Source organism: Mesorhizobium sp. CA14 (genome assembly GCF_020165195.1).
Taxonomy (GTDB): domain Bacteria; phylum Pseudomonadota; class Alphaproteobacteria; order Rhizobiales; family Rhizobiaceae; genus Mesorhizobium.
On sequence record NZ_JAIUHR010000001.1, the window covers coordinates 228,354 to 446,720 of the forward strand.

General features: G+C 64.2%; 207 protein-coding genes, 1 tRNA gene, 2 other RNA genes, 1 pseudogene and 1 riboswitch (1 of these 212 cut by a window edge). Of the genes and pseudogenes, 77 read left to right on the forward strand and 134 right to left on the reverse strand.

Translation table 11 applies throughout. The features are described from left to right. The 22 genes from LB565_RS01090 to LB565_RS01195 form a co-directional block, all read right to left on the reverse strand. Nucleotides 1-612 carry the 5' portion of an ABC transporter ATP-binding protein gene (locus tag LB565_RS01090; protein ID WP_181164814.1) on the reverse strand. 72 nt of this gene lie to the left of the window's left edge, so the window shows 612 of its 684 coding nt (coding positions 1-612); the start codon lies at nucleotides 610-612; its stop codon lies off the left edge, out of view. Next, the gene (locus tag LB565_RS01095) at nucleotides 609-1,895 is read right to left on the reverse strand and encodes a lipoprotein-releasing ABC transporter permease subunit (protein WP_140839951.1); all 1,287 of its coding nucleotides are present in this window, start codon (nucleotides 1,893-1,895) and stop codon (nucleotides 609-611) included. The genes LB565_RS01090 and LB565_RS01095 overlap by 4 nt, the downstream gene beginning before the upstream one ends. Next, nucleotides 1,892-3,220 carry a proline--tRNA ligase gene (gene proS, locus LB565_RS01100; RefSeq protein WP_224581352.1) on the reverse strand — a complete coding sequence of 443 codons (1,329 nt, stop codon included), beginning with the start codon at nucleotides 3,218-3,220 and terminating at the stop codon, nucleotides 1,892-1,894. The genes LB565_RS01095 and proS overlap by 4 nt, the downstream gene beginning before the upstream one ends. 574 nt (nucleotides 3,221-3,794) lie before the next feature. Beyond that, complete coding sequence (locus LB565_RS01105; protein ID WP_224581353.1) at nucleotides 3,795-4,079, reverse strand: DUF1467 family protein; 285 nt, start codon at nucleotides 4,077-4,079, stop codon at nucleotides 3,795-3,797. Next, nucleotides 4,076-4,480, reverse strand: coding sequence for a methylmalonyl-CoA epimerase (gene mce, locus LB565_RS01110; protein WP_224581354.1), 405 nt, complete (start codon nucleotides 4,478-4,480; stop codon nucleotides 4,076-4,078). Before mce ends, LB565_RS01105 begins: the two co-directional genes overlap by 4 nt. A gap of 106 nt (nucleotides 4,481-4,586) precedes the next feature. Further along, nucleotides 4,587-6,257: a ribonuclease J gene (locus LB565_RS01115; protein ID WP_224581355.1), complete on the reverse strand. Its 1,671-nt coding sequence runs from the start codon at nucleotides 6,255-6,257 to the stop codon at nucleotides 4,587-4,589. Nucleotides 6,258-6,352: 95 nt separating this feature from the next. Continuing rightward, entirely contained in the window at nucleotides 6,353-7,174 is an 822-nt protein-coding gene (locus LB565_RS01120; protein ID WP_224581356.1) for a biotin--[acetyl-CoA-carboxylase] ligase, read from the reverse strand. Between the two features lie 4 nt (nucleotides 7,175-7,178). Then, entirely contained in the window at nucleotides 7,179-8,615 is a 1,437-nt protein-coding gene (gene nuoN, locus LB565_RS01125; RefSeq protein WP_224581357.1) for an NADH-quinone oxidoreductase subunit NuoN, read from the reverse strand. 14 nt (nucleotides 8,616-8,629) lie between these two features. Next, on the reverse strand, nucleotides 8,630-10,135 hold the full coding sequence (locus LB565_RS01130) for an NADH-quinone oxidoreductase subunit M (protein WP_224516282.1): 1,506 nt from the start codon (nucleotides 10,133-10,135) through the stop codon (nucleotides 8,630-8,632). Further along, complete coding sequence (gene nuoL / locus LB565_RS01135; RefSeq protein WP_224581358.1) at nucleotides 10,135-12,108, reverse strand: NADH-quinone oxidoreductase subunit L; 1,974 nt, start codon at nucleotides 12,106-12,108, stop codon at nucleotides 10,135-10,137. The genes LB565_RS01130 and nuoL overlap by 1 nt, the downstream gene beginning before the upstream one ends. An 11-nt stretch (nucleotides 12,109-12,119) precedes the next feature. After that, a complete protein-coding gene (gene nuoK, locus LB565_RS01140) occupies nucleotides 12,120-12,428 on the reverse strand; it encodes an NADH-quinone oxidoreductase subunit NuoK (RefSeq protein WP_027168992.1) in 309 nt (102 codons plus the stop codon). Nucleotide 12,429: 1 nt separating this feature from the next. Beyond that, complete coding sequence (locus tag LB565_RS01145; protein ID WP_140545674.1) at nucleotides 12,430-13,050, reverse strand: NADH-quinone oxidoreductase subunit J; 621 nt, start codon at nucleotides 13,048-13,050, stop codon at nucleotides 12,430-12,432. A gap of 129 nt (nucleotides 13,051-13,179) precedes the next feature. Further along, nucleotides 13,180-13,671: an NADH-quinone oxidoreductase subunit NuoI gene (nuoI, locus tag LB565_RS01150; protein WP_224581359.1), complete on the reverse strand. Its 492-nt coding sequence runs from the start codon at nucleotides 13,669-13,671 to the stop codon at nucleotides 13,180-13,182. Continuing rightward, nucleotides 13,671-14,714 carry an NADH-quinone oxidoreductase subunit NuoH gene (gene nuoH, locus LB565_RS01155; protein WP_224581360.1) on the reverse strand — a complete coding sequence of 348 codons (1,044 nt, stop codon included), beginning with the start codon at nucleotides 14,712-14,714 and terminating at the stop codon, nucleotides 13,671-13,673. The genes nuoI and nuoH overlap by 1 nt, the downstream gene beginning before the upstream one ends. A 2-nt stretch (nucleotides 14,715-14,716) precedes the next feature. Next, complete coding sequence (nuoG, locus tag LB565_RS01160) at nucleotides 14,717-16,798, reverse strand: NADH-quinone oxidoreductase subunit NuoG (RefSeq protein WP_224581361.1); 2,082 nt, start codon at nucleotides 16,796-16,798, stop codon at nucleotides 14,717-14,719. Between the two features lie 74 nt (nucleotides 16,799-16,872). Then, entirely contained in the window at nucleotides 16,873-17,556 is a 684-nt protein-coding gene (locus LB565_RS01165; protein WP_224581362.1) for an NADH-ubiquinone dehydrogenase, read from the reverse strand. 75 nt (nucleotides 17,557-17,631) lie between these two features. Next, the gene (gene nuoF / locus LB565_RS01170) at nucleotides 17,632-18,936 is read right to left on the reverse strand and encodes an NADH-quinone oxidoreductase subunit NuoF (protein ID WP_224581363.1); all 1,305 of its coding nucleotides are present in this window, start codon (nucleotides 18,934-18,936) and stop codon (nucleotides 17,632-17,634) included. A 10-nt stretch (nucleotides 18,937-18,946) separates the two neighbouring features. Continuing rightward, a complete protein-coding gene (locus LB565_RS01175) occupies nucleotides 18,947-20,269 on the reverse strand; it encodes an NADH-quinone oxidoreductase subunit E (protein ID WP_224581364.1) in 1,323 nt (440 codons plus the stop codon). Further along, a complete protein-coding gene (locus LB565_RS01180; protein WP_224581365.1) occupies nucleotides 20,270-21,460 on the reverse strand; it encodes an NADH-quinone oxidoreductase subunit D in 1,191 nt (396 codons plus the stop codon). A gap of 8 nt (nucleotides 21,461-21,468) precedes the next feature. Further along, nucleotides 21,469-22,071, reverse strand: coding sequence for an NADH-quinone oxidoreductase subunit C (locus LB565_RS01185; protein ID WP_224581366.1), 603 nt, complete (start codon nucleotides 22,069-22,071; stop codon nucleotides 21,469-21,471). 4 nt (nucleotides 22,072-22,075) lie between these two features. Then, nucleotides 22,076-22,657 (reverse strand): NuoB/complex I 20 kDa subunit family protein, encoded by a 582-nt coding sequence (locus LB565_RS01190; protein WP_015317338.1) that lies wholly within the window; start codon nucleotides 22,655-22,657, stop codon nucleotides 22,076-22,078. Beyond that, nucleotides 22,648-23,013, reverse strand: a complete 366-nt coding sequence (locus LB565_RS01195; protein WP_224581367.1) for an NADH-quinone oxidoreductase subunit A — start codon at nucleotides 23,011-23,013, stop codon at nucleotides 22,648-22,650. The genes LB565_RS01190 and LB565_RS01195 overlap by 10 nt, the downstream gene beginning before the upstream one ends. Before the next feature lie 333 nt (nucleotides 23,014-23,346). On the opposite strand from LB565_RS01195, the gene LB565_RS01200 reads away from it, so the two are divergent. From LB565_RS01200 to LB565_RS01235, 8 genes are all read left to right on the forward strand, one after another. After that, entirely contained in the window at nucleotides 23,347-24,546 is a 1,200-nt protein-coding gene (locus tag LB565_RS01200; protein ID WP_224581368.1) for a winged helix-turn-helix domain-containing protein, read from the forward strand. A gap of 30 nt (nucleotides 24,547-24,576) precedes the next feature. Continuing rightward, a riboswitch (cobalamin riboswitch) is annotated at nucleotides 24,577-24,780 on the forward strand. Between the two features lie 39 nt (nucleotides 24,781-24,819). Beyond that, nucleotides 24,820-25,245, forward strand: a complete 426-nt coding sequence (locus tag LB565_RS01205) for a DUF1636 family protein (protein ID WP_224581545.1) — start codon at nucleotides 24,820-24,822, stop codon at nucleotides 25,243-25,245. 2 nt (nucleotides 25,246-25,247) lie between these two features. After that, complete coding sequence (gene cobW / locus LB565_RS01210) at nucleotides 25,248-26,285, forward strand: cobalamin biosynthesis protein CobW (protein WP_224581369.1); 1,038 nt, start codon at nucleotides 25,248-25,250, stop codon at nucleotides 26,283-26,285. A gap of 12 nt (nucleotides 26,286-26,297) precedes the next feature. Further along, complete coding sequence (locus tag LB565_RS01215) at nucleotides 26,298-30,065, forward strand: cobaltochelatase subunit CobN (protein ID WP_224581370.1); 3,768 nt, start codon at nucleotides 26,298-26,300, stop codon at nucleotides 30,063-30,065. Beyond that, entirely contained in the window at nucleotides 30,062-31,525 is a 1,464-nt protein-coding gene (gene cobG / locus LB565_RS01220) for a precorrin-3B synthase (RefSeq protein ID WP_224581371.1), read from the forward strand. Before LB565_RS01215 ends, cobG begins: the two co-directional genes overlap by 4 nt. After that, complete coding sequence (locus tag LB565_RS01225; RefSeq protein ID WP_224581372.1) at nucleotides 31,526-32,158, forward strand: precorrin-8X methylmutase; 633 nt, start codon at nucleotides 31,526-31,528, stop codon at nucleotides 32,156-32,158. 8 nt (nucleotides 32,159-32,166) lie between these two features. Next, nucleotides 32,167-32,904, forward strand: coding sequence for a precorrin-2 C(20)-methyltransferase (locus tag LB565_RS01230; protein ID WP_263488302.1), 738 nt, complete (start codon nucleotides 32,167-32,169; stop codon nucleotides 32,902-32,904). Continuing rightward, the gene (locus tag LB565_RS01235; RefSeq protein WP_224581374.1) at nucleotides 32,901-33,665 is read left to right on the forward strand and encodes a precorrin-3B C(17)-methyltransferase; all 765 of its coding nucleotides are present in this window, start codon (nucleotides 32,901-32,903) and stop codon (nucleotides 33,663-33,665) included. Before LB565_RS01230 ends, LB565_RS01235 begins: the two co-directional genes overlap by 4 nt. Here the strand turns inward: LB565_RS01235 and LB565_RS01240 are convergent. After that, nucleotides 33,629-34,396 carry a cobalt-precorrin-6A reductase gene (locus tag LB565_RS01240; RefSeq protein WP_224581375.1) on the reverse strand — a complete coding sequence of 256 codons (768 nt, stop codon included), beginning with the start codon at nucleotides 34,394-34,396 and terminating at the stop codon, nucleotides 33,629-33,631. The two genes, LB565_RS01235 and LB565_RS01240, sit on opposite strands and share 37 nt — an antisense overlap. A 1-nt stretch (nucleotide 34,397) precedes the next feature. Here LB565_RS01240 and cbiE point away from each other — a divergent pair, with 1 nt between their 5' ends. From cbiE to LB565_RS01280, 8 genes are all read left to right on the forward strand, one after another. Further along, nucleotides 34,398-35,639, forward strand: coding sequence for a precorrin-6y C5,15-methyltransferase (decarboxylating) subunit CbiE (cbiE, locus tag LB565_RS01245; RefSeq protein WP_224581376.1), 1,242 nt, complete (start codon nucleotides 34,398-34,400; stop codon nucleotides 35,637-35,639). After that, nucleotides 35,636-36,136 (forward strand): cobalamin biosynthesis protein, encoded by a 501-nt coding sequence (locus LB565_RS01250; RefSeq protein ID WP_224581377.1) that lies wholly within the window; start codon nucleotides 35,636-35,638, stop codon nucleotides 36,134-36,136. The genes cbiE and LB565_RS01250 overlap by 4 nt, the downstream gene beginning before the upstream one ends. Further along, a complete protein-coding gene (cobM, locus tag LB565_RS01255) occupies nucleotides 36,133-36,897 on the forward strand; it encodes a precorrin-4 C(11)-methyltransferase (protein WP_224581378.1) in 765 nt (254 codons plus the stop codon). Before LB565_RS01250 ends, cobM begins: the two co-directional genes overlap by 4 nt. Next, on the forward strand, nucleotides 36,894-37,709 hold the full coding sequence (cobA, locus tag LB565_RS01260) for a uroporphyrinogen-III C-methyltransferase (protein ID WP_224581379.1): 816 nt from the start codon (nucleotides 36,894-36,896) through the stop codon (nucleotides 37,707-37,709). Before cobM ends, cobA begins: the two co-directional genes overlap by 4 nt. Then, on the forward strand, nucleotides 37,706-39,022 hold the full coding sequence (locus LB565_RS01265) for a cobyrinate a,c-diamide synthase (protein ID WP_224581380.1): 1,317 nt from the start codon (nucleotides 37,706-37,708) through the stop codon (nucleotides 39,020-39,022). Before cobA ends, LB565_RS01265 begins: the two co-directional genes overlap by 4 nt. Beyond that, nucleotides 39,019-39,786, forward strand: coding sequence for an adenosylcobinamide-GDP ribazoletransferase (locus LB565_RS01270; RefSeq protein ID WP_224581381.1), 768 nt, complete (start codon nucleotides 39,019-39,021; stop codon nucleotides 39,784-39,786). Before LB565_RS01265 ends, LB565_RS01270 begins: the two co-directional genes overlap by 4 nt. 24 nt (nucleotides 39,787-39,810) lie before the next feature. Continuing rightward, a complete protein-coding gene (gene cobT / locus LB565_RS01275; RefSeq protein ID WP_224581382.1) occupies nucleotides 39,811-40,821 on the forward strand; it encodes a nicotinate-nucleotide--dimethylbenzimidazole phosphoribosyltransferase in 1,011 nt (336 codons plus the stop codon). 224 nt (nucleotides 40,822-41,045) lie between these two features. Further along, a complete protein-coding gene (locus tag LB565_RS01280) occupies nucleotides 41,046-41,306 on the forward strand; it encodes a hypothetical protein (RefSeq protein ID WP_224581383.1) in 261 nt (86 codons plus the stop codon). A gap of 39 nt (nucleotides 41,307-41,345) precedes the next feature. On the opposite strand, the gene LB565_RS01285 is transcribed toward LB565_RS01280, so the two are convergent. Together LB565_RS01285 and LB565_RS01290 are read right to left on the reverse strand one after the other, a co-directional pair. Further along, nucleotides 41,346-41,421 (reverse strand) — tRNA-Lys (locus LB565_RS01285). A 105-nt stretch (nucleotides 41,422-41,526) separates the two neighbouring features. Beyond that, a complete protein-coding gene (locus LB565_RS01290; RefSeq protein ID WP_224581384.1) occupies nucleotides 41,527-42,429 on the reverse strand; it encodes a PhzF family phenazine biosynthesis protein in 903 nt (300 codons plus the stop codon). A 132-nt stretch (nucleotides 42,430-42,561) separates the two neighbouring features. On the opposite strand from LB565_RS01290, the gene LB565_RS01295 reads away from it, so the two are divergent. Genes LB565_RS01295 through LB565_RS01305 form a run of 3 tightly spaced genes read left to right on the forward strand, consistent with a single transcriptional unit; the run spans nucleotide 42,562 to nucleotide 45,774 of the window. Then, nucleotides 42,562-43,848 (forward strand): efflux RND transporter periplasmic adaptor subunit, encoded by a 1,287-nt coding sequence (locus LB565_RS01295; protein WP_224581385.1) that lies wholly within the window; start codon nucleotides 42,562-42,564, stop codon nucleotides 43,846-43,848. A gap of 4 nt (nucleotides 43,849-43,852) precedes the next feature. Continuing rightward, nucleotides 43,853-44,560, forward strand: coding sequence for an ABC transporter ATP-binding protein (locus LB565_RS01300; protein ID WP_224581386.1), 708 nt, complete (start codon nucleotides 43,853-43,855; stop codon nucleotides 44,558-44,560). Continuing rightward, complete coding sequence (locus LB565_RS01305) at nucleotides 44,557-45,774, forward strand: ABC transporter permease (protein ID WP_224581387.1); 1,218 nt, start codon at nucleotides 44,557-44,559, stop codon at nucleotides 45,772-45,774. Before LB565_RS01300 ends, LB565_RS01305 begins: the two co-directional genes overlap by 4 nt. Before the next feature lie 71 nt (nucleotides 45,775-45,845). Here LB565_RS01305 and LB565_RS01310 read toward each other — a convergent pair whose 3' ends face one another. Both LB565_RS01310 and LB565_RS01315 read right to left on the reverse strand, forming a co-directional pair. Then, a complete protein-coding gene (locus tag LB565_RS01310) occupies nucleotides 45,846-46,562 on the reverse strand; it encodes a hypothetical protein (protein ID WP_224581388.1) in 717 nt (238 codons plus the stop codon). A 5-nt stretch (nucleotides 46,563-46,567) separates the two neighbouring features. Next, complete coding sequence (locus tag LB565_RS01315; RefSeq protein ID WP_224581389.1) at nucleotides 46,568-47,680, reverse strand: endonuclease/exonuclease/phosphatase family protein; 1,113 nt, start codon at nucleotides 47,678-47,680, stop codon at nucleotides 46,568-46,570. 166 nt (nucleotides 47,681-47,846) lie between these two features. Here LB565_RS01315 and LB565_RS01320 point away from each other — a divergent pair, with 166 nt between their 5' ends. Together LB565_RS01320 and LB565_RS01325 are read left to right on the forward strand one after the other, a co-directional pair. Further along, nucleotides 47,847-48,431, forward strand: a complete 585-nt coding sequence (locus tag LB565_RS01320) for a BA14K family protein (RefSeq protein WP_224581390.1) — start codon at nucleotides 47,847-47,849, stop codon at nucleotides 48,429-48,431. A gap of 172 nt (nucleotides 48,432-48,603) precedes the next feature. Beyond that, on the forward strand, nucleotides 48,604-48,888 hold the full coding sequence (locus tag LB565_RS01325) for a PilZ domain-containing protein (protein ID WP_224516372.1): 285 nt from the start codon (nucleotides 48,604-48,606) through the stop codon (nucleotides 48,886-48,888). Between the two features lie 85 nt (nucleotides 48,889-48,973). Here LB565_RS01325 and ilvC read toward each other — a convergent pair whose 3' ends face one another. From ilvC to LB565_RS01340, 3 genes are all read right to left on the reverse strand, one after another. Beyond that, nucleotides 48,974-49,993: a ketol-acid reductoisomerase gene (gene ilvC / locus LB565_RS01330; RefSeq protein ID WP_224581391.1), complete on the reverse strand. Its 1,020-nt coding sequence runs from the start codon at nucleotides 49,991-49,993 to the stop codon at nucleotides 48,974-48,976. A gap of 34 nt (nucleotides 49,994-50,027) precedes the next feature. After that, nucleotides 50,028-50,669 (reverse strand): TetR/AcrR family transcriptional regulator, encoded by a 642-nt coding sequence (locus LB565_RS01335; protein ID WP_263488314.1) that lies wholly within the window; start codon nucleotides 50,667-50,669, stop codon nucleotides 50,028-50,030. A 134-nt stretch (nucleotides 50,670-50,803) separates the two neighbouring features. Next, entirely contained in the window at nucleotides 50,804-51,259 is a 456-nt protein-coding gene (locus tag LB565_RS01340; RefSeq protein WP_224581393.1) for a MarR family winged helix-turn-helix transcriptional regulator, read from the reverse strand. Nucleotides 51,260-51,355: 96 nt separating this feature from the next. On the opposite strand from LB565_RS01340, the gene LB565_RS01345 reads away from it, so the two are divergent. Next, entirely contained in the window at nucleotides 51,356-51,661 is a 306-nt protein-coding gene (locus LB565_RS01345) for a Rieske (2Fe-2S) protein (protein WP_224581394.1), read from the forward strand. 1 nt (nucleotide 51,662) lies between these two features. After that, entirely contained in the window at nucleotides 51,663-52,382 is a 720-nt protein-coding gene (locus tag LB565_RS01350) for a glutathione S-transferase family protein (protein ID WP_224581395.1), read from the forward strand. Here LB565_RS01350 and LB565_RS01355 read toward each other — a convergent pair. Both LB565_RS01355 and LB565_RS01360 read right to left on the reverse strand, forming a co-directional pair. Continuing rightward, on the reverse strand, nucleotides 52,336-53,568 hold the full coding sequence (locus LB565_RS01355) for an FAD-dependent oxidoreductase (protein WP_224581396.1): 1,233 nt from the start codon (nucleotides 53,566-53,568) through the stop codon (nucleotides 52,336-52,338). The genes LB565_RS01350 and LB565_RS01355 overlap by 47 nt on opposite strands. Nucleotides 53,569-53,651: 83 nt before the next feature. Beyond that, on the reverse strand, nucleotides 53,652-54,062 hold the full coding sequence (locus tag LB565_RS01360; RefSeq protein ID WP_224581397.1) for a winged helix-turn-helix transcriptional regulator: 411 nt from the start codon (nucleotides 54,060-54,062) through the stop codon (nucleotides 53,652-53,654). 168 nt (nucleotides 54,063-54,230) lie between these two features. On the opposite strand from LB565_RS01360, the gene LB565_RS01365 reads away from it, so the two are divergent. Next, nucleotides 54,231-55,124, forward strand: a complete 894-nt coding sequence (locus LB565_RS01365) for an SDR family oxidoreductase (RefSeq protein WP_224581398.1) — start codon at nucleotides 54,231-54,233, stop codon at nucleotides 55,122-55,124. 165 nt (nucleotides 55,125-55,289) lie between these two features. On the opposite strand, the gene LB565_RS01370 is transcribed toward LB565_RS01365, so the two are convergent. The 3 genes from LB565_RS01370 to LB565_RS01380 all read right to left on the reverse strand — a co-directional run bounded on the left by LB565_RS01370 (nucleotide 55,290) and on the right by LB565_RS01380 (nucleotide 60,094). Next, entirely contained in the window at nucleotides 55,290-57,206 is a 1,917-nt protein-coding gene (locus LB565_RS01370) for a potassium transporter Kup (RefSeq protein ID WP_224581399.1), read from the reverse strand. Nucleotides 57,207-57,353: 147 nt separating this feature from the next. Then, nucleotides 57,354-59,267: a potassium transporter Kup gene (locus LB565_RS01375; protein WP_224581400.1), complete on the reverse strand. Its 1,914-nt coding sequence runs from the start codon at nucleotides 59,265-59,267 to the stop codon at nucleotides 57,354-57,356. A gap of 86 nt (nucleotides 59,268-59,353) precedes the next feature. Then, nucleotides 59,354-60,094, reverse strand: coding sequence for a pyridoxine 5'-phosphate synthase (locus LB565_RS01380; RefSeq protein WP_224581401.1), 741 nt, complete (start codon nucleotides 60,092-60,094; stop codon nucleotides 59,354-59,356). A 173-nt stretch (nucleotides 60,095-60,267) separates the two neighbouring features. Here LB565_RS01380 and LB565_RS01385 point away from each other — a divergent pair, with 173 nt between their 5' ends. Further along, entirely contained in the window at nucleotides 60,268-60,663 is a 396-nt protein-coding gene (locus LB565_RS01385; RefSeq protein ID WP_224581402.1) for an STAS/SEC14 domain-containing protein, read from the forward strand. 12 nt (nucleotides 60,664-60,675) lie between these two features. Here the strand turns inward: LB565_RS01385 and LB565_RS01390 are convergent, their stop codons facing one another. From LB565_RS01390 to LB565_RS01440, 11 genes and pseudogenes are all read right to left on the reverse strand, one after another. Next, nucleotides 60,676-61,803 carry an ATP-dependent RecD-like DNA helicase gene (locus LB565_RS01390; protein ID WP_224581403.1) on the reverse strand — a complete coding sequence of 376 codons (1,128 nt, stop codon included), beginning with the start codon at nucleotides 61,801-61,803 and terminating at the stop codon, nucleotides 60,676-60,678. Between the two features lie 139 nt (nucleotides 61,804-61,942). Next, a complete protein-coding gene (locus LB565_RS01395) occupies nucleotides 61,943-62,332 on the reverse strand; it encodes a hypothetical protein (RefSeq protein WP_411970598.1) in 390 nt (129 codons plus the stop codon). Further along, nucleotides 62,309-62,838 (reverse strand): annotated as a pseudogene (gene fusA / locus LB565_RS01400) (elongation factor G); the annotation flags it as partial. The gene LB565_RS01395 and the pseudogene fusA, both read right to left, overlap by 24 nt. 116 nt (nucleotides 62,839-62,954) lie before the next feature. Next, the gene (locus LB565_RS01405) at nucleotides 62,955-63,299 is read right to left on the reverse strand and encodes a nitrile hydratase accessory protein (RefSeq protein WP_224581404.1); all 345 of its coding nucleotides are present in this window, start codon (nucleotides 63,297-63,299) and stop codon (nucleotides 62,955-62,957) included. Next, on the reverse strand, nucleotides 63,286-63,945 hold the full coding sequence (gene nthB, locus LB565_RS01410; RefSeq protein ID WP_224581405.1) for a nitrile hydratase subunit beta: 660 nt from the start codon (nucleotides 63,943-63,945) through the stop codon (nucleotides 63,286-63,288). Before nthB ends, LB565_RS01405 begins: the two co-directional genes overlap by 14 nt. Beyond that, on the reverse strand, nucleotides 63,942-64,559 hold the full coding sequence (gene nthA, locus LB565_RS01415; protein WP_224581406.1) for a nitrile hydratase subunit alpha: 618 nt from the start codon (nucleotides 64,557-64,559) through the stop codon (nucleotides 63,942-63,944). The genes nthB and nthA overlap by 4 nt, the downstream gene beginning before the upstream one ends. 64 nt (nucleotides 64,560-64,623) lie before the next feature. Continuing rightward, complete coding sequence (locus LB565_RS01420) at nucleotides 64,624-67,776, reverse strand: efflux RND transporter permease subunit (protein WP_224581407.1); 3,153 nt, start codon at nucleotides 67,774-67,776, stop codon at nucleotides 64,624-64,626. After that, on the reverse strand, nucleotides 67,773-69,062 hold the full coding sequence (locus LB565_RS01425; protein ID WP_224581408.1) for an efflux RND transporter periplasmic adaptor subunit: 1,290 nt from the start codon (nucleotides 69,060-69,062) through the stop codon (nucleotides 67,773-67,775). Before LB565_RS01425 ends, LB565_RS01420 begins: the two co-directional genes overlap by 4 nt. Nucleotides 69,063-69,276: 214 nt before the next feature. Continuing rightward, a complete protein-coding gene (locus LB565_RS01430) occupies nucleotides 69,277-69,873 on the reverse strand; it encodes a LysE family translocator (RefSeq protein ID WP_224581409.1) in 597 nt (198 codons plus the stop codon). Between the two features lie 94 nt (nucleotides 69,874-69,967). Then, nucleotides 69,968-70,543, reverse strand: a complete 576-nt coding sequence (gene ilvN / locus LB565_RS01435) for an acetolactate synthase small subunit (protein WP_027169049.1) — start codon at nucleotides 70,541-70,543, stop codon at nucleotides 69,968-69,970. 83 nt (nucleotides 70,544-70,626) lie between these two features. Beyond that, nucleotides 70,627-72,408 carry an acetolactate synthase 3 large subunit gene (locus LB565_RS01440; RefSeq protein ID WP_224581410.1) on the reverse strand — a complete coding sequence of 594 codons (1,782 nt, stop codon included), beginning with the start codon at nucleotides 72,406-72,408 and terminating at the stop codon, nucleotides 70,627-70,629. Between the two features lie 343 nt (nucleotides 72,409-72,751). Between LB565_RS01440 and LB565_RS01445 the strand changes: the two genes are divergently transcribed. Both LB565_RS01445 and LB565_RS01450 read left to right on the forward strand, forming a co-directional pair. After that, a complete protein-coding gene (locus LB565_RS01445; RefSeq protein ID WP_224581411.1) occupies nucleotides 72,752-72,913 on the forward strand; it encodes a hypothetical protein in 162 nt (53 codons plus the stop codon). Between the two features lie 83 nt (nucleotides 72,914-72,996). Next, on the forward strand, nucleotides 72,997-74,805 hold the full coding sequence (locus LB565_RS01450) for an NAD(P)/FAD-dependent oxidoreductase (RefSeq protein WP_224581412.1): 1,809 nt from the start codon (nucleotides 72,997-72,999) through the stop codon (nucleotides 74,803-74,805). Between the two features lie 50 nt (nucleotides 74,806-74,855). Here LB565_RS01450 and LB565_RS01455 read toward each other — a convergent pair whose 3' ends face one another. Then, nucleotides 74,856-75,446, reverse strand: a complete 591-nt coding sequence (locus tag LB565_RS01455; RefSeq protein ID WP_224581413.1) for an HD domain-containing protein — start codon at nucleotides 75,444-75,446, stop codon at nucleotides 74,856-74,858. Further along, nucleotides 75,443-76,594 carry a gamma-butyrobetaine dioxygenase gene (locus LB565_RS01460; protein WP_224581414.1) on the reverse strand — a complete coding sequence of 384 codons (1,152 nt, stop codon included), beginning with the start codon at nucleotides 76,592-76,594 and terminating at the stop codon, nucleotides 75,443-75,445. The genes LB565_RS01455 and LB565_RS01460 overlap by 4 nt, the downstream gene beginning before the upstream one ends. A 112-nt stretch (nucleotides 76,595-76,706) precedes the next feature. On the opposite strand from LB565_RS01460, the gene LB565_RS01465 reads away from it, so the two are divergent. Beyond that, a complete protein-coding gene (locus tag LB565_RS01465; protein ID WP_224581415.1) occupies nucleotides 76,707-77,591 on the forward strand; it encodes a LysR family transcriptional regulator in 885 nt (294 codons plus the stop codon). On the opposite strand, the gene LB565_RS01470 is transcribed toward LB565_RS01465, so the two are convergent. From LB565_RS01470 to LB565_RS01480, 3 genes are read right to left on the reverse strand one after another with little or no spacing between them, the layout of a single operon-like run. Beyond that, on the reverse strand, nucleotides 77,583-78,122 hold the full coding sequence (locus LB565_RS01470) for a GNAT family N-acetyltransferase (protein ID WP_224581547.1): 540 nt from the start codon (nucleotides 78,120-78,122) through the stop codon (nucleotides 77,583-77,585). The genes LB565_RS01465 and LB565_RS01470 overlap by 9 nt on opposite strands. A 38-nt stretch (nucleotides 78,123-78,160) precedes the next feature. Beyond that, nucleotides 78,161-78,469, reverse strand: a complete 309-nt coding sequence (locus LB565_RS01475) for a hypothetical protein (protein ID WP_140839842.1) — start codon at nucleotides 78,467-78,469, stop codon at nucleotides 78,161-78,163. 5 nt (nucleotides 78,470-78,474) lie between these two features. After that, nucleotides 78,475-79,041, reverse strand: a complete 567-nt coding sequence (locus LB565_RS01480; protein ID WP_224581416.1) for a helix-turn-helix domain-containing protein — start codon at nucleotides 79,039-79,041, stop codon at nucleotides 78,475-78,477. A 152-nt stretch (nucleotides 79,042-79,193) separates the two neighbouring features. Here LB565_RS01480 and LB565_RS01485 point away from each other — a divergent pair, with 152 nt between their 5' ends. Next, nucleotides 79,194-81,026 (forward strand): ATP-binding protein, encoded by a 1,833-nt coding sequence (locus LB565_RS01485; protein WP_224581417.1) that lies wholly within the window; start codon nucleotides 79,194-79,196, stop codon nucleotides 81,024-81,026. A 167-nt stretch (nucleotides 81,027-81,193) separates the two neighbouring features. On the opposite strand, the gene LB565_RS01490 is transcribed toward LB565_RS01485, so the two are convergent. Both LB565_RS01490 and miaA read right to left on the reverse strand, forming a co-directional pair. Beyond that, the gene (locus LB565_RS01490; protein ID WP_224581418.1) at nucleotides 81,194-81,985 is read right to left on the reverse strand and encodes a GGDEF domain-containing protein; all 792 of its coding nucleotides are present in this window, start codon (nucleotides 81,983-81,985) and stop codon (nucleotides 81,194-81,196) included. Between the two features lie 125 nt (nucleotides 81,986-82,110). Continuing rightward, a complete protein-coding gene (miaA, locus tag LB565_RS01495; protein ID WP_224581548.1) occupies nucleotides 82,111-83,055 on the reverse strand; it encodes a tRNA (adenosine(37)-N6)-dimethylallyltransferase MiaA in 945 nt (314 codons plus the stop codon). Here miaA and serB point away from each other — a divergent pair. Continuing rightward, nucleotides 83,045-83,932, forward strand: coding sequence for a phosphoserine phosphatase SerB (gene serB, locus LB565_RS01500; RefSeq protein WP_224581419.1), 888 nt, complete (start codon nucleotides 83,045-83,047; stop codon nucleotides 83,930-83,932). The two genes, miaA and serB, sit on opposite strands and share 11 nt — an antisense overlap. Nucleotides 83,933-83,940: 8 nt before the next feature. Then, complete coding sequence (locus LB565_RS01505; RefSeq protein WP_224581420.1) at nucleotides 83,941-84,504, forward strand: GNAT family N-acetyltransferase; 564 nt, start codon at nucleotides 83,941-83,943, stop codon at nucleotides 84,502-84,504. On the opposite strand, the gene LB565_RS01510 is transcribed toward LB565_RS01505, so the two are convergent. The 8 genes from LB565_RS01510 to LB565_RS01545 all read right to left on the reverse strand — a co-directional run bounded on the left by LB565_RS01510 (nucleotide 84,505) and on the right by LB565_RS01545 (nucleotide 91,023). Continuing rightward, entirely contained in the window at nucleotides 84,505-84,765 is a 261-nt protein-coding gene (locus tag LB565_RS01510; protein ID WP_224581421.1) for a pilus assembly protein HicB, read from the reverse strand. Further along, nucleotides 84,762-85,175: a putative toxin-antitoxin system toxin component, PIN family gene (locus LB565_RS01515; RefSeq protein WP_318012098.1), complete on the reverse strand. Its 414-nt coding sequence runs from the start codon at nucleotides 85,173-85,175 to the stop codon at nucleotides 84,762-84,764. The genes LB565_RS01510 and LB565_RS01515 overlap by 4 nt, the downstream gene beginning before the upstream one ends. A gap of 68 nt (nucleotides 85,176-85,243) precedes the next feature. Then, nucleotides 85,244-86,761, reverse strand: coding sequence for a DegQ family serine endoprotease (locus tag LB565_RS01520; protein ID WP_224581423.1), 1,518 nt, complete (start codon nucleotides 86,759-86,761; stop codon nucleotides 85,244-85,246). A gap of 202 nt (nucleotides 86,762-86,963) precedes the next feature. Next, nucleotides 86,964-87,149: a DUF2065 domain-containing protein gene (locus LB565_RS01525; RefSeq protein WP_041011943.1), complete on the reverse strand. Its 186-nt coding sequence runs from the start codon at nucleotides 87,147-87,149 to the stop codon at nucleotides 86,964-86,966. 6 nt (nucleotides 87,150-87,155) lie between these two features. Then, nucleotides 87,156-88,139, reverse strand: coding sequence for a protease modulator HflC (gene hflC / locus LB565_RS01530; RefSeq protein WP_224581424.1), 984 nt, complete (start codon nucleotides 88,137-88,139; stop codon nucleotides 87,156-87,158). Next, complete coding sequence (hflK, locus tag LB565_RS01535) at nucleotides 88,139-89,245, reverse strand: FtsH protease activity modulator HflK (RefSeq protein WP_224581425.1); 1,107 nt, start codon at nucleotides 89,243-89,245, stop codon at nucleotides 88,139-88,141. Before hflK ends, hflC begins: the two co-directional genes overlap by 1 nt. A gap of 246 nt (nucleotides 89,246-89,491) precedes the next feature. After that, a complete protein-coding gene (locus tag LB565_RS01540; protein WP_224581426.1) occupies nucleotides 89,492-90,010 on the reverse strand; it encodes a dihydrofolate reductase in 519 nt (172 codons plus the stop codon). After that, nucleotides 90,010-91,023 carry a DUF4424 domain-containing protein gene (locus tag LB565_RS01545; RefSeq protein ID WP_224581427.1) on the reverse strand — a complete coding sequence of 338 codons (1,014 nt, stop codon included), beginning with the start codon at nucleotides 91,021-91,023 and terminating at the stop codon, nucleotides 90,010-90,012. Before LB565_RS01545 ends, LB565_RS01540 begins: the two co-directional genes overlap by 1 nt. Before the next feature lie 141 nt (nucleotides 91,024-91,164). Between LB565_RS01545 and cobF the strand changes: the two genes are divergently transcribed. Next, nucleotides 91,165-91,929, forward strand: coding sequence for a precorrin-6A synthase (deacetylating) (gene cobF / locus LB565_RS01550; RefSeq protein ID WP_224581428.1), 765 nt, complete (start codon nucleotides 91,165-91,167; stop codon nucleotides 91,927-91,929). A gap of 117 nt (nucleotides 91,930-92,046) precedes the next feature. Here cobF and LB565_RS01555 read toward each other — a convergent pair whose 3' ends face one another. From LB565_RS01555 to modA, 4 genes are all read right to left on the reverse strand, one after another. Next, on the reverse strand, nucleotides 92,047-92,388 hold the full coding sequence (locus LB565_RS01555) for a winged helix-turn-helix domain-containing protein (RefSeq protein ID WP_040982165.1): 342 nt from the start codon (nucleotides 92,386-92,388) through the stop codon (nucleotides 92,047-92,049). 85 nt (nucleotides 92,389-92,473) lie between these two features. Beyond that, entirely contained in the window at nucleotides 92,474-93,586 is a 1,113-nt protein-coding gene (modC, locus tag LB565_RS01560; protein WP_224581429.1) for a molybdenum ABC transporter ATP-binding protein, read from the reverse strand. Then, entirely contained in the window at nucleotides 93,583-94,287 is a 705-nt protein-coding gene (modB, locus tag LB565_RS01565; RefSeq protein WP_224581430.1) for a molybdate ABC transporter permease subunit, read from the reverse strand. Before modB ends, modC begins: the two co-directional genes overlap by 4 nt. 22 nt (nucleotides 94,288-94,309) lie before the next feature. Further along, nucleotides 94,310-95,104, reverse strand: a complete 795-nt coding sequence (modA, locus tag LB565_RS01570; RefSeq protein WP_224581431.1) for a molybdate ABC transporter substrate-binding protein — start codon at nucleotides 95,102-95,104, stop codon at nucleotides 94,310-94,312. Between the two features lie 161 nt (nucleotides 95,105-95,265). Between modA and LB565_RS01575 the strand changes: the two genes are divergently transcribed. Then, nucleotides 95,266-95,475, forward strand: a complete 210-nt coding sequence (locus LB565_RS01575; protein WP_224581432.1) for a molybdopterin-binding protein — start codon at nucleotides 95,266-95,268, stop codon at nucleotides 95,473-95,475. A 13-nt stretch (nucleotides 95,476-95,488) separates the two neighbouring features. Here LB565_RS01575 and LB565_RS01580 read toward each other — a convergent pair whose 3' ends face one another. Beyond that, a complete protein-coding gene (locus LB565_RS01580) occupies nucleotides 95,489-96,283 on the reverse strand; it encodes a thymidylate synthase (RefSeq protein ID WP_224581433.1) in 795 nt (264 codons plus the stop codon). A gap of 365 nt (nucleotides 96,284-96,648) precedes the next feature. Further along, nucleotides 96,649-96,960, reverse strand: a complete 312-nt coding sequence (locus tag LB565_RS01585) for a DUF2853 family protein (protein ID WP_042644091.1) — start codon at nucleotides 96,958-96,960, stop codon at nucleotides 96,649-96,651. A gap of 166 nt (nucleotides 96,961-97,126) precedes the next feature. Here LB565_RS01585 and ssrA point away from each other — a divergent pair. Further along, nucleotides 97,127-97,487: a transfer-messenger RNA gene (gene ssrA / locus LB565_RS01590) on the forward strand. 101 nt (nucleotides 97,488-97,588) lie between these two features. Next, complete coding sequence (locus tag LB565_RS01595) at nucleotides 97,589-98,146, forward strand: AAA family ATPase (RefSeq protein WP_224581434.1); 558 nt, start codon at nucleotides 97,589-97,591, stop codon at nucleotides 98,144-98,146. A gap of 47 nt (nucleotides 98,147-98,193) precedes the next feature. Here the strand turns inward: LB565_RS01595 and LB565_RS01600 are convergent, their stop codons facing one another. Next, the gene (locus LB565_RS01600) at nucleotides 98,194-99,399 is read right to left on the reverse strand and encodes a multidrug effflux MFS transporter (protein ID WP_224581435.1); all 1,206 of its coding nucleotides are present in this window, start codon (nucleotides 99,397-99,399) and stop codon (nucleotides 98,194-98,196) included. A 205-nt stretch (nucleotides 99,400-99,604) separates the two neighbouring features. On the opposite strand from LB565_RS01600, the gene LB565_RS01605 reads away from it, so the two are divergent. The 4 genes from LB565_RS01605 (at nucleotide 99,605) to LB565_RS01620 (ending at nucleotide 101,374) form a co-directional block, all read left to right on the forward strand. Continuing rightward, entirely contained in the window at nucleotides 99,605-100,288 is a 684-nt protein-coding gene (locus LB565_RS01605) for a TetR/AcrR family transcriptional regulator (RefSeq protein ID WP_224581436.1), read from the forward strand. 116 nt (nucleotides 100,289-100,404) lie between these two features. After that, nucleotides 100,405-100,932: an SspB family protein gene (locus LB565_RS01610; protein ID WP_224581437.1), complete on the forward strand. Its 528-nt coding sequence runs from the start codon at nucleotides 100,405-100,407 to the stop codon at nucleotides 100,930-100,932. An 8-nt stretch (nucleotides 100,933-100,940) separates the two neighbouring features. Continuing rightward, nucleotides 100,941-101,138, forward strand: a complete 198-nt coding sequence (locus LB565_RS01615) for a DUF4169 family protein (RefSeq protein WP_224581438.1) — start codon at nucleotides 100,941-100,943, stop codon at nucleotides 101,136-101,138. Nucleotides 101,139-101,146: 8 nt separating this feature from the next. Further along, nucleotides 101,147-101,374 (forward strand): ribbon-helix-helix domain-containing protein, encoded by a 228-nt coding sequence (locus LB565_RS01620; protein WP_095764762.1) that lies wholly within the window; start codon nucleotides 101,147-101,149, stop codon nucleotides 101,372-101,374. On the opposite strand, the gene LB565_RS01625 is transcribed toward LB565_RS01620, so the two are convergent. Continuing rightward, a complete protein-coding gene (locus tag LB565_RS01625) occupies nucleotides 101,371-103,176 on the reverse strand; it encodes a chloride channel protein (RefSeq protein ID WP_095764761.1) in 1,806 nt (601 codons plus the stop codon). The two genes, LB565_RS01620 and LB565_RS01625, sit on opposite strands and share 4 nt — an antisense overlap. Before the next feature lie 170 nt (nucleotides 103,177-103,346). Here LB565_RS01625 and LB565_RS01630 point away from each other — a divergent pair, with 170 nt between their 5' ends. After that, complete coding sequence (locus LB565_RS01630) at nucleotides 103,347-103,775, forward strand: MarR family winged helix-turn-helix transcriptional regulator (RefSeq protein ID WP_224581439.1); 429 nt, start codon at nucleotides 103,347-103,349, stop codon at nucleotides 103,773-103,775. A 36-nt stretch (nucleotides 103,776-103,811) separates the two neighbouring features. Here LB565_RS01630 and LB565_RS01635 read toward each other — a convergent pair whose 3' ends face one another. Beyond that, nucleotides 103,812-107,756, reverse strand: coding sequence for an AsmA family protein (locus LB565_RS01635; RefSeq protein WP_224581440.1), 3,945 nt, complete (start codon nucleotides 107,754-107,756; stop codon nucleotides 103,812-103,814). Nucleotides 107,757-107,950: 194 nt separating this feature from the next. Between LB565_RS01635 and LB565_RS01640 the strand changes: the two genes are divergently transcribed. After that, nucleotides 107,951-108,919: a Dyp-type peroxidase gene (locus tag LB565_RS01640; protein WP_224581441.1), complete on the forward strand. Its 969-nt coding sequence runs from the start codon at nucleotides 107,951-107,953 to the stop codon at nucleotides 108,917-108,919. Between the two features lie 15 nt (nucleotides 108,920-108,934). Here LB565_RS01640 and LB565_RS01645 read toward each other — a convergent pair whose 3' ends face one another. Beyond that, nucleotides 108,935-110,350, reverse strand: coding sequence for an FAD-binding oxidoreductase (locus tag LB565_RS01645; protein WP_224581442.1), 1,416 nt, complete (start codon nucleotides 110,348-110,350; stop codon nucleotides 108,935-108,937). 153 nt (nucleotides 110,351-110,503) lie between these two features. Here LB565_RS01645 and LB565_RS01650 point away from each other — a divergent pair, with 153 nt between their 5' ends. Both LB565_RS01650 and LB565_RS01655 read left to right on the forward strand, forming a co-directional pair. Further along, nucleotides 110,504-110,989 carry a thioesterase family protein gene (locus LB565_RS01650; protein ID WP_224581443.1) on the forward strand — a complete coding sequence of 162 codons (486 nt, stop codon included), beginning with the start codon at nucleotides 110,504-110,506 and terminating at the stop codon, nucleotides 110,987-110,989. 148 nt (nucleotides 110,990-111,137) lie between these two features. Further along, on the forward strand, nucleotides 111,138-111,335 hold the full coding sequence (locus LB565_RS01655; RefSeq protein ID WP_224516364.1) for a hypothetical protein: 198 nt from the start codon (nucleotides 111,138-111,140) through the stop codon (nucleotides 111,333-111,335). Nucleotides 111,336-111,340: 5 nt separating this feature from the next. Here LB565_RS01655 and LB565_RS01660 read toward each other — a convergent pair whose 3' ends face one another. Then, the gene (locus LB565_RS01660; RefSeq protein ID WP_224581444.1) at nucleotides 111,341-111,817 is read right to left on the reverse strand and encodes an Lrp/AsnC family transcriptional regulator; all 477 of its coding nucleotides are present in this window, start codon (nucleotides 111,815-111,817) and stop codon (nucleotides 111,341-111,343) included. Between the two features lie 181 nt (nucleotides 111,818-111,998). Here LB565_RS01660 and LB565_RS01665 point away from each other — a divergent pair, with 181 nt between their 5' ends. Further along, a complete protein-coding gene (locus tag LB565_RS01665) occupies nucleotides 111,999-112,835 on the forward strand; it encodes an EamA family transporter (RefSeq protein WP_224581445.1) in 837 nt (278 codons plus the stop codon). 60 nt (nucleotides 112,836-112,895) lie between these two features. Here the strand turns inward: LB565_RS01665 and LB565_RS01670 are convergent, their stop codons facing one another. Continuing rightward, nucleotides 112,896-113,798, reverse strand: a complete 903-nt coding sequence (locus LB565_RS01670) for a dienelactone hydrolase family protein (RefSeq protein ID WP_224581446.1) — start codon at nucleotides 113,796-113,798, stop codon at nucleotides 112,896-112,898. 336 nt (nucleotides 113,799-114,134) lie between these two features. Here LB565_RS01670 and LB565_RS01675 point away from each other — a divergent pair, with 336 nt between their 5' ends. Continuing rightward, entirely contained in the window at nucleotides 114,135-114,569 is a 435-nt protein-coding gene (locus tag LB565_RS01675; protein WP_224581447.1) for a hypothetical protein, read from the forward strand. A gap of 19 nt (nucleotides 114,570-114,588) precedes the next feature. Here the strand turns inward: LB565_RS01675 and LB565_RS01680 are convergent, their stop codons facing one another. Continuing rightward, the gene (locus LB565_RS01680; RefSeq protein ID WP_224581448.1) at nucleotides 114,589-116,901 is read right to left on the reverse strand and encodes a glucose/quinate/shikimate family membrane-bound PQQ-dependent dehydrogenase; all 2,313 of its coding nucleotides are present in this window, start codon (nucleotides 116,899-116,901) and stop codon (nucleotides 114,589-114,591) included. Between the two features lie 235 nt (nucleotides 116,902-117,136). Here LB565_RS01680 and LB565_RS01685 point away from each other — a divergent pair, with 235 nt between their 5' ends. From LB565_RS01685 to LB565_RS01695, 3 genes are all read left to right on the forward strand, one after another. After that, the gene (locus LB565_RS01685; RefSeq protein WP_224581549.1) at nucleotides 117,137-118,777 is read left to right on the forward strand and encodes a helix-turn-helix transcriptional regulator; all 1,641 of its coding nucleotides are present in this window, start codon (nucleotides 117,137-117,139) and stop codon (nucleotides 118,775-118,777) included. A gap of 317 nt (nucleotides 118,778-119,094) precedes the next feature. Beyond that, entirely contained in the window at nucleotides 119,095-120,294 is a 1,200-nt protein-coding gene (locus tag LB565_RS01690; RefSeq protein WP_224581449.1) for a flavin-containing monooxygenase, read from the forward strand. A gap of 43 nt (nucleotides 120,295-120,337) precedes the next feature. Beyond that, entirely contained in the window at nucleotides 120,338-122,977 is a 2,640-nt protein-coding gene (locus tag LB565_RS01695; RefSeq protein WP_224581450.1) for an ATP-dependent helicase, read from the forward strand. Between the two features lie 9 nt (nucleotides 122,978-122,986). Here the strand turns inward: LB565_RS01695 and LB565_RS01700 are convergent, their stop codons facing one another. The 5 genes from LB565_RS01700 to LB565_RS01720 all read right to left on the reverse strand — a co-directional run bounded on the left by LB565_RS01700 (nucleotide 122,987) and on the right by LB565_RS01720 (nucleotide 127,960). Then, on the reverse strand, nucleotides 122,987-124,045 hold the full coding sequence (locus LB565_RS01700) for an ABC transporter permease (protein WP_224581451.1): 1,059 nt from the start codon (nucleotides 124,043-124,045) through the stop codon (nucleotides 122,987-122,989). After that, nucleotides 124,045-124,833, reverse strand: a complete 789-nt coding sequence (locus LB565_RS01705) for an ATP-binding cassette domain-containing protein (RefSeq protein ID WP_224581452.1) — start codon at nucleotides 124,831-124,833, stop codon at nucleotides 124,045-124,047. The genes LB565_RS01700 and LB565_RS01705 overlap by 1 nt, the downstream gene beginning before the upstream one ends. 76 nt (nucleotides 124,834-124,909) lie before the next feature. Next, on the reverse strand, nucleotides 124,910-125,923 hold the full coding sequence (locus tag LB565_RS01710) for a substrate-binding domain-containing protein (RefSeq protein WP_224581453.1): 1,014 nt from the start codon (nucleotides 125,921-125,923) through the stop codon (nucleotides 124,910-124,912). Between the two features lie 100 nt (nucleotides 125,924-126,023). Beyond that, a complete protein-coding gene (locus LB565_RS01715; RefSeq protein WP_224581454.1) occupies nucleotides 126,024-126,932 on the reverse strand; it encodes a sugar phosphate isomerase/epimerase family protein in 909 nt (302 codons plus the stop codon). Further along, entirely contained in the window at nucleotides 126,929-127,960 is a 1,032-nt protein-coding gene (locus LB565_RS01720; RefSeq protein ID WP_224581455.1) for a Gfo/Idh/MocA family protein, read from the reverse strand. The genes LB565_RS01715 and LB565_RS01720 overlap by 4 nt, the downstream gene beginning before the upstream one ends. Before the next feature lie 197 nt (nucleotides 127,961-128,157). Here LB565_RS01720 and LB565_RS01725 point away from each other — a divergent pair, with 197 nt between their 5' ends. From LB565_RS01725 to LB565_RS01735, 3 genes are all read left to right on the forward strand, one after another. Further along, entirely contained in the window at nucleotides 128,158-129,183 is a 1,026-nt protein-coding gene (locus tag LB565_RS01725; protein WP_224581456.1) for a LacI family DNA-binding transcriptional regulator, read from the forward strand. Nucleotides 129,184-129,339: 156 nt separating this feature from the next. Continuing rightward, nucleotides 129,340-130,821 (forward strand): esterase-like activity of phytase family protein, encoded by a 1,482-nt coding sequence (locus tag LB565_RS01730; RefSeq protein ID WP_224581457.1) that lies wholly within the window; start codon nucleotides 129,340-129,342, stop codon nucleotides 130,819-130,821. Between the two features lie 119 nt (nucleotides 130,822-130,940). Next, nucleotides 130,941-132,413 carry an MATE family efflux transporter gene (locus LB565_RS01735; RefSeq protein WP_224581458.1) on the forward strand — a complete coding sequence of 491 codons (1,473 nt, stop codon included), beginning with the start codon at nucleotides 130,941-130,943 and terminating at the stop codon, nucleotides 132,411-132,413. A 30-nt stretch (nucleotides 132,414-132,443) separates the two neighbouring features. Here the strand turns inward: LB565_RS01735 and LB565_RS01740 are convergent, their stop codons facing one another. Further along, a complete protein-coding gene (locus tag LB565_RS01740; RefSeq protein WP_224581459.1) occupies nucleotides 132,444-133,652 on the reverse strand; it encodes an MFS transporter in 1,209 nt (402 codons plus the stop codon). A gap of 135 nt (nucleotides 133,653-133,787) precedes the next feature. Between LB565_RS01740 and LB565_RS01745 the strand changes: the two genes are divergently transcribed. Beyond that, complete coding sequence (locus LB565_RS01745) at nucleotides 133,788-134,363, forward strand: TMEM175 family protein (protein ID WP_224581460.1); 576 nt, start codon at nucleotides 133,788-133,790, stop codon at nucleotides 134,361-134,363. Nucleotides 134,364-134,366: 3 nt separating this feature from the next. On the opposite strand, the gene LB565_RS01750 is transcribed toward LB565_RS01745, so the two are convergent. Next, complete coding sequence (locus tag LB565_RS01750; RefSeq protein WP_224581461.1) at nucleotides 134,367-134,648, reverse strand: hypothetical protein; 282 nt, start codon at nucleotides 134,646-134,648, stop codon at nucleotides 134,367-134,369. Between the two features lie 218 nt (nucleotides 134,649-134,866). Between LB565_RS01750 and LB565_RS01755 the strand changes: the two genes are divergently transcribed. Continuing rightward, the gene (locus LB565_RS01755) at nucleotides 134,867-135,733 is read left to right on the forward strand and encodes an SDR family NAD(P)-dependent oxidoreductase (RefSeq protein WP_224581462.1); all 867 of its coding nucleotides are present in this window, start codon (nucleotides 134,867-134,869) and stop codon (nucleotides 135,731-135,733) included. A gap of 8 nt (nucleotides 135,734-135,741) precedes the next feature. Here LB565_RS01755 and LB565_RS01760 read toward each other — a convergent pair whose 3' ends face one another. The 3 genes from LB565_RS01760 to LB565_RS01770 all read right to left on the reverse strand — a co-directional run bounded on the left by LB565_RS01760 (nucleotide 135,742) and on the right by LB565_RS01770 (nucleotide 137,700). Next, a complete protein-coding gene (locus LB565_RS01760; RefSeq protein ID WP_224581463.1) occupies nucleotides 135,742-136,236 on the reverse strand; it encodes a low affinity iron permease family protein in 495 nt (164 codons plus the stop codon). 299 nt (nucleotides 136,237-136,535) lie between these two features. Continuing rightward, on the reverse strand, nucleotides 136,536-137,204 hold the full coding sequence (locus tag LB565_RS01765; RefSeq protein WP_224581464.1) for a DapH/DapD/GlmU-related protein: 669 nt from the start codon (nucleotides 137,202-137,204) through the stop codon (nucleotides 136,536-136,538). Nucleotides 137,205-137,271: 67 nt separating this feature from the next. After that, the gene (locus LB565_RS01770; protein WP_224581550.1) at nucleotides 137,272-137,700 is read right to left on the reverse strand and encodes a CreA family protein; all 429 of its coding nucleotides are present in this window, start codon (nucleotides 137,698-137,700) and stop codon (nucleotides 137,272-137,274) included. Between the two features lie 236 nt (nucleotides 137,701-137,936). On the opposite strand from LB565_RS01770, the gene LB565_RS01775 reads away from it, so the two are divergent. The 3 genes from LB565_RS01775 (at nucleotide 137,937) to LB565_RS01785 (ending at nucleotide 141,336) form a co-directional block, all read left to right on the forward strand. After that, nucleotides 137,937-138,521 (forward strand): SCO family protein, encoded by a 585-nt coding sequence (locus LB565_RS01775; protein ID WP_318012099.1) that lies wholly within the window; start codon nucleotides 137,937-137,939, stop codon nucleotides 138,519-138,521. Then, complete coding sequence (locus LB565_RS01780) at nucleotides 138,521-139,393, forward strand: 50S ribosomal protein L11 methyltransferase (RefSeq protein ID WP_224581552.1); 873 nt, start codon at nucleotides 138,521-138,523, stop codon at nucleotides 139,391-139,393. Before LB565_RS01775 ends, LB565_RS01780 begins: the two co-directional genes overlap by 1 nt. Nucleotides 139,394-139,491: 98 nt before the next feature. Beyond that, the gene (locus LB565_RS01785; RefSeq protein WP_224581465.1) at nucleotides 139,492-141,336 is read left to right on the forward strand and encodes an aminopeptidase P family protein; all 1,845 of its coding nucleotides are present in this window, start codon (nucleotides 139,492-139,494) and stop codon (nucleotides 141,334-141,336) included. Nucleotides 141,337-141,417: 81 nt separating this feature from the next. Here LB565_RS01785 and LB565_RS01790 read toward each other — a convergent pair whose 3' ends face one another. The 23 genes from LB565_RS01790 to mraZ form a co-directional block, all read right to left on the reverse strand. Further along, the gene (locus LB565_RS01790) at nucleotides 141,418-141,714 is read right to left on the reverse strand and encodes an AzlD family protein (RefSeq protein WP_224581466.1); all 297 of its coding nucleotides are present in this window, start codon (nucleotides 141,712-141,714) and stop codon (nucleotides 141,418-141,420) included. Beyond that, entirely contained in the window at nucleotides 141,711-142,439 is a 729-nt protein-coding gene (locus LB565_RS01795; RefSeq protein ID WP_224581467.1) for an AzlC family ABC transporter permease, read from the reverse strand. The genes LB565_RS01790 and LB565_RS01795 overlap by 4 nt, the downstream gene beginning before the upstream one ends. Before the next feature lie 95 nt (nucleotides 142,440-142,534). Further along, on the reverse strand, nucleotides 142,535-143,227 hold the full coding sequence (locus tag LB565_RS01800; protein ID WP_224581468.1) for a DUF2461 domain-containing protein: 693 nt from the start codon (nucleotides 143,225-143,227) through the stop codon (nucleotides 142,535-142,537). After that, nucleotides 143,227-145,434, reverse strand: coding sequence for an NAD-dependent DNA ligase LigA (ligA, locus tag LB565_RS01805; protein ID WP_224581469.1), 2,208 nt, complete (start codon nucleotides 145,432-145,434; stop codon nucleotides 143,227-143,229). The genes LB565_RS01800 and ligA overlap by 1 nt, the downstream gene beginning before the upstream one ends. 134 nt (nucleotides 145,435-145,568) lie before the next feature. After that, the gene (gene recN / locus LB565_RS01810; protein ID WP_224581470.1) at nucleotides 145,569-147,242 is read right to left on the reverse strand and encodes a DNA repair protein RecN; all 1,674 of its coding nucleotides are present in this window, start codon (nucleotides 147,240-147,242) and stop codon (nucleotides 145,569-145,571) included. An 8-nt stretch (nucleotides 147,243-147,250) separates the two neighbouring features. Beyond that, complete coding sequence (locus LB565_RS01815) at nucleotides 147,251-148,120, reverse strand: outer membrane protein assembly factor BamD (protein WP_224581471.1); 870 nt, start codon at nucleotides 148,118-148,120, stop codon at nucleotides 147,251-147,253. Between the two features lie 202 nt (nucleotides 148,121-148,322). Next, nucleotides 148,323-149,270 (reverse strand): UDP-3-O-acyl-N-acetylglucosamine deacetylase, encoded by a 948-nt coding sequence (lpxC, locus tag LB565_RS01820; protein ID WP_224581472.1) that lies wholly within the window; start codon nucleotides 149,268-149,270, stop codon nucleotides 148,323-148,325. Between the two features lie 400 nt (nucleotides 149,271-149,670). After that, complete coding sequence (ftsZ, locus tag LB565_RS01825; RefSeq protein WP_224581473.1) at nucleotides 149,671-151,332, reverse strand: cell division protein FtsZ; 1,662 nt, start codon at nucleotides 151,330-151,332, stop codon at nucleotides 149,671-149,673. Between the two features lie 67 nt (nucleotides 151,333-151,399). Next, nucleotides 151,400-152,707, reverse strand: a complete 1,308-nt coding sequence (gene ftsA / locus LB565_RS01830; RefSeq protein WP_224581474.1) for a cell division protein FtsA — start codon at nucleotides 152,705-152,707, stop codon at nucleotides 151,400-151,402. Continuing rightward, nucleotides 152,704-153,648, reverse strand: coding sequence for a cell division protein FtsQ/DivIB (locus LB565_RS01835; protein ID WP_224581475.1), 945 nt, complete (start codon nucleotides 153,646-153,648; stop codon nucleotides 152,704-152,706). The genes ftsA and LB565_RS01835 overlap by 4 nt, the downstream gene beginning before the upstream one ends. After that, nucleotides 153,636-154,562, reverse strand: a complete 927-nt coding sequence (locus tag LB565_RS01840; RefSeq protein WP_224581476.1) for a D-alanine--D-alanine ligase — start codon at nucleotides 154,560-154,562, stop codon at nucleotides 153,636-153,638. Before LB565_RS01840 ends, LB565_RS01835 begins: the two co-directional genes overlap by 13 nt. 312 nt (nucleotides 154,563-154,874) lie before the next feature. Beyond that, nucleotides 154,875-155,840 (reverse strand): UDP-N-acetylmuramate dehydrogenase, encoded by a 966-nt coding sequence (murB, locus tag LB565_RS01845; protein ID WP_224581477.1) that lies wholly within the window; start codon nucleotides 155,838-155,840, stop codon nucleotides 154,875-154,877. Beyond that, complete coding sequence (murC, locus tag LB565_RS01850; RefSeq protein WP_224581478.1) at nucleotides 155,837-157,243, reverse strand: UDP-N-acetylmuramate--L-alanine ligase; 1,407 nt, start codon at nucleotides 157,241-157,243, stop codon at nucleotides 155,837-155,839. The genes murB and murC overlap by 4 nt, the downstream gene beginning before the upstream one ends. After that, nucleotides 157,240-158,364 (reverse strand): undecaprenyldiphospho-muramoylpentapeptide beta-N-acetylglucosaminyltransferase, encoded by a 1,125-nt coding sequence (murG, locus tag LB565_RS01855; RefSeq protein WP_224581479.1) that lies wholly within the window; start codon nucleotides 158,362-158,364, stop codon nucleotides 157,240-157,242. Before murG ends, murC begins: the two co-directional genes overlap by 4 nt. Before the next feature lie 6 nt (nucleotides 158,365-158,370). Further along, entirely contained in the window at nucleotides 158,371-159,522 is a 1,152-nt protein-coding gene (gene ftsW / locus LB565_RS01860) for a putative lipid II flippase FtsW (protein WP_224581480.1), read from the reverse strand. After that, on the reverse strand, nucleotides 159,522-160,925 hold the full coding sequence (murD, locus tag LB565_RS01865; protein WP_224581481.1) for a UDP-N-acetylmuramoyl-L-alanine--D-glutamate ligase: 1,404 nt from the start codon (nucleotides 160,923-160,925) through the stop codon (nucleotides 159,522-159,524). Before murD ends, ftsW begins: the two co-directional genes overlap by 1 nt. A 9-nt stretch (nucleotides 160,926-160,934) precedes the next feature. After that, nucleotides 160,935-162,017, reverse strand: coding sequence for a phospho-N-acetylmuramoyl-pentapeptide-transferase (gene mraY, locus LB565_RS01870; RefSeq protein WP_224581482.1), 1,083 nt, complete (start codon nucleotides 162,015-162,017; stop codon nucleotides 160,935-160,937). Between the two features lie 26 nt (nucleotides 162,018-162,043). Then, nucleotides 162,044-163,477 (reverse strand): UDP-N-acetylmuramoylalanyl-D-glutamyl-2,6-diaminopimelate--D-alanyl-D-alanine ligase, encoded by a 1,434-nt coding sequence (locus LB565_RS01875; RefSeq protein ID WP_224581483.1) that lies wholly within the window; start codon nucleotides 163,475-163,477, stop codon nucleotides 162,044-162,046. Then, the gene (locus tag LB565_RS01880) at nucleotides 163,474-164,928 is read right to left on the reverse strand and encodes a UDP-N-acetylmuramoyl-L-alanyl-D-glutamate--2,6-diaminopimelate ligase (protein ID WP_224581484.1); all 1,455 of its coding nucleotides are present in this window, start codon (nucleotides 164,926-164,928) and stop codon (nucleotides 163,474-163,476) included. The genes LB565_RS01875 and LB565_RS01880 overlap by 4 nt, the downstream gene beginning before the upstream one ends. A 54-nt stretch (nucleotides 164,929-164,982) precedes the next feature. Next, nucleotides 164,983-166,707: a peptidoglycan D,D-transpeptidase FtsI family protein gene (locus tag LB565_RS01885; RefSeq protein WP_224581485.1), complete on the reverse strand. Its 1,725-nt coding sequence runs from the start codon at nucleotides 166,705-166,707 to the stop codon at nucleotides 164,983-164,985. After that, the gene (locus LB565_RS01890) at nucleotides 166,704-167,099 is read right to left on the reverse strand and encodes a hypothetical protein (protein WP_224581486.1); all 396 of its coding nucleotides are present in this window, start codon (nucleotides 167,097-167,099) and stop codon (nucleotides 166,704-166,706) included. The genes LB565_RS01885 and LB565_RS01890 overlap by 4 nt, the downstream gene beginning before the upstream one ends. A 4-nt stretch (nucleotides 167,100-167,103) precedes the next feature. Further along, on the reverse strand, nucleotides 167,104-168,120 hold the full coding sequence (rsmH, locus tag LB565_RS01895) for a 16S rRNA (cytosine(1402)-N(4))-methyltransferase RsmH (protein WP_224581487.1): 1,017 nt from the start codon (nucleotides 168,118-168,120) through the stop codon (nucleotides 167,104-167,106). After that, complete coding sequence (gene mraZ, locus LB565_RS01900; RefSeq protein WP_224581488.1) at nucleotides 168,117-168,575, reverse strand: division/cell wall cluster transcriptional repressor MraZ; 459 nt, start codon at nucleotides 168,573-168,575, stop codon at nucleotides 168,117-168,119. Before mraZ ends, rsmH begins: the two co-directional genes overlap by 4 nt. Before the next feature lie 391 nt (nucleotides 168,576-168,966). Here mraZ and LB565_RS01905 point away from each other — a divergent pair, with 391 nt between their 5' ends. Beyond that, nucleotides 168,967-170,082 carry a cystathionine gamma-lyase gene (locus tag LB565_RS01905; protein ID WP_224581489.1) on the forward strand — a complete coding sequence of 372 codons (1,116 nt, stop codon included), beginning with the start codon at nucleotides 168,967-168,969 and terminating at the stop codon, nucleotides 170,080-170,082. A 5-nt stretch (nucleotides 170,083-170,087) separates the two neighbouring features. On the opposite strand, the gene LB565_RS01910 is transcribed toward LB565_RS01905, so the two are convergent. The 7 genes from LB565_RS01910 to LB565_RS01940 all read right to left on the reverse strand — a co-directional run bounded on the left by LB565_RS01910 (nucleotide 170,088) and on the right by LB565_RS01940 (nucleotide 174,053). Then, nucleotides 170,088-170,381, reverse strand: coding sequence for a type II toxin-antitoxin system RelE/ParE family toxin (locus LB565_RS01910; protein ID WP_224581490.1), 294 nt, complete (start codon nucleotides 170,379-170,381; stop codon nucleotides 170,088-170,090). 3 nt (nucleotides 170,382-170,384) lie between these two features. Beyond that, nucleotides 170,385-170,660, reverse strand: coding sequence for a type II toxin-antitoxin system ParD family antitoxin (locus LB565_RS01915; RefSeq protein WP_224581491.1), 276 nt, complete (start codon nucleotides 170,658-170,660; stop codon nucleotides 170,385-170,387). Between the two features lie 156 nt (nucleotides 170,661-170,816). Beyond that, an RNA gene (gene rnpB / locus LB565_RS01920) (RNase P RNA component class A) lies at nucleotides 170,817-171,213 on the reverse strand. Between the two features lie 124 nt (nucleotides 171,214-171,337). Then, nucleotides 171,338-172,045 carry a lytic transglycosylase domain-containing protein gene (locus LB565_RS01925; RefSeq protein ID WP_224581492.1) on the reverse strand — a complete coding sequence of 236 codons (708 nt, stop codon included), beginning with the start codon at nucleotides 172,043-172,045 and terminating at the stop codon, nucleotides 171,338-171,340. Between the two features lie 186 nt (nucleotides 172,046-172,231). Continuing rightward, nucleotides 172,232-172,999: an N-acetylmuramoyl-L-alanine amidase gene (locus LB565_RS01930; RefSeq protein WP_224581493.1), complete on the reverse strand. Its 768-nt coding sequence runs from the start codon at nucleotides 172,997-172,999 to the stop codon at nucleotides 172,232-172,234. After that, the gene (locus LB565_RS01935) at nucleotides 172,996-173,715 is read right to left on the reverse strand and encodes a J domain-containing protein (protein ID WP_224581494.1); all 720 of its coding nucleotides are present in this window, start codon (nucleotides 173,713-173,715) and stop codon (nucleotides 172,996-172,998) included. Before LB565_RS01935 ends, LB565_RS01930 begins: the two co-directional genes overlap by 4 nt. 131 nt (nucleotides 173,716-173,846) lie before the next feature. After that, a complete protein-coding gene (locus LB565_RS01940; RefSeq protein WP_224581495.1) occupies nucleotides 173,847-174,053 on the reverse strand; it encodes a hypothetical protein in 207 nt (68 codons plus the stop codon). Nucleotides 174,054-174,230: 177 nt separating this feature from the next. Here LB565_RS01940 and LB565_RS01945 point away from each other — a divergent pair, with 177 nt between their 5' ends. The 3 genes from LB565_RS01945 to LB565_RS01955 are packed head-to-tail and all read left to right on the forward strand — an operon-like array spanning nucleotide 174,231 to nucleotide 179,868. Then, nucleotides 174,231-177,863 carry a hydantoinase B/oxoprolinase family protein gene (locus LB565_RS01945; protein ID WP_224581496.1) on the forward strand — a complete coding sequence of 1,211 codons (3,633 nt, stop codon included), beginning with the start codon at nucleotides 174,231-174,233 and terminating at the stop codon, nucleotides 177,861-177,863. 44 nt (nucleotides 177,864-177,907) lie between these two features. Continuing rightward, nucleotides 177,908-179,206, forward strand: a complete 1,299-nt coding sequence (locus LB565_RS01950) for a DUF3419 family protein (protein ID WP_224581497.1) — start codon at nucleotides 177,908-177,910, stop codon at nucleotides 179,204-179,206. Beyond that, the gene (locus LB565_RS01955) at nucleotides 179,203-179,868 is read left to right on the forward strand and encodes an SAM-dependent methyltransferase (protein WP_224581498.1); all 666 of its coding nucleotides are present in this window, start codon (nucleotides 179,203-179,205) and stop codon (nucleotides 179,866-179,868) included. The genes LB565_RS01950 and LB565_RS01955 overlap by 4 nt, the downstream gene beginning before the upstream one ends. Before the next feature lie 9 nt (nucleotides 179,869-179,877). Here the strand turns inward: LB565_RS01955 and LB565_RS01960 are convergent, their stop codons facing one another. Next, nucleotides 179,878-181,260 carry a serine hydrolase domain-containing protein gene (locus LB565_RS01960; RefSeq protein ID WP_224581499.1) on the reverse strand — a complete coding sequence of 461 codons (1,383 nt, stop codon included), beginning with the start codon at nucleotides 181,258-181,260 and terminating at the stop codon, nucleotides 179,878-179,880. Nucleotides 181,261-181,494: 234 nt separating this feature from the next. On the opposite strand from LB565_RS01960, the gene LB565_RS01965 reads away from it, so the two are divergent. Further along, nucleotides 181,495-182,286, forward strand: a complete 792-nt coding sequence (locus LB565_RS01965; protein WP_224581500.1) for a GH25 family lysozyme — start codon at nucleotides 181,495-181,497, stop codon at nucleotides 182,284-182,286. A 183-nt stretch (nucleotides 182,287-182,469) separates the two neighbouring features. Continuing rightward, nucleotides 182,470-183,648, forward strand: coding sequence for a lytic murein transglycosylase (locus tag LB565_RS01970; protein ID WP_224581501.1), 1,179 nt, complete (start codon nucleotides 182,470-182,472; stop codon nucleotides 183,646-183,648). A gap of 76 nt (nucleotides 183,649-183,724) precedes the next feature. On the opposite strand, the gene LB565_RS01975 is transcribed toward LB565_RS01970, so the two are convergent. Further along, entirely contained in the window at nucleotides 183,725-184,630 is a 906-nt protein-coding gene (locus tag LB565_RS01975) for a LysR family transcriptional regulator (RefSeq protein ID WP_224581502.1), read from the reverse strand. Between the two features lie 128 nt (nucleotides 184,631-184,758). Here LB565_RS01975 and LB565_RS01980 point away from each other — a divergent pair, with 128 nt between their 5' ends. After that, nucleotides 184,759-185,490: an SDR family oxidoreductase gene (locus LB565_RS01980; RefSeq protein WP_224581503.1), complete on the forward strand. Its 732-nt coding sequence runs from the start codon at nucleotides 184,759-184,761 to the stop codon at nucleotides 185,488-185,490. 156 nt (nucleotides 185,491-185,646) lie between these two features. On the opposite strand, the gene LB565_RS01985 is transcribed toward LB565_RS01980, so the two are convergent. Beyond that, nucleotides 185,647-186,867, reverse strand: coding sequence for an alanine racemase (locus LB565_RS01985; RefSeq protein WP_224581504.1), 1,221 nt, complete (start codon nucleotides 186,865-186,867; stop codon nucleotides 185,647-185,649). A 210-nt stretch (nucleotides 186,868-187,077) separates the two neighbouring features. Between LB565_RS01985 and LB565_RS01990 the strand changes: the two genes are divergently transcribed. Next, on the forward strand, nucleotides 187,078-187,998 hold the full coding sequence (locus LB565_RS01990; RefSeq protein ID WP_224581505.1) for a DMT family transporter: 921 nt from the start codon (nucleotides 187,078-187,080) through the stop codon (nucleotides 187,996-187,998). A 390-nt stretch (nucleotides 187,999-188,388) separates the two neighbouring features. Here the strand turns inward: LB565_RS01990 and metF are convergent, their stop codons facing one another. Together metF and LB565_RS02000 are read right to left on the reverse strand one after the other, a co-directional pair. Next, nucleotides 188,389-189,306 carry a methylenetetrahydrofolate reductase [NAD(P)H] gene (gene metF / locus LB565_RS01995; protein WP_224581506.1) on the reverse strand — a complete coding sequence of 306 codons (918 nt, stop codon included), beginning with the start codon at nucleotides 189,304-189,306 and terminating at the stop codon, nucleotides 188,389-188,391. After that, the gene (locus tag LB565_RS02000; protein WP_224581507.1) at nucleotides 189,306-190,313 is read right to left on the reverse strand and encodes an ArsR/SmtB family transcription factor; all 1,008 of its coding nucleotides are present in this window, start codon (nucleotides 190,311-190,313) and stop codon (nucleotides 189,306-189,308) included. The genes metF and LB565_RS02000 overlap by 1 nt, the downstream gene beginning before the upstream one ends. Before the next feature lie 140 nt (nucleotides 190,314-190,453). On the opposite strand from LB565_RS02000, the gene tsaA reads away from it, so the two are divergent. The 3 genes from tsaA (at nucleotide 190,454) to LB565_RS02015 (ending at nucleotide 192,254) form a co-directional block, all read left to right on the forward strand. Continuing rightward, nucleotides 190,454-190,960, forward strand: coding sequence for a tRNA (N6-threonylcarbamoyladenosine(37)-N6)-methyltransferase TrmO (gene tsaA, locus LB565_RS02005; RefSeq protein ID WP_224581508.1), 507 nt, complete (start codon nucleotides 190,454-190,456; stop codon nucleotides 190,958-190,960). Continuing rightward, complete coding sequence (locus tag LB565_RS02010) at nucleotides 190,957-191,271, forward strand: DUF2293 domain-containing protein (RefSeq protein ID WP_224544847.1); 315 nt, start codon at nucleotides 190,957-190,959, stop codon at nucleotides 191,269-191,271. The genes tsaA and LB565_RS02010 overlap by 4 nt, the downstream gene beginning before the upstream one ends. Before the next feature lie 143 nt (nucleotides 191,272-191,414). Further along, entirely contained in the window at nucleotides 191,415-192,254 is an 840-nt protein-coding gene (locus LB565_RS02015; RefSeq protein WP_224581509.1) for an SDR family oxidoreductase, read from the forward strand. A 171-nt stretch (nucleotides 192,255-192,425) separates the two neighbouring features. On the opposite strand, the gene LB565_RS02020 is transcribed toward LB565_RS02015, so the two are convergent. Then, entirely contained in the window at nucleotides 192,426-193,052 is a 627-nt protein-coding gene (locus LB565_RS02020; RefSeq protein ID WP_224581510.1) for an MOSC domain-containing protein, read from the reverse strand. 182 nt (nucleotides 193,053-193,234) lie between these two features. Between LB565_RS02020 and LB565_RS02025 the strand changes: the two genes are divergently transcribed. Beyond that, nucleotides 193,235-193,801: a methyltransferase family protein gene (locus tag LB565_RS02025; RefSeq protein ID WP_224581511.1), complete on the forward strand. Its 567-nt coding sequence runs from the start codon at nucleotides 193,235-193,237 to the stop codon at nucleotides 193,799-193,801. Nucleotides 193,802-193,811: 10 nt separating this feature from the next. Here the strand turns inward: LB565_RS02025 and LB565_RS02030 are convergent, their stop codons facing one another. From LB565_RS02030 to ettA, 3 genes are all read right to left on the reverse strand, one after another. After that, nucleotides 193,812-194,933, reverse strand: coding sequence for a beta-ketoacyl-ACP synthase III (locus LB565_RS02030; protein WP_224581512.1), 1,122 nt, complete (start codon nucleotides 194,931-194,933; stop codon nucleotides 193,812-193,814). Between the two features lie 115 nt (nucleotides 194,934-195,048). After that, the gene (gene tam, locus LB565_RS02035) at nucleotides 195,049-195,816 is read right to left on the reverse strand and encodes a trans-aconitate 2-methyltransferase (protein WP_224581513.1); all 768 of its coding nucleotides are present in this window, start codon (nucleotides 195,814-195,816) and stop codon (nucleotides 195,049-195,051) included. A 38-nt stretch (nucleotides 195,817-195,854) separates the two neighbouring features. Continuing rightward, nucleotides 195,855-197,504, reverse strand: a complete 1,650-nt coding sequence (gene ettA / locus LB565_RS02040) for an energy-dependent translational throttle protein EttA (RefSeq protein ID WP_224581514.1) — start codon at nucleotides 197,502-197,504, stop codon at nucleotides 195,855-195,857. Nucleotides 197,505-197,755: 251 nt separating this feature from the next. Here ettA and LB565_RS02045 point away from each other — a divergent pair, with 251 nt between their 5' ends. Then, nucleotides 197,756-198,982 (forward strand): sensor domain-containing diguanylate cyclase, encoded by a 1,227-nt coding sequence (locus LB565_RS02045; RefSeq protein WP_224581515.1) that lies wholly within the window; start codon nucleotides 197,756-197,758, stop codon nucleotides 198,980-198,982. Between the two features lie 61 nt (nucleotides 198,983-199,043). Here the strand turns inward: LB565_RS02045 and LB565_RS02050 are convergent, their stop codons facing one another. Continuing rightward, nucleotides 199,044-200,051: a ribonuclease T2 family protein gene (locus LB565_RS02050; protein ID WP_224581516.1), complete on the reverse strand. Its 1,008-nt coding sequence runs from the start codon at nucleotides 200,049-200,051 to the stop codon at nucleotides 199,044-199,046. 194 nt (nucleotides 200,052-200,245) lie between these two features. Here LB565_RS02050 and LB565_RS02055 point away from each other — a divergent pair, with 194 nt between their 5' ends. The 3 genes from LB565_RS02055 to LB565_RS02065 all read left to right on the forward strand — a co-directional run bounded on the left by LB565_RS02055 (nucleotide 200,246) and on the right by LB565_RS02065 (nucleotide 204,080). After that, a complete protein-coding gene (locus LB565_RS02055; protein WP_224581517.1) occupies nucleotides 200,246-201,178 on the forward strand; it encodes an alpha/beta fold hydrolase in 933 nt (310 codons plus the stop codon). Nucleotides 201,179-201,258: 80 nt separating this feature from the next. Continuing rightward, the gene (locus tag LB565_RS02060; RefSeq protein ID WP_224581518.1) at nucleotides 201,259-202,434 is read left to right on the forward strand and encodes a CaiB/BaiF CoA transferase family protein; all 1,176 of its coding nucleotides are present in this window, start codon (nucleotides 201,259-201,261) and stop codon (nucleotides 202,432-202,434) included. Further along, on the forward strand, nucleotides 202,431-204,080 hold the full coding sequence (locus tag LB565_RS02065) for a thiamine pyrophosphate-binding protein (RefSeq protein WP_224581519.1): 1,650 nt from the start codon (nucleotides 202,431-202,433) through the stop codon (nucleotides 204,078-204,080). Before LB565_RS02060 ends, LB565_RS02065 begins: the two co-directional genes overlap by 4 nt. Before the next feature lie 68 nt (nucleotides 204,081-204,148). On the opposite strand, the gene LB565_RS02070 is transcribed toward LB565_RS02065, so the two are convergent. The 5 genes from LB565_RS02070 to LB565_RS02090 form a co-directional block, all read right to left on the reverse strand. Further along, nucleotides 204,149-204,589: a CHRD domain-containing protein gene (locus LB565_RS02070; protein WP_224581520.1), complete on the reverse strand. Its 441-nt coding sequence runs from the start codon at nucleotides 204,587-204,589 to the stop codon at nucleotides 204,149-204,151. Between the two features lie 167 nt (nucleotides 204,590-204,756). After that, entirely contained in the window at nucleotides 204,757-205,728 is a 972-nt protein-coding gene (locus LB565_RS02075) for an ABC transporter substrate-binding protein (RefSeq protein ID WP_224581521.1), read from the reverse strand. Between the two features lie 39 nt (nucleotides 205,729-205,767). After that, a complete protein-coding gene (locus LB565_RS02080; RefSeq protein ID WP_224581522.1) occupies nucleotides 205,768-206,922 on the reverse strand; it encodes an ABC transporter permease in 1,155 nt (384 codons plus the stop codon). Next, entirely contained in the window at nucleotides 206,919-207,797 is an 879-nt protein-coding gene (locus LB565_RS02085) for an ABC transporter permease (protein WP_224581523.1), read from the reverse strand. Before LB565_RS02085 ends, LB565_RS02080 begins: the two co-directional genes overlap by 4 nt. Before the next feature lie 349 nt (nucleotides 207,798-208,146). Then, on the reverse strand, nucleotides 208,147-208,938 hold the full coding sequence (locus LB565_RS02090) for an ABC transporter ATP-binding protein (RefSeq protein ID WP_224581524.1): 792 nt from the start codon (nucleotides 208,936-208,938) through the stop codon (nucleotides 208,147-208,149). Nucleotides 208,939-209,057: 119 nt separating this feature from the next. Between LB565_RS02090 and LB565_RS02095 the strand changes: the two genes are divergently transcribed. Next, a complete protein-coding gene (locus tag LB565_RS02095) occupies nucleotides 209,058-209,462 on the forward strand; it encodes a cupin domain-containing protein (protein WP_411970596.1) in 405 nt (134 codons plus the stop codon). A gap of 86 nt (nucleotides 209,463-209,548) precedes the next feature. Here the strand turns inward: LB565_RS02095 and LB565_RS02100 are convergent, their stop codons facing one another. The 3 genes from LB565_RS02100 to LB565_RS02110 all read right to left on the reverse strand — a co-directional run bounded on the left by LB565_RS02100 (nucleotide 209,549) and on the right by LB565_RS02110 (nucleotide 212,694). Further along, complete coding sequence (locus LB565_RS02100; RefSeq protein WP_224581526.1) at nucleotides 209,549-209,923, reverse strand: hypothetical protein; 375 nt, start codon at nucleotides 209,921-209,923, stop codon at nucleotides 209,549-209,551. A 2-nt stretch (nucleotides 209,924-209,925) separates the two neighbouring features. Further along, nucleotides 209,926-211,377 (reverse strand): dihydropyrimidinase, encoded by a 1,452-nt coding sequence (gene hydA / locus LB565_RS02105; RefSeq protein ID WP_224581527.1) that lies wholly within the window; start codon nucleotides 211,375-211,377, stop codon nucleotides 209,926-209,928. 66 nt (nucleotides 211,378-211,443) lie between these two features. Further along, nucleotides 211,444-212,694, reverse strand: a complete 1,251-nt coding sequence (locus tag LB565_RS02110; protein WP_224581528.1) for a Zn-dependent hydrolase — start codon at nucleotides 212,692-212,694, stop codon at nucleotides 211,444-211,446. Nucleotides 212,695-212,815: 121 nt separating this feature from the next. On the opposite strand from LB565_RS02110, the gene LB565_RS02115 reads away from it, so the two are divergent. Continuing rightward, nucleotides 212,816-213,454, forward strand: a complete 639-nt coding sequence (locus tag LB565_RS02115; protein ID WP_040995887.1) for a TetR/AcrR family transcriptional regulator — start codon at nucleotides 212,816-212,818, stop codon at nucleotides 213,452-213,454. A 90-nt stretch (nucleotides 213,455-213,544) separates the two neighbouring features. Here LB565_RS02115 and LB565_RS02120 read toward each other — a convergent pair whose 3' ends face one another. Beyond that, nucleotides 213,545-214,873, reverse strand: coding sequence for an aspartate aminotransferase family protein (locus LB565_RS02120; RefSeq protein WP_224581529.1), 1,329 nt, complete (start codon nucleotides 214,871-214,873; stop codon nucleotides 213,545-213,547). A 237-nt stretch (nucleotides 214,874-215,110) separates the two neighbouring features. On the opposite strand from LB565_RS02120, the gene LB565_RS02125 reads away from it, so the two are divergent. Beyond that, nucleotides 215,111-215,740 carry a TetR family transcriptional regulator C-terminal domain-containing protein gene (locus LB565_RS02125; RefSeq protein ID WP_224581530.1) on the forward strand — a complete coding sequence of 210 codons (630 nt, stop codon included), beginning with the start codon at nucleotides 215,111-215,113 and terminating at the stop codon, nucleotides 215,738-215,740. A 15-nt stretch (nucleotides 215,741-215,755) separates the two neighbouring features. Here the strand turns inward: LB565_RS02125 and LB565_RS02130 are convergent, their stop codons facing one another. After that, nucleotides 215,756-216,628, reverse strand: a complete 873-nt coding sequence (locus LB565_RS02130) for a helix-turn-helix transcriptional regulator (protein ID WP_224581531.1) — start codon at nucleotides 216,626-216,628, stop codon at nucleotides 215,756-215,758. A 103-nt stretch (nucleotides 216,629-216,731) separates the two neighbouring features. Here LB565_RS02130 and LB565_RS02135 point away from each other — a divergent pair, with 103 nt between their 5' ends. Both LB565_RS02135 and LB565_RS02140 read left to right on the forward strand, forming a co-directional pair. Continuing rightward, nucleotides 216,732-217,577: an SDR family oxidoreductase gene (locus LB565_RS02135; RefSeq protein WP_224581532.1), complete on the forward strand. Its 846-nt coding sequence runs from the start codon at nucleotides 216,732-216,734 to the stop codon at nucleotides 217,575-217,577. Next, complete coding sequence (locus tag LB565_RS02140; RefSeq protein ID WP_224581533.1) at nucleotides 217,574-218,296, forward strand: SDR family oxidoreductase; 723 nt, start codon at nucleotides 217,574-217,576, stop codon at nucleotides 218,294-218,296. Before LB565_RS02135 ends, LB565_RS02140 begins: the two co-directional genes overlap by 4 nt. The last annotated feature ends 71 nt before the right edge of the window (nucleotides 218,297-218,367 follow it).

Sequence of the window (218,367 nt, forward strand, 5' to 3'; positions counted from 1 at the left end):
GGTGGCGATCAGCGCCGCGAGGCCCGACTGCCTGACCAGCGCCTCCAGCGCATCGAACACATAGGAGGCGGTGACCGGATCGAGATTGCCGGTCGGCTCGTCGGCCAGGAGCACCAGCGGCGCGTTGGCAACGGCGCGGGCAATGGCGACGCGCTGCTGCTCGCCGCCGGAAAGCTCGGCCGGCCGGTGCTGCGCGCGCTTGCCGATCTGCATGTAGTCGAGGAGCTGCGCCGCCCGCTCGGATGCTTCCTTGCGGCCGAGCCCCTTGATCAGCTGCGGCATCATGATGTTCTCGAGCGCGGAGAACTCCGGCAGCAAATGATGGAACTGATAGACGAAGCCGACATCGTTGCGGCGGATCGCGGTGCGCTCCTCGTCCGACAGCCGGCCGCAGGCACGGCCGGCGAGGATCACGTCGCCCGCGTCGGGCCGCTCCAGCAGTCCCGCCGTGTGCAAAAGGGTGGACTTGCCGGTGCCCGACGGCGCCACCAGCGCCACCATCTCGCCGCGCCTGAGCGAAAAGTCGGCGCCGTTCAAAATGGTGAGCTTGCGCGGCCCTTGGACGTAGTGCCGCTCGACGCCCTTCAACTCGATAATGGCCTCGGCCATCATTCGTACCTCAAGGCTTCGACGGGATCGAGCCGGGCGGCCCGCCAGGCCGGGAACACCGTCGCGAGGAACGACAGGCCAAGCGCCATGATGACGACATAGGTCGTCTCGCGCGGATCCATCTTCGCCGGCAACTGGCTGAGGAAATAGAGCTCGGGATTGAACAGGATCCTGCCGGTCATCCAGGAGAAGAACTGGCGGATCGATTCGATGTTGAGGCAGATGACGACGCCGAGCAGCACGCCGGCGATCGTGCCGGTGACGCCGATCGCCGCGCCCGTCATCAGAAAGATGCGCAGGATCGCGCCGCGCGAGGCGCCCATCGTGCGCAGGATGGCGATGTCGTGGCCCTTGTCCTTCACCAGCATGATGAGGCCGGAAATGATGTTGAGCGCCGCCACCAGCACGATCAGCGTCAGGATCATGAACATGACGTTGCGCTCGACCTGCAGCGCCGAGAAGAAGGTCTCGTTGCGCTGTCGCCAGTCGACGAGGTCGACCGGCCGCTGCGCCGCCTGCTCGACCAGGGGCTTCAGCGCGTCGACATTGTCGGGATTGTCGACATAGATCTCGATGGTCTGGGCTCGCCCGTCCATGTTGAAATAGAGCTGCGCTTCCGAGAACGGCATATAGACGATCGAGCTGTCATATTCCGACATGCCGACCTCGAAGATTGCCGCCACCTTGTAGCCCTTCATGCGCGGCGTGGTGCCGAGCGGCGTCACGTCGCCGTCCGGCGAGATCAGCGTGATCGTGTCGCCGAGCACCAGCCCGAGGCTTTCGGCCATGCGCTTGCCGATCGCCACGCCGTCGCCGGTGTCGAAACCGTCGAGCGTGCCCTGCTTGATGTTGCTGGCGACGATCGAAATCTTGCCGAGGTCCTCGCCGCGGATGCCGCGCACCAAGGCGCCCGTGCCGCCGCCGACATTGCCTTGCGCCAGGACCTGGCCGTCGATCAGCGGGATGGCGTATTTGACGCCCGAAACACCGTTGATGCGACTCGCCACCTGGGCGTAATCCTCCAGCGGCGAATCGAGCGGCTGCACGATGAGATGGCCGTTGACGCCGAGGATGCGGGTCAGCAACTCGGCGCGGAAACCGTTCATCACGGCCATGACGACGATCAACGTCGCGACGCCGAGCATGATGCCGAGAAAGGAGATCGAGGCGATGACCGAGATCACCGTCTCCTTGCGGCGCGAGCGCAGATAGCGCCACGCCACCATGCGCTCGAAGCCGGAGAAAGCGCCCGCCGCTGACCTGGCCGCTGCCGCCGCCTCGTTCATGCGGCGATACCCAGGCGTTTCTTGGCCTCGGCGATCGGCAGCGTCTCGCGCTCGCCCGACCTGCGGTTCTTGATCTCGACCTCGCCGGCGGCCACGCCGCGCGGGCCGACGATCACCTGCCACGGCAGGCCGATCAGATCGGCGGTGGCGAACTTGCCGCCCGGACGCTGGTCAGTGTCGTCATAAAGCACGTCCTTGCCCGCCGAAGTCAGAGCCGTATAGAGCTCGGCGCAGACGCGGTCGCATTCGCCGTCGCCGACCTTCATGTTGATCAGGCCGATGTCGAAGGGCGCCACCGCTTCCGGCCAGATAATGCCGTTCTCGTCATGGCTGGCCTCGATGATCGCCGCGACCAGGCGCGACGGACCGATGCCGTAGGAGCCGCCCGAGGCGTAATGGTCCTTGCCGTCGGGGCCGGTCACCTTGGCGTTCATCGGCTTTGAGTATTTCTCGCCGAAGTGGAAGATGTGGCCGACCTCGATGCCGCGCGCCGAGACCTGCTCGCTTGGCGGAACGTTCGCCCAAGCCGCCTCGTCATGCATCTCGTCGGTGGCGGCATAAGGCGTCGTCCACTTTTTCACAATGTCGCCGATCTCGGCATCGTCGGTGAAGTTGGTGTTCGCGCCCGGTACGTCGAGCGTGAGATAGGCGCGGTCGCAGAACACCTGGCTCTCGCCGGTTTCCGCCAGGATGATGAACTCATGGCTGAGGTCGCCGCCGATCGGGCCGGTATCGGCGCGCATCGGAATGGCCTGCAGGCCCATGCGCGTGAACGTCCTCAGGTAGGAGACGAACATGCGGTTGTAGGCGGCCCTGGCGCCCTCGAAATCGAGGTCGAACGAATAGGCGTCCTTCATCAGGAATTCTCTGCTGCGCATGACGCCGAAGCGCGGGCGCACCTCGTCGCGGAACTTCCACTGGATGTGGTAAAGATTGAGCGGCAGGTCCTTGTAGGATTTCACGTAAGCGCGAAAAATCTCGGTGACCATCTCTTCGTTGGTCGGGCCGTAGAGCATGTCGCGATCCTGGCGATCCTTGATGCGCAGCATCTCCTTGCCATAGTCGTTGTAACGGCCGCTCTCGCGCCACAGATCCGCCGACTGGATGGTCGGCATCAGGATTTCCAGCGCGCCGGCGCGGTTCTGTTCCTCGCGGATGATCTGGCAGACCTTGTCCAGCACGCGCTTGCCCAATGGCAGCCACGAAAAGCTGCCCTGCCCCTGCTGGCGGATCATGCCGGCGCGCAGCATCAGCCGGTGCGAGACGATCTCGGCCTCGCGGGGATTTTCTTTGAGAATGGGCAGGAAGTAGCGCGACAAACGCATGGACTGGTCCGTGAGTGAAATGGCGGCGCGGGGAATCGGCGCGCCTAAGGCTGCTTGCCCGGGCTTCATAGCCATTTCATGGCCGAATGGAAACCCGAGTGCCCCAAAGTATCGGGCCTTCTGCACCTTACCAAAAAGGCGATTTTGACCGCGAAGTGCCGCAAATCGCTATTTGATCGATTCACAAGCAAGCCCTGCCGCACTATTGTGCAGTGCAGCACGATATTGCCCGTTTCGGAGCAAAATTCTTCGTGACATTTTCACCTGCCTTGGTCTAGTGTGCGCCGATAACCGAGAGGGCGGAGAAAAATCTGCTCTCCTACGCGGTCAAAGTCTTGGGAGGATGCGATCTAGGCGCGGTAACTCGCTGCCGCCGGACACCGGAAACAGATCGGACGCGTTTAAATTGCAAGGCCTCGTGCCTTGCATTTTTTTTGTGCAATCATCTGCTTAGCACGACCATCTGCCAAACAGCATCAGCCATTCGTTAGCCACCGAATTCGGAAGCCGGCTTCCGAATTCAACTTTGGCGCGCGTATGCTGCTTAATACTTGGGGAGACTGTATTCTCAGCGTCAGTGATGGGCATTCGGACTAAAGTCCGGCATGATCCGCATGATGTCGTCGAAGCTAAATCCCAGGCCTATCGTAAGACCGTAGAGAATGCCCATGACGACCACCGTCACGAGCGTCGCGCGGATGAAAGCGCGCAACATGTGCGGTCCGCGCGGCGCGCTGGAAACGGTCCCAAGCGTGACGTCCTGGTCGTCGTCCTGCGTGCGCAGGCTGAACGGCAGAACAACGAACAGCACCAGCCACCAGGTGACGAAGAACAGCGCGGCGAACAGGATCCAGTTCATGCCTGCTCCAGTTCGACCAGCGTGCCGAAGAAATCCTTGGGATGCAGGAACAGCACCGGCTTGCCGTGCGCGCCGATCTTCGGATTGCCGTCGCCCAGCACGCGCGCGCCGCTTGCCTTCAAATGGTCGCGGGCAGCCAGGATATCATCGACCTCATAGCAGACGTGATGAATGCCGCCTGAAGGGTTCTTCTCGAGGAAGGCCGCGATTGGCGATGTCTCGCCCAGCGGCTCCAGCAACTCGATCTTGGTGTTGCCGACATCGACGAACACCACGGTCACGCCATGCCCCGGCAGCGCCTGCGGCTCGCCCACTCGCGCGCCCAGCGTATCGCGATAGGCGGCCACCGCCGCGGCCAGATCCGGCACGGCAAGCGCGACATGGTTCAGGCGTCCAAGCATCGGCGGTTTCCTCAGGCAGTAGGCAGTAGAAAAGAAGCAAATTTGGCTAGCTAAAAAGCAATCGCCTTTCCTATTGCCTACTGCCTAGTCCCTACTGCCTACTCCCTCATCTCGTAACAAACACCGTCACCAGCGGCTTCTTGCCCCAGGCCTCGTTGGCGGCGCCGCGCACGGCGCGGCGCACCGCCTCCTGCACCAGGTCGAGGTCTTTTCGGCGCTGACGCGGAATGGAGTCCACCGCGCCGATTGCCGCATCGAGCATCAGATCCTCCAGCGTCTCGCCGCGGGCATCCGCCTCGGCGACGCCGATCGCCACCAGATCAGGGTCACCGGCAAGCTCATATTTGTCGTCGAGCACGACGTTGACCGCGACATGCCCGGCGAAGGACAGCTTGCGGCGGTCGCGTATGCCCATCGCCTGGTCGGTGCCGATCAACAGGCCGTCCTTGTAGAGCCGGCCAAACGGCACCTGATCGATGATCGTTGCAGGACCAGGCCAGAGCCTCAGCATGTCGCCGTCGCGCACCTGCGCCACCTGGCCGATGCCCGACATCGACATCAGCGAGCCCTGCGCCACCAGATGCGCCGCCTCGCCATGCACGGGAACGCCGATCTGCGGCCGCACCCATTCATACATTTTGCGCAATTCGCTGCGGCGCGGATGGCCGGAGACATGCACCAGCGCGTCGCCGTCCTCGATGATCTTCATGCCGAGATCGATCAGCCGGTTCTTGATCTCAAGAATTCCCTTTTCGTTGCCGGGAATGGTACGCGAGGAAAACACCACCGTGTCGCCGGCCGTCAGCGCCACCGACTTCATCTCGTCGCGTGAAAGCTTTGCCAGCGCCGCCAGCGGCTCGCCCTGGCTGCCGGTGCAGATGATGACCAGGTTCTCGCGCGGGATATAGCCATAGTCCTCCTCGGCGATGAACTCCGGCAGCCCGTCCATGTAGCCGAGCTCGCCCGCCACATCGATGACGCGCTTCAGCGAGCGGCCGAGCACGAGGCATTGCCGGCCGGCATCGCGCGCCGCCTTGGCGATCGATACGATGCGCCCGACATTGGAGGAGAAGGTGGTGACCGCGACGCGCCCCTTCGCGCTCTCGATGACACCCTTGAGGCCTTCCCCGACAGCAACTTCCGACGGCGACTCCCCTTCCCTCAGCGCGTTGGTGGAATCGCAGATCAGCGCCAGAACGCCCTTGTCGCCATAAGCGCGGAACCGTGCCTCGTCGGTCTTCGGGCCGATCGTCGGCGCCGGGTCTATTTTCCAGTCGCCGGTGTGGATGACGGTGCCGGCGGGCGTGGTGATCGCCAGCGACATCGGCTCGGGAATCGAATGCGCCACTGGAATGGCCTCGATCTCGAAAGGTCCGATGGTGAATTTCTCGCCGGCCCGATAGATCGACGCCGGGATCTTCGGCGCGCCCTGTTCGCCCTGCCGCTTGGCTTCGAGCAGGCCTGCGGTGAACGGCGTCATCCAGACGGGCGCCTTGAGCTTTGGCCAGATGTCGAGCAGCGCGCCGTAATGGTCCTCATGCGCGTGGGTGATGACGATCCCGCGCAGTCCGTCGATATTCTCCTCGATGAAGCGCGTATCGGGCAGGATCAGGTCGACGCCAGGATGCGCGCTGTCGGGGAAGGTCACGCCGACATCGACGATGATCCATTCGCGCGCGTCGGCAGGCCCATAGCCGTAAAGGGCGAAGTTCATGCCGATCTCGCCGACGCCGCCCAGCGGCGCGAAGACGAGTTCGGCGTTTTCTCTATTCGCCATCAATTCTTTCCTTCCTGGCCGTCAGGCCAAGCCGTTGGCGCAATTCCGGGAAAAGCGTGTCACGGCTTTCCGTCCGGAATTGCACAAAAACAAAATTATACCCGGGCCGAGGCGACCGCGCCGAAATGCACGTCGCCGGCCGCGATCGTCAAAACCGATCCCTCATCGTCGCGGATCACAAAACGGCAGTCCTCGTCAATGGTTTCGAAGACGCCGCGCACCACATTGCCGTCAATTCTGACAGCAACCTCGCCGCCGAGCCCTGCCGCGCGGGCAAGCCAGCGCTTTCTGATGGCATCGAGCCCGCGCCCGTCATCCCACAGCCTGGCATTCTCGCTCCAGGCATCCGAAAGCGCCAGGAACAGCGTTTCGGCGTCGCAAGTGGCGCCCAGCGCCTGCAGCGACGTCGCCGGATAAGGCAAATCCTCAGGGTAAGCCACGACATTGACGCCGATGCCGATAGCGACGGCAAAGCGGCCGCCATCGAGCATCGCCGATTCCAACAGGATGCCGGCAAGCTTGGCGCCGGAGGCCAGCACGTCGTTCGGCCATTTCAGCTCGAAGCGGTTGCGGCCCTGGCTTGCGCCGTCCAAGGCGACAGCGATCCGGCCTTTCGGCACGACGGCGTCGAGCGCGTCGGCCAGCGCAAGCCCCGCGACGAAGCCGAGCGTCGCAGCCAGCCGAAGCTCGCCGCCCGGAACCAGAAGCAGCGTCGCCGCGAGATTGCCTTCCGGCGTCGCCCAGGCACGGCCACGCCGGCCGCGACCGCTCTCCTGCTTCTTCGACACGACCCAGAGTTTTCCGGGATCGCCGGCGCGGGCGTGTTCCAGCGCCAGCGCGTTGGTGGAGCCGACGCTGTCATGCGCCTCGAGCCGGAATCCCTCCGACGCCGCGGTTGGAGCCAGCCGAAACGCCATCCCGTCAGAAGAAGGTCTTCGCGGCAGCTTCGGCATAGTTGCCGATCGGCCCGCCGATCAGCACATAGAACAGCACGAAGGCGCCGCTGACGCCGAGCACCAGGCGCAGTTCGCTCGCCATCGGCACGAAGCCGCCGACAGGCTCGTCGAACCACATGATCTTGATGATGCGCAGGTAATAATAGGCACCCACCACCGAGGCCAGCACGCCGATGATCGCCAGCGCGTAAAGATGCGCGTTGATGGCGGCCAGGAACACGTACCACTTCCCCCAGAAGCCGGCGAGCGGCGGGATGCCGGCCAGCGAGAACATCAGGATGGTGAGGATGGTGGCCATGATCGGATTGGTCGAGGCAAGGCCGGCCAGATCGCTGATCTGCTCGACATTGCCTTCCTTGCGCCGCATGGCGAGGATGAAGGCGAAGGTGCCGAGCGTCATCACCAGATAGATCAGCATGTAAATGGCGACGCCGCGCACGCCGGCCTGGCTGTTGGCGGCAAGGCCGACCAGCGCGTAGCCCATATGGCCGATCGAGGAATAGGCCATCAGGCGCTTGATGTTGGTCTGGCCGATGGCCGCGAAAGCGCCAAGCGCCATCGAGGCGATCGAGATGAAGACGACGATCTGCTGCCAGTCCGAGGCGATCGGCTTGAAGGCGCCCATGGTGACGCGCACGATCAGCGCCATCGCCGCCATTTTCGGCGCGGCGGCCAAGAAGGCGGTGATCGGCGTCGGCGCGCCCTCATAGACGTCCGGCGTCCACATATGGAACGGCACGGCAGAAATCTTGAAGGCGAGACCGGCAAGCACGAACACCAGGCCGAAGACCAGGCCGAGCTGGCGCTCGCCGCTGCCAAGCGCCGTTGCGATCTCCTGGAAGCCGGTGTTGCCGGTGTAGCCGTAGACGAGGCTGATACCGTAAAGCAGCATGCCCGACGACAGCGCGCCGAGGACGAAATATTTCAGACCCGCCTCGGTCGAACGCAGATTGTCGCGGTTAATCGCTGCCAGCACATAGATCGCCAGCGACTGCAGCTCGAGCCCGAGATAGAGCCCGATCATGCCGTTGGCCGAGATCATCAGCATCATGCCGAGCGTGCACAAGAGCACCAGAACCGGGAATTCGAATTTGTCGAAATGTTCTTGGCGTGCAAAGCGCATCGACATGACCAGCGTCACCGCCGAGCCGATCAGCGCCAGCATCTTCATGAAGGCGCTGAAGGAATCCTGCACGAAGGCGCCGCCATAAGCGGCGCCCTGCGTGCCGGAGAAGGCAAGCCACAGGCCGGTCACCACCAGCACGAGGACGGCCAGGCCAGTCACGGTCATGGTGCTGTTGGAGCGCGAATAGGCCCCGATCATCAGGAGCACCAGCGCGCCGACGGCGAGGATCAGTTCCGGCGTCGAGAGCGAAAGGCTGGAGAGAAGGTCCGGCGTCATGGTCTATTCCCCAGTCAGTTCGCCGCCGCAGTCTGCGCGGAATTGATGGATGCGGTGACGTTGGTGACGAGCGTCTTGACCGATTGGGCGGTCGCGTCGAACACCGGCGCCGGATAGACGCCGAAGAAGATGACCAGCACCACCAGCGGGTAGACGATCGCCTTCTCGCGCGGCGAAAGATCCAGCAGGTTCTTCAGGCTGTCCTTGGTCAGCGCGCCGAAGATCACCCGGCGATAGAGCCACAGCGCGTAGGCCGCCGACAGGATGACGCCGGTGGCGGCGAAGAACGCCACCCAGGTGTTGACCTTGAACACGCCGAGCATGGTCAGGAACTCGCCGACGAAGCCGCTGGTGCCGGGCAGGCCGACATTGGCCATGGTGAAGATCATGAACACGGTGGCGTATTTCGGCATGTTGTTGACGAGGCCGCCATAGGCGTCGATCTCGCGCGTGTGCATGCGGTCATAGATGACGCCGACGCACAGGAACAGCGCGCCCGAGACGAGGCCGTGGCTGAGCATCTGGAAGATCGCGCCCTGCACGCCTTCCTGGTTCATCGCGAAGATGCCCATGGTGACGAAACCCATATGGGCGACCGACGAATAGGCGATCAGCTTCTTCATGTCCTCCTGCATCAGCGCCACCAGCGAGGTGTAGATGATGGCAACGACCGAGAGCGTGAACACCAGCGGCGCGAACATCGCCGACGCTTCCGGGAACATCGGCAGCGAGAAGCGCAGGAAGCCGTATCCGCCCATCTTCAGGAGGATGCCGGCCAGGATGACGGAACCGGCAGTCGGCGCTTCGACGTGGGCATCGGGCAGCCAGGTATGCACCGGCCACATCGGCATCTTCACCGCGAAGGAGGCGAAGAAGGCGAGCCACAGCCAGGTCTGCATGTTGGCCGGGAAGTGATGCGTCAACAGCGTCGGAATGTCGGTGGTGCCCGACTGGAAGAACATCGCCATGATGGCGAGCAGCATCAGCACCGAGCCGGCGAGCGTATAGAGGAAGAACTTGAACGAGGCATAGACGCGCCGCTTGCCGCCCCAGACGCCGATGATGATGAACATCGGGATCAGGCCCGCCTCGAAGAAGACGTAGAACAGGACGATGTCGAGCGCGCAGAACACGCCGATCATCAGCGTCTCGAGGATCAGGAAGGCGATCATATAGGCCTTGACCCGCTTCTCGATCGCATCCCATGAGGCCAGGATGCAGAGCGGCATCAGGAAGGTCGTCAGAATGACGAACAGCATCGATATGCCGTCGACGCCCATATGGTAGGAAATGCCCGAATCCAGCCAGGCGTGCTTCTCGACGAACTGGAAGCCGGCCTGCGAATTGTCGAAGCCCGTCCAGATGAACAGCGAGACGACGAAGGTGAACGCAGTCGTGATGAAGGCGATGGCGCGGATGTTGCGGCGCGCGTTTTCGCTGTCGTCGCTGATGAACAGGATGAGCAGAACACCAACCAGCGGCAGGAAGGTGACCAGCGAGAGAATTGGCCAGTCGGTCATCAGAGCATCATCCAGGTGACGAGAGCGGCCACACCGATCAGCATGGCGAAGGCATAGTGGTAGAGATAACCGGTCTGCAGCTTGACGACGCGGTTGGTGACGTCGACGACGCGCGCCGAGATGCCGTCTGGGCCGAGGCCGTCGATGATGGCGCCGTCACCGGTCTTCCACAGGAACCTGCCGAGGCGCTTGGCCGGCTGCACGAACAGGAAGTCGTAGAGCTCGTCGAAATACCACTTGTTGAGCAGGAAGGCGTAGAGGCCGCGATGATGCGCCGCCAGTTCCTCCGGCATCTCCGGCTTGCGGATATAGAACTGCCAGGCGACCAGCAGCCCGATCACCATGGCGACGAAGGGCGCCAGTTCCACCCAGAGCGGCAGCTCGTGGATCTCGTGCAGGATGTGATTGTCGGGCAGCGTGAACAGCGACGCCTTCCAGAACTCGGCATAGCCCTCGCCGATGAAGGCGCCGTGGAAGAGAACGCCCGCAAACAGCGCGCCGGCGGCCAGCACATAGAGCGGCACCAGCATCACCGGCGGCGATTCATGGACATGGTGCATGACCTCGTGGCTGGCGCGCGGCTCGCCGTGGAAGGTCATGAAGATCAGCCGCCAGGAATAGAAGCTGGTGAAGCAGGCGGCGACCACCAGCAGGATAAAGGCGAAGCCGGCGACCGCATTGTGGCTGGCGAAGGAGGTCGCGATGATGGCGTCCTTGGAGAAGAAGCCGGCGGTGCCGATCACCGTTGCCGGAATGCCGACGCCGGTCAGCGCCAGCGTGCCGATGATCATCATCCAGTAGGTCGCCGGGATCAGCTTGCGCAGGCCGCCCATCTTGCGCATGTCCTGCTCGTCCGACACCGCGTGGATGACCGAGCCGGAGCCGAGGAACAGCAGCGCCTTGAAGAAGGCATGCGTGAACAAATGGAAGATCGCCGCGCCATAAGCGCCGACGCCGAGCGCCACGAACATGTAGCCGAGCTGCGAGCAGGTCGAATAGGCGATGACGCGCTTGATGTCGTTTTGGACGAGGCCGACGGTGGCCGCGAAGAAGGCGGTGAAGGCGCCGATGAAGGTGACGACGGTCAGCGCCGTGTGCGAAAGCTCGAACAGCGGCGACAGCCTCGCCAGCATGAAGACGCCGGCGGTCACCATGGTCGCCGCGTGGATGAGCGCGGAGACCGGGGTCGGGCCTTCCATGGCGTCCGGCAGCCAGGTGTGCAGCGGTACCTGCGCCGACTTGCCCATGGCGCCCATGAAGAGCAGCAGGCAGACCACCGTCAGCGCCGTCTGCTTATCGAGCGCATGGCCAAGGAAGGTGAGCACGGCGGCACCCGCCGGCGCGCCTTCTGCGGGCAGGAACGAGGCCGCATTGGCGAAGACGGTGCTCAGATTGACCGAGCCGAACAGCACGAACACGCCGAAGATGCCGAGCGCGAAACCGAAGTCGCCGACGCGGTTGACGACGAAAGCCTTGATCGCCGCGGCATTGGCCGACGGCTTCTTGTACCAGAAGCCGATCAGCAGATAGGAAGCAAGACCGACGCCTTCCCAGCCGAAGAACATCTGGATGAGGTTGTCGGCCGTCACCAGCATCAACATGGCGAAGGTGAACAGCGACAGATAGGCGAAGAAGCGCGGCCGGTTCGGATCGTGGTGCATGTAGCCGATCGAATAGATGTGAACCAGCGCCGACACGGTATTGACGACGATCAGCATCACCACCGTCAGCGTGTCGATCCTGAGCGCCCAGGACGCGTCGATGCCGCCCGACTGGATCCAGCGCAGCACCGGCACGGTGAACACCTCGCCATGGCCGAAGCCGACGGTGAAGAAGGCGATCCACGACAGCACGGCCGCGATCACCAGGAAGCCGGAGGTGATGTATTCGGAAGCCTTGGCGCCGAGCGAATTGCCGAACAGCCCGACGATCAGGAAGCCGAGCAGCGGAAGGAAGACGATAGCCTGATACATGATGGTTCCCGTCAACCCTTCATCGCGCTCACGTCTTCGACCGCGATCGAACCGCGGTTGCGGAAGAAGACGACAAGAATGGCAAGACCGATCGCGGCTTCCGCGGCTGCGACCGTCAGCACGAACAGGGCGAAGACCTGTCCGACAAGGTCATGCAGCGCCGCCGAGAAAGCGACGAAGTTGATGTTGACCGCAAGCAGGATGAGCTCGATCGACATCAGGATGACAATGATGTTGCGGCGGTTCAGGAAGATGCCGAACACGCCGAGCGTGAACAGGATCGCCGATACGGTCAGGTAATGTGCAATGCCGACGACCATCTCAGATGCCCTCGCCCGATTTGACCTTGCGGATTTCCATGCCCGTCGCCGGCGTGCGGGCGACCTGCGCGGCGATCGACTGCCGCTTGACGCCCTCCTTGTGGCGCAGCGTCAAGACGATGGCGCCGATCATGGCGACCAGCAGCACCAGGCCGGAAATCTGGAAATAATAGAGGTAGTCCGTATATAGGATGTCGCCGAGCGCCGCCGTGTTGGAGCGCGTGGCGAGGTCCGGCGTCGCTTTGGCGACCGTCGAGGCAAGCTGCGGCGCGAATGTGTAGCCGCCGAGCACGACGATCAGCTCCGCCGCCAGAATCAGCCCGACCAGCGCGCCGATCGGCGCATATTGCAGCGCACCCTCTTTCATCTCGGCGAAGTCGACGTCGAGCATCATGACGACGAACAGGAACAGCACCATCACCGCGCCGACATAGACGACGAGCAGGATCATCGCCAGGAACTCGGCGCCGGTCAGCATGAAGAGGCCCGCGGCGTTGAAGAAGGTGAGGATCAGGAAGAGCACCGAATGCACGGGGTTGCGCGACGAAATGACCATGAAGGCCGACGCCACGGCAATAAAGGCGAAGAGGTAGAAAAAGGCCGCCTCTAGTCCACTCAGCATGGGTTCCCCCGGGTTCCAAATTCCGACTCCGACCCGCCTCCGGTTCGAAACCGCGTGTTCCTTAAACGGACGGCGTTGCGCCGTCCACTTTCTTGTTCCTTCTCCCCGTTTACGGGAGAAGCACGCTAATCACCTATACGGCGCATCCAGCGCGATGTTGCGCGCCAGCTCACGCTCCCAGCGATCGCCGTTCGCGAGCAGCTTTTCCTTGTTGTAGTAAAGCTCCTCGCGCGTCTCGGTCGCGAATTCGAAATTCGGCCCCTCGACGATAGCATCGACCGGGCAGGCTTCCTGGCAGAAGCCGCAATAGATGCACTTCACCATGTCGATGTCGTAGCGCACGGTGCGGCGGGTGCCGTCATTGCGACGCGGGCCAGCCTCGATGGTGATCGCCTGCGCCGGGCAGATCGCCTCGCAGAGCTTGCAGGCGATGCAGCGTTCCTCGCCGTTCGGATAGCGGCGCAGCGCATGCTCGCCGCGGAAGCGCGGGCTGATCGGCCCCTTCTCATGCGGATAGTTGATCGTTTCCTTCGGCGCGAAGAACTGGCGCATCGACAGGAAGAAGGCGCCGACGAAATCCTTCAGCAGCAGCGATTTTGCGGCCTGGGCCAGAGCGGACATCACGCAAACCCCGTGATCTTGAGGAAGGCCGCGGTGGCCACGACCATGAACAGCGAAATCGGCAGGAAGACTTTCCAGCCCAGCCGCATCAGCTGGTCGTAGCGGTAGCGCGGCACAAAAGCCTTCACCATCGAGAACATGAAGAACATCAGGCAGATCTTCAGCACGAACCAGATCACGCCTGGAACCCAGGTGAAGGGCGCGAAGTTGAACGGCGGCAGCCAGCCGCCGAGGAACAGGATGGTCGCCAGCGCGCACATCAGCACGACGGCAACATATTCGCCGAGGAAGAAGAGCAGGAACGGCGTCGACGAATATTCGACCATGTGGCCGGCGACGAGTTCCGATTCCGCTTCCACCAGATCGAAGGGGGGGCGGTTCGTCTCGGCAAGCGCGGAGATGAAGAAGACCACGAACATCGGCAACAGCGACAGCCAGTGCCAGTCGAGGAAGGTGTTGGGCAGGCCGAGCCTGGTGCCGAGACCGTCCTGCTGCGACATGACGATGTCGGAGAGGTTGAGCGAGCCGACGGTGAGCAGCACGGTGACGATGACGAAGCCGATCGAGACTTCGTAGGACACCATCTGCGCGGCCGAGCGCAGCGCGCCGAGGAACGGGTATTTCGAGTTCGATGCCCAGCCGCCCATGATCACGCCATAGACCTCGAGCGAGGAGATGGCGAAGACATAGAGGATGCCGACATTGATGTTGGCGATCGCCCAGCCCTCACTGACCGGAACGACAGCCCAGGCCGAAATCGCCAGCACCGCCGAGACAAGCGGCGCCAGAAGGAACACGCCCTTGTTGGCGCCCGATGGGATCACAGGCTCCTTGAAGACGAATTTCAGAAGGTCGGCAAAGGCCTGCAGCGTTCCCCACGGACCGACGACGTTCGGGCCGCGCCGCAATTGCACCGCCGCCCAGATCTTGCGGTCGGCATAGAGCAGATAAGCGACGCCAATCAGAAGCACGACGATCAGCACGACCGACTTCAGAAGGATCAGCAGCGCCGGCAGCACGTAGAAGGAGAAGAAGGTGTCCATGCTTATTCCGCCGCCTGCTTGAAGCCGCTCTTGGCCAGCGCCGAGCACTCGGCCATCACGGCCGACGCCCGCGCGATCGGGTTGGTGAGATAGAAGTCCTTCACCGGCGAGGTGAAGGTGCCTTTGGTCAGCCGGCCGCCGAGCTTCGCCACCTTGGCGATGTCGTCGCCGCTGCCCGCCTGCACCTGGTCGATGCGGGCGAGATGCGGGAATTCGCCATAGAGCTTGGCGCGCAGCTGCGCCAGCGAATCGAAGGGCAGCTTCTTGCCGAGCACGTCGGAGAGCGCCCGCAGGATCGCCCAGTCCTCGCGCGCCTCGCCGGGGGCGAAGCCGGCGCGATTGGTCTGCTGCACGCGGCCTTCCGTGTTGACATAGGTGCCCGACTTCTCGGTGTAGGCTGCGGCCGGCAGGATGACATTGGCGCGGTGCGCGCCGGCATCGCCATGCGTGCCGATATAAACGACGAAGGCACCGCCGGTCTTGGCCATATCGATCTCGTCGGCGCCGAGCAGGAAGAGCACATCGGTGTCGCCCAGCATGCCGGCGACGTCCTTGCCACCCTCGCCCGGCACGAAGCCGACATCGAGGCCGCCGACTCTTGCCGCGGCGTTGTGCAGCACCGCAAAGCCGTTCCAGTCGGCCGTGACCGCGTTGACGGCAGCCGCGAGCTTCGCCGCCTGACCGAGCACGGCCGCGCCATCGGAGCGCGCCAGCGCGCCCTGGCCGACGATGATCAGCGGATGCGTGGCCTTGCTCAGCACCTCGAAGAACTTACCGTTGCCGTCGGCAAGGTCCTTGAGCGATTCCGGGCCGGCGCCGATCAGCTCATAGTCGTAGCGTGTGTCGCCGATCTCGCCGATGACGCCGACCGGCAGATTGCCGACGCGCCAGCGCTTGCGGATGCGGGCGTTGAGCACCGAGGCCTCGAAGCGCGGATTGGCGCCGATGATCAGCACCGCATCGGCCTGCTCGATGCCCTCGATCGTCGGGTTGAAGATGTAGCTGGCGCGTCCCAGCGCCGGATCGAGCGCGGCGCCGTCCTGGCGGCAGTCGATGTTCTTCGAGCCGAGCGCGCCCATCAGCAGCTTGAGCGCGTAGATTTCCTCGACCGCGGCGAGGTCGCCGGCGATCGCGCCGATCCGCTCGGGCGCGGTCTTTGCCACCTCGTCCTTGATCGCGGCGAAGGCTTCCGCCCAGCTTGCCGGAACGAGCCTGCCATTCCTGCGCACATAGGGGCGGTCGAGGCGCTGCGTGCGCAGGCCGTCCCAGATGAAGCGGGTCTTGTCGGAAATCCACTCCTCGTTCACCGCCTCGTTGACGCGCGGCAGGATACGCATCACTTCGCGGCCTCTGGAGTCGACGCGGATCGCCGAGCCGACGGCGTCCATGACGTCGATCGATTCCGTCTTGGTCAGTTCCCACGGCCGTGCCTGGAAGGCGAACGGCTTGGAGGTCAGCGCGCCGACCGGGCACAGATCGATGACATTGCCCTGCAGCTCCGACGTCATCGCCTGTTCGAGATAGGTGGTGATCTCGGCATCCTCGCCGCGGCCGATCAGGCCGAGCTCGGAAATGCCGGCGACTTCGGTGGTGAAGCGGACGCAGCGCGTGCAATGGATGCAGCGGTTCATCACCGTCTTGACCAGCGGGCCGATATACTTGTCTTCGACCGCGCGCTTGTTCTCGTGATAGCGCGAGGAATCGACGCCGAAGGCCATCGCCTGGTCCTGCAGGTCGCACTCGCCGCCCTGATCGCAGATCGGGCAATCAAGCGGATGATTGATCAGCAGGAATTCCATCACACCTTCGCGGGCTTTCTTGACCATCGGCGTGTTGGTGAAGATTTCCGGAGGCTCGCCATTCGGGCCCGGACGCAGGTCGCGCACGCCCATGGCGCAGGAGGCCTGCGGCTTGGGCGGGCCGCCCTTCACCTCGATCAGGCACATGCGGCAATTGCCGGCGATGGACAGCCGCTCATGGTAGCAGAAGCGCGGCACTTCCGCGCCGGCGTCCTCGGCCGCCTGCAGCAGCGTGTAATGGTCGGGTACCGTGATCTCTTTCCCGTCGACCTTCAGCTTTGCCATTCGCCTCAAACCTCTGCGGATGTCCCGCAATCTATCCTTCCGGGCGCGACCTGAACCGCGCCCGGCATCTCAATTCACTTCTTCGCGGCGAGCGCCGCGGCCTGGGCAGTCCAATCGTCGCGGCCGATGCGGCCGGCGAGCGACAGGTAGTCTTCCACCCAGGCGATCTCTTCCGATGTCCAGGCGGCGATCTGGCCATAGGTCCAGATGCCGAGACCGTTGAGCACCTTCTCCAGCTTCGGTCCGATACCCGAAATCGCCTTCAGATCCGACGGCTTAGCCGGCCTGTCGACTGCCTTCGGCTGCCTGAAATCCTCCGGCATCAGCCCGGTCGCGGCCGGTTGGGCGACAAGACCCGTCCCGGTCGCGTCGAGCGCCTCCTCGGTCGCGTTCGCCGCGATGTCGGTCACGTCCCTGGCGAAGGTCTGCGCCCTGGCGATCAGCGTATCGGTCGCCTTGCGCGCCTTGGAGGCGTTGGCGGCCGCTTCGTTCTGCGCCTCGAGATCGTCGAAGAAAGGCTGGAACATGCGCTGGGAGGCTTCCATCGCGCCGGTGAACGCGCCCATCCACATGCCGACGGCATGGTTGGCAAGACCGATGCTGAGCGCCGACATCGCCGCGGCGCCCGCGACAGGATGCGCCAGAAGATTGACGGCGCTGGCCATCTCCTTCGGCATCATCTTTGTCAGGTCCTGGTTCATTTTCTCAAGTTGGTCCAAATCAGGCATGAACGGGTAAGGTATCGAATACAGCGCCATAGAGATCTCCTGGTCGTTTCTTCGTATGCCCACGCCCCTGTTTTTAGTCTTCGGGCCAAGCCCGTATTTCGAAGCCTATTCCGCCGCCACCATCACCGGCTCGACCCGGTGCGCGTTGCGCGAAAACTCGTCGATGCGGCGTTCCACCTCGCCGCGGAAATGCCGCATCAGGCCTTGGATCGGCCAGGCCGCCGCGTCGCCCAGAGCGCAGATCGTGTGACCCTCGACCTGCTTGGTGACGTCGAGCAGCATGTCGATCTCGCGCTTCTGCGCCTCGCCGCGCACCAAGCGCTCCATCACCCGCCACATCCAGCCGGTGCCTTCGCGGCATGGCGTGCACTGGCCGCAGCTCTCATGCTTGTAGAAGTAGGACAGCCTGGCGATCGCCTTCACGACATCCGTCGACTTGTCCATGACGATGACGGCCGCCGTGCCGAGGCCGGATTTCAGGTCGCGCAGCGCGTCGAAATCCATCGGCGCGTCCATGATCTGCTCGGCCGGCACCAGCGGCACCGAAGCGCCGCCCGGAATGACCGCGAGCAGATTGTCCCAGCCACCACGGATGCCGCCGCAATGCGTCTCGATCAACTCGCGGAACGGGATCGACATCGCTTCTTCGAAGGTGCACGGATTGTTGACGTGGCCGGACACGCAGAACAGCTTGGTGCCGGAATTGTTCGGGCGACCGAAGGACGAGAACCAGGCAGCGCCCCGGCGCAGGATGGTCGGCGCCACCGCGATCGATTCGACATTGTTGACTGTGGTCGGGCAGCCATAGAGGCCGACATTGGCCGGGAATGGCGGCTTCAGCCGCGGCTGGCCCTTCTTGCCTTCCAGGCTTTCGAGCAGCGCCGTCTCCTCGCCGCAGATATAGGCGCCGGCGCCATGATGCATGTAGATGTCGAAGTCGTAGCCGGATGTGTTGTTCTTGCCGATCAGCTTGGCTGCGTAAGCCTCGTCGATCGCGCGCTGCAGCGCCTCGCGCTCGCGGATGAACTCGCCGCGCACATAGATGTAAGCGGCGATCGCGCCCATGGCGAAGCCGGCGACCAGCGCGCCTTCGACCAGCGTGTGCGGATCGTTGCGCAGGATATCGCGGTCCTTGCAGGTGCCGGGCTCGGATTCGTCGGCATTGATGACCAGATAGCTCGGGCGCCCGTCGCTCTGCTTCGGCATGAACGACCACTTCAACCCGGTCGGGAAGCCGGCGCCGCCGCGCCCGCGCAGGCCCGATGCCTTCATCTCGTTGACGATCCAGTCGCGGCCCTTGGCGATGAGGCCGGGCGTATCGTCCCAGATGCCGCGCGACTGCGCGCCGGCCAGCGACTTGTCGAAGAGGCCGTAGATGTTGGTGAAGATGCGGTCTTTGTCCTGAAGCATTTGTCGTCCCTCAGACCGGCTTCTTGCCGAAGACGCGGATGTATTCGGCGACACCGCCCTTGGCGAGCGCCTTGGCCTGCTTCACCCAGTCGTCGCGCTCGATGCGGCCGCGGAAATTGAGATAGCCGTCGACCCATTCGCGCTCGGCTTTCTTCCATGCGGCGACCTGCGCGAAGGTGTAGATACCCAGCGAATGCAGGGTCCCTTCGATCTTCGGGCCGACGCCGGAGATCAGCTTGAGATCGTCGACCGTGGCAGGTCGCTCGATACCGGCCGGCCGGTTCTTGTCCTCGAGCGAAGGCTTCGCCGTCTTGGCGACGGGCTGCTTGGTTTCCGGCGCCTTGAAGGCCGTGGCCGGTTCGGCCTTCGTCTTCGGCCCGCTGCGCGGCTTGGAAACGGCCTCGACTTCCGGAGCAGCCTGATTGGCGTTGGCGGCCGAATGGCGCGGCGCCCTGACGCTGGCGCCGTTCTCGGTGGCCGGGGCGACCTTGACCGGCGACGGCGTGTTGAGCGCCGGGCTGGTTTCAGCCGCATGGGTCTTCGGCTTGCTGGATTTTGACGGTCCAACCGGGCCCGAGGCGGTCGGAGCCGGCGCCGAAGTTGCCGGCGCAGCGGGTGCCGGGGCTGCGGCAGGAGCAGCAGCCGGCGCGGACGCGAGAGCTTCCTTGGCCGCTTTCGCCGCAGCCTTGGCTTCCTTGTCGCGCGTCGACTTCAAGATCGCCTTTTCGCTGGTCAGCGTCGTCAGGCCGGTAGCTGGCTCGGACCCGTGGCGGCCGTTCTGCGGACCAGGCTTCACCTCGGCGCCCTTGCCGGCGTCGTAGAGATCGATGATCTCGGCCAGCCGCTCAGGCGTCAGATCCTCGAAAGTGTCCTTGAAGATCATGACCATCGGCGCGTTGACGCAGGCGCCAAGGCATTCGACCTCCTCCCACGACAGCGTACCCTGGTCATTGGTGTGGAACTGGTCATGATGGATCTTCGACCGGCACACATCCATCAGCGCTTCCGAGCCGCGCAGCATGCAGGGCGTGGTGCCGCAGACCTGGATATGGGCGCGGGTGCCGACCGGATTGAGCTGGTACTGCGTGTAGAAGGTCGCGACTTCGAGGCCACGGATGCGCGGCATGCCGAGCATGTCGGAGATCGTTTCGATCGCCGCCTTGGTGACCCAGCCTTCCTGCTCCTGCGCGATCATCAGCAGCGGGATGATGGCCGACTGTTCGCGTCCCTTCGGGTATTTGGCGATCCACTGCTGGGCAGCCGCCGCGTTCGCCTCGCTGAAGGCGAAGGTGGCTGGCTGGAGGCTGGCTTCTGCAAGACGGCGGACTGACATTTAGCGATCGACCTCACCAAACACGATGTCGAGGGAGCCAAGCACGGCGGTGACGTCGGCCAGCATGTGGCCGCGGCACAGGAAATCCATGGCTTGCAGATGCGCGAACCCAGGCGCGCGCAGCTTGCAGCGGTAGGGCTTATTGGTGCCGTCGGAGACCAGGTAGACGCCGAACTCGCCTTTCGGCGCCTCGACGGCCGCATAGACTTCGCCGGCCGGCACGCGATAGCCCTCGGTATAGAGCTTGAAGTGATGGATCAGCGCTTCCATAGAGCGCTTCATCGCGGCGCGCTTCGGCGGTACCACCTTGCCGTCGAGATTCGACACCGGGCCGGCGCTTTCCTTGCCGAGCAGAAGATCGACGCATTGGCGCATGATCTTGGCCGACTGACGCATCTCTTCCATGCGCACAAGGTAACGGTCGAAGCAATCGCCGTTCTTGCCGATCGGAATGTCGAAATCCATCTCGGAATAGCATTCATAGGGCTGCGATTTGCGCAGGTCCCAGGCGGCGCCCGAGCCGCGCACCATCACGCCCGAAAAGCCCCAGGCCCAGGCGTCGGCCAGCGACACAGTGCCGATATCGACATTGCGCTGCTTGAAGATGCGGTTGCCGGTCAAGAGCGCATCGAGATCGTCGATCGACTTCAGGAACGGGTCGATCCACTTGCCGATGTCCTCGACCAGCTTCTGCGGCAGGTCCTGGTGCACGCCGCCCGGCCGGAAATAGGCCGCATGCATGCGCGAGCCCGAGGCGCGCTCGTAGAACACCATCAGCTTTTCGCGTTCGACGAAGCCCCACAGCGGCGGCGTCAGCGCGCCGACATCCATCGCCTGGGTCGTTACATTCAAGATGTGCGACATGATGCGGCCCATCTCGGAATAGAGCACGCGGATCAGCTGGCCCCGCTTCGGGACCTCGACGCCGAGCAGGCGCTCGGCCGCGAGCGCGAAGGCATGCTCCTGGTTCATCGGCGCGCAATAGTCGAGCCGGTCGAGATAAGGCACGGCCTGCAGATAGGTCTTGGCCTCAATCAGCTTCTCGGTGCCGCGATGCAGCAGGCCGATATGTGGATCGACGCGGTCGACCACCTCGCCGTCCAGCTCCAGCACCAGGCGCAAAACGCCATGCGCCGCAGGATGCTGCGGACCGAAGTTGATGTTGAAGTTGCGGACGGAGGTTTCAGCCATGGGTCGCCCTACTGCTTCGCCTTCTCATCCCCCGGCAGGACGTAGTCCGTCCCTTCCCAAGGAGAAAGAAAATCGAAATTGCGGAATTCCTGCTTGAGCTCGACCGGCTCGTAGATGACCCGCTTGGCCTCGTCGTCGTAGCGAACCTCGACGAAACCGGTCAGCGGGAAATCCTTGCGCAGCGGATGCCCCTCAAAGCCGTAATCGGTGAGGATGCGGCGCAGGTCCGGATGGCCGGAGAACAGCACGCCGTAAAGGTCGTAGGTCTCGCGCTCGAACCAGTCGGCACCGGGATAGACGCCGGTCAGCGACGGCACCAGCGTCTCCTCGTCGGCCTGGACCTTAAGGCGGACGCGCACATTCTGCTTCGGCGACAGAAGGTGATAGACGACATCGAAGCGCTTGGCGCGCGAGGGATAGTCGGCGCCGCAAATGTCAATGATCGAGATGAACTGGCAGCGCGGATCGTCGCGCAGAAAGGTGGCCACCTCGATGAGATTGCCCGGCTCGACCGGCACCGTCAGCTCGCCATAAGCAAGCACGGCTTCGCCGATGCGGCCGGAGAGCTTCTCGCCGAGATAGGTGGAGAGTTCGTTCAACGCCAGGGTCATCGGCTCACCGCTCGATCGTGCCGGTGCGGCGGATCTTCTTCTGCAGAAGGAGAATGCCGTAGAGCAGCGCTTCCGCGCTCGGTGGGCAGCCGGGCACATAGATGTCGACGGGCACGACGCGGTCGCAGCCGCGCACCACCGAATAGGAATAATGGTAGTAGCCGCCGCCATTGGCGCAGGAGCCCATCGAGATGACGTAGCGCGGCTCCGGCATCTGGTCGTAGACCTTGCGCAGCGCCGGCGCCATCTTGTTGGTCAGCGTGCCGGCGACGATCATGATGTCGGACTGGCGCGGCGACGCGCGCGGCGCGACGCCGAAACGCTCCGAGTCATAGCGCGGCATCGAGGTGTGGATCATTTCGACCGCGCAGCAGGCGAGGCCGAAGGTCATGAACATCAGCGAGCCGCTGCGCGCCCAAGTGATCAGCGCTTCGGTCGAGGTGACGAGAAAACCCTTGTCGGCCAGCTCGTTGTTGATTTCGAGGAAGAAGGGATCGTCCTCCCCCACCGGCCTTCCGGTGTTGGGGTCGATGATACCCTTGGGCTTCGGCGCGACGAGGGTGCCTGAACTGTCGTTCAATCCCATTCCAGCGCTCCTTTTTTCCATTCATAGGCAAAACCGATGGTCAGCACCGCCAGGAACACCATCATCGACCAGAAGCCGAGCATGCCGAGCTTCGAGAAGGAAACCGCCCACGGGAACAGGAAGGCGACCTCGAGATCGAAGATGATGAACAGGATCGATACCAGATAGAAGCGGATGTCGAACTTCATGCGGGCGTCGTCGAACGAGTTGAACCCGCATTCATAGGCGGAAAGCTTTTCCGGGTCGGGATTGCGGTAGGCCACAAGGAACGGAGCAACGATGAGCGCCAGACCGACGATCATCGCCACGGCGATGAACAGCACGATAGGCAGGTACGAACTTAGGAGTACGCTCATGCGGCGACTTTCCTTCGGCGGGGGCAGTTCATTTTGATTACAGCAACGAACTCTAATGCGGAAGCGTGACAGATTAACCGCTGAACCGTTTTAAGGGGCCCATGCTGCAACGCGGCGAGGGTTAGCGCAGCGGTTTCGGTGACGCAAGTCAAACCTTATTCAAATCGCGGCCTTGGACGGCTTATCGGAAGAAACTGGTCCGATCCGCTCCTGTTTGATTTCCTTCGCTTTTTACTCCACTTTTTTCTCCTGACATATCTCCCGCCATTTGCCTGCTAGCATTGCCGGAATCACGGCTGAAGATCCAACGGACGATCGGGGCAAGGACACCTGATGAAGGACAAGATTTCGCTGGCCATGGCGAGGCGCATTGCGCTGGGCGCGCAAGGGTTCAACGACCCTCGCCCCGCAGGAGTTCCGGATCGCCGGCACCTTGCCCGGGTGCTTTCGCGAACCGGCCTTCTGCAGATCGATTCCGTGAGCGCGGTGGTGCGGGCGCATTATATGCCGCTCTATTCGCGCCTCGGCCCCTACCCGCTTACGCTGCTCGACAATGCCGCGGTCACCCGCAAGCGCGCCGTATTCGAATACTGGGCGCATGAGGCGTCGTTCCTGCCCGTCGAGACCTATCCTTTGATGCGCTGGCGCATGCAGCGCGCCGAACAGGGCGACGAGATGTATCTCGGCCTGGCGAAATGGGGCCGTGAACGCAAGGAAATGATCGACGAGATATATAGAGAGGTTGCCGATCGCGGTCCGATCGCCGCCTCCGATATCGAGGGCCACAAGGGCAATGGCGGCTGGTGGGGCTGGAGCGAGGCCAAGCACGCGTTCGAATGGCTTTTCTGGGCCGGACGCATCACCACCGCCTACCGCCGCGGCTTCGAACGCTATTATGACCTGCCCGAGCGCGTTTTGCCGCAGGCGGTGCTCGACCTTCCCGTTCCCTCGGTCGAGGACGCGCATCGCGAATTGCTGCGCATTTCCGCCCGCGCCCATGGCATCGCCACCTATGGCGACCTTCGCGACTATTTTCGTCTCGCGCCGGGCGACACGAAGGATCGCATCGAGGACCTGGTTGAGGCGGGGGAACTGCTGCCGGTGAAGGTCGAAGGCTGGGACAAGACCGCCTATCTCCACAAGGAAGCCCGTTTCCCGCGCCGGATAGAGGCGCGCGCCCTGCTCGCCCCCTTCGATCCCGTCGTCTTCGAACGCACCAGGACGGAAAAGCTCTTCGATTTCCGCTACCGCATCGAGATCTACACGCCGGCCGAGAAACGCCAATATGGCTACTACGTGCTGCCCTTCCTGCTCGGCGATCGTATCGTCGCCCGCGTCGATCTGAGAGCTGACCGCCCGGCCAGCGTCTTGCGCGTCCACGCCGCCTACGCCGAGGCCGGCGCCCCGCCCGAAACGGCCGCCCAACTCTTCGATGAGTTGAAGCAGATGCAGGGTTGGCTCGGCCTGGAGTCGATCGAAGTGACGCCGGCCGGCGATCTCGGACCGGCGCTGGCCGACATCACGGTGTCGTAGCTGCGCGTTGACAGGGACCTAGCCGTAAGCCTAAATCCTGACCCAGACGGTCTTCTCCCGGCAAAGGGAGGAGCCAAGAGGGAATGCGGTGCGGGCCAACACCCAAATCCGCGGCTGTCCCCGCAACTGTAAGCGACGAGCCTCTGCCGAAAACCACTGGGATGTTCCCGGGAAGGCGGCATTCAGGGCGACGACCCGCGAGCCAGGAGACCTGCCGTCTGAGACTTTAAGTATCCGAATGCCCGGCGGGTTTTCCGGGCAAGGAGCATGGTTTTGGATCGCAACGGCAGTTTCCCGGCAAACAGTGCGGACATTCCGTCCGAGCCCGATGCTTTGGCCGGCGTCACCGTCATCGTCTGCTCCTCCTGCCGCGACGAGACCGGCTCGGATGCGCATCCGCGCGCGGGCACGCTGCTTGCCGAAGACACGCGTCGGGCTGCTTGCGGCGAAAAGATCGACATCCGTACCGTCGAATGCCTCGGCAACTGCAAGCGCCGGCTGAGCGCCGCGCTGCTGCGCGACGGCTGCTGGAGCTACGTCTTCGGCGATCTGAATACGACCAGCGGCGCCGATCTCATCGCCGGCGCAAAGCTCTTCGCCGCCTCGACCGATGGTCTCATCCCCTGGCGCGGCCGGCCCGATTCCCTCAAGCGCGGCCTGGTTGCCCGCATCCCTCCTCTCGACATGCTGAAGGACTGACCATGAACGCATCCGTTTCCCGTGTTCCCTGCACCGTCGTCACCGGCTTCCTCGGCGCCGGCAAGACGACCCTGATCCGCAACCTGCTCGAAAACGCCAAGGGCAAGCGGCTGGCGATCATCGTCAACGAGTTCGGTGATGTCGGCATCGACGGCGAGATCCTGAAAGGCTGCGGCGTCGACTCATGCCCGGAGGAAAACATCGTCGAGCTCGCCAATGGCTGCATCTGCTGCACCGTCGCCGACGATTTCGTGCCGGCGCTCGACCAGATCCTGTCGCTCAACCCCAAGGTCGATCACATCCTGATCGAGACCTCCGGCCTCGCTCTGCCGAAGCCGCTGGTGCAGGCGTTCCAGTGGCCAAGCGTGAAGAGCCGCGTCACCGTCGATGGCGTCATTGCCGTGGTCGACGGTCCGGCGCTGGCCGACGGCCGTGTCGCTTCCGATATGGATGCCCTGCAGGCGCAGCGTGCGGCGGACGATTCCCTCGACCATGACGATCCGGTCGAAGAGGTGTTCGAGGACCAGATCGCCTGCGCCGACCTGATCATCCTGTCGAAAAGCGACCTGATGGATGCGGCAGGCTCCGCCCATGCCAACGCCGTCATCGGCGAGCATGTCGCGCGCGCCGTCAAGGTCGTGCCGACAGCGCAGGGCAAGGTCGATCCGTCCGTGCTGCTCGGCCTCGGCCTTGCGGTGGAGGACGACATCGAGAACCGCAAGACCCATCACGACGACGAGCTCGACCACGAGCACGACGATTTCGATTCCTTCGTCCTCGACATTCCGTCGATCGCCAATCCCGACGAGCTGGCCAAGCGCGTCGCCCTTGCCGCCGAGCAGGAAAACGTGCTGCGCGTCAAAGGTTTCGTCGAGGTCGGCGGCAAGCCGATGCGGCTCCTGCTGCAGGCCGTCGGCCCGCGCGTGAACCACTATTACGACCGCGCCTGGACGGCCGAGGACGATCGCCGCTCGCGGCTCGTCGTCATCGGCCTCAAGGGGCTGAACCGCCCGGCAATCGAGCGTATCCTCGCCGGCTGACACCAAAAAGCGATGCACATCCTCGCCACCACATCCGCTTCGCTCGACGATCTCGCCGAGCCGATCGACCTCAGGCAGACGCCTGCGGATGTCGTGGCCCTGTCCTTCACCGACAGCGATCTCGCCGGCCTGGCCACCGCCTGGAAGGCGGATGCGGCGCGGCTGCCCTCGATGCGGCTTGCGGCGCTCCGCGACCTTCGCCACCCGATGTCGGTGGACCTGTGGATCGACAGCGTCGCCCGCCACGCCCGGGTCATCCTCGTCCGCGTCCTCGGCGGCTATGACTGGTGGCGCTATGGCTGTGACCAGCTCGCGGCGGTGGCGCGCGAACGCGGTATCAAGCTGGCGTTGCTGCCCGGCGAAAGCCATGACGAGGACCTGCGGCTGATCGAAGGCTCGACCCTGCCGCGCGCCGAGCTCGACGCCCTGCTCGGCTATTTCCGCGAAGGCGGCCCGGCCAATATGGGCGCGCTGGTGCAAAGGCTGGCAAGGCTTGCCGGGTCGGATGCGGCCGTGACCGAGTCGGTGAGCGTGCCGAAGGCGGGGTATTATCAGCCGGGAGTTGGTGTCGTCGAGAAGCCGAACCTTTTTAAGGTCGGCGTTCCTTCGCACCCCCCTCTGTCCTGCCGGACATCTCCCCCTCAAGGGGGGAGATCAGCCGTCACCGGCTCCGGCGCCTCTTCTGCTAGCTCAACAATAGAACACTTTGCAGCCTCCGCGATTGGCGAAACCATCGACGGCAGCTCAATCTCCCCCCTTGCGGGGGAGATGTCCGGCAGGACAGAGGGGGGTGTGACGGAACTCGACGCTGGCAACCTCAGCACTCCGATCATCCCCATCCTCTTCTACCGCTCGATGCTGCTTGCTGCCGACGTGGCACCGATCGACGTGTTGGCCGACGCACTACGCTTGCAGGGCATGACACCCGTACCGATCTTCGTCTCCAGCCTCAAAGATCCGGCATCGCTGGCCTTCGTCGAGAATGCCATCGCAATATTGAATCCCGCCGCCATCGTCACCGCCACGGCCTTTGCAAGCGGCGCGGAACCTGGCGCCGAGACCCTGTTCGACCGCGCCGGCGTGCCCGTCTTCCAGGTCATCGTCGCCACGACGAGGCGCGAGGTCTGGGAAAAGAACCAGCGCGGCCTGGCGCCCGCCGACCTTGCCATGCATGTCGTGCTGCCCGAGCTCGACGGCCGCATCCTGGCCGGAGCGATCTCCTTCAAGGGTGAGGTCGAGACCGATCCAGCGCTGGCCTTCCGAGCCTTCGCCAACCGGCCCGAGCCGGACCGCGTCGCGCAGGTGGCCAAGCGGATCGCTGCGTTCATCCGCCTGCAGCGGACGGAGCGGGCAAAGCGCAAGCTGGCGATCCTGATCCCGGACTATCCGAGCGCGCCAGGGCGAACTGGTTACGCCGTTGGGCTTGATGTGCCCTCCAGTGTGCTTGCGATGTTGCATGACCTGAAGGAACAGGGCTATGCGGTTGAGGGGATTCGGCAATCGCCGCGCGAACTGCTCGATGCGCTGGAGGTGGGTGGGCACGGGTTAACTCTAGAAGACTACTTGCGCTCGTCCACGGAACTGCCGGGAGACGCGCGTGATGCAGTCAGGGCTGCCTGGGGCAGCGCGGAAGACCAGATAGGTCTGCGCGAGGCCCCCCTCTCTGTCCTGCCGGACATCTCCCCCTCTAGGGGGGAGATTATTCCTTCACCTCGGCTTTCGCCAATTTCCGGCCTAGCAAGGGGAAAGCCGGCGCCCCAACCGCCAATCTCCCCCCTAGAGGGGGAGATGTCCGGCAGGACAGAGGGGGGCGCGACAGAACGCCTGCCTTCGCGGCTAGCGGGCGAAACAACCTTCCCCTTCCGCGCCGCGACCTTCGGCAACATCACCGTGGCGCTCGCCCCCGACCGCGGCCGTTCCGCCGACCGCCGAGCCGACTATCACGACCCGACGCTGCCCCCGCGCCATGAGCTGATCGCTTTCGGCCTGTGGCTGCAGAAATCGCTCGGCGTGAATGCCGTTGTCCATGTCGGCGCGCATGGCACGCTCGAATGGCTGCCGGGCAAGACGGTGGCCCTCTCCGAAACCTGCTTCCCCGAGATCGTCACCGGATCGCTGCCCGTCATCTATCCCTTCATCGTCTCCAATCCGGGCGAGGCGGCGCAGGCCAAACGCCGCATTTCGGCGGTCACCCTCGGCCATCTGCCGCCGCCGCTGACCGGCGCCGGCCTGGACGAGGCGCAACAGAAACTCGAGCGGTTGGTCGACGAATATGCTCAGGCCGACGGCCTCGACCGCCGCCGCCGTGACCAGCTTGCAAAGCTGATCGTCGAGACCGCGCAGAAGACTGGCCTCGCTTCTGAAGCGGGCGTGGCCAAGGCCGATCAACCCGACGAGGCGCTGCGCCGCATCGACGCGTGGCTTTGCGATCTCAAGGATTTCGCCGTCAAGGACGGGCTGCACGTCTATGGCCGCGCGCCGGAACACGAAACCGATCCGCTGCGCCGGCAAAGCGCGGAGGATGAACGGACAGCCCTCCTCGCCGCGCTCGACGGCCATCACATCAAGCCCGGGCCGGCTGGCGCGCCAGCGCGCGGCCGCTCCGACGTGCTGCCCACCGGCCGCAACCTCTTCACCTCCGATCCGCGAACCATGCCGACACCGACCGCCTATGACCTCGGCCAGGCAGCGGCGGAGGAAGTCGTGCGCAGCTATATGCAGAGCCATGGCGACTGGCCGCGCTCGCTGGTCATCGACCTTTGGGGCTCGGCCTCTTTGCGCACCGGCGGCGAGGAGATCGCGCAAGGCCTGGCGCTGATGGGCTGCCGGCCGCAATGGGATGGCGCCACCGGTCGCGTCACCGGCATCGAGGTGCTGCCGCCGGCTTCGCTCGGCCGCCCGCGCGTCGATGTCACCTGGCGCATTTCCGGCCTGTTCCGCGACATGTTCCCCACCCAGATCGCGCTGATTGACGCCGCCGCCAACGCGGTCGCCGGCCGCGACGAAGACGACGCGGAAAACCCCCTCGCCGCGGCGACCCGTGCGGAAGGCAAGATCGGCCCGCGCATTTTCGGCACCTCGCCCGGCACCTATGGCGCTGGCGTCGAGGACTTGCTGTCGCGCGGCGAGTGGGGCGCGCGCGAGCAGATCGGCCGCGCCTATCTCGAGGCCACCTCGCACGCCTATGGCGGCGCCGACGGCGAGGCGATTTCGGCGCCCGGCGCTTTCGAAGGGCGGATCGCCGAAGCCGATCTTCTCGTCCACACCGGCGACGACCCGGGCCGCGACATCCTCGAAGGCTCGGCCGACGTCGCCTTCATCGGCGGCTTTTCGGCCGCCCTTGCCGCGCTCGGCAGGAATGCCGACGTCATCGTGCTCGACACGACCGATCCGAAAAAGCCGAAGCCGCGCTCGGTCGGCGAAGCGGTATCGCGCGTGGTTCGCGCCCGCGCCGTCAACCGGCGCTTCATCGCCGGCCAGATGCGCCACGGCCCGCGCGGTGCCTCCGAATTCGCCGAAACGGTCGACCGCCTGGTCGGCTTCGCCGAAACCACCCATGCCATTTCGGGCGCGCTGATCGAAGCCGTCCACGACGCCTATGTCGGCGACCCGGACGTGCGCGCCTTCCTGCTGCGCGAGAACCCGGCGGCTGCCAAGGTGATCGCCGAACGGTTCCTCGCCGCGCGTCGGCGCGGCCTCTGGCATCCGCTCAGGAATTCCATCGACGACGACCTCGCGGCCTTGATCGCCGAGGCCCAGGCAAGCGAGGTGGCGGCATGAACGCAATCTCGCGCCGTGGCGCCTGCCCCGCTCTAAGCGCCCCGATGCAGACCGGCGACGGGCTGCTGGTGCGGCTCAACCCGGTCGCAGGAGGACTCGCGCCCAAGTCGCTCATCGGACTCGGCGAATCCGCCCTGCGCCACGGCAACGGCATCATGGAGGTGACCGCGCGCGGCAGCCTGCAGATCCGTGGTTTGACGGCCGAAAGCGCCCGGTTGCTGGCGGACGAAGTGGATGGGCTGGGCATCGCGGTGCGGATCGGCATGCCGGTCGAAACCGGACCGCTGGCGGGAATCGATCCGGAAGAGATCGCCGATCCGCGCCCACTGGCGGAGCGGATCAGGGCAGCGATTGAAGAAGCCGGGCTGGCGCCGAGGCTGGGACCGAAGGTGTCGGTGGTCGTCGACGGCGGCGGGCAGCTTACGATGGATGCAGTGACGGCCGATGTGCGGCTGAAGGCGGTGCGGACTGGCACTAGCGTCCAGTGGAGCGTATCGATTGCCGGCGACACACTGAGTGCAAAGCCACTCGCGACAGTCGATGAAGATGCCGCCCGCGACATTGTCGTCGCGGCTCTCAGGATGGTCGCTGAAAAAGGGCGCGAGGCGCATACGCGCGATTTGTCGGAGCGGCAGTTGGCCTCTCTCGCAGGTTGGCACTCTGTCGCCCCCCTCTCTGTCCTGCCGGACATCTCCCCCTCAAGGGGGGAGATTGGCAGCTTCGACGCCGGCTCCCCATTTTCAACATTGCAGATTAGCGAAACCATCGGCGAGAGCGTAATCTCCCCCCTTGAGGGGGAGATGTCCGGCAGGACAGAGGGGGGGGCCTCGCGCAAACCTATCGGCCTTTTCCCCTTAGCCGGCGAAACTTTCGCCCTCGGCATCACCCTGCCCTACGGCAGCATGCCGGCGCAAAACGTCATCGACCTCGCCGCGCAAGCCGCAAGCCTCGGCGCCACCGAAATCCGCTTTGCCCCAGGTCGCGCCTTGCTCTTCCTCGGCCTCTCCACCTCTTCCTCGCTCAAAGCCTCCGCGGCCGCGCTCGGCTTCGTCACCGACCCCGCCGACCCGCGCACCCGCATCGCTGCCTGCCCCGGCACACCGGCTTGCGCGTCCGGCCGCATCGCCACCCGCGCCATCGCCGAAACCATCGCAAAAGAAAGCGCGGACCTTCTCGACGCCTCGCTGACCCTGCACATCTCCGGCTGCGCCAAGGGCTGCGCGCATCCCGGCACCGCCGCGCTCACCCTGGTGGGCGACGAAAACGGAGCCGGACTTGTCGTGGACGGGACGGCAAAGGCCCTTCCTGCCGCGTACAGGCCGGGCTATGACGCCGCGCGCGGGGTCGCCGGCATCTTTGCCGCGATCCGCGACGCACGACATCAGGGCGAAAACGCCGCCGCCTGCCTGGCGAGGCTCGGCGCGGCCGGCATCGCCGAACTCTATCGACGGAACCAGTGAATGGCCGCCTACGACTATATCCATGACGGAATGGCGATCTACGAACGCTCTTTCGCCATCATCCGCGCCGAGGCGGACCTGTCGCGCTTCTCCGAGGCCGAGGCCGATGTCGCGATCCGCATGATCCATGCCTGCGGCCAGGTCGAAGCCGCCAGCCATTTCGTCTTCTCGAACGATTTCGTTGCCGCCGCCCGGACCGCGCTTGCCGCGGGCGCGCCGATCTTCTGCGATGCCGAGATGGTCGCGCACGGCGTCACCCGCGCCCGGCTGCCGGCCGGCAATGAGGTGATCTGCACGCTGCGCGACCCGCGCACCCACGACATCGCCAGGCAAATCGGCAACACCCGCTCGGCCGCGGCCATCGACCTCTGGGGCGAGCGGATGGCCGGCTCGGTTGTCGCCATCGGCAACGCGCCGACCGCGCTTTTCTATCTGCTTGAGAAGCTGCGCGACGGCGCGCCGAAGCCGGCCGCGATCATCGGCATGCCAGTCGGCTTCGTCGGCGCTGCCGAATCCAAGGATGCGCTGGCCGAAAATTCCTATGGCGTGCCCTATGCCATCGTGCGGGGCAGGCTGGGCGGCAGCGCCATGACCGCTGCCGCGCTCAATTCCTTGGCGAGGCCCGGCCTGTGAACGCGATCATGAAAGGCCGTCTGGTCGGCGTCGGCACCGGCCCTGGCGATCCGGAGCTTCTGACGCTGAAGGCAGCGCGTGCGCTGGCCGAGGCCGACGTCGTCGCCTATTTCGCCAAGCGCGGCAACAACAGCAATGCGCGTGCCATCGTCGAGGCGCGCTTCCGACCGGACATGATCGAGCTGCCGCTGCTTTATCCGGTGACGACGGAAATCGACAAGAATGACGACGACTACCGCTCGCAGATCACCGATTTCTATGAGCAATCGGCCGAACAGGTAGCCGAGCATCTCGGCGCCGGCAGGCTGGTGGCGGTGCTGTCGGAGGGCGATCCGCTCTTCTACGGCTCTTACATGCATTTGCATGTGCGCCTGGCGCACCGCTTCCCGACCGAGGTCATCCCCGGCATCACCGCCATGTCCGGCTGCTGGTCGGCAACCGGCCTGCCGATCGTCCAGGGCGACGACGTGCTGAGTGTGCTGCCCGGCACGATGAGCGAATTCGAGCTGACACGCCGCCTCGCCGACACCGACGCCGCCGTCATCATGAAGGTCGGCCGCAATCTGCCAAAAATCCGCCGCGCGCTGGAAGCGACCGGCAAGCTGGCGAAAGCCGTCTATGTCGAGCGCGGCACCATGCCCGGCAGCGTCTCGATGCGGCTCGCCGAGAAGCCGGACGACAAGGCGCCCTATTTCGCCATCGTGCTGGTTGCCGGCTGGTCGGCTCGCCCGGGGGCCAAGGCATGAGCGGCCGTCTTACCGTCATCGGTCTCGGACCCGGCAATGCCGACCAGGTCACGCCGCAGGCTGCCAATGCCGTCGCCGAGGCTTCCTTCTTCTATGGCTACAAACCCTATCTCGACCGGCTGGAGCTGAGGCCGGACCAGACCCGCATCGCTTCCGACAACCGCGAGGAGCTCGCCCGCTCGAACGAGGCGCTGGCCAAGGCAGCCGAGGGCCACAACGTCGCCGTCATTTCCGGCGGCGATCCCGGCGTCTTCGCCATGGCCGGGGCCGTGTGCGAGGCGATCGAAGCCGGCCCTGAAGAATGGCGTGCCATCGACATCTCGGTTGTCCCGGGTGTGACTGCGATGCTTGCCGTTGCCGCCCGCATCGGCGCGCCGCTCGGCCATGATTTCTGCGCCATCTCGCTCTCCGACAATTTGAAGCCTTGGGACCTGATCGAGCTGCGCCTGCTAGCAGCGGCCGGAGCCGGCTTCGTCATCGCGCTCTATAACCCGATCAGCAAGGCCCGCCCCTGGCAGCTTGGCCGCGCCTTTGAATGCCTGAAGGCGATCCTGCCCGGCACCACGCCGGTGATCTTCGGCCGCGCCGCCGGCCGGCCCGACGAGCATATCGAAGTCTCTCTGCTGGCGGATGCCGACGCGGCAAAGGCCGACATGGCGACCTGCATCATCATCGGTTCGCCCGAAACCCGCATCATCAAGCGCGGCGAAAAACCCGCGCTGGTCTACACGCCGCGTTCGGCAACAGGGTCGAAAAGATGATCGACTTTTGCCGCCAGCGCATCGACGGTTTCGGCCGAAGGAACATCCGGCAAAGGCGGTCGGCGGATCATGACCACTTCGATGCCGAGCGCTCGCGCAGCGGCGATCTTGCCATAGGTCGCCTCGCCGCCGCTGTTCTTCGAAACGACGGCATCGATGCTGTATCTCTCGAGCAACGCCCTTTCGTCCGCTTCCGGAAACGGTCCGCGCGCCAAAAGGTAAAGCGCATCGGGCATGGCGAGCTTCGGCTCGATCGGATCGACGCTGCGGATCAGGTAGCGGTGCCGCGGAGCGGCCTCGAAGGCGTCGGCTTCCTGACGGCCGATCGCGAGGAAAACACGGCGCGGCGCCTCGCCAAGCGCCTTCGCCGCCTCAGTGGCGCTGTCGACCAGCGTCCAGCGATCACCGGCCACGGGCTCCCATCCAGGACGCCGCAGCGCGAAGATCGGCACGCCGGATTTCGTTGCGGCTTCTGCGGCATTGGCCGAAATACGCGCGGCGTATGGATGCGTGGCGTCGATCAGCAGATCGACGTGTTCCTCGCGAAGATCGGCGGCCAGCCCCTCCGCGCCGCCAAAGCCGCCAACCCGCACCGGCACGCCTTGCGCGACCGGGCTTTCAGTGCGACCGGCCAGCGACAGCGTGACCGACAAATCCGAACGACGGACGAGCTTCCCGGCCAGCTGCCGGGCTTCCGTCGTTCCGCCGAGGATCAGGATACGGTGGGTCATCATGCCTGCTAAGGGTCCGCGCGCCGCCAAGCCCGCCTCAAAGTGGCTCACCATCGTCGGCATCGGCGAGGACGGTGTAGCGGGTCTCGGCGACGAGGCCAAGCAGCGCATTGCGCAGGCGGACGTCGTCTTCGGAGGCAAGCGGCATCTCGGCCTTGTCGCGTCGCTGGCCAAGGGCGAAACCCGCTCATGGCCGGTGCCCTTCGATGCCGAAATGCGCGACGTGCTGGCGCTCAAGAGCAAAGAAATCTGCGTGCTCGCGTCCGGCGACCCGTTTTTCCATGGTGTCGGCGTCACGCTGGCCCGCAAGTTCAAGCCGGAGCAAATGCTGGTCCTGCCGGCGCCCTCGTCTCTGTCGCTGGCCGCCTCCCGCCTCGGCTGGGCCTTGCAGGAAGTGGAGACCATCTCACTGCACGGCCATTCGATCGACCTGATCCGGCCGCTGCTCCATCCCGGCGCACGCATCCTGGCGCTCACCTCCGACGCCGACGCGCCGGCCGCTATCGCTGCATTGCTCGACGAGCTCGGTTTCGGCCCTTCGCGGTTGACGGTCCTGGAAGCGCTCGGCGGCCCCCATGAGACTCGTCGCACCGTTCGAGCCGATGCCTTCGACCTCAAAAACATCAACCCGCTCAACGTGCTGGCGCTCGAAATTGAATCGACGCCGGACGCGCGCATCCTGCCGCTGACCGTCGGCCTTGCCGACCACCTGTTCGAGCATGACGGCCAGATCACCAAGCGCGAGATCCGCGCCATCACGCTGTCGGCGCTCGCGCCCCGGCGCGGCGAATTGCTGTGGGACATCGGCGCGGGCTCGGGCTCGATCGGCATTGAATGGATGCTGTCTCACCCTTCGCTGCGCGCCATTGCCATCGAGGCCAATAGCGAGCGCGCCGTCCGCATCCACCGCAACGCCGCGCATTGCGGCGTGCCCGGGCTCGTCGTGATCGAGGGCGCCGCGCCGAAGGCGCTGGCAAAATTGGAGACGCCCGATGCCATCTTTATCGGTGGCGGCGGCAGCGATGCCGGCGTGCTGGAGAAGGCGATCAAGGCGCTCCGTCCCGGCGGCCGGCTGGTCGCCAATGCGGTGACGCTGGAGATGGAGGCGCTGCTGCTCGACCAGTATAACAGGCGCGGCGGCGACCTGACCCGCATCGCCTTGTCGCGCGCGGCGCCTGTCGGCTCGATGCAGGCATGGCGACCGGCCATGCCGGTCACGCAGTGGAGCTGGGTCAAGCCATGATGGTCGCGGGCATCGGCAGCCGCAAAGGCGTGAGCGTCGAACAAGTGCTGGCGGCGATCGAGACCGCGCTTGAAGCGCATGGCCTGACCCTAACGGCATTGTCCGCCTTGGCGACAACCGAATTCAAACGCAACGAAGAAGCCATTTTTGCCGCCGGTCGTAGGCTCAGCCTCCCGGTGATAGTGGTGGATGCCGCTGGCTCCGAACCACCGCTCCCCCTCACCCAGCCTCCGCTTCGCTCGGCTGACCTCTCCCCGAGGGGAGAGGAGGCTACCAGCGCTGGCGCCAGTCTCTTCTCCCCACCGGGGAGAAGGTGGCCCGAAGGGGCGGATGAGGGGGCCGCCTCACGCAACCTCTCGCAAGAACTCGCCGGCACGCCGTCGGTTTCGGAGGCGTCGGCGCTCGCGGTCGCCGGGGCCGGTGCACGGCTGCTCGGGCCCCGCACGGTGCTCGGCCCGGTCACCTGCGCCATCGCCATCAGCGGAGGTGCCGCATGACGGTCCATTTCATCGGCGCCGGTCCAGGCGCGGCCGATCTCATCACGCTGCGCGGCGCCCGGCTGCTGGCCAGTTGCCCGGTTTGCCTCTATGCCGGCTCGATCGTCGCGCCCGAACTGCTCGAACATTGCGCGCCCGGCACCAAGCTGATCGACACCGCGCCCATGTCGCTCGACGAGATCGAGGCCGAATATGTCGTCGCGCATAAGGCCGGGCACGACGTCTCCCGCCTACATTCCGGCGATCTCTCGGTTTGGAGCGCGGTGGCCGAGCAGATCAGACGGCTGGAAAAGCACGGCATCCCCTACACATTGACACCTGGCGTCCCCTCCTTCGCGGCGGCGGCGGCCGCGCTCCGCCGCGAGCTCACCATTCCCGAACTCGCGCAAAGCCTGGTGCTGACCCGCGTCTCCGGCCGCGCCTCGAAAATGCCGCCGGGCGAGACGCTGGCCGGCTTCGGCCGCACCGGCGCCACTCTTGCCATTCATCTCGCCATCCATGCCATCGACCGCATCGTCGCGGATCTGACCCCGCTCTACGGCGCCGAATGTCCGGTCGCGGTCGTCTTCCGCGCCTCCTGGCCGGACGAGCGCATCCTGACCGGCACGCTGGGCACCATCGAAGCACAGTTGGCGGAAAACCCGATGGAACGCACAGCGATCATCTTCGTCGGCAGCGCGCTCGCAGCGCAGGATTTCGGCGAAAGTTCATTGTACGACGCCCACTACCAGCGGCGTTTTCGCGGACGGGACGGATTGTGAACGGCAGCGCCAATACGAACGGACGGGCAAATGTGGAGCAGGCGCTGGCGCGGCTGAACTTTAAGCCGCGGGAGCTTAAGCCCGGCCATGTCTGGCTGGCCGGCGCCGGCCCTGGCGACCCCGGCTGCCTGACCCTGGAAGTGCTGGCCGCGCTCGGGCAGTGCGATGCGCTGGTCTATGACGCGCTGGTCTCGCCCGACGTCGTGGCTGTCGCTCAAGGTGCAGAGCTTTTCTACGCCGGAAAACGCGGCGGCCGGCCCTCGATGAAGCAGAACGACATCAACGCCCTCCTGGTGCGTCTGGCGCGCGAGGGCCGCCGTGTCGTGCGCCTGAAGGGCGGCGACCCGTATATTTTCGGCCGGGGCGGCGAAGAAGCTCTGGCGCTCGCAGGCGAAGAAATTCCGTTCCGGGTGCTCTCCGGCCTCACCTCCGGCCTCAGCGCGCTGGCTGCCACCGGCATTCCCGCCACCATGCGCGGCATCAACAAGGCGGTCATCCTCGCTACCGGCCACGCCGCCGGCACCGATGACGACATCGACTGGATGGCGATCGCCCGCACCGGACAGCCGGTCGTCGTCTATATGGGCATGGCCAATTTGCCGGTGATCGCGGCAAAGCTGCTCGAGGGCGGCCTCGCGCCATCGACCCCGGCTGCCGTGATCGTCGCGGCGACTACCCCGCAGGAGCGCGTCGTCGTCGCCACGCTCGCCACCATCGCTGAGGAGGCCGCGACCGCCGGGCTCGCATCGCCGGCGCTGATCGTGGTCGGCGGCATCGTCGCCATGCGCGCGGCACTGACGGGCGGCGCATGACGGCGCGCGCAATCATCATCGGAGCGCCGCGCTCGGGCTCGGGCAAGACCAGCGTCACCATCGGCCTGCTGCGCGCGCTTGCGCGGCGCGGCCTGAAAGTGCGCGGCGCAAAGTCCGGACCGGACTATATCGACCCGGGCTTCCACGCCGCCGCGACCGGACTCTCGGGCGTCAATCTCGACAGCTGGGCGATGTCGCCTTCCCTGCTCAACGCGCTGGCCAGCCAGGCCGCGGACGACGCCGAATACATCATCCTTGAAAGCGCGATGGGCCTGTTCGATGGCATCCCCGCGCCCCAAGGCCGCTCCGGCTCGGCTGCCGATCTCGCGCGGCTCTATGGCCTTCCGGTGCTCCTGGTGCTCGACGTTTCCGGCCAGTCGACCACGGCGGCGGCGGTGGCCAGGGGTTTCGCGACCTACGATCCGAATGTCCGCATGGCCGGCGTCGTGCTCAACCGGCTCGGCAGCGAACGCCATCGCCGCCTGTCCGGCGACGCCATCGAGGCGATCGGCCTGCCCGTGGTCGGCGCCATTCTGCGCGATCCGACGCTCAACCTGCCGGAACGGCATCTCGGCCTTGTCCAGGCCGGCGAGTACGAGAACCTGATGGCGCATCTCGACCGGCTGGCCGACATGGTCGAGAAATCGCTCGACATCGAGGCGATCCTGGCGCTGGCGACCCCGCTGGAGCCGGCGGCCGGCGACTTCGGTGACGCGCTGCAACCGCCTGGACAGCGCATCGCGCTGGCCGAAGACGCCGCCTTCACCTTCCTTTATCCGCATGTCGCCACGCATTGGCGCAAGGCCAGCGCCGAGATCGTGCCCTTCTCGCCGCTTGCCGACGAGGCGCCTTCGCGGGACTGCGATGTCTGCTGGCTGCCCGGCGGTTATCCCGAACTGCATGCCGGCAAGCTCGCGGCCGCGACGAACTTCCAGACCGGAATGGCGCGCTTTGCGGCGACGAAGCCGGTTCACGGCGAGTGCGGCGGCTTCATGGTGCTGGGCGAGGTGCTGGAAGACGCGGAGGGGGGGCGCCACAAGATGCTCGGCCTGCTTGGCCATTCGACCAGCTTTGCCAAACGCAAGATGAATCTCGGCTACCGCGAGGCGCGGCTGCGTGCCGCATGCCCGTTGGGACCGGAGGGCACGTTGATCCGCGGTCACGAGTTCCACTACGCGCAGATGCTTGCCGCCGGCAATGACGAGCCCTTGGCCGACCTTGCCGATGGCCAGGGCAATCCGCTCGGCGCCTCCGGCTACCGGCGCGGCCATGTCAGCGGCACCTTCTTCCATGCCATTGCGAGGAGCGCATGAGCGGCCCTTCCGCACCCCGGCAAGTGCTTGACGATATCGGCCTCAGCCTCGTCTTTTTCACCCGGCTGAGATTGCCTTCGAGCGATTTCGGCGGCCGCAGCCTGGCGGATGCGATCTGGGCGGCGCCCTTCGCCGGTCTTGCGGTGGCGATCATCGGCGCGCTGGTCTATGCCATCGCCGCCGTCTTCGGCCTCGCCACAGCGCCGGCCGCGGCGCTCACGCTCGCCGCGACGATGCTCGCTACCGGCTGCCTGCACGAGGACGGGCTTTCCGATATCGCCGATGGCTTTTGGGGCGGCAGGACGCGCGACAGGAAACTGGAGATTATGCGCGACAGCCGCATCGGCGCCTATGGTGCGGCAGCGCTTGGGCTGTCGCTGCTCATCCGCTGGAGCGCTCTTTCCGAACTCGCCGGTCCAGGCCACGTGTTCCTGGCCCTGCTTGCCGCGCATGCAGGCTCGCGCGGCCTGTTCGGCGCCTTCATGCATCTTCTGCCGCCGGCCCGCAGCGATGGCCTGTCGGCGGGCGCAGGCACCGTCACCACCGAGACGGCCGTCATAGGTGCTGCGCTTGGTGCCGTGGCGCTGCTGGCGCTCGGCCTCGGCGGCGCGGTCGCGGCGCTGATCCTGCTCGGCCTGGTCTTCACGGCGTTCCGCGCACTTTGCCTCAGCCAGATCGGCGGCCAGACCGGCGATACGATCGGCGCGCTGCAGCAGCTTGGCGAGATCGCGGTGCTGCTCGTCGCATCCGTTTGCCTTTCCTGATTCTCTTTCGGAGACCTTGCCCCCATGAGCTTCAAATCCCTCGAAGACCTTCGCGCCGCCTGCCTCGATCTTCCGGCCGGCAGCGACGCCGCCGCCAGCGCCGTCGCCCGCCGCCAGGACACGCTGACCAAGCCGCAAGGCAGCCTCGGCCGGTTGGAAACGATCGCCGCCTGGCTCGGCCGCTGGCAGGGCCGCGACATGCCGAAGCTCGACCATGTGAAGGTCTTGGTCTTTGCCGGCAATCACGGCGTCACCGCCCAGGGCGTCTCGGCCTATCCCTCCGAGGTCACCGTACAGATGGTGGCGAACTTCGCCGGCGGCGGCGCGGCCATCAACCAGCTGGCCCGCATCGCCGGGGCAAAGCTGGATGTCATCCCGCTCGACCTCGACCATCCGACCGGCGATTTCACGATAGTGCCGGCGATGGACGAGCAAGCGTTCCTCGCCGCTGTCTCGGTTGGCTACGACGCCGTGACCAAGGATCTCGACCTCGTCTGCTTCGGCGAGATGGGCATCGGCAACACCACACCGGCCGCGGCCATCTCCACCGCCCTCTTTGGCGGCGGCGCGGAGAAATGGACCGGGCGCGGCACCGGCGTCGACGATGCAGGCATGAAGCGCAAGGTCTTGGCCATCGAGGCGGGCCTCAAGCGCCACACCGATTCGCTGTCGGACCCATTGAGGATCGCCGCTGCCCTTGGCGGGCGCGAGCTCGCGGCCATCTTCGGCGCCACGCTTGCCGCGCGCAAGAACAACGTGCCGGTGCTGCTCGACGGCTTCGTCTGCACCGCTGCCGCAGCACCTCTGGCGAGATTGCATCCGGCCGGCCTCGCTCACACCATCGCCGCCCATGTCTCGGCCGAAGCCGGCCACCGCCGCCTGCTCGAGGCGCTCGGCCTGCCGCCGCTGCTCGATCTCGGCATGCGGCTTGGCGAAGGCTCCGGCGCCTGCCTTGCCGTCAACATCGTTCGTTCGGCGCTGGAATGTCATGCCAGGATGGCGAGCTTCGCCGAGGCTGGTGTTTCGGAAAAATAACGATCCGTCGAAATTTCAACACTGTTGAAACATCGAAATAACGTCATCTTGATTATTCCGTGAGACGAAGATGTCTCACGGGAGATCGATCGATGTATTTGAAACATCTAATATCCGCTGCGATTCTTGTTTCCGCGGCTTCGCCGGCCGCGTCTCAGGACCAATATGTTCGCCCGCTTCGTCCCGGCGAAGACGGGTCGGCCAGGATCCAATCCTCGATCTCCATGACCTTTGCGGTCAAGGATGACAACGACGCTGCCGCGCAGCAGCAGGTCGCGCTTCGTTCTTTCTACAAGGTCGCGGCGGGCAGCTGCGCCTTGGTGCTCGAGACCGTCGCCGATACATGCGAGATTGTCGGCATGAGCACCAATCTCAACGCCAGGGACCGCAACATCGGCGGTTACGGCGGATCGCAGCTCACGGTGAGCGGTCAGATCACGATGAAGGTCAAGTTCAAGGCGAGCCTCGGCAAGACGGCGCCGTAAGCGCCGCTGCAGCCGACTTCATGTTTTCATGAGAAGATTTGGTGGGTGTGCACAGGATCGAACTGTGGACCCGCTGATTAAGAGTCAGCTGCTCTACCAACTGAGCTACACACCCACACCGCCGGGAAAACCAGCGTCGGCGGCGCATATAGCCGCCGCTTTCGGTCATGTCCAGCCCTGCCGGATCATTTCCCGACAAATCGCTGAATTGCCGCACCCGTCAGATAAAAAGCTTGCCCTCCGCCACCTTGATCGCATGGCCGCCAATGCGCGCGGAGGCCAGTTTTCCAGCTTCGACATTGAGCTCGAGTCGGATGCGCGAGGGCCGGCCCATTTCCAGCCCCTGCTCGATCCAGAGTTGCGAGATGCCGTCGGTCGGGGCGTCGAAATGCATGATGGCGCCGGCAAAGGCGGCTGCGGCCGAACCGGTCGCGGGATCTTCATAGGACGGGGTGCCGGGCACGATCATGCGCACGTGGAATGCGCTGTCGTGATGCACCGTCTCGCGGCAATAGACATAGGGGCTGGCGAAGGCCCATTCGCTCTTGCGGGGTGCCAATTCCGACCATACTTGGTTGTCGAGCCTGATCTTGGCCGCCTCCTCCAGCCCGGCAACCGGAATCGTCACATAGGGCACGCCGGCCGACCAGAAGGCGACGCGGTGATTCTCGAAGCCGATCTCGTGCGGGGCAAGGCCGAGCGCCGCGCCGATCGCTTCCGGGTCGGCCTTGAGCTCCAGCGGTTCAGGCAGTTTCGCTAGGTCGAACTCGGCGAAGGTCGAGCCGTCATGCTTGCTCACCGCGCAACGCACCGGTCCGATATTCTCCTCCAGCACGAAAATGCCGGCGGCCTCCCCGGCGAGTTCGGCCAGCGCGATCGCCGAGCCGACCGTCGGATGCCCCGCGAAAGGCATTTCATAGTCGGGCGTGAAGATGCGGATGCGGTTGCGGTGCTTTGGATTGTCGGCAGGCAACACGAACACCGTCTCGGACAGATTGAATTCGCGCGCCACCGCCTGCATGCCGGCAGTGTCGAGCCCATCGCTGTCCAGCACCACCGCAAGCGGATTTCCGGCCAGTCTTTCGGTGGTAAACACATCGTAAAGCAAGTAATTGCGCGCCATGGAGAAAACCTTTCGCCTCGCCCCGAATTTCTGCCTCAATCCAAACATGAGGGAAATTTAATTTGAAATTCGAACCTTAAGGCCTGATTTGTGGACGGATAGGGACATCCATTTTCAGCATAGGGGTCCGGCGTGGACCAGCTTGTCAATCCGCCAAACGCGGAATCCGGTACTTCCATAGAGGCAGCGCTCGGGCTCGACCGCAAGGGCGTAAGCCGCAAGCGTCGTCGCTTCTGGCTCTACGCGCTGCTGACGATAGCGGTCATCGCCGCCGGCATTGCGTTCTATCGATCGTATGCCGCAGCACCTCCCAGAATCGAATACACCACGGTGCCCGCGGCGATCGCCGACCTCACCGTCGCGGTATCGGCCACCGGCACGCTGCAGCCGCTGACCCAGGTCGATATCTCCAGCGAGCTTTCCGGCATCGTCCGCTCGGTCGAGGTCAATGAAAACCAGCAGGTCAAGAAGGGCGACGTGCTGGCGAGGCTCGATACCGCCAAGCTGGAGGTCCAGATCGAGCGGGCCACCGCCTCCGCCAAGGCGGCGGCAGCAAGCGTCGAGAACGCCAAGGTCACCCTGCAGGAGAACGAGAACGCGGTTGTGCGCGCAAGCGCGCTGACTAGGCGCGGCATGGCGACGGACCAGTCGCTCGAAGCGGCGACGGCGACGCGCGACCGCTCGAAGGCGGCGCTCGACAGCGCCGAAGCCAATCTCGCCATCGCCCAGGCCGATCTCAAGGCGCAGCAGACCGATCTCGCCAAGAGCACCATCTATGCGCCGATCGACGGCATCGTGCTGACGCGCTCGGTCGATCCTGGCCAAACGGTCGCGTCCTCGCTGCAGGCGCCGGTGCTCTTCGTCATCGCCGCCGACCTGAGGAACATGGAATTGCAGGCCGCCGTCGACGAGGCCGACATCGGTGCGGTGAAGCCCGGCCAGCACGCCCGCTTCACCGTCGATGCTTTCCCGGACCGCCCCTTCGACGCCGAGATCCGCGACATCTCCTACGCCTCGGTCACCACCGACGGCGTCGTCACCTACAAAGCGCGGCTCGAGGTCGACAATGGCGAGCTGCTCTTGCGGCCCGGCATGACGGCGACGGTCTCGGTCGTCACCCGGCAGGCCAAGGGCGTGCTTACAGTCCCGTCGACCGCCTTCCGCTACCGCCCGATGCTACAGACCGCCCGCGGCTGGAGCCTGCGCGACCTCTTCACCGGCCGAATGGGCCGCCCCAACCGGCAAGCCGAGGCAACGAAGGCGCCGACCGACGGCTCGCGCACGCTCTATGTGCTGGAGAACGGCCGGCCGCATCCGGTCAACGTCAGGATCGGCTCGACCGACGGCGAGTTGACCGAGATCACATCCGGCCTCGATGAGGGCGCTGAGGTCATCACCGGCGCGCAGCAGCGGAGCTGACGACGTGTCGGCTCCCCTGCTCATCACCTTCGACAAGGTCTGGAAAAGCTATGGCGAGGGCGAGGCCCGCGTGCATGCGCTGGCCGGCGTCGATCTCGCCATCCGGCGCGGCGAATTCGTCGCCATTATGGGTCCCTCGGGCTCGGGCAAATCGACGGCGATGAACATCATCGGCTGCCTCGACACGCCGACGGCCGGAACCTACTCTTTCATGGGCATCGACGCGGGCCGCCTCGACCGCAACCGCCGCGCGCTTTTGCGCAACCTCTATGTCGGCTTCGTCTTCCAAGGCTACAATCTCCTGCCGCGCACCACCGCGGCCGAAAATGTCGAGTTGCCGCTGATCTATCGCGGCGTCGCCGCGCGCGAGCGCCGCGATCTCGCCATGCAGGCGCTGGCCGAGGTCGGGCTTGTCGGGCGCGAGCACCACACGCCGGCCGAGCTTTCGGGCGGCCAGCAGCAGCGCGTCGCGATCGCCCGCGCCATCGTCACCAGGCCGACGCTGCTCGTCGCCGACGAACCGACCGGCAACCTCGACACCGCGCGTACGCATGAAATCATGGAGTTGATGACCAGGCTCAACGCCGAGCTCGGGCTCTCCATCGTCATGGTCACGCATGAAGCCGATGTCGCGGGCTATGCCGGCCGCACCATCCGCTTCCTCGACGGCCATGTCGCCTCCGACACTTTGAAAGCGGAGGAAGCGGCATGATCTGGGAGACCGTCCGCCTCTCGCTGCGCTCGATCCGCCGCAACGTATTGCGCTCCTTCCTGACATTGCTTGGCATTGTCATCGGCGTCGCCGCCGTCATCGCCATGCTCACCATCGGCTCCGGCACGACAGAGAAGGTCAAGGCCGATATCTCCAAGCTCGGCAGCAACCTGCTCGTCGTCCGCGCCGGCCGGCCGGCGGGACCCGGCGGACCGGGAGGGCTCGACCAGGCGGTGCGGCCGCTGGCCGAAAAGGATGTCGCCGCGCTCGTTGCGCATCTGAGCGGCGCCCGCGCGATTTCGCCTGCCTCGCAAAAACAGGTCCGGGTCATCTTCGGCACCGAAAGCCTGACCTCTGGCGTCACCGGCACCGACAGCGCCTATCTCGACGCCCGCGACTGGAAGCTGGTGTCAGGTCGCCCGTTCAGCGATTCCGAAACGCGCGCCGGCGCGGGTGTGTGCCTGATCGGCGAAACCGTGCGCCAGCAATTCTTCGGCGCCGGCGATCCGGAGGGCGAGATCATCCGCGTCAGCCGCACCTCCTGCAAGATCATCGGCCTGCTCGAGCCCAAGGGCTATACCGGCTTCGGCCAGGACCAGGACAATGTCGTGCTGATGCCGCTGCACGCCTATCAGCGTCGCATCGCCGGCAACCGCGACATCGACAACATCTATATCGCCGCCGACGACCGCACCCCGACCTCCGAGTTGCAGCCGCGCGTCGAGGACATTTTGCGCGACACGCGCCGCATCACGCCCGACCGCGATCCCGATTTCGCCATCCGCGACATGACCCAGATCGCCGATGCGATGACCAGCGCCACCACCACAATGACCGGCATGCTGGGCGCGGTCGCCGGCGTCAGCCTGCTGGTCGGCGGCATCGGCATCATGAACATCATGCTGGTCTCGGTCACCGAGCGCACGCGCGAGATCGGCATCAGGTTGGCCATCGGCGCACACGAAAAACACATCCTCATCCAGTTCCTGGTCGAGGCGACGGTGCTGTCGCTCTTCGGCGGCATCATCGGCATCCTGATCGGCCTGTCGCTGGCCGGCCTCGCCTCGATGGCGCTAACGATACCCTTCGCGCCAAGCCCCGCCGTCATCCTGCTCGCCGTCGGCTTCTCGGCGCTGATCGGCATGGTGTTCGGCTTCTTCCCGGCGCTGCGCGGCGCAAGGCTCGACCCGATCGACGCGCTGCGGCACGAATAATCAGAGGCAGCGTTCTGCGCCTGTGCGCCGATCTTGCGGTGACGCAGCGCGGAGAGAGCGGCTGGGTGCTGCTAACGACCGCCGCCGAAATGCCACTCGACCAGCGGCTTCATGTGCGGCATCAAGCCATCGGGCAGATCGCCGGCGTGGCGGATGATCACCGGCCCTTCGATCTCCGGCTCGGTCTCGGCCGCGACGAAGGCCGTGATACGCCGCGCCAGCTCGTCGGCCGGTTCGGCCACGCGGTAGCGGCGGAAGATCACCGTGCCGCTTGCCGTCGACAGCGCGTGATAGCGCTGTCCGCGTTCGGCCATCGAAAGGTCGAGCCCGGTCTCCTCCCCCACCTCGCGGATCATGTTGAAGTCGACATCGACCAGCCCGTCACGGAAATCGATCGGCTCGAACGAGCCGGCGGCGAAATAGACGTGGCCGGCATTGACCGTATGCGGACCCATGCGGATCGCCACCAGCGCATTGTCGCCGGCGACGAGCATGGCATGCGCATAGGCGTGCTCGGCGCCGGAATTCTCGCGCCGCCTTCGCCACAGCATGAAAGTCGAATAATTGACCGCATGGCAGCGGCCGACGAGGCGGCCGTCGCGGTAGGCAAGCTCGGAAAGCAGCACCACCGCGCCGTCGAACAATGCCGGATTGGCGGCGGTCTCCTGCCGCCAGTTCTCGGCGATGGCTGCCGCATTGCTGCGCGCGAAGGGATGCGGGCCGGGATCGAGGCGGACCTCGACCGCATCGACCGGCAGGATGACATTGCGTGGCAGATCGAAACTCAAGAGGGTCACGCCATGTCGAGAGTGATCGCAACCGGGCAATGGTCCGATGCTTTCGGCCTGTCCCAACCGACGCGCGGGAAACGCTCGACCTCCTGCCCGGGCGGGAAGATGGTGCGCCAGGGCTGGCCGTTGCGAATGATGTCGGGAACGGCGGTGGCATTCTTCGCGGCCAGCGCCTTCGACAGCAGGATATAATCGAGCTGGCAAAGATGCCGCTCCTCCGGGCCGCGCGTGTGGTAGAAGCTCCAGCGATCCATCTCCGGCCGCCGCTTGACGACATTCTCGCAAAAGCCGCCGGCGGTAAGCACATCGATCGAGGACCGGGTTTCGTCGACAACCTCGAAACGGTAGCCGTCGATGGCGTCGCCTTCGATCTTCACGCGCTGCAAGTAGTCGTTGAGGTCGCCGCAGATCGCCCAGCGCTTGTCGGCGGCGTGGTCCTTGCCGAAACGCTCCTCGATGATGCGGCGCACCGCCTGCGCCTCGGCGATGCGCAGCGGCATCGACGCCTCGCGGCCATCCAGCCCGTTGCGCGGCGGGCCCATGGATTTGAAATGCACGAGATAGAGCGTCAGCGGCGCGCCGCCGACGCTCAGGTCGATCTCCACGCAATCGCGGCGAAAGATACGTTGATTGGCAAGATAGCCGAACGTAGCGAGTTCCGGCGTGAACAGCCCGAACTCCTCGAAGGTGACATAGGCGTGGCTGGTCATGCGCACGAATTCGATCGGCTGCCCTTGCGCAGTTTCGTTGCGCATCATCACGGCGACATCGATGCCGCGCGTGTCGTTACCGGCGGTGGTGTATTTCTGCCGGTAGCCCTGCCCGACCATCTTGAACAGATAGCCATATTCGAAGGCCTTCAGCGCCTCGATATTGTCGACCTCCTGCATGCAGATGATATCGGCGCGGGTGGCCGCGATGGCGAGCGCCGTCAGCTGGCGGGTGTCGTCGGATTGGGCGATCGTACGGGCCTGTTCGAGGATGCGGTATTCGGCCTCGCTCTGGATGTCGAACAGGGCCAGCGTGCGGTCTTCATTGAGTTGGTTGCGATAGCCCGAGAAATCGAACCTGTTCATCAGGTTCTCGACATTGAAGGTGGCGAGGCGCAGTGACATGGCCGTGACCTTTGCCCGCAAGCGCGAGCGAAAACAAGAGCCAGGCCGATGCTCGTTATGGTTGATGGAACCTTTCTGTTCATCCTCCGTTCAGACGGAAAGTTCCAACAATAGGCCTCTTCCCGGGGTGTGCTGGGCGTGGGGCCTTTACTCCTTGGAGAGTGAAATGAAACCGCTTTTCTCTTCCCTTCGATCCGGGCTCCTGGCCCTGGGTTTCGTTGCCGGCGTGACGGCACCGTCGATGGCCGGCCCGATCTTGCAACCCGATCTGTCGACCGCAACGGCCACGGCGGCAACCATTATACCCATCCGCGACAGCTGGGCCGGCGGCAACGACCGGGGGGGGATGTATGATTGGCGCTGGCGGCGCGGTGGCGACTGGCGGGGCCGGGATTTCAGATGGCGCGGCGACGACTTCCGCTCCCGTCATTTCTCCCGCAACTGGGATGGCGGCGACTGGCGCTGGCGGCATCATCGCCACCATCGGGGTTTCGATAGTGGCGACGCCGCCCTTCTGGGGCTGGGGCTAGGCCTTGGCCTGGGTAGCCTCGCCTACAACAACTACTACGATCCGTACTATTACGACCCTTACCCGCGCTATGTTCAGCCGCGGCGCATCTACCGGACCGAGCGGCTTTCCAGGGCCCATGTCCAATGGTGCTACGACCGCTACCGGTCCTATCGGGCCTGGGACAATACGTTCCAGCCCAACTACGGCCCGCGCCGGCAGTGCATCTCGCCCTATATCTGAGCCCGTCGGCAGGACGGATGAGACGGCGCCCATCGCGGGCGCCGTCTTATTTTGCCGCGACCTGTGCCCGCCATTGGCCGATAACCCTAAATTCATCGGCGGCGGCTATTCGTCCACGCCGATGTCTCCCAATATGACGATTCGCGCGAACGGGTTGCGAGACGTGCTCGCCATGGCCGAAAACGAACACAGAAACCAACACAGGCAACGCGTGCTCAAAGGCGCGGCGATCCTGACCGGCATCAACAATTCCGAGGTCAGATGCACGGTGCGCAACATGCATGCGAACGGCGCAGAGCTGAAAGTGCCGATCGATGCGCGCGTGCCCGACGAATTCCTGCTCTATGTGCCGGTCGACGGCATCGGCTACAAGGCGGTGGTGCGCTGGCGCCGCGAGGATCGCATCGGCGTCGAGTTCACCGGCACCGAGCCCAAGCCACATTGGCACTACGGCTAAATCCCGGACCCGACCAGCTTGCTTGGCAAAGAAAGGCCGGCGGATCGCTCCGCCGGCCTATGGGATGCAACGGTGAAATCGAAGATCAGTTCTTCGCCTTGTCGACCAGCTTGTTCTTGGCGATCCACGGCATCATGGCGCGCAGCTTCGCGCCGACTTCCTCGATCTGGTGGCTGTCGTTATTGCGGCGGATGCCCTTGAAGCGCGACAGGCCGGCCCGATATTCCTGCATCCATTCCGAGGTGAACTTGCCGGTCTGGATGTCCTTCAGGATGCGCTTCATCTCGGCTTTGGTGTCGGCGGTGATGATGCGCGGACCCGAGACATATTCGCCCCATTCGGCGGTGTTCGAGATCGAGTAGTTCATGTTGGCGATGCCGCCTTCATAGATCAGGTCGACGATCAGCTTCACCTCGTGCAGGCATTCGAAATAGGCCATCTCCGGCGCGTAGCCGGCTTCCACCAGCGTCTCGAAGCCGGCGCGGATCAGTTCGACCAGGCCGCCGCACAGCACAACCTGCTCGCCGAACAGATCGGTCTCGCACTCCTCGCGGAAGTTGGTCTCGATGATGCCCGAACGGCCGCCGCCGACGCCGCAGGCATAGGAAAGCGCGAGGTCGAGCGCATTGCCCGAAGCGTCCTGATTAACGGCGACCAGGCACGGCACGCCGCCGCCCTTCTGGTATTCGCCGCGCACCGTGTGGCCCGGGCCCTTCGGCGCGATCATGATGACGTCGACCGAGGCCTTCGGCTCGATCAGGCCGAAATGCACGTTGAGGCCGTGCGCGAAGGCGATCGCCGCGCCGTCGCGGATGTTCGGCGCGATCTCGTTTTTGTAGATGTCGGCCTGCAATTCGTCGGGCGTCGCCATCATCATCAGGTCGGCCCATTTGGCGGCGTCCGCCACGCTCATCACCTTGAGCCCGTCGGCCTCGACCTTCTTGGCGGTCGCCGAACCGGCCTTGAGACCGATGGCGATCTCCTTGACGCCGGAATCCTTGAGGTTGAGCGCATGCGCCCGGCCCTGGCTGCCATAGCCGATGATGGCGACCTTCTTGCCCTTGATCAGATTGAGATCGGCGTCACGATCGTAATAGACACGCATTTTCGTCTTCCTTCCCTTTTGAAGATCAGAGGCCTTACGGCCGGTTGTTTGCTCCGAAGAGAGCGAGAAACTGCTGCGTCGCGCGGCGGGCATCGCCGCCGATCGTCGCCTCAGTCAATTCCACGCGGTCGCCGAGCAGCAGACGGATCTGCACGTCGCGACCGACCAGGCCGAAAAAGGTCCGGAACGCCGTCTCGGCGTCCTCGAAATCGAGCAGTTCTGCCTGCCGGCCGGCTTCCAGCACCGGCTTCAGCCGCCTGGCAAGCGCGAAGCGGCCATTCTGCAGCACGATGGCGCCGAGGTCATCTTTCCCGGAGCCGGCATGGCCGACCGCCACACGGTTGAGCGCGATCGACGTATCGCTGGAGATCACCTTGAGCCAGTCGGAGGCGAAGCGTTCGAGGCTTGCCGTCAACGACGCAAGGTCGAGACCCTTGCGATCGACCGGTGTCACACGCACCTTCGAGGCCTGCCACTGCACCGTCGCCGTCAGCAGTCCGTCGCGGTCGCCGAACCATTTGTAGAGCGTTTCCTTGGAACAGCTGGCCCGCCGCGCCACCGCGGTCATGGTGAGGTTGTCGCCCTCCTCGACCAGCAGGCGAAGCGCCGCATCCAGAACCGCCTGCTGGCGCTCGGTGAGCGTCTCGCTTTTGTCGATGTCGGCGCCTGCCTGCAGCACGTTCTGTCCTGTTTTTCCGGTCGCGCACGGGCGTACCGTACGTTACGGTTCGGCTTATTGCGCATTCCGGTTTCCGATGCAAGGGCTATGGTGCGAAAAATGATCGGCGGAAACAGCGAAAGGCTCGCCAGCTACTCGCTGACCGGCGGATCGCGCAGCCGCCCGAGCAACGCACCAAGCATCTCTAGCTCTTTGGCCGAAAGCCTGTCGCCCATCAGTTCCGCGATGGAAGCGCCATAGATCGCCCAGATGCGGCGGCGCATCTCCCGGCCGCCTGCCGTGATGCGAACGGTCTGCCCGCGGCCGTCATCCGAAACGGGCAGCTTCTCGACCAGGCCGTCCACTTCCAGCCGGGCCAGCAGCCGTGAGACGCTATACTGCGCCAACAAGACGCGATCGATCAGCTCGAACGGCCTTAATCCTCCCTCGCCCGCCTCTGCAAGCTCATGCAGCACGTCGTACCAGGCGAGCGGCGGCAGGCCGCTGGCTTTGAGCGCGTCCTCGGTCCTTTCGACCAGTTGGCGCGAGACGCGCACGAGGCGCGCCCAGGCGGCGATGGCTTCGGGTGATGGCGATTTCTTCGTCATCGGCGCAGCCTAGAGGATAGATGCAATTGCATCAAGCTTGACGATCGATGCAAATGCATCCATATAGATGCAATTGCATCGACAGGGAGTTCTCCGATGAAACATGAAATCTGCAAGATCGCCGATATCCCACTGACCGGCAGCTTGATCGCGCCCTTCTTCGGCCGCGAGGTCCATGTCTGGCGCAGCGGCGAGCGCATCCGCGCCGCGGCCAATGTCTGCCTGCATTTCGGCGGACCGTTGGACTGCAAGGACGGCTCACTTGTCTGCCAATGGCATGGCGCGAAGTTCGACATGGATAACGGCGAGCGTCTCGAAGGGCCGGCGCCGAAGGGTTCCCGACTGATGTTCCTGTCGACCGGCGTCGAAGACGGCGCGCTCAACTATGTCTGGGGCGAGTGAGATGACAGCCAGCCTCACCCTCGTCAGCCATCATTTGTGCCCGTACGTCCAGCGCGCGGCGATCTCACTCGGCGAAAAAGGCGTACCGTTCGAGCGGGTCGATGTCGATCTTTCCGACAAGCCGGATTGGTTCAGGGCCATTTCGCCGCTCGGCAAGGTGCCGCTGCTCCGCGTCCGGCACGACCATTCGGAGGACGTGATTTTCGAATCGGCCGTCATCCTCGAATTCCTCGAGGAGACCGAGGCCAATCCCTTGCACCCGGTCGACCCGCTGGCGCGAGCCAGGCATCGCGCCTGGATCGAATTCGGCTCGGCCATCCTCAATGCCATCGGCCGCTTCTATTCCGCTGCCGACGAAGCCGCTTTCCTCCATGAAAGCAGCGGCTTGTCCGAGATGTTCGCGCGTGTGGAAGCAGAACTCGCGGCAAGGCAAAGCGGCCCGTGGTTCGCCGGCGAGCGCTTCTCGCTGGTCGATGCCATCTACGGGCCGGTGTTCCGCTATTTCGACACGTTCGACCGCATCGGCGATTTCGGCATTCTCGACGGCAAGCCGCTCGTCCAGTCATGGCGCGCGGCCCTGAGCAAACGGAAATCGGTGAAGGAGGCAGTCGGCGCGGATTACCCGCAGCGGCTGCATGCCTTCCTTCGGGCAAAGCGATCTTACCTGTCCGAGATCATCCGGCTGCAGGCCATTGCAACTCCGCAAGCCCGATCCGCCTGAATGGATCGATCACCGTACCGGCGACCATGGCGGCAAGGAATTGCGGTCCCGGCGGGATTCTCGCCAGTGCCGCCACCATGCGGTCGCGGACAAAGGGCAAGGCCGCGGAGTCCGATTGATAGAACGGCGTCAGCGACAGCGACAGCGCCTGGAAGACGCGCACGTGCCAACGGCGCGCGCTTGTATAGGCCGCCAGCGCCTCATCGATGCCGTCCGCCTTCGCCAGCGCATGGCTGAGCGCGGCGGCGTCGAGCAACGCCATGTTCGCGCCTTGCCCGAGTTGCGGGCTGGTCGAATGCGCGGCATCGCCGATGATTGCGAGCCGCCGGCCGGCCGGCAGCCTCATCGTGTGATGACCGTAGCGGGCGAGCGAGAGCTGCTCGAAACTGTCGATCTGGCCGGTGAAGGCCTCGCATTCCGGCCAGACCGAAACCACGCGCGCCTTCCAGGCTTCGAGCCCCTCGGCCTTTACCTGTTCGGCATCGGCCGGCTTGAGGCTCCAGAAGAAAGCCGCCATGTCTTGCGCGCCAGGCTCGGGCCGGCCGATGGGCAGCACGCCGACCATTATGCTTGCCTTGTCGTAGCGCTGCAGCAGCGCGCTTCTGTCAAAGCCGTCCCGCCAGCCGAGCGACGCCCAGAATGCGCCATAGGCGAGCGGTCGCGGCATGGCGCTATCGCCGAGATGTGGCCGCAGTTTCGAGCGCGCGCCGCTGGCATCGACAATGAGGTCGAACGGTCCGAGCCGTCTGCCGTTGCCGCAGACCAGCGTCGCGCGCTCGGCCGTCTCCGGGGTCTCGACCTCGACATTGGTTTCGATGGCGATCGCTTCGCGCAAGGCAGCGCGGAAGAGCACGCCGAACAGCGCCGCCCTATGCACCGCGAGGCCGAAGCGACGGCCCCGCCGCGCGTCGTAGCGGACCTCAAGCACCGTGCGTCCGCTCCTGGCATCGGTGCCGTGCAGCCGTTCGATGCGGCTGCCAAGCGAAAGGATCTCGTCAAGCAGGCCGAGATCGGCGAGCACGGTCAGCCCGGTCGGCTGCAGGATGAGGCCGGAACCGACCGGCTTCGGCTGGTCGAAGCGCTCGAAGACGGTGACCTTGTGCCCGGCTCGCTTGAGGTAAAGCGCTGCCGCCAGCCCGGCCGGACCAGCGCCGGCAATCGCGATCTCGTAAGACTTGCCCACCATCGTCCCCCAACCCGACCCTGCGGGGACAATCCCGCCTGGAACGTGCCGGATCAATCGGGCGCTTTGACGCTTGTATCGAGAGATCAGCCTTGGGCGGCGTCGAAGGCGGCGCGCGCATCGCGCACCGCGTCATGATTGAGTTCGGCCCATTGAACGAGCTGTTGGAGGGGCAGGAACATCGAGCGCCCAAGATCGGTCAAGCTGTATTCGACGCTTGGCGGCTTGGTCGGGAACACCTCGCGATGTACATAGCCGTCGCGCTGCAGGTCGTAGAGCGTCTGCGTCAGCATGCGCTGGGAGATGTCGGGAACCAGCCGCCGCAACTCGCCGAACCGGTAGGGTTTTTCTGCCAGCGCCATGACCAGCAGCGAACTCCACTTGCCGCTGATGCCCTGGATGACATCACGGACCGGGCAGTCGGCGAAATTGCCGCCGTTCGTCATGGCCTTATAGAGCTCGAGCTTGGCTTTCAGGTTGAAGATCTTGCTGTCCATGGCGACATCCGCTGATCGAAATTCGGCCGGCCGGAGTGGTTCCCTGGCTGTGCCTACCTCCCTAAAAACTGCCTTCTTTACGGCTTGGGGTCAATTCCTATTTTAGTGCTGGTCTCTTTTTGAGACTACCAATCGATCCGCCTCCGACGCAATTTTCAGGAACCTTCCATGACCGAAACCCTTCTCGTCACCGGCGCCTCCGGCCAGCTTGGCCGCGCCGTCATCAATCACTTGCTCGAAGCGCAAAAAATTGCGCCAGCCAGCATCATCGCCACCACGCGCAACCCGGAAAATCTCGCCGATCTGGCTGCGCGGGGCATCGCTGTCAGGGCCGCCGATTTCGACGATACGGCTTCGCTGGAAAAAGCGTTCGCGGGCGCCGACCGGGTGCTTATCATCTCGACCGGCGAGCTCGACTTGAAAAGCGACCGGCGTTTGAAACAACATCAGGCAGCGGTGGCAGCGGCCAAGGCGGCCGGTGTTGCGCATTTGCTTTACACCTCGATGCCCAATCCGGAGCCCGGCTCGCCCGTGCTGTTTGCCGGTGATCACTACGGCACCGAGCAGGCGATCAAGGCAAGCGGCATCCCCTATACCATCTTCCGCAACGGCTGGTATCAGGAGAACCTGTTCATGTCGCTGCCGCATGCCATTTCGTCGGGCAAGTGGTACACGTCGGCCGCCGACGGGCGCGTCGCCCACGGCGCGCGCGACGACATGGCGGCCGCCATCGCCGCCGGCCTCGCGTCCGGCTCCAAGGAAAGCCACATCTACACGCTGACCGGCCCGCAGGCCTATACCACGAATGAGATTGCAGCGCTGGTAACCGAGGTGACCGGCAAGCCGCTGGAGGTTATCCAACTGCCGGACGAGGCGCTGACCGAAGGCGTCAAGGCGGCAGGCGTTCCCGAGGATTTCGCCCGCATCATCGTCTCCTTCGATGTCAACACCCGCGCCGGGCGCATAGGCGAGGTAACCGATGCCGTCGAGAGACTCTCGGGCCGCAAGCCGCGGACGCTGAAGCAGTTCCTCGAAGCGAACAAGACTGCCCTGCTCGGCTGAAATCTGGCGCGCCGGGAGGTCGTCCCCCCGGCGCGCTTCACTTCGATTTCTTGAGCATCCGAGCCGGACCAGGCTTTCACCGGTCGCGACAAGCGCGTCTTCCCGCGATCACGGCGCCAGCCGGGCAGGCGCCCGCCTCCCTTCGGCACTGCTCCGGCCGACCTGTCAGATCGCGACCTGGGTGCCGATTTCGACCACGCGTCCGGTGGGGATCTGGAAATATTCCGTCGCGTCCGCCGCGGTTCGCGCCAGGCCGATGAACAGCCGGTCCTGCCAGACCGGCATGCCGGAATTGGGCGAGGCCTTCAACGAGCGCCGCGACAGGAAGAAGGATGTCGTCATAATGTCGAACTTCCAGCCTTGCTTGCGGCAGATGGCCAAGGCGCGCGGAATGTTCGGCTGCTCCATATAGCCGAAAGTCAGCGTCACGCGCATGAACAGCTCGTTGACAGTTTCCAGCTTGACGCGCTCGCTGTCGGGCACGACCGGCTGCGGCGCCGTCACCACCGAAAGGATGACGTTCTTCTCGTGCAGCACCTTGTAGTGCTTCAGGCTGTGCATCAGCGCCGTCGGCGCGCTCAGCGGATCGCTGGTCAGGAACACGGCGGTGCCTGAGACCAGCTGCGGCTTCTTCTTCAAGAGGTTTCCCGCCAGGAAATCGAGCGGGATCTCGTTGCGGCGGGTCTTGTCGAACAAATAGCGGCTGCCGCGCACCCAGGTCCACATGCCGAGGATGATGGCGAAGGCGACCGCGAGCGACGCCCAACCGCCTTCGAACACTTTGACGATGTTGGAGGCGAAGAAGCCGATGTCGATCAGCGCGAACATGGCCGTCAGGCCGACCGCCAGCCAGAGGTTCCATTTCCAGATGCGCGTCATGATGACGAAGAGCAGCGTCGTCGTCACCAGCATGTTGCCGGTGACCGAGATGCCATAGGCCGAGGCGAGCTTGCTGGACTCGCCGAAACCGACCACCAGCAGCATCACGACGAGCGCGATCAGCATGTTGACCCGCGGCATGTAAACCTGCCCCGACTGCTTCTCCGACGTGTGCAGGATTTCCAGGCGCGGCAACATGTTGAGCTGCACTGCCTGCCGGGTGAGCGAATAGGCGCCGGAAATCACCGCCTGGCTGGCGATGACCGTCGCAGCCGCGGCCAGCACCACCATCGGGATAAGTGCCCAGCCCTCGTTCATCTCGAAGAACGGATGGCCGACCGTGCCGCCCTTGGCGAGCACATAGGCGCCCTGCCCGGCATAGTTCAAAAGCAGGCAGGGAAAGACAATCGCCAGCCACGCCAGCACGATCGGCTTGCGGCCGAAATGGCCGAGGTCGGCATAGAGCGCCTCGGCGCCGGTAACCGCCAGGAAGACGGCGCCGACCGTGACGAAAGACACATCCGGCGAATTGATGAAAAAAGCCACGATGTAATGCGGGCTTATCGCCCACAGGATTTCCGGATCCGAGATGATGTGGTTCAGCCCTGAGAGACCGATGGCTACGAACCAGATGGCGGTGACCGGGCCAAACACCAGACCCACACCGCCGGTGCCGAAGCGCTGCACGGCAAACAACATTGCGAGGATCAACAGCGTCAGCGGCACGACATAGGGCTGGAAGGCGGGCGTGACGACATTCATGCCTTCGACCGCCGACAGCACCGAAATAGCGGGCGTGATGACCGCGTCGCCGAAGAACAGCGATGCCCCCACGATGCCGATGCCGAGCACGATCGCCGAGCGCGTCGGGAAGGTGCCGCGCGCCAGCGCCATTAACGACAGCACGCCGCCCTCGCCGCGGTTGTCGGCGCGCAGCACGAACATGATGTACTTTATGGTGACCGTTATCGTCAGCGACCAGATGATCAGCGACAGCACGCCCAGAATGTCGGCGCGATTGGCGACGTCGCCCCCCGAGGAGGCGTGCAGCGCCTCGCGAAACGCATAGATCGGGCTGGTGCCGATATCGCCATAGACGACGCCGAGCGCGCCCAGCATCAACACCTTGGTGCTGTGCTGTTCGATCTCTGGATGGCTCGATTGGTCGGCGGGTTCTGCCTCAGCGCCATTGGCAAGGGCCATGGACGACACTCCGATAAAACGCGCGGTGCTCTACGCTTGCTGCAGTGCAATATCAAGTGCCCTGACGTAAGGGCTCCCATGCCGCCGACGCACGGCTTTCAGTTTACGGAACGGCCGGACCTCTTCATCCGGCGAAAATCGGTTTCGTCAGATCGCGACCTGCGTACCGATTTCGACCACGCGCCCGGTCGGGATCTGGAAATATTCCGTCGCGTCCGCCGCGGTTCGCGCCAGGCCGATGAACAGCCGGTCCTGCCAGACCGGCATGCCGGAATTGGGCGAGGCCTTCAACGAGCGCCGCGACAGGAAGAAGGATGTCGTCATGATGTCGAACTTCCAGCCTTGCTTGCGGCAGATGGCCAAGGCGCGCGGAATGTTCGGCTGCTCCATATAGCCGAAAGTCAGCGTCACGCGCATGAACAGCTCGTTGACGGTTTCCAGCTTGACGCGCTCGCTGTCGGGCACGACCGGCTGCGGCGCCGTCACCACCGAAAGGATGACGTTCTTTTCGTGCAGCACCTTGTAATGCTTCAGGCTGTGCATCAGCGCCGTCGGCGCGCTCAGCGGATCGCTGGTCAGGAACACGGCGGTGCCCGAGACCAGCTGCGGCTTCTTCTTCAAGAGGTTTCCCGCCAGGAAATCGAGCGGGATCTCGTTGCGGCGGGTCTTGTCGAACAAATAGCGGCTGCCGCGGATCCAGGTCCACATGATTAGCCCCATGATCGAGGCGACCGTGATCGACACCCAGCCGCCCTCGACGATCTTGACCACATTGGCCGAGAAGAAGCCGAGATCGATGACGCCGAACAGCAGCGCCAGCGCCAGTGCGGCCGCAACCTGCCATTTCCAGAGCCAGCGCATGACGACGAACAAAAGCACCGTTGTCATCAGCATCTCGCCAGTCACCGAAATGCCGTAGGCGGAGGCAAGCGCGCTCGAGCTGCCGAAGCCCACGACCAGAAGCATCACGCCGAGCGCGACCAGGAGGTTCACCCTCGGCATATAGATCTGGCCGCTCTGCATCTCGGATGTGTGCTGCACCTCGATGCGAGGCAGAAGGTTGAGCTGCACCGCCTGCCTTGTCAGCGAGAAGGCGCCGGAAATGACGGCCTGGCTGGCGATGACCGTGGCCGCGGTCGCCAGGCCGACCATCGGCATCAGCGCCCATTCGGGCAGCATCTGGAAGAACGGATTGGTGGGCTTGGCACCATGCGAGAGCACGAAGGCGCCCTGTCCGAAATAATTCAAGAGCAGGCAAGGAAAGACGATTGCGAACCAGGCCATCACGATGGGCTTGCGGCCGAAATGGCCAAGGTCGACATAAAGCGCCTCGGCGCCCGTCACCGCCAGGAACACGGCGCCGACGGTGACGAACGCGCCTGTCGGCGTGGTGGCCAGGTAATAGATCGCATAATAGGGATTGATCGCCAGGAAGACGGACGGGTCGTCGACGATATGGTAGACGCCGGCCGCGCCGATCGCCACGAACCATGTCGCCGTCACGGGTCCGAACACCGCCGCCACCTTGCCGGTGCCGAAGCGCTGCACGGCGAAAAGCATGGCCAGGATGACCAGGGTGATCGGCACGACATAGGCATCGAGCGCCGGCGTGACGACTTTCAGGCCTTCTACCGCCGACAGCACGGAGATCGCCGGCGTGATGATCGAATCACCGAAGAACAGCGCGGCCCCGCAAAGGCCGATCACCAGGATGAGGCGCGAGCCGGGAGGATAGGCGCTGCGCGCCAGCGACATCAGCGACAGCGTGCCGCCCTCGCCCTTGTTGTCGGCCCTGAGCACGAAGGCGACATATTTGATCGTGACGATGATGGTGAGCGCCCAGACGATCAGCGACAGCACGCCGAGCACATCGTGGCGGGCGACCGAGCTCGACGAGGCGTGCAGCGCCTCGCGGAAGGCGTAGATCGGGCTCGTGCCGATATCGCCATAGACGACGCCCAGCGCGCCAAGCATGAGGACCTTGGTGCTGTGCTGCCGCTCGGTTTCGGCATGGCCCGAGCGTTCGAGGGATTCCGTTTCGCTGGCGTTGGCTAGCACCATGAACCCCATTTCACCGGATTCGTCACGCTTCGAGGTCGCCGCAACACGCGGGACGCACCGAAACTGCCGGAGTTACGCAAGGCGCCCTACCATCCGCAGGCCTTCAGGAACCGCCCGACAGTGCCGGCCATGCCATACTCCAGCGCATCCGCTGTCAACCCATGTCCGATCGATACTTCGGCCAATGCCGGGATGCGTTTGGCCAATGCCGGCAAGTTTTTCACGGTCAGATCGTGGCCGGCATTGACGCCGAGCCCGGCCGCGAACGCCGCATCAGCGGTTTTTCCCAGTCTTTCCAGTTCTTTCGCCGCCTTTGCGGAATCGGAATGATAACCTCCATACGGCCCGGTATAGAGCTCGATGCGGTCGGCGCCGGTGTCGCGAGCCGCGTTGACCCCGCCCGGATCCGCGTCGGCAAACAGCGACACGCGAAAGCCGCCTTTCTTCAACCGCTTGACGATCGGAGTGAGGAACGCCGCCTGGGCGACGAAGTTCCAGCCATGGTCAGAAGTCGCCTGCGCCGGGTCGTCCGGCACCAGCGTCACCTGCTCGGGCTGGTTCTTTTCGACAAGCGCCAGGAAATCCTCGGTCGGATAGCCCTCGATGTTGAACTCCGCGCCCGGAAACTCGTCGTCGATCAGAGCCCTGATCTCCGGCAGGTCGGAATGCCTGGTGTGCCGCTCGTCGGGCCTCGGATGCACCGTCAGCCCGTGCGCGCCGGCGGCAAGCGCAATGCGGCCAAGCCCGGTGACGCTCGGCCATGGCAGGTCGCGACGATTGCGCAGCATGGCGACGGCGTTGAGATTGACCGAAAGCTTGGCGGGCATGAGCTGGGTCCAGTGGATCGGCGGGCATCTATACCGCCTTTGACGGGAACAGATAGAGGGTTTCGCGTGTTCCAGGGGATAGTTGGAGGCTAAACCTCTCTGTTTTAACGCAATTCCGAACGGAAAACCGCGTCGTACTTTTCCTGGAATTGCTCGAGCGCAAGGATTTACCAGTGAATTTCCTCGAAGCCGTGCCGGCGATCCGCCGCATCGAGACCAACCGCGACGCGCTTTTCGCCATCGACGTCGTCGGCGATGTCTCGCCGGCCGACGCTGAAAACCTGTTCGGCCTGCTGGAGGCCGCCTACGCGCTGCATCCGAGGATCGACGTGCTGGTGCGGCTGACTGACGAGGAAAGCGTCGACTGGGCCAATATCAATCAAGACACGCTCAGGCAGGGCGTCGCCGACGCAATGCAACATGTCGTGCGCTGCGCCGTCATCGGCGAGCCGAGTTGGGCTTCTCTCGTCGCCGGCATCTTCCCAAAGACGCTGCCTTTCGAATTCAGGCGCTTCGATGTCGACGACGAGGAAGCCGCCTGGCAGTGGCTTGGCGCAAGGCCGATATGACATTCGCAAGCGTCAGCGAACGACCGTCAGCCGCTCGGCGGCACGGGTGATTGCGGTATAAAGCCAGCGCTGGCGGGTCTCTTTGAACGCCCAGCTCTCGTCGAACAGCACCACGTCGTTCCACTGCGAGCCCTGCGCCTTGTGCACAGTCAGCGCATAGCCGTAATCGAAATCGTCGAAGCGCTTCTTCTGCTGCCAGGGGATCTCGGCATCCGGATCGTCGAATGCCGCCTTGAGCAGCTTGATCTTGGCGACGCCGCGGTCGGGATCGTCCTCTTCCGGCGAGACCAAAAGGTTGATGCCGGGCTTCACCGTCTCACGCGATGAGGTCATCACTTTCCACAGCGAACCGTTGAGCAGCCCCTTGGCCGGGTCGTTGCGCAGACAGACCAGCTTGTCGCCGGCTTGCGGGAAATCGGCGTTGAAACCCTTCAGCTCGCGCAGCCTTTGATTGTAGCGACGGCGCGTGCGGTTGGTGCCGACCAGCACTTGGTCGGCCTTGAGCACCAGTTCCTGGTTGACTGCTTCCCTGCCGATCACCTGCGCCGTGCCGTAGTCGCCATGCATGAATTCGCGGCCTTCGCGCACGTCGAGCGCAAGCCGGATGATCGGATTGTCGCGCGCCTGGCGGTGGATTTCCGTCAACAGCACATCAGGTTCGTGTTCGGTGAAGAAGCCGCCGCCCGAAATCGGTGGCAGCTGCGCCGGATCGCCGAGCACCAGGATCGGCGTGCCGAAACTCTGCAGGTCGCGACCGAGCTGCTCGTCGACCATCGAGCATTCGTCGATGACGACGAGCTTGGCGCGCGAAATCGGGCTTTGCCGGTTGAGCGAGAAGGTCGGCGACATTGATGTCTTGCCGGTCACTTCGTCCTCGACCGATTCCTCGCCCTTCGGCCTGTAGATCAGCGAATGGATGGTGCGGGCGTTGGTCGCCCCCTTCGAGCGCAGCACCTGCGCCGCCTTGCCGGTGAAGGCGGCGAACTGCACCTGGCCGTCGACATGCTCGGCGAAATAGCGCGCCAGCGTCGTCTTGCCGGTGCCGGCATAGCCGAACAGCCGAAAGACCTGCGGCCGGCCCTCTTTGAGCCAACGCCCGACCGCCTTCAGAGCCTCATCCTGCTGGGGAGAAAATTCCATCAGTGCGACAGACCGGATTCGCTGACGAAAGACAAGATTGGCCGCTATATCGACCGTTGCCGGCTGCGAGCGCTAGCCTCGACAACTCAGGCTACCAGCCGCAAGCCGGAACGTAAAGAGAACAAACCAGTATTGCCAATCAACGGCGAGCAAGAGCCATCGCGGCGGCCGGCGGGTCGTCATCGTCGTCTGGGACTGGCACGTATCCGCAATAGCTGACAGTCAAGCGCGCTTGCCCTTGCGAACGCGACCGAAGCGTGTCCTCCAGCTTGAACATATTGGCCAAAGGCACAAGCGCGGTGACAACGACAGCCGTTCCCCGGCTTTCCTGACTCTCGAACTTAGCGAAGCGACTCTTCAAATCGCTGACAATGGCACGGACATAGACCTCCGGCGCCAACACCTCGACCCTCATGATCGGCTCAAGCAATTGTACGCCTAGCTTGGGCGCCGCTTCCTTGAAACAGGCGCGGCTGGCGATCTCGAAAGCAGACGCCGAGGAGTCGGCGTGATGATAGGTACCGTCCACCAGCGTTGCCTTAATACCGATCATCGGGAAGCCAGCATAGGGACCGGAGGGGAGGATGCTTCGCAGCCCCTTTTCAACCGCATGACATAGTCGTCAGGAACGGCATTGTCAGAAATTCCGGACAGAAACATGAACTCCACGTTCTGCCCGTTGGGCTCGAACATAATCGTCACGCGGGCGAACTGACCCTGGCCTGCGAATTGCCTTTTATGCGTGTAGTCCTGCTCATGCGTGCGGGTAATCGTTTCGCGATAGGCCACTTGCGGAGCGCCAACATTGACCGAGACATTGAACTCATGGCGCAGGCGGTCGATGATGGTCTCGAGGTCAACCTCACGCATAGCGCCGATGATCGTCTGACCCGATTCCTCATCCCATTTCACCTGGAAGTCGGGCTGCTCCTCTGTCACCTTCAAGAAAGCCGTGCGAAACTCCTGCTCGTCGGCCCTGGACTTGGGCTCGATCGCGAATTGCAGCAAAGGCCAGGGCGCGCCAGGTTTTTCCATGGTGGCGACACGGTCGCAGGGAGCGCCAATATTTGCAACGGCGCATCGAGGCGAAATTCAGACTGACACAACAGAAGGCTAAACTGACGCTTTGGTTTCGCCGCTCTCAACTGCCGTCAGGGTCCGGGATCGTTCTCCAGCAGGATCGGCTTGCCATGCGGCGTGGCGTGCGCGGCGCGTTCCCAGGCGGCGGCGAGTTCATCGACCTCGCCCTTGCGGGCGACACCCTTCCTGGACAAAAGCTTCTCCAGCGCCACCAGCCAATGCTCGTAGTAATCGTGGCCATCGCTTGCGGCGCCTGGCTGCTTCACCTCGGCGGACAGAGCCTCCGCCCATTCGCTCCACGAGAACAGACCCTCGCCGTGCAACGCAACCGTCAGGGCGAAGGCTTCGGCCTGCCACGGCTCGGCGAAGACCGGCTCGTCGAAACCCGCCGGCAACGCTCCATCATGCCGGCTCAAGATAGCTCTCCCAGGCATCGATCGAGACGCTGAGCGTCGGATCAGCGCCCTCGCCCCAGATTTCGGGCCCGTCGAACACCACGGTGTAGACCCATTGCGGGTTCTCGCCCTTGCCGTGCGCGTTGCTGTCGGGGAAGACGAAGCCGTCGCGCACCGCCTCGATCGTCCCGCTTTTGCCGCGCGCATAGCGCGGCAGGCGCGTATGTCCGGTCGGGTTGAAATTCTTCGTCCGCACCCGGTCGCCCGCCCGGAAACGCGCCGGTGTGGCGACCGGCCGGTCGCATGGCCCGCCCTTGGCGAGCACCGCCGGCACATCCGCCGCCCTCAGCACTTTCTTCGGCGTCGCGGCCGCATCGACCGCCTTGCCGGCGGCGAGATCGCGCTCCGTCACGAAGCCATGGCGTTTCAGGAGCACTTCCAGCGCCTTGATCCATATCTGGTAGTAGCTCGATGAATAATAATCGGCCGGATGCAGCGATTCCCGCACGTGCCGGCTCTCGTCGATATTCCAGGCCCCCATGGACCCGGCGGTGAGTGTCACGCCGAGCGCCCGTCTTTCCCATGCGGCGTGGAAATAAGGCTCGTCCTTTTCCGGCGCGACCGGCCCGAAACCCATCTGCCCGCCGAGATCCTGCGGTCCGTTCATGCCGGCTCCCCTTCCGGCTCTCTGGCAAGCGCGGTGCCGATCATCGCATCGCGGCTGACCAGTCCGGCGAGCTGCTCTTCGCTCCAGCCCTCGGTCCCCTTGGGACGCATCGGCACCACCAGGTAGCGAAGCTCGGCCGTCGAATCCCAGACACGGATTTTCTTCTTCGCCGGCAGCGTCAGTCCGAACTCCTCCAGCACGCTGCGTGGATCGATCACTGCCCGCGATCTGTAGGGCGGCGCTTTGTACCAGACCGGCGGCAAGCCGAGCACCGACCACGGATAGCAGGAGCAGAGCGTGCAGACGACGAGGTTGTGCGTCTCCTCGGTGTTGAACACGGACTGCATGTGCTCGCCCTGGCGGCCGGAGTAGCCCAGCGAGGCGATCGCCGCCGTCGCGTCGCGCTTGAGCCATTCAGCATAGGCGGGATTATTCCAGGCCTTCGCCACCACCCGCGCGCCGTTGCGCGGGCCGATCTTGGTCTCGTAGGTGTCGACGATGACGTCGATGGCCGCCGGATCGATCAGGCCCTTTTGGGTCAGGATCGTCTCCAGCGCGCGCACGCGCGCCGCGAACGGATCGAGCTCGTTGTCGTGGTCATGATCGTGGGACATGGCCGCAGATTAAGATCGGCTGCGGCTGGCCGCAAGCGCCACGGCTTGGGCCAGTCGGAGCGATCTACTCGGCCGCCGTCTTCTGCGGCTCGGGTTCGCCATCGAACAGCGAGGCTTGCTCGCCGCCTTCCACCACATGCAGCGCCGGCCGGCTCCTCTTCGACGAGAAACTGAGAAGCCAGCCCGAGAAATTCTCGAAATAGACGTAGATCACCGGCGTCACGAACAGCGTCAGCGCCTGCGAGGCGAGCAGACCGCCGACCACGGCAACGCCGAGCGGCTGGCGCAATTCGGCGCTGGCACCGGTGCCGAGCGCGATCGGGAACGTGCCCATCAACGCCGCAAGCGTCGTCATCATGATGGGCCGGAAGCGCATCAAGCAGGCTTTGTGAATGGAGTCCCTCGCCGACATGCCCTGTCGCCTGAGCTCCAGCGCGACGTCGACCATCATGATGCCGTTCTTCTTGACGATGCCGATCAGCATCAGAATGCCGATCACCGCGATCACCGACAGATCCATGCCGGCGAAGCGCAGCGCCACCACCGCGCCGAGCACCGCCGACGGCAGGCCGGTGAGGATGGTGAGCGGGTGGATGAAGCTCTCATAGAGCATGCCTAGAACGATATAGATCGTCAGGATCGCGCCGCCGATCAGGAGACCCTGGTTGGCAAGCGAATCCTGGAAGGTCTTGGCCGTGCCAGCAAAGCTCGTCGAGATCTCTTTCGGCATGCCGATCTGCTCTTTGAGCTGGTCGATGCGGGTCACCGTGTCGCCGAGCGATACGCCCTGCGGCAGGTTGTAGGAGATCGTCACGGCCGGAAGCTGGCCGAGCTGATTGACCGTCAGCGCGCCGGCCGTGCGATCGACATGCGCGAAGGCGCCGAGAGGCACAAGGCTGCCGCTAGCGGTCCTCACCTGGATGGCCAGCATCCGCTCGGGCGACCATTCGATCTTGGGATCGAGTTCGGTGATGACCTCATAGCTGTCGGCCGAACCGAAGATGGTCGAAACCTGGTCGGTGCCGAAGCCGCCATAGAGGGCGGAACGCAGCGTGTTGGTGTCGATGCCGAGCTGGGCCGCCTTGTCGCGGTCGATCACAAGCGAGGCCTGCAATGCGTTGTTCTGCAGGTCGCTGGTGACGTCGGTGAATTTCGTATGATCCGCGGCCATCGCGTCGTTCAGCTTCTGCGCCCAGATGTCGGTCTGGCCGGTATCCAGGCCCTGCACCACGAGCTGATAGGCGCTGGCCGACGACCGCGAGCCGAGCCGCAGGTTCTGCACGGGCTGCATATAGGTCTCGATGCCCGCCACGCCGGCAAGCTGGCGTCTGAGATCGGAGAGCACTTTCTCGATGTTAGGCCGCTGATCCTTGCCCTTGAGCTGGACGAAGAGCTGGCCCTGGTTGAGCGCGTTGTTGCCGCTGCCCGCCGACCAGGCCACATGGTCGACATAGGGCGACTTCGAAAACACGCTTGCCACCTGCCCTTGCAGCTTCGCCATGGCGTCGAACGAGATGTCCTGGCGCGCAAGCGTGGACACCGAGATCTGGCTGATATCCTCCTGCGGAAAGAAGCCTTTCGGCGAAACCTGGATCAGCCAAACCGACGCTGCGGCGGTTGCGACGAAGACGAGGAACACCAGGAAAGTGTTTCGCAGGCAGAAGCCCAGGATCCGGTCGTAGCCGCGCGTGAAGAGGTCCGGCTTATGACCGGGGGCGTGCTTTTCGCGATCGGCCTTGGTCACCGACAACAGACGCGAGCAGAGCATCGGCGTCAGCGTCAGCGACACGAACATCGAGGCCAGGATGGCGACGGTCACCACGACGGCGAATTCGTTGAAAATGCGGCCGATGACCCCGCCCATCAGAAGCACCGGAATGAACACCGCCACCAGCGAGATCGAGATCGAGATGATGGTGAAGCCGATTTCGCGGGCGCCCTTCAGCGCCGCGTCGAAAGCCGGCAACCCATCTTCTTCCATATGACGGAAGATGTTTTCCAGCATGACGATGGCGTCGTCGACGACAAGGCCGACGGCCAAAGTCAATCCCATCAGCGAGATGTTGTCGATCGAGAAGCCGAACAGGAACATCGCGCCAAGCGTGGCGATCAGCGAGATCGGCACCGCCACCGCCGGGATGATCGTCGCCGTCACCCGGCGCAGAAACACGAAGATTACCAGCACCACCAGCGCGATGGTCAGGAGCAGCGTGAACTGAACGTCGTCGACGGCCTGGCGGATCGATGTCGAGCGGTCGTTGAGCAGCTTGATCTGGGCGGCGGCCGGCATCTGCTCCTGGAAGGACGGCAGCATCGCCTTGACCTTGTCGACGACCGCGACGGTGTTGGCGTCGGGCTGGCGCTGCACGGCCATGATGATTGCGCGCGTGCCGTCATACCAGCTCGCCGTCGTCGTGGTCTGCACGGAATCGACGACGCGCGTCACGTCGCCCAGCCGCACCGGGCGGCCGTTCTTGGTGGCGATGATGAGATTGGAGAAACCTGCAGCGTCAGTGAGCTGCGTGTTGGCGGTAATCGTCAGCTGCTGCTTGTTGTTCTGCAAAACACCGAGCGGGGTGTTGCTGTTGGCCGAAGTGATCGCTGCCTGCAGCTGATCGATCGAGATGCCGCGCGCGGCGAGCGCGGTCGGATCGATCTGTATGCGCACGGCATATTTCTGCTGGCCGAAAATCGAGACCTGCGCAACGCCGTCGATGGTCGACAGCGAAGGCGAGATCACGTTTTCCGCGAAGGCGTCAAGATCGGTCAGCGGGACCGTGTCGCTCACCAGCGACATCAGAAGGATCGGCGCATCGGCGGGATTGACCTTGCGATAGCTCGGCGGCGAGGTCATTTCCGGGGGCAGCGATTTTTGCGTTCGCGCGATCGCCGCCTGCACGTCCGCGGCGGCGGCATCGATGTCGCGGTTGAGCACGAACTGGATGGCGATCGAGGTCTGCCCGAGCGAATTGGTGGTCGAGATCGAATCGATGCCGGCGATGGTCGCGAATTGCTTGATCAGCGGCGTCGCCACCGATGTCGCCATCGTCTCCGGCGAAGCGCCGGGAAGGCTGGCCGAAACGTTGACCACCGGAAATTCGGCGCTGGGCAGCGCCGCCACCGGCAGGAACTTGTAGGCAAAAATACCGCCCAGAATGAGGGCGAACGACATCAGCAGCGTGGCGACGGGCCTGCGAATGCAGAATTCGGAGATCATCGGCTCGCCCCGCCGGCCTTGTCGGCCTCCGCGACCTTGGGCGATGCCTGATCACCGGATCCGGCCGCGGCTTTGCCTTCATGCACCGCCGCGCCGTTCTTCAACCGTGTCTGGCCTTCAACGACGACCTTCTCGCCGCTCTTGAGACCATCGCTGATGGCGCTGTTTTGGCCCTCCGTCAGCGCCACCTGCACCGGCCGCATCTCGACGGTGTTGTCCGGTTTGAGCACATAGACGAAGGGGCCCTTCTGGCTGGGCTGCACCGCGACCGTCGGAACCGAGGTCATCTGCGGCATCATGCCGGCCTCGAGCACCACGTTCACATACTGCCCAGGCCACAGCGAAAGATCCGGATTCGGTATGCTCGCCCGCGTGGCGATGGTGCCGGAGGCCGTATCGACGCTGGAATCGACGAAATCGAGCGTGCCCTTGCCGATCGGCATGGGATCGCCGTTCTTGGTCAGCGTCACGTCGCCTTGCTGTGGGTCGGCGAGCGCCTTGTGCAACAGGGCAAGGTTGCTCTCGGGCAGCGTGAAGTTCACCTGCAGCGGGTCTATCTGCGTGATGGTGACCAGCGGCGTCGAGCTGCTCGAGTTGCCGTTGCTGGTGGTGACGAGATCGCCGACCGAGACATTGATGGCGCCGAGCCGGCCCGAGATCGGCGCCGTAATCGTTGCATAGCTCAATTGCACGGTGTCGGCATCGATGGTCGCCTTGTCCGCGTCGATGTTGGCGGCCGCGGCCTTCTGCGCCGCCAGCGCCTGATCGTAGGTCTGCTGCGTGCCGGCCTGCTTGGTGACGAGATCCTTGGCGCGCTGCAGATCGGCCTGGGCGCTCACCAGCATCGCCTGGTCCTTGGCCAGCATCGCCTGATCCTTGGCGAGCTGCGCCTTCAGCGCGCGGTCATCGAGCGAAATGAGCAGATCGCCGGCCTTGACCATCTGCCCGTCCTTGACCGCGATCGACACGATCTGGCTGGAAACACGGGCATTGATGTTGACCACCTGCGGTGACGAGACGAAGCCGATAGCATAGCGGCGGATCGGAAAATCGGCGGTCGTCGCGGTGGCGGAGACGATCGAGGCCGAACGCGGACCGCCGCCTTTCGCATTGTCCGAGGCACCGGCCGCTTTATCGCCGCTCGCCGTCTTATCCGCGGTGGCCACGCTGGCCTGCTTGCCCGAAATCAGTTGCTCGACCTTGGGCAACATCGTGGGCGAAAGATAGAACCCGGCGCCCGCCAAGCAGGCGACCGCAACCACTGCAAAGGCGATTTTTCCGCGCATCGACAAATAAGCCTTCTATCCGACACGCCGATACCGGTGGTCCATTCTAGCTCGCTTCACGATCTCGTGCCGCGATTTTCGTGGAGTAGATAGGACAAGGCTTTGGCGGAAAAGGGCCAAAACGGGGCATTACGAAGATTTAATGTGCACTGCACAATGGCTAGGCAGCCGGCTAACATGCCGTCGCGGACCCTCGCGTCGGTCCAAAAATGCCCTAACGGAGCATTGGCCACAGCGTCGCCGCCAGCAGCACGCCCATGGCGATATTGAACCATTTCAGCCGCACCGGATCCGACAGGAAGCCGCGCAACGCCGTGCCGAACCCGGCCCACACCGAAACGCTGGGGAGGTTGACGATGGTGAAGGCGATCGAGATGAGCGCCACCGAGACGAACGGGTGATCGGCATTGGTATAGACGGCCATCGCAGTGATCGCCATCACCCATGCTTTGGGGTTGACCCACTGGAAGGCAGCGGCGTCGATGAAGCGCATCGGCTGCCCCTCCGCTCCTTTTCCATCGCTCATCGAGCGCGACATGGCGATCTTCCAGGCGAGGTAGAGCAGGTAGGCGGCGCCCGCGATCTTCAGCGCCGTATGCAGCGCAGGGAACGCCGTCAACACCGCGCCGAGCCCGAAGCCGACGGCCAGCAACAGGACCAGGAAGCCGATGCTGATGCCCAGCATATGCGGAACCGTCCTGGTGATGCCGAAATTGACGCCGGAAGCGAGCAGCATGAGGTTGTTCGGCCCCGGCGTGATCGAAGTCACGAAGGCATAGACCAACAGGGCAAGGAATGTGTCGAGCGACATGTTATCCTCCCAGCCTTACTGTCCTTTTAGCAAATGCGCAAAAGCCAGAACCGGCAACCGCCGGGCCAAGCTTGAAACAGGATGGTTGTCCTGTTCACATTCCCTGCGGGCCGCGGTTCATCGCGGCGACGCCGGTGCGGCAGATCTCGACCAGTCCAAGCGGCTTCATGATGGCGATGAACTGGTCGAGCTTGGAGCCCTTGCCGGTGATCTCGAAGATGAAATGCTCGGTGTTGGCGTCGATGACCGAGGCGCGGAAAGCATCCGCGAGACGAAGCGCCTCAACCCGGGCGTCGCCAGTGCCGGCGACCTTGACCAGCGCGAGCTCGCGTTCCAGCGGCCGCTCCTGCCCAAGCTCATGCGAGCGCACGGTCAGGTCGACCACCCGGTGCACCGGCACGATGCGCTCGAGCTGATGCTTGATCTGCTCCATCACATGCGGCGTGCCGCGCGTCACGATGGTGATGCGCGACAGATGCTTCTCATGCTCAGTCTCGGAAACGGTAAGGCTTTCAATGTTGTAGCCACGGCCCGAGAACAGGCCGATGACGCGGGCAAGCACGCCCGGCTCGTTGTCGACCAGCACTGAAAGCGTGTGCGTTTCCGGCTTCTCGGTTTCCTTGGCGATGAAATAAGCGGAGCCGGTCGGTTGAAGGTGCTGTGCGTTCATAAGGTGAATCTCGATTTCAGACTTTTGAGCTAATTCTCTGTTTGCGCACGGCTTTCTCTCGATAGCCTCGCCTTGATGGCTGCCTACACCAGTTCCCTGCCCTTGGCGTCGATGGCGTTGGCGACCACCTCGTCGGTCGCCTCGTCCGGCAGGAGCATCTCGTTATGCGCCTTGCCCGACGGGATCATCGGGAAGCAATTGGCCAAGGTCGCCACGCGGCAGTCGAACAGCACCGGTTTCTTGACCGAGATCATCTCCTTGATCGCGTCGTCGAGCTCGTCTGGCTTGTCGCAGCGAATGCCGTGGCCGCCATAGGCTTCCGCCAGCTTGACGAAATCCGGCATCGCCTCGGTGTAGGAATGCGACAGCCGGTTGCCGTGCAGCAGCTGCTGCCATTGGCGCACCATGCCCATATACTGGTTGTTGAGGATGAAGATCTTGATCGGCGCCTCATATTGCACCGCCGAGCTCATCTCCTGCATGGTCATCTGCACCGAGGCGTCGCCGGCGATGTCGATGACCAGTGCATCGGGATGCGCGATCTGCACGCCGAGCGCCGCCGGCAGGCCGTAGCCCATAGTGCCCAGCCCGCCCGACGTCATCCACCGGTTCGGTTTGTCGAAATGATAGTGCTGCGCCGCCCACATCTGGTGCTGGCCGACCTCGGTGGTGATGTAGGTATCCTTATCTTTGGTCAGTTCGTAGAGCCGCTGGATCGCGTATTGCGGCATGATCACGTCGTTGTTCATCTTATAGGCGAGCGAATCCCGCGCCCGCCATTTCGCGATCTGCTCCCACCACGGATAAAGCGCCTTCTTGTCGACCTTTGCGGTCGCCCGCCACAGCCGCACCAGATCCTCCAGCACGCGACCGACATCGCCGAGGATCCCGATATCGGCATGGACGTTCTTGTTGATCGAGGACGGATCGATGTCGATATGGATCTTCTTCGAGTTCGGCGAGAACGCACTGAGCCGGCCGGTGATGCGGTCGTCGAAGCGCGCGCCGATGCAGATCATCACGTCGCAATCGTGCATCGCCATATTGGCTTCGTAGGTGCCGTGCATGCCGAGCATGCCGACCCAGTTCTTGCCTGATGCCGGATAGGCGCCGAGCCCCATCAGCGTCGAGGTGATCGGAAAGCCGGTGAGATCGACCAGCTCGCGCAGCAGATGGCTGGCTTCCGGACCGGAATTGATGACGCCGCCGCCCGAATAGATGATCGGCCTCTTCGCGCCCGCCATCAGCTCGACGGCAGCCTTCACCTTCTCCAGGTCGCCCTGGACCTTCGGCTGGTAGCTGGTGCGCGGCGCCGTCTGCGGCGGCACGTAGATGCCCTTGGCGAACTGCACGTCCTTCGGGATGTCGACCACGACCGGGCCGGGACGCCCCGTCGTCGCGACATGGAAGGCCTCATGGATGGTGGCGGCGAGCTCGTTGACGTCCTTCACCAGCCAGTTGTGCTTGGTGCAGGGGCGCGTGATACCCACGGTGTCGCATTCCTGGAAGGCGTCGGAGCCGATCAGCGAGGTCGGCACCTGGCCGGTGAGGCAGACCAGCGGGATGGAATCCATCAGCGCGTCCTGCAGCGGCGTCACCGCATTGGTCGCGCCGGGACCCGAGGTCACCAAAAGCACACCGGCCTTGCCTGTCGAGCGCGCATAGCCTTCGGCCGCATGGCCGGCGCCCTGCTCGTGCCGGACCAGAATGTGCTCGACCTCGTCCTGCTGGAAAATTTCGTCATAGATCGGAAGCACCGCGCCGCCCGGATAGCCGAAGACATGCTTGACGCCATTGTCCTTCAGCGCCTGCACCACCATCTCCGCGCCTGTCATCTCGCGCCGCTCGTTCTGTCCGTTGCTCATCGGTCTGGTCCCGTACTGTCCGCCGTCTGGCGATTTGCTGCTCGTTAAGTTGGTTGAAGGCAATAAAAAAGGCCCCCGAGGGAGCCTGTGGGATGCGCATGGGAGGTTTTCGCCCGGCGGTTACACCGCCTTGCCCACGCGCCAGCCTACGAGAATGAGTGCCGTTTTCATGGGCGCGGACAATAAGGGCGAAAACGCGGGCTCGTCAATGGGGTCCAGCGCGAATTCACTCGCCTGTGAGAACGGCGCCGGCGCGCTCCCATCGCACAGCTACCATAGTACAGTTGAGCGTGCCTCTCCGACACACCACTATGCGCGGGCAAAAGACGTGCGAGGAGGACGCATGGCTGGCGAGCGGAAGCATATACGCGAGATCGACCAGGTTCTGTCCGGCGTGCGATCGTATCGCGACGATATCGTGGTCCAATCCTGGCTGCGCTGCATCGACATTCATCGGCTCGACCCGGCACGGCCGACCGAAGCTTATATCGTCCTAACGGTTTGATTTCATTGTAATCCCTCATGAGCGTCACGATTGGCACGCCGCCTACTGCTCATGCCGGACTCTAGCAAAGTGGAGGAGAACAAATGCTCGAGAGGACACCCACCACCAAGGCGCAGGCGCTGCTCGACAAGTTCGGCAAGGCGCTGGAAGCCGGCGACATCGACAGCGCCGTCAACTGCTTCCAGGCCGATTGCTACTGGCGCGACCTTGTCACCTTCACCTGGAACCTGAAGACGATGGAGGGCCAGGACCAGATCCGCGACATGCTGCAGGCGACGCTGGCCAGCACCAAGCCGACGGGCTGGGCGGTGGCCAAGGGCGAGGAAGCGACCGAGGACGGCGGCGTCATCACCGCCTGGATCACCTTCGAGACGAGTGTGGCGCGCGGCTTTGGCCTCGTGCGGTTCAAGGGCGAGCTGATCTGGACCCTGCTCACCACCATGGCGGAGCTGAAGGGCCATGAGGAGAAGGCGGGCTTCACCCGCCCGCTCGGCGCCAAGCATGGGCACGGCAAGGGCCGCAAGACGTGGCGTGAGGAGCGCGACGACGAGATCGCCGAACTCGGCCACACCAGGCAACCCTATGTGGTCATCATCGGCGGCGGCCAGGGCGGTATCGCGCTCGGCGCCCGGCTGAAGCAGCTCGGCGTGCCGGCCATCATTGTCGAGAAGAACGAGCGTCCGGGCGACTCCTGGCGCAAGCGCTACAAGTCGCTCTGCCTGCACGACCCGGTCTGGTACGATCACCTGCCCTATATCGACTTTCCGAAGAACTGGCCAGTCTTCGCGCCCAAGGACAAGATCGGCGACTGGCTGGAAATGTACACAAAGGTGATGGAGCTGAACTATTGGAGCTCCACATCGGCGAAATCCGCCAAATACGACGAGAAGGCCAAGGAATGGACGGTCGTCGTCGAGCGCGACGGCAAGGAGATCGTGCTCAGGCCGAAGCAACTGGTGCTGGCGACCGGCATGTCGGGCAAGGCGAACTGGCCGAAATACAACGGCCAGGATATCTTCAAGGGCGAGCAGCAGCACTCCTCGACCCATCCCGGCCCGGACAAATACCGCGGCAAGAAGGTGGTGGTCATCGGCTCCAACAATTCGGCGCATGACATCTGCGCGGCGCTGTGGGAAGGCGGCGCCGACGTGACCATGGTGCAGCGCTCGTCGACCCACATCGTCAAGTCCGACACGCTGATGGATATCGGACTTGGCGCGCTCTACTCCGAGCAGGCGGTGGAGAACGGCATGACGACCGGCAAGGCCGACATGATCTTCGCTTCGCTGCCCTACCGCATCCTGCATGAGTTCCAGATCCCGCTTTACCAGCAGATGAAGGAGCGCGACGCGAAATTCTACGAAGACCTGGAAAAGGCCGGCTTCATGCTCGACTGGGGGGACGACGGCTCAGGCCTTTTCATGAAATATCTGCGCCGCGGCTCCGGCTATTACATCGATGTCGGCGCCTGCGACCTCGTCGTCGACGGTTCGATCAAGCTGAAGAGCGGACCGGACGCCGCTGTGCAGGAACTCACCGAAACCGGCGTCAAATTCGTCGACGGCACCGAATTGCCGGCTGACTTGGTGATCTATGCCACCGGCTACGGCTCGATGAATGGCTGGGCCGCCGACCTCATCTCGCAGGAGGTAGCGGACAAGGTCGGCAAGGTCTGGGGCCTCGGCTCCGCCACCACCAAGGATCCGGGTCCTTGGGAGGGCGAGCAGCGCAACATGTGGAAGCCGACGCAGCAGGAAGCGCTCTGGTTCCACGGCGGCAACCTGCACCAGTCGCGCCACTATTCGCAATATCTGTCGCTGCAGCTCAAGGCGCGCCAAGTTGGCCTGCCGACGCCTGTCTACGGGCTGCAGGAGGTCTACCACAAGAGCTGACGCAACGGCCCTCTCGCGGATAGCAGAAGCCCGGCCGGGGCTTCTGTTATCTATGCCACTTTCTCAGCCGCGAACTTTTTCACCACCCGCTCGAGCAAGGGCACGTAGTCGCGAAAGGCACGCGTCTTCATGTCGGCGACCTTGCCGCCCTCGTCCCAGATCCGCACGCGCACCGCTTCGTCGTGGAAGGGATTGCTGCGGAACTCAGCCACCTCCTCCGCGCTCATCGGCCCGCCCTGCAGCGACAGCGTATGCACCGAAGCCGGCGACAGCTTGCTGAAATAGGTCGGATCGGTGGCGCAGAGATAGCGTTTGGCCGAGACATGCAGCCTGACGCATTCGACGATGACCGGCGGGAAGAAAGGCGCCAGCACCTCGCCGCCCGCCTCGTCATGGTGCTTGTCCTCGACGTCGTCGGGCGAATAGGTGCCGAACTCGCTGGTATAGTGGCCGATGTCGTGCAGCAGCGCCGCCGCCACAAGCTCCTCCGGCGCGCCGTCCTGCTCGGCCAGCCACGCGCCTTGCAGCATATGCTCCGACATCGTGACCGGCTCGCCGAGATAGGATTCGGCGCCGCGACGCTCGAAGATGTCGGCGATGAACTCGACGATGTTGCCTGCGTTCAATTCGTTGGGATTCATTCCGCCGCCTCCTTGAAACCATGCTCGATCGCCGCAAGCGTCGACAGCAGGCCGTCCTTGTCGGCGTAGCAGCCCTGCAGCCAGCGCTTGCCGCTGCCGGAAAACGCCTTGCGCGCGTGCATGACGCGGGTGTTGTCGACGATGAAGGATTGCCCCGCCTCAAGCTTGAAGGTCACCTCGAAGGCCGGATCCTCGATCAGCTCGGCGAACCGGCGATAGGTCGCGTAGTATCTGTCCATCTCGGCGAAGGGCACGTCGACGGCCGGCGCCAGCGAGCGGTTGTTGAAGCGGATGCAGATGAGCTCGCCGTCGGGCCCGAGCTCGATCATCGGCCGCTTGGACTGCAGCCGCACGCCCGACGAGCCGGCATATTCGAAACGCGCCGGATAGGAAGAGAGCAGCCGGAAGCCGTCTGGGTTTTCCGACTGAAGTGCTGCCGCCACCGCGAACCCGTCGACGACGCTGGACTCGCCGCCTTCCACCGTGTTCTCGATGCAGGCGAGGATCTGCAGCGTCGGCACCGGATCGCGATAGGGATTGTCGGTATGCGCCTGCAGGCCGAGATTGGTGTAGGCGAGATTGTTCGGATTGACCTCGGCCCGCACCTCGAACCAGCGCCCGTAATTGGTCTCCCTTATATAGCCGAAAAGGTCCGCCACTTTGCACAGCGCGCCGGATTCCGTCGGCAGGCCGTCCATGACGGCGAAGCCGAAGCTGCGGACCGCAGCCAGCCATTGCCGCAAGACGTTGCTGTCTCTGCTGGCATCCGCATAGGCAGCACGCGGCACGGAATTCTGCATCGTGGCTTTCGTCCAGCGCTCTATGCCGCCTCCCGTCCAGCCAGGTTCGCGAGCCTCCTTGCGATCGTAGGCATGAGCGCGGAGCCAGCTTGCGGAAAACCTGACGGTCTTGCCTTCAGGAGCGAATGTGACCTCCAGCGCTCCGCCCTTGATCTCAGCCGCGCCGATCCGCGTTTCCGCCGGAATATCGAGGATGGTGATCAGCCGCTGTCCGTTGCCAGCACTGCGCGTCTTGTCATCCAGCGCATTGTCGCGCAGCCATATGGCGTGGAAGCGGCTCACCGTTCCGTCCTTCCAGCCAAGCGCGATCACTCGTCCGTCGTTGCCCAGCGTCGCCGTCCTCAACATATCCCGAAAGCTCCCATCCTCTACCCGCCACTGTTGGGCACGGATTGCATGCTGGCTTCACCAGAGGCATAATTCAAATTATCGTTTTGCGGGTATTGGCGCTAAATTTCTGATGGCTGGAAAAGCTTTCGATGCGATGCCTCCTCTCGACTGGCTGCGCAGTTTCGAGGCTGCCGCCCGCCTGTCGAACTTCACCGCCGCGGCCGCCGAGCTCGGGCTCACGCAAGCCGCCGTCAGCCAGCACATCCGTTTTCTGGAAGAGCGGCTCAGGACGCGATTGTTCGCGCGCCTAGCGCGCGGCGTGGCATTGTCGCCGGAGGGCGCAGCCTATCTCCCGCACATCCAGTCGGCATTCGCGACCATCGGCAACAGCACCAATGAGCTGTTCGAGCCCCGCGCTTTGCAGACCGTCAGCATCCGCGTCCCTATCTCCTTCGCACTGCTGGTGCTGGTCCCGGCCTTGCCCGAGCTGGCAAAAGCACTGCCGCAGATCCGGCTCGATCTGGTGACCATCCATCGGCCGACCGACTACGACCAGCCGGGGTCGGCGCTCGACATACGCTTCGGCAACGGGTCCTTTCCCGGGCGCGAGGCCGACCGGCTGACCGTCGAGCGGCTTGTCCCGGTCGCGGCTTCAACGCTTGCCCGTGGTGGCGAGTGGACGTCGTTGCCGCTGCTCCTGGTGGCGGGCGCGCGCGAGATGTGGGCGGAATGGTTCGCCGCCGCGGGGCTTCCCGGCCATCCCCGGCGCTCGCATCGCTTCGACAGTTTCGTCGCAGCCATGGAAGCCGCGAAGGCCGGCGCCGGAGCGCTGCTCGGCTCGCGTCCGCTGATCGACGCGGCTCTGAAGGACAAGGCTCTCGTCAGGCTTTCGGATTTCGAGCTTTCGAGCCCCTCGGGCCATTTCCTGACGAGACCGTCATCATCGCGACTGTCCGGCGCCGAGCAGGATTTTCGCCGCTGGCTTCTGTCGCACGTTGCCGGAAGTTCAAGATAGCGTGTCGGCCGCTGCTCCGATCCGTTTCCAGTAGATGAGCGTGCCGGTCAGCCCGCCATGCGGCTTGAGAGCAAAATCGGGGATCTCACCGGCCAAGGTGAAACCGAGTTTCTTATAAAGCCCGGCCGCGCCCTCTTCGCTGGCGGTGTCCAGCACCAACAGCGTGCGGCCTTTCTCAACGGCCAGTTTCTCCGCTGCCCGCATCAGGGCCGTCGCCACGCCTTTGCCGCGATGGTTTCGGCCGGTCATCAGCTTGGCGATCTCGGCGCGGTGCGGTTGATTGGGCGGGAAGTCGAGCAGCAGCGTCACGGTGCCAGCAAGCGCATCACCCCGCCATGCGCCCAGCATCGCCCTTTCCCCACGCGCGGCCGCGGCAAGCGACTTGCGCCAGAAATCCCGGGCGGCCTCCACCGACAACGGATGCATGAAGCTCACCGACCCGCCGGCGGCGACCGTCTCGATCAACAGATCGGTGAGCATCGCGATGGTCGCCGCATCGTCGCTCAACGCCCGGATTTCAAGGGAATTCATGCTGGTGCTCTCCAGGTGACGAGACATCGGGGACAAGGTCATTCGAAATGGCTGATGCGTTTCCGTCGCCGCGCCCGCCGGATTTCGGCGATGCGGTCGGCGTCGTCCTCGCTGAGATGGCGGCCACGCTCCAAGATCTCGAGCGTATATTCCTCGTAGGTCAGACCGAGCCGCTCGGCCCTCTCCAGCCGCATCAGCATGACGGCGTGGCTTGGCGCCTTCCAGGCCTTGTCGTGGGCGGCGCGCCAAGCGAGGAAAATATAGGCGTCGCCCTTGCCCCAGGGCGGGCCATCGTAGTCATCGAGCGGCGGCCCGCCATTGTGCGAGCGTTTTGGCCGGCGAGACATCGGGGTCAGTCCCTGACCAACGCCACGAGATACTCCGCCGCATCCGGTCCGGGAGCATGAAAGACGCAATCCGAGGGCGCGCCCAGCGCCAGGCAGTCGCCGGGCTCGAGCCTGTGCACCACATCGCCCTCGGTGAAATCAAGCCTGCCGTCGATCAGCCATATCTGCTGCTTGATGAACGCGTATGATGCCGCTGGGAGACTGACCTTGGCACCTGCCGGAAGGCTGACCCTGACCAGTTCCAGCGGCATCTGCGATGCCGGCGACAGATGCCGCCTGATATAACCGGTCGCCGGATCCCGCCAGACCGGCTGCTCGTCTCGGCGCGAAACACCGCCGCCTTGCATCTCGGCGCGTGCGATCAGCGTCGACAACGTCATGCCGAAGGCCGCCGCGATCCGCACCAGGAGCGCCGCGGTCGGACTGGTCGTGCCGCGTTCGATGGCGCTCAGCATCGCCTTCGATACGTCCGAGCGCTCGGCCAATTCGGCCAGCGACCAGCTCCTCACCGTCCTTTCGGAGTGTATCCGCCTGCCGATCGTAGCTGTAATATCATTCGATATATCAGTCATTCGTCCAATATATCGGAATTTCGAAAACTGGGAAGAGTCGATTCTATCGAATTGTCGCGGCTGGTTTAACGCTGACTACACCATCCGACCTCACCTGACTTTAACCCCGATTGGATAGGGTTCCCGCTCCAGGGGAATGGGACCAGCGCATTATGTTTGTTGAACGCGAAGCCTCTGTCGGGGAACCGACCTCGCAGGAACGCCGCAACATCCAACAGAACGACAAGCGCATTCTGGGCAACGTCGTGCAATGCGACGGCGCGCGCGCCACCATCAGCGCCCATGCGGAAGACGCCGAGGGCACAGTCACCGGCCTCTGGACCGTCGGCAGGATGATCTCCATCAATCTCGGCTCAACGAGAACGGTTGGCCTTGTCTATGCCATCGGCAAGTCGGACCGCGCCTGGAACCCCGACGGGCAGAATCTCATCGAGGTCAGCGTCGAGCTGGTCGGCGAAGTGCGCGACGGCGTCGAGCCTGGCGCCAAGCCGGTTTTCGACCGCGGCATCACCACCTATCCGCATATCGGGGCCATTGCTCACCGCATCCGAACCCGCGACCTGCAGGCGGTCTACGACCTGGCCGGGCGCCATTCGGTGACCATCGGCACGCTGTCGCAGGATGAATCGATCGATGCCAACATCGCCATCGACGACACGCTGGCGCGCCATTTCGCCATCGTCGGCACCACCGGCGTCGGCAAATCGACGGCGGTCTCGCTGCTCTTGCGCAAGACGATCGCGTCGCGTCCCGACCTGCGCGTGCTCATCCTCGACCCGCACAATGAGTTTGCCGCCTCGCTGCCGGAATATTGCGTCAAGGTCGATTCCAAGACGCTCGACCTGCCGTTCTGGATGTTCAGGCTCGAGGAGTTCGCCGAAGTGCTGTTTCGCGGCCGCGAGACGGTGCCTGAGGAAGTGGATGTCCTGCGCGACCTGATCCCGGCCGCCAAGAACCTCTACCGCAACCCGAGCTCCGGAACTTACATCAGGCGCGGCAGCGACGCGCTGACCGCGGACACGCCGGTGCCTTACCGCGTTGCCGATCTCATCAAGCAGATCGACGAGCGCATGGGCATGCTCGAGAGCAAGAATGACCGCCCGACCCTGAAATCGCTGAAGACGCGCATCGAATCGGCCGCTGCCGACCCACGCTACCGCTTCATGTTCAATTCGCGCCTGATCGAGGACACGATCCACGAAACGATCGGCAATATTTTCCGCGTCCCCAGCCACGGCCGCCCGGTCACTTGCTTCGAGATGGCGGGCATGCCTTCGGAGGTCGTCAACTCGGTCTGCTCGGTGCTGGCACGCCTGGCCTTCGACCTAGCGCTGTGGAGCGAGGGCCGGCTGAAGCTGCTGCTGCTTTGCGAGGAAGCCCACCGCTACATGCCGGCCGATCCGCGCCTCGGCTTCGCGCCGACCAGGCACGCGCTGTCGCGCATCGCCAAGGAAGGCCGCAAATATGGCTGCTATCTGGGCGTCGTCACCCAGCGCCCGGGCGAGCTCGACCCGACCATCCTGTCCCAGTGCTCGACCTTCTTCGCCATGCGGCTCGCCAACGAGCAGGATCAGGCGATCATCCGCTCGGCGATCGCCGACTCCTCGGCCTCGACCCTGGCGTTCCTCTCCTCGATGGGGCAGCGCGAAGCCATCGCTTTCGGCGAAGGCGTGGCAACCACCATGCGGCTGAAGTTCGAGAAGCTGCCGCAGGAATTCATCCCAGGCACCGCGAAAGGCGAGCAGATCGAGCCCTCCGTGGACGGCAACGACGTCGATCTGGCCATGATCGTCGAGCGGCTGCGCAACGTGCCGAAGCCGCAGCAGTCCATGGCCTTCGCCGAGACTGTGGACTCGACCCGCCAGGCCGGAGACCCGGACTACAAGAAGCCGGCCAACTCCCCGCGCGTGCAGCCCGACGACGACTTCGACACGCGCTACGGCCTGAAGCCCTCGACCTTCGGCATGCGCCAGTTCAACGATTGAGCCAGCGACCTCGGTCGGCAAGGGTAAATTCCACCAGGAAATTCGTCAGGCTGAGTCGAATGGGGTCGCCGTCGAGAACCGGAGCGGAGCGGACATAAAGTCCGTGAGCACCGGAAGCGCAGAGAGCGGCTCCAGGCGGCCAGCCTCACGAATTTCCTGGTGGAATTTTAGGCGCAGACGCGGTTGCGGCCCTGCTTCTTCGCCTCATAGAGCTGCCGGTCGGCGCGGCGATAGAAATCCTCCGCGGTCTCCTTGTGGTCCCAGACGGCAAGGCCGACGCTGGTGGTGACCTTCAGCCGCACATTGCCCGACATGATCGACAGGTTGGCGATCGCCTTGCGGATGCGCTCGGCGAAGCGGGCGAGCAGATCGACATCCATATTGGGGGTGACGACGGCAAACTCCTCGCCGCCCAATCGCGCCACCACATCGTGATAGCGCGTCATGCCTCTGAGGCAGGCGGCGACGGCTCTCAGCACCTCATCGCCGACATCGTGACCATGCGTGTCGTTGACCTGTTTGAAATGGTCGAGATCGAGGATCATCAGCCCGACCGGCCTGTCGATGCGGCGAAACTCCTGCAGATATTCGCGCAGCGCATCGTCGAAATAGCGGCGGTTCTGCATGCCGGTCAGACTGTCGGTGAGCGCCGCTTGCTCAAGCGTCTGCGAACGGGCGCTGAGCGACACCGTCATGGCCCTGAGCTTGCCCTCTTCCCGCACCTGGCCGCGGATCAGCGGGTAGATGAAGAAGCTGCCGAAGAACAGCGCTGTCGCCAGCAACGCGCCTGTAACGAACAGCAATTTGTTGAGATAGACGATTCTGTCGGCGCGCGATGCAGTATCGAGGTCGGCGGCGATGTCCTGCAACTGGCCATAGGCATGGAAGGTCACCAAGCCCGCGGCCAGGATCACAAAAATAAAGACGAAAAATGCGGATTCCGCCTTATGGAAACGCATCAACTCCCCGCGGCACTGTAGCCCCCAAAGGTTATGGCATGGCCGACCTTACGGACCGTTAATTCGAACAACTTTAGCGAGAATTGGAGCCGGTGACTTTAAGGCGCTGATTGAAAACGCTTTAGTCAGTCCAGGAGTGCCAACTCGTCGCCCGGCCGCAGCCTGCGCCACTCCGCGCCCAGCTGGTGCCTGAACCACGTCGACTGGCGTTTGGCATATTGCCGGGTCGCGATCTTGGCGCGTTCGATGGCTTCGGGAAAACTTGATTGGCCGGCCATCGCCGCCTGCAGCTCCCGCACGCCGATCGCTTTCATCGCCGGCAGGTCGGGATCGAGGTCGAGCGCGATGAGCTGACGCACTTCGTCGAGCGCGCCCTTATCGAGCATCTGGTCGAAACGCGTCTCGATGCGCAGGACCAGTTGCTGCCGATCCGGCTCGATGACCAGGAAGCGCGCGCTGTCACGATCGATCAGTGGCCGGCCGCGCGTCGCCTGCCATTCGAGGATCGAGCGCCCCGAAGCGTCGAGCACTTCGAGCGCCCGCACGATACGCTGGCCATCCGTCGGCCTGAGCTGCATGGCCATAGCCGAGTCCTCGTGCATCAGCAGGCGATGCAGCCTTTCGGCCCCTTGTTCCTTGAACTCGTAGCGCCAACGCTCGCGGACGGCTACCGGGATGTCCGGCATATCCGAGATGCCTTCGGCCAGCGCGCGGAAATAAAGCCCGGTGCCGCCGACGAAAACGACCGGACGGCCCCACAGCACGCCGTCGTCGATCAGCCTCGTCACGTCGCGTAGCCAGGCGCCGGTGGAATAGGCGGTGGAGGGGTGCACATGGCCGTAAAGGAAATGCGGCGCGCGCGCCATTTCGGCGGCGCTCGGCCGCGCCGTCAGGACGTCGAGCACCGAATAGCCCTGCATGGAATCGGTGTTGACGATGACCCCGCCATTGCGTTCGGCAAGATCGAGCGCCAGCGCCGACTTGCCGCTGGCGGTCGGCCCGGCTATCAGGATCGCGTTCTTGATGCGGCCTTCGCCCGCCTGCCTGCCGGAATTTTCGATGCCGCTGATCGCCACTTTAGTGTCCCGTCCAGAAGCCCGCGCCGTGCCGGCCCCGCTTGCGAATATGGCCTTGCGGGCCGCCGGCGCAAGCGCCCTTCACTGGCTGGCCGAGGATGTCGCTTGCGATCTCGTTTTGCCGCAGACGCCGGATATCGGCGAAATGACCGCCAATCTGCGCGCCGCATTGGCTTCCGAGCCGGTCGACGTCATCGTCCAGCCCGCCGACGGCAGGCGCAAGAAGATCCTGCTCGCCGATATGGATTCGACCATGATCGACCAGGAATGCATCGACGAGCTCGCCGACGAAATCGGCGTCAAGGATCATGTGGCGGCGATCACCGCGCGCTCGATGAATGGCGAGATCGCCTTCGAGCCCGCCTTGCGCGAGCGCGTCGCCTTGCTGAAAGGCCTCGACACCGCCGTGGTCGACCGCATCATCGCCAACCGGCTGACGCTCGCCGCCGGCGGCCGCGCCTTGGTGCAAACGATGCGCGCCCATGGCGCCTGGACGGCCCTGGTCTCTGGCGGCTTCGACGTCTTCACCAGCCGCATCGCCGCCATGTTGGGATTTCAGGAAAACCGGGCCAACCGGCTGATCGAGAAAGACGGCACATTCACCGGCATGGTGGCCGAGCCGATCCTAGGCCGCGCGGCCAAGGCCCAAGCCTTGCTCGACATCGCGAAGAGGCTCGGGCTGACGACCGAGGATGCCATCGCGGTCGGCGACGGCGCCAACGATCTCGATATGATCCGTCTTGCCGGCACCGGCGTCGCGCTTCACGCAAAGCCGGCGGTGGCGGAGCAGGCGCGGACCCGCATCGATCATGGCGACCTGACCGCGCTGCTCTATCTCCAGGGCTATCGCCGGGACGAGTTCGTCTTGTGAGGTCTCCGATGACGCCGATCCGCACCGAACGTCTCATCCTGCGCAACTGGGAAGAGCACGACCGCGAGCTTTTCCACCGCATCAACTCCGACGAGCGCGTGATGGAGTTCTTCCCGTTCCGCCGCGACCGCGCCGCGGCGGACGCCAAGATGGACGAATTCCGCGGCTGGATCGAGGAGGATGGCTACGGCTTCGCCGCCGCCGAGATCGCGGCCACCGGCGAATGCATCGGCTTCGTCGGTCTCCTGGATACGGATGATGTGCCATCGCTGCCGGACGGCACGATCGAGATCGGCTGGCGGCTGGCGCCGGAATTCTGGGGCAAGGGCTATGTCACCGAAGCAGCGGAAGCCTGGCTCGCCTTCGGCTTCGAAACGCTGAGGCTGGAGGAGATCGTCTCCTTGGCGGTCGCCGGCAATCATCGCTCAATCGCCGTCATGAAGCGGCTCGGCATGCGAGCCGATCCAGGCGCCGATTTCGATCATCCGAGCATTCCCGACAGCCACCCGCATCTCAAGCGGCATGTCATGTACAGGCTGTCGCGCGAGGATTGGCAGGCACGACGTATCTGATCAATGCGTCTCAGGGGGACGTTCGTCTCCGGACTGTGGCGGACCATCCGGGACCTGATCGAGAATCCTGGCAAAATCCGCGCCGGATGCATTGCCCGCCCGTCGGCGCAGGAAATCGGCTGCAGTCTCCATGGCACCGACCTTTTGTGCCACGGCCGAGGCGATCCACTGATTGAGCGACACACCGTCCGCTTTTGCCAGGCGCGCCGCCGCCTCCTTGACCGAGAGGGGCAGCTTCAAAGGATATGTTGCCTTGCTCATGTTCGTGTTCCTTCCAGCAACTCGGCCGGGCCTATGACCGGAACGCCGAAGCGAGCTTCGGCGTTCAAGAAGTCACGGCGGTTGTACGTGACCAGCGCATCTGCCCTGCCATTGACGGCCGCCTCCAGCACCATTTCATCCTTCGGATCGGCCAACTGCGGACGCCAGAGGAAGTGCAGCTCGACAGGCTCCGCCAAGGCAGCAAAGCCGGCCAGCAAGCGATCTAGCTCAACAGCTGACAGGCGATGGATAGCCGCTTGCTCCGGTCGTGACAGTACTGCTTCATACTCAAGAAACAGTGCTGTCGTCACCAGCGGCCGAACATGCCTTTCAGCGATCAACCGCAAGACCGCAAACGAAGCTCCATTTCGGCTTCGCAGGCCCGCGGTCAGAATGTTTGTATCCAGCACTATTCGCTTCACAGGTCAAAATAGTACATCCCATAGGATGTTTCAACAGACCTGCTAGTGAGCCGGACTCAATCCATCCGGATCGTCACGAAGCGCAGTTCGCCGGTCTTCGAGGCCAGCATCAAGAGCGCATTCTTGCGGCCCTGCTCCTTCAGCGCGCCGATCCGGTCCATCACGTCCTTCGGCGTGCCGACCGATTCCTGCGCGATCTCGGTGATCACCTCGCCGGCCTGGATGCCGCGCTCGGCCGCCGCCGAATCCTTGGCAACGTCGGTGATGACCACGCCGGACACGTCCGCCGCGATGCCGAACTTCTGCCGCGTCTGGTCGTTGAGCTCGCCGACCGTCATGCCGAGCACCGAAGCCGTCGATACCGGAGGCGTCGCCTTGTCGCCCTTGTCCTTGTCGGTGTTGCCGTTCTCGCCGCTGGCCAGCTTCTCGCCATCCTCCAGCCGTCCGAGCGTCACCTTGACGGTCTGCTCGACCCCCTTGCGCACGATGACGACGTCGACCGCTTTGCCGACCGGGCTCTCGGCGACGACACGCGGCAGGTCGCGCATTTCATGGATATCCTTGCCGTCGAACTTGATGATGACGTCGCCGGCCTGCACCGACCCGTTGTCGACCGGCCCGCCCTTGATGACGCCGGCCACCAGCGCGCCCTTGGCGGTTGCCATGCCGAGGCTTTCGGCGATATCCGCCGTCACCGGCTGGATGCGCACGCCAAGCCAGCCGCGCCGCGTCTCGCCATATTGGCGGAGCTGGTCGACGACGCCCGCGGCAAGCTGCGAGGGGATGGAGAAACCGATGCCGATCGAGCCGCCCGACGGCGAGATGATCGCCGTGTTGATGCCGATGACCTCGCCGGCGGCGTTGAACAGCGGGCCGCCGGAATTGCCGCGGTTGATGGCGGCGTCGGTCTGGATGAAGTCGTCATAGGGGCCGGAATTGATGTCGCGGTTGCGCGCCGAGACGATACCTACGGTCACCGTGCCGCCCAGGCCGAACGGATTGCCGATCGCCATCACCCAATCGCCAACGCGCATCTTGGTGGAATCGCCGAATTTCACCGCCGTCAGCTTGTGGCCCTTGGGGTCGACCTTCAGCACCGCGACATCGGTCTTGGTGTCGGTGCCGACAAGCGTCGCCTTCAGCGTGGCGCCGTCGGAGAAATTCACCTCGATATCGTCGGCGTCGGCGATGACGTGGTTGTTGGTCACCACGATGCCCTGCTCGGCATCGACGACGAAGCCGGAGCCGAGCGACTGCACTTTCTGCCCGCCGCCGCCCTTTTCGCCGCCACGGTTCTTGAAGAAATCGTCGAAGAAGTCCTGGAACGGCGAGCCCTCGGGCAGTTGCGGCATCGGCACCGCGCCAGGTCCTTCCGTGCCTTTCACCGTCTGCGAGGTCGAGATGTTGACCACCGCGCCGAGCAGGCGCTCGGCGAGATCGGCAACCGAAGGCGGTCCGTCGGAAGCAATCGTCGGCGTGACGAAGGACGGGACGGCAACGATGCCGACCGCGAATGCCGTGGCGCCGGCGAAGACCATGCGCCGCGCCGCGCGCAACAGGGTGTCGGATATCATCATGGCCTCCCGGTGGTTCTGAAAAGGAAAAGCGCATCCGCAAAGGCGCCTGTCCGGCTCATCTTGGCAAGAAATAAGGCACGTTTGCGGCTATAGCTATCGGCGGAAGATAAATCGTCAATCGCCTCGGCACCAAGGAATTTTCATTCGAGCAACGCCAGGAAAAATGCGCAGCGGCTTTCCGTCCGGAATTGCGTAAAAGCTAGCCGCGGACCAGCCAGACGATGCCGACGCCTATGGCGATCGCCGCCAGCCCGCCGATCCGCAGCATATTTTCCGGCATCGACAGCACCTCGGCGGCGAGTTTCCGGGCCAAAGCCGGAAACCCTCCATAGACCAGCCCTTCGATCACCAGGACCAGGCCGATTGCCGCCAGAAAATCCTGCACCGCCCGTTACTGGGCAGGGCCGGGTTGCGTCGCAGGCGCGGCAGGTGCCGTCGCAGGCGCGGCAGGCGCCGTCGCAGGCGCGGCAGGCGGCGCGGAAGGTGCCGGCCCGGGCTTGCTGTCCGGATCCCGGAAATAGCGGAAGAACTCGGACTGAGGCGAGAGCACCATCGTCGTTCCGGTGCTGTCCAGCGCCGTGCCGTAGGCGTTCATCGAGCGATAGAAATCGAAGAAGGCCGGATCGCGCTTATAGGCGTCCGCAAAGGTCGCGCTGCGCTGCGCCTCGCCCTCGCCGCGCAGGATTTCCGATTCCTTCTGCGCCTCGGCGACAATCTCGACGACCTCGCGGTCCGCCCGCGCCCTGATGCGTTGCGCCGCCTCGTTGCCGCGGGCTCTCAGCCGCTCGGCCTCAGCCAGGCGCTCGGCCTTCATGCGGTCATAGGTCTGCTGCGAGACCTCTGCCGTCAGATCGGTCCGGCGGATGCGCACATCCTCGATATCGAGGCCGAGCGAGGTCGCGTCGGGACGAAGCTGATCGCGCACCTCGCGCATCATGTTGCCGCGCTCTTCCGAAAGAGCTGCCTCGAAGTCGCGCAGGCCGTAGACACGGCGCAGCGCCGCATCGAGACGCGTCTTCAGACGGGCCTCAGCCAATTCCACCTGGCCGGACACCGCCGCGCGGAACGTGCGCGGATCCGAAATGCGGTAGGCGATGAAGGCATCGACCTCGTAGAACTTGCCGCCCGAGACCTGGACGCGGATGTTGTCGAGGTCGAAGCGCATCACCCGCTTCTCGACCATCTGCACGCTGTCGGCATCGAAGAAGGCGAACGGCGCCTTGAAGTAGACCCCGGGCTCGCTCTTGACGTCGATGATCTCGCCAAATCTCAGAACGATCGCCTGCTGGCCCGCATTGACCACGAAGATCGAGGAGTAGAGCAGGAACAACAGGACAGCCGCGACGACCGCAATGATGGGAAGACGGTTTGCCATCACTGGTTACCTCCCGTCGTGACGCCGAGGGGCGCCGGCTGCGTCTTTGGCTGCAACGCCGGCAGCGGCAGGTAAGGCAGCACGCCCTGGCCATTGCCCTGCTCGACGACGACCTTGTTCGAGTCCTTCAGGATCTTCTCCATGGTTTCAAGATAAAGCCGCCTGCGCGTGACATCGGGCGCCTTGGCGTATTCGTTATAGACGGAGATGAAGCGCTGCGCCTCGCCTTCCGCCTCCTGCACGACGCGGTTCTTGTAGGCTGCCGCGTCCTCGCGGATCTGCGCCGCCTGGCCGCGCGCCTGACCGAGCTTCTGGTTGGAATACTGGTTGGCCTGCTCGACGAACTTGTCCTCGTCCTGCTCGGCGCGCTGCACCTCGTCGAACGCGTCGGCCACCTCGCGCGGGGGCGCTGCGTCCTCGATCGAGACCGCGTTGACCTGGAGGCCGGTCTTGTAGCCGTCAAGCGTGCCCTGGATGATCTCGCGCACCCCCGTTGCGATGCCCTGGCGGTCGTCGCGGAAGATGTCCTGAGCCGGACGGCGGCCGACGACTTCGCGCATGGCGCTCTCGGCCACCTGGGTCAGCATGCCGTCGGGATCGGAGACGTCGAACAGATAGGCCTTGGGATCGGAGACCTGGTAGGCGACCGAGAACTGCACGTTGACGATGTTCTGGTCGCCGGACAGCATCAGGCCGGAGCCGCTGCTCGAGCCGCCGCCGATGCTGACGAGCTGCTCGGAGATTTTGGCGGTTTCGACCGTTTCGATCGGCCACCAGTGGAAATGCAGGCCCGGCTGCGAAAGCTCGGTCTTCGGCTGGCCGAAGCGCAGTTCAACGGCAACCTCGTCGGGCTGCACGGTGTAGATCGCCTTGAAGGCCCATAGCACGATGAGGGCCAGCGCGATCAGCCCGACCACGGCCGGGCTGGCGCCGCCGCCGCCCGGAAGCGCGCGCCGCAGCCTGTCCTGGCCGCGGCGGATGATATCCTCGAGATCGGGGGGCGAACCCGGCGGGCCGCTTGGCCCTTTCGGTCCCTGCCCCCAGGGCCCCTGATTGCCGCCGCCGCCCCATGGGCCGCCGCCACCGCTCTTGTCGTTCCAGGGCATGAATGTCCTTTCGCTCCGGTTCCCTCGGGCCTTGCGGCGCAATCCTAGCGCATGACCCCGAAAACCCATATCGGTTTTCGAAAGGAATCATGCCCCGAAATCAAAGTATTACGGCGGCCTCTTGCGCGTCCGGTTGGACGCGCGCCGCTGCAACACCGTTCTTCTATAGGGACGCCTAGACCCGCTTTCAACGCGATGTGCCATCGTCCCCGTGCGATTTGGGCCGGTAGCGACCGTTTGTCGTCGTCAATGACTGTCGCGGCGGCGTTGGTAGACGGTATAGCGCGTCGCGTGGCTGTCCTTGTCGCCGGCGGGAAAATCCTCGGCGCTGACGACTTGCCAGATGCCTGGGTCGATCGGCGGGAAATGCGCATCACCATCGACGCTGGCCAGCACATGGGTCACATGCAACCGGTCGGCAAGCGGCAAGGCCTGGGCATAGATCTCGCCGCCACCGACCACGCAGATCTCCTCCGCTCCCGCCATGCAGCGGCCGCGCACCTTGGCCAGCGCGATCGCGTCATCCAGCGAGTGGGCCACTTCTATGCCTTCGGCGCGCCAGGCTTTGTCGCGCGTCACCACGATGTTGAGCCGGCCGGGCAACGGCCGGCCGATGCCTTCATAGGTCTTGCGCCCCATGATGATCGGCTTGCCCATCGTGTCGGCCTTGAAGCGCTTGAGATCGGTGGAAAGCCGCCACGGCAGGCCGCCTTCGCGGCCGATCACGCCGTTTTCGGCAATGGCGACATAGATCGCGATGTCCATCAGCCGCCGTTCCCGCCATTGTCCGACGGCTCCAGCAGCAGGATGTCGATATCGTGCTCGGGATAGAAATCCTTCGCGGTGGTCTCGAACGTCGTCGGCCCGATCTTTTTGACATTGTCGCCGCAAAAGGAGACGAGGTTTTTGGGGCTGCCCTTATCGATGGTGAGCTTGAAATTGCCGATGGTGCCGGAGGCCCAATTGGCCCCCGTGGTCAGGATGTAGGCGATCCGGCTCTCGTAATATTTCGGGTAGCCGTCGGGATTTTCCTTCGCGGCCTTGCGCACCGCGTTCTCGAACGAGCCGTCCATGCAATAGCGGGTCTTGTAGGCTGCATACTGGCCCTGGAACTGGCCGTCATAGAAGAAACTGACCGACGAAGTGCCGCCGACGCTGGGCTTGTAGCGGTGCGAGACATGGACCTCCTTGTTGGCCGGGAAGGTCGAGCGCCACCAGTAGGTCGAGCGCAGTTGCCAGAAGGGCACATAGGCGGTCTGCATGCCCGAACCATCATCGGCGGTATCTTCGATGATGATGCCACGGTCTTCCCAGTCCTTGGTGATATCCTTGGGCAGCTTCGCCAGCGCCGCCTTGGCGGCGTCGCCGAACGGATAGAGCGGCACGTTTTGGGCCTTGAGGTCGGCGGTGATGTCGATGCCTAGCGCAAACGCCCTTTGCTCGAGCTGAGGTTTCGCGTCCACGCCGTCGATCGTCACCTCGAAGCCGAGGAAATTATCGCTCTGCGCCTCCGGGATCGCCGGCATCTCGTTGGGATCGCCCTCGATATCGGGCATCGGGAACGCGACGATGGAGCTGACATCCTTGTCGGTGTTGTTGCGGAACACATAGTCGACCGTCACCTTCTCCGGCGAGATGAAAAGATCCTCGCTCTGCATGGCGACGGCGTCGCTTCGAGACAGGATCAGCCCGCCGGTGCCGAGCTCGGCGACAGAATCATTGGCGAAGGCTGGAGCGGCCATGATTGCCAGCGCTGCGGTCAGTGCGGTGCGTAACATGGACCCTCCTCTATGCCGCGATACCGGGACCAGCCGGATGTGCTTTTCCATCTACCCGTTTCAAGTTAGCGTTTCAAAGCCCTTCGTCGCTCGATACCGGTACTTCTGGACACCGCGCTGCCGATCGGGCAGGAGATCGCCATGCGCAAGCTTCTCGTCATCGGCATCGGCGCCGGCAATCCCGACCACATGACGGTCCAGGCCATCGACGGCCTGAACCGCGCCGACGTGCTGTTCATTCCCGACAAGGGAGCGAAGAAGGACGATCTTGCCGATTTGCGCCGGCGGATCTGCGACCGCTTCGTCACCAATCCAAAATCGCGCCGGGTCGAGTTCGATGTGCCGGTTCGCGCCGAGCCGACATCGTCCTATCGTGTCACAGTCGACGACTGGCACGAAGCGATAGCGGAGATCTACGAAACCCTGATCCGCAACGAGCTTGCCGAAGACGGCTGCGGCGCCCTCCTGATCTGGGGCGACCCATCGCTTTATGACAGCGCGCTGCGCATCCTCGAGCGCGTGCGCCTCAGAGGCAATGTCGGTTTCGAGCTCGAAGTCATCCCCGGCATCACCGCGATCCAGGCGCTGGCCGCCGCCCACGCGACCGCGCTCAACCGCATCGGCGATTCGATCCTGGTGACGACCGGTCGGCGGCTGACCGAAGAAGGACTGCCCGCCAATGCCGGCTCCGCGGTCGTCATGCTCGACGGCAAATGCGCCTTCAACACGCTTGCCGACAAGGATGTCCTCATCCAGTGGGGCGCCTATCTCGGCACGCCGGATGAGATCGTCATTTCCGGGCGCCTGGGCGATGTCGGTGCCGAGATCGAGAAGGTGCGCGAAGAAGCCCGCCGCAAGAAGGGCTGGATCATGGACACCTATCTGCTGAGGAAGCCAGGGGATTAGGCAGTAGGCAGTAGGCAGTAGGGAATAGGCAGTAAAATAACGGAGGCGATAGGGGGCCTAGATTTCCAGGACATCATACCCCTATTGCCTATTGCCTATTGCCTACTCCCTACTGCCTCATCCAGCATCGATCTCCGCCTGCAGAGCCTGCATATGGACAGCGGCGGCCGATGAAGCGGCTCGCTCTATGGCCCTGAAACGGCTGACCACGGCCAACCCCACCGATGTCAGCTGCGCGCCACCGCCTTTGCGGCCGCCGGTCTGCGCCGCGACCAGCGGCTTGCCGAACACGCGGTTCATGTCCTCGACCAGGTCCCAGGCATGTTTGTAGGACATCTCCATGCCGCGCGCCGCGGCCGAGATCGAGCCGAAGGCGGCGATCTGCTCCAGCAGTTCGATCTTGCCCGGGCCGATCCGGCCATCGGGATCGAGATTTATCCGCAGGCTCAACGATGGCATGTCCTGTCCTCCGCGATCATGCCGAGATTACCTCCTCCGCCACCAGGTCGCTATTCCAAATCGACATAGCGATATTGCTCCTTCGTCAACCATCCGCCTCAACCGACAGCCCTGCCCCGGTCGTCGCGCTGTCGAAGCTCACTGTCTTGATCACCGCGAAGACCTTGTGGCCGAGCGCCAGACGAAGGGTGTGTTTGGACTGTTCGGTGATACGCGCCAGCACGATCGCACCATTGCAGTCGATGGCGATTTCCACCGTCGGTTCTATGCCAGGCCGGACCGCCGCGATCGTCCCCGCCAATATGTTGAGCGCGCTGAGGCCGGTGGGCTGCTCGGTCGCGATCATGACGTCGCGGGCCCGGATGCGCAGCCGCACCGTCGCTCCGACCAGCCGGGCCAGCCGCGGCACGCGGATCTCGCCGGCCTGTGAGCCGAGCACTGTCATGCCGAAAGCCTCGTCATGGCGCAGGACCTTGGTGTCGAGCACCGCTCCGCCCTCGCCGCGCTCCTCTGCCGGCAAAAGGTCGAGCCGCTGCATGATCGCCTCGGTCGGCCCCGCGGCCGCGACCTTGCCTTGCGAAAGCACCACGACGTCGCTCGCCAGCCGCGCCACCTCGGCCACGGAATGGCTGACATAGACGATCGGGATCTTCGTCTCGTCGCGCAGCCGTTCGATATAAGGCAGGATCCCGGCCTTGCGCGCTTCGTCGAGCGAGGCGAGCGGCTCGTCCATCAGTAGAAGTTTCGGGCTGGCAAGCAGCGCGCGGCCGATCGCGACACGCTGCTTTTCGCCGCCCGACAGTTTCGCCGGCCGCCGGTCGAGCAGGTGACGGATGCCGAGCAGGTCGACCACCGCATCCATCTTGGCGTAGCGTTCGGACGCCGGCGTGAACCAGCGGCCGTAGCGCAGATTGGCGGCGACGCTCATATGCGGGAACAGCCGCGCATCCTGGAACACCATGCCGATGCGCCGCTTGTGCATGGGCACGAAGATCCGCGCGGCGGTGTCGACCAGCACGTTGCCGTCGACCGAGATACGCCCCCTGTCCGGGCGGATCAGGCCCGCGATCAGGTTGATCAGCGTCGACTTGCCCGAGCCCGACGGCCCGAACAACGCCGTCAGCCGGCCGGCGCTCTCGAAACGCGCCTCCAGGGCGAATTCGCCCAGCTGATGGTGGATATCGACGGAGACCGTCATTCGATATCCATCCGCCGCCCGACGCGGCGCGCCAGCACCTCCGAGGCGATGAGCGCGACCATCGAGATGACGATCGAGATCAGCGTCAGCCTGAGCGCACCTTCGTCGCCGCCAGGCACCTGTGTGAAGGTGTAGATCGCCGAGGGCAGCGTCTGCGTTTCGTTGGGGATGTTGGAGACGAAGGTGATGGTGGCGCCGAATTCGCCCATCGCCTTGGCGAAGGAAAGGATCGCGCCGGCGATCAGGCCGGGCAGGATCAGCGGCAGCGTGATAGTGGCGAACACCCAGAGCGGGTTGGCGCCGAGCGTGCCGGCGGCCGCCTCGATTCTGCGGTCGACCGCCTCGATGGAAAGCCGGATCGCCCGCACCATCAACGGAAAGCCCATGACCCCGCAAGCCAGTGCCGCGCCCGTCCAGCGGAAGGAAAAGACGATGCCGAAATGCTCGGCCAGAAAAGCGCCGGCCGGCCCGCGCCGGCCGAAGGTAAGCAGGAGCAGGTAGCCGGTCACCACCGGCGGCAGGATCAGCGGCAGATGCACCAGCCCGTTGAGCAGCGTCTTGCCCCAGAAACGCCCCCGCGCGAGCAGGAGCGCGAGCAGGATGCCGGGCGGCAGGCTGGCGATCATCGCCACCGTCGCCACCTTGATCGACAGCCGGACAGCATTCCATTCGTCGGGAGTGAGGTCCAGCAGCCAGTTCATGTCAGCGTTTGCACGGTCTTTCTCAGTTGCTCGGCGCGAGCACCGTAAAACCCTGCTCCTTGAAGATCTCGGCGGCCTTGGCCGACTCGACGCATTTCAGGAAGGCAGCCGTATCCTTGTCATTCGAATCGGCGGTCTGGGCAATCGGATAGATGATCGGCGGGTGCGAATCTTCCGGGAAGGTGCCGACGACCTTGACGCCCTTTTCGGCATGCGCGTCGGTGGCATAGACGATGCCTAGCGGCGCCTCGCCCGTCGAGACCAGCTTCAACGCTGCACGCACATTCTCGGCCTGCGCGACCTTGCCCTCGACCGACGACCAGACGCCCAGCGATTCCAGCGCCGCCTTGCCGTATTTGCCGGCCGGAACGGCCTTGAAATCGCCCATGGCAAGCCTGCCGTCGCCGATCAGCTTGGCGAGGTCGAAGCCCTTCTCGACCTTGGTCTCGACCGTGGAATCCTTCGGCGCCACCAGCACGATCTGGTTGCCGAGCAGCTTCACTTCGGTGTCCGGCTTGGTCAGCTTCTTGTCGGAGAGATATTTCATCCAGTCGAGGTCGGCCGAGACAAAAATGTCGGCCGGCGCGCCGCCTTGGATCTGCTTGGCCAGCGCCGAGCTCGCCGCGTAAGAGATGGTCGCGGCTTCGCCGACTTCCGGCTCGCAGGCCTTGTTGACGGCGTCGAGCGCGTCCTTGAGGCTCGCCGCTGCAAAGACGACCACCTTGCCGTCTGCAAGGGCCGCAGGCACTGCGGCCATCAGCATCGCTGTCAGACCGCCGATTGCGGCGGCCTTCAACCCGAAACCCTTGCCCGTCATGAAGTCTCTCCCTGGTTTCACCATCCGTACCGCCCAAAGCCTTAGACCGATATATCCGTCTGAACATAACAAGGGAAGGCTCTTCACCTGTCGCGGCATTGTGCGCCGGCGTGATCTCAGCCTACGATGAAGGCGAAGCAGCGAGGCTCAAGGAGAGACGCATGAAGATCAGCGCCCGCAAGGTCCTGAAGGGTAAGGTCACGGAGATCGTCAAAGGAGCCACCACCTCCCATGTCAGGATCGACATCGGTAGCGGCGCCATCGTCACCGCGTCGATCACCAATGAGGCGGTCGCCGACCTCGCGCTCGAAAAAGGCAAGCAGGCCTATGCGGTGATCAAGGCCTCGGACGTCATGGTCGGCACCGACTGAGCCGAAGGCTGGCTCATACAGCGATAGGCGCCTTGATATTCGCATCCGCGAAATAGTTTTCGAGGCGGAAATCCTCGAAACGGAAGGCGAAAAGATCCTTCACCTCCGGGTTGACCCACATCGTCGGCAAGGCCTTGGGCGTGCGCCGCATCTGCTCGCGCGCCTGCTCGAAATGGTTCGAATAAAGATGCGCATCGCCGAGCGTGTGGACGAAATCGCCGGGCTTCAGCCCGGTCACCTGCGCTACCATCATGGTGAGCAGGGCATAGGAAGCGATGTTGAACGGCACGCCTAGGAAGATATCGGCTGAGCGCTGGTAAAGCTGGCAGGAGAGCCGGCCTTCCGAAACATAGAACTGGAACAGGCAGTGGCAGGGCGGCAGCGCCATCGCCTCGACTTCGGCCGGATTCCAGGCCGAGACGATCAGCCGGCGCGAGTTGGGATTCTTGCGTATCTCCTTCAAAAGGCCCGCGATCTGGTCGATCTCGCCGCCATGCCCGTCCGGCCATGAGCGCCACTGCTTGCCATAGACCGGGCCGAGATCGCCGTTCTCGTCGGCCCATTCGTCCCAGATGGTGACGCCGTTGTCGTTGAGATATTTGACGTTGGTGTCGCCGGCCAGGAACCACAGAAGCTCGTGGATGATCGACTTCAGATGCAGCTTCTTGGTGGTCGTGACCGGAAAGCCGCGCGAAAGATCGAAGCGCATCTGGTAGCCGAACACCGAGCGCGTGCCTGTCCCGGTACGGTCGCCGCGATCGATGCCATTCTCCAGCACATGCTTCAACAGGTCGAGATATTGACGCATCGGCTCCGCCTCGATTCGGGTAATAGGCAATAATAACCGATAGCCAGGTGTCCGGACACACCAAAACGGCGCCATTAGCGCTTGTGCCCCACTACACTTTCCAAACGCTGGCGCCGCCCCTCCTTGCCCTGCCGGGCATTTCTCCCCGTTTAGTGACGGGGAGAAAGGGCTGGCTGCAGCGCTGCAGCGTTTCTTGCAACGCTGACGGGTTGGCGAAACCGCCTAAGACAGCACCCTTCTCCCCGTCACTATACGGGGCGAAGATGGCGGCAGCCAGATGAGGGGCAGCGCTGACGCTCCGGGAAATAAATTCAACCTGGCGCGATAGCCTTGCCGCGCCAATCTTCGCAAACCGAAGCGGCCTGTCAGAGAGAGCCGAGTTTGCCGAGGTCCTTGGCAACCAGATAATAGAAGGTCACGCGGCTCTTGGTGTTGTCGGCCTGCATCGCCTTGCAGGTCTTCTCGATCGAGGCATTCGCCTTTGCGGCATCGGCAATGCCGAGCTTCTTGCCGATCCAGTTCTCCCGCACGCGATCGAGTTCCTTCGGGTCGGTGCAGGACACCAGCGAGGAATCGCGGTTCCTGAGCGCAATGCCCAGATGCTTGACGATCTTATCGACCGCGTCGGCGCTGGCGCCGGCATCGTATTTCTTCACATCCGCAAGATAGTCGGCCATCGAACTTCCCCTCGTCGGCGCCACGGATCTGGTCGATGAGGCTTGTGGCGCGCCGCGCAACCGTGCGCTAGGTCAGAGACTCCTCACCGGCAGCGAGATTTGATTGAGTAGGCGCGCAAGTCAACCCTTGGCTGCCGTTTGGCACAACCGGATAAGCGCCGGTTTTAGCCTTTATTTTTCCCTCGCCGCTCCCTATATACGGTTCGTCGGCTTGACCGACTATGGCGATAAACAGGCGATGAAATAAGCCGTTCGGACCCGGGGGCGGTACCCGGCGCCTCCACCAAAAACCGCTCTGGCTGACGGAGCGGCTTTTGCTGGGGGCGAAATAGGATCGACGAAGGTGTAAAGATCGTACTTTCGCCCGGCATTGTACCACCGTTATCGGGCTAAACTTATAGTTGCCAACGACAACTATGCGGAAGCTCGTCTCGCTGCTTAATGCGGCGCGAACGCTTCAAATCAAGCCCTAGGGGTTCGCACTTCTAGGCGGGGTTCGGAGGTACCTGGCAACAGAAACCTCCACCTTCCCCCCTCCTTGCTTCTCCCCAATCAACCGAACGGCCAAGGCTCGTCCGGCGCCTGATGCGCGGCGACAGCCCTGCCGCTCATCATCCATCGACAGGCGATGCAAAACGATACCGATCGATTTTTCGTGCTGACCGGCGGCCCCGGCTCCGGCAAGACTACGCTGATCGAGGCGCTGAAGGCCGCGGGCTCCGCGACCGCGCCCGAAGCCGGGCGCGGCATCATCCGCGACCAGATGGCCATCGGCGGCCCTGCCCTTCCCTGGCAGGACCGCGCGCTCTTTGCCGAGCTGATGCTGTCCTGGGAGCTGCGCTCCTGGCACGCCGCGCATGCCGAACCCGGCCCGGTCTTCTTCGACCGCGGCGCGCCCGACACGATCGCCTATCTCAGGCTTTGCGGCCTGCCGGTGCCGGACCACGTCACGAGCGCGGCTGAAAAATTCCGCTACGCGCGCCGCGTCTTCGTCGCCCCGCCATGGCCGGAGATTTTCATCCAGGACGAAGAGCGCAGGCAAACGCTCGACGAAGCCGAGCGCACATTCCGTTCGGTGACCGGCGTCTATGCTGAGCTCGGCTACGACCTGGTGCCGCTGCCTCTCACTCCGGTCGAGGAACGGGTGCGCTTCGTCCTCGATCAAACAGCTTCGCCAGAAACATGAAAAAGGCCGGGATCGACCCCGGCCTTTCCTGTCCTGTCTGCGACCATTCATTCCGCCGGCGCCTCGACCGCTTCGCGCGCGCGGCCGAGCGTCAGCTTGGCCAGCGTGAAGGAGATCACGGCGCACAGCGCGATGCCGGCCACCATCGGCAACGGCGTGCCGTCGAAGAAGATGCCGGCGACACCCATCGCCAGAGCGCCGATGGCGAAGTGCAGCGTGCCCATCAGTGCCGAGGCCGTGCCGGCGATCTCGCCATGCTCTTCCATCGCCAGCACCGAGGTGGTCGGTATGACCAGGCCGAGGAAGCCGTAGCCGACGAAGAGCAGGACCGCCATCACGTCGAGCCGGTCGACGCCGGACGCCATGATCGCGAAAAGCGCCACCATCACCGTGGCATAGCCGGTGACTGCCACCCAGACGACGCGCTTCAACCCGAAGCGGTCGGCCAGCAACCCGGTCAGCTGCGACATGCCGATGAAGGCGACCGCGTTGATCGAGAAGAACACGCTGTAGACCGACGGCGACAGGCCGTAATGGTCGATCAGGATGAAGGACGAGCTCGACAGATAGACGAAAAAGCTCGCAATGCCGAAGCCGGCGATCGCCACGAGGCCAAGGAAGTTGGGGTCGCCCATCAGGCAGCGGTAGCCGGCAAGGGCCGTGCCGAAGGACGAGCCGGCGCGCTCTTCGACTGGCCGCGTCTCCTTGAGCGAGGTGGCAAGCAGGATCGTTGCAAGCGCCGCAGCGCCCGTCACCGTCCAGAATACGGCGCGCCAGCCGAAGCTCTCGATGATCTGGCTGCCGGTCAGCGGCGCCAGGATCGGCGACACCGAGAACACCAGCATCAGAAGCGACATCAGCTTGGCGGCCTCGTTACCGGTGTGCAGGTCGCGCACGATGGCGCGCGGCACCGCCATGCCGGCGCTGGCGCCGAGACCTTGCAGGAAGCGGAAGGCGATCAGCCACTCGATGCTCGGCGCCATCGCCGAGCCGACGCCGCCGACCATGAACAGCGCGAGACCGGCGTAAAGCGGCGCCTTGCGGCCGACCATGTCGGAGATCGGGCCGACGACGATCTGCCCAAAGCCCATCGACAGGAAGAAGATCAAAAGGCTCATCTGCACAGCGGCCGTGCCGGCATGCAGGTCCTGGCCGATCGAAGGCAGCGCGGGGAGATACATATCGATCGCAAATGGGCCGATCGCGGATAACAAGCCGAGCACGACCGCGATGCGGAGGAATTTGGGACTCATAATAAGGCTCTTTTCGGATCTGGTTGCAGCCGCAAATACCGGCGTCTGAACCCAGGACGTTCCATCCCGCGGGAAATCCTACATTTCAGAGCGAACTTATTCGCCTCCAGGGCGAATATGCTCGTCTCCAGCGGGATCCCCCCTTTTGTGTCCACAAATTTAGACAGGCTTGTCCAATTCGTCAATCACCGCTATATAGATTTTCATGAAGCCCGGCGTTTCTCCTGACATCTTCCCGCCACGCAGCCACGAGGCCAAGCGCGTGTCGGTGGTGGATGCAGCCGCTTCCGTATTCTGCCGCGAAGGTTATGCGGGCGCTAATATCGACCTGATCGCGGCCGAGGCCGGCGTCTCGCGCCAGACCGTTTACAATCATCACGGCGACAAGGAAAAGCTTTTCGTCGCGGTCGTGCGCGACCTGACGGAGCGCTGCAATGCCGGCATCTTCGCCACCATCGCCAGCTTCCCCGACCAGCCCACGAATCTGGAAGCCGACCTGATCGCCTTTGCCGTGCGCATGAACCGCAACTGCATCTGCAACCGCGACGGCCGGTTCCTGCGCAAGCTGATCCAGGCCGAAGGCGGGCGTTATCCGGAACTGTTTGCCGAATGGCGCGAGCAAGGCCCGGGCCGCACCTGGTCGGCGCTTGCCGCGCGCTTCGCCCGGCTTGCCTTCGCCGGACATCTGTCGATCGGCGACCCCGATGTCGCGGCGCGTCAGTTCCTGGCCCTCGTCAACGCCGAGCTGCAGATCACTTTCATGCTGGGCGGCGTGCCCACCGAGGAAGAGGTGCTGCGCTCGGCCACGAACGGCGTGCGGACCTTTCTCAGCGCCTTCGCCAGAAGGAAATCGCCAGCCGCCAAACAGGCGGCGCTCGCTCACGCCTGAGCGATCAAATCGCCGGCGCCCCTCTTGGCCTCACGCCTTTGCGCCTATATGCGGTTTACGCCGCGCTCAAGCTTGATTACAGCTATGCGGACGATTCAACGGAACCCGACCATCAGATGGCCGACGACCACATCCGCTACGACATTCTGGCCCAGGAGGCTCTGCGCGGCGTCATGCGTAAGGTCCTGGCCGAGGTCGCGCGCACCGGCCTTCCGGGCAATCATCATTTCTTCATCACCTTCCTGACCGGCGCGCCGGGCGTGCGCATCTCGTCGAGGCTGCGCGAGCGCTATCCGGAACAGATGACCATCGTCATCCAGTTCCAGTATTGGGACCTCAAGGTGACGGATGCCGGCTTCGAGGTCGGGCTTTCCTTCTCCGACGTGCCGGAAAAGCTCGAAATCCCCTTCTCCGCCGTGCGCGGCTTCTATGATCCGTCGGTGAATTTCGAGCTCGAATTCGACGTCAAGACGGAGGGCACCGAAGACGAGGCCGCTCCGGCGCCCGAACCGGTCGCCGTCGTTCCGGAGAAGAAGGCGGAAACGAAAAAGAAGGCCGCCGAGGCCGAAAAGAAACCTGCGGTCGCCGAGACCGGCGGCAAGGGCGCCGACGTCGTTTCGCTCGACGCCTTCCGCAAGAAGTAGCCAGCGTCATGGGCGAGGTCGTCAATCTCCGCCAGGCCCGCAAGCAGAAGGCTCGCACCGAGAAGGAACGCCAGGCAAGCGAGAACCGGGCGCTGTACGGCCGCTCGAAGCCAGAGCGCGAGCGTGACCGGCTGACGTCGGAGAAGGCCGAGAAATTCGTGGCCGGCCATCGCCGGGAAAAACCCGACGACCCTGGCAAGCGCTGAGTCCTGCAATGGCCGCGGTCGAAAAACGTTCGGTAACGATCCGCGGTCACCGCACCAGCTTTTCCCTGGAGCAGCCTTTCTATGAAGACCTCATCGCCATCGCCGCGCAGCGTTCGCTGTCGCTCGCGGCTCTGGTCGCCGAGATCGACGAGACGCGCACGCGGGACGCCAACCTGTCATCCGCGCTGAGGCTCTATGTGTTGGCCTGGGCAAAACGCGGCGGTGCCGCGACCTAGGCCGCGCTATCGCTGACGTTTTGTTGCGCCTTGCGCTTCGCGCCGAAGCTCAGCAATGCAGTGCGGTCGCGCTCCTCCGCCTGCTTTTTCGACCTTACCCGCATCATGTCTTTCCAGCCGATATAGCCGACGAGCCGTTCATCCTCGCGTGAGACGACCGGCAGATGCGAGACATTGGCGGTGAGCAGCTTGTCGGAAAGCGCCTCCAGATATTCGTCCGGATAGGCCAGTGTGATCTTGCTGCCGGCCAGCAGCTCCCTCAGCGTCGCCTTGCGGTGCTTGCCATTACGGCGCCAGCGCAGGATCGCCGGCGGATCGATGACGCCGAGCACATGCCCCGCCTCATCGATCACCGGGAAGCTCGGATGCCGCGTGTCCGGCGCGGTCAGGAAGGTCGCCGCGCCATGCAATGTCATCGTCGCCGGCACGCTCTCGACCTTGGTCGTCATCACTTCCTTGACCCTGGTCAAGGCGAATGGATCGACGCGGTATTCGCGCACGAGATGGTGTCCGCGCCGCGCCACTTTCTCGGTCAGGATCGAGCGCTTCATCAACAGCACGGTGACCGCATGCGCGGTGGCGCAAGCCGCGATCAGCGGCACCAGCACATGCGTGTTGCCGGTGAGCTCGGTGGCGAAGAAGGTCGCGGTCAGCGGCGCGCGCATGGTGCCGCCCATCGTCGCCGCCATCGCCAGCAGCGGCCAGAAGCCGGGGCTTGCCTCGGGCAGGATACCCGAGAGCACCGCTCCCATCGCGCCGCCCATGATGAGCAGCGGCGCCAGCACGCCGCCCGAGGTTCCCGAACCCAGCGCCACCGACCAGATGACGGCCTTCACCACCAGAAGCAGCAGCGCGGCAGTGGCGACCGTGCGGCCGTCGAGCATGTTGGCGATGTTGTCATAGCCGACGCCGAGCGCGTGCGGCTCGATCAAGCCGCCGATACCGACCACCAGGCCGCCGATCATCGGCCACCACATCCAGTGGATCGGCAGCTTCAGGAAGGCGTCCTCGCAGGCATAGACCAATTGCGTCAGCAGCCCCGAAAGCAGCCCGGCGGCGATGCCGACCAGCACCCAGCCGCCCAGCCCGGCGATCGATGCCTCCATGGTTCCGGAGAACGGGAAGATCGGGCCCGGCAGGTGCAGCAGGGTGCGCTCGACTTCCGCGACGATCGCAGCGACGGCGACCGGGATGAAGCTGCGCGGCGTCCATTCGAACAGGAGCAGCTCGACGGCGAGCATGATGGCGGCGATCGGCGTGCCGAACACCGTCGTCATGCCGGCCGCGGCACCCGCCACCAGCAGCGTCTTGCGCTCATTGTCGCTGACCGGAAGCATTTGCGCGATCAGCGAGCCGATGGCGCCCCCGGTCATGATGATCGGGCCTTCGGCGCCGAACGGTCCGCCCGAGCCGATCGAAATCGCCGACGACAGCGGCTTCAGCACCGCGACCTTGGCATCGAGCCGCGAGCGTCCGAGCAGGATCGCCTCGATGGCCTCGGGAATGCCGTGGCCGCGGATTTTCTCGCTGCCGAAGCGCGCCATCAGTCCGATGATCAGCGCGCCGATTACCGGCACGAGCACCGCGGCAAGCCCAAGCGGTGTATCCTCGAGCTTGAGGTCGGCCAGCGAGAACTGGCCGAAATAGGCGATGTTGGTGGCAAGACGGATGAGCTGCAGGAGCACGATGCCGGCGAAGAGCCCGGCGGTCGCCACCACCACGGCGATGGCCGCGATGAGCAGCACGCGCGGATCGGTCGTGAAGTCGCGAAGATGGCCGTTGCCGGCGTGAGCGGATTTCATTTTGGGAGCCTGAACTTTCTAGCGGCGCGAAGGCCGTCCGGTTTCAGGCGGCCTCATATCGTAACACGATATAAATCTTCAAGTGGTTTTCGATTCCTCCTCCGCGTCATTTTGGACAAGGAACGCGACGGCCTGTTGAGCTTTTACGGGAAAGGACCATAAGTCGGGGAATGACGCCGCCGAAACCACGTCCCGCAATCAGCCAGGCCGACTACCAACGGTTGTCGCAGTTCCGTTATCTGATCCGCCGCTTCCTCGAATTCAGCCAAGTTCAGGCCAATGAAGCGGGCCTCACGCCACGCCAGCACCAGGCGCTGCTGGCGATCAAGGGATTTCCAGGCGGCGGACCGGTGGCGGTGGGCGATCTTGCCGAGCGACTGCGCATCCGCCATCACAGCGCCGTGGAACTGGTGAACCGCCTTGCCGAAGCAGGTCTGGTAACACGCGATCAGGACAAGAGCGATCACCGCCGCGTCTTGCTGCAGCTCACCCCTTTGGCCGACGATCGCCTGGCCGACTTGTCGGCTACGCATCTTGACGAGCTTTCGCGCATCGAGCCGATGCTGCGGCGTCTGCTCTCGCGCCAGGAAGAATCCTAGGCGCAGTGGCTGATCTCGCTACGTATGACGAGAAGCTCAACCGCCGTCGAGCGACTTCAACAGATTATCGATCGTGAACGGATTGGCCTTGGGCTTCGCCGGCGCCGGCGCCGAACCGTCATTGACGCCGGGTAGCGAGCGATCGGGCTTCGGCGTTTGCTCGGCCGCCTTGCGCGCTGCTTCCAGCTTCGCCTGCTCCGCCTTCTTGCGATCGGCCTCGGCCTGCGCCTTGGCCGCCTCGTCCGCGGCCCGCTGCTCGGCCTCGGCCTTCGCCTGCGCATCAGCCTTTGCCTTGGCGTCCGCTTCGGCCTGCGCCTTGGCGTCGGCTTCCGCCTTCGCCCTCGCCTCTTCGTCGGCCTTGGCTTTTGCCTCGGCTTCCGCCTGTGCCTGCGCTTCAGCCTCGGCCTTCGCCTTGGCTTCCGCCTCTGCCTTCTGCCGCGCCTCTTCCTCTTGCCGGCGCAACTCCTCGGCCGCCTTGTCGCGCTCCGTCTGCAGCGCCGTGTAATAGCGCACCTCGCGCCGCAGCCGCTGCTTTTCGAGCAGCGCCGCCTGCATCGCTTCGACCCGCTGCTGTTCCTTCTCTAAGGCACGCTGCGTCAGGAACTGCGCCAGCGGACCGGTGTCGAATTGCGGCGCGGTCGCGCCAAGCGGACCGGTCAGGCTGAAATTGACGGCGGGTTCGGAACCGACCAGCGCCTCGTCGCCGGGACGGTAGGTCAATGTCCCCTTTGCCATGACGGTGCTCGTGTTGAGATCGGCGGTCACGTCGGCGGACAAGGTCGCCCCTGGATTGTCGAGACTGATCGGCGGCGCCCGCAGCGTACCGTTGGCGACGGTGAAGGCCACATCGGTGTCACCGGCGGCAAAGCTGCCGTCGCCTGCGATCTGCGGCGCGAACTCCGCCGTCTTGGCCGTGTCGATATCGCGTCCGATCGCATCGGCCTTGGCGAGGATGGCGCCAAAGCCGTCCGGATTGATGCCGTCCACCTTCAATCCCTTCAGCGCCGCGGTGCCGGATCCGGAGAGGGCCGCAATCATGGCATCGACCGATTTGCCGCCGGTCGACAAGGCCGCCGAGAGATCGCCGCTGCCGCCGATGCCGGCGCCCGGCAGGACCGCGGAAAGATCGCTGCCGGCGAGCCTCATCTGGCCGGAGAACAGGCCGGTGCCCTCCGTGTTCTTCAGATCGAACAGGCCCGTCAGATCGCCGCCGTAAAGCTTCGCCTTGAGGTCCGAGACGTGGATGCCTTCGCGATCGAGCTTCAGCGAGAATGAAGCGTCATGCGCCGTGGCGAAGGAGCCGACGGCGAGCGCCGATGTGTTGAGATCGAGGTCTGCGTTGAATGGCAAGGTTGACTTCTGGCTGAACGGCGTCGTCGGCCATCCGCCCTTGGCGGGCGCGAAGGACTGGTCGCCGAAGAGCGAGACCGCCAGCGGATCGAGGTCGAGCTCGTCGAGCGCCAGCGCTCCCGCAAGATGCGGCAGCCCGTCCTTGGCGTCGATGTTGACGTCGCCTGACACCGCCGCCTTGTTGATCGAACCGGTGAGGCCGCTCAGCACCAGCAGCCCGTTGCCGAAATCGGCATCGGCCGCCAGCGACGTCGATGTCCCCGTTCCCATGCCGGGCAAGCCCACCCCCGTCGTCATCAGCCAAGGCTCGATATCGGCGGCACTAAGATTGACCTTGCCCTTGGCGGTGGCGCCTTGCGCCGTCTCGGCGACGGTTCCGTCGAAGCTTGCCCTGAAGTCGTCGGCCGTCAGGTTGAAGCTGGTCGCAAGACCGCCGGCGACCGAGCCCTTCGCCGAGACGTCGGTGCTGGCGTGGCCGAGCATGCCGAGCGGCAGCGCCGGCAGGCCGTAAAGCGCAAGCAGCGTTGCGGCATTGTCATTGCGGGCGTTGAAGGTGATCGATACCGGCGCTTCGGAGAGCTTGTCCGCGGTTCCCTTGCCGGAAAGTGAGGCCGAGAAGGCCGAGCCGCCGGTCTTGCCCTGGGCTGAAAGTGCCAGGCCGGTGGTGCCGTCGCCATTGTCGGCGGCGCTGGTCAAGAGATCGATGCGCGCGTCCTGGAACAGTTCGGGATAGGCCGCCGCACGGCTGGCCAGGCCTTTGAGCACGCCATTGCCGGGATAGTGCTGGGCCGCGACATCGATCAGCGGCTTGAGGTCCACCGCCACCACGGAAGCGTTGAGCTTGCCTGTCGGGCTCTGCGGAAAGTCCTTGATCCGGCCCGTGGCGCTGATCGAGGCGCCGGCCAGGCCGCCGAGCGAAAGCCGGTCGATCTCGAGCAGCCCCTCGCGCAGCCGCAGCGCCGTATCGACACTGTCGGCGCTGAACCCGCCTGCGCTGACCGGACCCGCCTTGATCTGGAAATCGAGATCGCGATCCGAAAAGCGATTGGCGCCCTTATCGCTGATGAAAATCGAGGCGAAGGCCGCGAGCCCGTCCAGATCCATCTCGCCGCCCGTCAGCCGCATCAGCACCGATGGCCTGGCGCCGTCCGGCTGGCTGGACTCGATGCTGCCCGAAAATTTCGCCTTGCCGAGGATCAGTTCGAGATCGCTGAAGGACTGCCGGTCCTCGCTGAGATCGACCTTGGCCTTGAAGCCTGCCGCGGGCAGCCTGCGGATGGCCTCGTCGACATCCTTCGACAGCCAGGCGGCAAAGCCGGAAGGCTGTCCGACGGCCAGCAGCAACGAGCCGGTGAAGCCGAAATGGTCTTCAACGCTCAACATGCCGTCGGCTTCGAGCGTCGTGCGGCCCGGCAGCGTCGCGGCAAGCGACTTGACCGACCAGCCCCCTTCGACCGGCTCGGCCGACAGCCGCACGTCGCGCACTGTCGTGTCGCCTGCTACCACTGCCGGCAGCCTTACCTCGACCCTGCCCGGTATCGTCGGCTTCGGCATGTGTTGCAGCGTCTGCTCCAATGCCGCGATGCGCTGGTCAAGCGTAAAGCCTGAGCCGGTGGCTCCGCCGACAGCTTCGTCGAACTGCACCTGCGCCCCGCTGGCCTCGACCGAGAAATGCGGCTTCAGGCCGAGATCGACCGAGGCTTTGCCGTCGGCGGTATAGGGATTGTCGAGCGGCCCGGTCTCGAAGCGGAACTCATCGACATTGAGCTTCTGGTGGTCGAGCGCGAACTTGCCGTTCAGCCGGAAGCCCGGATCGGGCTTGCCGGTGCTGATCTTGACCGGCTCGCCATCGTTGCCGCGCAGCTCGACCGAATTCCTGTCGACACCGTTTTTGTCCGCGGCCGAGATCTTGAACTGGCCGGAATAGACCGCGGCGCCCTTGACGATGCCGGCATTGCCGTCCGCTTCGATAATCAGCGGATACGCATCGGGATCGGCTTTCAGCCTGAGCCGCATCTGGCCGTCCGGTTCCACCTTGCCGGTTGAAGCCGAGACGTCGGCGCGCAGGCCGTCGATGCGCAGCGTTCCGTCCATGCGCCATGGACCGGTGAGCGCCTTGGCCGAAATGGTCGAGTTGATCTCCGAGATCAGATGGCTGCGCCCGCCGGCTGCGTGGCGAAGTTCGATCTGCCCCTCGGTTACCGACAGCTTCTCGATGGCGATCTGGCCGGGGTTGAAGGGCGTCGACGGCCGGAGCGTCCAGTCGACGGTGCCGTCGCCCGCGATATTGATGATGGCTTTCGGGTGTACCAGCCTCATGTCGAAGATCAGCACTTCGCCGCGCAGGAATGGCGCGAGCTCCGCATCCATCGAAAAGGTCTCGACCGTCATCGCCGGCTTGCCTTCCGGCCCCCCCGCGACCTCGACATTCGAGAAGGTCACCGACGGAAACGGCAGCAGCCGCGCTGTCGCATCGCCCTTCACCGTCACCTTGCGGCCGAGGACGGCGCTCGCCTCACGCTCGAAATCGCCCCGGTAGCCCGTCCAGTCGATGAAATACGGCACCACCAGCGCCGCGCACAGCACCAGCACGAACAGGCCACCGAAGATCACGAACAGGCGGGCGAGCATCTGTTTCCCGGGTTGAAAGTCAGCCGCACTCTACCCGCATCCGCGTGTCGATAAAGAGGCAATTCAGCGCCTGGCGCCGCCAATCTCTCCGGTTGCGCGACCGATCGCGCTCGCGATATCTCTTTTGCAGATTCCCGTCCTTCCGGTCACGTCCTTGGCGGCGACAAATCTGAACCCAACACGGAGCGTTCCCGATGTCAGGCAAGAACTGGGACAGAGTGCCCATCGACGCGCAGAGCGTCGACGCTCCGTTGTCGACGGCTGCGATTTTCCTTGTCGTGACGGTCGGCAGCGACGAGGCAGCGCTTTCGAATGTCGCATCGGTTCTGGGCGAGCTCGACGATCTCGTCAAGAATGTCGGCTTCCGCGACTTGTCGGGCCGGCTGTCCTGCATCGCCGGCATCGGCGCCGGGCTCTGGAACCGTCTGTCGCCCGGCCGCCGGCCGCGCGAGTTGAAAACCTTCGCGCCGATCGAGGGAGCGGCGCATTCGGCGCCCTCGACGCCGGGCGATCTCCTGTTCCACATCCGCGCAGAGCGGCCCGACATGTGCTTCGAGCTCGAGCGCATCCTGCTGGACCACCTGGCCGGCAGCGTGACCGTCGCCGACGAGGTCTCCGGCTTTCGCTATTTCGACGCGCGCGATCTCCTGGGCTTTGTCGACGGCACCGCCAATCCGACCGGCCTCGACCTGCCCGCCTCGGCCCAGGTCGGCGACGAGGACGGCGATTTTGCCGGCGGCAGCTATGTCGTCGTGCAGAAGTACCTGCACAACATGACGGCCTGGAAAGAGACGCCGACGCATGTCCAGGAAGAGATCATCGGCCGCACCAAGATCGACAACATCGAGATCGCTGACGACAACAAGCCGCGTAAATCGCACAAATCGCTGGCCACGATCGAGGACGACGCCGGCAATGAATACGACATCCTGCGCGACAACATGCCGTTCGGCCGTCCGGGGCAGAACGAGTTCGGAACCTATTTCATCGGCTATACGCGTTATCTGTGGGTGATCGAAAAGATGCTGCAGCGCATGTATGTCGGCGAGCCGCCCGGCGCCTACGACCGGCTGCTCGATTTCTCCACGCCGCATACCGGCACGGCCTTCTTCGCGCCGACGCGGCCGATACTGCAGAAGCTGGCCGAAGGCGTGGGAGGATAGCCCGCGGCCGGCGGATCAGCCCGCCGCGGGCAGGATCTTGCCGGGATTCATGATGTTGAGCGGATCGAGCGCCTGCTTGATCGTACGCATGACATCGACGCCATGGTCGAGTTCATGGCGCAGGAAGCCGACCTTGCCCTGGCCGATGCCGTGCTCGCCGGTGCAGGTGCCTTCCATGGCGATGGCGCGCATGTTGAGCCTGGAGACGAATTTCTCGGCAAGCGCGATCTCGGCCGGGTTGTCGACATCCATCAGCACCAGCACATGGAAATTACCGTCGCCGGCATGGCCGACGATCGGCGCGACAAGCCCCATCTCGGCAATATCGGCCTCGGTCTCCGTGACGCATTCGGCAAGCCGCGAGATCGGCACGCAGACGTCCGTTGACAGCCCCTTGGCGCCGGGGCGCAGCGTCAGCGACGACCAATAGGCGTCGTGCCGCGCCTTCCAGAGTTTTGTCCGCTCTTCGGCGACGCTGGTCCACAGGAACGGTCCTCCTCCATTCTCCTCGGCAATCATGCCGAACGTTTCGGCCTGTTCGGCGACGCCCGCGTCGCTGCCGTGGAACTCGACGAACAGGCACGGGCTCTCCGGATAGTCGAGCTTGGAATAGTTCTTCATCGCCCGCATCTGCAGCGCGTTGACCAGCTCTATGCGCGCCACCGGTATGCCCATCTGAATGGTCGCGATCACCGTGTTGCAGGCGGCCTCGAGGCTCGGAAACGGGCAGACGCCGCCGGAGATCGCTTGCGGAATGCCCTGCAGCCTCAGCGTCAGCGAGGTGATGACGCCGAGCGTGCCTTCCGACCCGACCAGAAGCCGCGTCAGGTCGTAGCCGGCCGAGCTTTTCTTCGCCCGCTTGCCGGTCGTCACCGTCTGGCCGTCGGCCATGACGGCGGTCAGCGACAGCACGTTTTCGCGCATCGTGCCGTAGCGCACCGCGTTGGTGCCGGAAGCCCTGGTCGCCGCCATGCCCCCCAGCGACGCATTGGCGCCAGGATCGATAGGGAAGAACAGACCGGTGTCGCGCAGGTGCCGGTTGAGGTCCTCGCGCGTCACGCCGGGCTCGACCGTGCAGTCGAGATCCTGAGAGTTGACGGCGAGGATCCGGTTCATGCGCGACGTATCGACGGAAATGCCGCCACCCGGCGCATTGGTGTGGCCCTCGAGCGATGAGCCGACGCCGAAGGCGATCACCGGCACGCGGTGGGCGGCGCAGGCGCGCACGATCTCTTGCACGTCCGCGGCCGTCTCGACGAAAGCCACGCCGTCCGGTGCCTGGGTCGGGATATAGGTGGTGGTGTGCGCGTGCTGGCCGCATATCGCTTCGCCGGTTTGGAAGCGCTCGCCGAAGCGCTGCTTGAGGATGCCGAGCACCGCGGCGATGCCTTCCTCATTGCGTTCGACGGGGTTGAGGTCGCTCAAAGCCATGATTTCCTCCGCGAATGGACCAGTGGCCGCGCTTGTAGTGCAGCTATGAATGATGCCTAAAGCAATCCTAAGGAAAGTGCCAAGCGATTAGGCTTGCCGACTTCACCGTAGCCTTCCGTCCGCCTTGTCCAGCGACCATCGAGGAAAACCAAAATGACGATCCCCGCACCGATCATTTCCGGCCCGATGGCGATCGAGAAGGAATGGATCGACTATAACGGCCATCTCAACATGGCCTACTATAACGTGCTGTTCGACCGCTGCTCGGACCAGGCGTTCGAACTGATGGGCATGGGGCCGAACTACGCCAAGGAGCGGCGCCTCACCATCTACACGGCCGAAGTTCATGTTTGCTACGTGCAGGAGTTGCACCTCGACCACAAGGTGAACGTGTCGTTCCAGCTGATCGACCATGACGAGAAGCGCCTGCGCGCCTACCAGGAAATCCGTCATGTCGACGGCTGGCTGGCGGCGACGTCCGAATCGCTGTCGCTGCATGTCGACATGGAGGGACCAAAGGTCGCTCCCTTCCCCGCCGACGTGATGGCCCAGGTCGAGGCCATGCGCGCCGCCCATGCGACGCTGCCGATGCCGGAGCGAGCCGGTCGCTCGATCGGCATCAGGCGCAAGAGCGCTTGATGCACCCGCACGCCCGCGTTAACCTTACCAAGGTTTTAACGTGAACAAGTCATTTGAGTCCGTTGAACGACTCAGTGGCGCGTTCGAAAACCCGCCGTACCGGGTTTGCGTACGGGGCGGCTGGCGGAATGCGGTACGAGGATAGTGCATGAAAACCGACATCAAGGTCGAGGTGGAGCGCCTGGCGGCCGATCCACGCATCACCGACTATGATTTCTGGCGATCGCTGAAGAACGTCAACAACGAGATATTCCACATCGCCAACAACAACGAACCTATCCCGTTCGACATGATCCGCTGGCGCGCGATTCTGAAGCAGGCGCGCGTGAAGCGCGGCCACGCCTGAGCCCGTCACTTCTGCCTGAACCCGCCCAGCGGCGAGCGCGGCTCGACCGGTGACGACTGGATGATGGCGGTGTTTGTCATCGCATAGGGAATGATCCGGTCGATCACGCGCTCGAGCTCGCTCATAGAGCCGACATGGGCGAGCGCGATGAAGCAGTCCTCGCCGGTCACCCGGTCGCATTGCGCGATTTCCGGCAGCTCGCGGATGATGTCCGCCACCACGGAAAGCTGTCCAGGAACCGGCCTGATCCTGAGCCATGCCGACAGCTTCATACCGAGAGCAGCCGGATTGATCCTGACCGTATAGGCCTGGATCACACCGTTCTCCTGCAGCTTGCGGATGCGCTCCGCCACGCTCGGCGCCGACAGCCCGACCGCGCGCGCCAGTTCCGCCGTGCTGCTGCGCGCGTCCTTTTCCAGGAGCCGCAGGAGCTTCAGATCGATCGCGTCCAGACCGACAATTTCACTTCGAAGGTTTTTCAACCCGAACCTCTCCCATCACAAAGCGAAAGGGCCATCTAGCCGTTCATTGCACATATAGTTAGTAGATTTCGCCTGCGATAATGCTCGCATGAAAACGCAAACGCAAATTCCAAATGCAAACCGGGCCATCGGTGATACCGATGCGCGCTCCGCCCTCGCCCGCCCTACGACACTTGCTGCAATGGCCGACGCCTTGCCGCCGCATCTCTGGTTCTGCGTCAGCGCCGTGTTCCATTATCTCGGGCCGGCCTTCGCCGTGCTGCTTTTCGCTCAGGTCGGCGTGCTCGGCATGGCTTGGCTGCGCATCGCCACCGCCGCCCTCGTCTTCGCCCCCCTGACCAGGCCCTGGCGCGTTTTCGCCCGCGCCGATCGCGCTCAGCGGCTCCTGTTGCTGGCCTTCGGCGCCTGCCTGGCGGTGATGAACTGCTCGTTCTACCTGGCGCTCGACCGGCTGCCGATCTCGCTGGTGGCGGCGATCGAATTCGTCGGCACGATCGCAGTCGCGCTGGTCGGCCTGCGCAGCCGGCGCAACTTTGCCGCGCTCGCCATTGCCGTGGCCGGCACCTTGCTTCTCATCGACGTGAAATGGTCGAGCGATCCCATCGGTTTGTCCTGGGCGTTTTTGAATGGCGCCCTCTTCGTCGGCTACATCGTGATCGGTCACCGCGTCGCCCGGGCAGGCTTCGGCATCGCCGGCCTCGGCGCCGCCATGGCGGTCGCATTCCTCGTCGTGTTGCCCATAGGCTTTCGCGAGGCGCTGCCCGCCTTCTCGTCGCCGCAACTGCTCGCCGCTGCGATCGGCGTCGGCGTCTGCTCGTCGGTCATCCCCTATATCTGCGACCAGCTCGCCATGGCGAGGTTGCCGCGCGCGAGCTTCGCGCTGATGCTCTCGCTCTTGCCGCTCACGGCAACGCTGATCGGCATCATCGTGCTGCGGCAGATACCGAGCGTCACCGACTGCATCGGCGTTGCGCTGGTCATCGCCGGGGTGGCCTTCCACAAGCCGGCGCAGGAATGATCTGCCGACGGCTGTGGTGGGGCCGTTTGCAGGCCGGGCTCACCTGAACATCAATACGCCTTAGGCCAGTTTCTCCTTCAGGAAAGCGACCGTCCGGCCCCATGCGAGATCGGCCGCCTTCTTGTCATAACGCGCGGCCGAGGTGTCGTTGTTGAAGGCGTGGTTGGCGCCGTCATAGACATAGACCTTGTATTCGACATGCGCAGCGTCGAGCGCCTTCTTGTAGGCGTCGATGCCGGCGTTGGTGCGTTCGTCCAACCCGGCATAGTGGAGCAGCAGCGGCGCCTTGATCTTCGCGGCGTCCTCGGCCTTGGGCTGCATGCCGTAATAGGCGACGCCGGCGCTGAGATCGGGCGCATGGACGGCAAGCTGGTTCACTGCCCCGCCGCCCCAGCAGAAGCCGACCGCCCCGACCTTGCCGTTGCCGTCCTTGAAGCCCTTGAGGTACGCGATCGTCGCCACGCCGTCGGCGGTGACTCGGGCCGCATCCAGCTTGGTGAACATGTCGCGCGCCTTGTCTTCGTCGGAAGGCGTTCCGCCAAGCGGCGACAGGAAGTCCGGTGCCAATGCGACGAACCCCTCCAGCGCCACGCGCCGGGCGACATCACGGATATGCGGGTTCAGCCCCCGATTCTCGTGGATGACGATGACGGCGCCGAGCTTGCCCTGCTGATCGGCCGGCTTGACCAGATAGCCCCTCATGTCGCCACCTGAGCCGGGATAGGTGATGTCCTCGCCCTTAACGCGGCTGTCATCCTCGGCGACGATCGCCGCCTGGGCGGAGTTGGCCGCCAGCATCGGCGCGATCGCGGCCGCCGCGGCGCCCGAGCCCGCCAGCTTCGTCAATTGCTCCATGAAGCGGCGGCGGTCGAGCGTCAGATGCGTGTATTCATCATAGGCATCGATCATCGCCTGCGTGATGACAGGCTGCGTGATGACGGGCTTTGCAACGGGGCTGGTCATGGTTGTCCTCGACGTCTAGTGCATGTCGCCCAAAAGTGCGCAGCGGTTTTGGGACAACGACACGCATCAAGCAACACCCTAAAGCGCGACACGTCCGACGTGGCGCGCTTTAGGCGGGTGATCCGCAAGATAGGGTCGAGTATCGCACGGTCCAGTCACGCCCCGGTGACGACCCTGCGGGGGAAGCTCTGGTAGAGCCAGGCCGCTGTCACGCCGACAAGCCGGCGTGATCCATCACATTTTGGTCATTTCCGAAAGGCTTGATGATGCTGTCACATCAGGGCGCGAAGTTGCCTCAGCCGCCCTACCGATACGAATGACGAAAAGGGGAATGCTATGAACGTCCAGGATATCATCAACGCCGTTTCCTCGAAGGCCGGCCTCGACGAGCCGACCACCGAGAAGGTTGTCGGCACTATCTTTTCCGTGCTCGAGCACGAGGCGGAAGGCACCAGCGTTTCATCTTTCTTCGCCCAGATTCCCGGCGCCGATGCGCTGGCCCAGAAATATGACGTGATGGCCGCCGGCGCGGCCAATTCGGGCGGCGGCCTTTTGTCGTCGCTGCAGGGCGCGCTGGGCGGCGTACTCGGCGAAAAGGCCGGCGCGCTGATCAACGGCGTTGCTGCCCTCAAGGCGTCCGGCCTCGACATGGCGCAGATCCAGAAGGCCGGCACGACACTGATCCAGCAGGCGGAAGCCGCCGCCGGTCCTGACCTGACCAATCAGGTGCTGGACCAGGTACCGAGCCTGAGGGGTCATCTCGGGCTTTGAAGCCTGACGCCGCCCTGCCTTATTTGGGCAGCGTGTAGGCCATCACATAATCACCCGGCTTGGTGCCGACCGAGCCGTGGCCGCCGGCGACGATGACGACGAACTGGCGGCCGTCGGCCACCGTATAGGTCATCGGCGTCGACTGACCGCCCGCCGGAAGCCTCGCCTGCCAGAGCTGCCTGCCGGTGGTGAGGTCGTAAGCGCGCAGATAATCGTCGACCGCGGCGCCCAGGAAAGCGACGCCGCCCGCCGTGATCATCGGCCCGCCTATGCCTGGAACGCCGACCTTGAAGGGCAAGGGCAGCGGCGTCATGTCGTAGACGGTGCCGTTGCGGTGCTTGTAGGCGATGTTCCCGGTCTTGAGGTCGACGCCGGCGACATAGCCCCAGGGCGGCGCCTGGCAGGGAATGCCGAGCGGCGACAGGAACGGTCCCATCACCACCGCGTAAGGCGCGCCTTCGTTGCGGTTCAGCCCCTGCTCGCTGCCCTTGGTGTCGCCCGGCGGCGGCACGTCCGCGCGCGGGATGAGCTTGGAGGTGAAGGCGAGATAGGTCGGCATGCCGAACATCACCTGCCGCACCGGATCGACCGCGACGCCACCCCAGTTGAAGACGCCGAAATTGCCGGGGTAGATCAGCGAGCCCTGAAGCGAGGGCGGCGTGTAGCGTCCCTCATAGCGCAACTTCTTCAATTCGATCCGGCACGCCAGCTGGTCGAATATGGTGATGCCCCACATGTCCGCGCCGGTCAGCGGCTTCGGATTGAAGGACAGGTCCGAGGCCGGCTGCGTCGGCGAGGCACGATCGCCCTCGATCGCGCCGCCGGGCGCCGGCACGTCCTTCACCGGGATGATCGGCTCGCCGGTGCGCCGGTCGAGCACATAGAGATCGCCCTGCTTGGTCGGTCCGACCAGCGCGGGCACGACGCCGTTCGCCGTGGTGATGTCGACCAGCGACGGCTGCGCCGGCACGTCCATGTCCCACAGATCGTGATGCACGGTCTGCCGCACCCAGCGCAATTGCCCGGTGTTGAGGTCGAGCGCGGTGATCGATGACGAGAACTTCTCGACATTGGCGCTGCGGCCCATGCCGAGCTGGTCCGGCGTCTGGTTGCCGAGCGGCACGTAGACAAGCCCGAGCTTCTCGTCGGCGCTCGCGGTAGACCACATGTTGGGCGAGTTGTGGGTGTAGGTCTGCCCGGCGGGCAGCGGCGTCGTCACATCCGGATTGCCCGAATCCCAGTTCCACAGCAGCGCGCCGGTGTCGACGTCGAAGGCGCGGATGACGCCGGACGGCTCCTCGGTCGAGTAATTGTCGTTGACCGCGCCGCCGACGATGATCTTGCCGCCGACGATCAGCGGCGCCGATGTCGAATAATAATAGCCCGACTTCGGATAGGGCATGTTGGTCATCAGGTTCAGCGTGCCGCCTTCGGCGAAGGACGGACACACCTGCCCGTTCGCGGCGTCGAGCGCGATCAGCCGGGCGTCGGAGGTCGGCAGGTAGATGCGCGCGGCGCAAGGCTGGCCGGCAGCGATCTTGGCGTCGGCATAATAGGACACGCCCCGGCAGGTCTGGTGCTGGCGGTTGGGGTCGAGCTTGATCTTCGGGTCGTAGCGCCACTTCTCCTTGCCGCTCGCGGCATCGATGGCGATGGCGAAATTATGCGGCGTGCAGATGAACAGCGCGTCGCCGATCTTCAGCGGCGTCACCTGATAGGTCGTCTCGCCGATATCGTCGGGGCCTTTCACATCGCCGGTGCGGTAGGTCCATGTCGGCTGCAGCTTGGCGACATTGTCGGGCGTGATCTGGTCGAGCGGCGAATAGCGCTGGCCGAAAGGCGTGCGACCGTAGAAGTGCCACTCGCCGGCCGGCATGTCGCCGCCGAGATTGGCCGTCGCCGTCACCTTTTCGGTGCCGAGCGTGCCGCCGATGTCGTAAGGATCGGCGGTCATCGAATAGCCGGCGACCGCAAGCGAGGCGAGCACGGCCAGGATCAGCAGCGCGCGTCCGTCCGGCCCCCGCAGCCCTCGCCTTGCCCATGGCGTCAAAAGCCACAAAGCGACGAGCACGATGACGCCGCCGCGCGGAGCGAGCTGCCACCAGTCGAAGCCGATTTCCCACACCGCCCAGCATAGTGTGGCGAGCACGAACAGCGCGTAGAGCCAGAGCGAGGTCGACCTGCGCCTGAAAAGCAGCCAGGCGGTGATCAGAAAAACCAGGCCGGCGATCAGGTAATACCAACTGCCGCCCAGCGCGATGAGCCAGATGCCGCCGCCGCCAAGAATGAGACCGATGAGGAAGAGGACGAGGGAGGTGATGGTGGTGGCCACGAAAGACTCCCGCAGTTATGCGCAGCAGAAAGATCCCCGCTACAAAGCTGGAACCAGTATGCTTCCGATTCTGTTCTGCAGCGGCAGTTTCGGTTGGCCTGTGCGCCGTGTCAATTCATGGCGCGCCGGTCCTCCCACTGCGCAATCGCCGTTCGATCCCGCTCGCCGGAGCGTGAGCGGGTGCGCATGCTGGACGGTCTTTCGGAAATCCGTCGGCCGGTGCTATGTCTTGTCGATGGACAGCGTTGCCACAATGCTCCGACGCGCCCGCGACGCCTATGAGAGGCGGGCTTGGGCGGATGCGCTGGGGTTGCTGCGGGCCGCGGACGAAGTCACCGCGTTGGGAACAGACGATCTGGAGCGCATGTTCTGGTCGGCTGGAATGCTTGATCGCGATCCCGATATCGTTGCCGCAGCCGAACGCCTGGTCAAAGCGCACAGCGATGCGGGCCGTGACGACAGAGCGGCATATTGGGCCTGCTTCCATGGCTCCCGACTTCTGGCACTGGGCGAGCATGGCCGCGCAACCGCGTGGCTGCAGCGGGCGCAGCGCCTTGTGGAGAGCTTTGGTCGCGAATGCTCGACACAAGGCTATCTGGCCTTGCTGGCGGCACAGAAAGATCTCCGGGCAGGCAGCGATGAAACATCCGCTGCGCATGCAAGACAGGCGCTTGCGATAGGCGAGCGCTGTCGCGATATCGACCTGGTCGCTTTCGCCAGATGCGTTCTCGGTCGCGCCCTGATACGGCAAGGGCGCGTCGAGGAAGGCATCGCCTCTCTGGATGAAGCCATGTTGCCCGTCATCGGCGGCGAGCTCTCGCCGGTAGTCACCGGGCTGGTCTATTGCAATCTCATCGCCGAGTGCCGTCAGGTCTATGCGCTCGATCGCTCCCGCGAATGGACGGATGCGCTGTCGGCCTGGTGCGGAGCGCAGCCGCAACTGGTTCAATTCAACGGTGCCTGCATGCTGCACCGGGCAGAGATCATGGAAATGAACGGCAATTGGCCGGAGGCGATCGCGGAGTCGCGCCGTGCGGCATCTTCTCCTGTTGCCAAGGCGGCTCGCGACAACACGATCGGGGGCGCCGCCTATCAAGAAGCCGAAATCCACCGCCTGCGCGGCGAATTCGCCGCCGCCGAGGAGATGTACCGGAATGCCAGCCGGCTAGGACTCGAGCCGCAGCCGGGCATGGCCTTGCTGCGCCTGATGCAAGGTCGCACGGAGCAGGCCGCAGCGACCCTGCGCCGTGTGCTCGCCACCACCGAAGCACCGCTCAGCCGTGCCCGCCTGCTTCCGGCGATGATCGAAATTGCAATCGCCGCCGGGGCGATCGAGGAGGCCTGCAACGCCTGCCGTGAGCTGGAAGCGACCGCCAGCCGGTTCGCGACCGAGATACTGGGTGCGATCGCATCTCAGGCAAGAGGCGAAATCGAAATGCACGACGGCAGTGCCGCGGCTGCGCTCGGTCACTTCCGCGCGGCGCTCGCGATCTGGCAACGTGCCGGCGCTCCCTATCTGGAGGCGCGGCTGCGCGTGCTGGCCGGCCAGGCCTGCCGTATGCTCGTGGACGAAGATGGCGCGGGACTCGAATTCGACGCCGCGCGTTCGATTTTTGTGGAGCTCGGCGCCGCGCCCGATCTCGATCGCCTCAACGCATTGGCCAGGCCCATCACGCCATCGGCGCACGGCCTGACGCGGCGCGAGATAGAGGTGCTGACCCATATCACCACCGGCAAGACAAACAGGACGATAGCGGTCGAACTTGGCCTCAGCGAAAAGACCGTCGACCGTCACGTTTCCAACATCTTCGACAAGCTCGCAGTCAACTCGCGCGCCGCGGCGACCGCCTACGCCTTCCAGCACGGCCTGCTCTAACGCATGTCGCCCAAATTGCGCAGTGTTTGAGGCAACGACGGTATCGAAACAAAGACTTGGAGTCGCCTGAATCCATTCCTAGCGGCGTGCTTTAGGCACTCCTAGCCCCGTGGGGAGAAATCCCCATCACTTTTCGTTTGCCGCATGGGGCCTATCCCCGAAGCGTGTCGACGGGCTGGTTCGCTACTCTTCTCCCATGGCGCAAGAAGCCGATGGAGACAGAGATGAACGGACGAACGGAAGCGATTTCAATTCACCAGGCAAATCCGCAAGGCACGGGCGCAATCGGCATAGCGGAGACGAAGGCGCGTGCCGGTGTGCTGCTCGAACTCGGAGCAGCCTTCATGAAACTTCAGGCCGACACCGCGCAGACGCAGCCGGGCGACGCGAACATCGACAGCGAGCCGCGCCCCGCGCCGCGAGAGGAGCATTTCGACGTCGTCATCGTCGGCGCAGGCCAGAGCGGCCTTTCCGTCGGCTACTATCTGGCCGGCAAGGGGATAAGGTTCGTCATCCTGGAAGCTCGCCAGCGCGTCGGGGATATTTGGCGCGCGCGATGGGATTCGCTGCGCCTTTTCACGCCGGCGCGCTTCGACGGACTGGCGGGCATGCGTTTTCCGGCCCCCGCTCATTTCTTCCCGACCAGGGATGAAATGGCCGATTATCTGGAAGCCTATGCCGAGAAATTCGCCTTGCCCGTACGCACGGGCACCAAGGTTGACGAGGTTAGTCGCCACGGCGAGCGTTATGTCGTCACCGCCGGCGCGAGCCGTTTTACCGCCGATCATGTCGTCATTGCCGCCGCGAGCTACCAGAAGCCGAAGCTTCCGGATTTCGCCGCGCTGCTTGATCCCGCGATACGGCAATTCCACTCATCCGCCTACCAAAATTCGTCGCAGCTCAGGCCTGGCGGGGTACTTCTGGTCGGGGCCGGCAATTCAGGTGCGGAGATTGCCATGGACCTGGCTGGCACGCGCCGCGTCTGGCTGGCCGGCCGGCATCCAGGCCACATTCCCGTGGCCTACAACGGCACCATCGCTCTCCGTGTGGTGATACCGTTCGTTTTCCGCGTCCTTCTCCACCGTCTGCTTTCCGTGGATACGCCGATCGGGCGGAAGGCAAGACCAGCACATCTCGTCCATGGCCTGCCCCTGATCCGGGTAAGACCGCAACACATGGACGCGGCCGGGATAAACCGGGTTGCGCGTGTCGCCGCCGTCAAGGACGGCAAACCGGTGCTCGAGACCGGCGAGGCTCTCGATGTCGAGAACGTTATCTGGTGCACCGGCTTCCGGCCCGGACTGGACTGGGTCAAACTGCCGGTTTTCGATGTAAGCGGCCGGCCGGGGCAATATCGCGGGGCCGTTACCGGCGAACCTGGGCTCTACGTCTGCGGCCTGCCATTCCAGCACTCCCCCTCCTCGACAATGATTCACGGCGCGGAAAGAGACGCCGGCTACGTGGCGGATACGATAAGCGAGCGGATGCGGATCGCCAAAACCTGGAACAAAACGTAGACAGTTCTGGTCTTTCGCTCCCGAATCACTACATTCGGGGGCGATGTCGGGCTTTTCCGAAGACATGCCTTTTTTCGATGAACCGAATGCGCGGCCCGCTGCGGCCCCATCCGGCATAGCCGCGCGCGCCATGGCGGCGCGCAGCGGGCAGAACGGCGTGCCCGATTATCTCAAGGGCCTGAACCCGGAGCAGCGGCTTGCGGTCGAAACGACTGAAGGCCCGGTTTTGGTGCTGGCCGGCGCAGGCACCGGCAAGACGCGGGTGCTCACCACCCGCATCGCCCACATCCTTGCCACGGGCAGGGCCTTCCCCTCGCAGATCCTGGCCGTCACCTTCACCAACAAGGCCGCGCGCGAGATGAAGCAGCGCATCGGTATCCTGATCGGTGAAGGCAATGTCGAGGGCATGCCCTGGCTCGGCACCTTCCACTCGATCGGCGTGAAGCTGCTTCGCCGCCACGCCGAGCTGGCCGGGCTGAAATCGGACTTCACCATCCTCGACACCGACGACGTGGTGCGGCTGATCAAGCAATTGATCCAGGCCGAAGGGCTGGACGACAAGCGCTGGCCGGCCAAGACCTTCGCCCAGATGCTCGACAACTGGAAGAACAAGGGTCTTGGCCCCGACGAAATCGCGGAAGGCGATGCGCGCAGCTTCGGCAACGGCAAGGGCCGCCAGCTCTACAAGGCCTACCAGGAACGGCTGCAGACGCTGAATTCCTGCGACTTCGGCGACCTGCTCTACCATCCGATCCGCATCTTCCGCGCCTATCCGGACGTGCTGAAGGAATACCACCGCAAGTTCAAATACATACTGGTCGATGAATACCAGGACACAAACACCGCGCAGTACATGTGGCTGCGGCTTCTGGCGCAGAGGCCCAATTCTGGACGCGGCCCATCGGCCGAAGGCCGCAAGCCCGACCGGGCGTCGGCCGGCCAGGCCGCCCCTGCGGAGGCCAGTGAGCGAAGCGAGCGCGCGGCCGTGAGCGAGAACAAAGTCAACATCTGCTGCGTCGGTGACGACGACCAGTCGATCTATGGCTGGCGCGGCGCCGAGGTCGACAACATCCTGCGCTTCGACAAGGATTTCCCGGGCGCCACTATTATCCGGCTGGAGCGCAACTATCGCTCCACCGCGCATATATTGGGCGCCGCCTCCCACCTCATCGCCCACAATGAGGGCCGCTTCGGCAAGACGCTGTTCACCGACCGCGACGACCCCGAAGACGACAAGGTGCATGTCCACGCCGCCTGGGACTCGGAAGAAGAGGCCCGGGCCATCGGCGACGCCATCGAGGCCTATCAGCGGCAGAAGCACAATCTCAACGACATGGCGATCCTGGTGCGCGCCTCCTTCCAGATGCGCGCCTTCGAAGACCGCTTCATCACGCTGGGCTTGAACTACCGCGTTATCGGCGGCCCGCGCTTCTATGAGCGCCTGGAAATCCGCGACGCGCTTGCCTTCTTCCGCGTCGTGGCCAATGGCGGCGACGACCTCGCCTTCGAGCGCATTGTCAACGTGCCGAAGCGCGGGCTGGGCGAAGCCACCATCCGCCAGATCCATGATACGGCGCGGGCCATGCGCATTCCGATGCTGGAGGCCGCCGCGACGCTTGCCGAAAGCGACGAGCTGAAGCCGAAGCCGCGCGCCGCATTGCGTGAGGTCGCGGCCAATTTCGAGCGCTGGCAAAAGGCGTTGGAAACCACCCCGCACACCGAGCTTGCCGAGACTATCCTCGAGGAAAGCGGCTACACCGACATGTGGAAGAACGATCGTTCGGCGGAGGCGCCCGGGCGGCTGGAAAACCTCAAGGAGCTGATCCGCTCCATGGAGGAGTATGAATCGCTGCGCGCCTTCCTCGAGCATGTCGCGCTGGTTATGGAAGCCGAGCAAGGCGAATCGCAAGATGCGGTCTCGATCATGACGCTGCATTCGGCCAAGGGCCTTGAATTCGAGACCGTCTTCCTGCCCGGCTGGGAGGAAGGCCTGTTCCCGCATCAGCGCGCGCTGGATGAAGGCGGACGCTCCGGCCTCGAGGAAGAGCGCCGGCTCGCCTATGTCGGCCTGACGCGCGCCAAGAAGAACCTGCACATCTGGTTCGTCTCCAACCGCCAGATTCACGGCCTGTGGCAATCGACGATCCCGTCGCGCTTTGTCGACGAATTGCCCGAAACCCATATCGATATCGCCGACAGCGGCAACAGCTACGGCGGCTACGGCAATCCCTATGGCGGCGGCGCCTTCGCTTCCGGGCGCGGCGGCGGACGGCAGAACCCCTACGGCGCCTCGCGCTTCGACAATATCGGCGCCAAGGACCAGGGCAGCTTCTCCAACACCTATGCCACGCCCGGCTGGCAACGCGCGCAGGCGAACCGCACCGAGGCGACCGACCGCAACTGGGGCACGCGCTCCGGCCACCAGGTCGAGCGCATCGGCTATGGCGAGACCGATTCAGGCTACGGCGCCGGCCGCACCAGCGTGAAGGGCCGCACCATCGAGGGCGAGCTGGTGGCCAAATCCGTCGCCGACACGCCATCCGCCTTCAATGTCGGCGACCGCGTCTTCCACCAGAAATTCGGCAACGGCAACATCGCCGCGATCGACGGCAACAAGCTCACCATCGACTTCGACAAGGCCGGGCAGAAACGCGTGCTGGACGGGTTTGTCGCGCCGGTGTGACCGGCCTCCTCACCTGTACCTTGCCTGGTTCCATTTGTGGCCGAGCAGCGACAGGATGATGATCAGCCCGTTGAAGAACTGGACGTAGAAGCCGCTCAGGCCCGCCGCGACAACCCCGGTCTGGATGAACGAAACGGTGACCGCGCCGATCGCGCCGCCAACCACCGTGCCGATGCCGCCCCAGGTCGGCGTGCCGCCGACGAACACCGAGGCCAGCACCGGCAACAGATAGCCATCGCCCGCCGTCGGCCACCAGGTGAAATTGATCATCACCGAGAAGGTGCCGGCGATCGCCGCACCAATCCCGACGAAGACGAACACTTTCACCCGGACCCATTTAACGTCGATGCCCATCTGCCTGGCGCTGTCGGGATTGTCGCCGACCACTTTCACCTGCGCGCCGAAGCGGTGACGGTTGTAGAGCAGCGCCGAGAAGACGACGAAGGCAATCGCCCAGAAGATCTGCACGGGGATGCCCCAGACCTGGCTGGAGAAGATCTTGTAGGCCGAGCTGTCTGCAAGGCCGGTCAGCGCCGTCGATTTGCCTTCGTTGATGATCTGGATCAGGCCGCGCAGCAGGAAGTTCATGCCGAGCGTGGCGATCAGCGACGACAGCCCGCCATAGACGACCAGCGAGCCGACCAGGAAACCGAGCAGCGTGCCGGTAAGAAGCGCCGCCGCGATGCCGAGGAACGGATCGTAGCCGGCCTGCACCACCAGCGCGAAGACCCAGGAGGCAAAGCCCATCGTCGCCGGGAACGACAGGTCGATCTCCCCGCAGGTGACGACGAAGACCAGCGGCACGACCACGAATAGCGCGACGGGAAGCGTCGTCAGCACGGAACTGTAGAGATACCAGGTGGTGAACACCGTCGGGTTGGCGATGATGAACACCGCCATCATGACGATGAATACGGCAAGCGTGCCGAGCGATGCGCGATTGTCGATGACGAAGCCGCGCAACCAATGGTTGGACGGATGGCTCCATTCCTTGGCTGGCTTCTTGGCTACCTGGCCGCTTGCCCTTCCCAGAGGAGTTTGCAGATCGGGTTCCATCGCCTTGCTCATCACGCTCTCTGCTCCGCACCGTCGTGCAGCCCCGGCAACCCGCCGGGATGCGCCACGTCTTCCATGAAATTGATGAGGTCCTCGGCCGACTTGACTTCGGTGCGGCCGGCCGTCAGCGCCACCTTGCCGCGGTCTAGCACGACGAAGCGGTCGGCGATGTCGAAGACATGGTGGATGTTGTGGCCGATGAACAGGATCGAGCGGCCGCTCGCCCGCACCTGGCGCACGAAATGGAAGACCTTGGCGGTCTCGGTCAGCGACAGCGCCGTCGTCGGCTCGTCGAGGATGATCAGCTCCGCCTGCTTGTAGATGGCGCGCGCGATCGCCACGCCCTGGCGCTCGCCGCCCGAAAGCTGACCGACGATCGAATGCGGCGTGAACACTTTCGAGGTGAAGCCGATCTCGCGCATCAGCCGGCTTGCCTCCTCGATCTCCTTATTGACCTTCAGCCAGCCCATGAAGCTGGTCAGCTCGCGGCCCATGAAGATGTTGCGCACGATCGTCTGCTGCACGGCCAGAGCCCGGTCCTGGAACACGGTCTCGATGCCTGCGTCACGCGAGCGCGCCGCGCTCCATCCGCTGACCGGCTTGCCGCGCACCAGGATCTCGCCGCTGGTCGGCTTGACCACCCCGGACAGGATCTTGATCAGTGTCGACTTGCCGGCGCCATTGTCGCCGATCAGGCCAACCACCTCGCCGCGATCGACACTGAGGTCGACGCCGCCGAGCGCATAGACCTGGCCATAGGATTTTTTGATGTCGCGCAGTTCGATGATGCGTTCGCTCATGCGATCCTCGCTGGAATTGACTGCCTGCCGGTCATCTCGCCGGCCGGGCAATAATCCCGGCCGGCGGCTTGGGAGATCAACGCAATGCCTGCTTGGCCAGCTCGGAGACGATCTCGTAGTTCTGCGGCGTAACGAAGCCGGCGCCGGTGTCGACATTCATCGGCGCGAGGCCAAGCACCACCTGCTGGCAAAGACTGAGGATCGGCAGATAGCCCTGCAGGAACGGCTGCTGGTCGGCTGTCAGCTGCACCCAGCCGCCCTTGAAGCCTTCGACGATCTGCGGACTGGTGTCGAAGCCGAAGTTGAAAATGTCACCCGGCTTCCTGCCCGCCGCCTGCATATAGGTCGCGACATTGCCGAGCATCTGGCCGCCGGGATAGCCGACCGCCTTGACGTCGGGGTGGTTGAGCAGCGCCGCGGTGATCACCGGAATGGCGAGGTTGGGATCGGACGCCCATTCGCCGCTCGGCGGCGAGGACAGCTGGATCACCTCGACGCCGGCTTCTTTCAGGGCCGCGACAGTGCCGCGCTCGCGCGCGCCGCGGTTCTCGTTCTCGAACGGACCGATCATGATCGCCTTGTCGCCCGCCTTGAGCTTGCCGAGCTTGAACGCCTCGGCGCCGAGCGCGCGGCCCTGCTGCTCCTGCTGCGCGCCGACATAGCCGCCGCCGAACGCCGCCACCACCTTCGGCACCGGCACGTTCTGGTACATCATCTTGATGCCGTCCTTATGCGCCTGTTCGGCCAGCGGCATGATCGCGGCGTCGCCCGGATGGCCCATCATGGCGATGCCCTGGGGCTTGACCGCGACCGCCTCGCGCAATTGCTGCACCATCTTCTCGACGTCCCATTGCGAGAAGATGTAGTCGACTTTCGGCCCGAGATCGGCAGCCGCCTGCTTGGCGCCATTATAGACGATGGTGCCGAAGGCATCGCCCTCGGCGCCGCCGACGAAGAAGCGGATGTGCACGTCCTTGCACCATTGCGCGTCCAGCGCCTGTGCCGGCAAGGTGGAGATCGAGGCGCAAAGCGCCGTGGCGGCCGCCACGACGGTCGAGCGCAGAACAGTCCTTCTGGTCGTCATGCTCATGCACGTTCCTCCCTTTTGATCCCTCCCGATAGAGGGTTTTCGAATTGATCTGCGTCTTCGGACGGCCGGCTCCTCCCGCCGGCCAATCCTCAACTTGGCCTCAGGCCGGATTGGGCAGGTAGTTGGACCCTCCCCGGCATTGCTTCAGATAGTCGAGCGCACGCGCCTGTCCGGTGATCTCTAGGTCGCCGCGATAGACCGGATCGTGCCAGCCCTCGATGTCGATAGCGCCCTTGTAGCCGGCAAGCCGCAACTCGCTGATCACCCGCGTCCAGTCGCTGTCGCCGAAACCCGGCGTGCGCATCTGCACGAAAGGCAGGCGCCCGAACACGCCATGCTCGCGGATCACGTCCCAGCGCACCGTCGCGTCCTTGCCGTGGACATGGAAGATGCGCGGCGCCCATTTGCGGATCTGCGGTATCGGGTCGATGAGATAAACGAGCTGGTGGCAGGGTTCCCATTCGAGGCCGAGATTGTCGTTGGGCAACTCGTTGAACATCAGCTCCCAGGCGTCCGGGTTATGTGCGATATTCCAGTCGCCGCTCGCCCAGTTGCCGTCCATGGCGCAGTTCTCGAAGGCGATGCGCACGCCTTTGTCGGCGGCGCGTTTCGCCAACGGCCCCCAGACCTCGCGGAAGCGTGGGAGGCTGTCGGTCAGCTTCTTGCCGCGGATGCGGCCGGTGAAGCCGCTGACAATGGACGTCCCGAACAGATGCGCATTGTCGATGACGGTCTCCCAGGCCGCGAGCACGCCGCGATCAACCTCGCCGCCTTCCAGCGGATTGCCGAACACGCCGATCGACGACACGGTGACGTCGGCATCGCCGATCGCTTCGCGGATTTCGCCCGCCAGGCGCTTCAGGTCCTTGCCGCCCAACGTCTGCCAGAAGAAAGGCTGGATGCTCTCGAAGCCGAGCGGCAGGATCTGCCTGACATAGGCCGCCGGGTCGTCGAGATTGGCCCGCACCATGGTGCCGATCCTGATGTCGAGAAGCGGGTTTGGCATCATTGTGCTTCCTTGGCGATTGCCACGCGCCGCCCGCTCTCCGCGCTTTCGATCGCGCCGAAGACCATGGCCAGGCTCTTGATGTTGTCGGCGCCGCGCGTCTCCGGCTCGGCGCCGGTCTCGATCGCGTGCATGAAATCCTGGATGATGCCGAGATGGCCGTCGACGCGGTCGGTCGGATCGAGCGGCGGCACTTCGATCGGCTGGGTCTTGTCGATGATGCCGTCGCGGCCGGACGCAACCACCTCCGCCTTGAGCCCGTCATGGCCGTCCCACAGCACGCTGCCGCGCTCGGCGACGATGCGCCAGCTGCCTTCCCAGCTGGTGCGAAAACCGTCCGCGCACCAGGAGCCGGCATAGGTGAACACCTTGCCGCCGCCGAGATCGAAGACGGCGCTCGCCGATGAGCCCTGCCGGTACCAGGAATTGGCCGGCTCCCATTCCTGGCAGTAGACGCCGGCCGGTTCGCCGGCGACCATGTAGCGCGCGGCGTCGAAAGTGTGGATCGCCATGTCGAGCAAAAGCACGTGGCGCATCTCCTCGCGAAAGCCGCCGAAATGCGGCGCGACGAAGAAATCGGCATGGATGCTGGTCGGCGCGCCGATAGCGCCGGAGTCGAGGAACCGCCTGATGCGCCTGACATTGGCGACGTAGCGCCGGTTCTGGACGACGGCATGGACCCGACCGGCGCGACGCGCTGCCTCGACAATGACCCGCGCGTTTTCGGGACTGTCGGCCAGCGGCTTTTCGGTGAGCAGATGGCAATGATGGGCAAAGGCCGAAAGCGCGACCTCGCGGCGGGCTGCCGGGACCACGACGTCGAATACGGCGTCGGGCTTCGTCTCATCGAGAACGGCGTCGAGGCTGGTGCCGATCACTGCATTGGAGAGCTCGTACTCGCGCGCCCTCGCTTGCGCCCGGTCGGCGTCGAGATCGACGAGGCCAACAATGGCGAGCCCGTCGATCTGCTTCACGGCATCGAGCCAGTGCTTGCTCATCGCTCCGCACCCGGCCAGGACGACCTTCATCATCCAGCGCTCCTCCTCGGCTCGGCCCCTTCAGGCCGAGTGTCACGGCGTCCACGGCATCACCGTAAACGTATTTCCGTAAACGTTTACGAGAACACACCCGATAGCGTAGAATGTCAACCGGCTGCCTGCAAAAATCGTCCCGAAGCCTTGGCCTGAGCGGCAGCCGGTGCTAGCCAAGGCAGGGGGAGAATCCGTCCTTGGCGTCCAGCATCCACGATCTCGCGCGTCACCTGAACATCTCGATCGGCACCGTGTCGCGCGCGCTGAACGGCCGCGCCGACGTCAATGCCGACACGCGCCAGCGCGTGCTCGAAGCGGCCAGGAAGCTGAACTATTCGCCCAATCAGTCAGGCCGCAGCCTGCGCCAGGGCGCCACCCGTTCGATCGCCTTCATGCTGCAGCCGCATCCCGGCGACCAGCAATATGGCGAGCCGTTCTTCATCCCGTTCCTGACGGGCCTGCAGGCGCGGCTCGCCGAGCATGACCTGGATCTGATGGTCGTCATGGGTGAGCCCGGCCAATATCAGCAGGAGCGGTTGCGCCGCGTGGTCGAGACGCGCCGGGCCGACGCGGTCGTGTTGGCCAATACGCGAAGGGAAGACGATCGGATCGACTATCTCAGCAAGGCCGGCTTTCCCTTCGCCACGCTTGGCCGAAGTCAGTCCGGCGGCGACACGTATCCTTCACTCGATATCGATTTCGAGAGGGCGGGTGATGAAGCCGTCGACCGGCTGGTCGCGCGCGGCCACCGCCGCATTGCCGCGATCCGCCCTTCGCTTGATCTCAACTTCGGCTACCTGTTCCTCGACGGCTACCGCAAGGCGCTGAAGCGGCACGGTATCGAGGTCGACCCCGACCTGATCGCCGATGGCTTCATCAACGAGACCGGCGGCTACCAGGTGACGCCGCAAGTAATGCGCTCCAAGAACCCGCCGACGGCGATCATCTTCAACAATGACGCTATGGCGCTCGGCGGCTGCAAGGCGCTGGCCGAGATGGGTATCAAGCCGGGCCACGACATGGCCGTGATCGTCATCGTCGACACGCCGCTCTGCCGTTACTTCTCGCCGACGCTGACCGCCTTCCGTCCGTCGCTGGAGCCGATGGGCCGGCGGCTGGCCGAGATGCTGCTCGCCTCGCTTCCCGCCTTCGCCGGACCTGAGGGCACACGCATCATCCGCGAGGTCTGGCCGCTGGAGCTGATTGCAAGAGAGAGCGATTGAGCACCCCTTTCCCTTCTCCCCCTGTGGGAGAAGGAAACTGTCACGCAACCATCACGTTCACGTCCTAGACCGCTCGACGGCTAGGGCTGGCCGCATCGTCGATGCCGCGCGCCCTTTTGAGCCAACGCCGCTCTGCTCGTCAAGAAGGGGATATCGATGAAACACCTCAACCGAACCGTCGCGCTCGGCGCGGCGCTTGCCCTGTTCACCGCCGTGACGCCGGCGCTTGCCGACGGCGTCGCTTACGTCGACAAGGGACTAGTCGGCGTCGGCCGCATTCCGGCCAGCCAGAAGGACAAGTTCGGCGAGACTTTCGGTTCGGGGTCCGGCATGGCGATGGACGCCAAGTCCTGGGCGCGCGACGGCTCGGGCTACAAGGGTTCGCTCTGGCTGCTGCCGGACCGCGGCTACAATGTCGTCGGCACCACCGATTATCGCCCGCGCCTCAACACCATTTTGATCGAACTGACCCCGACTGCTCCCGGCGCGGCGCCCGCCGCAGGACAGGAACAGACGGGCGTCAAGACGACGCTTTCCGACACCATGCTGTTGACCGACCACAAGGGCGCCGACGCCACCGGCCTCGATCCGCTGAACGGCGTGCGCGAAGCCGCCGGCGACATGCCGATCCTGCCGCAGGCCGACAACGGCAAGCTGGCGCTGGACGACGAGGCGATCGTGCGCCTGCCCGACGGCACGATGTTCATCTCCGACGAATATGGTCCCAACATCTACCGCTTCTCGGCCGAAGGCCGTCTGATGTCGGCGACCCAGCCGCCCGCGGCGCTGGTGCCGATGCGCCACGGCAAGCCGAACTTCGCTTCCGACAATCCCGGCCCGGGCGCCGCCGAACCCGATCCGAAGGACCCTGAGACCGGCCGCCAGAACAACCAGGGCCTCGAAGGCATGTCGATGACGCCGGACGGCAAGTTCCTGATCGCCGTGCTGCAGTCGGCGGCCCGCCAGGACGGCGGCGATTCCGGCTCGACCCGCCAGAACACCCGCGCGCTGGTCTATGACGCTTCCGACCTTGCCCATCTCAAGCTGGCGCATGAATATGTCGTGCCGCTGCCGGTCTTCAAGGATGCCAAGGGCAAGACCAAGGTGGCCGCGCAGAGCGAGATCGTCGCGCTCTCCGACAAGAGCTTCCTGATGCTGGCGCGCGACTCTGGCAACGGCCAGGGCGTCAAGGGCGACGAGTCGCTCTATCGCAAGATCGAGATCGTCGACCTCTCCCTCGCCACCGATATCGCCAACGGCCCGTTCGACGCCGCCGACAAGCCGGTCGCGCCGAAGGGCAAGCTCGACCCGTCGGTGACGCCGGCCAAGCTGACGCCGTTCATCGACATCAACGACAAGGGCGAGCTTGGCCGCTTCGGCCTGCACAATGGCGCGCCGAACGACAGGAACAACCTGTCCGAGAAGTGGGAGGCGATGTCGCTGGTCTCCGTGCTCGATCCGAAGCTGCCCGACGACTATTTCCTGTTCGTCGCCAACGACAACGACTTCCTTACACAGGACGGCTTCCAGGTCGGCGCTTCGTACAAGGCCGAGGACGGCGCCGATGTCGACACCACCTTCCTGGTCTATCAGGTCACCCTGCCCGGACTGTCCGGGAACAGCCTCGCCGCGAACTAGTTCTGCCCTAACTAGTTCTGCTCTGGATGGATGCCTCCGGCATCTGGTCCGCGCGGAAGGGATGCATGAGCATCAGGCCTGCGATAGCATCGCGGGCCTGATTCATTTTCGGTGCTGCCATGGATGACGAAAAGCCCGCCCGCCGGCGGACTCACGACCTGACCAGCGGCCCTATCCCGCGCACGCTGCTTTTGTTCGCCCTGCCTGTGCTGGGCTCCAACGTGCTGCAGTCGCTCAACGGTTCGATCAACGCGGTCTGGGTCGGCCGCTTCCTCGGCGAGGCGGCGCTGACTGCGACCTCCAACGCCAATCTGGTGCTCTTTCTCATCCTCGGCACCGTCTTCGGCATCGGCATGGCGGCGACCATCCTGGTGGCGCAGTCTGTCGGCGCCCGCGACCTCAGCGAGGCGAAGCGCATCGTCGGCACCAGCGCCACCTTCTTCTTCCTCGTCTCGGTGGTGTTCGCCGTCTGCGGCTGGATCTGGGTCGACGCCATCCTGACCGGGCTCGGCACGCCGGCCGATGCCTTGCCTTTGGCGCGCGCCTATTTGCGCATCATCTTCGTCGCCGTGCCGATGATGAACCTTTTATCCTTCGTCATGACCGTGCTGCGCGGCGCCGGCGACTCGCGGACCCCATTCGTCTTCATGGCGCTGGCGGTCGTGCTCGATGTCGTGCTCAATCCGCTGCTGATCCGCGGCGTCGGCCCCTTCCCCGAGCTCGGCATCGCCGGCTCGGCGACATCGACGCTCATAGGCCAGACCGTGAGCGTGATCGCCATCCTGATCGTGCTTTATGTGCGCAAGCACCCGCTGCGGCTGGCGGGCAGCGATCTCGCGCTGCTTCGGCCCGATCCGGCGCTGCTGCGCATCGTCGTCTTCAAGGGCATTCCGATGGGCCTGCAGATGATCGTCATCTCGGCCGCCGCGCTCACCGTGATGGGCATCGTCAACTCCTATGGCTCGCAGGTTGCAGCCGCTTACGGCATCGCCGCGCAGCTCTGGACCTATATCCAGATGCCGGCTCTCGCGATCGGCGCCGCCGTCTCCTCGATGGCGGCGCAGAATGTCGGCGCCGGACGCTGGGACCGCATCGGCAAGGTCGCGGCCTCAGGCGTCGGCTTCAACCTGGTGCTGACCGGTGCGCTGGTGGCTCTGCTTTTCGTCTTTGACCGCGCCGTGCTCAGCCTTTTCCTCAGCAACGACAGCACCGCGATCGATATTGCCGCCCATATCAACAGGGTGGCGTCCTGGTCGTTCATCCTGTTCGGCATCACGATCGTGCTCTTCGCCACGGTGCGCGCCACCGGCGCCGTCATGCCGCCGCTGATCATCCTGATCATCTCGGTATTGATCATTCGCACCGGCTTTGCCTACTCCATGCGCAGCGTCATCGGCCAGGAGGCGCTGTGGTGGAGCTTTCCGGCAGGCTCGATCACGTCGCTCGTGCTCGCCGCCGCCTATTACCGCTTCGGCCGCTGGCGCACGATGCATATGATCGAGGACCGGCCGGCGGCCGGCGAGCCGCCCGACACCGGCCTCGGCGTGCCCCGCCAGCGCGCGCAACTCCTGCCGGAGACGCCGAGCGGCTAATCCGCGACGGCGGGAAACGGTGAAAATACTCTATTTCGCGTATTTGGCGCCGAAGCCAAGCGCCACCAGCGAGAAGACGATGATCATGCCGGCAAAGGCCAGGCTTGCCACGGTGGCGTTGGCCAAGCTCGACAGGACGCCGATGCCGATCACCGGCAGCGCGTTGCCGCAGAAGCAGCAGATGAAGAAGGCCGAGACCACCTCGGCGCGGCGGTCGGCCGGCGCGATCTGATTCACCACCTGCAGGCCGCCGCGATAGCCGAGCGCCGCCGCGACGCCGCACACCGCCGTCGCCGCGATCATCAGCGCCATCGAAGCATAGACCTGCGCCGCGACGACAAGCGCCACGGCCGGGATCATCAGCGCCAGCGCCGCGAGCATGGTGGAGCGGGCGGACAGCCATGCGGTGCCTACAATGGTCACTGCTGCCACGATCGACAGTTCGAAGAACAGGCCGCCGGCCTCGGCGTGATTGGTGACATGCAGCTGCTGCGCCAGGATGCTCGGCGCCAGCGCCGCGTAGAAGCCGACCAGCGCCATCGCGCCGAAGCCGGTCACCGCTGGCGCCACGAATTGCGCGCGGATATTGTCGGGCACCGAAAGCCTTGGCCGCAGCGAGACGTCCGAGAAGCGTCCGGGATCGGAGACCGTTTCCTGTGTCCGCCAGATCAGCACGGTGACCAGCGCAAGCAGCACCAGATAGACCGCAAATGTCAGCCTGAGCGGCCAGGGCGCATATTGGGCGAGCAGCCCCGCCATGAGCGCGCCGGCCCCCAGACCGATGAAGTTGGTGCTGGTGGCAATGACTGCGGCGCGCGACTTGTCCTTGCCTTCGATCAGCTCGGCAAGCCAGGCGGTGCCGGCCCCCGCGCCGACGCCGATGCCGAGGCCGCTCAGGATGCGGGCAATGTCGAGCCAGGCGAGGCTTTCGGCGAAGAGGAAAAACAGCGCGCTGACCACGGCAACACTCATCGCGGCGAGCGCGGCAGGACGGCGGCCGACGACATCCGACACCCGGCCGAAAAACAGCAGCGCCGCCAGATTGCCGACGACGTAGACGGCATAGACCAGCGTCAGCGTGACCTGCGAGAAGCCGAAGGCCTGCTTGTAGATCACGTAAAGTGGGGTCAGCGCGGTGCTGCCGGCAAAAAGTGCTGCGATCATGGCGGCGACGGCGGTCATCGCGGCGCCGCCGCCAAGCTCATGGTCACGCGTCATGGTTTGAGCGTAGCTGGTCATGGCGATCTCCAGGGTTGCAAGCCCAACGCCTATATAATGGCGCTGTTCCAGCCACCGGACGCCCTCCTGACAATCCTGACAGGATGGTCTTGTGCGAAATCCTCGCGTAGCTTTGTCAGTCGACGAGGAGGAACCATGGGCAAGGGACGGGTCGAGGCATTCACCGATGGCGTCGTCGCCATCATCATCACCATCATGGTGCTGGAGCTGAAAGTGCCGCATGGCGAGGATTTCTCAGCGCTTGTGCCACTGTGGCCGGTCTTCTTCTGCTATGTGCTGTCCTTCATCAATGTCGGCATCTACTGGAACAATCTGCACAACATGTTCCACACCGTGCAGCGCGTCGACGGACGCGTGCTGTGGGCCAGCCTGAACCTCTTGTTCTGGCTGTCGCTGATGCCGGCGACCACGGCGTTCATGGGAGAGAACCATTTCGCGCCTGTGCCGGTCGCCGTGTATGGCGTGGACCTCGCGCTTTGCGCCGTCGCCTACACCATCCTGGTCATCAAGCTGCGCCATCTGCATGGCGCCGACACGACCTTCGCCAAAGCCGTCGGGCGCGACAGGAAGGGCAAGATCTCGCTGGCGCTCTACATCGCCGCAGTCCTGCTCAGCTTCTTCAACCAGTGGATCAGCATGGCGATCTACGTCCTTGTAGCGACCATCTGGTTTGTACCCGACAAGCGCTTCGAGAGACTGATCGAAAAATAGAATTTACTTCCGCATCGCCTTCAGCTTTTCCGCCACGGAGGCGGCAAGGTCGGCATAGCGTTCCTCCAGGCGCTCGGCCGCCTTGATGATCGGGAAGTCGTGGCCGAACTTCTCCAGCGCCAGCCGCAGCTTCTCGGCGAAATCCGCCTGCTTCTCCAGCGCCGCAAACAGTGTTTTCACCTGCGCCTCGCTGATATCGGGGTTGGCAAGCATCTGCGGCACCTCGCGACTCATCCGATCGCCGTCGGCGGTCTGCTCCTTCAGAATTTCGATCCAGTCGCTCAAATGCCGAACTCCTTTTCAGGACAACATGCGCGGCAGGCGCCGCCATGGTCAACCCGTTGCGGCTCTCGCCGTCAACCCATTGCGGCTCTCCCCGTCAACCCGTTGCGGCTCTCGCCGTAAACCCATTGCAGCTATCGCGGTCGGCTGACGGGACGAACCGGCCTTGCCTCGGCCGCGTCCGGCGTTAAGTTCGACCCGACCGAACAAGGATGGAAACCATGGCCAGCGACACCGAAATCCAGACTGCACTGCCCGCTTTCGCCGCTGGCAGTGTCGCCGTCATCACCGGCGGCGCCAGCGGCATCGGCCTTGCCGCTGCGAAACGGTACGCGGCGATGGGCATGAAGGTGGTGCTTGCCGACCTCGGCGGCATGCGCCTCGACCAGGCGAAGCAGGCGGTTGCCGCGATCGCCGGCGAGGGTGCCGTCCTCCCAATCCCGACCGATGTTTCCAGGGCGGAAGAAGTCGATCGGCTGGCGGACCTGGCTTACGGCGCCTTCGGTGCGGTGTCGGTGCTGATGAACAATGCCGGTGTCGGCAACAATCCGGGCAAGCCCTGGGAGAACCGCGACGCCTGGAAGCGGCTGCTGGACATCAATTTCTGGGGCGTCGTGCACGGCGTCGAGGCCTTCGCGCCGCGCATGCTCGCCGCTGGAAAGCCGGGTCTCATCATCAACACCGGCTCCAAGCAGGGCATCACCACCCCGCCCGGCAATCTCGCCTACAACGTCTCCAAGGCCGGCGTGAAGACTTTTACCGAAGGGCTGGCGCATGCCCTGCGCAACGAGCCTGGCGCGAAAGTGTCGGCGCATCTGCTGATCCCCGGTTTCACCTATACCGGCCTGACTGAAGGCGCGACGGAAAAGCCCGCCGGCGCCTGGACCGGCGAGCAGGTGATCGACTTCATGCTGATATCGCTGATGGACGACGACTTCTACATTCTGTGCCCCGACAACGAAGTGGCGCGGCCGACGGATGAAAAACGCATGGCCTGGGCGATCGGCGACATCATCGAGAACCGCCCTGCCCTGTCGCGCTGGCATCCCGATCACAAGGATGCCTTCGCGGCCTTCATGAACCGCTGACAGTCGTGTCACGCCGCAGTTTTCTTCTTGGGACCGCTCTTTGCCCCAACGGCTTTCTTTGCGGCCGCCTGAGCGACCTTGCGATTGTCCCTGGACCCGTTCTTCGCGGCCACGGCTTCGTTGGCGACTGTTTCGGCGATCTTGCGGTCATGCCGTTTTGCCGCCGCCTCGCATTTCGAGCGTATCTCCTCGACCTCGGATTCCGTCAGGTGTTCGATGCCGATGAAATGATTATGGGCTCGGCTGACCCTGATCAGTTCGTCCAGCTTGGCCTGGATCGCCGCGCCGTCGCGATTTTGCGTGTTCTGGATCAGGAACACCATCAGGAAGGTGACGATGGTGGTGCCGGTGTTGATGACCAGTTGCCAGGTGTCCGAGAATCCGAAGAACGGTCCACTCAACGCCCATACAACCACGATCGCCATGCAGATGGCGAAGGTAGCCGGCAGGCCCGCCAGATGTGCCACCTGGTTGGCTATCCGCGTAAAAACTTTCTCGATCATGCAAGTCCCTCGAACCGTGGATGCGCTGGCATTTTCGAAGAAACAAGCTGCCGTCCGCTCCGGTTCCGCGGGATCGAATTTTCGTGCCGACACGCGGCTGCAATCGGCTACACGCAGAAGGCGCAGCTTCGCGAAGAAACACCTTATCCGTTTGTTTGCAATAGTGCCGGTGCAGGCCGAAAGCCTGTTCCTTCCGCTTCACGGCGGTTTACCTCCAGCCCCTTCCGCTGCGTCACCCCCGCATGGCGGAAGGGGCATTTATTTGCGAGAGTGGAAGGGGACCGGTCAGACAGCGCCGGTCATGTGCTCGACGGCGTTCTGCCCGTGTCAGTGAGCGCTTCATCCCAGCGATCGAGAAAGGCTTCGATCGGCATGGCCTGCATGTCGGGAATTGCGCCCGCCAGTTTCTCGGGCGTCCAGTCCCACCAGGCGAGGGCTTCGATGCGCGCCGCGACTGCGGCGGAGAATCGCCGGCGCAGCGGCTTTGCCGGAACGCCGGCGACGATCGTATAGGGCGCGACGTCATGCGTCACCACCGCATTGGCGCCGATGATCGCGCCGTTGCCGATCGCGACGCCCGGCATGATGACCGCGCCATGACCGATCCAGACATCATGGCCGATGCTGACAGATTTTGCCTGGCGCCGCGCGCGGAATTCGGTGTCGACGCCCAGCCAGCGGAAATACTCGTTCGGCCGGTAGCTGACCTTGTGCTGCGTCAGCCGCTCGATCGGATGCTCGAGCGCATTGATGCGGCTGTTGGCGGCGATCGAGCAGAATTTGCCGATCGTCGTGTAGATCGCCTCGGAATGGCGTTCGAAATAGGAAAAGTCGCCGACGCTCACCTCGCGCAGGATCACCCGCTCGCCGATCGAGGCATAGCGGCCGAGCTTGCATCCCTTCAGCTCCGCGGTCGGATGGATGCGCGGCTCGGGGTCCTTGAGGATGAGGTCTTCAGGACGATCCATGAAGCGGCTTTACGCCGGCGGAGGACGGCCCGCAAGCGTGGCCTGTCCCCGGCAAGCCTGTTGGAGCCTATTGCGGCTTGCCCTTGGTCCACACCACGTTCTGGCCGTAAAGCGGCACAGTCGTGACCGACATCTTCGCCGAGCCGTTCTGCACCTGGCGCGAATGCGACAGATAGATCAGCGTCTCGTTCTTCTTGTCGTAGATGCGGTTTACCACCTGCTTTTTCCAGATCAGACTGAGGCCCTGCTTGAACACCTCCTCGCCGCCCTCGCCCATGTCGATGTCGCCGATGGTGATCGGCCCGGTTTGGCGGCAGGAGATCGAGGAATCGGAGGGATCCTCGAACCAGTTGCCCTTGTGCAGCCGGTCGATGATGCTGCGGTCGAAATAGGCGACATGGCAGGTGACGCCGTCGACCTTCGGATCCTTGATCGCGTCGACCACGATGTCGTTTCCGACCCAGTCGACACCCACTTTACCCACTTCGTCAGCCATGGCCGCGCCGGCGCTCAGGGCAAGACAGGCGGCGAACAAGCCGATCAGTTTTCGCAAGGAAGCCTCCTCGGTTCACGTTTGCCGATGTCAGGTGGGACAGGATCGTGGCGTTTGCAAGCCGATCGGCCTGCCTGGCCGCTTGCGGCAACGCGACATCTTTGCGCGCGCGGCGCCGACCCGTTAAGACTGTCGCCAAACTGGCTTCTGGCCAAAGCAACGGCGACGGACATTCACCGATGATGCGTTCAATCCTGATCGGCATTCTTGTTCTGATGGCGGCGGGCATTGGCTGGCTGACATTCGACTGGTACCGGGGCCACTATGGCGGCGAGCCCTTCGGCGCGCCCTTCACGCTGGTCGATCAGAAAGGCGCGCCGATCACCGAAGCCGCCTTCAGGGGACACCCGAGCGTGGTGTTCTTCGGCTTCACCCACTGCCCGGAAGTCTGCCCGACCACCCTGTTCGAGCTGGCCGGCTGGCTGAAGACGATGGGCGACAGCGGCAAGAACCTCAACGCCTATTTCGTCACCGTCGATCCGGAGCGCGACACACCGGAGACGATGAACACCTATGTCAGCAACTTCTCCGACCGCATCACCAGCATCACCGGCGATCCGGACAAGGTGCACGCCATGGCCAAGGCCTTCGGCATCTATTGGAAGAAGGTCGACACCGGCGACGGCGATTACACGATGGACCACACGGCGTCGGTGCTGCTGCTCAATGCCAAGGGCGATTTCGCCGGCACCATCGCCTATGGCGAGAGCGCCGACACCGCGATAGCCAAGCTGAAGCGGCTGGCTGCCGGTGGGCAAACATGATGGGCCAGACCAGGCTCCACTTCACCGCCAACAAGCTTGAGGCCGACCGCATCTTCGCGGCGCTGGACGCAGCGTTGGAGGATGACGGCCTGCCGATCGCCGTGCTGGAGCTCGACGAGGAAAAAGATATCCACGAAGTGTCGCTCTATGCCGATGGCGACGTCGATCCCGTCGAGGCGCGGGTCAGGGATATCCTCGCCGGCCTCGGCCTGCCGAAGGCGATCGAGCGCGAGGTCCTTCCCGACGTCGACTGGGTGTCGCGCTCGCTGGAAGGCCTGAAGCCGGTCCGCGCCGGCCGCTTCTTCGTCCATGGTTCGCATGACCGCGCCAAGCGCCGCAGCGGCGACCTCGCCATCGAGATCGAGGCGGGCCTTGCCTTCGGCACCGGCCATCACGGCACCACCGCCGGCTGCCTCGAAATGCTGGAACAGGTGGCGCTGCGCGAACGGCCGCGCAACGCGCTCGACCTCGGCACCGGCAGCGCCGTGCTTGCGATTGCGCTGGCCAAGCTCGCGCATGTCCCTGTGCTGGCGACCGACATCGATCCGGTCGCCGTCCGCGTCGCCGCCGCCAATGCCCGCCTCAACCACGTCAAGGCGCTGGTCGAGACCGTGACGGCTCCCGGCTTTCATCATCCGATCTTCGCCAGGCGCGCGCCCTTCGACCTGATCGTCGCCAACATCCTGGCCCGGCCGCTGATGCGGCTCGCTCCGGAGATGGCCAAACACATCAGCCTCGGCGGCTCGCTGGTGCTCTCCGGCATCCTCGACCGGCAGCGGGACGCGGTGATCTCGGCCTATGTCGGCCAAGCCTTCCGCCACGTGCGTACCTTGCATCGCGAGGGCTGGGTGACCATCCACCTCAAGCGCTGAGGCCGGGTTGCGTCCAGCCGATCTGGCCCTGCCGAAATCGATTCCGGTTTTCAAGCTCATGCGCTACGGTCGCCGCAAGCCATTCGAGGGAGCCAAAAATGTTCCAGACCTTTGATTCCGCTGGTGATCCGGCCGTCGGCAAGCCTCGCGTGGCGCTGCTGCGGCAATGGCTGGCCGAGAATGGCCTGGATGGCTTCATGGTGCCGCGCGCGGACGAGCACCAGGGCGAGTATGTCGCCGACCGCTCGGCGCGGCTGAAGTGGCTGACCGGCTTTTCCGGTTCGGCCGGCGTCGCGATCGTGCTGCGCGACCGGGCCTTCATATTCGTCGACGGCCGCTACACGCTGCAGGTGCGGGGTGAGGTCGATCTTTCGATCTTCACCGTCGAAAGCCTCATCGACAATCCGCCGGCCACATGGATCAAGGACAATCTCGGCAAGGGCGCAAGGCTCGGCTTCGACCCCTGGCTGCACACGATCGGTGAGATCAAGGCGCTGAAGGCTTCGGCCGAGCAGTCCGGCGCGACCTTGGTGCCGCTCGACAGAAATCCCATCGACATTATCTGGACGGACCAGCCGGAACCGCCGCGCGCGCCTATCGAGATCCATCCGCAAAATCTTGCCGGCGAGCTCGCGAAGGACAAGCTCAAGCGGCTGGCGGGCGCGATCGAAAAGGACGGCGCCACCCATGCGGTGCTTACCGATCCGTCCTCGATAGCCTGGGCCTTCAACATCCGTGGCGGCGACGTGCCGCACACGCCGCTGGCGCTCGGATTCGCCATCCTCGCCGCCGACGGCAAGCATCAGCTGTTCATGGGCCAGCGCAAATTCCCGCGCCAGGTCGCGGCCTATCTCACCCAGCTTGCCGATCCGCAGGATCCGGGCGAGTTCGAAGCCGCCATCGTCGCGCTAGCCAAGGACGGCGCGAAAATCGCACTCGATCCGGTGCTGGCTGCGGAGAAGCTCCGAATGCTGGTCGAGGACAATGGCGGCGCGGTCGTCCTGGCCGCCGACCCGGCGCGTATTCCGCGCGCGACCAAGAACCAGGCCGAGATCGCCGGCAGCCGAGCAGCGCATCGCCGCGACGGTGCCGCGGTCGCCAAGCTGCTGTGCTGGCTCGACCGCCAGAAGCCCGGCACGCTCGACGAGATCGCCGTCGTCACCAAGCTCGAGGAGGTGCGTCGTCAGACCGGCGAGGAAACGCAGATGCCGCTGCGCGACGTTTCCTTCGACACGATTTCCGGCGCCGGCCCGAATGGCGCGATCATGCATTACCGCGTCTCGCGCGCCACCAGCCGCAAGCTTGAGAGCGGCGAGCTGTTCCTGCTCGATTCCGGCGGCCAGTATCAGGACGGCACCACCGACATCACCCGCACCGTGCCGATCGGCCAGCCGACCGAGGAAATGCGCGAGCGCTTCACCCTGGTGCTGAAGGGCATGATCGCCATCTCGACGCTGCGTTTCCCCGCCGGCACGCGCGGTTCGGAGATCGACGCCATTGCCCGCGTGGCGCTATGGAAGCATGGCTGCGACTTCGCCCACGGAACCGGCCACGGCGTCGGCTCCTATCTCGCCGTGCACGAAGGGCCGCAGCGCATCGCCCGCACCGGCACCGAAAAGCTGCTGGCCGGCATGATGCTGTCCAACGAGCCGGGCTACTACAAGGAAGGCGCCTACGGCATCCGCATCGAAAACCTGATCCTGGTCACGCCGGCGGAGCAGATCGAAGGCGGCGACATCGCCATGCACGGCTTCGAGACGCTGACGCTGGCGCCGATCGACAAGCGGCTCATCCGCACCGATCTGCTGCACCGGGACGAATTGCAGTGGCTCGACCGCTATCATGCCCGGGTGCTGACCGAGATCGGCCCGATGCTCGACGGCGAAACGCTGGCCTGGCTGGAGAAGGCGACAGCGCCGCTGCCCCACGACGCAAAAATTTGAGGCAAGCTTCTGTCTCCCGGTTACGGGGAGAAATGCCGGGCAAGGCAATGAGGGGCAGCGCCAGCCATTCAGGATGGAAAGCTATCCGACGAACTGCCTCGCCAGAATCAGGACAGCAGCTCCAGCCAGAAACATCGCCATCAGGCCGCCGCGCAGCGACACCAGCACGGTGACGATCAGCGCTGCCCATTCCGCCGGTCCGGCATGCAGCAGCTCCGGCGCGACGAGCGTCGTCAGCACGGCGGCCGGCACGGCGTTGAGGCCGGCCTCGACGCGCGGATGGATCGTCTCGAAGCGCGAGATGACAAGGTGGCCGCCGACGCGGGTCAGATGGGTGGCGACGGCGCCGGTCAGGATGATCCAGAAGGTCGCGCTCATGGTCGCTTGCCCACGCCGCTGTGATGCGGCGGCAGGATCACCGCCAGGAGAACGCCGGCAAGCGCGCCGATCGAGACATGCCAGGGCGAGCCGACGGTCCGATAGGCGATGATCGAGGCGACGGCGCTGGCGGCGACGACGGGCGCCCAGAGCGGCCGTTTGCGGAAGCCGAGCACCAGGCCGAGGAAATAGATCGGCAAAAGGAAATCGATGCCCAGCGCATGCGTGTCCGGGATCATCTTGCCGAACACCGCGCCCAGCCCGCTTTCGAGCACCCAGAACACATAGACCGGCAGGCCGAGCCCGAGATACCAGACGAAGCCGACGGGACGGCCGGCCTCGGCCCTTGCCTCAGCGATGGCGAATTGCGGGTCGGTCAGGATGAAATAGCCGGCAGCCTGCTGCAGCACCGGCCAATGCGCGATGCGTCGGCCGATGCCGGCCGAATAAAGCACATGGCGGAAATTCACCGCGAAGATCGACAGCACGATCAGCCATGGCGCGACATGCTGGCCGAACAGTTCGATGCCGACCATCTGGCTCGCGCCGCCATAGATCATGGCGCTCATCAGGAACGCCTCGAGCACCGAGAAACCATTGTCGACGGCGATCGCGCCGAACAGGATCGCGAACGGCGCCGAGGCGACGACGACCGGCATCGAAAGCCGCACGCCGTCCCAGAAATCGCTGCCCGTTCGGCCTTCAGAGATTGCTTCCGCCGCCATCAAGCCACTCCTTGAGCGGCTTCATTTAGGGAGCGTCGCCTTCAATGTCACACCAATTCGCTTGACCCAGCGATCAGCGGAACTGATCGCGGGCGTCAGACCTTGACGGCTGTCCCCTGGATCGCTCTGCCCCAGTCGAGCAGCGGCTTGGCGCCAAGCGTGAAGTCGACGAGATCGTCGACCAGCGCCGGCGAATGGATCGTCGCCGGATCGATGTCGTGCCGGACCACGAAATGCCGGCTCCGTACCGCCTGGGCAAGATCCTCGTCACTAATGTCCTCGAAACCGCGCGGCGCCCGCTTCAGGCGATCTTCCGCATCGAGCTCCAGGCCGGCCTTCTTGAGCGATGTGACCATGGCGCGGAACGCGGCCGGCTTGGTCACAATCGCTTTGCGCATCGCCTGCAGCAATTCAGACGCCGGCTGCCACCACGCGACGCCGGCAAAGCAGCGCTCAAGCCCGATATGCACATAGAAGACGCCCTGCTCCATCTTGGTGCCGTCGGGCGACAGGATCGCCGAGAGATGCCGGTTGTAGGGTCGCTTGTCCTTTGAGAAGCGCACGTCGCGATTGATGCGGAAAAGCGACCTCTTGCGGTCGCCGCGCAGACCTAGCTTGGCCGCTTCGAAACGCTCTGTGAGCGTCTCGACCAGATCGCAGAACGGCCCGTGCAGCTCGCTGTCGTAAAGGTCGCGGTTCTCCTGGAACCACTCGCGGCTCTGGTGGAAGTCGAGTGCCTTCAGGAACGGGATGGCCTTCTGCCCGAACCCCTTGAACGCGCCCGCCATCAGCCGCCCCTGCCGATGCGCTGCAGCCAGGTATCCTCGTCGATCACCTCGATGCCGAGGTCGCTTGCAGCTTTCAGCTTCGAGCCGGCGCCCGGACCCGCCACCACAAGGTCGGTCTTGGCCGAAACCGAGCCCGCCACCTTGGCGCCGAGCCGCTCCGCCATCGCCTTGGCTTCCGAACGCGTCATCTTTTCCAGCGAGCCGGTGAACACCACCGTCTTGCCGGAGACTTCGCTGCTGGCCGAGATTTCCACGACATAGGGTTTCGGATGAACCTGCGCGAGCAGGGAGTCCAGCACGTCGTCATTGCGCTCATTGCCGAAGAAATCGCGCAGCGCGTTGATCACCGTATCGCCGATGCCGTTGATCGACGGGAAGACGGTATGCGGATCCTCCGCCTTTGCCGTTTCCTTGCCGATTCGGATCAGTTCCTCGATGGTCGAGAACTGGCGGGCAAGCACGGCCGCCGTCGTCTCGCCGATATGGCGGATGCCGAGCGCGAAGATGAAGCGGTCGAGCTCCGGCTCGCGGCGCGCGTCGATGGCGGCGAACAATTTGTCGAGGCCCTCATAATTGCGCTCCTCGACGCTGCGCACGTTCTTACGGGTCTTGCCGGAGGCTTCCTCGCGCAGCCTCGCCTGCTCCTCGCGCCGCTCCGCCAGCGCCTTGGTGACGGCCGGGCGGCGATCCTTCAGCGTGAAGATATCGGCGGCGGTCTTCACCAGCCCCGAATTGAAGAACAGGTCGATATTCTCCGCGCCGAGGCCTTCGATATCTAGCGCGCCGCGCGACACGAAGTGGCGCAGCCTTTCGACCGCCTGGGCGGCGCAGATCATCTCGCCGGTGCAGCGCCGCCGCGAATCCTCCTTGCCCGTCTTCTCGTTGATCTCGCGCGTCGCCGGCGAGCCGCAGACCGGGCAGGTATGCGGGAATTCATAAGGCACGGCATTGGCCGGTCGCTTGTCGATGACGACGCTGACGATCTGCGGGATGACATCCCCTGCCCGCTGGATCACCACCGTGTCGCCGATGCGCACATCGATGCCGTCGCGGATCGGCTGGCCGTTGCTGTCGAAGCCTTTGATGTAGTCCTCGTTGTGCAGTGTGACGTTCTCGACCACCACGCCCCCGACCGTGACCGGCGCAAGCCGCGCCACCGGGGCCAGCGTGCCGGTGCGGCCGACCTGGATGTCGATCCTCTCGACCGTCGTCATCGCCTGCTCGGCGGGGAATTTGTGGGCGACCGCCCAGCGCGGCTCGCCGGTCACGAAGCCCCAACGGCGCTGCAACTCGAGCTGGTCGACCTTGTAGACGACGCCGTCTATGTCGTAGCCGAGCGAGGAGCGCTGCTCCTCAATCCGGTGGTAGTGCGCGATGAGTTCGTCGATCGATTTCGCCCGCACCATCAGCGGGCTGACCTTGAAGCCCCATTCCTTGAACTTCTGCACGGAATCGAACTGCGTTGGCGCGGGGTCCGCTGTCGTGTAGCCCCAGGCGTAGGCAAAGAATTTGAGGTTGCGGCTGGCGGTGACCGACGGATCCTTCTGGCGCAGCGATCCGGCCGCGGTGTTGCGCGGATTGACGTAATCCTGGCCGCCGACCGCCGCCGAACGCTGCTTCAGCGCCTCGAATTCGGCATAGGTCATATAGACCTCGCCGCGGATCTCGATGATCTCCGGCCAGCCCGAACCCTGCAGCTTCTTCGGGATATCGGCGATGGTTTTCAGATTGGCGGTGATATCCTCGCCAACGGCGCCGTCGCCGCGGGTCGCTCCCTGCACGAACACGCCATTCTCGTAGCGCAGCGAAGCCGACAGCCCGTCGATCTTCGGCTCTGCCGTAAAGGCGATGTCGAGGTCTTTGTCGCGGTCGAAGAAACGCCTTCCGCGCTCGATGAAATCGGCGACGTCCTGGTCGGTATAGGCCTTGGCGAGGCTGAGCATCGGCACCGCGTGCCGCACCTTGGCAAAGCCTTCCGCCGGCGGCGCCCCGACCCGGCGCGACGGCGAATCCTCGCGCACGAGATCGGGAAAGCGCTCTTCGATGGCCAGGTTGCGTCTTGCCAGCGCGTCATATTCGGCGTCCGAGATCGTCGGCGCGTCCTCGGTGTGATAGCGCCGGTCGTGCTCGGCGATCTCCGCCGCGAGCCGCTTCAGCTCCTCCGCGGCCTCTCCTTCGCTCAGCGATTCGACTGGTTTTTCCGACATGAAACGCGGTCCTCGAATTATGGCGGGCCACTATAAATCAGGATTCGCAGCGAGGGAGTCGGATTGCGAAGAAATCATTGCTGAACAGCGGGATGCAGCCATCTGCTGACTCAGCCTGCCGGCGTCCGGAAATCTTAAGCTGCGGCAGTGTTCTCGCGCAGCAACCTCTCGGCAGCGGCGCGCGCCTCGTCGGTGATGACGGCGCCGGCCAGCATGCGCGCGATTTCTTCCTGGCGCGCGGCGCGGTCCATTTCGGCGATGCCGGTGGCGACGCGATCCTTGCCGCCGGATTTGGAGATCAGGAAATGCGTCGCGGCGCGTGCCGCAACCTGCGGCGCATGTGTAACCGAAAGCACCTGCACCCGTTTCGACAGCCGTGCCAGCCGCTGGCCAATGGCATCGGCCACCGCGCCGCCGACGCCGGTATCGATTTCGTCGAAGACCAGAGTCGGCGCCGAGCCGCGATCGGCCAGCGCCACCTTCAGCGCCAGAAGGAAGCGCGAGAGCTCGCCGCCCGAGGCAACCTTCATCATCGGGCCCGGCCTGGTACCCGGATTGGTCCGCACCCAGAATTCGACCTGGTCGATGCCTTCTTCCATGCGGTTTTCGGCATCGCTTTTCATCTCGACGATGAACTCGGCCCGTTCGAGCTTGAGCGCCGGCAACTCCGCCATCACCGCCTTGGTCAGCCCCGCCGCCGCCGCATTGCGCAGCGACGACAGCTGCGCGGCGGAAATATCGTAGGCTTCGCGTCCGGCGGCGGCCTGCTTTTCCAGCGCATGTAGCCGCTCCTCCCCGGCATCGAGATCGGCAAGATCGGCCACCATCGTGTCGCGCAGCTGCGCCAGGTCGTCGACCGCGACATTGTGCTTGCGCGAGGCGGCGCGCAGCGCAAACAACCGCTCCTCCGCCTTCTCCAGCCGCTGCGGATCATATTCGGTGGCGCGAAGCGCAGCGTCCACGCCGGATTGCGCCGCATCGAGCGAGATCATCGCCTCGTCGAGCGATTTCACCACGTCGTCCAGCAGGCCGGGCGCTTCGCTGGACTTGCGCTGCAGCCGCCGTAGCAGACTGGCAAGCTGCGGCAGCGGCGAGGACGGCCCCGACAGAACATCCTGCGCGTCATGGATCTCGGCGGCGATCTTTTCCACGCGCATCATCGTCGCGCGCAATTCGGCGAGATCGGTCTCTTCCCCAGGCTGGGGATCGAGTTTTGCAAGCTCGGCGACGGAAGCGCGCAGATAATCGGCCTCGCGCGCCGCCGCCTCGACCCTGGCGCGATGCCGGGAAAGCTCTTGCTCGCAGTTTCGCCAGTAGCGCCAGGCTTCGCCCGTGCCGCGCACGGCGCCCAGATGGCCGCCGAAACTGTCCAGCAATTCCCGATGCGCGCCGGGATCGACCAGGGCGCGCTCGTCATGCTGGCCGTGGATCTCGACCAGCGCGCGGCCGACATCGCGCATCAGCGTGACGCTGGAGGGCTGGTCGTTGACGAAGACCCGCGTGCGGCCGTCGGCCGTCTGCACGCGGCGCAGGATGATGTCGCCATCGTCCTCGATGTCGTTGTCGGCGAGCAGCGCACGCGCCGGGTGGTTGCGCGGCACGTCGAACACCGCAATGACCTGGCCTTGCGCGGCGCCGTGGCGGACGAGCGATGCATCGCCGCGCGCGCCGAGCGCCAGCGATAACGCGTCGAGCAGGATGGATTTGCCGGCGCCGGTTTCGCCGGTCAACACCGAAAGTCCAGGCAGGAAGTCGATGTCCAGCTTTTCGATCAGGACGATATCGCGGATCGACAGTCTGGACAGCATCGCAAGCTTCAGGCGCCGGTGATCAGTTTCCCGGCCTTGGAGATCCACGATCCGGCATTTTCGCGCGGCTCAAGCCCGTTGCTCTGCAGGAGCTTGTAGGAATCCTTGTACCACGGGCTATCCGGATAATTGTGACCAAGCACCGCCGCGGCCGTCTGCGCTTCCGAGGTCAGGCCCATGGCGTAATAGGACTCGGTCAGGCGCGCGAGCGCCTCCTCGACATGGCGGGTGTTGGAATAGGTTTCGACCACGGTGCGGAAGCGCTTCACGGCGGCGATGTATTCGCGGCGCTCTAGATAATAGCGTCCGATCTGCATTTCCTTGCCGGCGAGCTGGTCGTTGGCGAAGCGGATCTTGTCCTTGGCGTCGGCGACATATTCGGAGTTCGGCCAGCGTGTCACCAAATCCTGCATGGTCTGGATGGTCTGGCGCGCTTCCTTCTGGTCCTGGGTGACATCCTTGATCTGCCGGTAGTAGCTCAAGCCGATGATGTATTGCGCGTAGGCGGCGTCGTCGGTCGACGGATAAAGCGTCAAATAGCGTTTCGCGGTTCCGATAGCCTCGTCGTAATTGCCGGCGCGATAATCGGCGAAAGCGCCCATCACCATCGATTTGCGCGCGAATTCCGAATAGGGATGCTGGCGATCGACGGCGTCGAACTTCTTGCTGGCCTCATCGAGGCGGCCGGCATTCATATTGGCCAGGCCCTGATTGTAGAGAACGTCGGCTGGTTCGGTCTGGTCGACATAGGTCGCCAGGTTGATGTCTTTCTTGTCCGACGTGCAGGCCGATACAACGAGCGCGGGAGCAACCACCGACAGCGCCAGCAGAACACCTCGACGCGGCGCCACCGATTGACCAACTCGCGAAAAAAACATGTTTGGATTCCGCCCCTTCGGCGTCGTTTCGGTCCGGGCCGAAGCCATAAACCATTATCCCCTTGCCCGGCAACGCTATGTCCGGCCAATCGCACATTTTTGTGGCGGCTTGGCGTTGCGCCCAAGGTTGTTCAATTTGAGCGAGCCGTGATGCAATCATGCAACACAAGCTCGCGCCACAAAGCCAGAAAATGGTTAAAAATCAGATCACCCAAGGTGCGTAGACCGGCCGGCTGACGGCGATCATCTCGGCGACGCGGCCGCGCTCGCGGCGCCTCGTCTCGACGATCTCGAAGGCCGTGTGGTCGGAAAGCAGCCGGCGCAACGCAGACGCGTTCATCCGGTGGCCGCCGCGATAGGAACGGAAACAGCCGATGAAGCGCGCCCCGGCCAGCGCCAGGTCGCCCATCGCATCGAGCGTCTTGTGGCGGGCGAATTCATTGGGATAGCGCAGCCCGCCGACATTGATGACGCGGTTGTCGTCGCCGATGACCAGCGAGTTTTCCAGCGACGAGCCGAGCGCGTAGCCGGCGGCCCAAAGCCGTTCGACATCCTTCATGAAGCCGAAGGTCCGCGCCCGCGCGATGTCGCGGCGGAAGATGTCGGGATTGATGTCGCAGGCGAATTGCTGGCGGCCGATCGCCGGGCTTTCGAAATCGATCTCGACCTCGAATCGCGTGCCGTCATACGGGCGGAATTCCGCCCAGGACGCGCCGGCTTCCACGCGCACCGGCTTGACGACGCGAATATAGCGACGCTTCACCGCCAGTGTCTCGATGCCGGCCTGGTCGATGGCTTCGACGAAAGCCATGGCGCTGCCGTCGAGTATCGGGACTTCCGAACCGTCGATCTCAATGACGAGGTTGTCGATGCCGAGGCCGAACACCGTTGCCATTAGATGCTCGACCGTGCCGATATGCTCGCCGGCCGGATCGCCAAGCATGGTGCAGAGATCGGTGGCGCCGACTTCCGCGACCAGGGCGCGGAACTCGCGCGGCTGGCCGCCATTCGAAAGATGGAAGACGATGCCCGTATCGGCGTCGGCCGGCAGGAAATGAACGGTGACGGTCTTGCCGCTATGGACGCCGATGCCAGCCAGCGTCGCGCGCGATTTCACTGTCGTCTGATAGTCGTGCAAGAGTAACCCCATACGCCCAAAATGCCTGCGTCCGCTCCATCGGCCTTGGGTATCTTGCAGCCAGGTGATGGTCTGGCGCTCGCATGGAATGCGGCAAAATAAGCAAGAGCATGCGGCTCTATGTGATCGGCAGGCAGGGCTACTCCCCGAATCCCGGCAAACCGACTTTAGTCCGTGGCGAAGATAATGGCCCGCCTTGGAGACTCCAAATCACGGTTTCTTACCCTGTGTAACCACGGGATTGTGTTAAAAATATCTCATAAGTCGTTGTTTTTCAAAACTTTACAAAAACAGCAGGCAGACGATTTCTCGCCTGCCTGTTAACAACCGTTATATATCGTTAACGATCAGCATTGCGCTGTATCGACGATCGGCGGCTCGCCGTATCGACGATCGGCGGCCGCCGTATCGATCAGTTGGCCTGGCGGCGCAGGAAAGCCGGGATTTCCAGCTGGTCGTCTTCCTGGACCGTGCGGGCCTGCGGTGTCAGCCGGCCCTGGTCGTCGAGCTGGCCGCGGCGCGGCGCGTAGAGCTGCGGGTCCTGGCTGGCGAGGCGGCGCATCTCGGGCGCGGCCTGGCGCAGCTTCGGCTCGCGCGGCTGCGCCGGCTGGAGCCGGGCCGGCTCTTCCTCGCGGCGGGTCAGACCGTTGGTCAGCCGCTTGATCAGCCCCATCGGACCGCTGTTCTCGTGGTCCGCGGGTCGGCTCTTGGCTTCGACCTCGGCCCTCACCACCGGCGGAAAGTCTTCCACGCGCGGCATGCGCTGCGGGGCCGCGGCCACCGGCTGGGGCATCTCGCGCTGCGGCGCGGGCTGCTGCATGACCTGCTGCGGCACCACCGGCTGCGGCTGCGGCTGGGCCGGCGGGGCCTGGAAGATCTTGCTCTGCGGCCGGAAGTCGTCGACCGGCGCGGGGCGCGTCTGCGCCATGGCGGCGGCGTTCGCCTCGGCAAGCTGGATCGCTTCCGCGACCGGATCGACCGCGCGCGGCTCGTAGGCCTGCGGCTGAACCGGAGCGGGGCGGATTTCGGCAACCGGAGCCACCGCCGGACGGGCGGCCGGCTTCTGCGGCGCGCGGATCGAGATTGGCGCAGCCGCGATTTCGGCCGCCGACTTGTCGATGCCGGTGGCGACGACCGACACGCGGATCACGCCTTCCAGTTCCTCGTCGAAGGTGGCGCCCAGAATGATGTTGGCGTCCTGGTCGACCTCCTCGCGGATGCGGGTGGCGGCCTCGTCCACCTCGAACAGGGTCAGGTCGCGGCCGCCGGTAATCGAGATCAGCAGGCCCTTGGCGCCCTTCATCGAGGTCTCGTCGAGCAGCGGGTTGGCGATGGCGGCTTCAGCGGCGGCCATCGCGCGGCCCTCGCCCGAAGCCTCGCCCGTGCCCATCATCGCCTTGCCCATCTCGCGCATCACCGAGCGGACGTCGGCGAAGTCGAGGTTGATCAGGCCTTCCTTGACCATCAGGTCGGTGATGCAGGCCACGCCCGAGTAGAGCACCTGGTCGGCCATGGCGAAGGCATCGGCGAAGGTGGTCTTGTCATTGGCCAGCCGGAACAGGTTCTGGTTGGGGATGACGATCAGCGTGTCGACGCACTTCTGCAGTTCCTCGATGCCCATGTCGGCCGTCTTCATGCGTCGCTGGCCCTCGAAATGGAACGGCTTGGTGACGACGCCGACGGTGAGGATGCCCTTCTCGCGCGCGGCGCGGGCAACGACGGGAGCAGCGCCCGTGCCGGTGCCGCCGCCCATGCCGGCGGTAACGAAGCACATATGGGTGTTGGAGAGGTGATCGATGATCTCGTCGATGCACTCTTCCGCCGCCGCGCGGCCGACTTCCGGCTGCGAGCCGGCGCCGAGGCCTTCGGTGACATGCGCGCCGAGCTGGATCAGCCGCTCGGCCTTCGACATGGTCAGCGCCTGCGCGTCGGTATTGGCCACCACGAACTCGACGCCGCGCAGGCCGGCTGTGATCATGTTGTTCACGGCATTGCCGCCGCCGCCGCCGACACCGAACACGGTGATGCGGGGCTTGAGCTCGGTGATGTCCGGCTTCTGCAGATTGATGGTCATTGTCTCCGTCCTTTGCCTTTCCCGCCGCCTCGCCGCTGCGGCCGCCTATGGGGCTGTCCCCGTCAAATTAAAAACTGTCTCTCAACCACTGACTCATGCGATGCAGTTTTCCGCCTGTTCCGGTCATCCTGAAACCGGAAAGTCCTTTCGCCGAATGGCTCTCGAAGCTCGCCATCTGCGGATAGATCATCAGTCCGACCGAGGTCGAGAACGCCGGGCCCTTGGCCGCTTCCGGCAGGCCTGCGACGCCGAGCGGACGGCCGATACGCACATTGCGCCCGAGAATGCGGCGCGCCGCTTCCGGCAGGCCGGCAAGCTGGCTGGCGCCGCCGGTGAGCACGACGCGCTTGCCGACGGCATTGCCGTAGCCGGACTTGTTCAGCCGGTCGCGCAGAAGCTCCAGCGTCTCGTCGATGCGGGCGCGGATGATACGCGTCATCACCGAGCGCGGGATCTGCAGCGGTATATCGCCTTCCTCGCCGATCGGCTGGATCGAGACGAGGTCGCGGTCGTCGGCGCTGCCGGGCAGCGCCGAGCCATGCATCACCTTGAGCCGCTCCGCGGCGTCAAGCGAGGTCGACAGGCCCTTGGCCATATCGAGCGTCACATGGTTGCCGCCGATGGCGATGGCGTCGCCATGCACGAACTTGCCTTCCGAGAAGACGGAGATGGTCGTCGTGCCGCCGCCCATGTCGATGCAGGCTGCGCCCATTTCGAGCTCGTCGTCGACCAACGAGGCAAGCCCGCTGGCATAGGGCGTCGCCACCATGCGTTCGACCGACAGATGCGAGCGGTTGATGCAAAGCTCGAGGTTGCGCATCGGCGCGGCATCGCCCGTCAGCACATGCATGTCGACGCCAAGCGCATCGCCCACCATGCCGCGCGGATCGCGCATGCCGCGCTCGGCGTCGAGCGAGAAACCGACCGGCAGCGAATGGACCACCTCGCGCTCGGCCCGCAGCGCCTGCTTGGCGCCGGCGGCGAGCACGCGTTTGATGTCGACTTCCTCGACTTGATGACCGCCGAGATTGATCGTCGCCGAGAAGGCTTCGCTCTTCAGCCGGCCGGCCGTCATGTTGACGATGAGGGAATCGACCGTTAGCCCTGCCATGCGCTCGGCTGCATCGACGGCAAGCCGGATGGCATGCTCGGCGCGGTCGAGATCCACCACCACGCCCGACTTCACGCCTTGCGACTTCTGGTGACCGATGCCGATCACCTGGATGCGATGCGACCGCCCGCGCAGAAGCTTGCCGTCTTCGTTCGGCTTGAGCTTCGCCACAACGCAGCAGACCTTGCTGGAGCCGACATCGAGCACCGTGAGCGTGCCCGACCGGCGCGAAGATGCGTCACCGCCGCCGCCAAGCCAGCTCATATCTTCGTCTCCGTCTTGCGCTTGGCCAGATTCTTCGGCTTGTCGCTGAGCGCGGCTTCGCGCTGCGTCGCCGCCTCCGGCGAAAGCTCCACGACCAGCCGGTCGGAGAGCCGCATATCGACGGCGGCGATGTCGCGCGCCAGCAACCCGTTGTCATGGTCGATCTTGACGAGTTCGGCGATCGCCTGGTCCTCGTTGTCTTCCGGCAGCTTGACCGTGATGCCGTTCTCAAGCCTCAGGTCCCAGCGCCGCTCGCCGACACGGATGTAACCTTTGACCCGCGCCGCGAGATCGGGATAGCGCTTGATCTTGTCGAGAAAGGCCGGCGCCATCGCCGGCGCGCCCGCGCCGATGATCAGCGGCAGCAGCGCCTGCTTGCCGCCCGAGAACGGCGCGATCACCTCGCCCGATCGCTCGATGACAGAAACCGAAGTGCCCTGCTGCCAAAGCGCGAAGGGCTCGCGTTCCTCGACGCGCACTTCCAGCGTATGCGGATAGATCTTGCGCACCGCCGCGCCCTCGACCCAGGGCAGCGTCGCGACGCGCTCGCGCGCGGCCTCGGCATCGAAGCCGATCAGCGAGGTCCAGCCGTCGAGGTCGAGCCGGTCCAGCACGTCGATTTCGGAGGTCTGGCGGTTGCCGACCACCTTGATCTGGTCGACGGCAAAGCCGGTGCGCGCCGTGATACCTTGCACGATGCTGTCGCCATAGCCGCCGAGATAGGCGCCATAGGCGCTGCTCGATGCGATCAGCGCGGCGGAAAGGATCGCCGCCGAAAAGCGCGGCGCCTCATACTCGCCGCCACACAGGCGCGCCAGCACGCGCATCGGCCGGCGGAGTTGACGCGGCAACACGAAACGGTCGAATGACAGCGACATGCCGAACAGCGCGAGACCAGCCGCGCCGCCGCCATTACCCTGTCCCCACCTCAACGCAGACACGAAGCGTCCTCCACCATCCAACTCAACAAATCGCCGAACGAGTGCCCCGCTTGCGCGGCGATTTCAGGCACCAGAGACGTCGGCGTCATGCCCGGCTGAGTGTTGACCTCGAGCCAGACAACCTCGCCGTTTTCGGAGTGACGGTCGTCGTAACGGAAGTCCGATCGGGAAACGCCCCGGCAACCAATGGCAAGATGAGCCTTGAGGGCCAGTGTCTGTATTTTTTGGTAAATATTCGGTGAAATTTTAGCAGGGATTTCGTGTTTTGATCCACCGGGAACGTATTTTGAATCGTAATCGTAGAAGGAATGCCCGGTCGGGATGATCTCGCAGACGCCAAGCGCCACGTCGCCCATCACCGCGCAGGTCAATTCGCGCCCATGGATGTAGCGCTCGACCATGACGATCTCGCCATATTGCCATTCGGTCGAGCCGATCACCTGCGGCGGATGCGACTGCCCCTCATGCACGATGACCACGCCGAAGCTCGATCCCTCATTGACCGGCTTGACCACGTAAGGCGGCTTCATCGGATGCTTGTTCTGGACGGCGAAGCGGTTGACCACCTTCGATTCCGCGACCGGAATGCCGAACGCCTTGGCAATCTTCTTGGCCTGCTCCTTGTTCATGGCGAGCGCCGAAGCGAGCACACCCGAATGGGTGTAGGGAATTGCGAGATATTCGAGAATTCCCTGGATGGTGCCGTCCTCGCCGAACGGACCGTGCAGCGCATTGAAGGCGACATCGGGCTTGAGCTCGGCAAGCACAGCCCCGACATCGCGCGAAACATCGACACGGGTGACCTGATAGCCTTCACTCTCGAGCGCATCCGCACACGCCTTCCCCGAGGACAGAGACACGGGCCGCTCCGAGGAGAATCCACCCAGGAGGACAGCCACATGCTTCTTCTTCATTCCCGTCATCCCCTCTCACGCCGGGCCTGCAACCGCTATTCCCACACCGCATTTCCGCACATTGAGTCCGAGTCTTCCGGCAGGTTGCCCCCCCAGACGGAAAACGCGGCTGAACGCGTCGAACGACTCAAATCAGGAAACGCTTTAGGGCAGAGAATCAGAGAGTTGATTCGCTGGCAAGTACCTATGATTCCGAGAGATTCACTTTCCGCGAAAACAGCCGCAAAAAGTGATTTGTGAGTCTTTAAGGCAACGGTTTGCGGCCGTTTCAGACCGCTGGAAGTTCAAGCATCACATGAACTCAAGCCTAAGCTAAAGAAGCTGGCCAAGAAACTCCTGGACCGCATGGCCAGGCCTGAAATTGCCGAGGCGCTTGATCTCCCAGTACAGCCGGATGCCGGCATTCTCCAGCACGCGCGCCCGCACCGTCTCGCCGAGATATTCGAGGTCGTAGCCGGTGGCCGTGCCGGTGTTGATCATGAAGTTGCAATGCATCGGCGACATCTGCGCGCCGCCGATCATCAGCCCGCGGCAGCCGGCCTTGTCGATCTCCTTCCAGGCCGAGGTGCCTTCCGGATTCTTGAAGGTCGAGCCGCCGGTCTTCTCGCGGATCGGCTGCACCGTCTCGCGATGGTTCTGCACGGCGTCCATCGCCGCCTTGATCGTCGCCTTGTCTTCCGCAAACCCTTCGAAAATGGCCGAGGTGAAGATCAGTCCGGCGGGCGCCGACGAATGGCGATAGGCATAACCCATATCGGGGTTGCTCAGCGTATGGAGATTGCCCTTGCGATCCAGCGCCCTCACCTCGACGACCCGCTCGCGGGTCTCGACGCCGTTGGCGCCGGCATTCATCCTGAGCGCGCCGCCAACGGCGCCCGGGATGCCGTGATAGAAATGAAAGCCGCCGATGCCGGCCTCATAGGCCACCGCTGCGAGGCGCTTGTCCGGTGTTGCCGCCCCTGCCTTGATCGTGGTTGGCCCGGTGGCCTCGGCCTCGCCAAAACCCTTGGCCGAGAGCCTGACGACGAAACCAAGAATGCCGCCGTCGCGCACCAGAAGATTGGAGCCGACACCGACCACCATGACCGGTATCTCTTCAGGCACGGCGCGCAGGAAGGCGGCGAGGTCTTCCTCGTCGGCCGGCTGGAACAGCGCTTCGGCCAGGCCACCGGCCCGGAACCAGGTGATCTTGTCCATCTCGGCGTTCGGCGCGACGCGGCCGCGCAGGCCGGAAAGCTTGTTGCCGAGTTTATCGATCAGGTCCTGGCCGCGCATCATGACGGCGTCCCACCAAGTTCCTTGGGCAGCGCATAGGCCCATTGCGTGATGTTGCCGGCGCCGAGGAAGACGACGAAATCGCCGGGCTTGGCAAGCTCGCGAATGGCGGGCGCGATTGCCGCCTGACCCTCGATATAGCGTGCGTCGCGGTGCCCGCCGGAGCGGATGCGCGACACCAACGCGTCGGAAGTCGCGCCCTCGATAGGTTCCTCGCCGGCCGCGTAGACCGGCGCCACCATGACCGTGTCGGCGTCATTGAAGCAGACGGAGAATTCCTCGAAGAGGTCGTGCAGCCGGGTGAAGCGATGCGGCTGTGCGATGGCGATCACCCGCCCCTTGGTCGCGCTGCGCGCGGCCTTCAGCACCGCCGCGATCTCGACCGGGTGATGGCCGTAGTCGTCGAACACCTCCACGCCGTTCCACGAGCCGGTATGGGTGAAGCGCCGCTTGACGCCGGCGAAAGACGAGAGGCCCTTCTTGATCGCCTCGGCCGACAGGCCAAGCTCATGCGCCACCGCGATCGCCGCCGTCGCATTGGAAACGTTGTGCCGGCCGGGCATCGGCAGACGCAGGTCATTTATCGACGTCGTGCCCCGCCCCTTGCGATCGCGGATGACGATGTCGAATTCGGAGATCGCGCCCTGCATGCGATGGTTGGTGAAGCGCACGTCGGCCTGCGCGTTCTCGCCATAGGTGATGACGCGCCGGTCCTCGATGCGGCCGACCAGCGCCTGCACTTCCGGATGGTCGGTGCACATCACGCCGAAACCGTAGAACGGCACGTTCTCGACGAACTGGCGGAAGGCTTCGCGCACCTTGTCGAAGCTGCCATAGTGGTCGAGATGCTCGGGATCGATGTTGGTGACGACCGCGATGTCGGCCGGCAGTTTCAGGAAGGTGCCGTCGCTCTCGTCGGCTTCGACCACCATCCACTCGCCATCGCCCATGCGGGCATTGGTGCCGTAGGCGTTGATGATGCCGCCATTGATGACGGTCGGGTCGAGCCCGCCGGCCTCGAGCAGCGTCGCCACCATTGAGGTGGTCGTCGTCTTGCCATGTGTGCCGCCGATGGCGACCGCCTGGCGGAAACGCATCAGTTCGGCCAGCATCTCGGCCCTGCGCACGATCGGCAAAAGCTTCTCGCGCGCGGCCTTGAGCTCAGGGTTGGACTTCTTGATCGCGGTCGAAACGACCACGACTTCGGCGTCGCCGACATTCTCGGCCTTGTGGCCGACGAAGCATTCGATGCCCTTGTCGCGCAACCGCTGCACATTGGCGCCGTCGGCCTGATCGGACCCCTGCACCTTGTAGCCCAGATTGTGCAGCACCTCGGCGATGCCGCTCATGCCGATGCCGCCGATGCCGATGAAATGCACAAGGCCGATCGTCTGCGGCATCTTCATGGGCGCGTCCTCCTGTAGTCCGAAACCGTTTTGCCGGACGCAATAGCCTCTGTCAGATCGGCGAGCAACCGCGCCGCGTTCGGTTTCCCGGCCGAACGGGCGGCGGCGGCCATGGTCGTTAGCCGGTTCGGGTCCTTGACCAGCCCGCCGACCAGCTCGGCGATGCGCGCCGCCGACAGCGTCGACTGCGGATGGAGCTCGGCGCCCCCGGCGGCGGCAAGGGCTGCGGCATTCGCGGCCTGATCGTGGTCGAGCGCGTGCGGATAAGGCACCAGCAGCGCCGGCCGGCCGATGACGGCGATTTCCGAAACCGTCGACGCGCCGGAACGCGACATCACCAGATGCGCCGCCCCAATGCGTGCCGCCATGTCGGTGAAGAAGGGCGAAACCTGGGCGTCGACGCCGAGATCGGCATAGGCCGCCTTCACCCGCGCCACATCCTCGGCGCGCGCCTGCTGGGTGATGACCAGCCGCTTGCGCAGGTCTTGCGGCAGCAGCGCGATCGCCGCAGGCATGGCATCGGAAAAGAACTGCGCGCCCTGGCTGCCGCCGAACACCAGGAAGCGGAACGGCTCGGCCTCGTTGGAGGCCAGATACGGCGTCTTCGCCGCTTCGAGGATCTGCGGCCTGACCGGATTGCCGGTGGTCACGGTCTTTGCGCCGACGGCGCTCGCTCCTTCCGGCAGGAAGCCGCCGGCTATCGCATCGACGCGGCCGGCGAGCGCCTTGTTGGCGCGGCCCATGACGGCGTTCTGCTCATGGATCAGCGTCGGCACTCTTCGCCTTGTCGCCGCATAGAGGGGCGGCAGCGTCGGATAGCCGCCGAAGCCGACGACCGCCTCCGGCTTGACCCTGGCGATCACCCGGCTGGCCTCCCGCACGCCCAGCCAGATTTTCCAGAAGGCCGAGAGCATGGCGACCGGGTTCTTCGAACCGAGCGTCGCCGAGGGGATCGTGTGAATGTCGGCTGCCGGGAAATGACGGGAATAGCGCTCGGCGCGATGGTCGGTGGCAAGATGCACCTTCCAACCGCGCTCGTTCAACTCGTGCGCCAGCGCCTCGGCCGGGAACAGATGTCCGCCCGTTCCACCAGCCGCAAGCAGGATGATACCCTTCGCCATCCCGCCTCATTCCGCCGGCATTGCGCGCTGCGACAGGACGAAGCCCATCTGCTTGCGCTTTTCCGGACGCTTGCGCGTCAATGCGAGCACCATGCCCATCGAGACGGCGATGGCGATCTGCGAGGAGCCGCCATAGGAGATGAAGGGCAGCGTCATGCCCTTGGCCGGCATCAGTTGCAGGTTCACGCACATGTTGATGGCCGACTGCAGGCCGAAGACGGTGACGAGGCCGCCGACCGCATAGCGGGTGAAATCATCGTGTTCCTTGAGCGCGATGCTCAAGCCGCGCAGCACGATGAAGGCAAAGATCGACATGATGAAGAAGCACATGATCAGCCCGAACTCCTCGCCCGCGACCGAGAAGACGAAGTCGGTATGAGCATCCGGAACAATGCGCTTGACGGTTCCTTCGCCCGGCCCGACACCGAACCAACTGCCGTTGATCAGCGCCTCGCGACCCATGTCGACTTGGAACGTATCGCCTTCGCCGGTCAGAAATTTGTCGATGCGCAAGGCAACGTGCGGGAACACCGAATAGGCGGCGAACAGGCCGCTTGCCCCGACCATGCCGAGAGCCACGATCCACAGCCACGGCAGGCCGGCCATGAAGAACATGACGCCCCAAGTGCCGGTCACCAGCATGGTCTGGCCGAGGTCGGGCTGCGCCACCAGAAGCGAGATGACCAGCGCAAGCAAAAGCATGGCGAACAGATTGCCGGGAATATCGGGCTGGCGCTTGTGCTCGGCAAACAGCCACGCGCAGATGATGACGAAGGCGGGCTTCAGGAATTCGGACGGCTGGATGGAAAGCCCGGCGAGCGACACCCAGCGCCGCGCGCCCTTCACCTCGACGCCGATGTAGAGCACCGCCACCATCAGCACCAGCATGATGCAGAGCATCACCAGCGACATGCGCCTTATCTGCCGCGCCTCCAGGAAGGAGACCGCAAGCATGACGATGAGCGCCGGGATGGTGAAGATGACCTGCCTGGTGGCGAAGTGAAAGCTGTCGAGGCCGATACGCTCGGCCACTGCGGGGCTCGCCGCGAAGGACAAAATGATGCCCAGTCCCATGAGCGACAGGAACGCGGCCAGGAACCAGCGATCGATCGTCCACCACCAGGTGGCAACAGGACTTTTGTCGAGACGGCTTTGCATCAACGTGGCCCTCCGATGGGTTTGACGCCATCAATAGCAGTCGCAGCTTGCCTGAAGACTTCGCCGCGAACCTCGAAATTCTTGAACTGGTCGAAACTGGCGCAGGCCGGCGAAAGCAGCACCACGGCTTCGCCGCCGGTGTCGTTTGCCGCGTCATGGGCGGCATGCTCGACCGCCGCCGCAAGCGTTCCCGATATCTCGTATGGCACCGCCTCGCCGAGCGTCGCCGCGAAGGCGGGCGCCGCCTCGCCGATCAGATAGGCCTTCGCGATGCGCGGGAAGAAGCCGCGCAGCGGCTCGATGCCGCCTTCCTTCGGCAAGCCGCCGGCGATCCAGTAGATACGATTGGCGAAGCTCGACAGCGCGGGCGCTGCCGCATCGGCATTCGTCGCCTTGGAATCATTGACGAACAGCACATGGTCCTTGCGGCCGACCTGCTCCATGCGGTGCGCGAGCCCCGGGAAGCTTTCCAGCCCGGCCTGGATCTCGCCGAGCTCGAGCCCGACTTTCAGACAGGCGACGACTGCGGCCAGCGCATTCTGCGCGTTGTGCTGGCCGCGCAGCGAGCCGATGCCTTCGAGAAAGGCGACGCGGCTGTAGCGGCCGTGCACGGCTTCCATCAGATTGGTGCCGTCGGCGAAATAGCCGTCGGTCAAAGGCAGGCGCTTGGAAATACGAACGACCGGCCGGCCGGCCCGCTCCAGACGGTCGGCGATCTGGGCGCACCAGGAATCGTCGACGCCGATGATCGCTGTGTCGCTGCCGGCGACCAGCCGCTCCTTGATCGAGGCGTAATGCGCCATCGTGCCGTGCCGGTCGAGATGGTCGGGCGTAAGGTTAAGCAGGATGCCGGCGGTCGGGTTGACCGAGGGCGCAAGGTCGATCTGATAGGACGAGCACTCGACCACATAGTGCCGCTGAGGCTCGGGCGGATCGAGCGTCATGATGGCGCGGCCGATATTGCCACCCATCTGCATGTCGCGCCCCGCCGACTTCAAGATATGGGCCGTCAGCGCCGTCGTCGTGGACTTGCCGTTGGTGCCGGTGATCGCAATGAAGGGCGCTGCCGGCGCGCGGCTGTTGCGCTCGCGGCAGAACAGCTCAATATCACCGATCACCTCGACGCCGGCGCCGCGTGCGAGCTCCACCGTCCAATGCGGCTTCGGATGCGTCAGCGGCACGCCTGGCGACAGCACGAAGGCGGCGAAACGCGGCCAGTCGGCTCCACGCAGGTCGCCGGTCGCAATGCCCGCGGCGGCGGCCTTGGAGACGCTGTCTGGATTGTCGTCCCAGGCCAGCACCTCGGCGCCCCCTGCGATCAGCGCATGCGCGGTGGCGATTCCCGAGCCGCCAAGCCCGAAGAGCGAAACCCGTTTGCCGGAAAAGGAAGCGGCGGGGATCAAGCAGGCATCCTATCTGAGCTTGAGGGTGGAGAGGCCGACCAGCGCCAGGATGACGGCGATGATCCAGAAGCGGATCACCACCTGGCTTTCGGTCCAGCCGAGCTTTTCGAAATGGTGATGGATCGGCGCCATCAGGAAGACGCGCTTGCCGGTCATCTTGAAATAGCCGACCTGGATGATAACCGACAGGATCTCGACAACAAACAGGCCGCCGACGATGACCAGCACGATCTCGTGCTTGGTGGCGACCGCAATGGTGCCGATCAGCCCACCCATCGCCAGCGAGCCGGTGTCGCCCATGAAGATCGCGGCCGGTGGCGCGTTGAACCAGAGGAAGCCCAGGCCCGCGCCGATCACAGCGCCGAGCACGACGGCGAGCTCACCGGTACCGGGCACGAAATGGATCTGCAGATATTCGGCGAACACCGCGTTGCCCGACAGATAGGCGATGACGCCGAAGGACGCCGCCGCGATCATGATCGGCACGATCGCCAGCCCGTCGAGGCCGTCGGTCAGGTTCACCGCATTGCCCGCGCCGACGATGACGAAGCAGGAGAACGGCACAAAGAACCAGCCGAGATTGATCAGAAATTCCTTGGCGAAGGGAAAAGTCAGCGACGATGAGAACGGCGCCTGGCCATTGTGCATGATCACCCACGCTGCGATAGCGGCGATGATGAACTCGATCGCCAGCCTCGCCTTGCCGGAAAAGCCCAGATGCGACTGCTTGGTGACCTTGAGATAGTCGTCGTAAAAGCCGATCGAGCCGAAGCCGACAGTGACCAAAAGCACCACCCAGACATAGATGCTGGACAGGTTCGCCCATAAGAGCGACGAACCGATGATGCCGGACAGGATCATCAGCCCGCCCATGGTCGGCGTCCCCGCTTTCTTGAAATGCGTCTGCGGGCCGTCGGCGCGGATCGGCTGGCCCTTGCCTTGCCGCAGACGCAGCGAATTGATGATCGTCGGCCCGAAGATGAAGACGATCAGCGCCGACGTGATCAGCGCGCCGCCGGTGCGGAAGGTGATGTAGCGGAAAACATTGAAGACCGAGATCTTGTCCGCGAAATCGACGAGCAGTGTGAACATGGTCCTTCCGTCCCCCGGAACCCGACCTAGGCCGGCTTGATGTTTGTGGCTTCCGCCGGAAATTTGCCGAGCAACGCCTCGACCAGCTTTGAAAACCCGATGCCTTTCGACGATTTGACCATCACCACGTCACCGGGCCTGAGCGCGGAGATCACGATCGGCTTCAGCTCTTCGGCTCCCGCCCGATACTCCGTCTGGATATCGGCCGGCAAAACCTCGGCCAGCGCCTGCATTTCCGGCCCGCCGAGAAAGACGTTGCGCGTGCCCGTGCCGACGATCAGTTCGGCGAGCGCCGCGTGGAGCTTGGCCGAATGGCTGCCGAGCTCCAGCATGTCGCCGAGCACCGCAATGCGCCGGCCCTCGCCCGAGACCGGCGTGGCGTTGAGCAGCGCCATGGCCGCCGCCATCGACGCCGGATTGGCGTTGTAGCTCTCGTCGATCAGCGTGATCGGCCCGTTTGGATGATGCAGGACGTGGCGCCGGCCGCGCCCGCGTTCGGCCGAAAGGTCTGCAAGCGCGGCCGCGACCTTGTCGACATCGGCGCCGACCAGCTGCGCGGCGCCGAGCACCGCCAGAACGTTCTGCACGATATGGCGGCCGGGCGCCCCGACACGGGCCGTCAGGTCCCTCTTGCCGATCTTGACGGCGATGTCGGAATGGTCGGCATGAAGCTCGCATCCGACAAGGCGGAAGGCCGAGCGGACATTTTCGCCGAAGCCGAAGACATGCTCGACGCCTGCCTCCTTCGCCATTTTCCCGAGCAGCTTCCAACGTGGATCGTCACGGTTGAGCAGCGCGGCGCCGCCAGGCTCGATCCCCTCGAAAATCTCGGCCTTGGCCATGGCGATCTCGTCGAGATTCCTGAAGAAACCGAGATGGGCGGCGGCAATGATCGTCACGATGGCGACATGCGGCCTGACCATCTTGACCAGCGGCCTGATCTCGCCCGGATGGTTCATGCCGATCTCCAAGACCGCGTAGTCGCAGTCCTGCGGCATGCGTGCCAGCGTCAGCGGCACACCCCAATGGTTGTTGAACGACTGCGCCGAGGCGTGCACCTTGCCGACCGCCGACAGCACATGGCGCAGCGCTTCCTTGGTGGTCGTCTTGCCGGCCGAGCCCGTGACCGCGATGATCCTGGCCTTCGAGCGGGCGCGGGCTGCCACGCCGAGCTTCTCGAGGGCCGCAAGCACATCTTGCACGACGATCATCGGCGCCGTCAGCCGGCCGAGCGAGGGCAGCTTGCCCTCGGCGACGACCAGCACGGCCGCTCCGGCCTTGACCGCCGCCGTCGCGAAATCATGGCCGTCCATCGCCTCGCCCTTGATGGCGAAGAACGCATCTCCGGGCTCCAGGCTGCGGCTGTCGATCGAAATGCCGGTGATGCCCTGCGGCAGCGAGCCGATCGGCCTGCCGCCCATGGCTTCGACGAGCGCTTCCGACGTCCACAGCAGGTTCATGCGGCGCGCTCCTTGAGCGCCTCGCGCACTTCCTCATGGTCGGAGAAGTGGAAGGTTTCGGAGCCGATGGTCTGGCCTTCCTCATGCCCCTTGCCGGCGACGATGAGCGTGTCGCCGGCGCGAAGCATCGCCACCGCCTCGTGGATCGCCTTGCGGCGGTCGCCGATCTCGATGGCGCCGGGCGCGGCGGCGAGGATCGCCGTGCGGATGGTTTCGGGCACTTCGGTGCGCGGATTGTCGTCGGTGACGATGACGATATCGGCGAGCCGCGTCGCGATCTCGCCCATGATTGGCCTTTTCCCCCGGTCACGATCACCGCCGCAGCCGAACACCACGACGACGCGGCCAGTGGTGAAAGGCCGCACCGAGGTCAGCACATTTTCCAGCGCATCGGGCTTGTGGGCATAGTCGACATAAACGGGGGCGCCAGCCGCGGTGGTGCCGACGAGGTCGAGCCTGCCCGGCGCGCCCTTCAATTTCTCCAATGCCACCAAGGCTTTGCCCGCGGGTGTTCCAGTCGCGATGGCAAGGCCTGCCGAGACCAGCGCGTTGGCGATCTGGAAATCGCCGGCCAAAGGCAGGTCGACCTCATGCAGCACGCCGTCCGCTACGATTTCGGCACGCTGCCGATGCCGCTCATGCTCGACCCGCTTCAGCGTCAGGAAATCGCCATGGCGGCCGACGGTCAGCACTTTCAGCCCCGCCGCCTTCGCGGCTTTGATGGTCGGCTCCGACCACGCGTCGTCGGCAAAGACGATCGCGGGCGCGCCCTTCGGCAGCAGCGTGTCGAACAGGCGCAGCTTGGCGCGGTGATAATCCTCGACCGTCGGATGGTAATCCATGTGGTCGCGGCCGAGATTGGTGAAGGCGCCGGCCGCGAGCTTCACCCCGTCGAGGCGGCGCTGGTCGAGACCGTGGCTCGAGGCTTCCATCGAGGCGTGGGTGACGCCGGCATCCGCCAGTTCCTTGAGCAATCGGTGCAGCGCCACCGGATCGGGCGTCGTCAGTGAGCCATATTCGTTGCGGCCGGGCGCCACGACACCGGTCGTGCCGATCGAGGCGGCGGCAAAACCCGCCTGCTCCCAGATCTGGCGGGTGAAGGCGGCGACGGATGTCTTGCCGGCGGTGCCGGTGACGGCGACCATGGTTTGCGGCTGGCGGCCGAAGAAGCGCGCTGCGCTGAGCGCCAGCGCCAGGCGCGGGTCGTCCACGGCGAGAACCGGGATCGATAGGCCAGAGACGGTCGTGCCCCTGCCGGTGACGATCGCGGCGGCGCCGCGGCTTGCGGCATCGGCCGCATAGGTCGAGCCGTCGGCCTTGCTGCCGGCTAGCGCGAAGAAGACGACGCCGGTCTTGACCACGCGGGAATCGGAGGAAAGTCCGGTCACCTCCAGATCGGGGGTAGCTGTTCCCTCGACAGGCAGGATGCCGGCTAGATCTTTTAGATGCATTGAGTCCCGTTCACCGCAACAAAATAGCGCGCAGTTGCCGGCGCGCCCCAAGAATCACTGATAGGAAACCAGCGTTGCACCATTTTCATGGCTGAAATCTGGCTTCACGCCAAGCATGGCGGCCGCGCGTCTGATGATGTTGCCGGCCATGACCCCCGCATTGTTGGCGGCAACGTCCGTCATACCGGGCTTTTCAGGATGCGGGGCGTCGGCGATCGTGAACACCAGATATTGCGGATCGTCCATCGGGAAGGCGGCGACGAAAGTGTTGAAATTCAAGTCCTTGGAGTAGCGGCCGTTGATGACTTTCTCGGCCGTTCCGGTCTTGCCGCCGACGCGGTAGCCAGGGACCCTGGCGTTTCTGGCCGAGCCTTTTTCGGCATTGAGCGTATAGAGATAGCGCATGCCTTCGACCGTCTTGTCGCTGACCACTTTCTTGGCTACCGCCATTGCATCCTGCTCGCCGCGCACCAGGAATGTCGGCTCGATCAGATAGCCCTGCATCAGGGCCGCGCAGCCGACGGCTGCCTGCAGCGGCGTCGTCGACACGCCATGGCCGAAGGCGATGGTGAACGAATTGACCTGTTTCCAGACCTTCGGTTCGGTCGGGCGCGCGACCTCAGGCAGTTCGGTCTGCATCCTGTCCAGAATGCCGAGGCGGTGCAGGAATTCGCGATGCCCCTCTATGCCGACCAGCTCGGCCTCCCTGGCCGACCCGATGTTGGACGAATAGAGGAACACCTCCGGCAGCGACAGCACACGGTTCTTGCCATGGAAATCGTGGATGGCCTGATGGCCGACCCGGATCGGATGCGACGCGTCGAAGCGGCTGTTCATTGTCGCCTTGCCGGAATCGAGCGCCATGGCCGAGGTGAAGCTCTTGAAGGTCGATCCCATCTCGTAGAGACCCGCCGACATGCGGTTCAGCCGGTCCTTTTCCTGCGCATTATACGGATTGTTCGGATCGAAGTCCGGCACCGAGGCCATGGCCATCACTTCGCCCGTCTTGATGTTCAGCACAACGGCGCCGGCGCCAATGGCGCGATAACGCTCCAGGCCGGCGGCGATCTCGTCGCGCACCACGTGCTGGACGCGCAGATCGATCGACAGCTTGACCGGCTTGAGATCCTTGGCCACGGCGAGCCCCGACGCCTGCAGGTCGCTCAGCCCCTGCTCGTCGATATACTTCTCCATGCCGGAGATGCCCTGGTTGTCGATATTGGTGAGGCCGACGATGTAGGACGAGGTCTCGCCGCTCGGATAGAAGCGCCGCTTTTCGGTGCGGAAGCCGAGGCCGGGGACGCCCAGCGCCAGGATGTCGGCCTGCTGCTTCGGCGTCAGCTGGCGCTGCAGCCAGACGAAGCCGGCCCCGCTCTTGAGTTTGCGATAGGTCTGCTCGTAATCGATCTCGGGCAGCACGGTCGACAATTTCTCGATCGCTTCGTCGGCGTCGACGATGCGGCGCGGCTCGGCAAACAGCGACGCCGTCTTGATGTCGGTCGCCAGCACCTCGCCGTTGCGATCGACGATATCCGGACGTGACGCCGTGACCCGGTTCTCCGGGCCGCCCGAAAGATCCGGGTTCTGCATGCCGAGATAGACGAGCCGGCCGGCAATGGTCGAATAGATGGTGAAGAACACCGCCATGGTCATGACGATGCGTGTCTTTGCCTTGCCGCCCGTCGCCTTGCGAGCGGCGTCGACAACGATCGAGCCGTCCTCAACCTGCTTCTTTCGGCGCTTCAGCAGGTCACCGATCCTTGGAAGCCTGCTGATCATTGAACGGTGCTCCCGGTGACCACTGGATCCTTGCCGTCCGCAGGCTCTTTCCCCAAATTATCGGCCATGCCGCCAAGGCGCTGCGAGGAGAGGTCCTCGATGGTCAAGGGTTTCACGGGAATGTCGTCGAGGCTGCCGATCTGGTGCGCGTTGACCGGTTCCAGTCCGAGTTGGCTCTTATAGACATCGGCAAGCTTCTGCAGCCGCGACGGCTGCGTGAGCAGGCTCCAGTCCGCCTTGAGGAGGTCGATCGTTTCTTCCTCGTAGTGGATCTGCGCCTGGATCTTCTGCACCGCCGCCAGTTGCTCTTCGGCTTCCCGCTTCGTCTTGTAGGTCAGGGCCGCGGCCGAGACCATGACGGCGATCAGGACTATGTCGCTGGTACGAAACACGTGCTCACCTCTCCCCCGGCCGTTCGACGGCGGGAAGCTTTGGAAGGCCGAAAATCGAAAAATCACCGGCGCGCGCCGGGGCGTCTGTGCGGATCGCTGCGCGCAGTCTGGCCGAACGCGCGCGCGGATTGGTGTCCAGCTCGGCCTCTCCCGGCGTCACGCCGCCGCCGGCCTTGCGAAAGGTCGCAGCGCGCGCCGGCGCATCGGGCATATGCCGAGAGCCGCCGCCGGCTTCGGAACGGTCGGCGATGAAGCGTTTGACGATGCGGTCTTCCAGGGAATGGAACGTCACCACGGCAAGCCGTCCGCCAGGTTTCAGCACACGCTCGGCGGCCAGCAGCGCCCTTGCGAGCTCGCCAAGCTCGTCATTAACGAAGATGCGCAGCGCCTGGAAGACGCGCGTGGCCGGATGAATCTTGTCCTTCGGCCCCCGTCCGATATGCGTTTGGATGGCGTCGGCGAGATCGAGCGTGCGCTCGAAAGGCTTCTTCTCGCGCCGGCTCTCGATCATGCGCGCGATGCGGCCGGCATGACGTTCCTCGCCGAGAAAACCGAAGATGCGGGCAAGGTCGCCGGCCTTGAAAGTGTTGACGACGTCGGCGGCGGAGAGACCCGCCTGCGCCATGCGCATGTCGAGCGGCCCGTCGGCCCGAAACGAAAAGCCGCGCTCGGCCTGGTCGAGCTGCATGGACGAGACGCCGATATCGAGCACAACGCCATCGGCGCTTTCGACATGCTCGTCCAGCGTCGAGAACGGCGCCTGGACCAGCCTCAGCCGGCCGCCGGCCCGCTCTTCGAGCGCCCTGCCCGCCGCGATCGCGTCCGGGTCGCGGTCGATGGCGACGACCGAAGCGCCGCGCTCGAGGATGGCGCTGGTGTAGCCGCCGGCGCCGAATGTCCCATCGACAATCGTCTCGCCGGCCTTGGGCGCGAGCGCGTCGAGCACCTCGGCAAGGAGGACCGGAATGTGACGGGCCAGTCCGCCAACGGCGTGAGGGTCATCGCCGTGGCCAGCCATCATTCCGATCGCTCCCCGGGCTTCGTCCCCTGCCGAAGCTGCAAAAGCCTGGCCCGCGCCTGCGCCCCATAGGCGGCAAGCCGTCCCGGCTCCCATACTTGAAAGAAATTGCCGCGACCGACAAAGGCCACCTCGTTCGAGATGCCCGTATGCTCGCGGATGAAATCGGTCATGGTGATGCGGCCGTCCTGGTCGAGCTTCAGAAATGTCCCGTCTCCATGGCAGAAGAACGACATGTCGTCCGCCGTCTGCAGGAACGGATCTTCCAGCGCGATCCGCTGCTCGTAGCGGTCGAGCAGGTCGAGGCCGCCCACATCCATGGCCGGCAGGTCCAGGCAGCGCAGCGCGTAGAGTTCCGCATAGCCGCGTTTCTGCACCACGGCGCGGAAATGCGCCGGAACGGACACCCGCCCTTTCGCATCGATCCTGCTCACCGTATTTGACAGAAAACGGTCCAATAAACGCTACAGCCGCTGTTGTTGCCGCTGCACCCCTCATGTTGTTCTCCGCGCCCTCGCCGCGTTCGCGGTAAATGGCTTCATTCACCGAGGCAAAAACCGGCAAACGCACAGCCGCCGCGGCTGCCCGAATGGCGTACGCTTCACCCTGACGCGGAACGAAAGCTTGATTTAAATGGGATATCATGGGGCACTATGGGCGTCAACGGGAACAGGCATCACAACATGCACGCCACAACCAGAAAGCGCAGGCTGAAGGCATGTCTCGTCTTTATCGTCTATTAAGCCTAACGAAGCGTTTAGATCCCTCTGGCCCAAAAAGACGCAGCTTGCTGCGCACAGCCCGCGCGCATAGCGTCGGTGGAAGTTTTCTGCCCGAAGGATCGAGCCGATGTCCGACACTGCGAAGTCACGCGCCGCGACACTTGCCCATCTGCGCAGCGCCGGTTTCGCCAAGGGCGATCCCATTCCCTTGCCGCTGACCATGGCCTCGATTTTCCACGCGCCTGGCGACGCAACGGGCTTCGATCAATATGGCCGCTTCAGCAATCCGACCTGGCATGCCGTCGAGCATGCGCTCGGCCATCTGGAAGACGCGCAATGCGTTATTTTTCCGTCGGGAATGGCCGCGATTTCCGCGGTTTTTTTCGCGCTCGTCAAATCGGGCGACCGCATCCTCTTGCCGTCGGACGGCTATCACACGACGCGGGCCTTGGCTGAGCGTTTCCTGAAACCGCTCGGCGTCGCCTATGACGTGCGGCCGACGGCAAGCATGCTGGACGGCGGTTTCGCCGGTTACCGGGCGGTTTTCGTCGAAAGCCCGTCCAACCCGCGGCTGGACATCTGCGACATCACCGCCGCCGCCAAGGCCGTCCATGCGCAAGGCGGAATCCTGATCGTCGACAACACGACGATGACGCCCTTCGGCCAGCGTCCGCTCGATCTCGGCGCCGACATCGTGGTCTCGGCCGACACCAAGGCCATCAACGGCCATTCCGACGTTCTCTTCGGCCATGTCGCCAGCCGCGATCCCGACATTGTCGCCAGGGTGAAGGATTGGCGCGAGACGGCCGGCGGCATCCCCGGACCGTTCGAGGCATGGCTGGTGCATCGCGGCCTCGAAACGTTGGAAGTGCGCTTCGATCGCATGTGCTCGTCGGCCGAAACCATCGCGCGGCGGCTGAAAGACCACCTCGCCGTCAGCGGCCTGCGCTTTCCCGGGCTCGAGGGCGATCCTTCGCACAATCTGGCGCGTGCCCAGATGGAGCGCTTCGGCTTCCTGATTTCCTTCGAGCTCGCTTCCGAAGAACAGGCCGAGGCGTTCATCGACGGTTGCGCGCTGATTGAATCGGCAACCTCCTTCGGCGGCGTGCACACATCGGCCGAGCGGCGCTCGAAACGCGGCGACGCCGTGCCGCCGGGCTTCGTTCGCCTCGCGATCGGTTGCGAACCTGTCGAGGAACTTTGGCAGGCAATCGAGGCGTCGTTGGACAAGCTCGACGCCTAGTCCCGCTATATCAGATCGTCAGCCTCGATTTTGCGCCGGCCATGCAGGACGCGAAGGATTTCGATCGCGTCGTTGCCGACGCGGTAAAAGGTTAGATATTCGCCAACGATGAGATGGCGAATGCCGGAAGCAATATCCTCGCGTAAGGGACCAGATGACGGGTAGATGGCGAGTTGCTGCCAACGGTTTTCGATGCGATCGAGCAACCGGTCCGCCGCGGCTTCACTATCACGCGCAACGTACTGCCAGATAGCGATCAAATCCTCTTCGGCGTGCGAGGTTCGAATGATACGCAGCAAGTGTCATACCGCTCCGCCAGACCGATATCGCCGGCGCGCCTCAGCTTTGATCTCCTCCATGGACACGAACTGGCCGGGTCCGCTATCGATCCCCTGCTGCACCAATTCCCGCAATTCCTCGACGGTATAGCCGAGCAGGTCGCGCCGCTCCTTCCATTGCCTGAGCGCATCGCGGATGACTTCACTGGCCGAGGCGTATTCGCCAGCGGCGACGACATCGTCGACCGCGGCTGCCAGTTCCGGCGAAAGCGTGATGCTGCGTTTATCGACCTGGCCCATGATGCACTCCTGCTCTTCCCCAAAAGTACGATTTAATCGCACCAGCTTCAAGGATTAGGTTTGACCACGCCGCCGAGGCTGTCTTGCGGAATGCCTGAATCAGAAGACTCGCCCGTCAGCCTAACCTCCTGATCCCATTCAGCTATCGCTGCGAAAAATGCCAGCTGGCCTGTAAGCCGGGTTCTGTATGGCCCTCGCCTTGCGGCGAGAACGTGGCGGCCATTCATCTTGGGCGCATGTTGCCATGCGCCTCACGCAACCTACCCGGACGGTGGGCCGGAAACAGCCCTCGAAGGTTTCCCCCTCGTACCGCCCCTATTCGGTTTTGCTCCCGGTGGGGTTTGCCCTGCCGCTCCTGTTGCCAGTCGCGCGGTGGGCTCTTACCCCACCCTTTCACCCTTGCCGTGGCAATGCCGCGGCGGTTTGCTTTCTGTGGCACTTTCCCTGGGGTCGCCCCCGCCGGCCATTAGCCGGCACCGTGTCTCCATGGAGCCCGGACTTTCCTCACCCGCAACCTTTCGGTTCTCGCGGGCGCGGCCGCCCGGCCAGCTGGCAAGCGCGTATAAAGGGATTCCCGCTTGAAAACGCAAACGAAAAAGCTGAGGGAGGCGCCCAACGCGGTGAATCCGGGGCAACGACATGTCTGGACGACACGCGTTGCCCAAATCCACTTCGGCTTAAGCCGGCGAGCCCAAGGCCGCCATCTGCACCTTGACCTTGCTGCAATAGGCGGCCGAAACCGGATTCATCCGCGTCGCGCCATGGCCGGCATTGTATTTGAGGATCGTGCCGCAGGTGGTGCCGCCGCCGAGACCTTGCGCCATGGCAAGATATTTCATGCCGTATTTGATGTTGGTGTCGGGATCGAACAGCCCTTTGGCCGAACCGGTGTAACCCATCATGCGCGCCGTGGCCGGCTTGATCTGCATCAGGCCGATCTCGCCGGCGCTGCCGACCATGTTCGGCCTGTAGTTGCTTTCGATCTTGATGACAGCCGTCGCCAACGAGACCGGCACGCCGTAGCTCGCGGCATAGCGGGCAATGATCGCCGAATACTGGCCGCCGCCGGCTGCAACGGGAGCCGCCAGGGCGATCTTGCCGGACCGGATCGAGGCCGTCTTGGTAAGATCGATGGCCTTTCTGCCGCGCTTGGCGCGTTTGGCTGTCGATTTCGTCACCCTGGTTGCGGCGGCCATCTGCATCTTGGCCGGAGCAGCCTTCGCGGTTCTGGATGTTTTGACGCTCACGGCGCCCTTGGGCGTCGCAGGAGCGGCTGTGAAGCCATTGTCTGCCCTGGGGCTCAGCGGGGAACTGTTGGCCTGGTTGAACGCAAAGCTTATCACTCCGGCAGCAACAGCTGCCGCTACGACGGTCAATTTTTGCATGTAGTCCTGTTCTGTTAGAACCGCGCGAAGAACTTCACGCAGCTGTGCCAATTCAACATCGGATCATCCGGGGAGGATAGACGGCCGATGACTTGCGGGAGAGGCATTTGGAGGCGGAATTGGCGGCAATAAAGGCGGCGCAATTCACTTTAAGTGACAGGTTGTAATTTAAGCAACTTGTCGTTGCTATTCGAGCGGGGCTGCCTTTACGGAACCCAGGAGTCTTTCCAGCGTGCGGATCGTCGATTTATCCGCCACGCCATCCACCAGCCGCCGCCGGAAATGTCGCTGAAACGCCGCCACCACGATTTCCGTCTGCCGGTCGTAGACACAAGATATCTCGACGCCATAGCCATAGAGCGCCAGCATCGACTGCAACGCCTCGACATCGGCGCCGGTGTCGCCGGCCTTCAGTGCGGCGCCGGGCTCTATCGCCGCCGCGGGCACCAGATGGCCGACACCGGCCGCGAACAGCGCCTTCCAGGGAAATTTCTCGCCAGGATCGATCTTGCGACCCGGAGCCACGTCCGAATGCGCGAGCACCCTTGCCGCGGGGATCGAATAACGGCCCACAATACCCGTGCACAACTCGATCACGGCGCCGACCTGCTGCCTCGGGAAAGCCTTGTAGCCCAGCGAATGCCCGGGATTGACGATCTCGATGCCAATCGAGCAGGAGTTGATGTCAGTACATCCAAGCCAGGAACTCTTGCCGGCATGCCAGGCGCGGTCGCTCTCGCGCACCATCTGGACGACGCGGCCATCTTCATGAACAAGATAATGCGAGGAGACTTCGCTCGCCGGATCGCACAGCCATGCCTCGGCGCCGGGGCCGCTTGCCATGCCGGTATAATGCAGCACGATCATGTCGGGCCGGAGCGTCTCGCGGCGCGGACCGAAATTCGGCGACACCCGGACCTCGGCACCTGGCTGGTCGGGCAGGAAACCGCTCATACGTGCCTGAGGCCCCGCTCGATCATCTCATAGGCGGCATTGATCGCCGCAACCCTGGTCGTGGCGATCTTGATGAATTCCTGCGGCAGGCCGCGCGCGATCAATCTGTCCGGGTGATTGTCGGAGATCAGCTTGCGATAGCGTTTCCTGACCTCCTCGAACGGCTTGCCTCGCTCGATGCCCAGGACGACGTAAGGATCGGCGGCGCCGAGATTGACGTGCCTGGACAGGATCGCCTCGTAATGCATCTCATCGATCCGAAAGATCTCGGCGATCCGGTGCAGGAACTGTCCTTCCCGCTCATGAATGAGCCCATCCGCTTTGGCGATGTGGAACAGGCCGTCGAGTATGTCTTCCAGCATCATGCAGTTGGCATGGCCTGAACCGCAGAGCTGCGCCATGCGCTGGGCATAGGTTTCGAAGCCGGCGACGTCCTGCTTGGCGATATCGTAAAGCCGCGCCACGTTGCGTGTCTCGCTCGGCGGCACTTCGAAGATTTCCTGGAAGGCGCGCACCTCGTCCTGCGTGACGATGCCGTCGGCCTTGGCCATCTTGGCCGAAAGCGCGATCATCGCCACCGAGAAGGCAACGCGCCGGCGCAGATCCGGATCGCCGGAAAACACGGTGCGCACGGCTTCCACGACATCCGCGACGCCCGAGGACGCCGACGACGAAACACGAGCGATGAAGTCGCCAAGGCGGTCCCAAATCGACATGCCGGCTTCATAGTGCGAACCGGGCGGTTCTATCAAGCCGGGACGATGCCGCAGGTGACTGGCGATGTGCCGCCGACGGCGCAAAAAGAAGACCGGCATTGCCGGCCTCCCTCGAGATTGTGGATCGGCCCTTACTGCGCAGGCGCGGCAGGAGCCGGCTTTGTTGCCGGAGCCGGTTCGGCAGGCTTCGAAGCGTCGGGCGAAGCTGGCTTCATGGGCTGCTCGTTGGCCGGCGGATTGGTGCTCTGGGTGGTGGTCTTGTCGGTACCATTGTCGCTGCAAGCCGCGACCCCCAGCAGGGCGAGCGCCGAGACCGACGCCAGAATGAGCTTCTTCATGCTATCTCTCCTTCAGCAGACGCTCACATTTCGGTGAGCGGTCGCAGGAGAAATGCATCAGCAGGCGGCCGGTTTCGTAACGTTGCATTTCGATGTGTAACATCAACTTACGATTGCTGGCGCCGAAAATCCCAAACCAGCAGAACATGCGCTCGAAGACATGAATGGATAAGCAGAATGCCGGCAGCCGCAGGAACTGAGAAATGGGACTTTTGGATCGACCGCGGCGGCACCTTTACCGACGTCATCGGTCGTGATCCGCAGGGCCGGTTGCACCCCCGAAAGCTCCTGTCCGAAAATCCCGAGGCCTATGCGGATGCCGCTATCCAGGGCATCCGCGACCTGATGGGTCTGAAAGCGGGCGCTGCCATTTCCGCCGACGCGATCGGCGACGTCAAAATGGGCACGACCGTTGCCACCAATGCGCTGCTCGAGCGCAAGGGCGACCGCGTGCTGCTGCTGATCACCAAGGGGTTTCGCGACGCATTGCGCATCGCCTATCAGGCGAGGCCGGACATCTTCGCCAAGGAGATCATCCTGCCGGAACAGCTCTACGAGCGCGTCATCGAGATCGACGAGCGCATGCGCGCCGACGGCTGCGTCGAGCGCCTGCTCGACATCGCGGCCTGCCGCCCGGCGATCGAACAGGCCAAGGCCGACGGTATCGACGCGGTCGCCATTGTCTTCATGCATGCCTGGAAATACCCGGACCACGAAAAGGCCGTCGCGAAGGTCTGCCGCAACATCGGCTTCAGCCAGATCTCGGTCTCCCACGAGGTCTCACCGCTCATCAAGCTGGTCGGCCGCGGCGACACCACCGTGGTGGACTCTTATCTGTCGCCGATACTGTCGCGCTATGTGCAGCGGGTGGCCGGCGAGTTGGGCGCCGGCCCGCGCCTGATGTTCATGATGTCCTCGGGCGGACTGACCGCTGCCGACCTGTTCCAGGGCAAGGACGCGCTGCTGTCCGGTCCGGCTGGCGGGGTCGTCGGCATGGTCGAGACGGCGAAGCTCGCCGGCTTCGAAAAGGTCATCGGCTTCGATATGGGCGGCACCTCGACCGACGTCGCCCATTATGATGGGGAATATGAGCGCGCCTTCGACACCGAGGTCGCCGGCGTGCGCATCCGCGCGCCGATGATGCGCATCCACACCGTCGCCGCCGGCGGCGGCTCGATCCTGCATTACGAAGCAGGGCGCTTCCGCGTCGGCCCGGATTCTGCCGGCGCCAATCCCGGCCCGGCCGCCTATAGGCGCGGCGGCCCGCTCGCCGTCACCGATGCCAATGTCATGCTCGGCAAATTGCAGCCCGATTTCTTTCCGGCGATTTTTGGGCCCGGCCAGGACCAGGCGCTCGACATCGGCACCGTTGGCGAAAAATTCGCAGCACTTGCCGCCGAAATCGGCGACGGCCGGACGCCCGAAGCGGTCGCTGAAGGCTTTGTCACCATCGCCGTCGAGAACATGGCCAACGCCATCAAGAAGATCTCGGTGCAGCGCGGCTACGATGTCACCGAGTATCTGCTGAATTGTTTTGGCGGCGCCGGCGGCCAGCACGCCTGCCTGGTCGCCGATGCGCTCGGCATGGAAGCGGTGCTGATCCATCCCTTCTCCGGCCTGCTTTCGGCTTACGGCATCGGCCTCTCGTCGGTCTTCGCCTCGCGCCAACAGGGGCTACTGCAGCCGCTTGCCGAAGAATCCCGCTCGGCGATCGAGGCACTCATCGCGGCACTGCGCGGCGACGTCATCGCCGAGCTTGGCGAACAAGGCATTGCCGAGGACGCGGTTTCAACGAGGCCTGTGCTGCATATCCGCTATGACGGCACCGACACGGCGCTGCCGGTGAATTTCGAGCATGGCTCGATCTTCCGCGCCACGGGCGATTTCGAGACGGCGCATAAGGCGCAGTTCGGTTTCGTCTACGACGACAAGCCGATCGTCGTCGAGACGGTCGCCGTCGAAGGCATGGAAGCCGCTCGACAGGACAAGACTGAGGCCCACACCCCTGCCGGGCCTGCGGGAGTTGAGGTCAAGCCTTCGGAAAACCGGCGCATCTATACCGAAGGCCGCTGGCACGAGGCCGGCGTCTACCGCCGTGAAAACCTGCGGCCATCCAACATGATCGCGGGACCCGCGCTGATCATCGAGCCGAACCAGACCATCGTCGTCGAGCCGGGCTGGCGCGCCGAAATCACCAACCTCGATTACGTCGTGATACGCCGGACAGAAAGAAAAGCGCGTGCCGCGGCGCTCGGCACCGAAGCCGATCCGGTGATGTTGGAAGTCTTCAATAATCTTTTCATGTCGATCGCCGAACAGATGGGCGTGACGCTGCAGAACACTGCCTATTCGGTCAACATCAAGGAACGACTCGATTTTTCCTGCGCCGTGTTCGACCGCCACGGCGCGCTGGTCGCCAACGCGCCGCATATGCCGGTGCATCTGGGCTCCATGGACCGTTCCGTCGAAACCATCATCCGCCTGAATTCCGGCGACATCCATCCCGGCGACGTGTTTGCGCTCAATGCCCCTTACAATGGCGGCACGCATCTGCCCGACATCACGGTGGTGACGCCGGTCCTCAACGATGCGCTAAACGAGATCCTGTTCTGGGCGGCTTCGCGCGGCCATCACGCCGATGTCGGCGGCACCGCGCCCGGCTCGATGACGCCGCTGGCGACAACGGTCGATGAGGAAGGCGTGCTGTTCGACAATTTCCGCATCGTCGACCGCGGCCGCTTCCGTGAGAAGGAGCTGGAGACGCTGCTTACCGACCATCCCTACCCTGCACGCAATCCGGTCCAGAACATCGCCGACTTGAAGGCGCAGATCGCCGCCAACGAGAAGGGCGTGGCGGAACTGCGCAAGATGGTCGCGCATTTCGGCCTTGATGTGGTCGAGGCCTATATGGGCCATGTCCAGGACAATGCCGCCGAAAGCGTGCGCCGCGTGATCGAACGGCTTCCCGACAGCGCGGCTTACGAATATCCGACCGACACCGGCCAGGTGATCAAGGTGAAGATCACCGTCGACCGGCAAAAGCGCGAGGCGACGGTCGATTTCACCGGCACGTCGCCTGTCATGAAGAACAACTTCAACGCGCCGGAGCCCGTCGCCCGCGCCGCGGTGCTCTATGCCTTCCGCGTCATGGTCGAGGACATGATCCCGATGAATGCCGGATGCCTCAGGCCGATCAACATCGTTATTCCGGATGGCTGCATGCTCAAACCGTCCTATCCGGCGGCTGTCGTCGCCGGCAATGTCGAGACCTCGCAGCATGTCACCAACGCGCTGTTCGGCGCGATGGGCGCGATGGCCAATGCGCAAGGCACGATGAACAACCTCACCTTCGGCAACAGGAAACACCAGTATTACGAGACGATCTGCTCCGGCTCGCCGGCCGGCCGGATGAATTCGGGCCGCGGCTTCGCCGGCACCTCCGGCGTCCATACCCATATGACCAATTCGCGCCTCACCGATCCGGAGGTGCTGGAACTGCGCTTCCCCGTTGTGCTGGAAGACTTCCACATCCGCGAGGATTCCGGCGGCAAGGGCAAGTGGAATGCCGGCGACGGCACCAGGCGCACCATCCGCTTCCTCGAAAAGATGGAATGCGCGATCTTGTCCTCGCACCGCAATCGCCCGCCCCAGGGCCTCGACGGCGGCGGCGACGGCGAGGCCGGCTCGACCAAGGTCAGGCGCAATGACGGCTCGGTCGACGTTCTGAAGGCCTGCGACCAGACCACGCTCGATGCCGGCGAGGCCGTCATCGTCACCACGCCGACGCCGGGAGCGTTCGGTAAAGCGTAGCAATTGGCGTCAACCTGCCGTCAACAGGCTGTCACCTGCCTGTCATGCCGCTGCGCTACCCGCTTGCGCCAACGCAAACGGGGAATCACCTTTCCATGTCGGACGTATCCGGAGAACTCGTTTATCGTCGAGGCAAGGAAGTCGGAAAGGCGGTCTACCAGAACCGGGCATTGTCGAAGGACGGCATTTCCGAGCGGCTCTTCGCCTTCCTGTTCTCCGGCCTCGTCTATCCGCAGATCTGGGAAGATCCCGATGTCGACATGGAGGCCATGCAGCTTGGCGCCGGGCACCGGGTCGTCACGATCGCCTCGGGCGGCTGCAATATTCTGGCCTATCTGACCCGCTCGCCGGCCAGGATCGACGCCGTCGATCTCAATGCCGCGCACATCGCGCTGAACCGCATGAAGCTGGAGGCGGTGCGCCACCTGCCATCGCAGGGCGACCTGTTCCGCTTCTTCGGCACCGCCGGCACCAGCCACAATTCGGATGCCTATGATCGCTTCATCGCGCCGCATCTCGATCCGGTCAGCCGCCACTACTGGGAGCGCCGCAATTGGCGCGGCCGCCGCCGTATCTCGGTCTTCGACCGCAACTTCTACCAGACCGGCCTGCTCGGCCTCTTCATCGCCATGGGTCATCGCGTCGGTAAGCTGTTCGGTGTCGACCCGGCCGGCATCATGAAGGCCGAGAACATCGGTGAGCAGCGCCGCTTCTTCAACGAGGAGCTGGCGCCGGTCTTCGACAAGAAGCTCTTGCGCTGGGCGACCTCGCGCAAGGCTTCGCTGTTCGGCCTCGGCATTCCGCCTGCGCAGTATGACTCGCTGATCACCTCCGGCGACGGCACCATGGCGAGCGTGCTCAAGGCGCGGCTGGAAAAGCTCGCTTGCGACTTCCCGCTGAAGAACAATTACTTCGCCTGGCAGGCTTTTGCCCGACGCTATCCGCAGCCCGGCGAGGCAGCGCTGCCTGCCTATCTGGAAGAGCGCAATTACAAGACGATCCGCGACAACATCGATCGCGTCGCCATCCACCACGCCAACCTGATCAAATTCCTGGCCGCCAGGGATGCGGGCAGCGTCGACCGCTTCGTCCTGCTCGACGCGCAGGACTGGATGACCGACGACCTGCTCAACGCGCTGTGGACCGAGATCACCCGCACGGCGTCGGTGGGCGCGCGCGTCATCTTCCGCACCGCGGCCGAACCGAGCCTCCTGCCCGGCCGTGTCTCTGGTTCGCTGCTCGACCAATGGATCTACGAGGCCGACGCCTCGCGCGAATTCTCGGCAAAAGACCGCTCGGCGATCTATGGCGGCTTCCACCTCTACGTGAAGCGTGCAGCATGAGCACGACGGAGCTGCCGGCCAGCCATGCCGAACTGATGGACGGCGTCTACCGCTGGCAGCGCCATATCTATGACCTGACGCGCAAATACTATCTCCTCGGCCGTGACCGTCTGATCGACGGGCTGGACGTGCCGCAAGGCGGCACCGTGCTGGAGCTTGGCTGCGGCACCGGCCGCAACATCGCCCTTGCCGCCCGCCGCTATCCTGAGGCCCGTTTCTTCGGCCTCGACATCTCGGCCGAGATGCTGGAGACGGCAAACGCGGCCATCGCGCGTGAAGGTCTGTCCGACAAGGTCAGCCTGGCGCGCGGCGACGCCACCGATTTCGACGCCAAGGCTCTCTTCGGCATCGAACGCTTCGACCGCGTCTTCATCTCCTATTCGCTGTCGATGATCCCCGGCTGGGAAAAGACCGTATCGGCCGCCCTTGCCGCGCTCGCCTCTGGCGGCTCCCTGCATGTCGTCGATTTCGGCCAGCAGGAAGGCCTGCCGCGCTGGTTCCGCACCCTGCTGCGCGGCTGGCTGCGGAAGTTCCATGTCGCGCCGCGCGCTTCGCTGCGCGATGTGCTTGAATCGGAATCGCAGCGCACCGGCGCAACCTTCCGTTTCAGAACGCTTTATCGCGGCTATGCCTGGCTGGCCGTGATGGGATCCCGCAAATAGCAAAAGCGATCAGTGCAGCGCCTTCACCAGCGCCCCAACCATCCTCTGTGGTCGATAGCCGAACTTGCCCGGCGTCAATCCAAGCCGCACCACCACCAACTGCTCCGACGGAATGATCGCCGCCGTCTGGCCGTCATGGCCCTCCATCCAATAGGCGTCCTTGGGCAGACCTGCAGCGACGCCCGCGCCGGGATTTTCCTCATCGCCCGGGCCTTCGATCCAGACCTGGCCTTTGCCGTAGACCTTTGAGGCCGGCGCGGGTTCGCGCATCCAGTCGACGAAACCGGCGGGCAGGATCTGGTTTCCGTTCCAGATGCCGCCCTGCAGCAGGAATTGACCGAAGCGCGCCCAGTCATGCGCCGTGGCATAGAGATAGGACGAGCCGACGAACGTGCCTTGCTCGTCGGTCTCGAGCACCGCGCTGTGCATGCCGAGCGGCTCGAATAGCGCCGTGCGCGGCCATGCCAGCGCCTTGGCTTTGTTGCCGACCGCGTCCTGCCACAGCCGCGACAGCATCACGGCCGTGCCGCTCGAATAGGAAAACACTTTTCCCGCCTCGCCGGTCAGCGGTTGGGCCTCGGCGAAGCCAGCCATGTCCGGCTCGAGATAAAGCATGCGCGTGACGTCGGCGACGTCGCCATAATCCTCGTTGAACGCCAGCCCGCTCGACATTGCCATCATGTCGGCAAGGCTGATGGCGGCGCGGCCATCGGCCTTCCACGGCTTGAACAGGCCCTTGTTGTCGAGCGCCAGCTTGCCGTCCCTGACCAGCGTGCCGACGATCGCGGCATTCACTGTCTTGGTCATCGACCAGCCGAGCAGCGGCGTCTTGGCCGAAAAGCCCTCGCCATAACGCTCTGCGACGACGCGGCCGTTCTTCACGACCACGATGGCGCGCATGCCAATGCCGGCCATGGCGGCATCGTCGACGATTTTCGCGACTTCGGGGTTCTGCGAAGCATCCACACGCTCGCCATCGGGCCAGAGCGCGTCGGGCTGCGCCGCCGCCGGCGGCGCGGCACGCAGCGATGTCTGCCTTGCCTTGCCGGTATCGCGATCCGGAACCGACGCGCAGCCGACGCCATCGCGCTCGACGGCAACGCTCTTGCCGAGAAACCCAAGCAAGCCCGCCGAAACCAGTCCTCTTTCCTTGTCGACGGAGACTTTCATCAGCTTGAGCAACGGATGGCCGGGCGCCTGCACGTCGACGGCAAGAACCTCTTTGGCGTCGCGTCCGGCGATGAATACATTCGAGCAGACGATCTTGGCCGAGTAGCCGGAGCCGACGCGGATCAGCTCCGGTGGCGCGAAATAGAGCCAGGCGAAGAGTGCCGCCACCGCCAGGATCACAAGCCCGAGCAGCCATTTGATGAACTTCACGACAGCCCGCATCTTTCCCCGCCTTTTGGATTCGCCGGCTCGATTTATGTCATCGATTTGCCGCCATTGCTTCCGCAAAATCGCCGGCATCGTCGAGCGCCGTCAATGGATTATCAACCATGTTCGGCGATCAAATGAGCGACTAGGACGGTCCTGTGGGGCGATCGTCCGGAGGGGGCCCGCGTAAGCGACCGCCATCTATGAAGGACCCATCAGCGGCCGGCTGATCCCGGCTCGGGGAATATCATGCGCCGTCTTGCGGCCATCCTGATGCTTACGCTACTGGGCGCCTGCTCGACCGTGGAGGACCTCTCACCATTGTCGCCGTCGTCGCAGACGGTTGCCGTGCGCGCGCCCAAATTCGAGGACTCCAAGCCGCATGAGTGGGACAGCGGCGCGCCGTGGACCTACGCCATCCACGGCACGGATGTTTCCAAATATCAGAGCTCGATCGACTGGCCGACCGCCAGGGCCAGCGGCATCTCCTTCGCTTTCATCAAGGCGACGGAGGGTGGCGATCGTTTCGACGACTATTTCAACGAGCACTGGGCGCGCACAAGAGCGGCCGGAGTTCCGCGCGCCGCCTATCATTTCTTCTATTTCTGCACCCCGGCCGAAACCCAGGCGCGCTGGTTCATCGCCAATGTCCCGCGAGACCCGTCGGCGATGCCGCCGGTGCTCGATATGGAATGGAACCCGAAATCGCCGACCTGCAGGCTGCGCCCCGATCCGGCCACCGTGCGCAGCGAAATGACCGTCTTCCTCCAAATGGTCGAGCGCTACTACGGCAAGAAGCCGATCATCTACACCTCGATCGACTTCTTCGACGATAACCAGCTGGCGACCTTCCGCGGCTATCCCTATTGGCTGCGCTCGGTCGCCGGCCATCCGCGCGAGAAATACGGCAGCCACCCCTTCACGTTCTGGCAGTACACCGGAACCGGCATCGTGCCCGGCATGACCGGCAAGTCCGACATCAACGTCTTCAACGGCTCGGAGGCCGCCTGGAAGAAGTGGCTGCGGCAGAACACCCGTTGACATCGGCCGTCCCGCCTGCTTTTCGACACGGCGGGCGGCGAAACATGCAACCGCTGGTAATCCGGAGCGGCGCACTCGTACGAGTGCCTGGCGCGGCTCCCGAACTTTGAAATCCTCGCATGCGCCTGTCCGATTCCGGTCCGGATCGCGATGGGGCCATGCGCCGGTCTCGAAAGGAAAGCGATGCGATTGCGCGTTGAAATCCTGGCGGCGCTCCTTGTCGGCGTGTTTGCGCTGCCTGCCTCGGCACAGGAATGCGGCGGCGATTTCGAGGCCTGGAAGCAGGGCGTCGCGGCCGAAGCCAAGGCGGCCGGCGTCGGCGCCGTCGGGCTCGACGCGCTGGAGGACGCCACCATCGAGCAGCGGGCGCTGGCGCGCGACCGCGCCCAGGGTGTCTTCACCCAGATCTTCACCGAATTCGCCAACCGCATGATCTCGGCCTACCGCTTGAAGCAGGGCGCGGCCAATCTGAAGAAATATGCCGACGTGTTCGACCGCGCCGACAAGGAGTTCGGCGTCCAGCCGGCCATCATCGCTGCTTTCTGGGGGCTGGAGACCGACTTCGGCGCCGTCCAGGGCGATTTCCACACGCTGAATGCGCTGGTGACGCTTTCGCATGATTGCCGCCGCCCTCAGCTCTTCCGGCAGCAATTGGTGCCGCTGCTCACCTTGATCGACCGCGGCGTGCTGCCGGCCGACGTCAAGGGCGCCTGGGCCGGCGAGATCGGCCAGACGCAGATCCTGCCGACCGACTATCTTGCCAAGGGCGTCGACGGCGACGGCGACGGCAAGGTCGACCTCAGGAACAGCGTGCCGGACGTCATCATGACGACGGCCAACAAGATCATGTCGCGTGGCTGGAAGCGCGACCAGCCCTGGGTCCAGGAAGTGCGCGTCCCCGACGAGATGCCATGGGACCAGACCGGCCGCACCAACAAATTGCCGCTGTCGCAATGGGCGCAATGGGATGTTACCGAACCCAACGGCAACCCGCTCATCGACAATGGTCTAAAGGCTGGTCTGGCGCTGCCGATGGGCCGCAAGGGTCCGGCCTTCCTGACCTACGACAATTTCGACGTCTATCTGGAATGGAACCAGTCCTTCACCTACGCGCTGACCGCGGCCGTGCTTGCCACGCGCCTTGCCGGCGCGCCGCAATTCGATCCGCGCACGCCCGAGCAAGGCCTGAGCGGCGAGCAGATGAAGGCCCTGCAGACCAAGCTCGAAGCCAAGGGCTACGACGTCGGCATGGTCGACGGCATCCTCGGCACCAACACGCGCGAAGCGGTCCGCAAGGAGCAGACGCGGCTCGGGTTGCCGGTCGATGGCTGGCCGACGCCGGAGCTTTTGGCGAAGCTTTGAATGGTGAATGGCAGTAGTGAGATAGTGATTAGTAAGTAGTAAATAGTGAGTAGCCACTATTTACTGGTCAAATTCACTACTCACTACTCACTATTTTTCTCCGCACGAAATCGATGAACGCGCGCAGCGTCGGCGGCACATGCCGACGGCTTGGATGATACAGGTAAAAGCCCGGAAAGCCGGGCGACCATGCTTCGAGGAACCGGACCAGCCGGCCCTGCTCGATCCATGGCTGGACCTGATAGTCGATCATGTAAGCCACCCCTGCTCCGCCGAGCGCTGCGTTGAGCATCAACTCCGTGTCATTCACGGTAAGGCTGCCCTTCACCGCAATTTCCAGCGAACGCTTGCCGCGCGAGAACTCCCATCGGTAGATGTCGCCACCGCCTGGCCACTGGAAATTGATGCAGCGGTGCAGGTGAAGGTCCTGTGGCCGGCGCGGAATCGCCCGATCCTGGAGATAGGCAGGAGCGGCGACTGCTGCCATCCGCAGATCATCGCTGAGTTTGACGGCAACCATGTCCCGCTCCAGCCGCTCGCCAAGCCGGATGCCGGCATCAAAGCGCCCTTCGACAATATCAGTCAGCGCATCGTCGACGATAATCGTCAGCGCAATGTCGGGATAGGCGCGCTGGAAGTCGCCAAGGATAGGCGCGATGAACCGCATTGCCGCGATGCGCGAAACATTGATGCGCAGCGCGCCCACGGGCTGATCGCGTCCAGCCTGGGCTTCGGTCACGGCGCTTTCCAACTCGCCGAACACGACGGTAAGGCGGGCGAACAGCGTTTCGCCGGCGGCGGTCGGCGAGACGCTGCGCGTCGTGCGGTTGAGCAATCTCACCCCGACACGTGCCTCCAACTGCCGGATCGTCTGGCTTAACGCGGGCGGCGATACCCGCAACCGCGCGGCCGCGCGAACGAAGCTCCCCTCCTCGACAATCGCCGAAAAAGCCTTGAGTTCGGTAAACTCGGAGCCACGCATTATGTATCTCCTGCTTAACAAGCCAATCAGATAATAGCTCATTATCGGATTAATTTCCGATCGCTATTTCTTGGCCATCGGCCCCGAACAAAGACCGGTGGTACCCCTAAGGCGAAGGAAAACCGATCATGTCCAACTCGTTACAAGGCAAAACCGCGATCGTTACTGGCAGCTCGCGCGGCATTGGCCGTGCTATTGCCGAAGGGCTCGCCGCCAATGGCGTTGCGGTCGTCATCAACTATGTCGGCGACAAGAGAGCCGCTGACGACGTGGTGTCCGCCATTACGGGCAACGGCGGCAAAGCAGTCGCAATTCAAGCCGATATTTCCGTTGCGGCTGATGTCCGTCGCTTGTTCGACGAGACCGAACGCCAGTTGGGCTCCATCGACATCGTGGTCGCCAATGTCGGCATCGCCGTCATCAAGTCGTTCGTTGAGGCAACCGCAGCCGACTTTGACCTCGTCTTCGGCACCAACGCCAAAGGGACCTTCTTCACGCTTCAAGAGGCAGCCAAACGTGTGCGCGACGGCGGTCGCATCATCGCGGTCTCGACTGGCGGCACCAGGATGTTCTTCACACAGACGGCGCTTTATCTCGGCAGCAAGGGTGCCGTTGAGCAGTTCGTGCGGGTGCTCTCGCGCGAACTCGGGCCGCGCGGCGTCACCGTGAATGCCTTGTCGCCAGGCTTCACCGACACCGATCTGTTGCCTGAGCGCGATCGTGCGGTTGCGGCCAGCATGTCGCCTTTCGGACGGATCGGCGCGCCGCGCGACGTCGCCGATGTCGCCGTCTTCCTCGCCAGCGACGAAGCCCGCTGGCTGACGGGCGAGAACATTCAGGCCGGCGGCGGGGTTGCGTGAGGGAGGCAGGCACTAGGCAGTAGGCAGTAGGCAGTAGGCAGTAGGCAGTAGGCAGTAGGCAGTAGGCAGTAGGCAGTAGGCAGTAGGGAAGATCGATTTGGAGCTACAGGCTGTAAATGCCCTTTGCCTACTGCCTAATCCCTACCTGCCTACATCCTAATCCGCCATCGTCTCCAAACTCGCGAACCCTTGCGGCGCGTCGCCTTCGTCGAAGGGCGTCGTCACCTCGATGAATGTGTCGGGGAAGAAGCCGTTGAAGCGGGTCCTCAGCGACAGCGAGTAGGCGCCGATATGGCCGATCTCGATCCAGTCGCCGGTGTCGACCGTTTCCGGCAGCCAGAATGGTCTGGACAGGATATCGACGGAATCGCAGGTCGCGCCGCAGACCTTGAACGGCACGATGGTTTTCTCGTCGCCGTTGCGCGTGCGGATCGCGGGATCGGGGATGAAGCGTGCCGGCAGCGTGATCTTGCCGGTCCATGAATCCGACAGCGACGCCCAGATGCCGTCATTGATGTAGAGCCGCTTGCCCTTGCGCAGCAGCACACGCACGATCAGCGACAGGCACCGCGCCACGATGACCCGGCCGGGCTCGGCCACCAGCGGCATCTGGTCGAATTGATATTCTTTCAGGTCGCCGGCTAGCCGCGACATAAGCTGGCCGAGCGAAGGCATCTCGACCTGCCTGCGGTTGGGATCGTGGCCGTATTCGGCGGGAAAGCCGCCGCCGACATCCAGCCCGGCAATGTCGAAGGTCAGGCGGTTGCGCACCCAGTCGGCCGAGGCCAGCGCCCGCTCATAGGTGTCGGGATCCTCGATCTGGCTGCCGACATGGAAGCAGAGGCCAACTTTGTAGCCGGTGCGGTTCAGCCGCTCGGCAAGCTCGACGGCATTGGCCGGCCCGGCGCCGAATTTCTTCGACAATTCGTAAGCCGCATGGCCCTTGGTCTGGATGCGCACGAAGACGGTGATGGCGCCCGGGTCGATATCGAGCGCCCGCACCACCCGCGTCAGCTTGGTGATCTCGTCCTCATGGTCGAGCGAGATCACCCGGATGCCGTATTTCTCCAGGGCCAGCTTGATGTCCGACTGCGCCTTGACCGGGTGCATGTAGAGCATCTCGGCATCCGCCGAGACCGCGCGCACGGCGGCGAACTCGCCGGGCGATGCGACGTCGAAGGTGCCGACGCCGGCCTCGACCAGCGTCTTCAGCACGATCTGCTCGCCATTGGTCTTGACCGCATAAGCGGTCTTGCCAGGAAACATGCCCATGAACTGCAGGGCATCCTCCTTCAGCACCTGCGGGCGGAAACAATAGACCGGATCGTCGGGACGAAGCGCCAGTGCCGCATCACGGGCATTTTCGAATCGCTGCATGGACGAATCCTCGGGTCTGGAGCGCGCACAATTAATCCTAGCTAGCCGCCAAAGAAAACAGTTCTGTGTCTGGCGACCCGGGCGGCTTGCTGCACATTTTGGCGACGCTAAACCACCAGTCAGGTTTCGGGTGGCCCTTGCCTGCGGACGCGATATCGGTTGGTTAGGTGTGACGGCTGAGATTGCGATCGGCCCGGGGAGGAACAGGACATGTCCATTACGGCCGCCGCCGCGCCGACGCGCGGACCGATGACGCTCAAGGATTGGGCGCAGCTTCTCTTGCTCGGCGCGATCTGGGGCGGCTCGTTCTTCTTTGCCCGTATTGCCGTTTCCGAAATCCACCCGCTGGCGCTGGTGCTGTTTCGCGTCGCCATCGCCGCGATCGCACTCCAGCTCTATCTGGCGGTCTGCGGCCCCTCGTTCCGGCTCGCCTTCCCGCATGCCGGCCTGTTCTTCTTGCTGGCGCTCACCAACAACGTCGTGCCCTTCTCGCTGATCTTCGCCGGCCAGACGCAGCTCGGCGCCGGCGTCGCCTCGGTGCTCAACGCCACGACGCCGTTCTGGACGCTTGTCCTGGCCAACGCGCTCACGACCGACGAAAAGCTGTCCTGGAACAAGCTGGCCGGCATCGCGCTAGGTGTTGCGGGAACAGCGGTAATGATCGGCCCGGGCCTTATTGCCGGCCTCGGCGGCCCTGTCTGGGCCAAGTTCGCCCTGATCGGCGCCTCAGTGTCCTACGCGATCGCCCTGATGATCGCGCGCCGCTTCAAGGGCGTGCCGTCGCCGGTCATCGCCACCGGGCAACTGACGGCATCGAGCATCATCATGATCCCCATCGTGCTCATTGCCCAGGGGCCGACGGGATTGTTCTCGGCCTCGCCACCGGTCTGGGCCGCGGTGCTGGGGCTGGCCCTGCTGTCCACCGCCTTTGCCTATATCCTCTATTTCAACCTTGTCGCCTCGGCCGGCGCCACCAATGCCTCGCTGGTCACCTTGATCGTGCCGGTCAGCGCGGTGCTGCTCGGCTTCCTCTTCCTCGGCGAGCGGCTGGCGCTGTTCGAGATCGGCGGCATGACCCTGATCGGACTCGGCCTGATCACCATCGACGGGCGATTGTTCGGCAAATGGTAGCGGTGTCATGTCACAGCGCCGCCACAATTTATTCACAACCGCGAAGCCGGCTTTTGCCGAAGAGTTTCAACGGCTAACGGCAAATTCCAGGTCGCAAATTCCACAATCATGTCGCATTGCAGCACGTTTTCCGCTTGCCTGTGACCCAAATGACTCTAGATTCCGGCCATAGCTCTGAAGAGGAGGCTATGGCATGGGACTGACGAGGCCGATCAACGCTTTGATGATTTGTGCCGCATTTGCATTCATCGGTGCCCTTATCATAGGTGTTCTTCCCTGACCCGCCAAAGCCGGGAAGACTAAATACCGAGAATAGTCCAACAGTTCGAAAAGGCCGGGTTCTACCCGGCCTTTTCCATTGCAAACCCTAACTTCCGTTACAGCTTTGGCTCAAGCCGCGGCGGATCCGGCCGCCTCCGCTTCGTGCGAGCGGATGCCGATCATGTGGCAGACGGCAAAGACGAGGTCGGCGCGATTCATCGTGTAGAAATGGAAGTCGCCAACGCCGCGCTCGACAAGGTCGAGCACCTGCTCGGCCGCCACCGCCGAGGCCACCAGCGCATGCGTCTGCGGGTCGTTCTCCAGCCCTTCGAAGCGCTCGGCCAGCCATGCCGGCACCAGCGCCCCGCAGCGCGAAGAGAAATTGGCGACCTGGGTGAAATTATGCACCGGCAGAATGCCCGGCACGATCGGGATGTAGATGCCGGCGCGGCGCGCCCGCTCGACATAGCGCTCGTAAAGATCGTTGTCGAAGAAGAATTGGGTGATCGCCCGCGTCGCGCCATTGTCGGCCTTGCGCTTCAGCATGTCGATGTCGGTGGCGAAATCCGGGCTTTCCGGATGCTTTTCCGGATAGGCCGAGACCGAGATGTCGAAATCGCCGGCGCTCTTCAGCGCGCCCACCAGTTCGGCGCCATTGGCATAGCCATCGGGATGCGGGTGGTAACTTGCGCCGACACCGGCCGCCGGATCGCCGCGCAACGCGACGAAACGTTTGACACCCATATCCGCGAATTCGCGGATGACCGTGTCGACCTGATCGCGCGCGGCATCGACGCAGGTCATATGCGCCGCCGGTGTCAGCGTCGTCTCGTTGAGGATGCGCTTGACCGTGCGCGCCGTGCGCTCACGGGTCGAGCCGCCGGCGCCATAGGTCACCGAGACGAATTTCGGCTTCAGCGGCTCCAGCCTCGTGACCGTGTCCCATAGCCTTGCTTCCATCTCGTCGGTCTTTGGCGGGAAAAATTCGAACGAAACCTGGACCTTGTCGCCGATGTCAGGGCGGCGGGAAAAGCGGAACTGGTTCATCAGGCTGTTTCCCCTACTGGCAAGGAATCGTTGGACGGATCGGCGATCAAAAGACGACGGTCGCGGCCGAGCCAAAGCTTCACCGTGAGCCCTGCCTCGTTGCCGCCGCGCGGCTCGAATTCCTGGCTGTCCTCGACATCGAGTCCGGCCTCCTCGAACCAGTCGGACATCTGCCGGTCGGAGAAGCCCAGCCGCATATGGGCGTGCTGGTCGCGCAGGAATTCGAGATTGTGCGGCGCGAAGTCGACGACGATCAGCCGGCCCGATGGCCTGAGCAGCCGCGCCGCTTCGGCGATGGCGCGGGCTGGATCGTCGAGATAGTGCAGCACCTGGTGGATGGTGACGAGATCGAAGGCGTTGCGCTCGACCGGAGGCGAGAAAATATCGCCCTGGCGAACCTGCGCATTGGCAATGCCGGCCTTGTCGAGATTGGCGCGCGCCACGGTCAGCATCTCACGCGACATGTCGATGCCGACGCCGCGCCGGTAGAGCGGCGCGAAGATTTCGAGCAGCCTGCCCGTGCCGGTACCCAGGTCGAGCATCGACTGGAACGGCCGCTTGCCGACGAGCCTGATGAGTGCCGCCTCCACCGCGCGGTCCGGCACATGCAGCGAGCGGATGTGATCCCAGCTCGCGGCATTCTCGGAGAAATATTCAGCGGCCCGGTCCTGCCGCTTGCGCTTCACCGCGGCCAGCCGCTCGAGATCGCGCACCACCTGCGGATCGGCCTCGCTTATGCCCGACACCAGACGCTGGACGAAATCGCGCGAATTATCGATGTCGGTCAGCCTGAAAAAAGCCCAGGATCCTTCCTGATAACGGCCGATCAGCCCGGCATCGAGCAGCAGCTTCAGATGACGCGAGACGCGCGGCTGCGACTGGCCAAGGATCTCGGTGAGGTCGGAGACGGTGAGATCCCCTCGCGCCAGCAGCACCAGGATGCGCAGCCGGCTGGATTCGGCCGCCGCCTTCAATGTATCTACCATTGTGTCGAGCGAGATATGCATGAGCGGGTTCTCGTTGAAAGATATAAAGATATGTTTATGTCGATTTTGAAACTCTGGCAAGCGCTATGTCGCTTCCGGACAAGAAAATGGCGCAGCCGTGATCCGCGCCTGACAGACGGTTTTTGCGTGGGGTGAAGAAGATGTTTGAGACGCGCGAAGGTGAGACGCTTCTTGCCGCCGATCCGGCGGAGTTGCGGCCGGACGGCCATGTCGTCTTCATCGGCCGCATCGTCTCGCCCTGGGCCAGTCGCGAGGATTGCCCCAAGAACATGCGCGCCGCCCGGGAATCGCGGCGAGCCGCGACGGTCGTGATCGACGAGCCCTACCGCCCGGGGCTGCAAAACCTGGAACGCGCCAGCCACGTCGTCATCCTGTCCTGGCTCCATCACGCGCCGCGGAATCTGATTGTGCAGAAACCGCGCCATGCGGCTGAACCGAAAGGCGTTTTCTCGCTGCGTTCCCCTGCCCGGCCCAACCCTGTCGGCCTGCATGTGGCGAAACTCGTCGTACTCGACATCGAGGCCGGCCGGATCGGGATCGACGCCATCGATGTGCTCGACGGAACGCCGGTCATCGACATCAAGCCCTATTACGCTTCCACGGATGCCTTCCCGGAAGCGACGATTGCCGGGCGAGACGAGAAATGAGCGCCCCCACCGGCCGCCGCCGTGCCATCGCCAAGGCGCTGACCGCGCTCTTGCCGCTTGCGCCCTATGCCGACATGGAAAAGATCCGCGCCGACGCCGGTTCCGTGCACATGAAGACCCTGCCCCCGACGATCGCAGTGTGGCTGGCCACCATCGCCCATGTCCGCCATGTCCACACCGATTACGAGAAGTTGCTCGCCGAGGGCTATGACCGGGATTCGGCGCGCTTCTTCGTGATCGGGCGGACCAATGAGGTGCTCACGCGTTGGCGCGCTACACGCCTGCTTCAGGAAGACGACGAGGACGAATAGGCGTCTGCGCCCTCTACGCCGCATCCCGCCAATTAATTCGGGTGCCGCCTCTGGAAAAACTGCGGCGGCGCCGTACAGGGGGATAAACGGAGATTCCTCCGTTTATCCCCCGAATTCATCGCCCTCTGGGCGGATAGCAGATCATGACTGATAAGGTTTGGTTCATCACCGGATCGTCGAAGGGTTTTGGCCGCGTCTGGGCCGAGGCCGCGCTCGCCCGCGGCGATCGCGTCGCCGCAACCGCGCGCGATGCCGGCACGCTTGCCGATCTCCTCGAGAAATATGGCGACAGGGTCGCTGCCATGCAGCTCGATGTGACCGATAAACAGGCGGTCGAAGCCGCGATCGCCGCGACGCAGAAGCGTTTCGGCCGGCTCGATGTCGTCATCAACAATGCCGGCTACGGCCATTTCGGCGCCATCGAGGAAGTCACCGAGCAGGAAGCGCGCGACCAGATCGAGACCAACGTTTTCGGCGCGCTTTGGGTGACGCAAGCCGCGCTTCCCATCATGCGGGCGCAACGCTCCGGCCACATCATCCAGATCTCCTCGATCGGCGGCGTCAACGCCTTTGCCTCGCTCGGCCTTTATCACGCCTCGAAATGGGCGCTGGAAGCCTTCAGCCAGTCGCTCAGCCTGGAGGTTGCCGGCTTCGGCATCCACGTCACCCTTGTCGAGCCCGGCGGCTTCTCCACGGACTGGGCCGGGCCGTCGGCCAAGGTTTCCAAGCCGTTGGACGCCTATGAGCCGGTCCGCGCGGCGATGGCCGAGCGCCGCAGCCGCTCGGTCGCCGGCGATCCGCAAGCGACCGGACCGGCGATGCTGGCGATCGTCGATGCCGCCGAGCCGCCGCTCAGGGTCTTCTTCGGCGATGGCGGCCTGCCGATGATCAGGCAGGAATATGCCAACCGCATCGCCACCTGGGAAAAGTGGGACCATGTTTCGGTAATGGCGCAGGGCGCCAACAGGAACCGGAAAGCCTGACACTGCCTTGGCCGGGCCCAGACCGGCCGAGGCATGTTGAGATTCAGGTCAGGGCGAGTCGAGAACGGTGGTTTCCGAGAACCGGAACGGAGCGTGCGTTTGGGCACGTGAGTACCGGAAGCGCAGGAAATCGCCGTTCGCAGGCCGACCTCACCTGAATATCAGCATGCCTCACCGATAGATCCACTGCTCCGGCACCCGGATGGAAATCTCTTCGCCAGCTCTTATGACGCCCGGCTTCTCGACCCAGGCGACGAGGCCGCGCAGCCGCTTCGCCTCCTTGGGGAAGAGCAGCGCGGTGGACTCCTGATCCGCTGCGCCGACATGCTCGGCTATCGACTGTCCGGCAACGCGGCACGGCTTGTTCTGGCCGTCGATCTTGAGCGTCACGCCGCCCTTGAAGAACATCAGCGAGCCGGCCGGCAACATCGAAAGATGCCGCACGCCTTCGATCACAAGATTGGCGCCGATCCACTCCGGCTTGATCTCCTCGAGACCCATGCGTTGGGCGACTATGGCGAGCTCGTCCGCCGCGATAAGCGACAATTGCCGCTCGTTGCGCATCTCGGTGCCGCGCGGATACCAGGGTTCCCGCCCGCCGGAACGCCGCGTCGTTCCGCCATGGAAGTCGCCGGCGATCCCGTCGAAGCCAAGCCGCAGTTCCTCGACCGCCCTCGTCTCGAAGTGATCGTGCGGAGCGGCATAGAGCGCCGCTGCCTTTGCCGTCAGCTTGCGGCCGGGCACGATGTCGACCATCGGTTCGGCCGCTGGAAAAAGCTCGAGGTTCGTTTCCTGCATGCCGCTGGTCTAAAGGCCGCTGAGAATGCGGTCCAGTCGAAAGCGCTGATGATCCGATCACACCGTTTGATGGCGATCACGAGGTTATTACCAGAAAATGCCACCCCCGCCTCACTACACGTCGCATTGCCGCCGTGCGGCCGGCATAAACGATGCGCGCTATATCGGGAGGAGGCTCGATCATGCAGGTTGGACACGCTGTCGGGGCGCTTTGGCTGTTCTGGGTGGTATCCTGGATTCTTGCCGCTGCCTGGGCCGATCCGGCGCAGAAGCGCGCGGACCTCAAGTCGGAGGCAGGCTATCGCGTCTTTTGGGTGGCCGGCACCGCGCTGCTGTTCGTGCCGGCGCACGGCTATGGCGGCCGGCTGCGGCTTTGGACGCCGACGCTTACCGAAGCCTGGATCTGCGTCGCCTTGATCGCCATCGGCATCGCCTTCGCCTGGTGGGCGCGCCTGCATCTCGGCCGGCTATGGTCCGCCACTGTCACGGCCAAGGCGGATCATCGCGTGGTCGATACCGGCCCTTATGGCCTGGTCCGTCACCCGATCTACACGGGACTGCTGCTGTCCGTCCTCGCCACCATGGCGATCAAGGGCACCGTATGGGGTATTGCCGGCGCCGCCCTGCTGCTCGTCGGCGTCGTCGTCAAGGCGAGGTTGGAAGAAAACTTCCTGCGCAACGAGCTCGGTCCGGCCTATGACGACTACGCCAGGCGCGTGCCGATGCTGGTGCCCTTCGCGCCGGCCTGAAGCCGCATCCTCAAAGCATGCGCAGCAGCGCGCCGCCGATCGAATAGCCGGCGCCGAAGGCGCAGATCAGGCCGAAATCGCCGGCCTTCATGTCGGCATGGTTCTCCGACAGCGCCACGATCGCGCCGGCGCCGGCGGTGTTGCCGAGCCGCTCCAGCACCATCGGCGCGCGGTCATGGTCGACGTCGTGGCCGAAGGACAGTTTCAGGATCATCGCATTCATGCGCGCATTGGCCTGATGCAGCCAGAAGCGGCGGATGCCATGCGGCGTCAGCCCGTGCTCGGCAAGGAACTCGACGATGAATTTCTGGCCGGCGACGGTGACTTCCTTGAACACCTTGTTGCCGACCTGCTTGATGAGATTGCCTTCCAGGTTGATCATGTAGGGATCGTCCTGGGCGGTGCGCGTGTAATAGCCGAGATTGGTGCGGATGTTGTTCGACATCTGCGTCCAGATGCGCGTGTCGAGCACCTCGAAGCGTCCCGGCCGCTTTTCGCCCTGCGCAAGTCCCTCGACGACCATGGCGACCGAGGCATCGCCGAAGATGAAATGCGTCTGCCGGTCGCGGAAGTTGAGATGGCCGGTGATGATCTCCGGTGTCGAGACCAGGATGCGCTTATGCGCCCCTGCCCTCACCAGGTTGACCGCGACATGCAGCGCCGCCGCGGCGGAAGAGCAGCCGAGCCCCATATCGAAGCCGGCGCCCTTGGTGCCCAGCGCCTCCTGCATCTCGATGGCGATGGCCGGATAGGGCCGCTGATGATGCGAGGCAGAGCAGATCACCAAGTCGATCTCCGACCCGTCGACCCCGGCATGGGCAAGCGCCTTCCTGGCCGAGGCAATGCCGAACTCCGCCTCCAGCGACAGCGCGTCGTCCGGCCGCGCCGGAATGCGCGGCGACATGCGGGTCGGGTCGAGGATGCCCTCGCGCTCGATCACATGGCGGCTTCTCACGCCCGAGGCGTGAACGATGAAGTCGCTGTCCGATTTCTGCAAAAGCGGCTCGCGGGTGTCGGCGCGGCGCGCATTCTCGGTGTCGACCCAGCTGTTGAAGCTTGCGACCAGCTCTTCATTGGTGATGACGGGCTCAGGGATTTCGGCGCCGATGCCGCTGATGATGACGCGATGCATGTCCAATCCGTCCGAGGGGCAAGCTGTGCCGAGGCGAGGCGCTACACTTGTCGCATTTGCCCGGTTTATTCCAGCTTAATTCGACAACCACCGCTGGCATTCAGGTGGTGGATGCTCAAGCGCGCTTTGCGACGATGAAGATGCGCGGGAAGCGCAGCAGCACCTTGCCGTTCGCCGTTTTCGGATAGGCCTTGGCGATCTTCGCCGTGTAGCTGTCGAGGAACAGCTTCTTTTCATCCGCATCGAGCGGATCGAGGAACGGCTTCAGCCCCGTCGCCTTGACCCATTCGACGATCGCTTCGGCATCGGCCAGCGGATGGTTGTAGATGGTGTGCCAGATGTCGAGCCGGTCGGCGAGCGGCGACAACAGATCGTAGTAGAAGGACACCGGCGGCAGCGGCCCGCGCGCCGCGCCCTCGAGCTTCGCCGAGAACCGCATCTCGGCCGCGGTTTCGCGCATCAGCCGGTGCGACGGCTCGCCGAGATTGTCGGGCATCTGGATGGCCAAGGCGCCGCCGGGCGCCAGCAATCCCGTCAGCCGCTGGAACACCGCCGGATGCTCCGGCAGCCACTGGAAGACGGCATTGGCGAAGATGACGTCGACGGGATGCTCCGGTTGCCATCCGGCGGCATCCGCCAGCTCGAAATTGACATTCGGCAGCCGCGCCCGCGCCTTCTCGATCATGTCCGGCGAGGTGTCGAAGCCGCTCACCTGGGCATCCGGCCAGCGCTCGACCAGAAGCTCGGTCGAGTTGCCGGGACCGCAGCCGATATCGACGACGCGACGCGGAAAATCGACCGGCACCTGCGCAACCAGGTCCCGCGCCGGCCGCGTGCGCTCGTCCTCGAATTTGAGGTATTGGGCGGCGGACCAGTCAGCCATGTGAGAACCCGCTTTGTTCGCCGCCCTTTGGACTGATCTTACCGCGTCAGCCGCTTGTGCGTCATGCGGTGCGGCGTTGCCGCTTCGGCGCCAAGGCGCCGCAGCTTGTCCTTCTCATATTCCTCGAAATTGCCTTCGAACCATTCGACATGCGCGTCGCCTTCGAAGGCGAGCATGTGGGTGGCCATGCGGTCGAGGAACATGCGGTCGTGGCTGATGATGACGGCGCAGCCGGCATAGGCTTCCAGCGCGTCTTCCAGCGCGCCCAGCGTTTCGGTGTCGAGGTCGTTGGTCGGTTCGTCGAGCAGCAGAACATTGCCGCCGCCCTTCAGCATCTTGGCCAGGTGGACGCGGTTGCGCTGGCCGCCCGACAGGTTGCCGACCTTCTGCTGTTGGTCGCCGCCGCGGAAGTTGAACGACGAGCAATAGGCGCGGCTGTTGACCTCGTGCTTGCCGAGCTTGATGACCTCGGCGCCGCCGGAAATCTCTTCCCACACCGTCTTGTTAGGGTCGAGCGCGTCGCGGCTCTGGTCGACATAGCCGAGCCGCACGGTCTCGCCCTTGCGGATCGAGCCGGCATCCGGCGTTTCCTGGCCCGTGATCATCTTGAACAGCGTCGTCTTGCCGGCGCCGTTCGGGCCGATGACACCGACGATGCCGCCCGGCGGCAGCTTGAACGACAGATCCTCGATCAGGAGCTCGTCGCCGAAGCCCTTGTTGAGGCCTTCGACCTCGATGACGAGGTTGCCGAGGCGCTCGCTCGACGGGATGACGATCTGCGTGTCGGTCGGCTTGCGGCTCTGCGACTGCTCGACCAGTTCTTCATAGGCCTTGATACGCGCCTTGGACTTGGTCTGGCGTGCCTTGGGCGAGGACTGGATCCACTCGCGCTCGCGCCAGATCGACTTCTGGCGGGCGTCGTCCTCGCGGCCTTCCTGGATCAGGCGCTTCGCCTTGGCGTCGAGATATTTGGTGTAGTTGCCCTCGTAAGGGATGCCGCGGCCGCGGTCGAGCTCGAGGATCCAGCCGGTCACGTTGTCGAGGAAGTAGCGGTCGTGGGTGATGATCAGCACCGAGCCGGGATAGTCGCGCAGATGCTTTTCCAGCCATTGCGTGGTCTCGGCGTCGAGATGGTTGGTCGGCTCGTCGAGCAGCAAGAGGTCGGGCTGTTCGAGCAGCAGCCGGCACAGCGCCACGCGGCGGCGTTCGCCGCCCGACAGGTTGGTCACTTCGGAGTCAGGCGGCGGACACTGCAGCGCGTCCATCGCCATTTCGACCTGCTGTTCGAGATCCCACAGATTGAGCCGGTCCATCTCGTCTTGGAGCTTGGCCGACTCGTCGGCCGTCTCGTCGGAATAGTTCATCATCAGCTCGTTGTAGCGCTCGATGATGGCGGTCTTCCTGGCGACGCCGTCCATGACGTTTTCGCGCACGGTCTTGGTGTTGTCGAGCTGCGGCTCCTGCGCCAGGTAGCCGACGGTGGCGCCCTCGGCCAGCCACGCCTCGCCCTGGAACTCCTTGTCGAGCCCGGCCATGATGCGCAGGATCGTCGACTTGCCCGAGCCGTTGGGGCCGAGAATGCCGATCTTGGCATCCGGATAGAAGGACAGGTGGACGTTATCGAGCACCTTCTTGGTGCCATAGGCCTTCGACAGGCCGGACATGTGATAGATGAACTGGCGAGCCACGCGCGCTTTCCCTGGAAACTGAAGTGTCAAGGTTGATGGGGGTTGGGCGCTATGTAGGCGATGAAGCGCCGAACGGCAATCGCTTTCGGCGCCAGACGCGCCAATCCGCGCGGATTCGCCGGTTTTCCGGCACCCAAATTCGCTCAGGGCTTTTTCGCCGCTCTCGCGATCGTGCGAAATCGGGGGTTAACCATTCGCCTTCAAAACGATGCTAGGTTGGGAAATCGCAGCCATGCCGCGGTTTCGGCGCCATGGCCACGCTTTTCCGCTTCCGGCGCCGCATCGGGCTTGGCGTGTTCATCTGCGCGCTCGGCGTCATGCATTTCCTCGAAACCTACCTTGCCAGCGTCTTCTATGTCGCGCTGCCGTTCGGGCTGGTGTCGCCCGGCTCCGCCGTGCTCTTCTCCGGCAAGCTCGTCGTGCTGCTGCTGCTCTACATGAAGGAGGATGCGGCGACCGTTCGCCAGCCGATCTACGGCCTGCTGCTTGGCAACGCCGTGATGATCGGGCTGGTGCTGGTCCTGCGCCTGCACGCGATCGCTCCACTTCCAAGCGGCAAGCTTCCCGACATCGCCTTCATCGACGAGATGGGCTGGCTGATGGTCTGGGGCACCACGCTGCTCGTCGTGGACGCAATCCTGATCATCCTGCTTTACGAGAAGCTCGGCGCCTATCTGCGCGTAAGGCCGTTCCTGCGCATCCTGGTATCGGTCGCCTGCGTGCTCACCTTCGACCAGGCCGGCTTCTTCACCGCGCTGCATTTCGTCGCCGGCGCGCCGATCGAGGTCTTCTTCGGCGGCTGGTTCGCCAAGATGGGCGCCGCACTTGCCTATAGCGGCATGCTCGTCGCCTATCTGAAATGGGTCGAAGACCACGATGTCGCCGTGCCGCGCGGCTTATCCGACATTTTCGACGCCCTCACCTATCGCGAGCGCTACGAAGCGCTGATCAAATATGTCGGCCGCGACGGCCTCACCGGCCTGCTGCATCGCGGCAGTTTCGATGCCGACGGCGAGTCCGCAGTCTCGACCGCCATCAGGATCGGCAAGCCGCTCAGCCTGCTCGTCGTCGACGTCGACCACTTCAAGTCGATCAACGACCGCTTCGGTCATGCCGAGGGCGACAAGGTGCTGAAATCGATGGCTGCCCTGCTGGTCGAGACGGTCGGCGGCAACGATCAGGTGTTCCGCATCGGCGGCGAGGAATTCGCCGTGCTGACGCAGCAGTCGCACGGGCCCGCAAGGCTGCTCGGCGAGACCATCAGGAACGCCGCCAAGACCTCGGCGCATACCGCCCGTTTCAACATCACCGTGAGCGCTGGCGTCTCCACCGTCAGCGAGACGACGCGCTGTCTAGCCGACATTTTTGCGCTGGCCGACCAGCGCCTCTACAAGGCGAAGTTGAGCGGCCGCGACCGCGTGGTCGGCGAACCTGGCAGCGAGGCTATCATCCTGCAGGCGGCCTCCCGATCAGCCTGAAAAAGAACGGGCTGACCAATATCGACCTGACCAAAGAACGGCCCGGCCAAGGATCTCTCGCCTACTGGAAGCCGATCGCGTCGACAGTGCCCTTGGGGCAACCGGCCTTGGCTGTCGGTGCCGATGCCATCAGGAGATCGGCGAGCTTGCTGTCCGGGCCGATCGGACCGGACAGGCCGAGCGTGATCTCGCCGATCATACGCCTGCCGCTCGACGGGTCGACCAGACAGGATACGCGCACCCGGTCGCCTGCGCCGGCGCCGAAGGCCTCGTTGAATGCGCCGCGGATCTGGTCCGAGGTCAATTGCTTGCCGATGTTCTTGTTGAATAGATCGCGCACCGCCGAGCCGTTCACCGCCCGCATCAGGTTCAGCGCGTCGGAGAAATAGTCCTGCTGGTTCTTGCCGTAGCAAGTGCCGTGCTTGATCCATTCGTGGCGCTCCAGTTTGGAGGCCGTGCCCGGCATCACCTGGTCGAGCTCGGCGCGCGTGTTGGCGGCGAGATCGACCGGCGGCAGGTCTCCCCAATGCGCCGGATTGTCATTGGCCTTGTCGCTTGCCGACACCTGGCAATAGAAATTGCCGTTCGGCTGCGGCCACAGCCCATGCAGCGTGAAATGCGAAGCATCGAACTCGCCGGGGCTCTGCGCCTTGCATTCGGGCTTGCTTGCCTTGGTCTCGCAGAAAGCCGGCTGCCAACTGAGCGCAAAGACATATTCGGGTTTTCCGGAGACTGACGACGGCTTGGTCTGACCGGAAGGCGCCGGCGTGGTCGCAGCGCTGCCGCCGCTGACATGGCCGCAGCTGATCTTCACCCAGCGCCGCTCGGGATCGGCGCCCGGCACCTGGATAAGGTAGTGGGTGGGCTCTTCCTTGTTGCCGGCAAGGAGCTCGTAGCTCTGCCCGGCCTGCGTCGAGATATTGCCGGGGTTCTTGCCGCTCTTGATGGCCTGCGTCGCCGGGCAGGCGCTGTCGGCGACGAAAGTGCCGCTCATCTTCACGTCGGCATGCGCCGCGCCGGCACCGGCCAGAGCCAGCACCATCGAACCCCACAATGCCCAAACCCGCATCCCGCTCTCCCGGCGATCATTGAACCGTATTGGATTCGTCACACTAGAACAGCCGACGTGTCAGAATTGCGATCTTTTTCGCCGCTCGAAAAAACAATCCCCAGCTGAGCAATCCCTATCGGCGGATTCGCAAGCGCGCTCCTCCACTTGACGCCGGCAAAAGCCTCGCCCAACAGTCGCCGAGGGAGCGAAACATGCCATTCGACAGAAAGACCAGCCTGGCCTCACCGACCGGGGCCGAGCTCAACCTCTGTGTGAAACACGCGGAGGCGAAGCCACGCGCCGTGGTCCAGATCAATCACGGCCTGGCCGAGCATGCGGCGCGCTATGCCCGCTTTGCCGACTACCTCGCGCCGCGCGGCTTCCACGTCTACGCCCACGACCATCGTGGCCATGGCGCGACGAAGGCGGCCGACGCGCCGCTCGGCAAGTTCGCGAACAGCGACGGCATCGCCAAGGTGATCGCCGACGTCGGCGCCGTTCACGACTTGATCGCGGCCGAGCATCCGGGCTTGCCGGTGATCGCCTTTGGACATTCGCTGGGCGCTTCGGTGGCGCTCAACTTCGTGCTGTGCCATTCCGAACGCGTCCATGCCGCCGCGATCTGGAACGGCAATTTCTCGCAAGGCCTGCTCGGCCAATTGGCGCTGCTCATCCTCGGCTGGGAACGGATGCGGCTGGGCTCCGACGTGCCGTCGCGCCTTCTGCCCAAGCTCACTTTCCAAGCCTGGGGCAAGGCAGTGCCCAACCACCGGACCCTATTCGACTGGCTGTCGCGCGACTCTGCCGAGGTCGACAAATACATCGCCGATCCGCTCTGCGGTTGGGACGCGTCCATCTCGATGTGGCGTGACGTGGTCAGCATGGCGCAGCACGCCGGCAAGGATTCGAACTTCACCGGCGTCCGCCGCGACCTTCCTTTCAATCTCATCGGCGGCGAGAAGGACCCCGCATCGGATTACGGCAAGGCCGTCCATCACCTGGCAAAGCGCATGCGGGCGATGGGCTTTTCGAATCTGGTTTCAAAGGTTTACCCGCAAACCCGCCATGAAAGCCTGAACGAGATCAACCGCGAAGCCGTCATGAACGATTTCGCCGCATGGGCGGATAGCGTGCTGAAGTCCTGAGCGGCGTGGCCCATCGTATGGGTCGTGACACGGCCGGTACGGGTTGCTAGAGGCTGCGCTTTGTTTAACCACGGTGATCCATGGCCGAACCTCCGCTGAAAGGCATCCGCGTTATCGAACTCGCCCGCATCCTGGCCGGTCCCTGGGCCGGGCAGTTGCTGGCCGATCTAGGCGCCGATGTCATCAAGGTCGAAAGCCCAGACGGCGGCGACGATACCCGCAAATGGGGTCCGCCCTTCGTCATGAGCCATGACGGCGAGAACCTCTCGGCCGCCTATTACCATTCCTGCAATCGCGGCAAGCGCTCCATCGCCATCGATTTCTCCAAGCCCGAGGGCGCCGAGACGCTGCGCAGGCTGGTCGCCACCGCCGACGTGCTGATCGAGAATTTCAAGCTCGGCGGCCTGAAGAAATACGGCCTCGACTATGAGAGCCTGAAGGCGATCAATCCCCGCCTCGTCTATTGCTCGATCACCGGCTTCGGCCAGGACGGCCCCTATGCGCCGCGCGCGGGCTATGATTTCATCATCCAGGCCATGGCCGGGATGATGTCGATCACCGGCGAGCCTGGCCGCGAGCCGCAGAAGGCCGGCGTCGCCATCTCCGATCTGTTCACCGGCCTCTATTCTGTAGTCGCAATCCAGGCGGCACTGCGCCATGCCGAAAAGACCGGCGAGGGTCAGCTTATCGACATGGCGCTCTACGACAGCCAGATCTCGGCGCTCGGCAACCAGAACCTCAACTATCTCGTCTCCGGCAAGTCGCCGGTGCAGATGGGAAACGCGCATATGAACATCGCCCCTTACGAGGTGCTGCCGGTGAGGGACGGCCACATCATCCTCGCGGTCGGCAATGACGGCCAGTTCGGCAAGTTCTGCGCCGTGGTCGGCCTCGCCGATCTCCCCACCAATCCGGATTTCGCCACCAACCCCGCCCGCGTCGCCAACCGGGTGAAGCTGCGCGAGTTGATCATCGCGACGCTGAGCACCTGGGATCGCGATCCGCTGCTGGCGAAGCTCGAGGCTGCCGGCGTGCCGGCAAGCCCGATCAACACCATCGGCCAGATGTTCGACGATCCGCAGACCATCGCGCGCGGCATGCGGCTCGACCTCGACGACGGCCATGGCAATCGCCTGCCTTCGGTGCGCGCGCCGATGGTGATGTCGGGCACGCCGCTCGTCTATGAACGCCCCTCGCCGCGCCTTGGCGAGCACACGCAAGAAATCCTTGCCGAACTGGAGAGAGCAGCAAAATGAAAACCGGCGGACAACTGATCGTCGAGGCGCTCGAAGCGAACGGCGCCGACCGCATCTTCTGCGTTCCGGGCGAATCCTATCTCGCGGTGCTCGACGCGCTGCACGACTCTTCGATCCGCACAATCGTCTGCCGCCAGGAAGGCGGTGCTGCGATGATGGCCGACTGCCAGGGAAGGCTGACCGGCAAGCCGGGCATCTGCTTCGTCACCCGCGGCCCCGGCGCCACCAACGCCTCGGCCGGCGTCCATATCGCGATGCAGGATTCGGTGCCGATGATCCTGTTCATCGGCCAAGTCGCCAGCCACGCCAAGGAGCGCGAAGCCTTCCAGGAGGTCGACTACAAGCGCTTCTTTGGCGATATCGCCAAATGGGTGGTCGAGATCGACGATGCCGCGCGCATCCCGGAATTCGTCACGCGCGCCTTCGCCGTGGCGACTTCCGGCCGTCCCGGCCCGGTGGTCATCTCGCTGCCGGAAGACATGCTGACCAGCGAGGTCGAGGCTCCGGAAGCGCTGCCGCACACGCCGGTCGAGACGCGTCCCGGTGAAGCCGAGATCGACGTACTGGAGATGTTGCTGAGCAACGCAAAGCGGCCGTTCGTCATTCTCGGCGGCACGCGCTGGAATGAGGAAGCGGTGGCGCATATGCGCCAGATCGCCGAGACCTGGTCATTGCCGGTCGGCTGCTCCTTCCGCCGCCAGATGCTGTTCGATCATCTGCATCCGAACTACGCCGGCGATGTCGGCATCGGCATCAATCCCAAGCTGGCGGAGCGGATCAAGCAGGCCGACGTCGTGCTTTTGATCGGCGGCCGCTTGGGCGAGATGCCGTCCTCCGACTACACATTGCTGAAAAGCCCCTATCCCGACCAGGCGCTTGTGCATGTTCATGCCGATGCCGGCGAGCTCGGCCGCGTCTATCGGCCGACGATAGCCATCAATGCTTCGCCCGCCGCCTTCGTCGCGGCTTTTGCCAAGCGCAGGCCAACGGCCAAGCCTGCCTGGGCGGGCGAGGCGGAAAAGGCGCATGCCGCCTATCTCGAATGGTCGACGCCGCCGCAGACCGGCCCGGGCGCCGTCCAGATGGGCCCGATCATGGACTATCTCGGAAAGGTTCTGCCGGAAGATGCCATCCTCACCAATGGCGCCGGCAACTACGCCACCTGGGTGCATCGCTTCTACCGCAACCGCCGCTTCGGCACGCAGGCGGCCCCGACTTCCGGATCGATGGGCTATGGCACGCCGGCCGCAGTCGCCGCCAAGTCACTGTTCCCGGATCGCACGGTGGTTGCCTTTGCCGGCGACGGCTGCTTCCTGATGAACGGCCAGGAGTTCGCGACGGCTGTCCAGTATGACCTGCCGATCGTCGTGATCGTCGTCAATAACGGCATTTACGGCACGATCCGCATGCATCAGGAGCGGGAATATCCAAGCCGCGTCGTCGCCACCGACCTTAAAAACCCGGACTTCGCGGCGCTGGCCCGCGCCTATGGCGGCCATGGCGAGACGGTGGAAAAAACCGCCGACTTCGCGCCGGCCTTCGAGCGCGCGCGCGCCAGCGGCAAGCCGGCGATCGTCGAGATCAAGCTGGATCCCGAAGCGATCACGCCGACCCGCACGCTGACGCAGATCCGCAACAAGGCCTGAGCGTCGACAAAAGCCTAGGCAGAGTTCCTTCGCGCCGACGTCCGAATTGATCGCGATCCTATCGGGCGCTACATCGCCTTCTCGATCTGGCCGCGGATTTCGCCGTCCTTGTTCTTGGCTGTGTGGACGTTGACATAATATTTGCCGGCCTCCAGATCGGCTGCCTGCTCGTCGGTGAGCGTCGCCGATCCCTTGATGGGACTCTTGAGCTTACCTTTGAATGGGATCACCGGGTCCGCGTTTGCGCCCATATCCGCCGGCCCGTGTATGTGGGCGGCCACGGCGGGCCCGCTGAGGCCGGAATATTTGACGTTCCAGCTGAGCTTCTTGCTTGTGGTGTCGAAGGTGAGTGTGGCGGTTCCCTTGCCCTTGGTGGTGACGGGCGGGCTCTGCTGGCTCCCGTCGAGCGTCGCCTTGTACTTCACCATCTCGGCCATGGCCGGTGATGCGAGAAGGAAGGCGGTCGAAACGGCCAAGGCCGAAAGCATCGGCACGGATAGGATGCGCATGAAGAACCTCCGTTGATTGCAGCACCCTTCGCGGCTCCCCTGCGCGCGGATGCGCCAATTAACGGCCGAGTGGCCGAATGTATCCCGGCACACAGTTATTTTTTACCGCAGGCAACGAAAAAGGGGCGGTCGCCCGCCCCTTCCATCTTCCGCATTGAGAGCGGAGCTTACTTGATCGCCTTGTCGGTGATCGCAGTCGTATAGGCGCCGCTCGCCTCCTTGCTGATGATCTTCTGGTCGAGCAGCGCCTTGGCGGTGCGCTCGTAAGCGGCCGGGATCAGCTTGCCGTCGGCATTGTCGACCAGCTTGGCCACTTCCTTCATCATGAACTTCTGGTGGTTCTCGTCCTGGCCGCCGGCGTCGACGACGATCTCGGCCGCCTCGTCGGTGTTCTCCGTGGCGTATTTCCAACCCTTCATCGAGGCGCGCACGAAGCGCACCATCTTGTCCTCGAAGGCCGGGTCCTTGAGCTTGTCCTCGAGCGTGTAGAGCCCGTCCTCCAGAAGGTCGTTGCCCATGGCGGAGTAGTTGAACACGACCAGGTCTTCCGGCTTGTAGCCGGCGTCGAGCACCTGGCCGTATTCATTGTAGGTCATCACAGAGATGCAGTCGGCCTGTTTCTGGATCAGCGGCTGCACGTCAAAACTCTGCTTGAGCACGGTCACGCCGTCCGGGCCGCCATCGGTCTTGAGGCCGATCTTGTTCATCCAGGCGAAGAACGGATATTCGTTGCCGAAGAACCAGACGCCGAGCGTGTGGCCCTTGAAGTCGGCTTCCGTCTTGATCGGTCCATTCTTGGGGCAGACCAGCTCCATGCCGGCCTTCTTGAACGGCTGGGCAATGTTGACCAGCATCACGCCCTTGTCGCGGGCCGCGAGCGCGCCGCCCATCCAGTCGACGATGACGTCGGCGCCGCCGCCGGCGATCACCTGCTCGGGCGCGATGTCCGGGCCGCCCGGCTTGATATCGACGTCGAGGCCTTCGGCGTCATAGAAACCCTTGGCCTTGGCGACATAATAGCCGGCGAACTGGGCCTGCGTGACCCATTTCAGTTGCAGTGTCACCTTGTCGGCGGCCATCGCCTGGAAGGCGGCCAGCGACATGGCGCCGGCCAGAGCAGAAATCAGCAGTCTTTTCATCTTATTACCCTCTGAAGTTAGCACCCAAACCCACCGCCCCTATCCACCACGGACAGAGGGATGCCAAAATGTGACGGCTCTCTCGACGAGAGCGACCACGCCATAAAAGACCGAACCCGCAAGTGCTGCAACTGCGATTTCGGCCCACACCATGTCGATGTTCATCCGCCCGACTTCCGTCGAGATGCGGAATCCCATGCCGACCACGGGCGTACCGAAGAACTCCGCGACGATGGCGCCGATCAGCGCCAGCGTCGAGTTGATCTTCAGCGCATTGAAGATGAACGGCATTGCCGCCGGCAGCCTGAGCTTGAGCAGCGTCGGCCAATAGCCCGATGCATAAGTGCGCATCAGGTCGCGCTCCATATGCCCGGATGCGGCAAGCCCCGCCACCGTGTTCACCAGCATCGGGAAGAAGGTCATGATGATGACCACCGCGGCCTTGGACGGCCAGTCGAAGCCGAACCACATGACCATGATGGGTGCCACGCCGATGATCGGCAGCGCCGAAACCATATTGCCGATCGGCAGCAGCCCGCGCCGCAGGAACGGCACGCGGTCGGCGAGGATGGCGACGGTGAAGCCGGCGAGATTGCCGACGACATAGCCGATCAGCACCGCCTTGAAGATCGTCTGCCGCACATCCGACCCCAGGATCGGCAGTGAGTTGGCGATGCGCGCGCCGATGGCGCTCGGCGGCGGCAAAAGAATGAAGGGGATGCCGGCGCCGCGCGTCACCGCCTCCCAGATGATCAGGATCCAGGCGCCGAAGATCGCCGGGATGATCAGGCGCAGCGCGTTCCTTGCGACGCTCCCGCTTGGACGCATCGAGGAGAGCAACGCAACGCAGCGCCAGGCCAGCAGCCAGGCAGCGGCAAGCAGCAGGAAATATGGCGCCAGCGCCGTGCCCTCGAAACCGGCTATGCCCTTGACCAAGAGCCAGGCTGCGGCATGAGCGCCGACGAAAAGCACGATGGCCTCAACGACTGGCGTCAGCCTTAAGATCGAGACCAGCGCCGCAATGAGCAACAGCCCGATGATCAGCCCCTTCGCGCCCATATAGGGATAGGCCAGCGTTGCGGCCGGATCCGCCAGCGCGGCTGCCTCCGGCTTCGTCATTGCGCCAAGCGCAAGGGCGATGAAACAAAGCAGGATCGCCAGCACCGATTGCCATGATGGCTTCAGCCAATTCATGCCGGCCTCCCGCCCATGGCGCGATCGACCAGGCGTCCGGCGATGCCCACGACCATCACCAGCAGCGCCGCGACGACGGACCCCGCGACCAGCGCCGACCAGATATCGACGGTCTGGCTGTAATAGGCGCCAGCAAGCAGCTTCGCGCCGATGCCGGCGACCGCACCCGTCGGCAATTCGCCGACGATGGCGCCGACGAGGCTTGCCGCCACCGCCACCTTCATCGAGGTGAACAGGAACGGCACCGAGGCCGGCACCCTCAGCTTCCAGAAGGTCTGCGAGGCGCTGGCATTATAGGTGTGCATCAGATCGAGATGCATGAGCTCGGGCGAGCGCAGGCCTTTCACCATGCCGACGGCGACGGGGAAGAACGACAGATAGGTCGAGATCAGCGCCTTGGGGATCAGGCCGGTGATGCCGATTGCCGCCAGCACCACGATGATCATCGGCGCCACCGCCAGGATCGGAATGGTCTGCGAAGCGATGATCCACGGCATCAGGCTGCGGTCGAGCGTCGCCACATGCACGATGCCGACGGCAATGACGATGCCGAGCGCCGTACCGAAGGCGAAGCCGAGCAGCGTCGAGGACAGGGTCACCCAGGCGTTGTAGACGAGGCTGCGGCTCGACGTGACGGACCGCAGGAAGGTGTTTTGGAAGAAATTCACCGCCACTTGATGCGGCGCCGGCAGCGTCGGCTTCGGCTGCGACAGCGTCTTGCCGATGAACTCGACCGCGCCGGGCGTCTCGTTGGCCCTGGCGTCGAGATCGCGCTGGAACGGCGCGTTGAGGATGACGGCGAAGACATACCAAAGCACCACCACGCCGGCGAGGATGGTGGTTACGGGGACGATCTTGGAACGGAAGGAGTCCATCTAGCGCTCCCCTCGTCTCAGTGATCGAGCGCGGTGCAGCGCCTTTTTCGTCATCCTAGGGCGGAGCAAGGAGCGAAGCGACGCGGCGCAGACCCTAGGATCCATTCCGTTACTTCTGAGCTCCGCAACGTTCCAGAATACAGCTCCCTGCGCCCTGCGGTATTTAGCGGGCATTCTCCACCGCTTTGACGCTTCGGCCGAGGTCACGGCATGGATCCTAGGGTCTGCGCTCCGCTTCGCGTCGCTCCGCCCTAGGATGACGAAGGCGCGAGTGGCCGTCCCCTCACCCGACCTCCGCTTCGCTCCGGCCACCCTCTCCCCAGGGGGGAGAGGAGGGAGCTCGTCCGCCTCAATCATCATAGCTGTGCCCAGCCCTCAGCCCATCCCGCACCCGCGCGGCGATCGCCAGGAATTCCGGCGTCTCGCGGATGTCGAGCGGCCGCTCCCTCGGCAGTGTCGATTCGATGATGTCGGTGACACGGCCCGGCCGCGGCGACATCACCACGATGCGCGTCGACAGATAGACCGCTTCGGGGATCGAATGGGTGACGAAGCAGATCGTCTTGTTGGTGCGCGCCCAGAGGTCGAGAAGCTGCTCGTTCAGATGGTCGCGCACGATCTCGTCCAGCGCGCCGAACGGCTCGTCCATCAGGAGCAGGTCCGCATCGAAGGCGAGCGCGCGCGCGATCGAGGCGCGCTGCTGCATGCCGCCGGAAAGCTGCCAGGGATATTTCTTCTCGAAGCCCGAGAGGTTGACGAGTTCCATCGTGCGCTTGATGCGCTCCGCCTGCTCGGCCTGGCTGAGGCCGATGATTTCCAGCGGCAGCGCCACGTTGCGCTCGATCGTGCGCCACGGAAACAGGGCCGCCGCCTGGAAGACATAGCCATAGGCGCGTTTCTCGCGCGCCTGCTCCGGCGTCATGCCGTTGACGGAGATCGTCCCGGAGGTCGCCTTCTCCAGATCGGCGATGACGCGCAGCAAGGTCGTCTTGCCGCAGCCGGACGGGCCGATGAAAGAGACGAATTCGCCCTTGCCGATAGTCAGATCGACGTTGGACAGCGCCTGCACCGGACCGTCATTGGTCTGGAAGGTGAGGCCGAGCTTGCTTGCCGAGACGACGGCTGGCGGCTGTTCGGTCATTGGCTGCAGCCTGCCTTTCGCAGCCGCTGCCGCGGTGTCCGCAATCCGGTTGCTTTTATGATAGCGTTGCTTTCCACTCGTCCTGTCCCACCCGATCGACGCCGCCCGGAGCCTTGCCGATGTCGCCTAAACCCACCTGTCATCTCGTTCGCCCCGAAAGCTCCTATCAAGGCAAGCAGGGGCTGAGCTATTTCGCCGGCATCGCCGCCGAGACCGTCGGCTCCTCCGGCATCTGCATGCATCTTCTCACCATGCCGCCCGGCGCCCGCGCCAAGGCGCATATGCATGAAAGCCACGAGACGGCCATCTACGTGCTCTCCGGCGAAGTCCACACCTGGTACGGCGACCGGCTCGAGCACCACATCGTCGTCAAGGCCGGCGACCTGTTCTACATCCCGGCCGGCGTGCCGCATCTGCCCGCCAATCTGAGCGACGTCCCCTCTTCGGCGGTAATCGCCCGCACCGACCCCAACGAGCAGGAAAGCGTCGTCCTGCTGCCGGAGCTGGATGGCCTCGTCGCTTAGGGCATTTTGCAGCCAAGCGGCATCGCTTGGCGTCGCATAAATGCGGCCGGAACAAATACGTCTCACAGGAACCGACGGGATCGCCGTCATTTGCATCGCGCGACTTCGCCCATCACATTGCCGTCCTCGTCGGCCACCACCAGCTTCTTCGCGTTCTTCGCGCTGCGCTTGATGGTGAACCTGGTCGGCTGTCCCTCTTCGCCTTCAGCCTCGCATTTTGCCGTCACCACCAGCGATCCGTCGGCCTGCGTCTGCTTGTCGCTGAAGGTGCAGGCGCTGGCCGCCGTGATCAATTCCTGGTCGGTCAGAAGCAGCATCTTGTCGGCGGCCACTTGCTGGCCGTTCCTGTTGATGCAGCCATATTTGTCGCCATAAGGCTTGCTGAGGTCGATGCCGGCGGCATGAGCCTGGCCGGCAGCCAGCATCGCAGCCGCCGCGATCGCAAGATGAAGAGCCCGCATGGTCAGACCCCGGTGGCCGGAATGCCGGTTCGCTCGACCTTGCGCGGAGCGGAAATCTCCTTCCAGGTCGACAGCGCGCGGTTGACCGCGGCGTTCGGCTCGCGGGCGACGAACTCGCCATGGCCGGCCTTGGCCTTCACGTCCGCTTCCTCGATCGAGAGTTCGCCGCGCGAGAAGACGAAGCGCGGCAGGCCGGTCACCTCGAAGCCTTCGAAGACATTGTAATCGATCACCGACTGCTGGTTCTTGGCCGAGATCGTCTTCTTGCGCTTCGGATCCCAGACGACGATGTCGGCGTCGGCGCCTTCGACGATCGCGCCCTTCTTCGGGTACATGTTGAGGATCTTGGCGATGTTGGTCGAGGTCACCGCGACGAACTCGTTCATCGTCAGCCGCCCGGTGTTGACGCCCCGCGTCCACAGAACCGGCAAGCGGTCCTCGAGCCCGCCGGTGCCGTTCGGGATCTTGGTGAAGTCGCCGATGCCGTTGCGCTTTTGGCTGGTGGTGAAGGAGCAATGGTCGGTCGCCACCACCTGCAGCGAGCCGGCCTGCAGGCCGGCCCACAGCGAATCCTGATGCCACTTGCTGCGGAAGGGCGGGCTCATCACGCGGCGCGCCGCATGGTCCCAGTCCTTGTTGAAATATTCGCTCTCGTCGAGCGTCAGGTGCTGAATCAGCGGCTCGCCATAAACGCGCATACCCTTCTGGCGGGCTCGGCGGATCGCTTCGTGGCTCTGCTCGCATGAGACATGCACGACATAGAGCGGCACGCCGGCCATGTCGGCGATCATGATGGCGCGGTTTGTCGCCTCGCCCTCCACTTCCGGCGGGCGCGAATAAGCATGGCCTTCGGGGCCGTTGTTGCCGGCGGCTAAAAGCTTTTGCGACAGCGCCGCAACCACGTCGCCATTCTCGGCATGGACCAGCGGCAGCGCGCCGAGATCGGCGCAGCGCTGGAACGACGAGTACATCTCGTCGTCGTCCACCATCAGCGCGCCCTTATAGGCCATGAAGTGCTTGAACGAGGTGATGCCACGGTCGACGACTTGAGCCATCTCGTCGAACACCTGCTTGCCCCACCAGGTGATCGCCATGTGGAAGGAATAGTCGCAGGACGCTTTCGAGGTCTTGTTGTCCCACATCTGCAAGGCTTCCAGCAGGGACTGCTGCGGCGCCGGCAGGCAGAAATCGACCACCATGGTCGTGCCGCCGGAGAGCGCGGCACGCGTGCCGGATTCGAAATCGTCGGCCGAATAGGTGCCCATGAAGGGCATTTCGAGATGGGTGTGCGGGTCGATGCCGCCCGGCATGACATAGCACCCCGTGGCGTCGAACTCATGGTCGCCGTGCAGGTTGGAGCCGATGGCGACGATCTTGCCGTGCTGCATCAGCACGTCGGCCTTCCACGTGCGATCCGCGGTGACGACGGTGCCGTTCCGGATGACTTTGGTCATATCTCTGTTCCCCTGTTCTTTCGCGCTTCTTTGCGAGCGGCGTTGCGAGGTGATTGATCTAGTCGATCATTCGACGATTCCCGCCGTCTCGACCACCGCGTGGAACAGCACGTCGGCGCCCGCCGCCGCCCATTCCTTGGAGATGTCCTCGGCCTCGTTGTGGCTGAGGCCGCCGACGCAGGGGCACATGACCATGGTCGCCGGTGCCACCTTGGCCGCCCAGCAGGCGTCGTGGCCGGCGCCGGAGATGATATTCATATGGCTGTAACCGAGCTTTTCGGCGGCTGTGCGCACGCGGCCGACCAGCGTCGGATCGAAGGTCACCGGATCGAAATGGCCGACCGCCTCGACCGAGCATTTCACGCCGAGCGCCTCACAGATCTTCGGTGCTTCCTTTTCGATGCGGGCGCGCATGCCGTCGAGCTTAGCCTGGTCCGGCGAGCGGATGTCGACGGTGAAGACCACCGTACCCGGCAGGACGTTCCGGGAATTGGGCGAGAACTTCACCTGGCCCACTCCGCCGACGGCACCGGGCTGGTTCTCCATGGCGACCGTCTGCACCATCTCCAGGATGCGCGCCATGGCAAGGCCCGCATTGACGCGCATGTTCATCGGCGTCGAGCCCGTATGCGCTTCCCTGCCGGTCAGCGTGAACTCCAGCCACCACAGGCCCTGGCAGTGGGTCACGACACCGATTTGCTTGCTCTCGGCTTCGAGGATCGGGCCCTGCTCGATATGGTATTCGAAATAGGCGTGCATCTTGCGCGCGCCGACCGTCTCGTCGCCCACCCAGCCGATCCGCTTCAGTTCGTCGCCGAAGGTCAGGCCGTCGAGATCCTTGCGGGCATAAGCGTATTCCTGGGTGTGCACGCCGGCGAACACGCCCGAGGCGAGCATCGCCGGCGCGAAACGAGCGCCCTCCTCGTTCGTCCAGTTGGTGACGACGATCGGATGCTTGGTCTTGATGCCCAGATCGTTGAGCGAGCGCACCACCTCCAGGCCGGAAAGTACGCCGAGCACGCCGTCATATTTGCCGCCGGTCGGCTGGGTGTCGAGATGGGAGCCGACATAGACCGGCAGCGCGTCCGGATCGGTGCCGGCCCGCGTCATGAACATGGTGCCCATCTGGTCCACGCCCATGGTGAGCCCAGCCTTATCGCACCAGGACTTGAACAGCTCGCGGCCCTGCTTGTCGGAATCGGTCAGCGTCTGGCGATTGTTGCCGCCGGCAATGCCGGGGCCGATCTTCGCCATCTCCATGATGGAATCCCACAAGCGGTCTGAATTCACGCGCAGATTTTCGCCGGGTGCGGCCATTAGCGGTTCCCATTTTCACCAGGGGTCTTGTCGCCCCTTGAGTGGTTTGCATCCTGACCGTATGGTCAGCTTTCAGACTACACAAGCTGACCAAGCGGTCAACGAGAATCTTGGGGGAGACATGACCGAACCCACCCGTCCCATGCGACGCCAGGATATAAGGCGGGAGAATGAAAAAGCCATCCTGCTCGCCGCCGAAAAGGTGTTTGCGGAAGCCGGGTTCGGCGGCGCCACGATGCAGCTGATCGCCGATCTGGCGGGGCTGCCGAAGGCAAATCTCCACTATTATTTCGCCACCAAGGAAGAGCTCTACCGGTCCGTCGTCCAGAACATTTTCGAGATCTGGCTGCAGGCGGCCAATTGCTTCGACGCGGCGCGCGGCCCGGTGGACGGCATCAGCGCCTATATCGACGCCAAGATGGAAATATCGCGTCGCCACCCGGACGGCTCGAAGGTCTGGGCCTCGGAAGTGATGCACGGCGCGCCGGTGCTTCAGGACTATATGGAATCGACGCTGCGCGAATGGACCGACGGCCGCGTCGAGATCATCAGGCGCTGGATCGAGGAGGGCAAGATGGACCCGGTGGACCCGCGTCATCTGCTTTACATGCTCTGGGCCACGACCCAGCATTACGCCGATTTCGGCCACCAGATCGAGACGCTGAACGGCGGCAAGTCGCTCTCCGACCGGCAATGGCGGGAAGCCAAGGAAAACATCAAGCGGGTGATCCTGACCGGCATCGGCGCGCAGCCCGCCTGAAGCTCGCTCAAGATCGGCGCTCCCGCGCCGACCTCACCTGCCGTGGCACGGACACCCTCCCCTCGAGGGGAAGGTGCCCGCTCCGGCTTGTCAGTCGATCGACCTCAGCACCTCACGCACATGGTCGATCAGTTCGTTGATCTGGCCCTTGGTGATGATCAGCGGCGGCGACAGCGCGATGATGTCGCCGGTGGTGCGGATCAGCGCGCCGCGTTCGAACGCCTTGACGAAGGCCGAGAACGCCCGCTTGGTCGGGCTGCCGGCGATCGGCGCCAGCTCGATCGCGCCGATCAGGCCGATGTTGCGGATGTCGATGACATGCGGTTCGCCCTTGAGCGAATGCAGCGCGTCTTCCCAGTAAGGCGCCAGCTCCTCGCCGCGCGTCAAAAGGCCCTCTTCCTTGTAGGTGTCCAGCGTGCCGAGCGCCGCGGCGCAGGCAATCGGATTGCCCGAATAGGTGTAGCCGTGGAAGAATTCGATCATGTGCTCCGGGCCAGTCATGAAGGCGTCGTGGATTTCCTTCTTGACGAACACCGCGCCCATCGGGATGACGCCGTTGGAGACGCCCTTGGCGGTGGTCATGATATCAGGCGTGATGCCGAAATAGTCCGCCGCGAACGGCGCGCCGAGGCGGCCGAAGCCGGTGATCACTTCATCGAAAATCAACAATATGCCGTGCTTCGTGCAGATCTCCCGAAGCTTCTGCAGATAGCCCTTCGGCGGCAGGATGACGCCGGTGGAACCGGCGACCGGCTCGACGATGACGGCAGCGATGGTCGAAGCATCGTGCAGCGCGATAAGGCGCTCGAGGTCGTTCGCCAGCTCCGCGCCATGTTCCGGAACGCCCTTCGAGAAGGCGTTCTTCTCCGGCAGATGCGTATGCGGCAGATGATCGACGCCGCCGAGCAGCGTGCCGAACATCTTGCGGTTGGAGACGATGCCGCCGACCGAGATGCCGCCGAAATTCACGCCGTGATAGCCGCGTTCGCGGCCGATCAGGCGGGTGCGCGAGCCCTCGCCGCGAACGCGGTGATAGGCGATCGCCATCTTCAGCGCGGTCTCGACCGATTCCGATCCGGAATTGGTGAAGAAGACATGGTCCATGCCCTTGGGCGCGATATCGACCAGCCGGTTCGCCAGCTCGAACACGATCGGATGGCCCATCTGGAAAGCCGGCGCGTAGTCGAGTTCGGCGGCCTGGTTCTGGATGGCCTCGGTGATCTTCGGCCGGCAGTGGCCGGCGTTCACGCACCACAGGCCCGCAGTGCCGTCCAGCACCTTGCGGCCGTCGCTGGTAGTGTAATGCATGTCCTTGGCGGACACGAACATGCGCGGCGCCTGCTTGAACTGGCGGTTTGCCGTGAACGGCATCCAGAATGCGCTGAGATCGTTCGGCGTGACTTTCAGCCGGTTGGACATGACCAGGACTTCCCCTTGTAAACCTGTTTCGGTGCGGCCAACGCTTGGTCTTCGCTGCGTTTTCGTGCTAGGCAAATTTTTGACCGGTTGGACAAACGTTAGCACCGCCTGTCGGCGGTCAGGGAATTACTAGCGGAAATGCGGCATAAAAAGCGCTCCACAGCCCAAGGAAAAACTGGTCCAGACAATTGGTCCAGACAGCCCGCGCGAAGACGGCCGGCAAGGATGACGGCGGCGATGGAAGGCTCCGCTCCCCGCCGCACCCGCATCCAGCAGGAAAAGCGCGAGCTGATCCTCGAAGCCGCGCTCGAAGTCTTCTCCGCCAACGGTTTTCGCGGCTCGACCATCGACCAGATCGCCGAAGCCGCCGGCATGTCGAAGCCCAACCTTCTCTATTACTTCCGCCGCAAGGAGGACATTCACGAGACGTTAATGCAGCGCCTGCTCGACACCTGGCTGGCGCCGCTGCGCGAGCTTGACGACATCGGCGATCCGCTGACGGAGCTCAGAAGCTACATCCGCAGGAAGCTGGAGATGGCGCGCGATTTCCCGCGTGAAAGCCGGCTCTTCGCCAACGAGATCCTGCAGGGCGCGCCCCGCATCAAGCCGATGCTGGAGGGCGAGTTGAAGGCGCTGGTCGACGAGAAAGCAGCCGTCATCAAGGGCTGGATGCGCGCCGGCAAGATCGCCCGCACCGACCCCTGGCACCTGATCTTCTCGATCTGGGCGACGACGCAGCACTATGCCGATTTCGACGTCCAGGTGCGCGCCGTGCTCGGCGCCGACCGCGGCGGCGACGGCCGCTTCGAGGACGCGGCGCGGTTCCTGGAGCAGCTGTTCCTGGATGGGCTGAAGCCGAAGGGCTGATGCAGCCTCGCTCACTCACGCGCTACGACGCTCGGATGGCAGGTCGTCGAGCAGCTTCTTGAGCTTCGCAACTGAGTTCTGCTCGGCAAGCGGCGTGTAGACGATCAATCGCATGTCCGAACCGTCGTCGATCGACAGGCTCATATGCTCGAACGTCATCGCGCCGGCGATCGGATGCCGCAGACGCTTCAGGCCGGAGAGCCGGTGCACCACATCGCGCTGCGGCCACCATTCGCGGAACTCGGGACTTGAGCGCATCATCAACTCGATCAGCCGTTCGAAATCCGGATCGCCGGTGTATTTCGCGCTCTCGGCGCGGAACGCGGCAAGGGTCGCGCGCGCCAGCTGCTCCCAATCCACCAAAAGGTGCCGCCGGTGCGGATCGGTGAAGACGCCGTGGATGATGTTGCGGGCATCGCCCTCCAGCAGGCCGTAGTCACCGAAGATGGCGACCGCCGCATCGTTCCATGCCAGCACGTCCCAGCGCGGGCCGACGACATAGGCGGGCTGCAGGACTAGGCTCTCCAGCATGTGCAGCAACGGCCCCTCGACCTTGCCCTGCACGATGCGGCGCCGCTCCGGCTGCTGGCGGCCGGCGAGCGTGAACAGATGCCGCTGCTCGGCGGCGTCGAGGCGCAACGCCTGGCAGAGCGCCGACAGCACCTCGACCGAAGGCCGCACGTCCCTGCCCTGCTCCAGCCAGGTGTACCAGGTCGTGCCGACGCCGGCGATCATCGCCACTTCCTCGCGCCTCAGTCCGGGCGTGCGCCGCCGCGCACCGCAGGCGATGCCGGCGGTATCAGGCGAAAGCCGCTCGCGACGGGAACGCAGGAAGGCGCCGAACTCGCGCCGGCGATGATCTTCGGGAGAATGGGCGATAGCATCCATGCGCCTACTATAGCAGTACCGATACCAGGATAAAGTTTGAACTGTTTGCGATACGCGCCGTGTCCCATCTTTCCGTTCAGAGCAGCGCAAGGAGGCTCTAAACATGGAACTCAAGGACAAGACAATTCTCGTCACCGGCTCGACCGATGGCGTCGGCCGCGTGGTCGCCGAGCGGCTCGGCGCCAGCGGCGCCCGCGTGCTGGTGCATGGTCGCGACGAAAGCCGCGGCAAGACGACCGTAGCCGCCATAGAGGCAAAAGGCGGCAAGGCGGAATTTCTCGCCGCCGACCTCGCTTCGCTTGCCGAAGTCCGCCGCCTCGCCGAAGCGGTGCGCGCAAGGACCGATCGGCTCGACGTCCTGATCAACAATGCCGGCGTCGGCACCGGCGGCCAGGCCGCCAGCCGGCAGGTCAGCGCCGACGGCTATGAACTGCGCTTCGCTGTCAACTATCTCGCGGGCTTCCTGCTGACGTCGGAGCTCTTGCCGCTCATCAAGGCAAGCGCGCCGGCGCGCATCGTCAATGTCGCCTCGGCCGGCCAGCAGGCGATCGATTTCGACGACGTCATGCTGACCCAAGGCTATAGCGGCGTGCGGGCCTACTGCCAGAGCAAGCTGGCGCAGATCCTGTTCACAATCGATCTGGCGGAACAGCTCGATGGCACCGGCATCACGGTCAATGCCTTGCATCCGGCAAGCTATATGGACACCACCATGGTCCGACAGGTGGGCGTGACGCCATGGAGTTCGGTCGAGACCGGTGCCGACGCCATTCTCAACCTGGCAACGTCGCCGGCGCTCGAAGGCCGCAGCGGCCTTTATTTCGACGGCCAGCGTGAATCGCGCGCCGACGCCCAGGCCTATGACGAGAAAGCCCGCCGCCGGCTGAGAGACCTCAGCCTCGAATTGGTGGGGCACGCATCTTCAGCATCAAGGGAAACGCATTCATGAACGAGACTATCGAACATTGCGTCATCATCGGCGGCACCTCCGGCATCGGCCTTGCCACGGCCAAAAAGCTGGTCAGCCCCACGATGAAAGTGACGATCACCGGTCGCAACGAGGAGAAGCTGAAGAGCGCCTGGAAAAGCCTCGACGGCACCGTCGGCAAGGCCGCATTCGACGCCACCAAGCCAGACGAGGTCCGGAATTTCTTCGAGCGCCTCGGGCCGTTCGATCATCTGGTTCTCGCCGCCAGCGGCGGCAAGGGGCTGGGGCCGTTCGCGACGCTCGACCTTGCCGATATCGGCAGCGGCGTCGATGAAAAGATCCGGCCGCAACTCTCCTGCCTGCAGGCGGCCCTGCCGACCTTGAACAAAGTTGGATCGGTGACTTTCATCTCGGCCGTGTCGGCGCAGATTGCCGCGCCCGGCGTCGCCGGTATCGGCGCCATCAACGGCATGCTTTTGACCGTCGCGCCGATCCTCGCCGTCGAGCTGAAGCCTTTGCGCGTCAACGTCGTGGCGCCCGGCGTCATCGACACGCCATGGTGGGACTTTTTGCCGGACGACCAGCGGCAGGCGGTGTTTGCCGAATATGCCGGCAAGACGCCGGTCGGCCGCATCGGCCGCGCCGAGGACGTCGCCGAAGCGATCGCCTTCCTGGTCTCGAACAGCTTCATGACGGGCCAGGTGCTGACCTGCGACGGCGGTCTGCGCTACGCGGCCTAGAGCGTTTCACCGCTCGATAGAATCGGAAGGGATTCCCGCTCGGTTGGATTTGTGATTCAAGATGCTGGCTG

Excerpts from the sequence above, each read along its gene's own strand:
- LB565_RS01095 (WP_140839951.1), bottom strand. The coding sequence starts at position 1,895 with ATGAACGAGGCGGCGGCAGCGGCCAGGTCAGCGGCGGGCGCTTTCTCC.
- proS (WP_224581352.1), bottom strand. The coding sequence starts at position 3,220 with ATGCGTTTGTCGCGCTACTTCCTGCCCATTCTCAAAGAAAATCCCCGC.
- LB565_RS01105 (WP_224581353.1), bottom strand. The coding sequence starts at position 4,079 with ATGAACTGGATCCTGTTCGCCGCGCTGTTCTTCGTCACCTGGTGGCTG.
- mce (WP_224581354.1), bottom strand. The coding sequence starts at position 4,480 with ATGCTTGGACGCCTGAACCATGTCGCGCTTGCCGTGCCGGATCTGGCC.
- LB565_RS01115 (WP_224581355.1), bottom strand. The coding sequence starts at position 6,257 with ATGGCGAATAGAGAAAACGCCGAACTCGTCTTCGCGCCGCTGGGCGGC.
- LB565_RS01120 (WP_224581356.1), bottom strand. The coding sequence starts at position 7,174 with ATGGCGTTTCGGCTGGCTCCAACCGCGGCGTCGGAGGGATTCCGGCTC.
- nuoN (WP_224581357.1), bottom strand. The coding sequence starts at position 8,615 with ATGACGCCGGACCTTCTCTCCAGCCTTTCGCTCTCGACGCCGGAACTG.
- LB565_RS01130 (WP_224516282.1), bottom strand. The coding sequence starts at position 10,135 with ATGACCGACTGGCCAATTCTCTCGCTGGTCACCTTCCTGCCGCTGGTT.
- nuoL (WP_224581358.1), bottom strand. The coding sequence starts at position 12,108 with ATGTATCAGGCTATCGTCTTCCTTCCGCTGCTCGGCTTCCTGATCGTC.
- nuoK (WP_027168992.1), bottom strand. The coding sequence starts at position 12,428 with ATGGTCGTCGGCATTGCACATTACCTGACCGTATCGGCGATCCTGTTC.
- LB565_RS01145 (WP_140545674.1), bottom strand. The coding sequence starts at position 13,050 with ATGCTGAGTGGACTAGAGGCGGCCTTTTTCTACCTCTTCGCCTTTATT.
- nuoI (WP_224581359.1), bottom strand. The coding sequence starts at position 13,671 with ATGTCCGCTCTGGCCCAGGCCGCAAAATCGCTGCTGCTGAAGGATTTC.
- nuoH (WP_224581360.1), bottom strand. The coding sequence starts at position 14,714 with ATGGACACCTTCTTCTCCTTCTACGTGCTGCCGGCGCTGCTGATCCTT.
- nuoG (WP_224581361.1), bottom strand. The coding sequence starts at position 16,798 with ATGGCAAAGCTGAAGGTCGACGGGAAAGAGATCACGGTACCCGACCAT.
- LB565_RS01165 (WP_224581362.1), bottom strand. The coding sequence starts at position 17,556 with ATGGCGCTGTATTCGATACCTTACCCGTTCATGCCTGATTTGGACCAA.
- nuoF (WP_224581363.1), bottom strand. The coding sequence starts at position 18,936 with ATGCTTCAGGACAAAGACCGCATCTTCACCAACATCTACGGCCTCTTC.
- LB565_RS01175 (WP_224581364.1), bottom strand. The coding sequence starts at position 20,269 with ATGTCAGTCCGCCGTCTTGCAGAAGCCAGCCTCCAGCCAGCCACCTTC.
- LB565_RS01180 (WP_224581365.1), bottom strand. The coding sequence starts at position 21,460 with ATGGCTGAAACCTCCGTCCGCAACTTCAACATCAACTTCGGTCCGCAG.
- LB565_RS01185 (WP_224581366.1), bottom strand. The coding sequence starts at position 22,071 with ATGACCCTGGCGTTGAACGAACTCTCCACCTATCTCGGCGAGAAGCTC.
- LB565_RS01190 (WP_015317338.1), bottom strand. The coding sequence starts at position 22,657 with ATGGGATTGAACGACAGTTCAGGCACCCTCGTCGCGCCGAAGCCCAAG.
- LB565_RS01195 (WP_224581367.1), bottom strand. The coding sequence starts at position 23,013 with ATGAGCGTACTCCTAAGTTCGTACCTGCCTATCGTGCTGTTCATCGCC.
- LB565_RS01200 (WP_224581368.1), top strand. The coding sequence starts at position 23,347 with ATGAAGGACAAGATTTCGCTGGCCATGGCGAGGCGCATTGCGCTGGGC.
- cobW (WP_224581369.1), top strand. The coding sequence starts at position 25,248 with ATGAACGCATCCGTTTCCCGTGTTCCCTGCACCGTCGTCACCGGCTTC.
- LB565_RS01215 (WP_224581370.1), top strand. The coding sequence starts at position 26,298 with ATGCACATCCTCGCCACCACATCCGCTTCGCTCGACGATCTCGCCGAG.
- cobG (WP_224581371.1), top strand. The coding sequence starts at position 30,062 with ATGAACGCAATCTCGCGCCGTGGCGCCTGCCCCGCTCTAAGCGCCCCG.
- LB565_RS01225 (WP_224581372.1), top strand. The coding sequence starts at position 31,526 with ATGGCCGCCTACGACTATATCCATGACGGAATGGCGATCTACGAACGC.
- LB565_RS01230 (WP_263488302.1), top strand. The coding sequence starts at position 32,167 with ATGAAAGGCCGTCTGGTCGGCGTCGGCACCGGCCCTGGCGATCCGGAG.
- LB565_RS01235 (WP_224581374.1), top strand. The coding sequence starts at position 32,901 with ATGAGCGGCCGTCTTACCGTCATCGGTCTCGGACCCGGCAATGCCGAC.
- LB565_RS01240 (WP_224581375.1), bottom strand. The coding sequence starts at position 34,396 with ATGACCCACCGTATCCTGATCCTCGGCGGAACGACGGAAGCCCGGCAG.
- cbiE (WP_224581376.1), top strand. The coding sequence starts at position 34,398 with ATGCCTGCTAAGGGTCCGCGCGCCGCCAAGCCCGCCTCAAAGTGGCTC.
- LB565_RS01250 (WP_224581377.1), top strand. The coding sequence starts at position 35,636 with ATGATGGTCGCGGGCATCGGCAGCCGCAAAGGCGTGAGCGTCGAACAA.
- cobM (WP_224581378.1), top strand. The coding sequence starts at position 36,133 with ATGACGGTCCATTTCATCGGCGCCGGTCCAGGCGCGGCCGATCTCATC.
- LB565_RS01265 (WP_224581380.1), top strand. The coding sequence starts at position 37,706 with ATGACGGCGCGCGCAATCATCATCGGAGCGCCGCGCTCGGGCTCGGGC.
- LB565_RS01270 (WP_224581381.1), top strand. The coding sequence starts at position 39,019 with ATGAGCGGCCCTTCCGCACCCCGGCAAGTGCTTGACGATATCGGCCTC.
- cobT (WP_224581382.1), top strand. The coding sequence starts at position 39,811 with ATGAGCTTCAAATCCCTCGAAGACCTTCGCGCCGCCTGCCTCGATCTT.
- LB565_RS01280 (WP_224581383.1), top strand. The coding sequence starts at position 41,046 with ATGACCTTTGCGGTCAAGGATGACAACGACGCTGCCGCGCAGCAGCAG.
- LB565_RS01290 (WP_224581384.1), bottom strand. The coding sequence starts at position 42,429 with ATGGCGCGCAATTACTTGCTTTACGATGTGTTTACCACCGAAAGACTG.
- LB565_RS01305 (WP_224581387.1), top strand. The coding sequence starts at position 44,557 with ATGATCTGGGAGACCGTCCGCCTCTCGCTGCGCTCGATCCGCCGCAAC.
- LB565_RS01315 (WP_224581389.1), bottom strand. The coding sequence starts at position 47,680 with ATGTCACTGCGCCTCGCCACCTTCAATGTCGAGAACCTGATGAACAGG.
- LB565_RS01320 (WP_224581390.1), top strand. The coding sequence starts at position 47,847 with ATGAAACCGCTTTTCTCTTCCCTTCGATCCGGGCTCCTGGCCCTGGGT.
- LB565_RS01325 (WP_224516372.1), top strand. The coding sequence starts at position 48,604 with ATGGCCGAAAACGAACACAGAAACCAACACAGGCAACGCGTGCTCAAA.
- ilvC (WP_224581391.1), bottom strand. The coding sequence starts at position 49,993 with ATGCGTGTCTATTACGATCGTGACGCCGATCTCAATCTGATCAAGGGC.
- LB565_RS01340 (WP_224581393.1), bottom strand. The coding sequence starts at position 51,259 with ATGACGAAGAAATCGCCATCACCCGAAGCCATCGCCGCCTGGGCGCGC.
- LB565_RS01345 (WP_224581394.1), top strand. The coding sequence starts at position 51,356 with ATGAAACATGAAATCTGCAAGATCGCCGATATCCCACTGACCGGCAGC.
- LB565_RS01350 (WP_224581395.1), top strand. The coding sequence starts at position 51,663 with ATGACAGCCAGCCTCACCCTCGTCAGCCATCATTTGTGCCCGTACGTC.
- LB565_RS01355 (WP_224581396.1), bottom strand. The coding sequence starts at position 53,568 with ATGGTGGGCAAGTCTTACGAGATCGCGATTGCCGGCGCTGGTCCGGCC.
- LB565_RS01360 (WP_224581397.1), bottom strand. The coding sequence starts at position 54,062 with ATGGACAGCAAGATCTTCAACCTGAAAGCCAAGCTCGAGCTCTATAAG.
- LB565_RS01365 (WP_224581398.1), top strand. The coding sequence starts at position 54,231 with ATGACCGAAACCCTTCTCGTCACCGGCGCCTCCGGCCAGCTTGGCCGC.
- LB565_RS01370 (WP_224581399.1), bottom strand. The coding sequence starts at position 57,206 with ATGGCCCTTGCCAATGGCGCTGAGGCAGAACCCGCCGACCAATCGAGC.
- LB565_RS01375 (WP_224581400.1), bottom strand. The coding sequence starts at position 59,267 with ATGGTGCTAGCCAACGCCAGCGAAACGGAATCCCTCGAACGCTCGGGC.
- LB565_RS01380 (WP_224581401.1), bottom strand. The coding sequence starts at position 60,094 with ATGCCCGCCAAGCTTTCGGTCAATCTCAACGCCGTCGCCATGCTGCGC.
- LB565_RS01390 (WP_224581403.1), bottom strand. The coding sequence starts at position 61,803 with ATGGAATTTTCTCCCCAGCAGGATGAGGCTCTGAAGGCGGTCGGGCGT.
- nthB (WP_224581405.1), bottom strand. The coding sequence starts at position 63,945 with ATGAACGGACCGCAGGATCTCGGCGGGCAGATGGGTTTCGGGCCGGTC.
- nthA (WP_224581406.1), bottom strand. The coding sequence starts at position 64,559 with ATGTCCCACGATCATGACCACGACAACGAGCTCGATCCGTTCGCGGCG.
- LB565_RS01420 (WP_224581407.1), bottom strand. The coding sequence starts at position 67,776 with ATGATCTCCGAATTCTGCATTCGCAGGCCCGTCGCCACGCTGCTGATG.
- LB565_RS01425 (WP_224581408.1), bottom strand. The coding sequence starts at position 69,062 with ATGCGCGGAAAAATCGCCTTTGCAGTGGTTGCGGTCGCCTGCTTGGCG.
- LB565_RS01430 (WP_224581409.1), bottom strand. The coding sequence starts at position 69,873 with ATGTCGCTCGACACATTCCTTGCCCTGTTGGTCTATGCCTTCGTGACT.
- ilvN (WP_027169049.1), bottom strand. The coding sequence starts at position 70,543 with ATGAACGCACAGCACCTTCAACCGACCGGCTCCGCTTATTTCATCGCC.
- LB565_RS01440 (WP_224581410.1), bottom strand. The coding sequence starts at position 72,408 with ATGAGCAACGGACAGAACGAGCGGCGCGAGATGACAGGCGCGGAGATG.
- LB565_RS01445 (WP_224581411.1), top strand. The coding sequence starts at position 72,752 with ATGGCTGGCGAGCGGAAGCATATACGCGAGATCGACCAGGTTCTGTCC.
- LB565_RS01450 (WP_224581412.1), top strand. The coding sequence starts at position 72,997 with ATGCTCGAGAGGACACCCACCACCAAGGCGCAGGCGCTGCTCGACAAG.
- LB565_RS01455 (WP_224581413.1), bottom strand. The coding sequence starts at position 75,446 with ATGAATCCCAACGAATTGAACGCAGGCAACATCGTCGAGTTCATCGCC.
- LB565_RS01460 (WP_224581414.1), bottom strand. The coding sequence starts at position 76,594 with ATGTTGAGGACGGCGACGCTGGGCAACGACGGACGAGTGATCGCGCTT.
- LB565_RS01465 (WP_224581415.1), top strand. The coding sequence starts at position 76,707 with ATGGCTGGAAAAGCTTTCGATGCGATGCCTCCTCTCGACTGGCTGCGC.
- LB565_RS01470 (WP_224581547.1), bottom strand. The coding sequence starts at position 78,122 with ATGAATTCCCTTGAAATCCGGGCGTTGAGCGACGATGCGGCGACCATC.
- LB565_RS01475 (WP_140839842.1), bottom strand. The coding sequence starts at position 78,469 with ATGTCTCGCCGGCCAAAACGCTCGCACAATGGCGGGCCGCCGCTCGAT.
- LB565_RS01480 (WP_224581416.1), bottom strand. The coding sequence starts at position 79,041 with ATGACTGATATATCGAATGATATTACAGCTACGATCGGCAGGCGGATA.
- LB565_RS01485 (WP_224581417.1), top strand. The coding sequence starts at position 79,194 with ATGTTTGTTGAACGCGAAGCCTCTGTCGGGGAACCGACCTCGCAGGAA.
- LB565_RS01490 (WP_224581418.1), bottom strand. The coding sequence starts at position 81,985 with ATGCGTTTCCATAAGGCGGAATCCGCATTTTTCGTCTTTATTTTTGTG.
- serB (WP_224581419.1), top strand. The coding sequence starts at position 83,045 with ATGCCGCTGATCGCCACTTTAGTGTCCCGTCCAGAAGCCCGCGCCGTG.
- LB565_RS01505 (WP_224581420.1), top strand. The coding sequence starts at position 83,941 with ATGACGCCGATCCGCACCGAACGTCTCATCCTGCGCAACTGGGAAGAG.
- LB565_RS01510 (WP_224581421.1), bottom strand. The coding sequence starts at position 84,765 with ATGAGCAAGGCAACATATCCTTTGAAGCTGCCCCTCTCGGTCAAGGAG.
- LB565_RS01520 (WP_224581423.1), bottom strand. The coding sequence starts at position 86,761 with ATGATATCCGACACCCTGTTGCGCGCGGCGCGGCGCATGGTCTTCGCC.
- hflC (WP_224581424.1), bottom strand. The coding sequence starts at position 88,139 with ATGGCAAACCGTCTTCCCATCATTGCGGTCGTCGCGGCTGTCCTGTTG.
- hflK (WP_224581425.1), bottom strand. The coding sequence starts at position 89,245 with ATGCCCTGGAACGACAAGAGCGGTGGCGGCGGCCCATGGGGCGGCGGC.
- LB565_RS01540 (WP_224581426.1), bottom strand. The coding sequence starts at position 90,010 with ATGGACATCGCGATCTATGTCGCCATTGCCGAAAACGGCGTGATCGGC.
- LB565_RS01545 (WP_224581427.1), bottom strand. The coding sequence starts at position 91,023 with ATGTTACGCACCGCACTGACCGCAGCGCTGGCAATCATGGCCGCTCCA.
- cobF (WP_224581428.1), top strand. The coding sequence starts at position 91,165 with ATGCGCAAGCTTCTCGTCATCGGCATCGGCGCCGGCAATCCCGACCAC.
- LB565_RS01555 (WP_040982165.1), bottom strand. The coding sequence starts at position 92,388 with ATGCCATCGTTGAGCCTGCGGATAAATCTCGATCCCGATGGCCGGATC.
- modC (WP_224581429.1), bottom strand. The coding sequence starts at position 93,586 with ATGACGGTCTCCGTCGATATCCACCATCAGCTGGGCGAATTCGCCCTG.
- modB (WP_224581430.1), bottom strand. The coding sequence starts at position 94,287 with ATGAACTGGCTGCTGGACCTCACTCCCGACGAATGGAATGCTGTCCGG.
- modA (WP_224581431.1), bottom strand. The coding sequence starts at position 95,104 with ATGACGGGCAAGGGTTTCGGGTTGAAGGCCGCCGCAATCGGCGGTCTG.
- LB565_RS01575 (WP_224581432.1), top strand. The coding sequence starts at position 95,266 with ATGAAGATCAGCGCCCGCAAGGTCCTGAAGGGTAAGGTCACGGAGATC.
- LB565_RS01580 (WP_224581433.1), bottom strand. The coding sequence starts at position 96,283 with ATGCGTCAATATCTCGACCTGTTGAAGCATGTGCTGGAGAATGGCATC.
- LB565_RS01585 (WP_042644091.1), bottom strand. The coding sequence starts at position 96,960 with ATGGCCGACTATCTTGCGGATGTGAAGAAATACGATGCCGGCGCCAGC.
- LB565_RS01595 (WP_224581434.1), top strand. The coding sequence starts at position 97,589 with ATGCAAAACGATACCGATCGATTTTTCGTGCTGACCGGCGGCCCCGGC.
- LB565_RS01600 (WP_224581435.1), bottom strand. The coding sequence starts at position 99,399 with ATGAGTCCCAAATTCCTCCGCATCGCGGTCGTGCTCGGCTTGTTATCC.
- LB565_RS01605 (WP_224581436.1), top strand. The coding sequence starts at position 99,605 with ATGAAGCCCGGCGTTTCTCCTGACATCTTCCCGCCACGCAGCCACGAG.
- LB565_RS01610 (WP_224581437.1), top strand. The coding sequence starts at position 100,405 with ATGGCCGACGACCACATCCGCTACGACATTCTGGCCCAGGAGGCTCTG.
- LB565_RS01615 (WP_224581438.1), top strand. The coding sequence starts at position 100,941 with ATGGGCGAGGTCGTCAATCTCCGCCAGGCCCGCAAGCAGAAGGCTCGC.
- LB565_RS01620 (WP_095764762.1), top strand. The coding sequence starts at position 101,147 with ATGGCCGCGGTCGAAAAACGTTCGGTAACGATCCGCGGTCACCGCACC.
- LB565_RS01625 (WP_095764761.1), bottom strand. The coding sequence starts at position 103,176 with ATGAAATCCGCTCACGCCGGCAACGGCCATCTTCGCGACTTCACGACC.
- LB565_RS01630 (WP_224581439.1), top strand. The coding sequence starts at position 103,347 with ATGACGCCGCCGAAACCACGTCCCGCAATCAGCCAGGCCGACTACCAA.
- LB565_RS01635 (WP_224581440.1), bottom strand. The coding sequence starts at position 107,756 with ATGCTCGCCCGCCTGTTCGTGATCTTCGGTGGCCTGTTCGTGCTGGTG.
- LB565_RS01640 (WP_224581441.1), top strand. The coding sequence starts at position 107,951 with ATGTCAGGCAAGAACTGGGACAGAGTGCCCATCGACGCGCAGAGCGTC.
- LB565_RS01645 (WP_224581442.1), bottom strand. The coding sequence starts at position 110,350 with ATGGCTTTGAGCGACCTCAACCCCGTCGAACGCAATGAGGAAGGCATC.
- LB565_RS01650 (WP_224581443.1), top strand. The coding sequence starts at position 110,504 with ATGACGATCCCCGCACCGATCATTTCCGGCCCGATGGCGATCGAGAAG.
- LB565_RS01655 (WP_224516364.1), top strand. The coding sequence starts at position 111,138 with ATGAAAACCGACATCAAGGTCGAGGTGGAGCGCCTGGCGGCCGATCCA.
- LB565_RS01665 (WP_224581445.1), top strand. The coding sequence starts at position 111,999 with ATGGCCGACGCCTTGCCGCCGCATCTCTGGTTCTGCGTCAGCGCCGTG.
- LB565_RS01670 (WP_224581446.1), bottom strand. The coding sequence starts at position 113,798 with ATGACCAGCCCCGTTGCAAAGCCCGTCATCACGCAGCCTGTCATCACG.
- LB565_RS01675 (WP_224581447.1), top strand. The coding sequence starts at position 114,135 with ATGAACGTCCAGGATATCATCAACGCCGTTTCCTCGAAGGCCGGCCTC.
- LB565_RS01685 (WP_224581549.1), top strand. The coding sequence starts at position 117,137 with ATGGACAGCGTTGCCACAATGCTCCGACGCGCCCGCGACGCCTATGAG.
- LB565_RS01695 (WP_224581450.1), top strand. The coding sequence starts at position 120,338 with ATGTCGGGCTTTTCCGAAGACATGCCTTTTTTCGATGAACCGAATGCG.
- LB565_RS01700 (WP_224581451.1), bottom strand. The coding sequence starts at position 124,045 with ATGAGCAAGGCGATGGAACCCGATCTGCAAACTCCTCTGGGAAGGGCA.
- LB565_RS01705 (WP_224581452.1), bottom strand. The coding sequence starts at position 124,833 with ATGAGCGAACGCATCATCGAACTGCGCGACATCAAAAAATCCTATGGC.
- LB565_RS01710 (WP_224581453.1), bottom strand. The coding sequence starts at position 125,923 with ATGAGCATGACGACCAGAAGGACTGTTCTGCGCTCGACCGTCGTGGCG.
- LB565_RS01715 (WP_224581454.1), bottom strand. The coding sequence starts at position 126,932 with ATGATGCCAAACCCGCTTCTCGACATCAGGATCGGCACCATGGTGCGG.
- LB565_RS01720 (WP_224581455.1), bottom strand. The coding sequence starts at position 127,960 with ATGATGAAGGTCGTCCTGGCCGGGTGCGGAGCGATGAGCAAGCACTGG.
- LB565_RS01730 (WP_224581457.1), top strand. The coding sequence starts at position 129,340 with ATGAAACACCTCAACCGAACCGTCGCGCTCGGCGCGGCGCTTGCCCTG.
- LB565_RS01735 (WP_224581458.1), top strand. The coding sequence starts at position 130,941 with ATGGATGACGAAAAGCCCGCCCGCCGGCGGACTCACGACCTGACCAGC.
- LB565_RS01740 (WP_224581459.1), bottom strand. The coding sequence starts at position 133,652 with ATGACCAGCTACGCTCAAACCATGACGCGTGACCATGAGCTTGGCGGC.
- LB565_RS01745 (WP_224581460.1), top strand. The coding sequence starts at position 133,788 with ATGGGCAAGGGACGGGTCGAGGCATTCACCGATGGCGTCGTCGCCATC.
- LB565_RS01755 (WP_224581462.1), top strand. The coding sequence starts at position 134,867 with ATGGCCAGCGACACCGAAATCCAGACTGCACTGCCCGCTTTCGCCGCT.
- LB565_RS01760 (WP_224581463.1), bottom strand. The coding sequence starts at position 136,236 with ATGATCGAGAAAGTTTTTACGCGGATAGCCAACCAGGTGGCACATCTG.
- LB565_RS01765 (WP_224581464.1), bottom strand. The coding sequence starts at position 137,204 with ATGGATCGTCCTGAAGACCTCATCCTCAAGGACCCCGAGCCGCGCATC.
- LB565_RS01770 (WP_224581550.1), bottom strand. The coding sequence starts at position 137,700 with ATGGCTGACGAAGTGGGTAAAGTGGGTGTCGACTGGGTCGGAAACGAC.
- LB565_RS01775 (WP_318012099.1), top strand. The coding sequence starts at position 137,937 with ATGATGCGTTCAATCCTGATCGGCATTCTTGTTCTGATGGCGGCGGGC.
- LB565_RS01780 (WP_224581552.1), top strand. The coding sequence starts at position 138,521 with ATGGGCCAGACCAGGCTCCACTTCACCGCCAACAAGCTTGAGGCCGAC.
- LB565_RS01785 (WP_224581465.1), top strand. The coding sequence starts at position 139,492 with ATGTTCCAGACCTTTGATTCCGCTGGTGATCCGGCCGTCGGCAAGCCT.
- LB565_RS01790 (WP_224581466.1), bottom strand. The coding sequence starts at position 141,714 with ATGAGCGCGACCTTCTGGATCATCCTGACCGGCGCCGTCGCCACCCAT.
- LB565_RS01795 (WP_224581467.1), bottom strand. The coding sequence starts at position 142,439 with ATGGCGGCGGAAGCAATCTCTGAAGGCCGAACGGGCAGCGATTTCTGG.
- LB565_RS01800 (WP_224581468.1), bottom strand. The coding sequence starts at position 143,227 with ATGGCGGGCGCGTTCAAGGGGTTCGGGCAGAAGGCCATCCCGTTCCTG.
- ligA (WP_224581469.1), bottom strand. The coding sequence starts at position 145,434 with ATGTCGGAAAAACCAGTCGAATCGCTGAGCGAAGGAGAGGCCGCGGAG.
- recN (WP_224581470.1), bottom strand. The coding sequence starts at position 147,242 with ATGCTGTCCAGACTGTCGATCCGCGATATCGTCCTGATCGAAAAGCTG.
- LB565_RS01815 (WP_224581471.1), bottom strand. The coding sequence starts at position 148,120 with ATGTTTTTTTCGCGAGTTGGTCAATCGGTGGCGCCGCGTCGAGGTGTT.
- lpxC (WP_224581472.1), bottom strand. The coding sequence starts at position 149,270 with ATGGGGTTACTCTTGCACGACTATCAGACGACAGTGAAATCGCGCGCG.
- ftsZ (WP_224581473.1), bottom strand. The coding sequence starts at position 151,332 with ATGACCATCAATCTGCAGAAGCCGGACATCACCGAGCTCAAGCCCCGC.
- ftsA (WP_224581474.1), bottom strand. The coding sequence starts at position 152,707 with ATGAGCTGGCTTGGCGGCGGCGGTGACGCATCTTCGCGCCGGTCGGGC.
- LB565_RS01840 (WP_224581476.1), bottom strand. The coding sequence starts at position 154,562 with ATGAAGAAGAAGCATGTGGCTGTCCTCCTGGGTGGATTCTCCTCGGAG.
- murB (WP_224581477.1), bottom strand. The coding sequence starts at position 155,840 with ATGATGCGCGGCCAGGACCTGATCGATAAACTCGGCAACAAGCTTTCC.
- murC (WP_224581478.1), bottom strand. The coding sequence starts at position 157,243 with ATGAAGATGCCGCAGACGATCGGCCTTGTGCATTTCATCGGCATCGGC.
- murG (WP_224581479.1), bottom strand. The coding sequence starts at position 158,364 with ATGGCGAAGGGTATCATCCTGCTTGCGGCTGGTGGAACGGGCGGACAT.
- ftsW (WP_224581480.1), bottom strand. The coding sequence starts at position 159,522 with ATGCAAAGCCGTCTCGACAAAAGTCCTGTTGCCACCTGGTGGTGGACG.
- mraY (WP_224581482.1), bottom strand. The coding sequence starts at position 162,017 with ATGTTCACACTGCTCGTCGATTTCGCGGACAAGATCTCGGTCTTCAAT.
- LB565_RS01875 (WP_224581483.1), bottom strand. The coding sequence starts at position 163,477 with ATGAACCTGCTGTGGACGTCGGAAGCGCTCGTCGAAGCCATGGGCGGC.
- LB565_RS01880 (WP_224581484.1), bottom strand. The coding sequence starts at position 164,928 with ATGCATCTAAAAGATCTAGCCGGCATCCTGCCTGTCGAGGGAACAGCT.
- LB565_RS01885 (WP_224581485.1), bottom strand. The coding sequence starts at position 166,707 with ATGATCAGCAGGCTTCCAAGGATCGGTGACCTGCTGAAGCGCCGAAAG.
- rsmH (WP_224581487.1), bottom strand. The coding sequence starts at position 168,120 with ATGATGGCTGGCCACGGCGATGACCCTCACGCCGTTGGCGGACTGGCC.
- LB565_RS01905 (WP_224581489.1), top strand. The coding sequence starts at position 168,967 with ATGTCCGACACTGCGAAGTCACGCGCCGCGACACTTGCCCATCTGCGC.
- LB565_RS01915 (WP_224581491.1), bottom strand. The coding sequence starts at position 170,660 with ATGGGCCAGGTCGATAAACGCAGCATCACGCTTTCGCCGGAACTGGCA.
- LB565_RS01925 (WP_224581492.1), bottom strand. The coding sequence starts at position 172,045 with ATGCAAAAATTGACCGTCGTAGCGGCAGCTGTTGCTGCCGGAGTGATA.
- LB565_RS01930 (WP_224581493.1), bottom strand. The coding sequence starts at position 172,999 with ATGAGCGGTTTCCTGCCCGACCAGCCAGGTGCCGAGGTCCGGGTGTCG.
- LB565_RS01935 (WP_224581494.1), bottom strand. The coding sequence starts at position 173,715 with ATGTCGATTTGGGACCGCCTTGGCGACTTCATCGCTCGTGTTTCGTCG.
- LB565_RS01940 (WP_224581495.1), bottom strand. The coding sequence starts at position 174,053 with ATGAAGAAGCTCATTCTGGCGTCGGTCTCGGCGCTCGCCCTGCTGGGG.
- LB565_RS01945 (WP_224581496.1), top strand. The coding sequence starts at position 174,231 with ATGCCGGCAGCCGCAGGAACTGAGAAATGGGACTTTTGGATCGACCGC.
- LB565_RS01950 (WP_224581497.1), top strand. The coding sequence starts at position 177,908 with ATGCCGCTGCGCTACCCGCTTGCGCCAACGCAAACGGGGAATCACCTT.
- LB565_RS01955 (WP_224581498.1), top strand. The coding sequence starts at position 179,203 with ATGAGCACGACGGAGCTGCCGGCCAGCCATGCCGAACTGATGGACGGC.
- LB565_RS01960 (WP_224581499.1), bottom strand. The coding sequence starts at position 181,260 with ATGCGGGCTGTCGTGAAGTTCATCAAATGGCTGCTCGGGCTTGTGATC.
- LB565_RS01965 (WP_224581500.1), top strand. The coding sequence starts at position 181,495 with ATGCGCCGTCTTGCGGCCATCCTGATGCTTACGCTACTGGGCGCCTGC.
- LB565_RS01970 (WP_224581501.1), top strand. The coding sequence starts at position 182,470 with ATGCGATTGCGCGTTGAAATCCTGGCGGCGCTCCTTGTCGGCGTGTTT.
- LB565_RS01975 (WP_224581502.1), bottom strand. The coding sequence starts at position 184,630 with ATGCGTGGCTCCGAGTTTACCGAACTCAAGGCTTTTTCGGCGATTGTC.
- LB565_RS01980 (WP_224581503.1), top strand. The coding sequence starts at position 184,759 with ATGTCCAACTCGTTACAAGGCAAAACCGCGATCGTTACTGGCAGCTCG.
- LB565_RS01985 (WP_224581504.1), bottom strand. The coding sequence starts at position 186,867 with ATGCAGCGATTCGAAAATGCCCGTGATGCGGCACTGGCGCTTCGTCCC.
- LB565_RS01990 (WP_224581505.1), top strand. The coding sequence starts at position 187,078 with ATGTCCATTACGGCCGCCGCCGCGCCGACGCGCGGACCGATGACGCTC.
- metF (WP_224581506.1), bottom strand. The coding sequence starts at position 189,306 with ATGAACCAGTTCCGCTTTTCCCGCCGCCCTGACATCGGCGACAAGGTC.
- LB565_RS02000 (WP_224581507.1), bottom strand. The coding sequence starts at position 190,313 with ATGCATATCTCGCTCGACACAATGGTAGATACATTGAAGGCGGCGGCC.
- tsaA (WP_224581508.1), top strand. The coding sequence starts at position 190,454 with ATGTTTGAGACGCGCGAAGGTGAGACGCTTCTTGCCGCCGATCCGGCG.
- LB565_RS02010 (WP_224544847.1), top strand. The coding sequence starts at position 190,957 with ATGAGCGCCCCCACCGGCCGCCGCCGTGCCATCGCCAAGGCGCTGACC.
- LB565_RS02015 (WP_224581509.1), top strand. The coding sequence starts at position 191,415 with ATGACTGATAAGGTTTGGTTCATCACCGGATCGTCGAAGGGTTTTGGC.
- LB565_RS02020 (WP_224581510.1), bottom strand. The coding sequence starts at position 193,052 with ATGCAGGAAACGAACCTCGAGCTTTTTCCAGCGGCCGAACCGATGGTC.
- LB565_RS02025 (WP_224581511.1), top strand. The coding sequence starts at position 193,235 with ATGCAGGTTGGACACGCTGTCGGGGCGCTTTGGCTGTTCTGGGTGGTA.
- LB565_RS02030 (WP_224581512.1), bottom strand. The coding sequence starts at position 194,933 with ATGCATCGCGTCATCATCAGCGGCATCGGCGCCGAAATCCCTGAGCCC.
- tam (WP_224581513.1), bottom strand. The coding sequence starts at position 195,816 with ATGGCTGACTGGTCCGCCGCCCAATACCTCAAATTCGAGGACGAGCGC.
- LB565_RS02045 (WP_224581515.1), top strand. The coding sequence starts at position 197,756 with ATGGCCACGCTTTTCCGCTTCCGGCGCCGCATCGGGCTTGGCGTGTTC.
- LB565_RS02050 (WP_224581516.1), bottom strand. The coding sequence starts at position 200,051 with ATGCGGGTTTGGGCATTGTGGGGTTCGATGGTGCTGGCTCTGGCCGGT.
- LB565_RS02055 (WP_224581517.1), top strand. The coding sequence starts at position 200,246 with ATGCCATTCGACAGAAAGACCAGCCTGGCCTCACCGACCGGGGCCGAG.
- LB565_RS02060 (WP_224581518.1), top strand. The coding sequence starts at position 201,259 with ATGGCCGAACCTCCGCTGAAAGGCATCCGCGTTATCGAACTCGCCCGC.
- LB565_RS02065 (WP_224581519.1), top strand. The coding sequence starts at position 202,431 with ATGAAAACCGGCGGACAACTGATCGTCGAGGCGCTCGAAGCGAACGGC.
- LB565_RS02070 (WP_224581520.1), bottom strand. The coding sequence starts at position 204,589 with ATGCGCATCCTATCCGTGCCGATGCTTTCGGCCTTGGCCGTTTCGACC.
- LB565_RS02075 (WP_224581521.1), bottom strand. The coding sequence starts at position 205,728 with ATGAAAAGACTGCTGATTTCTGCTCTGGCCGGCGCCATGTCGCTGGCC.
- LB565_RS02080 (WP_224581522.1), bottom strand. The coding sequence starts at position 206,922 with ATGAATTGGCTGAAGCCATCATGGCAATCGGTGCTGGCGATCCTGCTT.
- LB565_RS02085 (WP_224581523.1), bottom strand. The coding sequence starts at position 207,797 with ATGGACTCCTTCCGTTCCAAGATCGTCCCCGTAACCACCATCCTCGCC.
- LB565_RS02090 (WP_224581524.1), bottom strand. The coding sequence starts at position 208,938 with ATGACCGAACAGCCGCCAGCCGTCGTCTCGGCAAGCAAGCTCGGCCTC.
- LB565_RS02095 (WP_411970596.1), top strand. The coding sequence starts at position 209,058 with ATGTCGCCTAAACCCACCTGTCATCTCGTTCGCCCCGAAAGCTCCTAT.
- LB565_RS02100 (WP_224581526.1), bottom strand. The coding sequence starts at position 209,923 with ATGCGGGCTCTTCATCTTGCGATCGCGGCGGCTGCGATGCTGGCTGCC.
- hydA (WP_224581527.1), bottom strand. The coding sequence starts at position 211,377 with ATGACCAAAGTCATCCGGAACGGCACCGTCGTCACCGCGGATCGCACG.
- LB565_RS02110 (WP_224581528.1), bottom strand. The coding sequence starts at position 212,694 with ATGGCCGCACCCGGCGAAAATCTGCGCGTGAATTCAGACCGCTTGTGG.
- LB565_RS02115 (WP_040995887.1), top strand. The coding sequence starts at position 212,816 with ATGACCGAACCCACCCGTCCCATGCGACGCCAGGATATAAGGCGGGAG.
- LB565_RS02120 (WP_224581529.1), bottom strand. The coding sequence starts at position 214,873 with ATGTCCAACCGGCTGAAAGTCACGCCGAACGATCTCAGCGCATTCTGG.
- LB565_RS02125 (WP_224581530.1), top strand. The coding sequence starts at position 215,111 with ATGGAAGGCTCCGCTCCCCGCCGCACCCGCATCCAGCAGGAAAAGCGC.
- LB565_RS02130 (WP_224581531.1), bottom strand. The coding sequence starts at position 216,628 with ATGGATGCTATCGCCCATTCTCCCGAAGATCATCGCCGGCGCGAGTTC.
- LB565_RS02135 (WP_224581532.1), top strand. The coding sequence starts at position 216,732 with ATGGAACTCAAGGACAAGACAATTCTCGTCACCGGCTCGACCGATGGC.
- LB565_RS02140 (WP_224581533.1), top strand. The coding sequence starts at position 217,574 with ATGAACGAGACTATCGAACATTGCGTCATCATCGGCGGCACCTCCGGC.